This is a genomic window from Burkholderia anthina (assembly GCF_001547525.1).
In the GTDB taxonomy this organism is placed as follows: Bacteria; Pseudomonadota; Gammaproteobacteria; order Burkholderiales; family Burkholderiaceae; genus Burkholderia; species Burkholderia semiarida.
Map to the genome: position 1 here is coordinate 1,653,430 of NZ_LNJP01000003.1, position 230,686 is coordinate 1,884,115.

Genomic DNA, 230,686 nt, shown 5'->3' on the forward strand with positions numbered 1-230,686 from the left:
CGTACACGCTGCAGCGCTTCGGCGACATGCGTGTGCGTGCGATCGCCGCGGCGGCGCTGGCCGATCGCGCGGCCGTCGCGTTGCAGCACGCATGGGCGCGGCAGGCTGCGCTGACAACCGACGAACGCGCCGAAGTCGCGCTCGCGGTATCCGAAGCGAAGATCGTCGCGCAGCGCGCGGCGCTCGACAACGGCGAGGCGCTGTTCGACGCATGCGGCGCGCGCGCGACGGCCGCGTCGCTGGGCCTCGACCGCTTCTGGCGGAACGCGCGCACACATACGCTGCACGATCCGCTCGACTACCGGCTGCGCGATGTGGGCCGGTTCGCGCTGACCGCGGAATTGCCGCAGGCGTCGCTCTATACGTGAAGGCGGCCCGCCCTCTGCGCCGTGGCGCCGATGGCGGGCCGTCCGGCGTCAGGGGCAGCGCCCTGACGCGTCGTTGTCGCAAGCCGATTACCAGCGGTAGCCGACGCCCGCCCCCGCGCCGAACGAGCCGTGCCCCGACACCGCCGTCGTGACCGAGCCCTTGACGAGCCATTTCGCCGTCGCGACCGACAAGCCGACCGCCATCGCGCTTTGACCGCCGTACGTGCCGCCGCCAAGCGCGACGACCTTCTCGCCCGGCAGCACGGCTTGCGGCAGGTTCGCCATGGCGATCGCGCTCGCCGTGCCCGCATTCGCGTCCTTGCGGTACTTCGACATTTCCTCGCGCACGGAGTCGATCGCACCGTTCAACTGGCGCACGTTCACGCCGTCCGTCGGTGCGGTGCCGTCCGCCACGTTGGTCAACTGGCGCTCGGCTCCGGGCGAGCCGATCGACACCGTGTTGTCTCGATCGGCAACCGAATTCGCGCCCAGCGCCACGGCGTTGTTCGCGGTGGCCCGGCTGTTCGTGCCGATCGCGGTCGAATCCGTGCCGGACACGTTCGAGCCCGTGCCGATCGCCGTTCCGTTCGCCGCCGTGACTTTCGAATTCGTGCCAATGGCCGTTCCGTTCGTTGCGGTGACCGTGGCGTTGACGCCGACAGCCGTACCGTTGTCGCCCGAGACGTTCGAGCCGTTGCCGACCGCGGTGCCGTTCGTCGCGGTGACCGACGTATTCGTGCCGATCGCGGTGTCGGTCGGGTTCGTCACCGTGCCGCCCGGGACGCTCGACGAGATCTTGCCGACGGTCGTCGTGAGATTGGCCAGGTCCGCCGTCAGCGTCGACACCTGATTGGCGATCGAGAAGAGCTGCGAGCCGTTCACCGCATCGGTGCTGGTCGCGCTGATGGCGCCAGCCGCGACGTTGACGATCTGACGCTCGGCACCCGCGCTGCCGACGCTGACCACACCGACCGGCGTGCCCGCGAAGCCGCTGTAGGTCACGCCGTTGAGCGCCACGCTGTTGACGGTCGTATAGGCGCGCGTGGTCGCGTTCGCGCCCAGCGCGACGGCGTTCGCGTCGGCGGCGTTCGCCCCTTCGCCGATGGCGACCGCGTTCACGGCGGAGGCCGTCGCACGGGCAATGGCGACGCTGCCGGTCGCGGATGCCGAGCTGTCGACACCGAGCGCGACCGCATCGGCCGCGCCGGCATTGGCCTGGAAGCCGAGAGCCGTACCGCCTGCGGCAATGCTGCCCTTGCCCACGGCGGTCGAGAACGTCGCGGTGGCGCTCGCGTCTTGCCCGACGGCTATCGACTGATCGACTGCGAATGCGCCCTGGCCGAAGGCGGATGCCGTGCCGCCGGTCGCGATCGCGCCGTTACCGACCGCCGTTGCCTGGCCGCCAACTGCGCTCGAAGCCGTTCCGATCGCCGTCGCCTGATCGCCGGTCGCCACGGCGTTTCCGCCGACGGCCGTCGCGAACGTACCGGTCGCGGCCGCCATGCGGCCGATCGCGACGGTCTCGCTATAGGCGCCGGTCGACGAGCCCGAATTCGCGACGGCCGCCGTGCCGATCGCGATGTTGTCGCAGCCGGTTGCCGCGGCCGGATACGTGCTGCTGCCCGAAATGGCGATGTTGCCGACGCAGCCCGCGGACGTTTCGGTCGACGTGCCGTTCTGCACATAGTCGGCCCGCGCGGGCGCGGAAGCGGCGAATGCTGCCACGGCTGCGCTGACCGTGACGGCAAGCGCGACCTTCGATGTGCGCGGTGCGCGTTGTACGGAATCTCCCAACCCTTGATGATGCGTGTTCATTCGTGTTCCTGAGCTCGATGTAAAAATCGTGTTGTGGCTTGCATGGCCCCGCTCGCCATCCCGGTTGCATCGATTCGTTCGTGTCTCTTTCGTGACGGATATCGGTTTTTCGATCTGTAAAAATGAAAGGTCTACTAACGAAATTTAACCTTCGTTGGTCTCGACGCGACGGGAGCCGGGCGCGGATTACGGCGACTTGCTTGTTTCCGTCACGGCTGTGTCAAAACTTCGCGAATCCGAAGTCCGGATCGCGACGACGCATTTTGATGGATTCGAGTCGTGCGCAGGTTTGCCGCGGCGGCTGAACGCTATGCTTCGACAGACATTCGTCGAGTGGGGGCGTGATGAGGCAGTGAGCGATCACCGGCGCCGGGCAGCCGGGTTGCCGACGATCACGCGCTCGCTGGCGAGGAAGAGGAGGCGGCGACGCTGCCTGATGCATGTGCTCGCGCCGGCGGCGGCACCGGCCTGCGCTTGCCGGTCGTCCACATGAAGACGGGGTCCGCGCGACGCGCTGCGTTGTCGGCGCGTCACTGCGCCGGCAACGCGTCCGCCAGCGCCCGCATCGCGTCCACCGTTTCCGGGTTCGCCGGAAAGAACGCCTCGATCGCGAGTTCCGACAGCGTCACGTCGACCGGCGTGCCGAATACCGTCGTCGTGCTGAAGAAGGTCAGCTCGCCGTTCGCCGTGCGCAGCCGCAGCGGCACGGCGATATCCGCGAAATCGGTGCGTGCGTGCGAATCGTCGGGCTGGCCGGCCGGCGCCGGATACGCGGCGAGCTCGTCGCGCAGCGCATGCAGCGTGCGGTCGCCGCTTGCGTCGATCTGCCGCTGCAGCCGATGCAGGATATGCGCGCGCCATTCGTGCCAGTTGACGATGCGCGCGGCGAGACCGTCGGGATGCAGGCTCAGCCGCAACACATTCACGGGCGGCTGCAGCAGCGCCGGATCGGCCTGCGCGACCAGCGCGCCGAGCATCCGGTTCGCGGCGAGCAGCGTCCAGTGGCGATCCACCGCAAGCGCGGGGTAGGGCTCATGGCCGCGCAGCACGGCTTCGACCGCGTGGCGCGCGGCGTCGAGCTGCGGATCGGAGAACGGCCGCTCGCGAAACAGCGGTGCATAGCCGGCCGCGACGAGCAGCGCATTGCGTTCGCGCAGCGGCACGTCGAGGCGCTCCGCGAGGTGCAGCACCATCTCGCGGCTCGGCTGCGCGCGGCCCGATTCGACGAAGCTCAGGTGTCGCGCGGATACGTCCGCCTCCAGCGCGAGCGCCATCTGGCTCAAGCGCCTGCGTTGACGCCACGTGCGCAGCAGCGGGCCGATGCCGGATACGCGGCCGGCGGACGGGGGAAGCGAATGGAGGGCGGCGGTCGAGTTCATGGTGGAGATGATAGGCAATCCTGCGCGCGTCGGGCATTACCCGGCAGGTAAGCATTTCAGGCCGGCGTGCTTCGCCGCTTGAGTCGATTCCGCCGGCTGTCACCGTGGCCTCCCTCCCGCCCCGCATTTCGCTCCCTGGCGCGTCGCGCCGCTGCGTTACCATAGCCCCCGTGCCACCTGAGAGGCGGCGCCGGACCCGCGGCCACGATGCCAGGGCCGGACGCCGCGCACATCGACAACAAGGCATTCCAGGGGAATCCAACAATGAAAAAACTTGCCGTCCGGCTCGCCTGCGTGGCGACGCTCGCCCTCGCAGCGACCAGCGGCCACGCGCAGACCGAAGCCGCGCAGGTCGAAATGAGGGCCGCCGCCGCGGCCGCCAACGAAGCGGTCGTGAAGGGGCCGACCGACATTGACGTGAAACACGAAGCCGTGCTGAAGCTGAAGGCGGGCGAATCGTTCGTGCCGGCCGCCGAAGCCGGCCGCTACCTGCGCTCGATGGGCAACGCGATCGACGAATCGAAGCTGGTCGGCCTCGTGCTGCCCGACGATCCGGACGCCGACTGGATCTCGGTCGTGTCGTTCGAGCCGAGCGGCTACATCCGCGACGACGACGCGAAGGACTGGAAGCCCGACGAGCTGCTGAAAAGCCTGCAGGCCGGCACCGAGGAAAACAACCCGGCGCGCAAGGCGCGCGGCCTGCCCGAAACCGAGGTGGTCGGCTGGGCGAAGGCGCCCGCGTACGACGCGGCCACGCACCGGCTCGTGTGGTCCGCGATCATCCGCGAGAAAGGCGCGGCGCCGAATGCGGGGCCCGACGGCGTGAACTACCGGACGCTCGTGCTCGGCCGCGACGGCTACCTGTCGCTGACGATGGCGTCGACGCTCGCCGACCTGCCGAAGTACAAGGCGTCGGCCGACGCGCTGCTGTCGAACATCCGCTTCAACGACGGCAAGCGTTACGCCGACTTCAACCAGTCGACCGACCACGTCGCCGAGTACGGGCTCGCGGCGCTGATCGTCGGCGTCGGCGCGAAGAAGCTCGGGCTGCTCGCGCTGATCGGCGCGTTCGCGGTGAAGTTCTTCAAGGTCGGCGCGGTCGCGCTGCTGGCCGGCGGCGCGGCGCTCAAGCGTTTCTTCGGGCGCAAGCCGAAGGCGGCCGCGGTGCCGGCCGTCGTCGACGCGACCGACGCGGCCGCCACGGAGCGCAAGGAATGACGAAGCTGCTGCTGCTGATCTTCGGCGGCCTGAAGCTCGGCAAGGTGCTCGTATCGGCCGGCACGATGCTCGCGTCGATCGCGGTCTATGCGCTGTTCTACGGCTGGCGCTTCGCGGCCGGTTTCGTCGCGTTGCTGCTGGTGCACGAAGCCGGCCACTACGTCGCCGCGCAGCGGCGCGGGCTCGACGTCGGGCTGCCGACCTTCATCCCGTTCGTCGGTGCGTGGATCGAGTTGAAGGCGATGCCGCACGACGCGGAAACGGAAGCGTACGTCGGCCTTGCCGGGCCGTTCGTCGGCACGCTCGGCGCGCTGGCGTGCTACGCGGCCGCGCGCCACACCGACAGCAACCTGCTGCTCGCGCTGTCGTACACGGGTTTCTTCCTCAATCTGTTCAACATGATTCCGCTGTCGCCGTTCGACGGCGGGCGGATCACCGCGGTGCTGTCGCCGCGCATCTGGTTCGCGGGCGTACCGGTACTGATCGCGCTGTTCGCGTATCGGCCGAGCCCGCTGCTGATCGTGATGGCGATCCTCGCGCTGCCTCAGCTGAGGCGCGCGTGGCGCTACGATCCCGACGCGCCGGAGCACCGCGTGTACTACGCGACGTCGATCGAGACGAAGACGACCTACGCGCTCTGCTACGTCGGCCTGGTCGCGTTCCTCGCGCTGATGACGTCCGGCGTGCACGACATGCTGCGCGCCGTGCACGCGTCGACCTGACGTCGATCCGATGCAAAAGCGGCGGCCGCTGTTACGCGGCCGCTTCTTTCCCGAGGCCGAGCCTCACGCGTCGCGATGACGCAGTTCGACGCGCTTGATGTCCTTCACGATCACGAGATAGCTGAACACGGTGACGAGCGCGTTCAGCCCGACGAACACGAGCGCGCCGTTGAACGAGCCGCTCGCGCCGACGAGATAGCCGATCGCGATCGGCGCGACGATGCCCGCCGTGTTGCCGAACATGTTGAAGAGGCTGCCCGACAGGCCGATCGCTTCCTTCGGCGCGGTATCCGCGACGACGGCCCAGCCGAGCGAGCCGATCCCCTTGCCGAAGAACGACACGGCCATCAGCGTGATCACCAGCGCTTCGCTGTCGACGTAGTTGCAGCCGATGATCGCCATCGACAGCGCCATCCCGCCGACGATCGGGATCTTGCGCGCGAGCGTCAGCGAGACGCCGCGGCGGATCAGCGCATCCGACAGCATCCCGCCGAGCACGCCGCCGAGGAACCCGCAGATCGCCGGCAGCGACGTCATGAAGCCGGCCTTCAGCAGCGACATCCCGCGCGCCTGCACGAGGTAGATCGGGAACCACGTGAGGAAGAAGTACGTGAGCACGTTCACGCAGTACTGGCCGAGGTACACGCCGATCAGCATCCGGTTCGACAGCAGCTGGCGCACGTAGTACCAGCCCGCCACGCGGCTGCCTTCGGAAGCGCCGCCGCCGCCGCGCGCGCCGGCGGGCTGGCCGCTCGACCGCACGAGCCCGCCGCCCTGCTCGATATGGTCGAGTTCCGCGCGGTTCACGGCCGGATGGTCGGCCGGGTCCTTCACGACGCGCAGCCACAGGAACGCGAGCGCGATGCCGGCCACGCCGAGCCACAGGTACACCTGGTGCCAGCCGTACGCATGCGTGAGCCAAGCCATCAGCGGCGAGAACACCACGGCCGCGAAGTACTGCGCGGCGTTGAAGATCGCCGACGCGGTGCCGCGCTCGGCGGTCGGGAACCAGCTCGCGACGACCTTCGCGTTCGCCGGAAACGCGGGGGCCTCCGCGATACCGACCGCGAAGCGCATCGCGAACAGCGCGGCGACCGCGAACGCGGCGCTGCCGCCGAGGCCGATCGTGCTCTGCAGCAGCGTGAACGCCGACCACAGGAAGATGCTCGCCGCATACACGCGCCGCGCGCCGAAGCGGTCGAGCAGCCAGCCGCTCGGCAGTTGCGCGAGCACGTACGCCCAGCTGAACGCCGAAAAGATGTAGCCCATCGTCACCGGGTCGATGCCGAACGCCTTGCGGATCGGCGTGCCGGTGATCGACAGCGTCGCGCGATCCGCATAGTTGAGCGTCGTGACGACGAACAGCATCGCCAGGATCCAGTAGCGCACGGCGGTCCGGCGCGCGGTGCGCGCGAGATCGAGCGGAAGATCGCGAGGGGAGGTCTGATTGTTCACTTTAAATGTACGTCGTCGTATGACATGACCGAAAGTTTATTGACGATGGTCGAATTCAGAAACCTCGGGTTTTCCCTCTGAAGGCCTCGTCACAGTGTGGGAAAGTTGTGATTCGCTGGCCGGACAAGGCCGGCGGAGTGTATCGTCGGCGCCTTCGCAGGCGGCGCGAACGATGTCATGATGTCGGCAGACATCGTATCTGTTGCGCTACAATGCGCTATCCATTCCCGAACCACGGAGCACACCCCATGCAACTGACAGGAGAGATGCTGATCGGCGCCGAAGCGGTGGCCGGCTCGGCCGGCACCTTGCACGCGTTCGATCCGACGAAGGGCGCGCCGATCGAGGCCCCGGCGTTCGGCGTCGCGACGCAGGCCGACGTCGACCGCGCGTGCGAGCTCGCACGCGACGCGTTCGATGCGTACCGCACGCAGCCGCTCGCGGCCCGCGCGGCGTTTCTCGAAGCGATCGCCGATGAAATCGTCGCGCTCGGCGACGCGCTGATCGAGCGCGCGCACGCCGAAACGGGGCTGCCCGTCGCGCGGCTGCAGGGCGAGCGCGGCCGCACCGTCGGCCAGCTTCGGCTGTTCGCACGCGTCGTGCGTGACGGGCGCTTCCTTGCCGCGTCGATCGACCCCGCGCAGCCCGCGCGCACGCCGCTGCCGCGCTCCGACCTGCGCCTGCGGAAGGTCGCGCTGGGGCCCGTCGCCGTGTTCGGCGCGAGCAATTTCCCGCTCGCGTTCTCGGTGGCCGGCGGCGACACCGCGTCGGCGCTCGCGGCCGGCTGCCCGGTGATCGTGAAAGCCCATGAAGCGCATCTCGGCACGTCCGAGCTGGTCGGCCGCGCGATCCGCGCCGCCGTCGCGAAAACCGGCATGCCGGCCGGCGTGTTCTCGCTGCTGATCGGCCCCGGCCGCGTGACCGGCGCGGCGCTGGTCAGCCATCCGGCGATCCAGGCCGTCGGTTTCACCGGTTCGCGGCAGGGCGGGATGGCGCTCGTGCAGCTTGCGAACGCGCGTCCGCAGCCGATTCCGGTCTACGCGGAAATGAGCAGCATCAACCCCGTCGTGCTGTTCCCGGCCGCGCTGGCCGCGCGCGGCGACGCGATCGCGACGGGCTTCGTCGATTCGCTGACGCTCGGCGTCGGCCAGTTCTGCACCAATCCGGGCCTCGTGCTCGCGATCGATGGCCCCGATCTCGACCGCTTCGAGACGGCCGCCGCGCAGGCGCTCGCGAAGAAGCCGGCCGGCGTGATGCTCACGCCGGGCATCGCCGATGCGTACCGCAACGGGCGCGGCAAGCTGGCCGAACTGCCGGGCGTGCGCGAAATCGGCGCGGGCGAGGCCGCGCAGACTCACTGCCAGGCCGGCGGCGCGCTGTACGAAGTCGGCGCGCAGGCGTTCCTGGCCGAGCCGGCGTTCGGCCACGAAGTGTTCGGGCCGGCGTCGCTGATCGTGCGCTGCCGCGATCTCGACGAAGTCGCGCGCGTGCTCGACGCGCTCGAAGGCCAGTTGACGGCCACGCTGCAGATCGACGCCGACGACAAGCCGCTCGCGCGCCGGCTGCTGCCGATCCTCGAACGCAAGGCCGGGCGCCTGCTGGTCAACGGCTACCCGACCGGCGTCGAGGTGTGCGACGCGATGGTGCACGGCGGGCCGTTCCCCGCGACGTCGAACCCGGCCGTCACGTCGGTCGGCGCGACCGCGATCGAGCGCTTCCTGCGGCCCGTGTGCTATCAGGATTTCCCGGACGACCTGCTGCCCGAAGCGCTGCAGGAAGGCAATCCGCTCGCGATTCCGCGGCTGCGGGACGGCAAGGCGGAGTGACGTGGCGGCGGCCCGGCGGGAACGCCGGGCTGCTTGCCGGATGGACGAAAGCGGAGGCGGCCGGTGGCCGTCTCCGCTTTTTTTCGGGGTGGCTTTCCTGTCGCCGGCAATTCTCCTACAGTAGCGAAGCCCCGGGCCGTTCGGCCCGCGGGCGAGCCTGAGAGATCACAAGACCAACGAGGAACCATCCGATGAATATCAGCAAGCGTGGCGACCACCTGTTCGCGGCCGGGTTGTGGAAAGCGATCGGCGACGTCGCGAAATCGGTCCGTACCCAGATCGGCGAATACAGCGAAGGGCGCGTGCTGGCCGACGCGCTGTTCGCGCTGCAGCGCGAACTGGGCGGCAGCGAATTCGACGTGACGATCAACCAGGGGCGGCCCGTCGCCGGCTCCGATCCGCATTCGTTGATCTTCGGCAGGGCCGTCGAGCGTTTCAGGTACGACATGGAGGCGGTGGTGTTCGCGCTGAAGCATCGCCGCAGCATCGACGGGCCGAACGGCGCGCAGCGCGCCGACGCGCTCACGCAGGCCAACACGCATCTCGCGACCGCGAAGCAGTACGCGATGTTCACGGTCGGGCGGTTCTTCGATGCGGTCGTCGACCGCGACGTGCTGGAACAGATCGTGGGCGCCGAGTCGCCGGCGCGCGGCCGGCCGGTTGCCGCGCGCAAGGGGATCGACGAGACGCAGCGCACGCTCGCCGGCGTGCGCCAGCGGATCATCGGCGCGATCGCGCAGATGTAATGGAATGGCCGCGCCGGCTCGTCGAGCCGCGCGGCCATCGCGTGATACGGATACGGATCAGCGCGGGAGCCGGCGCGCCGTGCCGATGAAGGGCCCGCGCCGCCGGCGAACCCCGCTTACTGCGGGCCCATCTTCTTGATCAGCACGTCGAGCTCGGCCGCCTCTTCGTCGGTCAGGTCGACGAGCGGTGCGCGCACCGGGCCCGCGTCGTGGCCGACGAGCTTCGCGCCGGCCTTCACGATGCTGACCGCGTAGCCTGCGCGGCGATTGCGGATCTTCAGGTACGGCAGGAAGAACTCGTCGATCAGGCGGCCGACCGTTTCGTGGTCGTCCTTCGCGATCGCTTCGTAGAAAGCCATCGCCGTCTTCGGGATGAAGTTGAACACCGCCGACGAGTACACCGGCACGCCGAGCGCCTTGTACGCGGCCGCATAGACTTCGGCCGTCGGCAGGCCGCCGAGGTACGCGAAACGATCGCCGAGGCGACGGCGGATGGTGACCATGCTTTCGATTTCACCGACGCCGTCCTTGAAGCCGATCAGGTTCGGGCAACGGTCGGCGAGGCGCTCGAGCATGTCCGCATTCAGCTTCGAATTCGCGCGGTTGTACACCACCACGCCGATCTTCAGCGCGCGGCAGACCTGCTCGACGTGCTCGGCGATCCCTTCCTGGCTGGCTTCGGTCAGGTAGTGCGGCATCAGCAGCACGCCGCTCGCGCCGAGGCGCTCCGCTTCCTGCGCATATTCGATCGCGACGCGCGTCGCGCCGCCCGCACCGGCGAGGATCGGCACCTTGCCCTTGCAGGTTTCCGTCGCGACGCGGATCACGTCCGAGTACTCGCGCTGCGTGAGCGAGAAGAATTCGCCGGTGCCGCCGGCCGCGAACAGCGCGCTCGCGCCATACGGCGCCAGCCATTCGAGACGCTCGGCATAGGTGGACGGACGGAAGCTGCCGTCGGCGTCGAAATCCGTCAGCGGAAACGACAGCAGGCCGTGGGAGATGATCTGTTTGAGTTCTTGCGGTGAAGTCATGGTTGGGTCGTCCGTCTAGCGCGAGTGCTGGTTCGTCGGGAACGGCATACGAGCCGAAGTGGCGATGTCGTTGTATGTCATCGTACAACGCAAGAAAGCGCGGCGCAAGCGGTTTGCTGACTGGCAAAGAGTAGGGTCTTTCCGGATAAGGGTTTACGTAGCATCGTGGAATGCGGTTGAATGTCATATGATGACTAACGATATCGCAGACTGCTTCCAGGAATTCCGATGACTGCTTCCCCTCTCTACATCCGCGTGCATGCGGACGACAACGTCGCGATCGTCGTCAACGACGGCGGTTTGCCCGAAGGCGCGACGTTCGCCGACGGGCTGACGCTGCGCGAAGGCGTGCCGCAGGGGCACAAGGTCGCGCTCGTCGACCTCGCGGCCGGCGACCCGGTCATTCGCTACAACGTGGTGATCGGCTATGCGCTGACCGACCTGCGGCGCGGCAGCTGGGTCAACGAGCGCACGATGCGCATGCCCGAGCCGCCGGGGCTCGACGACCTGCCGCTCGCCACGCGCGCCGCGCCGCCGCTCGAGCCGCTCGAAGGCTATACGTTCGAGGGTTTCCGCAATGCCGACGGCTCGGTCGGCACGCGCAACATCCTCGCGATCACGACGACCGTGCAGTGCGTGTCGGGCGTCGTCGAGCACGCGGTGAAGCGGATCAAGGACGAACTGCTGCCGCGCTACCCGAACGTCGACGACGTGGTCGGGCTCGAACATACGTACGGCTGCGGCGTCGCGATCGATGCGCCCGACGCCGACATCCCGATCCGTACGCTGCGCAACATCAGCCTGAACCCGAACTTCGGCGGCGAGGTGATGACGGTGAGCCTCGGCTGCGAGAAGCTGCAGCCCGAGCGCCTGCTGCCGCCGGGCGCGATTCCGGTGGCCGCCGACGGCGCGAGCGACAACGGCGGCGTCGTCTGCCTGCAGGACGCCGCGCACGTCGGCTTCAACTCGATGATCGACTCGATCATGAAGATGGCCGAATCGCATCTCGAGCGGTTAAACCGCCGCCGCCGCGAGACCTGCCCCGCGTCGGATCTCGTCGTCGGCGTGCAGTGCGGCGGCAGCGACGCGTTCTCGGGGCTCACCGCGAACCCGGCCGTCGGCTTCGCGGCCGACCTGCTCGTGCGCGCCGGCGCGACGATCATGTTCTCCGAAGTGACCGAAGTGCGCGATGGCGTCGCGCAGCTCACGTCGCGCGCGGCGAACGAGACCGTCGCCCGCGAGATCATTCGCGAGATGGACTGGTACGATCGCTATCTGGCGCGCGGCCGTGTCGACCGCAGCGCGAACACGACGCCGGGCAACAAGAAGGGCGGCCTGTCGAACATCGTCGAGAAGGCGATGGGATCGATCGTGAAGTCGGGCAGCGCGCCGATCGCCGGCGTCGTGCGCCCTGGCGATCGTGCACGGCAGAAGGGGCTGCTGTATGCGGCGACGCCCGCGAGCGACTTCATCTGCGGCACGCTGCAGCTCGCGGCGGGGATGAACCTGCACATCTTCACGACCGGCCGCGGCACGCCGTACGGCCTCGCGCAGGTGCCGGTGATCAAGGTGGCGACGCGCAGCGATCTCGCGCGCCGCTGGCACGACCTGATGGATCTCGATGCGGGGCGGATCGCGACCGGCGCGGCGACGATCGAGGACACGGGCTGGGAACTGTTCCGGCTGATGCTCGACGTCGCGAGCGGCAAGCGCCGCACGTGGGCCGAGCAATGGAAGCTCGCGAATGCGCTGACGCTGTTCAATCCGGCGCCGGTGACCTGACGCGCGCGGCAGCGACGGTACGCGATGCGGGCGCCTTCGGGCGCCCGTTTTCTTTCGGGATGGCGCACGTGCGATCTCCTTACCTCTTGCGTAATCGACCGCCCGCGCGAGACCGGCGACGATGGCGGTACGCGGACACGAAACGTTCGCGATATCGTCCACCGACACAAGGAGCCTCGCCATGAACACCGCTCAATCCGCATCGTCCGTGCATGCCGACCTGATCGACAGCTACTTCGCCGCGTGGAACGAACCCGACGGCGCACGCCGTCGTGCGCTGATCGACGCGACGTACGCGAGCGACGCGGCCTATCGCGATCCGCTGATGGCGGGCGACGGCCACGCGGGCATCGACACGATGATCGCCGCCGTGCAACAACGCTTCCCCGCGTACCGCTTCCGCCGCACGACCGACGTCGACGCGTTCGGCCAGCACCTGCGGTTCTCGTGGGCGCTCGTGTCGCCCGACGGCGCGGCGATCGTGAAGGGTTCGGACTTCGGCACCGTCGACGCATCGGGCCGCCTCGCTTCGGTCACGGGTTTCATCGACGAAATGCCGGCCGCGGCGGCGTGACGCGAACGGCACATGCGCAGCGGCCGCCGGGATCGGGTAACGTTATGCGATTCGTTCCTGATCCCGGAGACAACCGACATGCTGAAGAATCTCGACCCGCTGCTGCACGCCGACATCCTGCACACGCTGCGCGCGATGGGCCACGGTGACGAAATCGCGATCTGCGATGCGAATTTTCCGGCGGAATCCGTCGCGGAGCACACGGTGGTCGGCCGCGCGCTGCGCATCGACGGCGCCGATTCGGCGCGCGTCGTGCGCGCCGTGCTGTCGGTGCTGCCGCTCGATACGTTCGTCGACACGCCCGCGTGGCGGATGGAAGTAGTGGGCGACGCGGCCGCGGTGCCGCCCGTGCAGCGCGAAGTGCAGGCCGAGATCGACCGCGCGGAAGGGCGCGCGGTGCCGCTTGCCGGCGTCGAACGTTTCGCGTTCTACGAGCGCGCGCAGCAGGCGTACGCAGTGATCGTCACCGGCGAAACGCGCGGCTACGGCTGCTTCATCTTCAAGAAAGGCGTGTTGTTGAGCGACGCGGGCTAAACGCGTTTTTCATCGCGCCGGGTTGCCGGTGCGGCCGCCGCGTTGTAAAGATTTGCTACAAGCTCTTGGACACCGCGAAAAGACCCTCTATGCTGGCCCATTTGCCGCGCGCCCTGCCGGGCCGCGCGGCCCCGAACCGCCCGGGCGCGCCCGGCGCGGACGCCCGAATTGCATACGAGGAGAAAGGCATGACGCGTACCGTCGATTCCGGCGTCATTTTTTTCGCGCGCCTGGCGCTGGCGGCGTTGTTCTTGTGGGGCGGCATCATGAAGCTGCTTGGCTACAGCGACTTCGTCGCGTATCTGCACGGGATGAACGTGCCTTATCAACAGGTCGTCGCGCCGATCGTCGTCGCGATCGAGGGGCTGGGCGGCCTGCTGCTGATCGTCGGCTACAAGGTACGGCCGCTCGCGTTGCTGATGGCGGTCTACACGATCGCGACCGCGATGGTCGGGCACAATTTCTGGGACGCGACGAGCGCCGCCGTCCAGCACGACATGGTGATTCACTTCTGGAAGAACGTCGCGATCGCGGGCGGTTTCCTGCTGCTGTTCGTCACCGGCGCCGGCGGCGCGAGCATCGACGCGCTGCGTCGGCCGAGTTCGTCGTACGGCGTGCTGCGTTGAATTGAGCACGCCTGCGCCGTCGCCGCTGCGCCGTCGCAAATCAAAAGGGCCGAATCCCGCACGCCGCGGGATTCGGCCCTTCGTTCATCCGGCCGGCGCGTGCGCGCCGACGTTCAGCGTGCGTCCTTCACGTCCTTCGCATCCTTCGAGAATTGCACCGCGATCGCGCCGAGCACGCAGATCGCCGCGACGTACACGACCGGTGCGAGCGGATTCGACTTCATCATCAGCGACACGATCACCGGCGTGAGGCCGCCGAAGATCGCATACGCGACGTTGTACGAGAACGAGATGCCCGAGAAGCGCACGACGGCCGGGAAGCTCTTGACCATCACGAACGGCACCGCGCCGATCGTGCCGACCATGAAGCCCGCGATCCCGTAGTAGAGCGGCAGTGTCGACGCATCGGCCGCGACCTGCGCGAACAGCAGGTAATAGCACGCGGCCAGCCCGATGCCGCCGATCGCGAGCACGCGCTTGGCGCCGATCCAGCCCGCGAGCGAGCCGGCGGTGATGCAGCCGGCCGTCAGGCACAGCGTCGCGACGCTGTTCGCGAACAGCGTCGTCGCGGGCGACAGGTGGAACTGCTTTTGCAGCAGTGCGGGCGTCATCAGGATCACGACGACGATCGCGGCCGACAGCATCCACGTGAGCAGCATCGACACGATCACCGCGCGGCCGTGGTCGCGCAGCACCGCCTTCAGCGGAATCTCGGCCGCGAGCGCCTTCTTCGCCTTCATCTCGGCGAATACCGGCGTTTCGTGCAGCCAGCGGCGCAGGTACACGGAGAACAGCCCGAACACGCCGCCGAGCAGGAACGGGATCCGCCACGCGAACGCGCCGACTTCCGCCGCGGAGTAGCGGCTGTTGATGCCGGCCGCGACGAGCGAGCCGAGCAGGATGCCGGCCGTGAGGCCCGCGGTCAGCGTGCCGCATGCATAGCCGATATGGCGCGACGGCACGTGCTCGGACACGAACACCCACGCGCCCGGCACTTCGCCGCCCACCGCCGCGCCCTGCAGCACGCGGAACAGCAGCAGCAACACCGGCGCGAGGATGCCGATCGTGTCGTAGGTCGGCAGCAGGCCCATCAGCAGCGTCGGCACCGACATCATCAGCACGCTCAGCGTAAACATGCGCTTGCGGCCGAACAGGTCGCCGAAGTGCGCCATGATCACGCCGCCGAGCGGGCGCGCGAGATAGCCGGCCGCGAAGATGCCGAACGTCTGCAACTGGCGCAGCCAGTCGGGAATGTCGTGCGGGAAGAAGAGTTGTCCTATCGCCGGCGCGAAGAACACGAAGATGATGAAGTCGTAGAACTCGAGGGCGCCGCCGAGTGCGGCAAGGCCAAGGGTCTTGTAGTCGCTGCGCGTGAGCGCGCGTTCGGCGGCGCGAGGCACGCCGCTCAATTCGGAAGCTTGCATGGTCAGGACGATCGGTTTTCGAATGTAGTTGTCGGTGCTGCGTCTCCAGGGCCCGCTTTTCGGCATGGACTGGCAAGGCGCGGCTTGCGTCGTCGAGGCGTGCCGCGTGCCGGGTGAGGCGCGAAACACGTGCCGCCGCACCAGGATGGGGCGCGGCGCGGACGAAGCGTCAAAGCGGGTGGGGGGGATTCTACAGGAGCGCGAAATGCCTGCGCGCGGGCGTGCGCCGGGAACGGCTTCGGACCATGCCGCCGAAGCGCGCGCGGCGCGGGCGGCCGGTGAGCCGCTGGCGCGCCGCGCGGGGCAAGGTCTCGCTGGTCAGTTGCCGGCGATCGTATCGACCGGCTTGAACGCGCCGCGCTCGACCTTGTAGATCGTCACCGGCGCATCCTTCAGGTCGCCCTTCGTGTCGTACGCGATGCTGGGCGCCGACACGCCCTTGATCGAGACCTTGCCGAGATACGGCGTATACACCTTCGGATCGGTCGAGTTCGCGTCCTTCATCGCGGTGAGCAGCGCGATCGTGCCGTCGTACGAGTACGGCGAGTACGTGATCACGTCTTCGTTGAACCGCGCCTTGTAGCGTGCCGCGTAGCCGGAGAAGCCCGGCATCTTTTCCTTCGGCAGCCCGCCCATGTAGACGATCGCGCCTTCGGCCGCGTCGCCGCCGACCTTCAGGAACGTCGGCGAGCGCGACATCTCGCCCGTCACGAACGCCGACTTCATCCCGAGCTGGCGCATCTTGCGGATCATCGGCGACGATTGCGCGTCGCCGCCGCCGTAGAACACCGCGTCCGGATTCACGCCCTTCAGGTTGGTCAGGATCGCCGAGAAATCGAGCGCCTTGTCGTTCGTGAAGTCGCGCTTGACGATCGTGCCGCCCGCCGCTTCCACGGCCTTCGCGAATTCGTCGGCGATGCCCTGGCCGTAGGCCGTGCGGTCGTCGATGATCGCGATGCGCTTGAAGCGCAGCGTCTTCACCGCGTACGTGCCGACGATGCGGCCGGCCTGCGCGTCGCTCGTCAGCAGCCGGTAGGTCGTCTTGTAGCCGCGCGCCGTGTATTGCGGCGACGTCGCCATCGAGATCTGCGGCAGCCCCGCGCGATCGTACAGGTCGGACGCGGGAATGCTCGTGCCGGAGTTGAAGTGGCCGATGATCCCGCGGACGTTGCCGTCGATCAGCCGCTGTGCGACGGTCGTGCCGGTGCGCGGGTCGGCCTGGTCGTCCTGCGAGTCGAGCTGGAACGTGACGGGCTTGCCGCCGATCGTCGGATGCGTCGCGTTGAAATCGGCGATCGCGAGTTGCACGCCCTTCTGCATGTCCGTGCCGTAATTCGACTGCGGGCCGGTCAGCGGCGCGGCGAAACCGATCTTGACGACGTCGGCGGCGACGGCGTGCGCGCCCGACAGTGCGCAGGCAGCGGCCAGCGCGACGTGCGATACCTTCAGCTTCACTTTCACTTCCCCTTGATGGCGTGGTTGGGCCGCCGCCGGCATGCGGGCCGGCGCCGGTAAACCGGGCGAGACGGTTCGGTCCGCAAGCCGATGCGCAGGCCATGCAGGCGTGCCGCCTGCTGCGCAGGCTGTGCCGGAATCGGCGTGCGCGACCGTGGATGCGGCGAGCGTGCATGCCGATTGCGGCAGCGGCGGGAGGTCGTCTCGCGACCGTGAAGCGAAGTCTAGGTAACGAAAATACGGGCGTCTTGCGCGTTCGATGCGTGGCCGGCGACGATATCGGCATATCGTCGATTACCCTGATATATGCCGAAATCGTCATGGCGAATGCGCAAACCCGCCAAGACGCGGGTCGCCGGCATTTTTAGGATGACGGATCCGGTGCGCGGCGCCGGCTGCGGCGAAGGCGGAACGGTCGCCGGCCCGCACGCCGGGCGCGTTGGTTGCGTGCGCAACCAGCATTGCCCCTCCGATGGAACCTGTCGGGGCGCGCGATGCCGCCGGCCACCGTCTTGCCCGCCCCGCGTTCGATGCGACGCGATCGAAGGGGCGCTCCTATAATCGACGCCATCTGCCACTCGCTTCGCGGTTGCCGGGATGACGACCTTGCCTGCCGTACCGCCCATGAGCCTGTCCGACACGTTGCGCGACCCGCCCGACAACGCCGATTTCGGCGCGATGCTCGCGCATTTCCGTCTGCTCGAACCGGTGTTCGATGCGTTGCCGGACGTCGCGTTCTTCGTGAAGGATGCGAGCGGCCGCTACGCGCTCGTCAACCGCACGCTGGCGATGCGCTGCGGCTACAAGGACAAGCGCGACCTGCTCGGCAAGACGGCCGACGAGGTGTTTCCGCGCCGCTTCGGCCGCAGCTATTTCGAACAGGACATGGCGACGATCAACGCCGGCCAGCAGTTGATGGATCAGCTCGAGCTGCACCTGTATCCGGGCCGTCAGCCGGGCTGGTGCCTGACCTGCAAGGAGCCGCTGCGCGACGCCGCGGGCCGGGTGGTCGGCCTCGCGGGCATCTCGCGCGACCTGAAGGCGCACGAGGGATCGCACCCGGCGTACAGCCGGCTCGCCGACGTGGTCCAGCACATCCAGGATCACTACGTGCAGCCGCTGAACCTGAAGCAACTCGCGCAGATGGCCGGGATGTCGGTCGCGCAGCTCGAACGCTACTTCCACAAGGTGTTCCATCTGACGCCGCGCCAGGTGCTGCTGAAGACGCGGCTCGACGCGGCCACCGCGCTGCTCGTCACGCACGACAAGGTGACCGACGTCGCCGCGCTATGCGGCTACACGGATCACAGCGCGTTCACGCGCCAGTTCAAGGCGACGGTCGGCGTGACGCCGACGGAATACCGGTTGATGCTGCAGGAGCGGGCGGGGTGACGCCACTCGCCGGCGTGGCCGGCGCGTCGCGGGGATCGGGGTAAGGCGGTAAGGCGGTAAGGCGGTAAGGCGGTAAGGCGGTAAGGCGGTAAGGCGGTAAGGCGGTAAGGCGGGAAAGGCTGAAGCCGGCGGCTCAGCGGTAGCCGAGCCCTTTCAGGACGGCCGTGCCGTCTTCGGTCAGCCGGAAGCTCGGGGCCGTATCGGGGTCGAGCTTGACCATTTCGACGAGGCCGGCTTCCTGCAGCGCGGGCAATTCGGGTTTGGCGTTCGCGCCGATCGGTGCGTGCAGCAGCACGAGCAGCGTCGCGATTTCATGATGACTGAGCAGGCGGCGCAGCATCGTCTTCTTTGCAGGGGGCGCGGCCGGGCGGCCCGCGGGTGCTTCTACGGCGCTCATCGCTTTCCTCCTTTTCGAGATAACCATCGGGTACTGGCTGCGGATGGTGCCGTCGCAGACTTAAGCGATTCTTAAAATCGGGGCGGGCAGCGCGATGCTGCACTGCGGTACGGGTTACGGGATATAACTCAGGGTCATCCTCAGAGGCCGCCTCCCGGCGTTTCCGCGCCTTGAACACCCCGCCCAAGCGACGGCCTGCCGTTATACACACAACTACACAAAAATACTTGTGCCCTCCTTGTTCGTGTGTATAATTACACACAAGCACAGCGGAGGAGCCATGAGTTCAACAGAGCTTATCCGGATGCTAGAAGAGGACGGCTGGTTTTTGGTAAGAACGAAAGGCAGCCACCACCACTTCAAACACCCCACGAAGCCGGGGCTTGCGACGGTTCCACACCCGAACAAGGACCTGCCAATGGGGACAACAAAGAGCATCCTGAAAACCGCTGGTCTGAAGTGACCGGCGGTTTTTTACCGACCCAACAGGATGCAGGGGAAGGAAGCAGTACTTTTAAAATTGATGCAACCAAGGTCGCTTCACATAAGACGAATGTCAATAAGCGGTACATAAGAGAAGCTAGTGCTACCACGGAAGCAGGACAACAAAGGAATGGCAAACATGGAATTTCCCATCGCAATCCATAAGGACGATGGGACCGTCTACGGAGTGATTGTTCCGGATATACCGGGCGTTCATTCCTGGGGCGAGACCATCGATGATGCAATCAGGAACACAAAAGAAGCAATCGTCTCTCATGTCGAGACCTTAATCGAGCTGGGCGAGGACGTCGCCTTTAATTGCTCGACCATCGAAAATTTGGCAAGCAACCCGGACTACGCAGGGGCTGTGTGGGCTTTCGTGAGCGTTGACTTATCTCAGCTTGACTCGAAGCCTGAGCGTATTAACATAAGTTTGCCAAGATTTGTACTTCATAAGATTGACGCGTATGTGGCATCCCGTCACGAAACCAGGAGTGGTTTCCTGGCGCGTGCGGCGTTGGAGGCCTTACATGAAGCGCATGCCAAACCTGCATGAAGATGCGCCGTTAATCTTACAAGCCCGCAGAGATGCGGGCTTTTTTATGAGCGTCCCCGGGCCGATCGCGGTGACCCGCGCGGGCTGATCCGCGGCTGTCTCGTTCGCCACGATGGTGCGCGCGGGACGTGCCTCCTTGCTTCAACCGCGGACCACCTCCACTGTCGATGCCCACGATACCCGATTCGCCCTATTTCCTGCGCTGCGCCTGCGCAGCGAGCCGCACGGCCGCATTCGCCGCGCCATAGCCGTCGTACCCGCCGCGCCGCTCGACGATCTCGAGCGAGAAGCGGTTGTCGACCAGTTCCGTATAGGCGTGCAGGAATTCGCCGCCGTCCTCGTCGCGGTCGTAGAGCAGGTGGTGCGCGCTCAGCGTGTCGATCAGTTCGTCCGGCAGCGCGTAACGCGCGGCGAGATCGTCGTAGTAGTTGGCCGGAATGCGCAGGAACGGAACGCCGTCGGCCGCGAACGCGGCGACCGTCTTCACGATGTCGTCGGTGCGGAACGCGACGTGGTTCAGCCCCGTGCCGTGGTAGCGGTCGAGCGATTCGGCGACGGCCGTATGACGGTCGACCGATGCGTTCAGCGCGATCCGCACCGAGCCGTCGGCGCTGCGCACCGCGCGGCTGCGCATCAGCCCGTACGGATCGGGCACGAGCCAACTGCGCTCGGCCTCGAAGCCGAACGCCGTCTTGAAGAACAGGATCCAGGTGTCGAGCGCGTCGGCCGGCAGCGCGAGGCACACGTGATCGATGCCCGTCAGCGGGCCGACTTCGGTCGGGCCGTCGATGTCGGTCAGCACGAAGTCCGATTCGTACAGCGTCGGCGCATCCGGCGCTTCGTCGACGAAATATTCGAGGCTGCCGTCCGGCGCCTTCACGCTCGGCAGCACGCGCTCGTTCGGCCCGACGCGGCCGGAGAACGGCGCATAGCCGAAGCCGGCCGCACGTTCGAACGCCACTTTCGCGTCGTCGACGCGAAACGCCGACGCGCACAGCGACAGCCCGTGCTGCTGGAAGAACGCATCGGCGAACGAGTCGCGCTCGGCATTGAGCACGATCGATGCGGCGCCGTGCTGGAACAGCGTCACGTCCTTCGAGCGATGCCTGCCGGCGAGCCGGAAGCGCATCCGGCCGAGCCATTCGCCGACGGTCGCCGCCGCCTGCGCGTCGACCGCGAATTCGATGAACTGGAACCCGACGTGCGCGGGCGGCGCGGGCGGCGCGAACAGCGGCTGGCTGGCGGCCGGCGCGCGGCCCTCCTGGGCGAGCCGCGCGCGCGTCAGGTCTTCCAGATAGAGCAGCGAGCGATGGCCGTCGGCGGCCGTGAGCGCGGTCGGCGCCGCGCGGAAGCCGTCGTTGAAGATCTCCAGCGACAGCGGCCCCGTGTAGCCCGACTCGATCACGCGCGCGGTGAAGCGCGCCAGGTCGAAGTCGCCCTGGCCCGGGAACGAGCGGTAGTGGCGGCTCCATTCGATCACGTCCATCACGAGCTTCGGCGCGTCGGCGATCTGCACGAAGGCGATCCGGTCCCCGGGGATGTCGGCGATCGCGTCCGGCGAATCGTCGAGCGACAGCGTGTGGAAGCTGTCGAGCGCGAGGCCGAGATGCGGGCTGTTCACCGCATTCACGAGCTTCCACGCGTGGCCGTACCGCTTCACGACGCGGCCCCACGCGAGTGCTTCGTACGCGGCCACCACGCCGGCCTGCCGCGCGGCTTCGGCGAGCACGCCGAGCTGGTCGACGAGCAACGCGTCGTCGGCGATCGTGTCGGCCGCCACGCTGCTGCAGACGAGGATGCGGTCGGTGCCGAGCGCATGCATCACGTCGAACTTGCGCTTGATGCGGTCGAGATTGCGCGCGAGCTGGGCCGCGCTCACGCCCTCGAAGTCGCGAAACGGCTGGAACAGCACGATGTCGAGGCCCAGATCGGCGGCCATGCGCCGGACGTCGGCCGGCGATCCGTCGAAGTAGACGAGGTCGTTTTCGAAGATTTCGACGCCGTCGAAGCCCGCGGCCTGGATGGCGGCGAGTTTCTCGGCGAGCGTGCCGGACAGGGACACGGTGGCGATCGAGCGCTGCATGGGCGATTCCTGCGGATGAGCGGGGTATGGCGCCGCTCGAACCGACCCTGAATGAACCAGTCGTTGAGTTCGGCGCGCGCGCCATATCCCGAATTTACTAGGCTAGCGATGCGTATTGTACAAACTAACTAGATGGTACAAATTAGCGAAAACCCGAAAAGACAGCCCGCTCGCCCGGGCGCACACTAGCGCCAAATTCCGATGTCTTCGGGGCGGCGCCGATCGTGGTCCGCCCCTGTTTCAGGAGCAGAAACACGATGAGCAAGCACAAGGTGCTGGTACTGAACGGCCCGAACCTGAATCTGCTGGGCACGCGCGAGCCGCATATCTACGGCGCGGAAACGCTCGCGGATCTCGAGCAGCGCTGCCGCACGGCGGCGGAAGGGCTCGGGCTCGACATCGACTTTCGCCAGTCGAATGCCGAGCACCAGCTGATCGACTGGCTGCATGCCGCGCGTCACGACACGCACGGCATCGTGATCAACCCTGCCGCCTATACGCATACGTCGGTGGCGCTGGCCGACGCGCTTTCCGCGATCGCGAAGCCGGTGATCGAAGTGCATATCTCGAACGTCCATCGCCGCGAGGCGTTCCGCCACCATTCGTACGTGTCGGCGCTCGCCGAAGCCGTGATCTGCGGCTGCGGCACCGAGGGCTACGTGTTCGCGCTGCAGCGCCTGGCGACGCTGTTCGCGAAGGAAGCCGCACGATGAGCCGCCCGTCGTTTCTGATCGGCCTGATCGGCCAGGGTATCGGCGGTTCGCTGTCGCCCGCGATGCACGAGGAAGAAGGCTTCCGCCAGGGTTTCGGCTACGTGTATCGGCGCCTCGATCTCGACGTGCTCGGCGTGAGCGTCGACGCGCTGCCGCAACTGCTCGATGCCGCGCAGCGGATGGGCTACAACGGGCTGAACATCACGCACCCGTGCAAGCAGCGCGTGATCGAGCACCTCGACGCGTTGTCGGATGACGCGCGCGCGCTCGGCGCGGTGAATACCGTGCTGTTCAAGGACGGCAAGCGGATCGGCCACAACACCGACTGGTCGGGCTTCGCGAAATCGTTCGGCCGAGGGCTGCCCGGCGCGTCGCTCGAACGCGTCGTCCAGCTCGGCGCGGGCGGCGCGGGCGCGGCCGTCGCGCACGCGGCGCTGCAGATGGGCGCAGCCGAACTCACGATCTTCGACGTCGACGGCACGCGCGCCACCGCGCTCGCGGCCGAGCTGCAGCAGCGCTTCCCCGCCGCGCAGGTCGTGTCGGGCGGCGCGCCGTCCGGCGGCGCGCTCGCGGCCGCGATGCGCGCCGCGACCGGCCTGATCCACTGCACGCCGACCGGCATGGCCAAGCATCCGGGCCTGCCGCTGCCGGCCGACTTGCTGCACGCGGGCATGTGGGTGGCCGACATCGTGTATTTCCCGCTCGAAACCGAACTGATCCACGCCGCGCGCGCGGCCGGCTGCGCGACGCTGCCGGGCGGCGGGATGGCCGTGTACCAGGCCGTCGACGCGTTCGAGCTCTTCACCGGGCGCACGCCCGACGCCGAGCGGATGTTCGATCACTTTCAGTCGCTCGTCGCGCGCTGACCCCTCACAGACACACAAAGAGACCAGGAGACGACCATGCAGCACACCACCCACACGAGCGCCGCGTCGGCGCAGGCGGCCGGCACGGTCCGGCGCACGTCGGCGCGCTACAAGATCCTCGCGCTGCTCGCGATCGGCACGATGATCAACTATCTCGACCGCACCGTGCTGGGCGTGGCTGCGCCGCAGCTCACCAAGGAGCTCGGCATCAATGCGGCCGTGATGGGCATCATGTTCTCCGCGTTTTCGTGGACGTACGTGGCGATGCAGGTGCCCGGCGGCCTGTTCCTCGACCGCTTCGGCAGCAAGATCACCTATTACTGGTCGATGACGCTGTGGTCGCTGTGCACGTTCCTGCAAGGCTTCGTGCCGGGCGTCGCGACGTTGCTCGCGTGCCGCCTCGGTCTCGGCGTGACGGAAGCGCCGTGCTTCCCGACCAACAGCCGCGTCGTCGCGACGTGGTTCCCGCAGAACGAACGCGCGATGGCGACGGGCACCTATACCGTCGGCGAATACATCGGCCTCGCGTTCTTCAGCCCGGTGCTGTTCGCGCTGATGGGCGCGTTCGGCTGGCGCTCGCTGTTCTGGGTCGTGGGCGCGGTCGGCATTGCGTTCGGCTTCGTCTGGTGGAAGTTCTACCACGAGCCGCGCAACCATCCGGGCGCGAACGCGGCGGAACTGGCCTATATCGAGGCGGGCGGCGGTCTCGTTCATGGCGCGCGCAAGAACGGCGACAAGGGCGATCAGCCGGCGCAGGCCAAGTTCAGTTGGTCGATGGTTGGCCAACTGGTGAAGAAGCGCCAGCTCGCGGGCATCTGCCTCGGCCAGTTCGCCGGCAATTCGACGCTCGTGTTCTTCCTGACCTGGTTCCCGACCTATCTGGCCACCGAGCGCCACATGGGCTGGCTGAAGATCGGCTTCTTCGCGGTGATGCCGTTCATCGCAGCGTCGGTCGGCGTGATGTTCGGCGGCATCTTCTCCGACTGGCTGCTGCGCCGCGGCAAGTCCGCGAACCTCGCGCGCAAGCTGCCGATCATCGCGGGCCTGCTGCTCGCATCGACGATCATTCTCGCGAACTACGTGCAGAGCAACGAAGCCGTGATCGCGATCATGTCGGTCGCGTTCTTCGCGCAGGGCATGGCCGCACTCGGCTGGACGCTCGTGTCGGACATCGCGCCGGACGGCCTGCTCGGCGTGACGGGCGGCATCTTCAACTTCGCGGCGAACCTCGCCGGCATCATCACGCCGCTCGTCGTCGGCTTCATCGTCGCGTCGACCGGCTCGTTCGTCGGCGCGCTCGTGTTCATCGGCGTGATCGCGCTGATCGGTGCGCTGTCGTACATCTTCGTCGTCGGCGACATCAAGCGGATCGAGCTGTAAGTACAGGCTCCCCGCACACACGGTGCGTTCGCCCGGCGGCCATTCGGCCGCCGGGCTTTTTTGTGTGCGCGCGCCGGCGCGCGGGCCGGCATGCACCCCACTTCATGCGTGCTGCATCGCGATGCCGAGCGATTCGACCGCGGCCGCGATGGCGGCGACCGCGCGCCGGATATCGTCCGCGTCGATCGCGCCGATGCAGCCCACGCGGAACGTCTCGAGCCGCGTGAGCTTGCCCGGATACAGGATGAAGCCCGCGTCGCGCACCGCGTCGTAGAAGCGGCGGAAATCGTAGGCCGGATGGTCGGGCGCGTGAAACGTGACGATTACCGGCGCCTGCACGCTCGCGTCGAGGAACGGCACGAAGCCGAGCGCGCGCATCGATTCGATCAGCGTCCGGCAGTTCGCCGCATAGCGTGCGCCGCGCGCCGGCTGGCCGCCTTCGGCGTGGTACTGGTCGAGCGCGGCACGCAGCGCGGCAATCACGTGCGTCGGCGGCGTGAAGCGCCATTGCCCCGTCTTGCGCAGATACGCGTACTGATCGTGGAGATCGAGCGCGAGCGACGGCGAGTGGCCTTCGCTCGCGTCGAGCGCGTCGCGCCGCACGATCGCGAATCCCATTCCCGGCACGCCTTCGAGGCATTTGCCGCTGGCCGAGATCAGCGCGTCGATGCCGCTGCCAGCCAGCGCGATCGGCAGCGCGCCGAACGAACTCATCGCATCGACGATCAGCCGCTTGCCGTGCCGCCGGCACGCGGCCGCGATCGCATCGAGCGGATTCAGGATCCCGGCGCTCGTCTCCAGATGCACGAGCGCGACGTGCGTGATGCGCGGCTCGCGCGCGAACGCGGCCTCGACGGCCGCCGCGTCGACGGCCGCGTCTTCGCCGAACGGCAACGCGATCGCGTCGATGCCCAGCCTGCCGAGAATCTTCAGAATGCGCGCGCAATACGCGCCGTTGTCGGGCACCAGCACGACACCGTCGTGCGGCACCAGCGTACCGAGCGCGGCTTCGACCGAGAACGTGCCGCTCCCCTGCATCGGCACGCACACGTATGCGTCGCCACCGCCGGCGATGGCGACGAGATCGGCGCAGACGCTGGCCGTCAGTTGATTGAAGGCGGCGTCCCACGACCCCCAGTCATGTTGCATTGCGTGGCGTGTTGTGGCGGACGTGGTGAGCGGGCCGGGCGTCAGCAAAATCGGGGCGGGCATGGTTTTTACCTCCAGCAAAGGGCGAAGGAAACGCCGGGCGGCGTTTCTGAATGACTTGCATGATAGTGGCAAAATGTGTCATTTTTTGGAAATTGTGGCATTCGTCACGGCTTTGTCATCTAACGCTGTGATCCTTCGGTTGCCGCGCGACACGCAGCCCGAGCGCGGTAGCGCGGCGGGCCGCGAGGCGGCCTGCCCGGAGATAACAGGAGAGCCGGATCGTGCCCCGGCCGTTTGGTGTTCCGCCTACGGAGAAGTGAGATGACACTGCAGAAACCCTCGCGCGCCGCTGCCGGCGCGTTCCGCAAGCTCGCGCTGGCCGCCTGCGCCGCCGGTCTGCTGCAAGGCGCCGCGCTGCCGGCGCATGCGGCAAGCGCGGTCGTGCTGTACACGGCGGACGGTCTCGAGAATCTCTATCGCGATGTGCTGCCGGCTTTCGAGAAGAAGGAAGGCGTGAAGGTCAACATCGTGACGGCGGGCAGCGGCGAGGTGGTGAACCGCGCGAACATCGAGAAGAGCTCCCCGAAGGCCGACGTGATCGTCACGTTGCCGCCGTTCATCCAGCAGGCCGGCCAGATGGGCCTGCTGCAGCCGTACCAGAGCGTGAACTACAAGAACGTGCCGGCCATCGCGAAGGCCGAGGACGGCACGTGGGCGACGTTCGTGAACAACTACTTCTCGTTCGCGATCAATCCGGACGTCGTGAAAAACCAGCCGAAGACGTTCGCCGACCTGCTCGCGCCGGCCTACGCCGGCAAGGTCGCGTACTCGAACCCGGCCACGGCCGGCGACGGGATGGCCGTGCTGATCCTGACGACGTCGCTGATGGGCGAGGACAAGGCATTCGACTACCTCGCGAAGCTGTCGCAGAGCGTGAAGTTCCACACGAAGGGCACCGGATACCTGAACGTGCTGCTGTCGCGTAACGAGATCAGCGTCGCGAACGGCGATCTGCAGATGGACCTCGACGACGCCGAACACGGCGCGCTGTCCGTCAAGCCGATCTTCCTGGCCGCGAAGGATGGCGACCAGCCGACCACGTTCCAGCTCCCGTACGGCATCGGCCTGATCAAGAGCGGCCCGAACCAGGATGCCGGCAGGAAGCTGATCGACTATCTGATGTCGACGGAGGTGCAGTCGAAGGTGCCGGACATGTACGGCATCCCGGGCCGCACCGACGTGCCGCTGGCCGGCAAGAACGGCGAAGCGGTCAAGAAGGCGATCGCGGGCGTGAAGCTGATTCCGGTCGACTGGAGCCAGGTGATGGCGAAGAAGCCTGAATGGATCGAGCGCTGGAAGAAGGACGTGATCGGCAGCTCGGGCAAGCCGCTCGACGTCGTCAAGCCGAAGTGAGCGGCGCACGCCGCCTGTATCAGCGAGCAAGAGGATGAACCCGGTGGACACCGCCCTGACCCATCCCGGCGCATTCGGCGCCGCCGAACCGCACGCGACGCCGCGGTCCGGCGCGCCGGGCGGCGTGCGGATCGAGCATCTGAGCGTGCGCTACGGCGCACGCACGGTGCTGGACGATCTGTCGCTGTCGATCGGCGCCGGCGAATTTCTGACCGTGCTCGGCAAGAGCGGCTGCGGCAAGACCACGCTGCTGCGCTTCATCGCCGGGTTCGTGAAGGCCGACGGCCTGACCGGCACGCTGACCGTGGCCGGACGCGACCTGACCTATGCGCCGCCGCACAAGCGCAATCTCGGTCTGCTGTTCCAGAATTACGCGCTGTTCCCGCACCTGTCGGTGTTCGAGAACGTCGCATTCGGGCTGCGCGCCCGCGGCATGGCGTCGTCGGAAGTGACGCGCCGCGTCGCCGATGCGCTGAAGCTGGTGCAGCTCGGCGATGCGGGCCACCACCTGCCCGCGCAACTGTCGGGCGGGATGCAGCAGCGCGTCGCGCTGGCGCGCGCGCTCGTGATCGAGCCCGACGTGCTGCTGCTCGACGAGCCGCTGTCGGCGCTCGACGCCAACCTGCGCGCGTCGGTGCGCAGCGAGCTGAAGGCGCTGCACGAGCGCTTGCCGAACCTGACCGTCGTGTGCGTGACGCACGACCGCGACGACGCGCTCGTGCTGTCCGACCGTGCGCTGCTGATGCGCGACGGCCGCATCGCGCAGCTCGGCACGCCGCAGCAGTTGTACGACGCACCGCGCGACGGCTACGTCGCGCGCTATCTCGGCCCGGCGAACCTGTTGCCGCCGCACGTGATCTTCCCGCTCGGCGATCCGCGCCACGAGGTGCGCGACAAGGTCGCGTGCGTGCGCCCCGAGCGCCTGACCGTGATACCGCCCGCCGCCGGTGGCCTGCATGGCACGGTGTCGTCGGTCGAATGGCAGGGCGCGGACCTGTCGATCGCGGTCGTGATCGACGCGGCGCCCGACGAGCCCGTGCGCGTGACGATGCAACGCGGCCGCGGCGCGGCCCCCGAGCGCGGTGCGCGCGTTTCCCTGCATTGCGAGGCAGACGATGTCGTCCTTATCGAGCCCTGAAGCCGGCCTGCCGCCGCACGTGCTCGCGTCGGCCGCCGCGCACGCCGCCGCCGCGCGGCGCCGCAGGCGCATCGGCGACCTGCACCTGGCTGTGCTGGCGATCGTCGTGCTGGGCCCGCTCGTCGTCTATCCGCTGGTGCGGCTCGTGCTGCTGAGCGTGTCGGCCGACCACGGGCTGAGTCTTGCCGCGTACCGTACCTTCTTCGGCAATCCCGACACGCGCAACGTGCTGCTGACGACGCTCGGCGTGCTGTTCGCGAGCGCCGGCACCGCGTCGGTGCTTGGCGTGCTGCTGGCCGCGCTGCTGTTCTTCAGGCCGTTCCCGGGCGCGTCGCTCGTCACGCGTTTCCTGGAGCTGTACGTCGCGTTTCCGTCGTTTCTCGTCGCGTTCACGCTGATCTTCCTGTACGGCTCGCAAGGCTCGATCGGCATCGCGCTGCAACATCTGTTCCATCTCGAGAATCCGCCGCTGGACTTCCTGTTCGGCATAGGCGGCGTGATCCTCGCGCAGACCGTGTTCTACACGCCGTTCGTCGTGCGGCCGACGCTCGCGTCGTTCGCGACGCTCGACCTGCGGCTGATCGAAGCCGCGCGCAGCCTCGGCGCGCCCGGCTGGATGCTCGCGCGCCGCGTCGTGCTGCCGATCGCGTGGCCGGGCATCGCCGCCGGCACCGTGCTGTGCTTCCTGCTGACGTTGAACGAGTTCGGTATCCTGCTCGTGCTCGGCAGTGCGCGGCTCGTCACGCTGCCGGTCGCGATCTACAGCAGCGCAACAGTCGATCTCGACCTGCCGACCGCGTCGGCCGGCGCGGTCGTGATGTTGTCGCTGTCGCTGGCGCTGTATGCGGTTTATCGCCGGGTGAACCGGCGTGCGACGGGAGGAAACGATGTCCGCTGAATTTCGTATCGGGCAGGCCGTGCCGCGTCACCGGATCGGCTGGACCGACGCGTTGCTCGCGCATGCGTCGCGCGCCGCGCTCGCGCTGGCCGCGTTCGCGTGCTTCTGGCTGTTCGTGCTGCCGGTGATCGTCGTCGCGCTGTCGAGCGTGTCGACGCAGTGGTCGGGCACGATCCTGCCGGCCGGCTACAGCCTGCGGTGGTTCGAGCGGCTCGGGTCGCAGGAATACGACGCGCTGCTGACGAGCCTCGAAATCGGCTTCGGCGTCTCGGCGCTCGGGACCCTCGTCGGGTTGTGGCTGGCGCTCGCGCTCGAAGGGCGCGATCGGCGCGGCCTCGGCGCGGTCGTCGACGCGCTCGTGATGGTGCCGAACGGCGTGCCGAGCGTCGTGCTCGGGCTCGCGGTGCTGATCGCGTATCACCAGAAGCCGCTCGACCTGTCGAGCTCCGCGGCGATCGTCGTGCTGGTGCAGCTCGCGCTGATTCTGCCGTTCTGCTATCGCTGCGCGGCCGCCGCGCTGCGTCCGGAGCTGACCGTGCTGCGCGAAGCCGCGGCGAGCCTCGGTGCGCCGCCCGCGATGGTGCTGCGCCGCGTGCTGCTGCCGCAACTCGTGCCGGCGCTGCGCGCGAGCCTCGCGCTTGGCTTCGCGCTGTCGCTCGGCGAGCTCGGCGCGACGCTGACGGTGTATCCGCCCGGTTTCGCGACCGTGCCGATCGTCGTGATCGGGCAGGTGGAGCGCGGCTATTACCTGCCGGCGTCCGCGCTGTCGCTGCTGATGCTCGGCGCGTCGCTCGCGGCGCTGCTGCTGATCGCCGCGCGCGTGCCGCGCGGCAAGCGGGCGGTATCGTGAACGCCGCGTTCGCATTGCGGCGCCCCGGCGAGCAACCGGCCGCCGGCAACGGGTCGGCGAATCTCGCGGGACGCTCGATCGACGTCAACGGCCGACGCTACCGGCTGCCGGTCGAGCCGACCGTCGTCGTCTGTGTCGACGGCTGCGAATACGATTACCTCGAACGCGCGGTGGCGGCTGGCGTCGCACCGTTCATCGCCCGGATGATCGCGGAAGGCACCGCGTGGCGCGGCGATTGCGTCGTGCCGACCTTCACCAACCCGAACAACCTGTCGATCGTCTGCGGCGTGCCGCCGTCGGTCCACGGCATCTGCGGCAACTATTTCTGGGATCCGGCCGCCGACGGCGGGCGCGGCGCCGAAGTCATGATGAACGACCCGGCCTACCTGCGCGCCGGCACGCTGCTCGCGGCGGCGTCCGACGCCGGCGCGCGGGTGGCCGTCGTGACCGCGAAGGACAAGCTGCTCCGGCTGCTCGGCTGGCAACTGAACGGCGTCTGCTTTTCGGCCGAGAAGGCCGCGCAGGCCAATCTCGCGGAAAACGGGATCGTCGACGTGCTCGACTGGGTCGGCCTGCCGTCGCCGGATGTATACAGCGCGGCGTTGTCCGAATTCGTGTTCGCGGCCGGCGTGCGGCTCGCGCAGACGCGCCAGGTCGACCTGATGTACCTGTCCACCACCGACTACGTGCAGCACAAATGCGAGCCGGGCAGTGCCGGCGCGAACGCGTTCTACGCGATGATGGACGGCTATCTCGCGCAGCTCGACGCGCTCGGGTGGGCGATCGGGCTCACGGCCGACCACGGGATGAACGCGAAGCACGATCCGGCGACGGGGCGCCCGAACGTGATCTATCTGCAAGACGCTTTCGACGGCTGGTACGGCACGCAGGCTGCGCGCGTGATCCTGCCGATTACCGATCCGTACGTTGTCCATCACGGCGCGCTCGGTTCGTTTGCGACGATCTACCTGGCGCCGGGCGTCGACCGGGCCGAGGCGATGTGGCGTGTCGGCGGCCTCGACGACGTCGAGCTCGTGCTCGACAACGCGGAAGCCGCGGCACGTTTCGAACTGCCGGCCGACCGGATCGGCGATCTCGTCGTGATCGGCCGTCGCGACATGACGCTCGGCACGCGCGAGCGCGAACACGATCTGTCGGGCCTCACGGTGCCATTGCGTTCGCATGGCGGCGTGTCCGAGCAGGAGGTGCCGCTGCTGTTCAATCGCCGCATCGAGCGGGACGATCCCTCACGTCGCCCGCGCAACTTCGACGTGTTCGATTTCGTGTTGAACCGGATCGCGACATGATGGCTCATCCCCGGCAAGACCACCCGGCGTTCCGCGCCGAGGCGCTGCGGTGGTGCGGCACGCGCGCGCCGCGCGCCCGTGTGTTCGACGTCACCGATCCGTACACCGGCACGCGTGTCGGTACGGCGCCGCTGGCGAGCGTCGACGACGTGCGCGCCGCGTTCGATTACGCGATGGCGTACCGGCCGGCGCTGACGCGCTACGAGCGTTCGCAGATTCTCGAACGTGCGGCCGCGCTGTTGCGCGAACGTGCCGACGAAGCGTCCGACCTGATCACGCTCGAGTCGGGGCTGTCGAAACAGGATTCCCGCTACGAGATCGGCCGTGTCGCCGACGTGCTGAAGTTCGCCGCGGTCGAGGCGTTGCGCGACGACGCGCAGAGTTTTTCGTGCGACCTGACGCCCCACGGCAAGGCGCGGCGCGTGTTCTCGCAGCGCCAGCCGCTCGACGGCGTGATCGTCGCGATCACGCCGTTCAATCATCCGATGAACCAGGTCGCGCACAAGATCGCCCCGGCGATCGCGACCAACAACCGCGTGATCGTGAAGCCGTCGGAGAAGGTGCCGCTGTCGGCGTTCTATCTGGCCGATCTGCTGTACGAAGCCGGGCTGCCGGAGCCGATGCTGCAGGTGCTGACCGGCAACCCGGCCGAAATCGCGGACGAGCTCGTCACGCATCCGCATGCGTCGCTGATCACGTTCACGGGCGGCGTCGCGATCGGCAAGGCGATTGCCGCGCGGGCCGGCTACCGGCGCATCGTGCTGGAGCTGGGCGGCAACGATCCGCTGATCGTCCTCGCCGATGCCGATCTCGACCGTGCGGCGTCGCTGGCGGTGTGCGGGTCGTATCGGAATTCGGGCCAGCGATGTACGGCCGTCAAGCGGATACTGGTGCAGCGCTCGATCGCGCCGGCGTTCACCGACTTGCTCGTCGAAAAGACACGTGCATGGAAACACGGCGATCCGTTCGATCCCGCGAACGAAATGGGCACCGTGATCGACGAAGCGGCGGCGCGGCTGTTCGAGGCGCGCGTCAACGAGGCGGTGGCGCAGGGCGCGCGCCTGCTGACGGGCAACGTGCGGCGCGGCGCGCTGTACGCGCCGACCGTGCTCGACAACGTCGATCCGTCGATGACGATCGTGCGCGAGGAGACGTTCGGGCCCGTGTCGCCCGTCATCGCGTTCGATACGATTGACGACGCGATCCGGATCAGCAACGGCACGGCGTTCGGGCTGTCGTCGGGCGTCTGTACGGACAGCACGGCGGCCGTCGTGCGCTTCGTGAACGAGCTGAAAGTCGGCACGGTGAACGTGTGGGAAGTGCCGGGATACCGGATCGAACTGTCGCCGTTCGGCGGGATCAAGGATTCGGGGCTCGGGTACAAGGAGGGCGTCCAGGAGGCGATGAAGAGCTTCACGAACCTGAAGACGTTCTCGCTGCCTTGGGAGTAAACGAATGGCACTGACGATGGACGAGATTCACGCGCTGTATCGCGAGCATGGCCATGTGGCCTATAGCGGCGAACCGGTCACGCAGCTCGAACATGCATTGCAGAGCGGATTGCTCGCGGAGGAGTCCGGGGCCGACGAAGCGCTGGTCGCGGCGGCGTTCCTGCACGATCTCGGCCATCTGCTGAATCGTCAGGGCGAGACGCCGAGCGCGCGCGGGATAGACGATCTGCACCAGTATTACGTGCTGCCGTTCCTGCGGGCGCTGTTTTCCGACGCGGTGCTGGAACCGATCCGGCTGCACGTCGACGCGAAGCGCTGCCTGTGCCGCACGGACGCCGGCTACTTCGAGAGCCTGTCGCCGGACTCGGTGCGCAGTCTTGCGTTGCAGGGCGGCATTTTCAGCGACGACGAGGCGGCGGCGTTTCTGCAGCGCCCGTACGCGGAGGACGCGCTGCGTCTGCGCCGCTGGGACGACACGGCGAAGAAGCAAGGCAAGGTGACGCCGGATCTCGATCACTATATGGAGATCGTCGCGCGCCAGATGCGCGCGGCCGTCTGACGGGGCCGGCTGCTTGCATATTTAAGGGGCCGCACGCGGCAGCGTGCGGCCCCTTAAATTTTTTGCGAAATCCCTTGCGCGAATGCCGCGAGCTGCTTAGAATCACGCCTCTTTCGCGCTAACGGAAACGCGGCGCGGGAGAAAGGGAAGCGGTGCTGTTGAGGTTCGGTGGTAACGAGCCGCGGCGGCGCAGGAAGTTGGGCCCGCAGTCGCAACGAAGTCGTTCAGAAAGTTGTTGACGAGCTGCGAAACACGGTTCATAATCTCGCTTCTCTGCTGCTGAAAACGCAGCGCTGCTGAGAAACCTCAGGGTTCTCGCAGACATGCTCTTTAAAAATTAACAGCCGATAAGTGTGGGCGCTTGATGAAAGCGAGCTGATCCTCGGATCAGATAGCGAAAGTATCAAGAGTCTCACACTAAAGTAAGTCAGGTTTATGAAGTGATTCATATTCCTGTCAGCTTTGAGTGAGCGACCGGTTCTACGGAACCGAAAACAGTAACAGGTTTGAACTGAAGAGTTTGATCCTGGCTCAGATTGAACGCTGGCGGCATGCCTTACACATGCAAGTCGAACGGCAGCACGGGTGCTTGCACCTGGTGGCGAGTGGCGAACGGGTGAGTAATACATCGGAACATGTCCTGTAGTGGGGGATAGCCCGGCGAAAGCCGGATTAATACCGCATACGATCCATGGATGAAAGCGGGGGACCTTCGGGCCTCGCGCTATAGGGTTGGCCGATGGCTGATTAGCTAGTTGGTGGGGTAAAGGCCTACCAAGGCGACGATCAGTAGCTGGTCTGAGAGGACGACCAGCCACACTGGGACTGAGACACGGCCCAGACTCCTACGGGAGGCAGCAGTGGGGAATTTTGGACAATGGGCGAAAGCCTGATCCAGCAATGCCGCGTGTGTGAAGAAGGCCTTCGGGTTGTAAAGCACTTTTGTCCGGAAAGAAATCCCTGGCTCTAATACAGTCGGGGGATGACGGTACCGGAAGAATAAGCACCGGCTAACTACGTGCCAGCAGCCGCGGTAATACGTAGGGTGCAAGCGTTAATCGGAATTACTGGGCGTAAAGCGTGCGCAGGCGGTTTGCTAAGACCGATGTGAAATCCCCGGGCTCAACCTGGGAACTGCATTGGTGACTGGCAGGCTAGAGTATGGCAGAGGGGGGTAGAATTCCACGTGTAGCAGTGAAATGCGTAGAGATGTGGAGGAATACCGATGGCGAAGGCAGCCCCCTGGGCCAATACTGACGCTCATGCACGAAAGCGTGGGGAGCAAACAGGATTAGATACCCTGGTAGTCCACGCCCTAAACGATGTCAACTAGTTGTTGGGGATTCATTTCCTTAGTAACGTAGCTAACGCGTGAAGTTGACCGCCTGGGGAGTACGGTCGCAAGATTAAAACTCAAAGGAATTGACGGGGACCCGCACAAGCGGTGGATGATGTGGATTAATTCGATGCAACGCGAAAAACCTTACCTACCCTTGACATGGTCGGAATCCTGCTGAGAGGCGGGAGTGCTCGAAAGAGAACCGGCGCACAGGTGCTGCATGGCTGTCGTCAGCTCGTGTCGTGAGATGTTGGGTTAAGTCCCGCAACGAGCGCAACCCTTGTCCTTAGTTGCTACGCAAGAGCACTCTAAGGAGACTGCCGGTGACAAACCGGAGGAAGGTGGGGATGACGTCAAGTCCTCATGGCCCTTATGGGTAGGGCTTCACACGTCATACAATGGTCGGAACAGAGGGTTGCCAACCCGCGAGGGGGAGCTAATCCCAGAAAACCGATCGTAGTCCGGATTGCACTCTGCAACTCGAGTGCATGAAGCTGGAATCGCTAGTAATCGCGGATCAGCATGCCGCGGTGAATACGTTCCCGGGTCTTGTACACACCGCCCGTCACACCATGGGAGTGGGTTTTACCAGAAGTGGCTAGTCTAACCGCAAGGAGGACGGTCACCACGGTAGGATTCATGACTGGGGTGAAGTCGTAACAAGGTAGCCGTATCGGAAGGTGCGGCTGGATCACCTCCTTTCCAGAGCTTCTCGCATAGTTGAGCGCTCACGCTTATCGGCTGTTGATTAAGACAGACTAGCTGTCTGCGGTTTAAACCGGTTATCATGCCGGCCGCTTTCAATAATCTTCAATGACAAACATTCGAATGAAGTTTGATTCGAGTTTTTCTCATTGGCGATTGAGCCAGTCAGAGCGGTACGAAGGATGTATCGGCTGTCGTTCTTTAACAATCTGGAAGAAGTAAGTAATTTGGATAGCGGAAGCGTCTTTGAGATGGACGTGGAAACTATCCGGGTTGTGATTGTATCGATGTATCTCAAGATGATTCGAACTTCATTGTTCGGCTCGATTTTGGAATACGGCACAACGCGAGAACTCAACCTGTAGCGGCTGTCGTCCCCCATGCGGGGATGGGGCCCTCGTAAGCGCTAAAGCGCTAACGATGGCCGACATGAGACAGACTCGTTATAGGGTCAAGCGAACAAGTGCATGTGGTGGATGCCTTGGCGATCACAGGCGATGAAGGACGCGGTAGCCTGCGAAAAGCTACGGGGAGCTGGCAAACGAGCTTTGATCCGTAGATGTCCGAATGGGGAAACCCACTCCTTATGGAGTATCCATGGCTGAATACATAGGCCATGTGAAGCGAACGCGGTGAACTGAAACATCTAAGTAACCGCAGGAAAAGAAATCAACCGAGATTCCCAAAGTAGTGGCGAGCGAAATGGGATGAGCCTTGCACTCTTTATTTGTATTGTTAGCCGAACGCTCTGGAAAGTGCGGCCATAGCAGGTGATAGCCCTGTAGGCGAAAACAGTATGAAAGAACTAGGTGTGCGACAAGTAGGGCGGGACACGTGAAATCCTGTCTGAAGATGGGGGGACCATCCTCCAAGGCTAAATACTCGTGATCGACCGATAGTGAACCAGTACCGTGAGGGAAAGGCGAAAAGAACCCCGGGAGGGGAGTGAAATAGATCCTGAAACCGCATGCATACAAACAGTCGGAGCCTCGCAAGGGGTGACGGCGTACCTTTTGTATAATGGGTCAGCGACTTACGTTCAGTAGCAAGCTTAACCGTATAGGGCAGGCGTAGCGAAAGCGAGTCCGAATAGGGCGTTCAGTTGCTGGGCGTAGACCCGAAACCAGGTGATCTATCCATGGCCAGGATGAAGGTGCGGTAACACGTACTGGAGGTCCGAACCCACTAACGTTGAAAAGTTAGGGGATGAGCTGTGGATAGGGGTGAAAGGCTAAACAAACCTGGAAATAGCTGGTTCTCTCCGAAAACTATTTAGGTAGTGCCTCGTGTCTCACCTTCGGGGGTAGAGCACTGTCATGGTTGGGGGGTCTATTGCAGATTACCCCGCCATAGCAAACTCCGAATACCGAAGAGTGCAATCACGGGAGACAGACATCGGGTGCTAACGTCCGGTGTCAAGAGGGAAACAACCCAGACCGCCAGCTAAGGTCCCCAAATATAGCTAAGTGGGAAACGAAGTGGGAAGGCTAAAACAGTCAGGAGGTTGGCTTAGAAGCAGCCACCCTTTAAAGAAAGCGTAATAGCTCACTGATCGAGTCGTCCTGCGCGGAAGATGTAACGGGGCTAAGCTATATACCGAAGCTGCGGATGCGAGCTTGCTCGCATGGTAGGAGAGCGTTCCGTAAGCCTGCGAAGGTGCCTTGTAAAGGGTGCTGGAGGTATCGGAAGTGCGAATGCTGACATGAGTAGCGATAAAGGGGGTGAAAGGCCCCCTCGCCGTAAGCCCAAGGTTTCCTACGCAACGTTCATCGGCGTAGGGTGAGTCGGCCCCTAAGGCGAGGCAGAAATGCGTAGCTGATGGGAAGCAGGTCAATATTCCTGCACCATTGTTAGATGCGATGGGGGGACGGATCGCGGAAGGTTGTCCGGGTGTTGGACGTCCCGGTCGCTGCATTGGAGAAGGCGCTTAGGCAAATCCGGGCGCGGGATTCAAGGGTGTGGCGCGAGCTCCTTCGGGAGCGAAGCAATTGGAAGTGGTTCCAAGAAAAGCCTCTAAGCTTCAGTCTAACGATGACCGTACCGCAAACCGACACAGGTGGGCGAGATGAGTATTCTAAGGCGCTTGAGAGAACTCGGGAGAAGGAACTCGGCAAATTGGTACCGTAACTTCGGGATAAGGTACGCCCTTGTAGCTTGACTGGCCTGCGCCAGGAGGGTGAAGGGGTTGCAATAAACTGGTGGCTGCGACTGTTTAATAAAAACACAGCACTCTGCAAACACGAAAGTGGACGTATAGGGTGTGACGCCTGCCCGGTGCCGGAAGATTAAATGATGGGGTGCAAGCTCTTGATTGAAGTCCCGGTAAACGGCGGCCGTAACTATAACGGTCCTAAGGTAGCGAAATTCCTTGTCGGGTAAGTTCCGACCTGCACGAATGGCGTAACGATGGCCACACTGTCTCCTCCCGAGACTCAGCGAAGTTGAAGTGTTTGTGATGATGCAATCTACCCGCGGCTAGACGGAAAGACCCCATGAACCTTTACTGTAGCTTTGCATTGGACTTTGAACCGATCTGTGTAGGATAGGTGGGAGGCTATGAAGCCGGAACGCTAGTTTCGGTGGAGCCGTCCTTGAAATACCACCCTGGTTTGTTTGAGGTTCTAACCTTGGCCCGTGATCCGGGTCGGGGACAGTGCATGGTAGGCAGTTTGACTGGGGCGGTCTCCTCCCAAAGCGTAACGGAGGAGTACGAAGGTACGCTAGGTACGGTCGGAAATCGTGCTGATAGTGCAATGGCATAAGCGTGCTTAACTGCGAGACCGACAAGTCGAGCAGGTGCGAAAGCAGGTCATAGTGATCCGGTGGTTCTGTATGGAAGGGCCATCGCTCAACGGATAAAAGGTACTCTGGGGATAACAGGCTGATACCGCCCAAGAGTTCATATCGACGGCGGTGTTTGGCACCTCGATGTCGGCTCATCTCATCCTGGGGCTGTAGCCGGTCCCAAGGGTATGGCTGTTCGCCATTTAAAGAGGTACGTGAGCTGGGTTTAAAACGTCGTGAGACAGTTTGGTCCCTATCTGCCGTGGGCGTTGGATATTTGAAGGGGGCTGCTCCTAGTACGAGAGGACCGGAGTGGACGAACCTCTGGTGTACCGGTTGTCACGCCAGTGGCATCGCCGGGTAGCTATGTTCGGAAGAGATAACCGCTGAAAGCATCTAAGCGGGAAACTCGCCTTAAGATGAGATATCCCTGGAGGCTTGACCTCCTTGAAGGGTCGTTCGAGACCAGGACGTTGATAGGTCGGGTGTGTAAGCGCAGTAATGCGTTCAGCTAACCGATACTAATTGCCCGTAAGGCTTGATCCTATAACAAGTCTGCCTTGTGTCGATGATCGTTAGTGCTTCAGCACTTACGAGCATCCCACGCAGAGCGTCGAGCAGCGAAGCTGATCGATGCGGCGCGCCGGTTGAAGTACCGGTGACTTGCGTGGCAAGACGAGACAAGTTGGATTCTCGTGTGTGATACACACAACTCAAAATTACTGCTTCTTCCAAGATTGGTTGCGCTGCGAAGCAACGCAACAACCCCCTTTGCCTGATGACCATAGCGAGTCGGTCCCACCCCTTCCCATCCCGAACAGGACCGTGAAACGACTCTACGCCGATGATAGTGCGGATTCCCGTGTGAAAGTAGGTAATCGTCAGGCTCCCCTAAGCCAAGAACCCCCGCCCAACAAGGCGGGGGTTTTTGCATTTCGGCATCCCAAAAGGCCGGCGGCGAAGCATTACCGAGGCTACCTACGCCGAGTCCCGCTGCGACGTAATGAATAGCAGTGCAGACCGGTCAATCCTGCGCTCCGTTGTTCTCGGGTAGCGGCCGTTGTACCGTCCTGAATCTCCCAGCACCTCCCAACTGTACCATCCGTCTTCAGGATCGATTCTGGCCAATATTGCACATTCGGCGACGATGTTGCGATGGCTGATGATGAGCGATGTTGATCGACAATGATCGATGAATACTGCCTACTGACGAAAATCCCTGCATCTGCCCGTCCTTCGAGGCGCCGTGTCATACGCACCACTCGGCGATCGCAGCACGACATCATCATAAAAATCTATGCGCATAAAGTTCATTCGCGCGACATGCCCGGCAGAGCGGGAAGCAAGCCCTTCGGGGTAATATCATCGCTCGTCCCGATTCCCCGGTGCTTGCCTGCATCCGCCGGCGGTCGGCGCTTTTTGCATTCCGTCTTCTGCATCGTTCATGACTGACAGCCCCGCTCAAAGTGGTCGGACGACCGACTTCTTGCCGTATCTCGTCGCCGCGACCTTCTTCATGGAGTACCTCGACACGACGGTGATCGCGACCGCGCTGCCGCAAATGGCCCGCTCCTTCGGCGTCGGACCGAACGCACTGAGCCTCGGGATGACGGCCTACATGCTGGCGCTGGCGGTATTCATCCCGATCAGCGGCTGGATCGCGGATCGCTATGGTTCACGCACCGTCTTTGCGAGTGCGATCGTCGTCTTTACCGGCGCGTCGGTGCTGTGCGGGCTGTCCGAAGGGGTGATGTCGTTTACGGCTGCCCGGCTGCTGCAGGGTGTCGGCGGGGCGATGATGGTGCCGGTCGGGCGGATGATCGTCGTGCGCAGTACCGAGAAGGCGAGGCTGATGCGCGCGATCGCGACGATCACGTGGCCGGGGATCGTCGCGCCGGTCGTCGGGCCGCCGATCGGCGGCTTCATCACGACCTATGCATCGTGGAGATGGATCTTCCTGTTGAATGTCCCGTTCGGCCTTGCCGCGCTCGTTTGTACCTGGCTGATCGTCCGGAATACGCGGGCCGACGAGCAACGGCCGCTCGACTGGGTCGGCTTCGTGCTGGCCGGCGGCGCATTGACCTGCCTGTTGATCGGCACCGAAGCGGCTGGCCAGCAGGATGTCGATTTCACGCGCGCGGGTGTCCTGGTGGGCGCGAGCGTGCTGTTCGGCATTGCCGCTTGGCTGCATGCGCGACGCTGCGCGCATCCGCTGCTCGATTTCACGACGCTAACGGTGCCGACGTTCTCGGTGACCGTGATCACCGGCTCGATCACGCGGATAGCGATCAACGCCGTCCCGTACCTGCTGCCACTGTTGTTCCAGATCGGCTTCGGGCTATCGCCGTTTCAGTCCGGCCTGCTGCTGCTCGCGAGCGCGCTCGGCAATCTCGGGATGAAGGCGGGCACGTCGTGGATCCTTGATCGTTACGGCTTCCGGCGCGTTGCGCTCGTCGACGTCACGATCGTCGGCATTTTCACGATCGCATGCGGCTGGCTGACCGCGTCGACGCCGCTGGCGATCACGCTGTTCGTCGTATTCGTCTACGGGCTCACGCGGTCGATGCAGTTCACGACGCTCGCGACACTGGCCTATGCGGATATCCCGCCTCAGCAGACGAGCGCGGCCAGCACGCTGTGGAGCGCCGCGCAGCAGATGACGATCGGGATGGGGATCGCGTTCGGTGCATTGTCGCTGCGGCTCGCGGCATGGGGGCGCGGCGACGCGGCCGGCATGCACTACGTGCTCGACGATTTCCGCTGGGCGTTCGTCGCAGCGGGCGTGCTCGCGCTGCTGACGTTGCCGGGCTATGCACGACTGGCCTCCGATGCCGGCGACCGGCTGCGGGCCAACATGGCGCGAGGATAGGCCGGACTGCCGATCATATCGGCGGGGGCGACAGGTGAGCGCGGATGTTCTGCAGTGCTCACCCTGAAGTGGCCGATTCGTTTCTGCGTGGATCGCTTGACGGTCAGCGCAATCGGTATTCAGTCATTGCGGGCACGCGGCCTTCTCGTCGATCGTGCATTGTCGGAACGCTTTCGGAACGATAGCGTGCGGTGCCGCGGCGACCATGAATGCGATGCGCGACAGGGCGGGACGAGACAGCAGCCGTCCGTCCCGATGCCCGATGCCCGCTATTGCGCGTCATGGAAGATGATGCCGACCGTATGGCGGTGGCCGCTTCGAATCCGGCTCACGCCGTGGCGCAGGTTGACGCGATAGACGCCGCGGGTCCCCTGCACGGGCCGGCCGTGTACCGCGAAGATCACCGCGTCGCCTTGTGTCAGCGGCACCACTTCCGCACGCGACTGCATGCGTGGCCGCTGTTCCGTCAGCACGAATTCCCCGCCACTGAAATCGCGGCCCGGCGCCGACAGCAGGATCGCGACCTGCAGCGGAAACACATGCTCGCCATACAGGTCCTGATGGAGGCAGTTGTAGTCGTCGGCACCGTATTGCAGGATCAGCGGTGTCGGTCGCGTCTGTCCCGCCGCGTGGCAGCGGTCTAGGAACGTCGCATGGTCTTCCGGATAACGGACGTCGCATCCGAGCGCCTGGTTCCAGCGATTCGCGATCGGCGCGAGATGCGGGTAGATCGTCGCGCGCAGCTCGGCGATGACCGCGGGCAGCGGGTATGCGAAATACTTGTACTCGCCGCGGCCAAAGCCGTGCCGCGCCATCACGACGCGTGAACGATAGAGCGCATCGCGCGGATAGAGCGACGCGAGTGCATCGCACTCGCGTGCCGACATCAGGCCCGGCACGCGCGCGCATCCGTAGCGATCGAGCTCGGCATCGACGCTCGGCCAGTCGAGGGTGTCGACGCGCTGCGCGATGTCCTGCGAGTCGACGGCGGGTTGCAGATCGGCAATGTTCACGGGCGTACCTCGGGGCATCGGCGGTGCGGCGTCGTACGGTCGCGCACGGTCGGATTCACGATGAAAGTTGATGAACCCAGTCTAGCTGCGTTCGTGCGCCGGCACGTTCCAGATCTTGCGCTTTAATTTGGGCCGGCAAACGGGGAAGGGGAAGCGTTGAAGGCGCGCCATCGACACACTGAAGGTGGCGACGGGTGGGAGCGGGGAGGCGGCGGAGCGGCGGACGAACTGATGGGCAGCGAAGCGACAGATCTGGTCTGCCGCGGCGGATGGCCGGCACCCGGCGCCACCCGCCGCGTCCGCGATCAGGCCAGCGACCGAAACAACCAGTAAAGCCCGGCCGCCAGCGCGATCGACGCCGGCAGCGTGAGCACCCATGCGAGGACGAGGCTGCGCACCGTGCTCCATTGCAAGCCGGAGCCGTTCGCCGCCATCGTGCCCGCGACACCCGACGACAGCACGTGAGTCGTCGACACGGGCAACCCGTACACGTCGGCGGCGCCGATCGTCAGCATCGCGACGAGTTCGGCCGATGCGCCTTGTCCATACGTCAGATGCTGCTTGCCGATTTTTTCGCCGACGGTCACGACGATGCGCTTCCAGCCGACGATCGTGCCGAGACCCAGCGCGATCGCGACGGCGACCTTCACCCACGTCGGAATGAACTTCGTCGCGTGGTCGAGCTGCGTGCGATAGTTGTCGATCGCGAGCTTGTCGTCGGCCGCGAACGCGGGCTGGCCCGACTTCTCGATCAGGCGAATGGCTTCGGAGACGAGATACATCGTGTTGCGCACGTTGTCGACGTCGCGCTGCGGCACGGCCGCCATCGAGCCCGACGCGCCGACGGCGGTCGCGAGCGACGTGGACAACTGCGCGACGGCCGGCAGTACGGCGGGCGTCAGTTCACGATGCTGCACGTAGTGTTCGACATCGGCGCGCGGGTTCGCGGACGGCGCGATGCCGTTCGTGTACTTCCCGAACGTCGCGGCCGCCTGGTTCGCGACGGCCACGAAGGTCTGCGATTCGGCGGGCGTGACGGCCTTGTTCAGCGCATACGCGGTGGGCACGGTGCCGATCAGGATCAGCATGATGAGGCCCATCCCTTTCTGCCCGTCGTTCGACCCGTGTGCGAACGACACGCCGGTGCAGGTGAGGATCAGCAGGCAGCGAATCCAGAACGGCGGCGGCTGGTCCTTCGGTGGCTCCTTGTACAGCTCGGGAATCCGCACGACGGCCTTCAGCGCGAGTAGCAGCAGCGACGCACACAGGAAACCGACGATCGGCGAGAGCAGCAGCGACTTGCCGACGCCGAGCGCCTGGCCCCAGTCGACGCCGCTCGTGCCGGACGGCCCGTGCATCAGCTGGTTCATCAGCCCGACGCCGATGATCGAGCCGATCAGCGTATGCGAGCTCGAAGACGGCAATCCGAAATACCAGGTCGCGAGGTTCCAGACGATCGCGGCGATCAGCAGCGCGAACACCATCGCGAAGCCCGCGCCGCTGCCGACCTGTAGGATCAGCTCGACCGGCAGCAACTGCAGGATGCCGAAGGCGACGGCACCGCTCGAGACCATCACACCGAGGAAGTTCCACATGCCCGACCAGATCACCGCGACGTTCGGCGTCAGCGAGTGCGTATAGATCACGGTGGCGACCGCATTCGCGGTGTCGTGGAAGCCGTTGACGAATTCGAAGCCGAGCGCGATCAGCAGCGCGGCGCCGAGCAGCAGATACGGGAACAGCGTCCCTTCGCGGACCGGCGCCAGATCGGCGAGCAAGTGCGTGGCGATATAGACGGCGCCGAGCACGAGCACCAGCAGAAATGCGGCATAACCGATCTGCCTGTTGCGTGCGACGGAGCCGGGATGGTGCGGGGAGGACGAAGCGGGTTGATTCATGACGGCATCTCGTGAGGGAACCGCGTCCGATCCTAGCTGCGGCTAGCAGTCAGTTTGATGACAGTCGGGACGACGAACGGTGCGTCTTACGGGATGTAAGGCAAGCGGCGGCATGTGACGCGTCGGGGGGCATCGTCTGCCCACATCGTGAACGAGACAGTGGCCTACGCACCCGTGTCGTGCACGTCGTCTGTCGCGGCCAACGTCCAGCCGCCGGGCGACGCGACGAACGTCGTGCACGACAGCGGCGCGACGTCGAGGCGGGCGGCCGCCTCGCGATCCATCCGCAGCACGTGCGCGATGGCCGCGCGGACGATCGGTGCATGCGTGATCGCGACGACATCGCGATCGCGCGGCAATGCGGCCAGCCATGCGCCGACCCGATGCGCGGCGGCGTCGAACGATTCGCCGCGATGCGGCGACGCGGACGGCGAGCCGATCCACGCGGCAAGTTCGTCGGGCAGGTCGCGCGCGAGATCGTGCAGCCGCTTGCCGCGCCAGTTCCCGTAGTCGACGTCGCGCAGCGCATCGTCGATATCGGCGTGCAGTCCGAGTGCGTCGGCCGTCTGCCGTGCGCAGCGTGCCGGGCTGCACAGCACGAGCGAGCCGGCAACGCCCATCCATCGGCCGCGCAACGCAGCGGCTTCGGCGAGCGCGCGCGCGTCGAGCGGATCGTCGTCGGGAAACGTGCCGGTGCGCATGGCGCGGGTCGATGCGTGCGCGATCAGGCGCAGCGAGGCAGGCAGGGTCATGTCGGTTGTCGGATGATCCGGAACGGGATGCGCTTGCCCATGTGGCATCGCTTCAATACGCGAACGTTCGCGCGTACAATTCGCCCGATACGAAGCGCGGAAGCCGGTGCAATTCCGGCGCGGTCGCGCCACTGTAACCGGAGAATCGATGATCCCGGAAGCCAGACCTGCCTTCGTACCCATCCATCATTTGTCGGGGCGCGATTCCCCTGAGGTGCATCCATGAGCGAAGCAGTGCTGAAGCCGGCGGTCGTGCCGGCGCCCATCCCCGTCCGTGAGCTGTTGCCGTGGGCCGTGTTCGTCGGCCTGATCCTGCTGCTCGCACTCTATTTCGTCGGTGCGGAACAGGGCGCGACGTCGCTCGTGCCGGGCATGGTCGTACACGAATTCGTCCACGACGGCCGCCATCTGCTCGGCTTTCCCTGCCACTGACGCGGAGTAAAAGATGGTCGGAAAGCTGCTCATGCGCGGGATGCTCGCCGGCATCGCCGCGGGCCTCCTCACGTTCGGTTTCGCGAAAATCGTCGGCGAACCGCAAGTCGATCAGGCAATCGCCTTCGAGGAAAAAACCACCGCCGCCCAAGGCGAGGCGCCGGAGCCCGAGCTGGTCAGCCGCCATACGCAGGCCGGCCTCGGGCTGCTGACGGGCGTCGTGACCTACGGCGCGGCATTCGGCGGGCTGTTCTCGCTGGTCTTCGCGTATGCGTACGGGCGCGGCAGCCGCCTGCCGGCGCGCCCGCTTGCCGCGTGGCTCGCGCTGGCGGCGTTCGTCGCGCTCGTGATCGTGCCGAACCTCAAGTACCCGGCCAATCCGCCGTCGGTCGGCGACCCCGACACGATCGGCTATCGCACGGGCCTGTTTTTCCTGATGATCGCGATCTCGGTCGCGACGATGGTGTTCTCGGTCGGCGTGCGCCGTCATTTGCTGGCGAAGCTCGGGCAGTGGAACGCGTCGATCGTCGCCGGGCTCGTGTTCGTCGCGATCATCGCGGCCGTGCAGATCGGGCTGCCGTCGGTCAGCGAGTTGCCGGCCGATTTCCCGGCGGCCTTGCTGTGGAAATTCCGCGTGGCGGCCATCGGCATGCAGGTGATCATGTGGACGACGATCGGCCTGCTGTTCGGTGCATGGGTCGAGCGCGGCGAGCGCACGGGAATGCGCGCCGCCTGACGCGCGGGGCAACCGGGCGCGCCTAGCGCAGCATGCGCGGCGCGCTCCACGTCGATTCGCGTGCCAGCGCGACGAACGCGGCCAGATAGTCGATCGATGCATCCGCTTCACGGATGCCGAGGAAGATCTGCTTCGCGATGCCCTTCTTGCCGAGCTTGACCGGCACGACCGGCATCCGGTCCGCGTACTCGTCCGCGAGCCACCGCGGCAGCGCGGCCACGCCGCGCCCGCTCGCGACCATCTGCAACATGATGTCGGTCGTCTCGATCGACTTGTGCCGCCTCGGCACGATGCCGGCCGGCGTCAGGAACTGGTTGTAGATGTCGAGCCGGTCGGTTTCGACCGGGTACGTGATCAGGATCTCGTCGGTCAGCTGCTCGGGCGTCACGTAGTCGGCATGTGCGAACCGGTGCGAATCCGCGACCACGAGCACCTGTTCGTAGTCGAACACGGGATCGAAACGCAGCCCCGGCTTGTTCAGCGGATCGGGCGTCACCAGCACGTCGATGTCGTAACCGAACAGCGCACCGATGCCGCCGAACTGGAAGCGCTGCTTCACGTCCACGTCGACGTCGGGCCAGCGCGACAGGTACGGCGACACGACCTTCAGCAGCCACTGGTAGCACGGGTGGCACTCCATCCCGATGCGTAGCGTGCCGCGCTCGCCTTTCGCGTACTGCCTCATCCGTTCCTCGGCGAGCTCGAACTGCGGCAGCAGCCGGTTCGCCAGCTTCAGCAGATACTGCCCGCCCTGCGTGAGCCGCAGGCCGCGGCCTTCCCGGTCCCAGATCGGTGTGCCGAGCTGCTGCTCGATTTTCCTGACGGTATGGCTGAGCGCCGACTGCGTGAGGTGCAATGCATTGGCCGCCGCGGTCAGCGAGCCCTGGCGCTCGACTTCACGGATGACGACGAGATGGAATCGTTCCAGCATGGATGGCGCTTATTCCACGAATACATGAAGAATGTTAATGGATGAATGAAATAATGACATTTTATTTCATGGTTTGAAATCCCTATGATGGCTGCCGGATCTTCATTTTTCTCTGGACGGCAGTTTCATGGTCACGACACACAATCTCGGTTTTCCGCGCATCGGCGCGAAGCGCGAACTCAAGTTCGGTCTCGAACGCTACTGGAAGGGCGAATCGTCGCGCGACGAACTGAAGGCGCTCGGCGCCGAGTTGCGGCGGCGCCACTGGCACGACCAGCGTGATCTCGATCTCGCGCCGATCGGCGACTTCGCGTTCTACGACCAGGTGCTCGACATGAGCTTCACGCTCGGCAACCTGCCGAAGCGCGTGCAGGATTTCCACGGCGATGCGCTCGACAACTATTTCCGCGTCGCGCGCGGCCGTTCGGCACAGTCGGCGGAAGAGCATGCGGCGTGCTGCGGCGGTGTCGCAGCCGGCGAAATGACGAAGTGGTTCGACACGAACTACCACTACATCGTGCCGGAGTTCCACGCGGATACGAATTTCTCGCTCGATCCGTCGCGTCTGCTGCAGCAACTGGCCGAAGCGAACGCGCAGGGCGTGCGCGCGAAACCGGTGATTCTCGGCCCCGTCACGTACCTGTGGCTCGGCAAGCCGAAGGACGATTCCGATCGCCTCGCGTTGCTGCCGAAGCTGCTGCCGGTGTACGGCGCGCTGCTCGACACGCTGACCGCGCAGGGCGTCGAATGGGTGCAGATCGACGAGCCGATTCTCGTGACCGAGCTCGATGCCGAATGGCGCCAGGCATTGCGCACCGCGTACGCGGCGCTGGAAACGCGCCGCATCAAGCTGCTGCTCGCCACGTACTTCGGCCAGCTTCAGGACAACCTGACGCTCGCGGCGTCGCTGCCGGTCGACGGCCTGCATATCGACGCGATCAACGCACGCGACGAAGTCGACGCGCTGGTGCGTGAACTGCCGGCCGACCGCGTGCTGTCGGTGGGCGCGATCAATGGCCGCAACATCTGGAAGACCGACCTGAACGCGACGCTCGACTGGCTCGAACCGCTCGCGAAGCAACTGGGCGACCGGCTGTGGCTCGCGCCGTCGTGCTCGCTGCTCCATGTGCCGGTCGATCTCGCGAGCGAGGAGAAGCTCGACGCGGAAATCCGCTCGTGGCTCGCGTTCGCGCTGCAGAAACTCGACGAGTTGAAGGTGCTCGCGACCGCGCTGAACGAAGGCCGCGACAAGGTGGCCGACGCGCTCGCCGCGAATGCCGCCGCGATCGATTCGCGCCGCCGCTCGCCGCGCGTGAACAACCCGGCGGTGAAGGCCGCGATCGCGCGCATCGACGCGCAGCTCGGCAACCGTGCGAGCCCCTATACGCAGCGTGCGTCGAAGCAGTCGGCGCGACTGAACCTGCCGGCGTTTCCGACGACGACGATCGGTTCGTTCCCGCAGACCGCCGAGATCCGCCAGGCGCGCAGCCGGTTCAAGGCCGGCGCGCTGGACGAAGCCGGCTATCGCACGGCGATGCAGGCCGAGATCGAACGCAGCGTGCGCGAACAGGAGTCGCTCGAACTCGACGTGCTCGTGCATGGCGAAGCCGAGCGCAACGACATGGTCGAATACTTCGGCGAGCAACTCGACGGCTACGCGTTCAGCCAGTTCGGCTGGGTGCAGTCGTACGGTTCGCGCTGCGTGAAGCCGCCGATCCTGTTCGGCGACATCAGCCGCCCGAAGGCGATGACGGTCGAGTGGATCGCCTATGCGCAGTCACTGACGGACAAGCCGATGAAGGGCATGCTGACCGGCCCGGTGACGATCCTGAACTGGTCGTTCGTGCGTGACGACCAGCCGCGCTCGGTATCGTGCTACCAGCTTGCGCTGGCGATCCGCGACGAAGTGCTCGATCTCGAGAAGGCGGGCGTGCGCGTGATCCAGATCGACGAAGCGGCGCTGCGCGAAGGTCTGCCGTTGCGCCGCGCGCAATGGAGCGAATACCTGAAGTGGGCCGTCGAGTCGTTCCGCATCGCCGCGAACGGGGTGCAGGACGATACGCAGATCCACACGCACATGTGCTATTCGGAATTCAACGACATCATCGCGTCGATCGCCGACATGGATGCCGACGTGATCACGATCGAGACGTCGCGCTCGGACATGGAGCTGCTCGACGCGTTCGACACGTTCAAGTATCCGAATGAAATCGGGCCGGGCGTGTACGACATCCATTCGCCGAACATTCCGACGCAGGATCACATCGTCGGGTTGATGAAGAAGGCGGCCGAACGGATTCCGGCGGAACGTCTGTGGGTGAACCCGGATTGCGGGCTGAAGACGCGGCAGTGGGCGGAAGTGATTCCGGCGCTGACGAACATGGTCGCCGCCGCGAAGACGCTGCGCAATCAGGTGCAGTGACGCAGCGAACGCGGTGCGGTACCGTCGCGATCTACGATCGGACGAAAAAAACGACCCGCGGCAGCGGGTCGTTTTTTGTCATGCATGCATGTGCACCACGCGTCGAGCGCTACGCGGTGCGCGTGCCGCGCGGCAGCGCGTCGTTCGTCTTGCCGGGCGCACCCGCATCGTCGATGCGGACGCGGCGCGAGATCAGCCACACGCAGAGCGACGACAGCACGGCCGCACTCGTGTACTGGAGCGCGAGCGGCCACCATTGCGGCGCGGCGTGCTGTGCGATGATGGTCGCGACCAGCGGCGTGAGGCCGCCGGCGAGCGCGCCGCACACCTGGTACGCGATCGAGATCGCCGTATAGCGGATCCGCGCGACGAAGATGCCGCTGACGAAGCCCGCGACGACCGAGTAGTAGCCCGATTCCGCGAGCGTCGCGAGTCCGACGCCGATCGTGATCGACACCGGCGTGCCCAGGTGCACGAGCGGCAGCATCACGAACGGGACGATCATCGCCCAGGCGCCGGTGATCAGCAGCACGCGCGTGGTGCCGAAGCGCTGCGCGAGGAACGCGGCCGCGAGCTGCACGACGAACTGCAGCACCGCGACGATCGTCATGCAATGCAGCACCATCGACCGGTCGAGCGACAGGAATTGCGTCGCATAGCTGATCATGAAGATGTTGCTGAAATACACGCCGGCGATCCCGTACACGTTCGCGCCGATCGCGAGCAGCAGCAGCGGCCAGACCTTGAGCGCTTCGCGCAGCGGCTTTTGCGCGATGTTGCCGCTCTTCCTGACTTCCTCGAACTCGGGCGATTCCGACACGCTCGCGCGGATCACGAAGCCGACGATCAGCAGCACGGAACTCGCGAGGAACGGCACGCGCCAGCCCCAGCTCATCATGTCGTCCTTCGACAGCGTGCTGATCGCGCCGAACGCGAGCATCGACAGGATCAGGCCGCTCGCGCTGCCCAACTGCGCGAACGACGCGAAGAACGTGCGCTTGCCCTCGGGTGCATGCTCGCCGGCGAGCAGCACCGCGCCGCCCCATTCGCCGCCGACCGCGATGCCTTGCAGCACGCGCATCAGCACGAGCAGGACCGGTGCGATCACGCCGGCTTGCGCATGGGTCGGCAGCAGGCCGATCGCGACCGTCGACACGGCCATCAGCATCAGCGTCGCGAGCAGCGAGCGCTTGCGGCCGAAGCGGTCGCCGAGATAGCCGAACATCACGCCGCCGAGCGGCCGCGCGAAGAAACCGACCGCGAACGAGCCGAACGATGCGAGCAGGCTGATGAAGCGGTTTTCGCCGGGAAAGAACAGCGGCCCGAACACGATGGCGGCGGCGGTCGCATAACTATAGAAGTCGTACCACTCGATCGTGGTGCCGACGAACGAAGCGAGCGCCGCACGCTTCGGTTGCTTGGCGGAAGTCCCCATCTTGGTGTGTGCTCCTCTGGAATCCTCTGATTTGGAATAGTGGCGGCGCCGGGATCAGTCGCGGTAGGCGACGCCCGGCAGCACGCACAGCAGCTCGTACGCGAGGTTCGCGCCGAGCAGCGCCGTGGTGCCGAACGGGTCGTACGGCGGCGCGACTTCGACGAGATCGCAGCCGACGATGTTCAGCCCCTTCGCGCCGCGGATGATCTCGAGCGCTTGCGGCACCGTGAGGCCCGCGATTTCCGGCGTGCCGGTGCCCGGTGCGTAGGCCGGGTCGATGCCGTCGATGTCGAACGTGATGTAGACGGGCGTGTCGCCGATGCGCGCGCGCACTTCTTCCATCAGCGGCGCGAGCGATTTGTTCCAGCATTCCTCGGCCTGGACGACGCGGAAGCCCTGCTCGCGGCACCAGTCGAAATCCTCGGCCGCGTAGCCGGTGCCGCGCAGGCCGATCTGCGTGACCTTGTCGCCGTGCAGCAGCCCTTCCTCGACCGCGCGGCGGAACGGCGTGCCGTGCGCGATCTTTTCGCCCATCATCGTATCGTTCACGTCGGCGTGTGCATCGACGTGGATCAATGCAACCTTGCCGTGCTTGCGGTGGATCGCGCGCAGGATCGGCAGCGCGATCGTATGATCGCCGCCGAGCGTGATCGGCTTGCAGTCGTGCTCGAGAATCGCGTCGTACGCGGCCTCGATGCGGGCGATCGAATCGTGCAGGTTGTACGGGTTGACCGCGACGTCGCCGATGTCGGCGATCTGCAGCGAATCGAAGGGCGCCGCGCGCGTGGCCATGTTGTACGGACGCAGCAGCACCGATTCGGTGCGGATCTGGCGCGGGCCGAAGCGCGCGCCGGTGCGGTTCGACGTGCCGAGATCGAACGGCACGCCGACGAAACATGCGTCGAGGCCTTCGGCGCTCGCCACGTGCGGCAGGCGCATCATCGTCGCGATGCCGCCGGAGCGCGGCATTTCATTGCCGCCGAGCGGCTGGAAATGGGTGTGGTCGTTCATGGGTTCGTCTCTTCCGGTGTGGGGTTGCCGTATCATGCGACGCGGCCTGGCGCACAGTTTTACGCGCTCCGCCGGCAAAGAAGAATGCGAAGATATCGACGTAAACATCGATCTTCATCGATGTATGGAAGGGGATGAACGTGCTGGGGAATCTGTCGACCCTCGATCTGCGGTTGATCCGCGTGTTTCTCGCGGTCACGGACGCGGGCGGCGTGTCGGCCGCGCAGGCGATACTGAACGTCGGCCAGTCGACGATCAGCGCGCAACTGTCGTCGCTCGAGACGCGGCTCGGCTACCGGCTGTGCGAGCGCGGCCGCAGTGGCTTCCGGCTCACGCCGAAGGGCGAACGGTTCCACGCGATGAGCCGCAAGCTGCTCGCGGCGCTCGACGAATTCGGGATGGCCGCGCGGCACATGGATCGCCAACTGGTCGGCACGCTGAACATTGGCCTGATCGGCCATACGCCGGTGAGCCAGAACGCGCGGATCGCCGAGGCGATCGCCGCGTTCCGCACGCGCGACGAGGCCGTGCGCTTCTCGATCTCGGTGCGCGCGCCCGGGGATCTCGAGGAAAAGCTGCTGAGCAACGAGATCCAGATCGCGGTCGGCTATTTCTGGCATCGCGTGCCGACGCTGCACTACACGCCGCTGTTCATCGAGCGGCAGGTCGCGTACTGCGGCCGCGGCCATCCGCTCTTCGACGGCGCCGGCACGCTGACGCCGGCCGACGTCGCCGGCTTCGAGTGGGCGTGGCGCTCGTATCCGCTGCCGGAAGCGCAGATGTCGACGACGCCCGATCGCGTGACCGCGACCGCCGACAACATGGAGGCCGTCGCGCTGCTGATCCTGTCAGGCCATCACCTCGGCTACCTGCCGCAGCACTTCGCGGCGCCCTATGTCGCGCAAGGCCTGCTCGCGCCGCTCAATCCGGATCGACTGCACTACGAGGTCACGTTCCACATGGTCGTGGCGCGCGACGGACGCGGCGATCCGTTGGTCGAAGCGTTTCTCGAGGATCTCGAGCGCGCGCATCAGGCGCCCGACGTGGTGTGACGCCGGCGCGGCCGACCGGGTGAACGCGCGTTGCGCCCGGGCGGCTTGTCGGACAGCCATGCATCACGGTACCGGCAACCCCGCATCGTGCTTCACCTCGCGCAGCGACAGCGCCGATTCGATCGACGTCACACCCGGCAGCATCCGCAGCGAATCGCGCAGGAACGTGCCGTAATCGTCGAGATCGCGCGCGACCACCTGCAACAGGTAGTCGGCGGTGCCCGCGACGTTGTGGCAGGCCAGGATCCGCTCGATGCCGAGCACTTCCCGTTCGAACCGGTCGGCGACCTTGCGGTCGTGCGTCGCGAACCGCACGAGCACGAACGCGACCACGCCGAAACCGAGCGCCTGGCGCGACAGTTGCGCGCGGTAGCGCTCGATGTAGCCGTCGTTTTCCAGACGTTTGAGGCGCCGCGCGCAAGGCGTCTCGGACAGGCCGACGGATTCGGCGAGCCGCGCGATCGGCAGGCGGCCGTCGCGCTGCACCGCGGCGAGGATCGCGCGGTCGGTTTTGTCGAGATCGATCATGTTGGCGGAATCCTTGTCGTGACAGCGCCATTATGGCGGATTCCGCTACGACTCGCCATTCCTGAGCCGCAAATGGCCAATAATCCCTCTGCCTTCGGCGGCAACATATCGTCATTGAAGGACGAGGGGCAGACCATGATTTCCACGCATTTGCTGTTGATTTATCTCGCCGCGCTGGCGGCCATTTACGCGGTGCCGGGGCCCGACATGGCGCTCGTGCTGCAAACCAGCATCGGCCGCGGCGTGCGGCCGGGGATGGCGGCGGCCGCCGGCCTGTCGCTCGCCCGCACCGTGCACGTGACGCTGTCGGCATGCGGCGTCGCGGCGCTGATCCGCAGCGCGCCGTGGCTGTACGAGGTGATCCGCTACGGCGGCGCGCTCTATCTCGCGTATGTCGCGATCCAGGTGTTCCGCTCGCCCGTGTTCGCGCTTGGCGACGGCGACGCGGCGGCGGGCGAACTGCGGCAGTCGTTCGTGAAGGGATTGCTCACCAATCTGCTGAACCCGAAGGCGCTGTTGTTCTGCTCGGTGCTGTTGCCGCAGTTCGTGCGGCCCGAGGTCGGGCCGGTCGTCTGGCAGATGTTCGAGCTCGGTGCGCTGCTGGTGGCGGCCGGCGTGTGCTTCGACCTCGCGTGCGTGTTCGGCGCATCGCGCATCGCGGCGTGGATGCGTGCGCATCCGCTCGCGCAGACGGTGCAGCGCTGGACCTTCTCCGCGGCGTTGATCGGTTTCGCGCTGCGTTTGTCGATGGACTGAGCGTTGCGCCGACATGGCCGCCGGCCGGGCGATCGGCCGCGCGGGCGGGCCATGCACGAATCGATTCAGGCCGCGCGCGACGCCGGCCTTCGCGCAAACGCTTGCCGTAGAAGGGCGTGCGCGCAAATCGTCTGACTGTTCTAAACTTCCTCTGACTTCGCGTGATCGCGAACGCGCCGTCGCGAATCGACTGACCGAACGGAACCGTCGTCCGCAGGCTATGTCCGATTTCCTGGCTGTTCCGTGCAACGCGGTACCAAGGAGGGTCTGAACATGGCAAGGCATCTTCAAGCCGACCGTGAACCCCGCATCGTCGCCGAGTCCAAGTGTCTCGGCCAGTGCGATCCGGCAGAACGCATCCACGTCACGATCATGTTGCGGCGGCAGGAAGAAGGGCAACTCGATGCATTGGTCCACCAGCTCGCCACCGGCGACGCCCGCGCCAAACCGGTGTCGCGCGACGCATTCGCGCAGCGTTTCTCCGCCAATCCCGACGACATCCGCAAGACCGAGGAATTCGCGCATCGTCATCAACTGACGGTCGATCGCGTCGACCCGGTCGAAAGCGTCGTCGTGGTGTCCGGCACGATCGCGCAGTTCGAAGCCGCGTTCAGCGTGAAGCTCGAGCGTTTCGAGCATCGGTCGATCGGCCAGTATCGCGGCCGCTCGGGCCCGATCGCGCTGCCCGACGAGCTCGGCGACGCGGTAACCGCCGTGCTCGGCCTCGACAGCCGCCCGCAGGCGCGGCCGCATTTTCGCTTCCGTCCGCCGTTCAAGCCTGCGCGCGGCGGAGCGGCCGTCACGTTCACGCCGATCCAGCTTGCGTCGCTGTACGACTTTCCGGCCGGCGACGGCGCCGGGCAATGCATCGCGATCATCGAACTCGGTGGCGGCTATCGCGCGGACGACATCCAGCAGTATTTCCGCGGGCTCGGGATCACGACGCCGCCGACGCTCGTCGACGTGAACGTCGGCACCGGCCGCAATGCGCCGACCGGCGAGCCGAACGGCCCGGACGGCGAAGTCGCGCTCGACATCGAAATCGCCGGCGCGATCGCACCGGCCGCGAAGATCGCGGTCTACTTCGCGCCGAACAGCGACGCGGGCTTCATCCAGGCCGTCAACGCGGCCGTCACCGACAAGACCCACCGGCCTTCCGTGATCTCGATCAGCTGGGGCGGCCCGGAAGCGATCTGGCAGGCGCAGTCGGCACACGCGTTCAACCGCGTGCTGCAGGCGGCCGCCGCGCAGGGCATCACCGTATGCGCGGCGTCGGGCGACAGCGGCTCGGGCGACGGGCTGCAGGATGGCGCCGATCACGTCGATTTCCCGGCGTCGAGCCCGTACGTGCTCGGCTGCGGCGGCACGCAGCTCGATGCGCTGCCGGGGCAGGGCATCCGCAGCGAGGTCACGTGGAACGACGAGGCGTCGGGCGGCGGCGCGGGCGGCGGCGGCGTCAGTTCGCTGTTCGACCTGCCGGCGTGGCAGCAGGGGCTGAAGGTCGCACGCGCCGACGGCACCGCCATGCCGCTCGCCAAGCGCGGTGTGCCGGACGTGGCCGGCGATGCGTCGCCGCAGACGGGCTACGAAGTGTCGGTCGCCGGCACGCCCGCGGTGATGGGCGGCACGAGCGCGGTCGCACCGCTGTGGGCCGCGCTGATCGCGCGGATCAATGCGGCGGCCGGCGCATCGGCCGGCTGGATCAATCCGGTGCTGTACAAGCATCCGGACGCGTTGCGCGACATCACGAAAGGCTCGAATGGCACCTATGCGGCCGCGGCCGGCTGGGACGCGTGCACGGGGCTCGGCAGCCCCGACGGCGCGAAACTGGCGGCGCTCCTCGCGCGCAAGCCGTCGAGCTGACGCGCCGGTATCTGCCTTTTCTTTCGACGCGGGTGATCTGCCCGCGTCTTTTTTCACCTCCAGGAGCAGCACGATGGACATCGATTCCGCATCTTCCGGCGGCGTGTATCCGCTGCATCACGGCGACCACAATTCGCACGGCGTGCCGCCGACCATCAACCCGGTCGCGCTGAGCCGCGGCCGCGACCAGCCGTTCTTCGATCCGGTCGCGTACGGCAACGGCCCCGACGACTCGGTGACCGACACGACCGAAGCGGCCGCGATCACGCACCACACGATCCTGATCGACGGCAGGCGCATCGCGTACACGGCGACGGTCGGCCACCTCGTGACCGTCGATCCCAGCAGTTCGCAGCCGGCCGCGAAAATCTTCTACGTCGCGTTCACGGCGGACGGCGCGAAGGAAGAAACGCGGCCCGTGACGTTCTTCTATAACGGCGGGCCCGGCTCGTCGTCGGTGTTCGTGCTGCTCGGCTCGTTCGCGCCGAAGCGCATCAAGACGTCGATGCCGGGGTTCACGCCGCCCGCGCCGTACCAGATCGAAGACAACCCGGACAGCATGATCGACCACAGCGACCTGGTGTTCATCAATCCGGTCGGCACCGGCTATTCGGCGGCCGTCGCGCCGAACAAGAATCGCGACTTCTGGGGCGTCGACCAGGATGCGGATTCGCTGAAGCAGTTCATCAAGCGCTACCTGACGAAGAACAACCGCTGGAATTCGCCAAAATACCTGTTCGGCGAATCGTACGGCACCGCGCGCAGCTGCGTGCTCGCGTACAAGCTGCACGAGGACGGCGTGGACCTGAACGGCGTCACGCTGCAATCGTCGATCCTCGATTACCGGCAGGCCGGCAACCCGGTCGGCACGCTGCCGACCGCCGCGGCCGACGCGTGGTATCACAAGAAGCTCGGCATCAAGCCGGCGCCGAGCGATCTCGGCGCGTTCGTCGAGGAAGTCGCGCAGTTCGCGCGCACCGACTACCTGAGCGCGCTGCGCGCGGCGCCGCATGCGGACCCGGCCACCGTGCGGAAACTGTCGGAATACTCGGGCATCGACACGGCGACGCTGCAATCGTGGGGTCTCGACATCGCGGGCTACGACGCGCGCGGCAATTCGCTGTTCCTGACGACGCTGCTGCATGCGCAGGGGCTCGCGCTCGGTTCGTACGACGGCCGCGTGACCGGGATCTCGTCGGGCATCGCCGGCAAGATCGACCCGAATTCGGGTGGCAACGACCCGACGATGACGGCCGTGACGGGCGTCTATACGGCGATGTGGAACAGCTACCTGAACGAGCAGTTGAAGTTCACGTCGAACTCGGCGTTCACGGACCTGAACGATCAGGCTTTCAAGAACTGGGATTTCAGCCACATCGACCCGACCGGCGCGCAGCAGGGCATCGATGCACAGGGCAACGTGATTCTCTACACGGCCGGCGACCTCGCCGCGGTGATGGCGCTGAACGTGGACCTGAAGGTGCTGTCGGCGAACGGATTCTACGATTTCGTCACGCCTTTCTACCAGACCGTGATCGATCTGCAGCAGATGCCGCTGGAGGACCAGAAGGTGCGGCAGAACCTGTCCGCGCGGTTCTATCCGTCGGGGCACATGGTGTACCTCGACGCCGGGTCGCGCACCGCGCTCAAGCGCGATCTCGCAACGATGTACGACGCGACGGTCAGCGATACGGGCGCGCGGATGCGCATTCGTGCGCTGCAGGCGAAGAAGACGGGCGGGCGCGCGTAGCGTGGCCCGTCGCCGGTCGGCCGCGCGCAGCCGTGACGGTGCGCGCGGCGGTATGTCGGTGGCGCGGCGGCCGGCTTATGCGGTGGCCGGCCAGTCGAACATCGTGTATGGCAGTGCGCGCTTGTGGCGCGAGCCGTCGTAGAAGCGCAGCACCGTTTCATACACGCGATCGGCAACCGGCTTGCCTTCGAGGAAATCGTCGATCTCGTCGTAGGTCACGCCATACGCGTGCTCGTCGGGCCGCAGCGGGCGCAGCTCCTCGAGGTCGGCCGTCGGCACCTTCATCACGATCAGCTCGTCGCCGCCGAGCGCGCGCGCGACCGCGCGCACGCGACGCTTGCTCAGGCCCGCGAGCGGCAGGATGTCCGCGCCGCCGTCGCCGAACTTCGTGAAGAAACCCATCAGCGATTCGGCCGCGTGATCCGTGCCGATCACGATGCCGCGCCGCGCGCCGGCTACCGCGTACTGCGCGATCATGCGCTCGCGCGCCTTGATGTTGCCGTGCACGAAATCCTGCTGCGCGGGCGTGTCGAACGCATGGCCGGATGCGACCAGCGAACGGAGCATCGCATCGGCGGCCGGCTTCACGTCGACCGTCAGCACCTCGTCCGCGCGCACGAACGCCAGCGCGCGCTGCGCATCCTCTTCGTCGTTCTGCACGCCGTTCGGCAGGCGCATCGCGATGAAGCGTGCATCGTAGCCGTCGGCGCGCAGGCGCTCGACCGCCAGTTGCGCGAGACGTCCGGCCGTCGACGAATCGACGCCGCCGCTGATGCCAAGCACGTAGGTCCGCAGGCCGGTCGAACGAAGGTACTGCGCGAGGAAATCGACGCGCCGGGCGATTTCGGCTTCGGCGTCGAAGTGCGGGGCGACGTTCAGTTCGGCAATGATCGCGCGTTGGCGGCTGGCGTAATCGGCGGAGGTCATGAGGGAAATTCCGGAACGAATTGCAAGGCGCCCATCATAAGCGCAATCGCGGCGCGCCGCCGCGCCGGGCCTGCGTTTCCGGCGGTTTCGCGTTGCTTCGGCGAGACGCGGCGCATCGCCATGGTGCGCGGTGCGCCAGGCAGGTGCGGGATGTGGCGCGAACGGCCTCCGGGCAGGGCGACGGCCGGCGTCAGCGCCGCGCGAGCACGACGCCCACCAGCGCGAGTGCGAAGCCGGCGAGCTGGATCGTCGCGAGCGTTTCGCCGAACAGCCCGTAACCCTGCAGCGCGGCCAGCGGCGGCGCGAGAAACATCAGCGACGTCGCGCGAGCGGCGTTGCCGCGCCGCAGCATCCACATCAGCATCGTGACCGCGCCGCCGGACAGGAACACGACGCCCCATACGAGCGACACCCACAGCGCCGGCGCGCCGATCCAGCGGGTTTCATGGAGCAGCACGACGAAGGCGGCCGCGACGACCGCCGCGCCGAAGTTCTGCACGGCGACGGCCGTGCGCAGGTCGCTCTGCGCGAGCTTGCCTTTCTGGTACAGCGAGCCGGCGGTGATCGCCCCGACCGAGAGAACCGACACGGTGACGACGAGCCACGCAGGCGCCGCGCCCGGCGGCGGCGCGACGCCGCCCGTGACCTTCGGCGCGAGCACGAGCGCGACGCCGGCCAGCCCGAGCGCCATCCCGAGCCAGCCGCGCGCGGGCAGGCGTTCGTTGAACAGCGGGACCGCGAGCACGGCGGTGGCGAGCGGCTGCAGCGCGCCGAGCAGCGCCATCACGCCCGCGTTCAATCCTTGCGCGACGGCCCAGTAGCTCGCGCCGAGATAGACGCCTTGCAGCAGCGCGCCGGCGATCAGGTGGCGCGGCCATTCGCGGCGGGCCGGCCACGGCGCGCGTGCGACGAGCGCCACCACGCCGAACAGCGCGGCCGTGCCCGCGAAGCGCGCCAACAGGAACAGGTTCGGATCGGCGTAGGGCTTGATCGCCCGTGCAACGATGAAGCCGGTGGACCAGAGCGCGACGAAAACGGCGGCGACGATCGAGTTGAGCATGCGTGACGGGCCGCGACGCGGCCGGACAGAACCGGAAAGTCGGCCAGTATCGGGCGAAGCCGTGCGGGTGTCTTGTCGAATCCTGCACTCACGCCGGGCGGTGCGTGACGGTGCGGGCGATCATCGCGCGCCGGGTGGGCGATGCGTACCGCCCCGTGCGGGCGGATACGACGCGGCGGCGATCAGTCGATCGAGAACGTATCGAGCGGCTGGTTGGCGCGCGCGTCGGTCGCGAAGCGCGCGGCGAGCTGTTCGTAGAGCCGGCGCGCTTCGTCGAGCGTCAGGTCGATCCAGTACGGGTCGCCCGCCGCGTCGTTGAGGCGTTCGGGCGGAAACTGGATTTCGATCACACTGCCTTTGCGATACATGGCGCGAGCCCCCTGGTTGGTCGGTCTTGGTCGGTCGTTCGGCGAAACGCCAAGTGTAGCAACCGGCGCCGCGCCGATTCGCGCGCGCCCGGCAATACTGAATTTCGCTTTCGGGCGACGCGCGCGGCCGCCGCCCGGCCGCATTCCCCGGCGCGGTCAAATGGTCGTCAAACGACCGTAATACAATGGCCGGCTTATCCATTACCAGTCGCCTCGGGCGCACACGCGATGCTGGCGGAACAACGTCATCAATACATCCTGTCGGAGCTTGGGCGCTCGGGCGCGCTGTCGGTCGCGGAACTCGTCCGTTCGCTCGACGTGTCGCGCGAAACCGTGCGGCGCGACCTGAACGCGCTGGCCGCGCGCGGCCTGCTCGTGATGACGCACGGCGGCGCGCTGGCCGCGGCTCGCCGCGAGCCGAGCCTGTCCGAGCGCGAAGCCGCGAACGCCGACGCGAAGCGCACGATCGGGCGGCGCGCGGCCGAATTCGTGCCCGACGATGCATCGGTGCTGATCGATTCGGGCAGCACGCCGCATGCGGTCGCGCTGGCGCTCGCCGATCGGCACCGGCTGTCGATCTACACGAACGACTGGCGCACCGCGTTCGTGCTCGCGCGGCGCAACGGCAACCGCGTGACGCTGCTCGGCGGCGAACTGTCCGACGACGAGGACGCCACGTTCGGGCTCGACACGATCCACCAGCTCGCGCAGTACCACGTCGATTTCGCGTTCGTCGGCGCCGGCGGCATCACGCCCGACGGCGAATGCACCGACTACTCGCGGCTCGCGGCAGAAGTGCGCAGCCGGATGATCGCGGCGGCGGGCACGGCGATCATCGTCGCCGACCATTCGAAGTTCGGCCGCGTGACGCCGGTGCGGATCAACGGCGCGTCGGCCGCCCGCTATCTCGTCACCGAACGCGCGCCGGACAAGGCGGTGCGCCGCGCGCTGACCGCCCGCGGCATCGAGCTCCTCGTTTGCGACTGACGCGCGTCCGACATACAAGGTTCATCGAACGGTCATCGTGCCGGAAGAACCGCCGTCGACACTGACCCATTCACCTCGACCGGCCGTCAGGCCAGGGAGCAACGAATGGCCGTCAGCGTGCGCAGCTATCTTTCCCCCACCCTGGTCCTGCTGGCTTTCGACTGGCCCGATGCGGCGTCGCGCGCCGATTTCCTCGGCTTCGCGATCCGGCGCACGCCGGGCTTCTGGTCGGCCGACGGCAAGACCCGTGCGTTGGACAGCTGGCTGCCCAACCGCCTGACGTTCGACGGCCCGGCCGCCGACACGCAGGGCGATGCGCCGACCGATCAGGCGCCGATCCAGAAATTCATGTGGTGGGACGCGCGCATCGATCCGCAGGACCGCGGTGCGTCGTTCCGCTACGACGTCTATCCGGTCGTCGGCACGCCGGCGAACCTGCAGGTGCTCGACGCGCAAGCCGGCGCGTGCGACGTCGTGCTGCCCGCGCACGTCGAGGATGGCATCGGCACGTGGTTCAACCGCGCGGTGGTCAGTTCGCAGGCGCTCGCGAAGCAGGTCGCGGCGCTCGGCCTCGCGCCGAACGAGGCGCCGAGCGCCGCGCAGGCGCTGAAGCTGCGCACGTGGCTCGCGAACGACATGGAGCAGGTGTTCGCTCGGATGCTCGATCCCGCGTCGCGCGCGGTGTCGGCCGTCTATCACCTGACCGACACGCTGTGGGCGCTGCCTGCGTTCGCCGCGTTCGGGCGCCGGCATGGCGAAGCGTCGCTCGCGATCGTCTATGACGCGCACACGACGGCGCGCAAGGGCAAGCCGCCGCTGCCGTCGCCGAACCAGCCGGCCGTCGATGCGCTGCAAGGCCTCGCGACGCTCGCCCCGCGCGACCGGACGCACATCATGCACGACAAGTTCATCGTGACCGATGCGCGGTCGAACCCGGCGCCCGCGCGCGTGCTGACGGGTTCCGCGAACTTCACGACCGAGGGGCTCACCGAGCAGGCCAACGTACTGCATGCGTTCGACTCGCCCGCGCTCGCCGCGCTGTACAACGAGCGCGCCCTCGCGCTGGCCGGGAATCCGTCGATTGCGGAAACCGCCCGGCTGTCGCCCGGCTGGTCGGCGCCGATGACGATCGGCAGCGCGCAGGTACGCGTCGCGTACTCGCCGGAGCCGGCGGGGCAGCGTACCGAGATCGATACGATCGTCGCCGCGATCGCGGCCGCGAAGCATTCGGTGTCGTTCTGTCTGTTCATGCCGACCGACGCGGCGCTGCGCGATGCGTGCTTCGCGGCCGGCGACCGCGGGCTGATGATGTTCGGCCTGGTGAACCGGATCAACGTTGGCGGCGCGACGAAGGCCGATGCCGCGCGGCAGGCCGGCCAGTCGCTCGATGCGGCGGCGCTCGCGAACCTCGAGCTGTACCACCGCAGCCGCGACAACCACGACGTGATCGACGCATCGTATTTCTCGCCGGCCACCGTGCCGCAGGGTTTCGAGCCGGAGTTGCGGCTCTTCCCGGGCGAGCCGGCGCCGGCGTTTCCGCCCGTCGTGATCCACCACAAGTTCATCGTGATCGATGCGGAAGGCGCGAATCCGGTCGTCTATACGGGCTCGGCGAACATGAGCCGCAATTCCGAGCAGTACAACGACGAGAACCTGCTCGAGATCCGCGACAAGCGGATCGCGGCGATCTATCTCGCGGAATTCCTGCGGCTTTACGAGCACTATCGCGCTCGCGCATTGGCGATTCGTGCGAAGCGGCGCGGCACGGGCGCGCATGCACGGCTCGCGCTCGCGCCGGATTCGAGCTGGGCGAAGAAGTATTACGTGGCGGGCAGCCCGGAAGAGAAGGCGCGGATCGCGCTCGCGTCGACCGCGCCGACGGACTGATGCGCCGACGTGCGGCGGGCGCGGCGGGCGCGCGCTCCGACGGGCTGCCGTCGCTTACGCGGCGACGTAGCGGAGCACCGCGTCGGCGATCGTGTCGCGATGCCGCGCGCGCAGGCGCGGCGCCGACGGATCGCGGCCGAATGCGGCGCCGAACGTGTAGCGGTTCGCCACGCGATGGAAGCAGAACGAGCTGATCAGCAGGTGCAGGTCGTATGCGTCGATGTCCTTGCGGAACGCGCCGCTGGCCGCGCCGCGCTCGACCAGTTCCTCGAGCGTCTTGATGATGCTGACGTTGCGGTTCTTGAACGACTTGAGCTGTTCGAGATATTTCGCGCCGTGGATGTTCTCGATCGACACGAGGCGGACGAAATCGCGATGCTTGTCGTGATAGTCGAACGTGAATTCGACGAGACGGCGCATGCCTTCGCGCGGCTCCATGTCGCCGACGTGCAGTTCCTGCTCGAATGCGCGGATGTCGCCGTACACCTTCTCCAGCACGGCCTCGTACAGGCCTTCCTTGCTTTCGAAGTAGTAGTAGAGCATCCGCTTCGTCGTGTTCGTCCGCTCGGCGATCGCGTCGACGCGCGCACCGGCGAGGCCCATCGCGGAAAATTCCTGCGTGGCGACCTCGAGGATGTTGCGCTTGGTTTGCTCGGGATCGTATTTGCGCCGCGCATCGGACGCAAGCGCGCGGGGGTCGGACGTGGCGGCCTTGCTTCCTGCTTTCATGTGACTTTGTTGTGGTTCGCGGCGGCTTGGAAAAGGCATTCTAGCATGCGGAAAATGCCCGCCCGGCCGACCTTCCGCTCTAATCGGCAAGGCCGTCGCGGGCGCTCAGCGGCGGCACGACGCGAGCGCGTCGCGGGCCTGGTACGCCGTATACGCAAGCTGCGCGGCGGCGAGGCCGGCCAGCCCGAACGTGCGCGTGAGCCCGAACGCGGCGAAGCCGTCCGGCACCGGCCGGCCTTCGGCCAGCGCGGCGGCGAGCGTCTCGCCGGCCACCGTGGTCGGCGCCATCCCGTGGCCGCCGAAAGCGATCGCGTGCCATACGCCGTCGGCGTCGCGGCCGATCTGCGGCATCTTGTGCCGCGCGTAGCTCATCAGCCCGCCCCACGCGTAGTCGACCTTCACGCCGTCCAGTTGCGGATACACGCGCAGCAGGTCGCGCCGCAGCAGGCGCGCGATTGCGTCGGGGCCGCGGTCGAGCACGGAGATCCGGCCGCCCCACAGGATCCGCGTGTCCTTCAGCGGACGGTAGTAGTCGAACGCGAAACGCGTGTCGTAGATCGCGTACGGCGCGTCGATCGCGTCGGGCAGGCGCGTGCCGAGCGGTTCGGTCGCGATCACGTAGGTCGCGATCGGCAGCACCGCGCGCTCGATGCGCGGCGACACGCCGCGCGCGTAGCCGCCGCCGGCGAACACGACGTCCTTCGCGCGCACCGCGCCCTGGGCCGTGCGCACGACGTAACCGGCGCCGTCGCGCGCGATGCCGAGCGCGGCCGAGCGCTCGAACACGCGGGCGCCGCCGCGCGACGCGGCCGCCGCGACGCCGAGCACGTACTTCAGCGGATGGAAATGGAATGCGTTCGGCTCGAACAGGCCGCCGTAATAGCGCCGCGTCTTCAGCCGCTCGCGCAGCGCGTCGGTCGGGACGGGTTCCCAGTCGACGCCTAGCTCGTCTTTCATCAGCGTGCGCACGCTGTCGAGCCGCGCCGGATCGTCGAACCAGTTCGCGAGCATCACGCCCCGGTCGACGATGTCGCAGTCGATCCCGTAGCGGGCGATGCGCGCGCGGATCAGATCGACCGCGTCGACGGTGAGCCGGTACAGCCGGCGCCCTTCGTCGCGGCCGAGCGTGCGCAGCAGGTCGGCGTTGTCGAGGCTGTAGCCGCCGAACACGAAGCCGCCGTTGCGGCCCGACGCGCCGAAGCCGACCCGCTCGCTGTCCAGCACCACGACGTCGTGCACGCCGCGTTCGACGAGGCCGAGCGCCGTGCACAGGCCGGCGAGGCCGCCGCCGACGATGCAGACCTGCGTATCGATCGTGCCGGTCAGTTGCGGGTAGGGCTGGCGGGAAACGGTGGCTTCGTAGAAGTTCTGCATGCGTGTTCGGTGACTCGTGACGGCGGAAAAACGGGCGGCGCGTCGATCTTGCCTGAACGCGCGCGCCGCGTCGAATCGGGTTTTCAGCGCAGCGGGCCGGGCGCCGCGAAGGGGTGGCCGCTGGCGCGGTACCGGGCGTCAGGCGCCCGGCGTCGGGTTGACCGGGCGGGCAACGTAGGCCGGATAACCGGCGTCGGCCTTTTCGGCTGCTTCATGCGCCGCGTTGCGTTCGATCCACGGCGCGATTTCCATGTCCTCGTAGCGCACCAGGCGGCATTTGCGCACGAGTGCGTAGCCGAGCCAGATCGCGAGGAAGAACGGCAGGCCGATGTAGGTCGCGGCGACGCCCGTCCAGTCGATCCTGTCGGCGAGGAACGCGTGGTAGTCCTGGCCGAGCGCGACGACCGCGCACAGCGCGAACGCGAACAGCGGGCCGAACGGGAACCACTTCGACCGGTACGGCAACTGGTCGAGCCGGTAGCCCTGCTTCAGGAAGCCCTTGCGGAAGCGGTAGTGGCTGACCGCGATGCCGAGCCACGTGATGAAGCCGGCCATGCCCGACGTGTTGAGCAGCCACAGGTACACGGTCTTGTCGCCATACAGCGACGTGAGGAAGCACAGCGCGCCGACGGCGGTCGTCGCATACAGCGCGTTGCGCGGCACGCCGCCCGGCGACAGCTTCGCGAAGAGTCTGGGCGCACGACCCTCGACCGCGAGGTTGTAGAGCATCCGCGTCGACGCATACATGCCCGAGTTGCCGGCCGACAGCACGGCCGTCAGGATCACCGCGTTCATCACGCCGGCCGCGAACGCGAGGCCCGCGTGGCGGAACACGAGCGTGAAGGGGCTCACGCCGATATCGGTCACGTCGCTCTTCAGCAGGCTCGGGTCGGTGTACGGAATCAGCACGCCGATCACGAAGATCGCGAACACGTAGAACAGCAGGATGCGCCAGAAGATCTGGCTCACCGCGCGCGGAATCGTCGTGCGCGGGTTTTCCGATTCGCCGGCCGCGACGCCGATCATCTCGGTGCCCTGGAACGAGAAGCCCGCGATCATCGCGACGCCGAGCATCGTCGCCCAGCCGCCGACGAACGGCGCGTCGCCGGTCGTGAAGTTACCCCAGCCGGCGCTCGGGCCGCCCTGCATGATCCCGAAGATCATCAGCAGCCCGACGCCGACGAACGCGAGCACCGTCAGCACCTTGACCAGCGCGAACCAGTATTCGGCTTCGCCGAAGCCGCGCACCGACAGCGCGTTGAGCGCGAAGATCAGCGTGAGAAACAGCGCGCTCCACCAGACGCCCGGCACGTGCGGGAACCAGTAATTCATCACGAGCTGCGCGGCGACCAGTTCCACCGCCAGCGTCACGGCCCAGCTGTACCAGTAGTTCCAGCCGAGCGCGAAGCCGAAGCCTTCGTCGACGAACTTCGCGCCGTAGGTCGCGAACGAGCCCGACACCGGCATGAACGCGGCCATCTCGCCGAGGCTCGTCATCAGGAAATAGACCATCAGGCCGATCACCATGTACGCGAGCATCGCGCCGCCCGGCCCGGCCTGCGAGATCGACGCGCCGGACGCGACGAACAGGCCCGTGCCGATCGAGCCGCCGATCGCGATCATCCGCAGATGGCGGGCCTGCAACGCACGGTGGAGGGACGGCTTCGCGGGCGGCGAGCCGGATGGACGGGACGAATCGGGGCGGGCATCTGAATGCATGGCGGGCGCTGGGCGCTGTCTCCGGGATTGTTGTTCGGTGACGAAGCGCGACGCGTGGCCGGCCGCGGGCCGGGCAGCGGTGATGCGGGGCGAAGCCGGCCCGCTGAGCCGGGCCCTGATGCGTGCGCCTTCGTCGGTCGTCCGGGCGCCGTAGTGGCGGCCGGCGGCACGCCGGGTGCGTTGCACCTCGACGTCGCACCGATTGTGGGTGCGGGGTGCACGGGCGGGCAAACGATATTTCCGAACAGGGTGATGCGGGATGATCATCAACTGCTGTCGCGGCGCGACGCGTCCGAGCACCCGTCCACGAGCTTTGGAAACGTCCGATATCGGAGCACGAACGGACGCGTCCGCCCGACTGACTTCTTGCGTTTTTGGAATGAAGTCGTGAGTTAATATCAATAGCGGCCCGACTTGTGGCCATCGACAATGTGTTTCATGGATCGTGCCTCGCGAGGCCGGGGCGCGCCGTCCGGCGGGGCCTTCGGCGGCGGCGCAGCGCGATGCGCCGGATGGCGCATCGGGCCCGCCGCGCGGCGCATCCGCTTGCACGAGGCGCTCGAACGCGCTCCAATCGAATCACGCGGGCGGCGCTGCCGCCGCACCGATCAATCTGTCCCTGAAGAGGAAGTGATGCAATTCAACGACATTCTTGCCGCGCTCGACATCGATCTCGCCCAGTGGAAAGGCAATGCGCTGACCGCGCGTTCGCCGCTCGACGGCGCGACGCTCGCGACGCTGGCCGTCGACACGCCCGCCGACGCCGAGCGCAAGATCGACGCCGCGCACGACGCGTTCCTCAAGTGGCGCACGGTGCCGGCGCCGGTGCGCGGCGAACTCGTGCGCGTGTTCGGCAACGTGCTGCGCGAGCACAAGGCCGAACTGGGCCGCCTCGTCACGCTCGAGGCCGGCAAGATCACGTCGGAAGGGCTCGGCGAAGTGCAGGAAATGATCGACATCTGCGATTTCGCGGTCGGCCTGTCGCGCCAGCTTTACGGCCTCACGATCGCATCGGAGCGCCCGGGCCACCGGATGATGGAAACGTGGCACCCGATCGGCGTGTGCGGCGTGATTTCGGCGTTCAACTTCCCGGTCGCGGTGTGGGCGTGGAATGCGGCGCTCGCGTTCGTGTGCGGCGATTCGGTCGTGTGGAAGCCGTCCGAGAAGACGCCGCTCACCGCGATCGCTTGCCACGTGCTGCTCCAGAAGGCGCTTCGCGAGTTCGAGAAGACGCATCCGGGTGTCGCGCCGGCGGAGCTGAGCCAACTGGTGCTCGGCATGCGCGATGTCGGCGAGGTGCTGGCGGCGTCGAAGAAGGTGCCGGTCGTCAGCGCGACGGGCAGCGTGCGGATGGGCCAGGAAGTCGCGAAGGTGCTGAGCCAGCGCCTGGCACGCGGCATCCTCGAACTCGGCGGCAACAACGGGATGATCGTCGCGCCGAGCGCCGACCTCGATCTCGTCGTGCGCGCCGTCACGTTCGCGGCGGTCGGCACGGCCGGCCAGCGCTGCACGACGCTGCGCCGTTTGATCGTGCATCGCAGCCTCGTCGAGCAACTGCTGCCGCGCATCGAGAAGGCCTATGCGTCGGTGAAGGTCGGCAACCCGCTCGAGGAAGGCACGCTGGTCGGCCCGCTGGTCGATCGTGCGTCGTTCGACGCGATGCAGAAGGCGCTGGCCGATGCGCGCGAGCAGGGCGGCGAAGTGAAGGGCGGCGAGCGCGTCGACGTCGGTCATGCGGATGCGTACTACGTGCGTCCGGCCATCGTGCGGATGCCGAAGCAGTCGGCGGTGGTCGAGCGCGAGACGTTCGCGCCGATTCTGTACGTGATGGTCTACGACAACTTCGACGACGCGATCGAGCTGCACAACGCGGTGCCGCAAGGCTTGTCGTCGGCGATCTTCACGAACGACATGCGCGAGGCCGAGCAGTTCATGTCGGCGGCCGGCAGCGATTGCGGGATCGTCAACGTGAACATCGGCACGAGCGGCGCGGAAATCGGCGGCGCGTTCGGCGGCGAGAAGGAAACGGGCGGTGGGCGCGAGTCGGGTTCGGATGCGTGGAAGGCGTATATGCGCCGGGCGACGAATACGATCAACTACAGCCGGCAACTGCCGCTGGCGCAGGGGGTGAAGTTTGATGTTTGATGCACCGTGTCGTGAACACGTATCGTGTGCTGACTGTACATAGCGACTGACAATACGTCGGTCTTCAGGTTTAGCGGAAAAGCCGGCCAGAGTGCCGGCTTTTTTATTTTGGCGGTATTGATTGGCTCGTGGGTCTATAGAGTAGATCGACTGGAGGTGGGTACATATAGATCAGCTAATTCAGGACCGTAAGACGTGGGTCAGACAAGTACGGAATTGTTTTCCTTGTTTCGTATGTGTATGAAAATTAGGCGTTTGCTTGTTTTCTTTCAATTCTTTCTATATCTTTTGAGAGATCGATGGAAGTTGGGCAGTGAACCGCGGAGAGTGGGCAGAGGACTAGTATGAACAGTGAGGTGGTGTGAATGGAGATCAGGTTCGTACAAAAGACATAGGGTTCCTAATTTTCGTTGGAATTGGCTCGGCGTGCGCGATTAAGCCGGCCAGTGAACTGAAAACTCGGCCGCCGCACCAGTTCTTGAGTGATGTCAAAGCTGTTGCAGATTCGGGTGATCTGTATTGCGTCATATGACTTCATTGATGTATTTGATGGGATTGGGGGCGATTGTTGATTCGAAGGCGTTGAGGTGCGCGCATGACAACCAATATGCAAAAGCGATAATTGTTTTTCTTGTTTCAGATAACGGATGTGTCTCTAGAATTGGTATTTACCAAAACCGAGAAAGTACGCAATGTGCGTGACCGATGCGGGGCGAGGAAAAAGTGCCTGCGCACATGTGTCTAGTCGATCGAAGAAGTGCTGATGGCGTAAGAAGTATCGGAAGTGCCGATATAAGCCGTCCATTCGCTTCTTGGGTCATTCCGAGAGGGGCTTTGGCCTGTTCAGCGAGAACCAGTGCTTCTCGTGCGGAGTGGTTGACTTTATTCATGAATATCATCGGCTATATCTAATTGTCGTTATCTCATTTCTGCATGCAGTCGATTTCAGCGCGATTCCTTTAGGTTGATTTGCATGGTGATTTTGGCGGATTTGGTTCATTGGTGTAGCTTTAAGGGATGTAAATTAAGGCGGATTGTAGGCTGAGCGCCTCTTTGCGAGTATAAAAATTCTGACGAAGTAATCTATGAATGAGTTGAAAGGTCTTCTGAGGTATTACCGCTACTGTCCGCGAATGTTTGCTTTGCATTTCATCTCAGCTCTGATGGCATGGTTTGCTCCCGAAGACATATTGGTGCGATACCAGGCGCTAGGGGGATTTGTGTCCTATATGGCGAATATATTTCCAGTTATAGGTGAGGCGATTGAGCGGTCGGCGTTTCCTGAGGTGACGGGGTTGTATTTTGCAATCATGTATGTATTCCTGCCGCTGAGAATCATTGATTCAACTAGGGCATTTTATGCGGATAGAGATAGGACATTTGAAATAATTAGAGGATTTTTCTGGAAAAGGGTTTTTGCTTCAATTGGAGTGATTGTTTTCTTTGGGTTCGGGGTCGTGGCGGTGTTGTTTGGCCGGCCGTACTATGAAATTAACATCATTCCTATTTCAAAGTCTAGATTTTTGCTTGGGCTTGTTGGGCCGGTATTTGCGGGCGGTGTCGACGCATTCGGTGTTGCGGTAGGTTTTGTATGGATTTTTATTTTTGTCTCATGGGTGTTGTCGAAAATGAGGGGGTAAAAATGGCATGGAATGAACTCGATAGCTGGGATGCGATTGGGGCGGCTGGTGAAGGTATCAAGACCGCACTGGAGAAAGCTGCGGAACATATGAGACAGGCAAGTGCCAATGCTACTAAGCTCGCCACTGATGCTGAAGCTCGCGCAGCCTTTTCGAAGGCAATGTGGCAAAACCTGGACGAGATTAGCTTTGCAACCAGGAACGCGCTGGCTAACATAGATCCTGGCCGGCTTGACGCGCAGACTTTGTCTCGAGTCGAGGCAATGCGTGCCGAGCTTGGGAAGATGGAGTCGTTCTCAAAGATTGCAAGTGAAACGAAATCGATAGAAAAAATACTGTCGACGATAGGGCGTCAACTTGGGCCGACAATTAACGCGGCTCAATTATTGTGGGTAATAAAAGATCCCAATGCGTCGGCATTTGAAGTGGGCAGTACGGCCATGGGTGTTTTTGGAGGGATGATAGGTAGCATGGTGGGTAGTGTAATCTCCCCATTGGTTGGCAACATAGCTGGTGGTGTTATCGGTGGTATGCTGTCGAAATATGCATGGGAGAAATATATTGCTCCAAGCGTCTTGAACTGGAGTGAATCTCATAGTCCGAATTTTCGCTATGAAATGGCCCGTGCAATTGACTGGATTGTTGGCAGCTCTGGGGCAGATATTTCAGAGGTTCGGGCTGGAACTCGTGACGTATGGACGACTGTTACATGTAACAATGGTGTGCGAATTGAATGGGCTGATTTTCTGGCTAATGATGTTGAGGCTGGAACGGTGAATGTCGGTGGTAGATGGGTTGGCTTCTCGCTGAGGATTGATTATCCTGATGGCAATGGTGGTAGTATTGTCAAATATATTGGCCAGTCGGGTATGGTAACGGAGTCAAATGGTCGTATTAAGAAATTCGAATCTAGAGGATCATTGGTTGAATATTTTGACAATATCACAACTACCAAAACAGACGCCAACTGCGACGGCGTCTTCGACAACATCAAAACAGAAACCCACCTCGGTAACGGCGCCAGCGTAATCCGCGAAGACACCAACGGCGACGGCGTTACCGACCGCAATTTCGTCGTAAACGGCGGTCAGCGCTACGACTTGTCCAACATCCGCGATGCCGCCTTTGCCGACAGCCTGCTGTCACGCTATCGCGCCACCGGCCTACTGAGCGGCACAAGTTATCTGGATCTGAGCCAGATTATTTCGCGAACCCTGACCTTTGGCGGAAAAAACGACTACGGGTTCACGATGCCCGCAGGCTGGCAAAACCCGATCGGCGCATTCTACGAAGCGAAAAGCGCCGCACTGGACGCGGCAGTATCGATTGCAAACAAGACCCCGGTACTGCTCGACGCGCAGCGGCTTGGCCTGAGCGCGGCAGCGCTTGGATCGCTTGACGCCAATCGCGACGGCAAGCTTTCAGGCGCGGAATTGAGCGGGCTGCAAGTCTGGGTCGATACCAATGAAGATGGCATCGGCGACGCGGGCGAATTTCAAACACTCCGGCAGGCAGGGATTTCCGAGATCCGCGCTATCGATTACGACATTCTGACCCGCGGCAACGCTTGGTATGCGGCAGGCTCTGCCGCCGCGCCGTGGAAGGGGAGCGACGTTGCGGGCCAGCCCGGAAGAATCTATCTGGCGCCGAGCGTACCGTTTTCGAACTATCGGTGGTTGCGCGACAACGACAATATTTACTGGGTCAACGGCGGCAGAGACTTTATCTTTTTCGGCCCGAATCAAATCAAGGTCAACAACAGCAATCGAACCTATCTCGTCGGAACCGACGGCAACGACGTATTCGATGCGAACTACTACGCCGCATATGGTCACTGGATCAACAGCGGCCTGCTCGTGAACTTCCTTGCCGGCGGCGGCGACGACATCATGGGCGGCAGCAGCCGCAACGACAATTTGTGGGGCGGCACCGGCAACGACACGCTGTTCGGCTATGACGGCGACGACAGACTGTACGGCGAGGAAGGTGACGACGAACTCAACGGCGGCGCCGGCAACGACGTCCTCGACGGCGGGATCGGCAACGACAGGCTATTTGGCCAGGCCGGCAACGACATCATGAACGGCGGCGACGGTGACGACATCATGATGGGCTTTACCGCATCGAACGAAAGCAAGCAAACGCTGGCCTGGGGCGAAACGGATGACGACGTCATGTACGGTGGCGCCGGCAACGACCGGATGTGGGGAGGCCTCGGCCACGACTACATGGACGGTGGCGACGGAGCGGACTTCGTGAGTGGCGGGGACGGAAACGATACGGTCTTCGGCGGCGCCGGGAACGACGAACTGCATGGTGACGCAGGCAACGACCAGCTACTTGGAGACGCCGGTAACGACCGCATCTTCGGCGAAGCCGGCGACGACGTACTCTGGGGCGGCGATGGCGATGACGTGCTGGTCGGCTTCACCGCCGGCAACGATGCGAAGCAAACGTTGTCGTGGGGTGAGTCCGACAACGACACGCTGTATGGCGGCAACGGCAATGATGCGCTGTACGGCGGTTTGGGCAACGATTACCTCGACGGCGGCAACGACCACGATTTCCTCGACGGCGGAGATGGCGACGACCGGCTCTTTGGTGGGGCGGGTAACGACGAGTTGAACGGCGGCAACGGCAACGACGCGCTTTCCGGTGAATCCGGCAACGACAAGATTTTTGGCGGTGCGGGCAACGACACGATCTGGGGTGGCGACGGCGACGATATTCTCGTCGGCTTTACGGCCAGCAATGACGCGAAGCAGTCGCTGGCCGCATGGGAAACCGACGACGATACGATCTACGGCGGAGCCGGAAACGATCTGATCCTCGGCGGTCTCGGCAACGATCTGCTCCACGGCGACGCAGGCAACGACGAAATTCAGGGGGGCGACGGCCACGACCGGCTTTACGGCGGCGACGGCGACGACCGACTGTTCGGCCAGGTCGGAAACGACATCCTGTACGGCGGCGCCGGCGACGATTTGCTGGTGGGTTTCACCGGCGACAACGAGGCGAAGAGGACGCTAGGCCCCGGTGAAACCGACGATGACTATCTCTACGGTGGAGAAGGCAATGACACGCTGCTCGGCGGTCTCGGCGACGACTATCTCGACGGTGGGGCCGGCGCGGATCACATGGAAGGCGGCGCGGGCAACGATACCTATATCGTGAACAGCGTCAATGACGTGATTCTCGAATACGCAAACGAGGGTTACGACACGGTTATCAGCAGCGCAAACTACATTCTCAATGCCAATATCGAAGAATTGAGACTCGTCGAAGGCTTCAACATCAACGGCACGGGCAATGCGCTCGATAACCGGATCGTCGGCAACAGCGCAGACAACATTCTCGATGGTGTCACCGGTGCCGATACGATGATCGGCGGAAAGGGCAACGATACCTACTACGTCGACAATGTCGGCGACCGTGTCGTCGAATTCGCCGGCGAGGGTATCGATACCGTGCAGAGCAAGATCAGCTATACGTTGGGCGAACACGTCGAGAACCTGAACCTGCTGGATTTCGGCAAGCCGGAAAAAGGGCTTGTCGACGGCGTGGCGGTTCACGTGTACGGGTACCCGAAGGCCAACGAGCTGGATTACATGCAAGGCGATGCGGTTCCGACGTTCCAGGGAACGTGTGCGCTGACCTCGATCGCGAATCTGTTGACGCAGACCGGGACGCCGACGACTGAGGGAGACGTTGTCCGGCGCGCAATCGACAATCAATGGGCCGTCACCAGCCCGGCGGCAACGGATTACCAGCGAGGCGGGTCGAATTACGTTCAGCAACAGGCGCTGCTCAAGAGTTACGGTATTGCAAACAATCTGCTTGCCGGCTACGACGAGCATGCGGTTGCGAATCTCGTGCGCAGTGGTCGTGGCGTGATACTCGCGCTGAACTCGGGGCGGCTCTGGGAGGACAGCGCTTATCTCGATGGCGGTGGCGTGAATCACGTCGTCACCGTCACGGGCGCGGTCTACGGAGACTCTGACGGCCAGCTCAAAGGCTTCTATATCGCCGACTCGGGCCGCCGGCGCGTCAGCGACATGACGCGCTACATCAGCCTTCAGGAGTTCCGGGCAGCCGCCAACGTACCGAATGCCTACGCGATCTACACGGCCGAAGCGCTGAAACTGTGGAACGAGGACATCGACGGCACGGGTAACGCACTCGACAACACGATCATCGGCAATCGCGGTAACAACGTGCTGGATGGTGGTGCCGGCAACGACATCCTGGTCGGCGGCTTGGGCAACGATACCTATCGATTTGGCCGCGGGTCCGGCCGCGACACGATCCGGGACGACGACGAAACGCTCGGCAACAACGATGTGATCAGCATCGGGGCTGGTGTATCCGCGGATCAATTGTGGTTCCGTCACGTCGGCGACGATCTCGAGATCAGTATCCTCGGCTCCAGCGATACGGCTACGGTTCGGGACTGGTACTCGGGATCACGCTATCAGATCGAGCAGATCCGCTTGGACGACGGCCGGACGCTCGTCAACGCCGATGTCGAGAAGCTGGTACAGGCCATGGCGGCATGGTCGCCGCCGGCTGCAGGAGCGGTAACGCTGCCCCCTGAGCATCAGGCCGCGCTTGCGCCCACGCTGGCGACAAGCTGGCGCTAATTCCCGTTCCCGAACGTCCATCCGTCCGGTTGCACATTAGTGCGACCGGACGGCCTGCTGCCGGCCGTATCGCATTTCCTTCCTCGCCACGTATTCCCTTCATGGACAGTTCCAATTTCCGGCCTCAGGCGTCGTTTCCGACGCAGGATGTCGACTCCGGTCTCGCCGTCGTTCTGACGATGGCGAGCCTGCACGGCATCGCGGCCGACGAAGCCGCGTTGCGACATGAATTTGGTTTCGATCGTTTCGATACTCAAACAATCCTGCGAGCCGCGCGTTCGCTCGGCATGACGGCCCGGGTCGTTCAACAGAACCTCGAACGACTGGATCGGGCGCCTTTGCCCGCGGTCGCACGGACGAAGGGTGAAGGCGGCTATTTCGTGGTCGCGCAGTATCAGGCCGGGGATGGAACGCGCGCGCCTCGAACGCTTGTCCAGTTTCCGGGTGAGGCGCCTACCGTGCTGACGCGCGAGCGTCTTCTGGAAATCTGGACGGGAGAGCTCATCTATTTCACGAGCAGGAGCAGCATTGCGGGCACTCTGGCGCGCTTCGATTTCAGCTGGTTCATTCCGGCAATCGTCACGTATCGGAAGCTGCTGGGCGAGGTCCTCGTGATTTCCCTGGTGTTGCAATTGATTGCGCTTGCCACGCCGCTCTTCTTCCAGGTGGTGATGGACAAGGTGCTCGTCAATCACGCGATGAAGACGTTGAACGTGATCGCCGTTGGGTTGATTTGCGCGACGCTGTTCGAGGTGGCGCTCTCGGGGATACGAACGTGGGTCTTCGCGCATACGAGCAGCAAGATCGACGTCGAACTCGGCGCGCGGCTCTTCCGCCATCTTTTGGCGTTACCGCTGGCGTGGTTTCAGGCGCGCCGTGTAGGCGATTCCGTCGCCCGTATTCGCGAGCTCGAGAACATTCGCGCGTTCCTGACCGGCAACGCCGTGACGCTGGTGATGGACCTCGCGTTTTCGTTCGTTTTTCTCGGGGTGATGCTCTGGTACAGCGCGTGGCTTACGTTGATCGTCGTTGTTTCGATTCCGCTCTACGTATTGTTGTCGATCGTGTTTACGCCGATCATTCGGCGGCGTCTGAACGAAAAATTCAATAAGGGCGCCGAGAATCAGTCATTCCTCGTTGAAACCATCAGCGGAATCGATACGGTCAAGGCGATGGCACTCGAGCCGCGCTGGACGGACCGATGGGATCGTCAACTGGCCGCTTATGTGAGTGCGGGGCTGGCGGCGACCAACGTTGCCACGATTGCAAGCGGCGGCGTGGCGTTGATCAGCAAGCTGGTGACCGCGGCGATCATGTGGCTGGGCGCCATGCTGGTGATCGACGGCAAGTTGACGGTCGGCGAGCTCGTCGCGTTCAACATGCTGGCCGGGCAGGTATCCAGTCCGATACTGCGTCTCGCGCAGTTGTGGAACGACTTTCAGCAGGTGGGGATTTCGATGGGGCGCCTCGGGGATATCCTGAACACGGCGCCCGAAACCGCAGCGAAAAAGACGCGTGTACCCCGTCTCGACGGGGCGATCGAGTTCGACCAGGTATCGTTTCGCTACCGGCCGGATGCAAGCGATGTCATCCGGCAGATCTCCGTCAGGATCGCGGCGGGGGAGGTCATTGGAATCGTCGGCCGCTCCGGGTCGGGCAAAAGCACGCTGACCAAGCTCGCGCAGCGGCTATACGTGCCGGATCGCGGGCGAGTGCTCGTCGACGGGCAGGATATCGCCGTGATCGATACGGCGAGCCTTCGCCAGCAGATTGGCGTCGTTTTGCAGGAAAACACGCTGTTCAATCGTTCGGTACGGGACAACATCGCGCTGGCTCGACCCACTGCGTCGATCGACGCGGTGATCGATGCTGCGAGGCTGGCCGGCGCACACGAGTTCGTCTGCGAACTTCCGGAGGGGTACGACACACTCGTCGGCGAGCATGGCACCGGACTCTCGGGTGGCCAGCGGCAGCGCATCGCCATTGCCCGCGCATTGATGACCGATCCACGCATCCTGATATTCGACGAGGCGACCAGCGCGCTCGACTACGAATCCGAAGCCGTCATACAGGCCAACATGCGCGACATCTGCGCGCGACGCACGGTATTGATCATTGCGCACCGGCTCTCGGCGGTGCGCGATGCCGACCGGATTCTCGTGATGGATCGCGGGCAGATCGTGGAAAGCGGTACGCACGACACACTGCTGCGCATGCGGGATGGCATCTACGCACACTTGTATTCGCTGCAACAGGGCGGCCGCGACGTAGCGGAGGCACGGACATGAGCGTGCGGCAGCAGGCAGAGGCCTGGCGTGAACTGGTGGGGCGTTACCGCGACGTCTGGCGTCACTGCTGGAAGCGACGCCATCGGATGACGCTGCCGGCATTCGACGCGAACGAGGCCGAATTTCTCCCGGCGGCGCTGTCGGTCCAGGCGGCGCCTGTCTCGCCGGCAGGCCGGTGGGTCGCGCGCATACTCATCCTGCTCGTGATGACGGCGATCGTCTGGTCGTATTTCGGGAAAATCGACATTGTCGTCGACGGCGGCGGCAAGATCATTCCATCCTCCCGGACCAAGACACTGGCGGCGGTCGAAGTGGCGAGCGTCAGAGCGCTGCACGTGCGCGACGGGCAGATCGTGAAGACGGGCGATGCGCTGATCGATCTCGACACACGCGTGATCGACGCCGAACGTCAACGGGCGGACGGCGACCGGCTGAATGCGGTACTGCAGGTCGAGCGTGCACGGGCGTTGATCGACGCGATCGACACGGGGCGACAACCTCGACTGGCGGATGTGGAGGGCGTGTCGCCCGAGCGGCGGCGCGAGGTCGAGCGACACCTGCTGGATCAATGGCGCGATTTCGTCGCGCGGCGGGACCGTCTCGACAGCGAAATACACAGGTACGGCCAGGCCGCTCCGCTTGCGGCGCGTCGTGCGGACGATTACGCCAGGTTGATGAAGACCGGTGACGTTGCGGAGCACGCGTGGATCGAGGCCGAGCAGCAGCGCATCGATATGGCGGGACAACTGGCGGATGCTCGTCACCAACGCGCGGCGCTTGTGGCAGAGACGCGAAGGAATACCCAGGATGCGCTGAACGATGCGCAGCGTATCGTGGACGCGTCATCGGGCGACATGCGGCGAGCGGAGGCACACGGGGAACTGCTGCGCCTGACCGCGCCGATCGACGGAACCGTCCAGCAGCTCGCCGTCCACACCATCGGGACAGCGGTGCCGGCCGCGCAGCCGCTGATGCAGATCGTGCCGCGAGAGGGGGCGGTAGAAATGGAAGCATTCGTCGACAACCGGGATATCGGCTTCGTCAAGGAAGGGCAGGCCGCCAGCGTGAAGATCGACGCATTCGAGTACACGAAATACGGCACGGTGTCGGCGACCGTGAGTCATGTCTCGCGCGATGCGATAGACGACGACAAGAAGGGGCTCGTCTACTCGGTCAGGATCATGCTCGATCGTTCGGCGCTGATGATCGACGGTCGCGAGATCGCACTGTCGCCGGGTATGTCGGGCAGTGCGGAAATCAGAACCGGCACGCGGCGGGTAATCGAGTATGTGCTGTCGCCGTTGCTGCAGCATGCACGGGAGAGTTTGCGTGAGCGCTAGGAGCTTGAAAGATCGCGCGCGTCCGTGGATCTTCGGCCTGATGTTGGTTTCAATTGCGTGCAATGCCGAAACACGCGGGATTCCGGATGGCCTCGCCGATCCGCTGCTGACCCGTCCGCCGGTGCTGGATGCGGGGAAGCGATTACCGGGCGATGACGCGCCAGTTGTGTGCGCTTCGTCGACCGACCCGGCGAAGCCGCTGACGATTGGTGATGCGGTCGATCTTGCGCTATGCCACAACCCCCCGTATCCGAGCGGCGTGGGCATCGATCAAGATCCAGGCCGCCGCGGTGGGTGAAGCCAGATCGGCATGGCTCCCCACTATCAACGGATCGATCAGCCAACTGACGACATATAGCCGGTATCCCGATGCACCGTCGATGAATACGCGCGGTGTCGGTCGAGCGTCGAACGCGACGTTGAACTGGCGGCTACTCGACTTTGGCGGGCGGGCTGCAAACGGCGCGGCGGCGCAACAGCTGCTGACGGCCGCGCTGGCGAGCCACGACGCAGCGATGCAAAAGGCGGTCGCGAATGTCGTCGGGAGCTATTTCGATGTTCAGAATGCTCAAGCCGCGTTTGCCGCGCGTACCGAATCCGCGACCTTGGCGGAATCGACGCTGCGTGCGTCGCGTAAGCGACTGGCCATGGGCGTTGCATCCCGAGCAGACGTATTGCAGGCGGAGACGGCGTTGGCCAAGGCATTGCTCGCTGCCCGGCGAGCGGGCGGAGAGGTCGCGCGGGCCCGCGCCGAACTGGTCTTTGCGACCGGTCTGCCCGCCGGCACGCGGGTCGAGGTCGAGGAGGCAGTCGTACCGGTTGCGCTGGACGCGGAGCGCCAGCTAAGCGACTGGCTTCGCGCGGCCGAAGGTTCTCACCCCGAGATTCGTGCAGCGCGAGCCAAATGGGAGGCTGCACAAGCGAAGGTGACGACCGCACGGTCAGAGGGTATGCCGACGCTGGATCTGAGCGGCACGTTGTCCCGGAACGGCTACCCGAATCAGGGGCTGCAGTCGGTGCGGGCGACGCAAACCAGCATCGGCCTGACTCTGACGATTCCGTTCTTTGACGGTTTTTCCCGCACGTATCGGATTCGCGGCGCGCAGGCTCAGACCGAACTGGCACAGGCACAGCTTCACGATACGCAGCAGCAGATTCTGCGTGACGTGCTGAAGGCTCACGCCGATGCGGAGACGACGGCGGATAACCTCGGAGCGTCGGCACGCTTGCTGGCTGCCGCGGAAGCGGCGCTGACATCGGCGCGCAATCGTTACGCGTTCGGCGCAGGCGATATTCTGGAACTGCTGTCGGCGCAGGCGGCGCTTGCCGATGCCCGCCAGGAACGGGTGCGAACGCTCGCCGAATGGGAGGCGGCACGGCTTCGACTGCTTGCCAGCGCCGGCATCATCGGACGATGGGCATTCCGGTAGGACTGGAGACGGCCATCGCGGTAGCTGCGGTACGCGACCGGCCGTCTTTGTTCACTTCTCTTCCGTCGGCATGTTCTGCACGACCAGCATCTGCGGGCTCGACAGCGTGATTCCCGCCGCGCGCAACTGCTTGAGGATCTCGAACAGCAGATCGCTCTTCGTCGAACTCGCGATCCGCGGGCTCGACACGTAACCCGTCACGCTCAGCGTGATCCCGTCCGGCGCGAGCTGGCTGAACGTCACCGACGGCGCCGGTTTGTCAAGAATCGCCGGGTGCGCGCGATACGCATCGAGCAGCAGGTCGCGCACCTGTTCCGGATCGGTGTTCAGCGGGAACGTCAGCACCAGCGTCGCGACACCCTGCGTGCTGTTGCCCATCGTCACGTTGCGCACGTTCTGCGAGATCAACTGCGAATTCGGCACGATCACGGTCGAGCGGTCGCTCAACTGGATCTCGGTCGCACGCACGTTGATGCGGCGGATGTCGCCTTCGACGCCCGCGATGCTGACCATGTCGCCCACCTTCACCGGGCGCTCGGTCAGCAGGATCAGCCCCGACACGAAGTTCTTCACGATTTCCTGCAGGCCGAAGCCGATACCGACCGACAACGCGCTGACGATCCACGCGAGATTGCTCCACCTGACGCCGAGCAGCCCGAGCGTCATCAGCACGAGCAGCACGTAGCCGACGTTGGTGAACAGCGTGATCAGCGACACGCGCATGCCGGTATCCATGCCGAGCGCGGGCATGAACTCGCCGTCGAGCCAGCGGCGCAGCGAGCGCAGCAGGTAGAAGCCGATCGCGAACCCGATCACGGCGTTCATGATCCGGTCGGGCATGATGTTCAGGCTCTGCAGCCGCTGGCTGCCGATCATCGCGACCGCGCTGTCGAGCAGGTCGCCGGGCGTCGTGCCGAAGCCGCCCGTCAGCAGCGCGATCGCCGCGATCAGCATCAGCAGGCTCGTGCCGAAGCCGGACAGGACCGTGCGCGCCTGATCGAGGTGACGGTCTTCGAGCGCGAACAGGTGCTTGATCTGCTGGCCCGTCGACAGGCTCGACGAGAACAGGCTCTCGCTCGCGTCGCGCGTCAACTGGATCAGGATGTAGGTCGCGCACAGCACGATCTCGAACCACACGAGCTCGTACGTGATGAAGCGCGCGACCGTGATGTAACCGATCAGGAGTGCGATCAACGATACAACGATCGCGAGCGTGACGCCGGCATGGATCAGGCCCGCGAGCGTCGAGCGTTGCTCCGGCGCCTCGCCTGCCGCCGCGAGTGCGGCACGCGCGCGGTTCGCGCGCAACAGCGACGCGCCGATCGTCAGCGCGACGACGAGCGATACGATGCCGCGGCCGAACAGCGTGACCGACAGGCTGGTGTCGACGATCCGGTTGATCGACTCGAGCGTACCGGATACCAGCAGCAGCGCGGCGAGGATGCTGGGGAACGGCTTCATCGCGAGCGCGACGGGATCGGCGAGCGCGGGCAGGCGCCACGACGGGTGCTTGGTGCAGAGCAGCGCACGGCCGAGGCCCGCGATCAGCGCGCAGGTCGCGGCGAGCTTCACGAACTGGTCCCACAGATCGATCAGCGACGGCGTGAGCTCGTAGCGGCGCGCGACGGCGAGGTAGAAGATCTGCACCGCAATCGCCGTTGCCAGGAAGGTCGACAGGGCGGTCGACAGCGCCAGTGCACTGCGCCGCAGGCGCGTGGGCGGCAGGCGGTTCAGCGCGACCCAGGCGAGCCCGCGCTCGATGAGCCGGCGGCCGCCGAGCCATGCCGCGAATGCGGCGATCAGCAGCACCGTGGTGATCGCCCGCTGCCCGGGTACCCACGACGAGCGCAGCATGTCGAACAATTCGTCGTCGAAATCCTGGAGCCGTTGGCGGTCGTCTGGCGACAGGTGGAACAGCGGCAGCCAGAACTCCGCGCTGAAGATGCTGCCCGAACGGAACGCGAGCTGGTTCTTCAGCAGGCTGCGGTGCAGCTTCGCGAACTGCTCGGTCAGATTCGCGAGGCTCGCCTTCTGGTCGGCGGCCTGCTTCAGCGCGGCGTCGATCTGCGTCTTGCGCGCGTCGAGCGTGGCCCGCTGCTTCGCGACGGCCGCCGTTTCCGGCGCGGCGCCTTCGGCCGGCGGCGGCCCGAGCACGTCGAGTTGCGCCTGGACCTGCGCGCGTTGCGGCGTGAGATCGCTCTGCAGTTTCGCGACATCCGCGCTCAGTTCCTGCGCCGAATCGTCGAGCGCGTCCAGCTCCTTGCTGTTGGACGTGGTCGAAGTCTGCTGCTTGATGCGGTCCAGCTCGGCCTGCATCTGCTTGAGCTGCGCGACCGCGTCGGGCAGCGAGATGGCCGGCTCTGTTGCGCCGACACCGCTCGCGACAGGCGCGGACGCGGCCGCCGGAAACGCCGACGCGGTCGCGATCGCCGCGAACTGCAGCAGCGCGATCAGCGCGATCCGGCGGGCGTACAGGGATAGTCGTTGTATGGACATGGAATGCTTACGATTTGCCGACAATGTCGGTTGCCGAAAGGCAGCCGGAAGCCGGGAGTTGGCCCGGTAGCATGTTACCGGGGCGCGGAACGCGTGGTTGTACCGATTGCGTCTTGCCGTTCGCCGCGATTTTGGCGGCGCGTGCCTGCGCGAAACGGCGCGGCAGGCCCGTATTGCCGGGCTTGCGCCGCCGGCGGGCGGGGGAAGGCGGCGCCGCAACGCCGAGCTGACGCGCGTTTCGTCTCTGATACACGGTTACGCAATTTACACATTATCCGGCGCGGAATCGGGCATCGAATCGGTTCGGTGCCTGTATCGCAGCCGGCTTGCCGGCTCGCACCTGCGCGAAACGGGCGTGCCGGTACAATGCAGCGATTCGCCCGGCGGCGGTTCGACGGTCCGCCGGACGACAACATACAACACGACACGATCAGGAGACGCGCCCAAGATGGCCTCAACGGACAGCCTTCCGCAGGCACAAGCCCCATCCCCCTCCATCGACCCCGGCTCCATTTCGGCCCGCCTCGACCGCCTGCCGCCGACGCGCAGCGTCTGGAAGCTCGTCGTGCTGCTGAGCCTCGGCTTCTTCTTCGAACTCTACGATCTGCTGTACAGCGGCTACGTCGCGCCGGGCCTCGTGAAAAGCGGCATCCTTTCCGCGACGACGCACGGCCTGTTCGGCACCACGGGCGTCGCGAGCTTCATCGCCGCGCTGTTCTCGGGGCTCTTCATCGGCACGATCGCGTGCGGCTTCCTCGCCGACCGGTTCGGCCGTCGGGCGATCTTCACGTGGTCGCTGCTGTGGTACACGGCCGCCAACGTCGTGATGGCGTTCCAGGACACCGCGACCGGGCTGAACTTCTGGCGCTTCGTCGTCGGTCTCGGCCTCGGCGTCGAGATGGTGACGATCGGCACGTACATCTCCGAACTCGTGCCGAAGCAGATCCGCGGTCGCGCGTTCGCGTGCGAGCAGGCGGTGGGGTTCGTCGCGGTGCCGGTGGTCGCGTTTCTCGCGTACCTGCTCGTGCCGCACGCGCCGTTCGGCCTCGACGGCTGGCGCTGGGTCGTGCTGATCGGCGCGCACGGCGCGCTGTTCGTGTGGTGGATTCGCCGCGAACTGCCGGAAAGCCCGCGCTGGCTCGCGCAGCAGGGCCGGGTCGACGAAGCCGATCGCATCATGCGCGCGCTCGAGGCGAAGGTCGAAGCCGAATACGGTCGGCCGCTGCCGCCGCCCGCGCCGGCCGAACCCGTGCCGCCGCGCGGCAGCTTCCGCGACATGTGGGTGCCGCCGTATCGCAGCCGCACGATCATGATGACGATCTTCAACGTGTTCCAGACGGTCGGCTTCTACGGCTTCGCGAACTGGGTGCCGACGCTGCTGATCAAGCAGGGCATCACGATCACGTCGAGCCTGATGTATTCGAGCGTGATCGCGCTCGCGGCGCCGATCGGCCCGCTGATCGGCCTCGTGATCGCCGACCGCTTCGAGCGCAAGTCGGTGATCGTCGCGATGGCGGCGGCGATCGTCGTGTGCGGGCTGCTGTTCAGCCAGACGACGGTGGGCGCGTTCCTGATCGTGCTCGGCATCGGCCTCACGCTCGCGAGCAACATCATGTCGTACAGCTTCCATGCATATCAGGCCGAGCTGTTCCCGACGTCGATCCGCGCGCGGGCCGTCGGTTTCGTCTATTCGTGGAGCCGCTTCTCGGCGATCTTCTCGTCGTTCGTGATCGCGGCCGTGCTGCGCGGGTTCGGCACGTTCGGCGTGTTCGCGTTCATCGCGGGCGCGATGGTGATCGTAATGGCCGCGATCGGAGGGATGGGGCCGCGCACGAAGGGTATCGCGCTCGAAACCATCTCGAAGTAGTGGGCAGGTGCGCACGCGTGTCGCGCGGTTCGCGCAGCATGCGTGCGATGTGGTCGAGGTTCTGAGTTCAGATGGACGGGGCGTCGGAATGTTTGGTTGACCGAATCGATCGGACGGCGCGAGCCTGCCATGCAACGAACGCGCAAGTGGAAACGAGTTGAAACAAAGCGTGACGAAGCGCAATTTCACGGGAAATCGCGGTTTTCGTCGCTGCCGATTCACGCACCGACGAGTAAAATGGAGGGCCTGACGACTCATTAGCCGCCATCGGAGCGCCCGCGTTGCATCAGCGAACGGCTCCGCCGCGAAGAGGCGTCGGCGCCGGGCGCGCGCGATGCGCCGGACGTGTCGATGGCTTGCGCGGAAGATGCGCCGCTCGCACCAGCAGCATGCGGCGGCCGGATCGGCCGATGGCCTCGAACGTATGATTCTTGCCTATTTGACGCGGCGCTTTGCGAAGCCGCGTTGCCTCGACCGCGCAGTCTCCGCATCCGTGTGGCTTGCTGCCGCAGTGTCGATTTCCGTGCTCGCAGAGCGGCCTGCCTTTGCCGCGTCCGACGCTGCGCCGTCTGCCGCGTCATCCTCACCCGCTGTGCCGCCTGCGTCGGCGCCCTCCCGTACGCATCCGGCTTCGTCCGCGCATGCGGCGCCGGGTGCATCATCGGCGGCAGCGCCGGCATCCGCCGCGTCACACGTGAATCACGCGGAACCCGCGGGCGCGGCATCGGGTGCGTCGGCCGCTTCCGCGGCGTCGGCCGCCGCGCCTGCATCGGGCGCCTCCGACACATCCGCCAGCGAGGCCGAGCCGCCTGCGCCCACTCCGCCGCGCCGGCATCCGCCGCTGTCGGCCGAGGAAGCCCAACGCGCGACGACGCGTGCGCTCGACATGCGCAAGCGCTTCACGCAGGAAGTCACGCGACGCCTGAACGTGCCGGCGAACGAGCAGCGCGCGTACGGCGAGCGGCTTCAGAAAGCACTCGCCGATGCGGACCTCGGCGATCTCGCGGGCGAATACGTCGTGATGGTCGATCGCGCGCCGAACGTGCAGGCGCTGTTCATCTACTTCCGCGCGACGCCGGCCAATGCGTGGCTGATGATCGGCGCATCACCGGTCGGCACCGGGTTGCCGGGCCAGTACGACCATTTCCTGACGCCGCTCGGCGTGTTCCATCACTCGCCCGATACGATGGATTTCCGCGCGGAAGGCACGACGAACGAGAACGGCATTCGCGGCTACGGCCACCGCGACATGCGCATCTACGATTTCGGCTGGGTGGACGGCGAGCGCGGCTGGGGCAAGGGCGGCGTGTCGCCGATGCGCTTCCAGATGCATGCGACCGACCCGGACCGGCTCGAAGCGCTGCTCGGCATCCGGCATTCGAAGGGCTGCGTGCGGATTCCCGCGTCGCTGAATACGTTCCTCGACCAGCACGGGCTGCTCGACGACGACTATCAGGCACGCGTCGAGGCCGGCAAGTCCCTGTGGGTGCTGCGTCGCGATCGCGACATCACGCCGATCGCGGGCCGCTATCTGGTCGTGATCGACAGCGCGCGCAAGACCCGCCCGGCCTGGTCGCCGATGCCGGGGCGCGGCGCGTGGTCGAAGCTGCCGAAGGGCGGGGACACGGCGGATTGACGGCCCGTTCGCCGAGCGCGGAAGGCGTGAAGATGAGAATAAATCCGTTTTATTGACATATAAGGAAAGCAAACTTTTATTATCCGATCCGGGTTCGTATAGTCGTGTCCAGTTTCGCGGAACCCTGCCGCGCCTGGACCCTCATCGACCACACGACCCGCATGAAAACTCTCTACAAGCTCGCTCCGCTCGCGATGCTCGGCGCCTTCGCGACCCATGCCGGTGCGCAAAGCAGCATCACGCTGTACGGTCTCATCTCGGCCGGTGTCGGGTTCGCGACGAATCAGGGCGGCAAGAACGCGTGGCAGGCGCTGTCCGGCACGAACCAGAACCCGCGCTGGGGGCTGAAGGGCAAGGAGGATCTGGGGCAGGGGCTGTCCGCGGTCTTCCAGCTCGAAAACGGCTTCAACGTGATGACGGGCACGGCCGCGCAGAATGGCCGCGAGTTCGGGCGCATGGCGTACGTCGGGCTCGCCGATCGTACCTACGGTTCGCTGACGTTCGGCCGCCAGTACGACGCGATCCACGACTACATCGGGCCCGTGATCATCGCGAGCAACGGCGTGAACATCGGCGACAACGACAATGGCTACAACGACATTCGCGTGCAGAACTCGGTGAAGTACGTGAGCCCCGTCTACTACGGGCTGAAGTTCACCGCACTGTACGGCTTCAGCAATGCCATCGGTTTCGCGAACAACAGCGCGTACAGCCTCGGGCTCGGCTATGAGCGCGGCCCGCTGCGCTGGAGCGCGGTCTATGCGCAGTACAACCATCCGTACAGCGCGACGAACCAGGACGGCGCGATCGCGAACGACTATGCGTCGCCGCTGCTGATCTTCAGCAAGAGCGCGATGTCGCCGGCCGCGTACGCAAGCCGGCAGCGGATCGCGGGCACGGGCGGCTTCTACACGATCGGCCGCGCGCAGTTCGCGGCGATGTTCACCGACGTGCGCTACGATTACCTCGACAATTCGCACCTGCACCTGCAGAACCTGGGCGTGAACGTCGTCTACACGATGACGCCGCAGCTCTTTCTCGGCGCCGCGTATGCGTTCACGAACGGCAAGTACGACGTGATCGACAAGCGTCCGAAATGGCATCAGGTGAATCTGCAGGCCGATTACTTCCTGTCGAAACGCACCGACGTCGCGCTGACGGTGATTGTGCAGCAGGCGGCCGGCGACGCGGATCATGCGCAGATCTTCGCGTATGCGCGTTCGACCGGCACGCGCCAGATGATGGCGACGCTCGGCGTCCGGCACGTGTTCTGAGCGCCCGACCATGACCCATCCGATCGCATCCCGCCGCACCTTCCTGAAACTGTCCGCCGCGCTGGCCGGCACCGCGCTGCTGCCCGAAACGGGCGCATTCGCGGCCGGCGGCGACGTCGCGCGCCGCACGGTGATCATCGATACCGATCCGGGGCAGGACGACGCCATCGCGATCCTGTTCGCGCTCGGCGCGCCGGACCGGCTCGACGTGCGCGCGCTGACGGCCGTGGCCGGCAACGTGCCGCTCGAGCTGACAGAACGCAATGCGCGGATCGTCCGCGACTGGGCCGGCCGCACGAAGACGCTGCCGGTGTACGCGGGCTGCCCGCGTCCGCTCGTGCGCGACCTCGTGACGGCCGCGAACGTGCATGGCAAGACGGGGCTCGAAGGCGTCGAACTGAACGAGCCGCGCGCGCCGCTCGCGGCCGGTCATGCAGTGTCGTACCTCGTCGATACGCTGAGCCGCGCGGCGCCGAACAGCGTGACGCTGTGCGCGCTCGGCCCGCTGACGAACATCGCGACCGCGCTGGTCGAGGCGCCGCGGATTCGCGCCGCACTGCGCGATATCGTACTGATGGGCGGCGCGTTCTTCGAGCGCGGCAACATCACGCCGGCCGCGGAGTTCAACGTCTACGTCGATCCGCAGGCCGCCGACGTCGTGTTCGGCAGCGGCGTGCCGATCGTCGTGCTGCCGCGCGACGTCGCGGTGAAGGCGCCGATCACGCCGGCGCGCGTCGCGCCGTTCCGCGCGCTCGGCAACCGCTGTGGCACGATCGTCGCGGACATCATGGAGGCCGAGCTCGCCTACAACAAGAAGCGGCGCGGCGTTGAAGACGCGCCGATGTACGACCCGACGGCCGTCGGCTATCTCGTCGATCCGACACTGTTCGGCGGACGCAAGGTGAACGTGGTGGTCGAGACGAGCGGGCAATGGACGCTCGGCGAGACGATCGTCGACTGGAACGGGCGCAGCGGCCGTGCCCCGAATGCGACGTGGATCAACGAAGTCGACGCGGACCGCTTCTACGCGACGCTCGTCGATCGAATCGCGAAGCTGCCCTGAACGTGGGTGCCCAAGCGCAGCGAACGGAATCAGATGTGCTTCTCGATCCACTCGCGGCACGCGCGTACGTGCGGTCCGCGATCGTCGGCGGCGAGCGAGATCAGCGAGATCGCACGCGTGACGCGCGGTTTGTCGACGCGCAGCGCGACGAGTTCGGGATCGTGCAGATGCATCGTGTAGAGGCTCGGCAGCACGGCGGTCGCGAGGCCGTTGCGCGCGAGCGCGTAGAGCGGCTCGGTGTATTCCATCCGGTACGTGACGTTCAGGCGCAGTTTCCTGGCGCCGCCGGTGCGATGCAGCGATTCGCTGACGCTGCCGCGCACGAATACCGCGAGTTCGCGATCGACGAGCTTCGCCCACGTGACGCTCTTCGCGCGGGCGAGCGGATCGTCGTGCCGTACGACGATCACGATCTCGTCCTCGAACAGCTGCTGGTAGCGCAGCGTGCCGTCGTCGCTATCGGGTTCGCGCACGCCGATGCCGAGATCCGCGACGCCGTCGCGCACCGCTTCGACGAGTGCGCTGTTCGGCAAATCGGTGAGCGTGAAGCGCAGCGTCGGGTGCGTGCCGCGCAGGGCGTTGAGCGCGGGCAGCAGGCGGCCCGCGACCGACGGAATGAACGCGATGCGCACGGTCTGGATGCGTTCGCCGATGAGCCGCGTCATGTCGTCGAAGGTGCCGCGCGCCTGGTTGAGCAGGCGTTCGGCGAGCGGCAGCACGGCTTCGCCCGCGGTGGTGAGCGTGAGGCGATGCGCGGTGCGTGCGAACAGGCGGCCGCCGAGCAGGAACTCGATCTGGCGGATCGACGCGGTGAGCGCCGGCTGCGTGAGCGACAGCGCCTGCGCGGCCTGCGTGAAGCTGCGTGCATGGGCGAGCACGACGAAGTGCTGGACCTGCCGCAGCGTAAGCGCGGGGAGCAGCGACGAGCGGTCGGACATCGGGCAATAACGGTCGGGATGCGGTACGCGGCAGTATAAGACCGCGCTGCACGACCCGACACAGGACAATATTCGGAATCACGGGAGAACCACCATGTCAGCGACTGACACGATGCCGGCGCATGCGCCGGCCAACTGGCTCGAGCGTCGCTTCGCGCTCGCCGCGCGGGGCACGACCGTGCGCACCGAGACGATCGCGGGCGTCACGTCGTTTCTCGCGGCCGCGTACCTGCTCGTCGTGATCCCGTCGCTGCTCGCGACGGGCGGCATGGACCGCGGCGCGGCGACGACCGCGACGATCGTCGTGTTCGTGCTGTTCACCACGCTGATGGGGCTTTACGCGAACCTGCCGTTCCTCGTCGGTCCCGGCATCGGCGGCTCGGTGATCATCGGCGTGACGCTCGCGACGACGGAGCACGTCGGCTGGCAGACGGGCCTCGGCATCGCGTGCGTGTCGGGCGTGCTGTTCTTCCTGCTGACGATCCTCGGCGCGCGCGGCGTCGTGGTGCGCCTGATTCCGGTGCAGATCAAGCTCGGGCTCGGCGCGTCGATCGGGCTGTTCGTCACGATGCTCGGGCTGCGCAATGCGGGGATGGTCGTCGCGAACGCGAAGACCAACGCGTTCGCGCTCGGCGACTTCTCGCGGCCGGGCGCGCTCGTTGCGCTGATCGGCCTCGCGGTCGCGATCGTGCTGCAGGCGCGCAAGGTGCCCGGCGCGATCCTGATCGCGATCCTCGTCGCGGCTGCAGCCGGCGTGCCGCTCGGCGTCACGCACCTGCCGGCGTCGTTCATGTCGCTGCCGCACAGCATCGCGCCGATCGCGTTCAAGCTCGATATCGGCAGCGCGTTGAGCCTGGCCGCCGCACCGTACCTGTTCGCGTTCTTCGCGGCGGAATTCTTCTCGACGCTCGGCACCGCGCTCGCGGTCGGCGCGAAGGCGAACCTGCTCGACGAACAGGGCAACCTGCCGAACATCAACCGGCCGTTCCTCGTCGATTCGCTTGCCGCGACGCTCGGCCCCGTGTTCGGCATTCCGGCGCTGACCGCGCTGATCGAATCGGCGGCGGGTGTCGAAGCCGGCGGCCGCAGCGGGCTGTCGTCGCTGGCCGCGGCCGTGCTGTTCGCCGCGATGCTGCTGTTCGTGCCGGTCGCGCTCGCGATCCCCAAGGAGGCCACCGCGCCGGCGCTGATCCTGATCGGGCTGTCGATGTTCGCGACGATCCGCCACACGCATTTCGACGACTTCACCGATGCGCTGCCCGTGATGTCGATGGTGCTGCTCACGCTGATGTCGAACAGCTTCGGCACCGGCATTGCCGGCGGGCTGCTGTGCTACGTGCTCGTCAAGCTGCTGGCCGGCCGCTGGCGCGACGTGTCGTGGGGGCTCGTCGTGCTCGCGCTGCCGCTCGGCTATTACTTCTGGACCGTCGTGAAGCCGCACTGAGAGACGGCTTCGCGACGCATCGGCACTACCAAAAAAGAGACTGACATGAAGGGAACACCAGGCAACGTCCCGGCCGCGCGCACGGGCATCGAGATTACGCCCGCCCATCGGGCCTTCTTCCGCGCGTTGCCGAAGGTCGAGCTGCATTGCCATCTGCTCGGCGCGGTGCGGCACGACACGTTCGTCGCGCTGGCCGAACGCAGCGGCGCGCCGATCGAGCGCGCGGAGATCGACGCGTTCTACGCGCGCGGCGAGAAGCCGGTGGGCGTGCTGCACGTGCTGCGCGCGCTCGACAAGTATTTGCTCACACGCCCCGACGACCTGCGGCGGATTGCCTACGAGTATCTGGAAGACGCGGCCGCGCACAACGTCAGGCATGCGGAATTCTTCTGGAATCCGACGGGAACGGTGCGCGTGTCGGGTATCGCGTATGCGGACGCGCAGGCCGCGATCGTGACGGCGATTCGCGACGCCGCGGCCGATTTCGGGATCGGCGCGCGCCTGATTCCGAGCATCGATCGCGAGCAGGACCCCGACGAAGCGGTTGCGATCGTCGAGTGGATGAAAGCGAATCGCGCGGACGAAGTCGCGGGGCTCGGTATCGACTATCGCGAGAACGACCGGCCGCCCGAGCTGTTCTGGAAGGCGTACCGAAACGCACGCACGGCGGGCTTTCGCACGACCGCGCATGCGGGCGAGTTCGGGATGCCGTGGCGCAACGTCGAGACGGCTGTCGATCTATTGCACGTCGATCGCGTCGATCACGGCTATACGATCGTCGACAACCCCGAACTGTGCGCGCGCTACGCGGAACGCGGCATCGTATTCACCGTCGTGCCGACGAATTCGTACTACCTGCGCACGCTGCCGCCGGAGCAATGGGCCGAGCTGCATCCGATGCGCAAGATGCCGGACCTCGGGTTGAAGATCCATCCGAACACCGACGATCCGACGCTGCACAAGGTGAACCCTTCGGAAGCGTGGGAGCTGATGTTCAGCCATTTCGGCTTCACCGTGGCCGAGTTGAAGCAATTCATGCTGAACGGAATCGACGGCGCGTGGGTCGATGACGCGACGAAGGCGGTGTGGCGTGCGGCATGGGCGTCTGAATACGACGCGCTGGCTGCGACGCTCGCGGCGGCCTGAGCGCGTTTTCTGACCAAGCCCGCCCGCATCACGCTCAGCGAAATAACCTCAGCCAGTCGAACAGTCCCGAATGCTGCGGCGCGCGCCGCTTCGGCGCCGGCGCGCTACGCGGCCGGAAGTCGGGCGAGAACTGCACGTGCGGATCGATGGCCCGCGCGCGCAGCGCCGCATCGTAGAACGATCCGACGATCGGCAGCGCACTGTGCGCACCCGCGCCCCAGTAGTCGCTGCGCAGCGTCACGCTGCCGTCGTCGAAGCCGACCCATGCGCCGGCCACCAGTTGCGGATGCATCAGGATGAACCAGCCGTCGGTGTTGTCCTGCGTCGTGCCGGTCTTGCCCGCGACGTCGACGCGGATGCCGTAGCGCGAGCGGATGTCGGCGCCGGTGCCGTAATCGACGACGCCGCGCATCACGTCGACCAGCGTCTGCGCCGCGGCCACCGGCAATGCGCGCTCCGGCGGCGCACTGGCGAACGTGGCGAGCACCTTGCCGTCGCGATCCTCGATGCGTGTGATCGTCTGCGGCGCGACGTACACGCCGCGGTTCGCGATCGTGCCGTACGCGGACACCATCTCCTTCAGCGTGACGGGGCTCGTGCCGAGCGCGAGCGACGGCACCGCGTCGAGCGGGCTGTCGCGCACACCCATCGCGCGGGCGAGCTGCGCGACCTTCGCCGCGCCCTCGTGCTGCATCACCTGCGCGGTGATGCGGTTGCGCGACAGCGCCAGCCCGTCGCGCAGCGTCATCGGCTCGCCGGTCGGCGGTTCCGCATCGGTCGGGCGCCACACCGTGTGCGCGTCGATCGGGATCGCGACGGGACGGTCGACGAACGTATCGCCCGGCCGCATCCCGTCAGCGAACGCGGCGCCATAGACGAACGGCTTGAACGTCGAGCCCGGCTGACGCCGCGCCTGTATCACGTGATCGAACGGCTCGCTGCCGAAATCGGGGCTGCCGACCCACGCGCGGATCGCGCCGTTGCGCGGATCGATCGCGACGAAGCCGGCCTGCACCTGCGTCTTGCGCTCGCACAGCGTGCGCATGAATGCGCGATTCGCGCCGAGCTGCTTCAGCGCCGGCACATCGGCGAGCCCCGTTTCGCGGGCCTGACGATACTCGGGCGTCTGCCGGATGAAGCCGCGAAACAGGTCGTTGCGCAGCCCGCAGCCGGACGGCCCGCGCCATGCGCTGTCGGCGATCGCCTGCAGCCGTTCGGTCTGCCGTGCGAGCGCCTGCGTGGCCATGTCCTGCAGGCGTGCATCGAGCGTCGTGCGCACGACGAGGCCGTCCGAGTAGAGATCGTAGTTGTTGCGGTCGGCCCACGCGATCAGCCACTTGCGCAGTTGCACCGCGAAATGCGGCGCGAGGCCCGGCTGCGCGGTCTGCGGTTCGAAGTCGACGCGCAGCGGCTGGCGCTGCAGTGTCGCGAGCTGTCGCGGCGCCAGCATGCCCGTCTGCGCCATCCGGCCGAGCACGACGTTGCGCCGCTGGACCGCGCGTTCCGGATTCAGCACCGGGTTGTAGTAGCTGTTGCCCTTCAGCATCCCGACGAGCGTCGCGCTCTCCGCGATGTCGAGCTGGTCGGCGGACTTGCCGAAATAGGTGCGCGCGGCCATCTCGACGCCGTACGCGTTGTAAAGGAACGGCACGGTATTCAGGTAGGTTTCGAGAATCTCGTCCTTGCTGTACACCGCTTCGATCTTGAACGCTGTGATCAGCTCCTTCACCTTGCGCGTGAGCGTCGGCGCGCGGCCGACTTCATCGGGATACAGATTGCGCGCGAGCTGCTGCGTGATCGTCGAGCCGCCTTGGCGATCACCGGAGAACGTACGCAGCCCGGCCGCGAGCGTGCGGCGCCAGTCGATGCCGTGATGCTGGTAGAAGCGACGGTCCTCGGTCGCGATCAGCGCGTCGATCATGTGCGGCGAGATCTGCCTGAGCGGCACCCATTCGCGGTTCACGGGCCGGAACTCGGCGATCAACTGGCCGTCGGCAGACAGCACGCGCGCGGGGCGGTCGATGCGCGCCTTGCGGATGTCGCCGATGCTCGGCGTGAACGGAACGAACGCAAGCAGGACCAGCAGGCCGAGCACCGGGATCGCGGCGAGCGTCAGCGCCACGCCGCGACGTGTCGGATGGCGCAGGCGATGCAGCGCGCCGGCGCACAGTGCGCGGACGCGCGTGCGGCACGCGGCGGCGAGCGGCGCGATACGGGCGCGGCAACGGAGCCACGCGTCTCGAAGAAACGGCACGAAGCGGTTCACGGCGGCAGGAGCGCGGAGGGAAGACGCGCGATCCTAGCAAACGGAACCTGTGCGCCGGCAGTCGAAACGGCCGTTTACTTGCAGGATTTACAGACGATTACGTTTGTTGCCCGCCGACAACCTTTTGCCATGCGCGAGGCCGCGATTCCACCGACGAAACCACGTCCGCGAGCCGCTGCGCGGCCGCTTCGATCTGCGCACGGCCGAACCCGCCGAAGCCGAGCACGAGCCCCGGGCGCGCCGTGCCGGGCGCGAACATCGGCGACACCGCACGCACGGCGACACCGGCCCGGGCGGCGCGCGCGACCACGTCGAGATCGTCGATGCCTTGCGCGAGCCACAGCACGACGTGCATCCCCTGGTCGCCCGGTTGCACCCATGCGCGTTCGCGCGGCAGCCGCGCGCCGAGCGTGTCGATCAGCAGCGCGCGCTGTTCCGCATAGACGCCGCGCACGCGGCGGATGTGGCGGTCGAGATGGCCTTCGGCGATGAACGCGGCGAGCACGTGCTGATCGGCGGTCGGCGCATGACGATCCATCAGCACGCGCGCGCCGCAGAACGCGGGCACGAGAGCGTCGGGCGCGATCACGTAGCCGAGCCGCAGCGACGGAAACAGGATCTTGCTGAAGGTGCCGAGATAGATCACGCGATCGGGCGCGAGGCCCTGCAGCGACGGGAACGGATAGCCTTCGTAGCGCAACTCGCTGTCGTAGTCGTCCTCGACGACCCATGCGCCGTGCGTGCGGGCCCACGCGAGCAGCGCATTGCGGCGCGCCATGCTCAGCGGCATGCCGAGCGGGTACTGGTGCGACGGCGTGACGAACGCGGCGCGCGCATCGGCCGCGAGACGAACGCCGGCGTCGACGTCGAGGCCGTCGGCGTCGACCGGCACGCGCACCATCGCATCGCGCCGCCCGGTGCTTTCGAGCAGCGCGGTGATGCCGCGGTAGGCCGGATTCTCGATCCACGCGCGGTCGTGTTCGCCGAGCAGCACCTGGCTCGCGAGATGCAGCCCCTGCTGCGTGCCGCTCGTGATCACGACCTGGCCGGCGTCGCAGCGCACCGAGCGCGAGCGGCGCACGTAATCGGCGATCGCCTCGCGTAGCGGCAGCGCGCCTTGCGGATCGGCATAGCCGGACGGCGCGCCGGCGCCGCGGGCGCGCAGGCGATTGCCGAGCCGGCGCCAGATGTCGTCGGGCGCGGTGAGGCCGACGGGCACCGAGATCGCGAACGGCATCGCGGGCAACGGGCTGAATTCGCGGGCGAGCCGCGCGAAGGTGGCGGCCGGTTCGGGCAGGCCGTCGCGCATCGGGTCCGGGCCTGGCGCCGGCGATTCCGGGCCGTTGCCGGGCGGCGGTTCCGCGAGCGCGTGCGCGACCCGCGTGCCCGCTCCGCCGCGCGATTCGAGAAAGCCTTCGGCGATGAGCTGGGCGTAGGCGTCGACGACGGTGCCACGCGCCACCTGCAGCGACGCCGCCAGCAGCCGCGTGGAGGGCAGCGTGTCGCCGGGCCGGACGTCGCCGCGGCGCACCGCGTCGCGCAGCGCCTGCGCGAGCTGACGGCTCAGGTCGCCGGCCGCGCGGTCGAGCGCGCCGAGCGACGGGATTTCGACGATCCGGGCCGTTCTTGCCATGATTCTGGTCTGCTGAAATTGTTTCAAACCGGCTCTACAGCATAAACCAGTTTGGGGCCACAATCGGCGCATGGCGGGCCTGCGCCCGCGCCATTTCCCCACCCCGCACGACCGTGGAGCCGACATGTACGTCCCCGCCGATTTCAACGAACCCAACCCCGACGCGCTGCGCGAGCTGATCGCGCAGCATCCGTTCGGCAGCCTGATCACGCACGGCGAGCGCGGGCTCGACGCGAACCACATTCCGTTCGAGCTGATGCCCGGCGACGGCGGGCTCGGCGAACTGCACGCGCACGTCGCGCGCGCGAATCCGGTCTGGCAGGACGTCGCGAACGGCGACGAGGTGCTCGTGATCTTCCGCGCCGGCGACGCGTACATCTCGCCGAACTGGTATCCGAGCAAGCACGTCGCCCACCGGCAGGTGCCGACGTGGAACTACCGGGTCGTGCATGCGCACGGCCGCATCACGGTGTGCGACGACGAGCAATTCGTGCGCGGCGTGGTGGCGCGGCTGACGCGCACGCACGAGGCGTCGCAACCCGTGCCGTGGAAGATGGGCGATGCGCCGAAGGACTATATCGATACGATGCTGCGATCGATCGTCGGGCTGCGGATCGAGATCACGCGGCTCGTCGGCAAGCGCAAGCTCGGGCAGAACAAGGCCGAAGCCGATATCCGCGGCGCCGGCGAAGCGCTGGTTGCGGACGGCCATCTCGCGATCGGGGAGGCGATGCTGGCGGAGGCCGACGCGAAGCGCGAATGAGCGCACGAGGACCGCGGCGCGCGGGCGAGCCGCGGGCCCGCGCCGCGCTGATCACTGCATGCGCGTCGAATCCTTCGTCCCTGCCTTTGCCTGGGCGAGCGCTTCCCGAATCGCGGCCTCCGTCTTGTCGTACCCGCCTTCGCCATAACGCGTATAGACGATCTTGCCGTTCGCATCGATCAGGTACAGCGCGGGCCAGTACTGGTTGCCGTACGCGCGCCACGTGTCGTAGCGGTTGTCCTGCGCGACCGGATACCGGATGTCGAAGCGCCTGATCGCATCGGCGACGTTCTTCGCGTCGCGCTCGAACGGATATTCCGGCGTATGCACGCCGACCACCACGAGCCCCTGGTCGCGATACTTCCGATACCAGTCGTTCACGTACGGGATCGTATGAATGCAGTTGATGCACGAGTACGTCCAGAAATCGACGAGCACGACCTTGCCGCGCAACTGCTCGAGCGTCAGCGGCGCGCTGTTGTGCCAGCGCTCGATGCCGGTGAAACCGGGCGCCGCCATGCCCGCCAGCGACGTCTGCATGCCCGCGTCGTCCCGGGTGCCGGCGAACGCGGCGAGCCCGGCCGTGGCGGCGAGGGCGATGACGAGGGCGGCGGTCTTGAGTCGGGGCAGCATGGCGTTCTCCTGAACTTTGGGGGCCGCGGCGCGATGTCGGCGTCCGGGCGGGTTTCGACAGGCCCCATTAGGCGGCGCCGACGTATCTGCGATGTGTCCGGCCGGCCGCGCGTGTGCAATGTTGTGTGTCGTCGCGGCGGCGCGATACATTGCGATACAAACGCGTGCCCGCCGTGCGGTATAAAAGCGGACATCGCCCGCCCGAACCCCGATACCGACACCGACTCATGGACAAGATCGACCACGTGCTGATCGTCGACGACGATCGCGCGATCCGCGAACTGATCGCGGACTACCTGGAGAAGAACGGCATGCGCGTGTCGCTGGCCGCGAACGGCCGCGAGATGCGCCACGTGCTCGACGACGGCGCGCCCGACCTGATCGTGCTCGACCTGATGCTGCCCGGCGAGGACGGCCTGACGCTGTGCCGCGACCTGCGCGCGGGCAAGTTCCGCACGGTGCCGGTGCTGATGCTGACCGCGCGCGGCGAGGAAACCGACCGCATCATCGGCCTCGAGATGGGCGCCGACGACTACCTGGCCAAGCCGTTCGCGGTGCGCGAGCTGCTCGCGCGGATCCGTTCGGTGCTGCGCCGCGCGCGCATGCTGCCGCCCGGCATGCAGGTGACGGAAACGGCCGCGATACTCGCGTTCGGCGAATGGCAGCTCGACACGACCGGGCGCCACCTGCTCGACGCCGAAGGCACGCTGGTCGCGCTGAGCGGCGCCGAATACCGGCTGCTGCGCGTGTTCCTCGACAACCCGCAGCGCGTGCTGACGCGCGATCAGTTGCTCAACCTGACGCAAGGGCGGCAGTCCGACCCGTTCGACCGTTCGATCGACCTGCTCGTGAGCCGGCTGCGCCAGCGCCTGCGCGACGGCGCGCGCGAACCGCGCTACATCAAGACACTGCGCAACGAGGGCTATGTGTTCTCGTCGGCCGTGACCGCCATCGACGGTACGCCATGAGCGCGCGCACGCCGTGGCACTGGCCGCGTTCGCTGTTCGCGCGGCTCGCGCTGATCCTGTTCGTGGGGCTCGCGCTCGCGCAGACGCTGTCGTTCTGGCTCACCATGACCGAGCGCGACCAGGCGACCACGAACCTGATGATGGGCTACATCGAGCGCGAGGTCGCGAGCTCGGTCGCGCTGCTCGACCATCTGCCGCCGGCCGAGCGGGCCGCGTGGCTGCCGCGTCTCGCGCGGCGCAGCTATGCGTTCATCCTCGGGCCCGGCCAAACCGGCACGCCGCCGGAAGCGCGGCTGTCGGCGCGCGTCGAGCGCTCGATCTCGGACGGCATCGGCGGCGACTACCCGTTGACCGCGAACTCGATTCCCGGCGACCGCGAGCATCTGCAGGTGCATCTGCGGCTGACCGACGGGTCGCCGCTGACGATCGACATTCATCCGATGTCGACGGTGCCGCTGTCGGGGTGGCTGCCGGCCGTGCTCGTGGTGCAGCTCGCGGTGCTGGCCGCGTGCTGCTGGCTCGCGGTGCGGCTCGCGACGCGGCCGCTCAAGCAGCTCGCGCAGGCCGCCGACGCGCTCGGCCCCGACCTGAAGGGCGAGCGGCTGAACGAAGACGGGCCGTCTGAAGTCGCGCGCGCCGCGCGGGCCTTCAACGCGATGCAGGACCGCATCGCGCAGTACATGGCCGAGCGCATGCAGATCCTCGCGTCGATCTCGCACGATCTGCAGACGCCGATCACGCGAATGCGGCTGCGCGTCGACGTGATGGACGACGACACGCAGGGCGCGAAGCTGCGCCAGGACCTGCTCGAAATGGAGCATCTGGTGAAGGAGGGCGTCGCGTACGCGCGGACGCTGCACGGCACCGAGGAGGCCGCGCGCCGCATCGATCTCGATGCGCTGCTCGACAGCATCGTGTACGACTACACGGATGCGGGGCAGGACGTCGCGCTGCACAGCCATGCGCCGCTCGCGCTCGTCACGCGGCCGAAGGCGCTGCGCCGCATCGTCGGCAACCTCGTGGACAACGCGCTGAAGTTCGCGGGCGCGGCCGAGATCGACGTGCAGGCGGCGCATGACGGCGGCGCGGTGATCGCGGTGCTCGACCGCGGCCCCGGCATTCCGGACGATCAGCTCGACGCGGTGTTCGAGCCGTTCCGGCGCGTGGAGACGTCGCGCAATCGCGATACGGGCGGCACGGGGCTCGGCCTCGCGATCGCGCGGCAACTGGCGCTTGCGATGGGCGGCACGCTCACGCTGAACAACCGGCCCGACGGCGGCGGCCTCGAAGCGAGGCTGACGCTGAGGAACGCGGGGTGAAGCGACGCGGCGCGCGAGCGTCGCGGTGTCGGGCGTGTGCCGACGCGTGCGATGCGTGCGATGCGTGCGACGTCACACGCGTCTCGGCTGCGCGTCGACGAGCGGCGCGAGTGCGTCAGCAGCGGCCGGTGCGCAGCGCGATGCTCCAGTCGTCGCGCCCGCGCGAGGCCGCGATGGCCGCGGCCGTGTGCCAGTCGTATTCGACCGCATGGAATTCGACGTTCCAGCCGGCGGCCGTGCGCGACACCATCGCGTAGCGCGCATGCGGCGAGCCCGTCTCGATCCGGTGCGGATGCGGCAGGTCGTCCGTATACGCCTGCAGCCCGACGCTGCCGGGATTGACGATCAGCCGGCCGTCGTCGAGCTTCGCGGTGCGCGGCACGTGCGTGTGGCCGCACAGGATCAGCGAGGCCGTTTCGTTGCCCGCACGCTGCGCGACCTCGTCGGGCGTGGCCGCGCGGCAGCCGTCGGGCGTGACCGTTTCGAGGAAATAGACGAGGTCGCTGGCCGGCGCGCCGTGCACCATCAGCACGTCGCCGTCGAGCATCAGGCGTTCGGGCAGCGCGGCGATCCACGTGCGGTGGTCGGCGCGCAGCGTGTCGTGCGCCCAGCGATCCGACAGCCGCATCGCGTCGCGATCCTCGGTGAGCAACTGCCGTTCGTGATTGCCCTTGACGGTCGGCAGGTCGAGCGCGATCAGGCGGTCGGCCGTTTCGGCCGGATGCAGCGCGCCCGACACGATGTCGCCGAGATTGACGATCACGTCGGCGCCGCGGCGCCGGACGTCGTCGAGCACCGCGTCGAGCGCGGCGAGGTTGCCGTGGATATCGGACAGCGCGGCGATTTTCATGGCGGAGCGTCGATGAGGGGAACGGCGATTGTCGCCAATTCGGCGCGGGCCGTCCAATCGCGTCACGGCGTCGGCACGCGATGCCGCGGGCGGCGCGTCAGTCGGTCGCGAGCCGTGCGTACATCGCGAAATCGCCGGGCGTGCCGCGCACCATCTTGTATGCGCGCAGCAGCCCTTCGTAGCGGTAGCCGCACTTCTGCAGCACGCGCGCGGAGCCCGCGTTGCCAGTCAGCACGACGGCTTGCATGCGGATGAAGCCCCCTTCGGCGAACGCCCACGCGGTGACGGCTTCGCACACCGCGCTCGCGATGCCGCGCCCCCAGTGCGACGGCGCGAGGTCGTACGCGATCTCCGCCGAGCGGTTCGCGGTGGACACCGTATGCAGCCCGATCGTCCCGGTGAGCGCGCCGGATTCGGTATCGACGATCGCGAGACGCCGGATCGAATCCGGATCGGCCGATTCGATGCTGTCGAACAGCGGCAGCAGATCGTCGGGCGAGCGCAGGTTCCAGCTCGTGTGGCGGAAAACGGCCGGGTTCGACAGGTACGCGTACCACGCGTCGAGGTCCGCGCGTTCGAGTTGCCTGAGCGACAGGCCGGGAAATCCGGAGCAGGGCGGCGCGGCGATTTTCATCGAACCCGGCGCCTACGCGCCGTGGCGCCGGTACAGCGCCAGCGAACCGGCGAGCGCGAGCAGCATCGCGCCGCACGTGCGCTCGAGCCACAGCGCGCCCGAGCATTTCAGCAGCCGCACCGCACGGGCGCCGAGCAGCGCGTAGCCGAACATCACCGCGCCGTCGACCAGCGCGAACGTGACCGCGAGCGCGACGTACTGCGGCGCGAGCGGCGCGGCCGGATCGAGGAACTGCGGCAGGAACGCGGAGAAGAACAGATAGCCCTTCGGGTTCGTCACCGCGGTCAGGAAGCTTTTCGCGAAGATCGGCGCGTTGCGTCCGGTGCGTCCGGATGCCGTGTCGCCTTGCGCGGCCGCGACGTCGAGCGATCCCGTCGACATCAGCAACCGGATGCCGACATAAGCGAGGTAGGCGGCGCCGAGCCACTTGACGACCGAGAACCAGAACGCCGACGCCATCAGCAGCGCGCCGAGGCCGAGCGCGACCGCGACGATCAGCACGAAGTCGGACAGCATCGCGCCCGCGAAACCGTAGGCCGCGCGGCGCACACCGTAGCGCGAGCCGTTGGTCAGCGCGAGCAGCACGGTCGGGCCGGGCGTCGCGATGCCGACGAACGCGACGGCGGAGAAGACCAGCAGGGTCGTTTCATGCATGAAGAAGCTCCCGGTGGAAGGCGCGCAGCCGATTATCGTCCGCGCCGCCCCGCGCTGTACAGGCGCCGCCGCCTCGGCGCCGTCTCCGACTATCGCGATTTTGACAAGAAACTGTTGTCATTATTCCGCTTTGGAACGGAACCGGTTCCAACTACCATACCGGCCGCAGCGGGCACGCCCGCCGCATCGTCGCGCGCGGACGTCGCCGGCCTTGCACCGCCGGCGGATGTCGGCGCCCGCGCGCTACTCGCAAACAGCCAGAACAACGGGTTCACCGCCCGGAGACACGAAACCATGAACAAGCAACTGATCGCAGCCCCGCTGCTGCTCTCGCTCGCGGGTATCGCCGCCGCGCAAAGCTCCGTCACGCTGTACGGCATCGTCGATGCGGGCGTGACCTATCGCAGCAACGAACGGGCCGGCTCGGCGGGCGCGTACACCGGGCATTCGAACGTCGGGCTCACGACCGGCAACCTGTCCGGCAGCCGCTGGGGCATCAAGGGCTCCGAGGATCTCGGCGCCGGGATGCGCGCGCTGTTCGTCCTCGAGAACGGCTTCGACATCACGAACGGCACGTCGGGCCAGGGCGGCCGCCAGTTCGGCCGGCAGGCGTTCGTCGGCGTCGGCAGCGACCGCTACGGCACGATCACGCTCGGCCGCCAGTACACGTCGCTCGACGATTTCGTGAGCCCGGTCGGCCCGTCGTCGTTCATCGGCGGCTTCGGCGCGCACCCGGGCGACATCGACGATCTCGACCAGACCGCGCGCGTCGACAGTGCGATCAAGTACACGAGCGCGAACTACTCGGGCTTCACGTTCGGTGCGCTGTACGGCTTCGGCGGCCAGCCGGGGAGCATGAAGCAGCGCAACACGTGGAGCGTCGGCGCCGCGTACGCGGCCGGCCCGCTGCGCGTGGGCGTCGGCTACGAGCGTTCGGACAACAGCAAGACGGGCGCGACCGACCCGACGGCAGGCAAGTGGCGGAGCACCGACGACGGCCTGTTCAATTCGTCGATCAACGAAGGCTATGCGAGCGCGCAGTCGCAGCAGGTGATCGCGACGGGCGCGACGTACAACTTCGGGCCAGCCGTCGTCGGCGTGAACTACAGCAACGTGCAGTATCGCGGCGGCGCGCAGTCGCTGTTCAGCGGCCATGCGACGTTCAACGTCGCGGGCGTGTTCACGCGCTGGAACGTGCAGCCGCAGACGCAGCTGTTCGCGGGCTACAGCTACACGCGTGGCAGTGACGTCGACGGCATCGACAACCGCGCGCAGTATCACAACGTCACGCTCGGCGCGGTCTACGACCTGTCGAAGCGCACCAGCGTGTACCTGCTCGGCGCGTACCAGCATGCGTCCGGCACGACGCTCGACGCGCTCGGCCGGCCGGTGGCCGCGACCGCGTCGGTGTCGGACAAGGCGAACGGCCATTCGTCCGATTCGCGGTCGCAGGCGATCGTGAGCCTCGGGCTGCGCCAGAAGTTCTGACGCGGCGGCCGTTGCGCGTGCAACGGGGCTCGCGGACGATGCGGGCCTCGTGGCGCGCATGCTCCTGTACCGCCGCTACACTTTTCAAGGCGACGGCATGACGCGAACGCTGTCCGCACTGCCGGTGCGGCGCGGCGACCGTCGCGCCGCACGGCGAGATCGTGTTCGGAACGAATCGGCTCGGCGTGCGCGTCGTGCCGAACAGGCTGCGTGCGCGTGCCTACGGCGGACGATTGCCTGGCGACCTGCAGCCGAGCCGGTACGGCCGGCGCGCGGCTTTCCCCTCCGCATTCCTGCTTTTCCTCCCGCTTTCCCGTCCGTTGCAGGATCACGCATTTCCGATCGCACCGAATAATTTTTTTCTTTCATTTCGATTTCGATTTGTAATAATAGAAACGATTTCCGGGGAATGAAAAAGCAATGCGGTCGTGGCAGAAAAAATGACGTATTTGCATTGCGTGATCCGGAAGAAAATGCCGGGAAATGCGCCGGAGCTGCACGCTGGAAGGCTGTATGGGCGCAGGTTCGGCGATTTTGCGATCGTTGACGAAAAAGCCCCGGACGGAAAAAGGCGCGGAGTGAATAATTCCGGGGAACGGCGAATGCGAATTTTCCGGAATCATCAATATTTCATGCGCCGCGATTTACAGTGTCGACGATGGTTCGTCTGGGAGCATTATTCATGTCAATGAAACAAATCCGCGCGGCGTTGCTCGGAATGTGCATCGCGATGCTGGCGCCGGCGAGCCACGCGCAGGCGCAATACTCGACCGACTGGCTCGCGAACACGTACGGCACGCTGGCCTCGCACGTCGGCAACGGCGCGCGCTCGATGTGGGTCGCGCCCGAAGGCGTGATCTACACGGCGTCGCGCTGGGACGAGAACGCGGGCGGCGTCGCGATCTACCAGAACGGCCAGCCGCTCGGCACGATCGGCATTCACGACGAATTCCACGGCGGCGCGATCACCGGCAATTCGACGTCGCTGTTCGTCGCGCTCGGCTACAACCGCACGTTCGGCAGCGGCTCGGTGGGCCGCTACAACCGAAGCACGAACCAGCGCGACCTGCGCATTCCGGTCAGCACGTGGACGGGCATCCAGTATGCGGACGTGATCACGGGCCTCGCGACGGCCGGCAACCTGCTGTACGTGAGCGACTTCTACGGCAACCGCGTGCGCGTCTACACGACCGACGGCGTATGGCAGCGCGACATCGGCGTCACGGGCCCCGGCGCGCTGGCGCTCGATGCGGCCGGCAACCTGTGGGTCGCGCGCAAGAGCGCGGGTGTCGTCGCGCAGTTCAGCCCGACCGGTGCGGCGATGAACACGCTCCAGATGGCGGCCGGCGCGCGGCCGGCGTCGCTGTACTTCGATGCGCCAATGGGCCGGTTGATGGTGGGCGACGAAGGGCCCGACATGAACATCAAGGTGTACGGCGGGCTGCCCGGGTTGCCGGTGCAGGTCGGCACGTTCGGCGTGCAGGGCGGCTATCTCGACACGACGACGGGCATCAAGGGGCAGGTCGGCGACAAGCGCTTCACGCGCGTCGCGGCGCTCGGCAAGGATGCGGCCGGCAACCTGTACGTGCTGAACAACGCTTGGGGCGGCGGCTGGGATCTCGGCCGCAACGGCAGCACCGATCTGCATTCGTACAGCCCGGTCGGCACGCTGCAATGGAAGCTGCAGGCGCTGAACTTCGAGGGCGTCGCCGCGCCCGACCCCGCGACCGACGGCGCGTTGTTCTTCAGCGGCAACAACGTGTACACGGGCACCGCGGGCGGCACGTTCGTCGCGAACACGATCGACCCGTTCACCTATCCGAAAGATCCGCGTCTCGACATGAACGACTATCAGCGCGGCCAGCACTTCGGCCAGCTCGTGACGGTCGGCGGCAACCGGATTCTCGTCGCGTCGGGCCAGAACCCGGGCAACTTCAACTTCTATTACTTCAACACCGCGAGCGGCTATATCGCGATTCCGGCCGGCTCGCTGCCCGGCAAGCCGTTCAACACGACGCTGCAGGTGACGGCCGGTTTCGACATCGACGGCAACGGCGACGTGTGGGCCGGGCTGAACGGCTCCAACGTGATCACGCGCTATCCGATGACGGGCTTCGACGCGACCGGCAAGCCGTCATGGGGCAAGCCGGTGACGACGCCCGTGCCGAGCAGCGTGGCGCCCGTCACGCGCATCATCTACCAGGCCGACAGCGACACGATGATCCTCGCGCAGGGCCTCGCGGGCAACTGGGACTGGACGGCGATGAACGGGCACATCGAGGTCTATCGCGGCTGGAAGAACGGCAACACGAGCGCGCCGAACCCGGTGATCAACCTGACGAGCGCGAACCCGAAATCGATCGCGGCGGCCGGGCACTATCTGTTCGTCGGCTATGTGCACACGGTGCCGAACATCGACGTATTCGACCTGAACACGGGTGCGCTCGTCACGACGCTGACGAACTCGAATCCGTCGGCGATGGACGTCGGCAACGACGTCGACTCGATGTACGGCGTGCGCGCGTACCTGCGCTCGAACGGCGAGTACGTGATCACGAAGGACAACTACAACGGGTCGAGCATCGTCGTGTATCGCTGGCGTCCGTGATCGCGCGGGCCCGTCAGAACGATACCGTCGTCGTCAGCGTGACGAGCCGCGGCTCGCCGACCGCGACGATCAGGTTGCTGTTGCTCGACGGATAGTAGGTCTTGTCGAGCAGGTTCTTCACGTTGAGCTGGAAGCGGGTCGGAAACTTGCCGATCGTCGTTTCGTAGGCCGCGAATGCGTCGACGGTCACGTAGCCGGGCAGCGTGAAGCTGTTCGCGGTGTCGCCGGAGCGGGCGCCGACGAGACGTGCGCCGCCGCCGAAGCGCCAGCGCCCGGGCAAGTTCGCGATGGCCGTGTCGTATACCGCGAACAGGCTGGCGGTGTGGCGCGCGACGTTGACGAGCGGCGTGTTGCTGTCGCGATCGTTCGCGTTCGTGTACGCGTAGCTGCCGATCACGCTCAGGTGGCGCGTAATCTGCCCCGCGACGTCGAGCTCGATCCCGCGCGAGCGCGCGGTGCCGATCGTCGACGTGATGTCGCCGACCGTGACCGCCACGTTGCGCTTGTCGATCTGATACACGGCGAGCGTGCCCGTGATCGCGGGCTTCAGGCTGAACTTCAGCCCGGCCTCGAGCACGCGCCCGTATTCCGGCGCGAGCGGCGCGGCAACGTTCGACGCGACGTTCGGCTTGAACGAGCGGCTCACGTTCGCGTAGGCGGTGAGCGCCGGCGTCAATGCATACGCGAGCCCGAACTGCGGCAGCCAGACGCTGCCGCGCGAGCGGTCGGCGAACACGAACGGCCGGCCCATCCCCGACTCCTGCTGCCAGTTTTCCCATCGCAGGCCGCCGACCGCGGTGAGGCGTTCGGTGATCTTCACCGAGTCCTGCACGATCGTCGAATACGCATGCACGACCGAGCGCGAATCGCTCTGCTTCGCGTTGGGTATGCCGCCCGGCGCGAGCAGGCCGTACACGGGATCGTAAAGATCGAAGCCCGTCGTCGCCTTGCCGCGGATCGTGTCGCCGCGGAAGCTGCGCTGCCGCTCGTATTCGCCGCCGACGTAGATCGCGTGTTGCATGCCCGCGAGCGTCACGTTGCCAAGCAGGCCGAGCGTCGCGATCTGGTCGGAGTCGTTGCGCCCGAGGTTCGCATCGGACGAGCGCGTCAGCGCGCCGGTCCTGCTGTTGAACGCGGTGGCGCGGGTAAGGTATTGATCGTAGCGATCGCGGCCCCAGCCGTAAGTCGCACGCACGCGCCATGCATCGGAGAAGCGGTGCTCGATACGCGTACGCAGCGTTTCCTGGATGCCGCTGCTTTGCGACCACGCTTCCTCGTAGCGGCGATAGCGCAGCGCATCGTCGAGCTGGCCGTTCACGAGCACGGTGCCGCGGTCGAACGGCATCGTGTAATCGACGTACTGGTAGCTGACGTCGATCGACGTGTTCGCGTCGTGCCACGACAGCGCGGGCGCGATCAATGCGTTGCGCTCGCGGCCGAAGCTGCGCCAGTAGCGGCTCGTGTCGTATTCGCCGGTCAGCCGGAATGCGAGCGTGCCGCCCGCGATCTGGCCAGGCTTGCCGAGCGGGCCCGTGAGATCGAACTGTGCGCTGCTGCCGCCGTGGTTCGTGCGCGACGCGGAGATCGAGCCGCCGAACGTGTCTTCCGGCTTGCGCGTGACGAGGTTGATCACGCCGCCCGGGTCCTGCATCCCGTACAGCAGCGAAGCGGGGCCCTTCAGCACTTCGACGCGATCGATCGTCGCGAGATAGCTGTGCAGCACCGGCGTGCGCACGCCGTCGACCAGCACCGAGCCATCATTGTTCGACCCGAAGCCGCGCTTGATGAACGCGTCGCGCGTACCGCCGAGCGTGTTGGTCTGCGTGACGCCGCTGATGTTGCCGAGCACGTCGTCGAGCGAGCGCGCCTGCTGGTCCTGCATCACGCTGCTGCTGACCACCGCGACCGATTGCGGAATCTCCTTCAGCGCCCGGTCGTCGCCGCCCGCGATGCTCGTCGTGCGCGGCTGATAGCCGATCGTCGGGTCGACGGCGGCCGATGCATTGACGCTGATCGCCGGGAGTTCGTGTTCGGCGGCGGTCGCAGGTGCGGGTGCAACGGGTTCGGTGCGGGCCGCATGCGCGCCGCTCGCGACGCACAGGGTGAGCAGGGCAGGCAGGCGCGTGCGCCACGGACGCGCGGCCCGGGCGCGGCAGGACATTCGACGGGATGGCATGAATCGATGCGGGAAGAGGAATGCTAAGAATCGCGGCGCGGGCCGCGACATTGCGTTGCGTACAGGACGCGCATGATATATGTAATGAGAACCATTTGCAATTGTAATGGGGCGGCAGGACGATGCTCGGCCCTCGGTTGCCGGCCTGTCGGCCGTCTGCTACCGTAGCGGCCAAAATCAGACGCAGTGAAATTCAACGAGAGAGAACCGGGGGCCGCACCATGTCATCTTCCTGCCACGTCGCATTCAGCGCGACGCCATGCGCCGCGCGCGACCACGCGGGCGGATGAAGTGATCGCAGCCGCGTACCGCCATTCGAACGATTAAATCAACGGAAGCGAATTCAACCGGCATCGCGCCGGGTTCGATCATTTCAACCACCACGCTGGACGGGAGAGACCACCCATGAAGAAGATTTCCGCACCATTCGCGGCGGCAGCGCTTGCTGCCTGCACACTGCTGGCGGGCGTTCACCAGGCGGCCGGTGCGGCGTCGAACGCCGAACCCGCGATCGACGCGCATTACGGCGCCGTGATCGAGGCCTATACGCGGGACATGGCCGCCGCGAAGACGAAGTACGACGGCAAGCGCCTCACGTTCGTCGGCGCCGTGATCCGGATGGGCAGCGACCCGGGCGGCACGTACTTCGGCGCGCTGACGGCCGACGGCGAGCAGTTCGACACGCATTTCGACGTGGCCGACCAGGGCGCGCTGAAGCCGAAATTCCCCGGCGGCGAGATCAAGCCGTTCGTCACGTCCGCGGCTTTCCGGTTCAGTTGCGTGAACGAAGGCTATATCGACGCGCCGGTGCTGCCGGGGTTGAAGCTGACGCATTGCCGGCTCGCCGATTGAGCCGAGCGATGGGCGGCGCCGGCGTGCGAGGGTCACGCGGATTCGAGCTGCAGCACCATCGATCGGTCGGGAATTCAGGTGTATTGACCGACGGCGGCAGGATTCGCCATTGATCGTTTCCGTTATCGTGGTCGGCCGCCGCGCGTCTGGCAGCCCGTCTGCCGATCTACAGATCGAGTACCAGCAGGTCGGTACGCGACCGCGAGCAGCAGGGCATGAACTGGTCGCCGGCCGCCTTTTCGTCATCGGTCAGATATGAATCGCGATGATCGGGCTCGCCTTCGAGCACGCGGGTCAGGCAGGTGCCGCACACGCCTTGCTCGCACGACGTCAGCACGTCGACGCCGTGCGCCGCCAGCGCCGCGATGACCGTGCATTCGGCCGGCACGTCGATCGTCTGGCCGCTGCTCGCGATCCGGATCTGGAATGCGCGATCGGCGCCGGATCGCGTGACCGCGCCGCCGAAGAACTCGTAGTGCAGCCGCGCTTCGTCCCAGTGGCGCTCGCGCGCAGCGTTCAGCACCGCCTCCATGAAGCCGCGCGGGCCGCATACGTACAGATGTGTGCCTTCAGGCGCGGTCGCGAGCACGGCGGCCAGGTCGAAACGTTGCGCCGGGTCGCCGTCGTCGACGTGGAAGCGGGTGCGATCACGGAAACCGGCTGCGTTGATCCGCTCGACGAAGGCCATGCGATCGGCCGAACGCGCGCAGTAGTGCATGTCGAACGGCGTGCCGGTCGAGAACAGCCGTTCCGCCATGCTCAGAATCGGCGTGACACCGATCCCGCCGGCGAGCAGCAGATGGTGCGGTGCGTCGGAGGCGAGCGGGAATTGGTTGCGCGGCATGCCGATCCGCACGGTATCGCCTTGCCCGACTTCGTCGTGAATCGCGCGCGAGCCGCCGCGGCCTTCGGCCTCGCGCAGCACCGCGATCTGATAGCGATCGCGTTGCCCGGGGTGATTGCACAGCGAGTACTGGCGGACGAGTCCGCCCGGCAGATGCACGTCGATATGGGCGCCGGCGTCGAAGCGCGGCAAGGGCGAGCCGTCGCCGCTGACGAATTCGAAGCCGCAGATGTCGCGCGCTTCCCGCCACTTGCGGGCCACCCGGACCTTCAACGTCGCGTCGCTCATGACGCCTCCTTGACGTGCGCGACCGGAATCGCGGGCCGCGGCGGGCTCGCCGCGTTTTCGGCGGCGAGCAGCCGGTCGATCACCTTGCGCGACAGCACGCCGCCGGCGTCGATGTTGAGCTTGAGGAGCGTGCGCTCGGGCCACTGCTCGAGATTGCGCTGCTGGCGCTCGAGCATCTCCAGATCCTCCGCGAAGATCTTGCCCTGGCCTTCGCGGATCTCGGCGGTCAGCGCGTCGTCGTCCGGCCGGAAATTGCGCGCCATCCCCCAGAAATACCAGATCGACGTGTCGGTTTCGGGCGTGATGAAGTCGACCACGATCGACGACGCCTTCTTGTCCGCCGGCGCGTCGTAGCCGCCGTGGCCCGCATGCGCGACGCCCACTTCGATCATCACGTGGCTCGGGGGCGTGAAGCGGCAGATCTGCCAGCGGTCGACCGGCACGTCGTCGGCGAGCCCGTTGCCGCGCAGCGCCATCCGCCAGAACGGCGGCGGCATCACGTTCTCCATGAAGCGGCTCGTGACCACTTCGTCGCCGTGGCTGGTCGTCTTCGGCGGCGCTTCGTCGATTTCCTTCTGGCCGATGCTCGTCGCATGCACATACGTCTCGTGCGTGAGGTCCATCAGGTTGTCGATCATCAGCCGGTAGTCGCAGCGGATGTGATACAGGCCGCCGCCGTGCGCCCAGGCCGGATCCTCGGCCCATGCCAGCGCGGGCAGCTTGGCGGGATCGGCCTCCGACGCGTCGCCCGGCCACACCCACACGAAGCCGTACCGCTCGACCGCCGGAAAGCTGCGAATCGACGGAAAACCGCCGACGCGCTGGCCCGGCATGCCGGCCGTCTTGCCGTTGCAGCCCATTTGGAGCCCGTGATAGCCGCACACGAGCACGCCGTCGCGCACGAACCCCAGCGACAGCGGCGCGCCGCGGTGCGGGCAGAAATCCTCGAGCGCGGCGATCTGGCCGTCCGCCGCGCGGTAGAGCACCATCGATTCGTTGCAGATCTTGCGGCCCAGCGGCTTGCCGTCGATCTCGTCGGGCGTGCACGCCACGTACCAGGCATTCTTGAGAAACATGTCCTTGTCTCCTTCGGGGCGGTGCCGCCGGGGAAGCGGCCCGATCTTCATTCCGTGTACTGAATGAGATTCAGTGTACTCACTGATAGGGGGCGGGACAAGGCGAGCGGTATACTGGTTTTCCCGGGAAATGGCGCGAGACAGCGCCATGCCGACGGCGCGCGCAACCGGTGCGCGCCGCCTATGTCATCGACTCATCCATGGAAAAAACGAATCCCGCCGACCTGCCGGCTTTCCCGATCGACCTGTACGACGAACCCGGGCACCTGATCCGGCGCGCGCACCAGATCGCGGTCGCGATGTTCTACGAGAAGCTCGGCCGGGACGTGACGCCCGTGCAGTACGCGGTGCTGCGGATGCTGTACGAGAATCCGGGGCTCGATCAGGTGACGCTCGCGCAGCGGGTCGCGCTCGACACGTCGACGACGGCCGATCTCGCGGTCCGGCTCGAGGCGAAAGGATTGATCGTCCGCGAAGTGCTGCCGCGGCGTCAGAGGCGGCTGCTGTTGACGCCGGCGGGCGTCGAGTTGCTCACGCAGCTGATTCCGTCGGTTAAGGAACTGCGCGCGGGCCTGTTCGACGGGATGGGTGAGGACGATGCGGAGGAACTGATGCGCCTGCTGCGCAAGTTCGTCCATTTGAACAACGAGCAGAGCCGCGCGCCGCTGCGGGTGAGCGAGGATTCGTAGCGGCGCCGGGCGACGGCGCGGAACGGCGGCGCGCGCTGCGCCGGCCGTCACCCGCGTGACGCTTGCTCTTCCAGCCGCCGCACGGCTTCGGCCACTTCGTTTCTGAAGCGCACGAGCGCCGCCTGTTCCGGCGCCGGCGGCTGCACGGCCGCCCACAGCATGTCGATCAACTGCGTGGCCGTCGTTTCCGTATCGAGCTTGCGGTGCCCGAGGATCGCATCCCACAGCACGTGCTCCATCGGCCCGAACACCATCGAGCGCAGCAGGCTCAGCGGCAGATCCGCGCGAACCTGCCCGGCCGCCTGGCCGCGCGCGAGCACGTCCATCAACGGCGCCGTGTAGCGGCGCTGCAGCGCGGTGAGCTCGTCGCTCAGCGCATGCTGCTTCGCGCGGCCTTCCGACAGCACCAGCGCGCACAGCCCCGTGCCGTTCACGAGCATCAAGCGCAGATGGGTGCGCACGATGAACGCGAACTGCTGCTGCACCGACGCGTCCCGCGGCATCCCGTGTTCGAACGCGGCGATGATTTCGTCGTACCAGTCGGCGATCACACGCGCGCACAGCTCGCGCTTGCCGCGGAAATAGCTGAACACCGTCGCCTCCGACACGCCCACGCGCTGCGCGATTTCGGCGGCCGTCGCATGCTCGTAACCTTTTTCGGCGAACACGTCACGGCCGGCGCGCAGGATGTCCTGCACGCGCTGCTGGGATTTGCGCCCGGCGGGGGCGCGCGACGCGTCGGCGCGATCGGCTTTGGCGGTGGCGGTCATGGTGTCGGCGGGAGCGGCTGTCATCTTCGCATCATATCTGAGTATCACTCAAAAAACTATTGACGGCGAACCGGGCGCGGCGCGAAACTGTGCAAAATTTCCGCTGTATTGGTCAATGAATCGGCGTATTCATTCGATCTGAGCAAAACTCAGAAATCGGTGAGTGCGACACACTTTCTGGAGACGGAGGAGACATGATCAACCTGCCCGGCGTGCAATTCATGCTCGGTGAAGACATCGAGATGCTGCGCGACGCCGTCGCGACGTTCGCGGCGAAGGAAATCACGCCGCGCGCGGCGGAGGTCGACCGCACCGACCAGTTTCCGATGGATCTGTGGAAGAAATTCGGCGATCTCGGCGTGCTCGGCATGACCGTCTCCGAGGAATACGGCGGTGCGAACCTGGGCTACACCGCGCACATGGTCGCGATGGAGGAGATCTCGCGCGCGTCGGCGTCGATCGGCCTGTCGTACGGCGCGCACTCGAACCTGTGCGTGAACCAGATCCACCGCAACGGCACCGACGCGCAAAAGCGGAAGTACCTGCCGAAGCTCGTGTCGGGCGAACACATCGGCGCGCTCGCGATGAGCGAGCCCAACGCCGGCTCCGACGTCGTCAGCATGAAGCTGCGCGCGGACAAGCGCGGCGACCGCTACGTGCTGAACGGCACGAAGATGTGGATCACCAACGGCCCCGATTGCGACACGCTGGTCGTGTACGCGAAGACGGACATCGAAGCCGGCCCGCGCGGCATCACCGCGTTCATCGTCGAAAAGGGGATGAAGGGCTTCTCCGTCGCGCAGAAGCTCGACAAGCTCGGCATGCGCGGGTCGCACACGGGCGAGCTCGTGTTCCAGGACGTCGAGGTGCCGGAAGAGAACATCCTCGGCCAGTTGAACGGCGGCGTGAAGGTGCTGATGAGCGGCCTCGACTACGAACGCGCGGTGCTGTCGGGCGGCCCGACGGGCATCATGGCCGCGTGCCTCGACGCCGTGGTGCCGTACATCCACGACCGCAAGCAGTTCGGCCAGGCGATCGGCGAATTCCAGCTGATCCAGGGCAAGGTCGCCGACATGTACACCACGTTCCAGGCGTGTCGCGCGTATCTGTACGCGGTCGGCCGCCATCTCGACTCGGCGGGCAGCGACCACATTCGCCAGGTGCGCAAGGACTGTGCGGGCGTGATTCTCTACACGGCCGAGAAGGCGACGTGGATGGCCGGCGAGGCGATCCAGATTCTCGGCGGCAACGGCTACATCAACGAATACCCGGTGGGCCGCCTGTGGCGCGATGCGAAGCTGTACGAGATCGGCGCCGGCACGAGCGAAATCCGCCGGATGCTGATCGGCCGCGAGCTGTTCGCGGAAACGATGTAACGCCCCACGTCACGCGAACGGAGCCCCGTCGATGCCGATCATCGAATCGAAACTGAACCCGCGTTCGGAAGACTTCCGCGCGAATGCCGCGGCGCTCGAGGCGCTCGTCGCCGACCTGCGCGCGAAGATCGAACGGCTCGCGCAGGGCGGCGGCCAGGCCGCGCGCGACAAGCACCTGTCGCGCGGCAAGCTGCTGCCGCGCGATCGCATCGCGCAACTGCTCGATCCGGGCGCGCCGTTCCTCGAGTTCTCGCAGCTCGCGGCGAACGGCATGTACAACGACGACGCGCCGGGCGCGGGCGTCATCACCGGGATTGGCCGCATCGCCGGCCGCGAATGCGTGATCGTGTGCAACGACGCGACGGTCAAGGGCGGCACCTACTATCCGATCACCGTGAAGAAGCACGTGCGCGCGCAGGAGATCGCCGCGGAAAACCGGCTGCCGTGCGTGTACCTCGTCGATTCGGGCGGCGCGAACCTGCCGAACCAGGACGACGTGTTTCCCGATCGCGACCACTTCGGCCGCATCTTCTACAACCAGGCGACGATGTCGGCGGCGGGGATCGCGCAGATCGCCGTCGTGATGGGCTCGTGCACGGCCGGCGGCGCCTACGTGCCGGCGATGAGCGACGAGTCGATCATCGTGAAGGACCAGGGCACGATCTTTCTCGGCGGGCCGCCGCTCGTGAAAGCCGCGACCGGCGAGGAAGTGAGCGCCGAGGATCTCGGCGGCGGCGACGTGCATACGCGCCTGTCGGGCGTGGCCGACCATCTCGCGCAGAACGACGCGCATGCGCTGTCGATCGCACGCACCATCGTCGGTCACCTCGCGCCGAAGATCGCGTCGCCGGTTCAGCTTCGCGAGCCGAAGCCGCCGCGCTACGACGCGAAGAGCCTGTACGGCGTGATCCCGGCCGATACGCGCAAGCCGTTCGACGTGCGCGAGGTGATCGCGCGCATCGTCGACGATTCGGAGTTCGACGAATTCAAGGCGCGCTACGGCACGACGCTCGTCACCGGCTTCGCGCACATCTGGGGCCATCCGGTCGGAATCGTCGCGAACAACGGCATCCTGTTTTCCGAATCGGCCGTGAAGGGCGCGCATTTCATCGAGCTGTGCTGCCAGCGCAAGATCCCGCTCGTGTTCCTGCAGAACATCACGGGCTTCATGGTCGGGCGCAAGTACGAGAACGAAGGCATCGCGCGGCATGGCGCGAAGATGGTGACGGCCGTGTCGAACGCGAAGGTGCCGAAATTCACGGTGATCATCGGCGGCTCGTTCGGCGCCGGCAACTACGGGATGTGCGGCCGCGCGTTCGGCCCGCGTTTCCTGTGGATGTGGCCGAACGCGCGCATCTCGGTGATGGGCGGCGAACAGGCGGCGTCGGTGCTCGCGACCGTGCGCCGCGACGGCATCGAGGCGAAGGGCGGCGCATGGTCGCCGGAAGAAGAGGAAGCATTCAAGCAGCCGATCCGCGACCAGTACGAGCGCCAGGGGCATCCGTACTACGCGAGCGCACGGCTGTGGGACGACGGCGTGATCGATCCCGCGCAGACGCGCGACGTGCTCGGGCTCGGCCTCGCCGCGTCGATGAACGCGCCGATCGACGACACGCGCTTCGGCGTGTTCCGCATGTAACGCCCGGGAGGCAGACCGATGCGATACGAAACGATCAAGGTAAGCGAGGCCGGCCGCGTGGCGACCGTCACGCTCGCGCGTCCCGACGTGCGCAACGCGTTCAACGAGACGACGATCGCCGAGCTGACCACCGCGTTCGAATGGCTCGATGCGCACGAAGGCGTGCGCGCGATCGTGCTCGCCGCGGAAGGCGCCGCATTCTGCGCGGGCGCGGACCTGAACTGGATGAAGAAGATGGCCGGTTACTCGGACGACGAGAACCGTGCCGATGCGCGCAAGCTCGCGCGGATGCTCGAAGCGATTTACCGCTGCGGCAAGCCGGTGATCGCGCGCGTGCACGGCGACGCGTATGCGGGCGGCGTGGGCCTCGTCGCCGCGGCCGACATCGCGATCGCCGCCGACGGCGTGAAGTTCTGCCTGTCGGAAGCGCGGCTCGGGCTGATTCCGGCGACGATCGCGCCGTACGTCGTGCGTGCGATGGGCGAGCGCGCGGCGCGCCGCTACTTCACGACGGCCGAAGTGTTCGACAGCGCGCGCGCGGCGTCGCTCGGCTTCATTCACGACGCGGTGCCGGTCGACGCGCTCGACGAAACGGTCGCGAAGCTGGCCGCGACGCTCGTCGCGAACGGCCCCGACGCGGTGAAGGCGTGCAAGCGGCTCGTCGCCGACGTGGCCGGCCGGCCGCTCGACGCGACGCTGATCGAGCAGACCGCGGACTGGATCGCGAAGACCCGCGCCGGCGCGGAAGCGCGCGAAGGGATCGCGTCCTTCCTCGACAAGCGTGCGCCGTCGTGGCGTGAATGATCGCGTGACCCCAACCTTCCGGACGACATCGAAGCCATGTTCGACAAGATTCTGATCGCCAACCGCGGCGAAATCGCGTGCCGCGTCGCCGCGACGTGCAAACGTCTCGGGATCGCGAGCGTCGCCGTCTATTCCGACGCGGATGCGAACGCGAAACACGTGGCCGCGTGCGACGAGGCCGTGCATATCGGCGGCTCGGCCGCGGGAGACAGCTACCTGCGCGTCGAGCGCATCATCGAAGCCGCGCGCGCGACCGGCGCGCAGGCGATTCACCCCGGCTACGGCTTTCTGTCGGAGAACGAAGATTTCGCGCACGCATGCGAAGCGGCCGGCATCGTGTTCATCGGGCCGCCGGTCGACGCGATCGCGGCGATGGGGTCGAAGGCCGCCGCGAAGGCACTGATGCACGCGGCGGCCGTGCCGCTCGTGCCCGGCTATCACGGCGACGATCAGGACGCGGCCAGCCTGCATCGCGAAGCCGACGCGATCGGCTATCCGGTGCTGCTGAAGGCGAGCGCGGGCGGCGGCGGCAAGGGGATGCGCGTGGTCGAGCGCTCCGACGATTTCCCGGCGGCGCTCGCGTCGTGCCAGCGCGAGGCCGCGAGCAGCTTCGGCAACGACCGCGTGCTGATCGAGAAATACCTGACGCGCCCGCGCCACGTCGAGGTGCAGGTGTTCGGCGACACGCTCGGCAATACCGTGTACCTGTTCGACCGCGATTGCTCGGTGCAGCGCCGCCACCAGAAGGTGCTCGAGGAGGCGCCGGCGCCGGGCCTGCATCCGGACGTGCGCCAGGCGATGGGCGAAGCGGCCGTCGCGGCCGCGCGCGCGGTCGGCTATGTCGGCGCCGGTACCGTCGAATTCATCATGACGGGCGAATCGTTCTACTTCATGGAAATGAATACGCGCCTGCAGGTCGAGCATCCGGTGACCGAGATGGTCACGGGGCTCGACCTCGTCGAATGGCAATTGCGCGTCGCGGCGGGCGAGCCGCTGCCGCTGAAGCAGGAAGAACTGCGCGTGAACGGCCATGCACTCGAGGCGCGCCTGTACGCGGAGAATCCCGCGCGCGGCTTCCTGCCGTCGACGGGCACGCTGAAGCATCTGCGGTTGCCGGCCGGCGTCGAGTTCGCCATCGGCGCTGCGGTGCGCGTCGACAGTGGTGTGCGCGAAGGCGATGCGATCACGCCGTTCTACGATCCGATGATCGCGAAGCTGATCGTGCACGGCGCGGACCGCACGGAAGCGCTGGGCCTGATGCTGCGTGCGCTGCGTGCGTGCGAAGTGGTCGGCCTGCATACGAACGCCGCGTTCCTGCAGCGGATCGTCGCGTGCGCGCCGTTCGCGACAGCCGATCTCGATACGGGCCTGATCGAGCGCAACCACGATGTGCTGTTCGCACCGCAACAACCGCCGCGTGCGGCGCTCGCGCTGGCTTGCGCGGCGTTGCTCGCGCGCGAACGCGATGCGGCCGCGCAAGAGGGTGTGTCGCCATGGCGCGCGCTGTCGAACTGGCGGCTGAACGGCGGCTATCGCCGCACGCTCGAATGGCATGCGACCGATCGCGAAGCGGACGTGACGGTGACCTGCGAGGACGACGGCGCCGGCACGCGCATCGCGATCGGCGACGCGGCCGCGCAACCGTTCGCGTGGACGCGCGGCGCCACGCCGCTCGATTTCGACGTGACGCTCGGCGGCGTGCGCAGCAGCGGCCGCGTGTACGCGGACGGCGACACGTTCCACGTGTTCACGCAGGGCGCGGCCGAGACGTTCGAATGGCGCAACCTGCTCGCGCATGCGGGCGACGCGGAGCACGGCGGCGGCCGCCTGACCGCGCCGATGCCAGGCAAGGTGATCGCGGTGCTGGTCGAGCCGGGCCAGAAGGTCGAAGCCGGCACGCCGCTGATCGTGATGGAAGCGATGAAGATGGAACACACGATCGGCGCGCCCAGCGCAGGCGTCGTCGCGGAAGTGCTGTACGGCGTCGGCGATCAGGTCGCCGACGGCGCGCAGTTGCTGACGATGACGGAAGGCTGAACCGGCCTTGCTCTTGTGCGCGGGCCGGTTGCCGTCGCGGCCGGCCCGCAAAAAATGCGTTGCGGTTCGCCGTACGCCCGTCGTCTGGACTGCGCGGCTTCGATAGCGCCGACACATGAAGCAGGACGCGTGATTCGCGCCAGTCTTTCGAACGCCTTGCGACCTTCGCTGCTCCTCCCACACCATCGGGTGCCGTCCGCTGCGCACACCTCGATCTTCCCTCCACTCGACACCATCGTGTAACAAGTCGAACATAGCATCTCGGCGTCGATATGACCGGCGCGGGTTCGCGCCGCGTCACGTCATCATCCCCACGGAGAACCGTTATGCGAACGTCGGCCCTACGGCCTTTCGCGGCCGTCGGTCTGGTCGCGCTGACCGCCGCCCTCGGCGCCTGCAACGACGACCTGACCGCACCCGCCGCGCCCGCCGCGCAGCAGAAGGCCGCGTGCGGCGGCGCCGTGGTCGCCACCGCGCAGATGCGGTGCCCGCCGGGTTTCACCGCGCCTGCTTCGTCGCCTGCTTCCTGATACCGGCCGTTTCCACCAGAAATCCCATCAAGAGCAATCAGCATGGCCACTCATTCACGACGCGACTTTCTGAAGTTCTCGGCCGGCCTCGCCGGCGCGACCGCCGCCACCGCACTGCTGCCGGAATCGATCCGCAAGGCGCTGGCGATCGAGCCGAACACCGTGACGGGCACGATCCAGGATGTGCAGCACATCGTCGTGTTCATGCAGGAGAACCGCTCGTTCGACCACTACCTCGGTCACCTGAGCGGCGTGCGCGGCTACAACGACCGCTTCCCGGTCACGCTGCCGAACGGCAAGCCGGTGTGGTTCCAGCCGCGTCAGGAAGACAAGTCGAGCGTGATCGCGCCGTTTCGCTACGACACGACCAACCCGGGCGTCAACGCGCAATGTATCGGCGGCCTCCCGCACACGTGGGCGACGACGCACGGTGCGATCGACAACGGCCGCGCGGACCAGTGGGCCGTGCAGAAGTCGAACATGACGATGGGCTATCACGTTCGCGACGACATCCCGTTCCATTACGCGCTCGCGGATGCGTTCACGGTGTGCGACAACTACTTCTGCTCGATTCCCGGCAACACGCACCCGAACCGCATGTACCTGATGACGGGCATGGTCGATCCGCTCGGCACGGGCGGCGGCCCGCTGCTCGACAACACCGACTACATCGACAACCCGTTCGACAAGGTTCAGCTGCCGCCCTTCAACTGGACGACCTACCCGGAACGGCTCGAAAAAGCCGGTATCTCGTGGCAGATCTACCAGCAGGGCACCGGGTTCGACAACTTCACCGGCAACTACGGCACGAACATGCTCGCGTGCTTCAGCAACTTCGTGAACGCGCCGGCCGGTTCGTCGCTGCAGACGCGCGGGATGAGCACGCGTCCGATCACGCAACTGAAGGCCGACGTGCAGGCGAATGCGCTGCCGCAGGTGTCGTGGCTGCTGCCGCCCGCCGCGTATTCCGAGCATCCGAAGTTCACGCCGCTGTACGGCGCGTACTATCTGTCGACGATCCTCGATGCGCTGACGTCCAACCCGGACGTGTGGAGCAAGACGGTCCTGCTCGTCATGTACGACGAGAACGACGGCTTCTTCGATCATGTCGTGCCGCCGTCTGCTCCGACGCTGCCGGGCTCGGGCATGAGCACGGTGGACGTGTCGCTCGAGCGGCACGACGTCGTGACCGCCACGCAAGCCGGCACCTATACGGCCGACAACCTGCCGTACGGCCTCGGCCCGCGCGTGCCGATGTTCGTCGTGTCGCCGTGGTCGAAGGGCGGCTTCGTCTGCTCGCAGGTGTTCGATCACACGTCGGTGCTGCAATTCATCGAGAAGCGCTTCGGCGTGATGGAAACGAACATCTCGCCGTGGCGCCGCGCGATCTGCGGCGACCTGACGTCGGCGCTCGACTTCTCGAAATCGGATGCGACGGTGCCGACCCTGCCGAACACGCAGGCGTATGTCGCGCAGGCGGATCTGCAATGCTCGCGCGCGTCGTCGCAGACCGCGCCGGCCAGCACCGCGCAGCAGGTCGTGACCGCGCAGGAACCGGGCACGCGGCCGGCGCGCGCGCTGCCGTACGAATTGCATGTCACCGGCCAGTTGCAGCCGCAAGGGTACGCGCTGACGTTCGCGAATACCGGCACGCAGGGCGCGCACTTCTGGGTCTACACGGGCGACCTGTCCGCGATGCCGCGCCGCTATACGGTCGAAGCGGGCAAGCAGCTGACCGATACGTGGGCGCTCGATGCGAACGGCAACTACCTGGTGAGCGTGTGGGGGCCGAACGGCTATTTCCGGCGCTTCGCGGGTTCGGCTGCCGCGGATGCCGCTGCCAAGCCTGAAATCACGCCTTGCTATGACACCGCGAACGGCGACCTTTACGTGACGATCGCCAATGCGGGCGCCAGCCCGCTCACGGTCACGGCGACCGATGTCGCGTACGGCGGCGCGGCGCGCACGCTGACGGTTCCGGCCGGGCAGCGCGTCGAAGCGCACTGGGACTTGTCGTGCAGCAGCCACTGGTACGACCTGCAGTTCGCGGTGGCGGGCAATGCCGGCTGGGTGCGCCGCATCGCGGGGCACGTCGAGACCGGTAAGCCGAGCATCACCGACCCGGCCGCCGTGGCGCCGACGATTGCGGCGATCTGACGGTAACCGACGCGCGCCGGCTGGTTGAATCCACCCGGCGCGGGAGTTTGCGGTTCCGATTCCGAAGCGGCGGCTTCGGTGCGGCGGTTCGCCGTCGTGCGCCATCGTCCGCGCGCGTGGCGGGCCACATCCGTTGGTCATGCTCGATGTAGCGGTCCGCACGGCGAAACAGCCTGGGCGTGTCGACGCTGACGAGATCGGGCACGCCTTCGCCGTGCAACCGCCCGTCGCGCTCCATCGCGCGCATGAATGCAGCGGGTTGCCATCGCTGGCATAGACGCTCGACGTGTCCTGCCGTGCGGCGATCGTGGTCATCATGTCGCGCGGCATCGCATCGTTACGTTCGGTGCGCCGGAACGCGATCACGCCCGAGCTGAACGCCCGCCGGCCGATATCTTGCGCGAGCAGCCAGTCAGATCCTTCGAGCAGCCGCTCGACGACATACCGGCAGAGCGATTAGGGGTGACGGATTGTACGAACCGGTGCTGCGTGATGTTGGACGTGTTGCTTTGCAGCAGGTACCAGCCCGAACTTTCGGTGCTCGTTAATTTTCCAGTAATTCCATTGAAATAAAAATCATCGCATGGATTTCTCTCTGAAGATTCCGATATTGCATTATTGAGCTGAAAATTGCGAGATTTTAACGATTCGCAAACCTAATTTTATTGCCGTTGATTTGATTTTCAAATTTCGTATTTGTCTCATGGATTTCATTATGAAAATTTGCTTAACTCGGGAAAATTCGACGGCATCGTATCCCTGAGTTTGTAGCGAATGGGGCGTGCCGATGTATGTAACCCGTCATGCAACGGTGGCCATGCGAACCATTCAGGACGTGCTCCAACACCCGAGCGCGATCGTTACCCAGTCTCTTCATCTCGAGATCGCGACGCTTGCTTCCGCGCTCTCCGTGTTCGAATTCACGCTCACTGAGGCGATGAACACGCCGTTTCTGGCCGACATCACGGTCACGTCTCCAGACAAGCATATCGACGGCGCGGCCACCGTCGGGCGGCCGGCGATCTTCACGATCGACGAGCATGCATCGGTGCCGTCCCTGCCGGGATTGATCGACCCCGTGCGTCACACCGCTCGCACGGTGCACGGCGTCGTCACGCAGTGGACGCGAATCAAGACCACGCGTGACGAGGCAACCTATCAGCTTCATTTGAAGCCGCGGTTCGCGCTGCTCGAATCGGTGCACGACTCGGCCGTGTTTCTCGACCGATCCTTGCGCGAGTTGCTCACCGACGTGATCGTCGATCGCAGTCTGTTCCAGTCCTTCGACGTCGAGTTCGAGCTGGAAGGGCTTGACGGGAAGTTCGAACAAACCGTGATGTACGAAGAGACGGTTGCGAACTTTATCGACCGGCATTGCCGCCGCGCGGGCGTCTACTACTACTTCAAACAGGCGAAGAAAGAGGACGGCCCCCAACGCGACACGTTGGTGTTCGGCAATACGGCGCGAGGCTATGTGCGGGCGCTCGAAGTGCCGTTGCTGCCGCACTCCGGCCTGACGGGTTGGCACGAGGCGATTCTGACGTTGGAAGCCACGCGCGCGCTGGTGCCGCAGACGGTACGCGAATGGGACCACAACTATCGCATCCCCGACGATCCGCTGCAGGTCGAATCGGTCGTGGCCGACGACGATCGCTCGGTCTATGGGAGCGTGAACCGCGGCATCGAGCATTTCCATTCGATCGAAGAGGGGCAGGCGCTGGCCGATGCGCGGCGTGACGAACTGCGCACGCGGCAGATGCGGCTCGCGGGCACGAGTAACGTGATCGGCATGGCGCCTGGCATGGTGGTGCGGATCACCAATGACGTAGTGCCCGAGGCGCCGCACGGGATCGTGATCACGAAGCTCGTTACGACCGGTAGCCGCAGCCAGTCGGCGATCAATACCTTCGAGGCAATCCCGGCGCATCAGACCTATCGGCCCGAATACGTTCCTGAAAGGCATTGGCGATGGATCACCGGAATGCTGATCGGTGTGGTCGAGTCCGGCGATGACGAACCGTACGCATGGATGGACGAATATGGTCGCTATCGCGTCAGGCTCCTGTTCACCCGGCACAGCGGCAAGCGCGGCACGAACAGCATGCCGTTGCGCCTGCTGCGCGCGTCCGCGTCGTATCAGGGTGGCTTGCACATCCCCTTATTGCCAAGAACGGAGGTGCGCATTGTCCCGACGCAAGGCAATTGCGATCGGTTGCTGATTGCCGGGGCGGTTCATGACTACGCCCGGCGGGATCTGGTGCATGGCAAGGAGGGCTGGTATAGCCGTGCGGTGTTCCGTTCACCGTTGCTTGGCAACAAGCTGCGCTTCGAAGACCTGAAAAATCACGAGGGCATTCGGTTGGCGACGGTGTTCGGGAAGTCGTCGCTCAACATGGGCTATCTGGTCGACACGGAGAAGCACAAGCGCGGCGAGGGCTTCGAACTGACCACGCAGCACTGGGGCGCGGTGCGCGCGCCGAAGGGATTGTTTTTGTCGGCGGACGCGGCAGCCGGCTCCGAGACGCCGCATCTCGATATGCCTGCCGCGATTGCGCAGCTCAAGGCAGCATTGCAGCGCGTAACGGACCTTGCGGCAGCGACGACGCAGGCCAAGGCCGACCCTGCTGACCGTGCGGCGCAGGCGGCGCTGCTCGACGGCCTGAATCAGCTTCGCGACGCGGGGCTGCTTGCGAGTGCACCTGGCGGCATGGCGTTCGTGACAGCGAAATCGACGCAGCACTCCGCGGGCGAGAACGTGATCGTCACCGCAGGCCGGGATATGGACGTGAGCATCGTCAGGCGGCTGCGCATGGTGGCGGGGGACCTGATTTCGCTGTGCGCGCACAAGCTTGGACTGAATTTTGTCGCGGCGAAGGGCAAGGTCATGATGGCGGCGCTTACGGACGGGATGGATTTGTTCGCGAAACAGCAGATGCGCGTCGCGAGCCAAAGTGCGGACGTCCAGGTGTCGGCCAAGTCGAAGATCACGCTCAACAGCGGTGGTGCTTCGCTCGTAATCGAAAATGGCAACATGACATTTCACTGTCCCGGCGCCTTCACGATAAAGGCGGCGTCATTTTCGTTTCAGGGGCCGGACAACGTCACAACACCATTGCCGTCGCTACCGCAGACGAGCCTGAAGATTTCTGACCGGTACTCGTCGTCCCACTGAAGCCATGATCATCAGCCCTCCCTTCCTGCCCATATCGGGCACGACGTCTAGTGATGCGTCGAAGACGGACCCTATGATGGATGTCGTCGATCAGTTCGAGATTGGTCATCATGGAGTCTATCCCGTTGCTTTCGACCGGCGCTTTCACTGCGGCATTCATCTGGATCCGGGCGAGCAGCACGAACCGGTGCGCGCAATTGCCGATGGCGATGTGGTCGCGTATCGCGTTTGCAAAAGCGCTTTGTCTGATGGCGCGAAAGATCCGACTGGACAACCGTTGCTGAACTCGAATGCTGGATTTGTCTTGCTCAGACATAAGACCGATACAGGACATGGGCGAGCGATTACATTTTACTCACTATATATGCATTTGCTGGACATGACGGAACAGGAGCGGCTTGCTCCTCAGCCGATCAATCCGCCAGCGGAGGGATCGATGAATGCCCTGCCTGAATGGTTGCTCGATACGGCGGGCGGCAAAGACGGGATCGTTCAGTTGGGCGGCACAAAGAAGGTGTACCGCAAGGACATGCTCGGTTATGTCGGTCAGCACCAGGGAGTGCGGCATCTGCATTTTGAAGTTTTCATGTCGGACACCGACTTTACAGCCTGGTTTGATCAGGACGGCCACAAGGTTCAACTGGGTGAGAGGAATCCTGTTCAGCCTGCGTCGAGTGACTACTGGGGGCATTCCTACTTCGTCATTAAGGGGCCGCATGATTTTATCGCGCAGCCCGCGGGTATGGCGGACGACTGGTTTCCGCGTCTGCCAGGCGGTTCAATTGGTGAACAAGACATCCTTTATGTGGAAGCATGGTTCAACAAGGGGCGGCGCTACACATGCGCGTGGATCGACCGTGGTAGCAGCGGCAACGTTATCCTGCTTACAAAGGTGCCGGTTGCTGACCCGTACGACGGAGAAACAGGACAATATGAGTACGACCTGTATGATCGAGCGGTATCACTCTATTCAGAGTGTCCGAGCGATGGCTATGAAATGCTGCGCTTTGGGCGAATTCTTTCACGTACGGTGGTGACGGGGGAGGCCCCTGCTACTTGGGTGGCGGTGCCAATCGACGAGAACGGGACGCAGGGATATGTCAACATCGCTGCCGACAAGATCATCAAATTGTCGGATGCCGACTTTCCGTTCTTCAAGGGCTGGCAAAAAGTTGACGAAAGCAATACGCCGTTTAATCCGGATGGGTTATGCGGATACGATGAGCTTTGTCGTCTGATCGGCGTTACTGATCCACAGGCAACGTTCGGAATGATCCAGCCGCTCGAATACGACGGTAACAACGACGATAGTGCCAATCAGCTGCTCGCTGGCTATGTGCGGAATGCAGAGGGCGTGCGCACAAAGCTCAGGGGGCTGGTGTTCAACGCGCGCAGCGAGTGGGATCCGTCGGGCAACGACGATCGCTATCGAGGTCTGAATGAACCAGATGGATTCTTTGGCAAGCAGAAAGATACCAACCCGGATGGCTATGCCTTGTTTATTGAATTTCTCGGAAAATTCCAGTTTCTTGACAGGTTGCCATCCGAGGCATCGCTAGCAAAAAAGAAGCTCTGGTATTTTCATCCGCTCGAATTTATTCGTCATTTCAGGAAATGTGGATGGCTTGGTAAGAGGGAGATGCTCCAGCTTATACCGGATCATGTTATTAGAAAGCCGGGCTCACATAACTCCCCCTCTCAAGGAGTATGGGAGTCACCAAATCCAGATCATGCTTCGTCTTTGCTTGATAGGTTTGGGTTGGATTTGAACAGGTCGATGAGGAAGTTCAAGCTCGACACCCCTATTCGACAGGCGTGTTTTATAGCAAATGCCACACAAGAAACAGGGTGGTTCCGCTATCTTGCGGAAGGGAATCGCAATGATGGTGCAACAGACCTGCACAACGGTTGGTTTGGTCGGGGTTTTTTGTAGTTGACCAATCCTAACGGAAATATGGGCGGCGGAAATAATAACTACTATAAATATTTTAAATTTATTGGTCGACACCCGATTCTGCCGCCGGGGGCGCAGGAGTTGCAGTGGCGAAATGAGGTTGCAAGAGATGCTTATCATGCGAGTCATAGTGCAGGTGCTTATTGGGTTTGGTCCGGGAAATCGATGCCTACGGTGAACAATCCGTCTCGACCGCGGGTGGATAGTGCAAATAAATATGCAGATGAGATGGGTGTGAACGAAAGAAGGGTAATTCGAACAAACGCCGGAATTAAGGTGTGGTATTACAACCAATCCTTTGCGAATTGTGCTGCAGCAGTGAACTATCCGGGGGCTACAGGCAAAAACCCACCAAACATGAATGGTCTGGTAGATCGATCGACGTCGCTGACTAATGCGCTAATGGTTTTGACCGATATTGCGATTTTCAAGGGTCCAAATCAGGAAGATCTAACCTGGCCGGAAAACTTCACAAGACGGAAGTTGCCATGAGAAATATTTTTTGGATGTTGTTGGCTTTTTTGGGGCTCGGTGGGGCCGCGAGTGGTGAGCCGGTTTCTACTGGTCATGTCAATTATCGGGATAATGTATCTCTGTTGAAAAATCGGTGCGGATATGTTCTCGGCGAGAGTATATCGTCAAAGACAGTCGATTCTTCGGTGGGCGTAAATAATGGAATCATATCATTTGATTTTTATCTTGTGATGGCGCTCGATAAGAGGGCTATACGCGGGAAGTTGTCGTTTAGTTGTTTTATGGCTGAATCGAGTGTGTCGGGTTCAAGTGTTATGAATAACACCGTCGCGGCCGACGAAATTGCTTTGGAAGATTCTGGGGGGCGATATGTGCGTAATATCGTGTGGCAAAGGAAATATGAAGGAAAGGGGTGGGATGGAACCATTGCCTATGTTGATTCGATATATGGCGATCGAGAGAAGTTGACTGTTCCTGATTATTTCTTAATATGCCCTGACGCAATACATTACCCATGTTTCTCGTTTGAAATTGTGGGGCAGAGGCTTGACAAGAAGGAAATCGATCGAATTCCGGTGGCGCTTGGCGGAATTGGAGTTATTGCATTGCGATCTACGGCTCCTGAAAGAGACGACGGGGATCGATAGATTGTCATCCGCGATTAATTTGTCCCTGAGCTTCGGCACGCGGGGTGCTGGAAATTCCAAAAATCCCTATTCAACTAGATAGCCAGTATATGCAATCTCCTATTCGCAAAGGTGACAAGCTCGAACATGGCGGTGAAGTTACCAGCGGCTCGCCGTGGACGACGTTCATGGACAGGCCGCTTGCACGTAAAGGCGACGATGCGACCTGCGACCTGCATGGTCCGACCGTCATCGACGAGGGCGCGGACAAGTATCCCGATCGCGATGAGAAGTTGTTCGCGCTGGACGGCCATCGCTGCACGTGCGGTTGTCGATTGATTTCGTCGCTACCGAACGTCCACTTCGAGTAATGCCGGTCGATCTCTCTCCCGCCGGACGCCCCAGCGGGTATCCGGCCAGGATGCGTTTCTGGCCGTGGGCATTAACTTGGTTCGTCTGTAATGTGTTCGGCCCGGTGGTCGTTTTGCTGGCGTGGCCGAAAAGCGAGCCTGCGAGCGGCCTTAGGTTTTGGGGCTTGATTAGTGGGGTACCGAACGGACTGTTTCTGGTCTTGCTCGGCTTTGGCCGCGCAGGCTACGAGGGGCTATGGTATCGCGCATACTGGCGCAACCATCATCGTGACCGCTGGCTTGCGAAAAAGATCGGGTTTGCGCAGCGACCGCTTTATGTACTCGACGCAGGCTATTGCCTGCCTCTTGGTGGGACATCTCTGTCCGATGTTCTGATAGGGAAACGCTCCATCATGAAGGTGCAAGCCCCGCGGCACGGTTCAGGAAAGGTTTTGTGCAATCGCTTTGAGGACAACGATCCGCTACTGGACGCCCCGTCCAATGATCCGCCGCTGGACGCTTCCTCCATGGTGGATGAAGAGGAAAGTCCAACTGCTGCCGTACCGAAGAAGGCCGATCCGGTTGTGCAGATGATCCGCGTTGCGCTTGAGCCTCTCGCTGAAAGCATTCAGGCACTGACTCGATACGAAAGGGCATATTGGCCTCAAGTGCGCGTATTGGCCGAGTCGGACATCGCGGACGTGCGTTTGACCCAGGTTCGTGCCGCGATGCATCTGGTGGCGTTTCCGCCCTTGGAAGTCCAGGCCGTTCCGGCTGCCGACGCGTTGCTTGTGGCCGATGTATGGCTCGACGCGCATGAATCCCGTCCGCTCCTCGTCATCGCTACGACGTGGTACGACGATGACATCGACGAGAGCCTTGCCGAGGGATGTGTGGCCGCGTTGCTTGATGCCGGCTATTTCGGGCTTCCGCAGGAGGTCCGTAGAAAGGCTGCGCTACATAGGCCCGTTGCGGGTGATTCCGCCGAGCCGGAATATGGTTTCGCGAATTCCGCGATCTGGGGCAAAGCCGACGCCGCCTCGGTGACGCGTGCGTGGATAACGCGGCCGGTTGAAAACTGTGACCGCGCGTTGAACGCCGCCGGGTTTGTGGTTGCAGCAAAAGACGCTGCGCAGAGTCGGTTGGATCGTATTGTTGGCGACATGCGGGCAGCGAACGGTTTGCTGGCGATCGCCGCGGCGATCGAGTCCGGTGTCAGTGACGGACCGCAACTCGTCGTCGATGGCTCGCAGTCGGCCATCCTCTATGTTTTACCTCGAGATCAAACGGCTTCTCCGCATGTCGATATCCAAAAATAATCTACAAAACACGCAGCCTCGAGCGGCGTTAACCGACGACGCTCAGAGCCGGGTCGCAGTCTGGGGGCTGCCTCTTGCCGTCTTGGTTATTGCCGTTTCAGCGCTCGTGCTGGTTTGGTTCCATGGCGAGCGCCTCGGCGTCCCCGATGGCACGCCTCGTACACTGGCATTGATCGGTATTCCGGTATTGCTGGTTGTCATCGTGATCATTCATCTGATGGCGATATCGACTTGCGCATATGCGGGCGCAGCCAAACTGTTTCGTCTGCAAACCGGTGAGAAGGAAACTGCTTCAACGACGGAACGGCAGTTCAAACGCGATGCGCGTCTGCAACGTCTGGTCGAGGAACTACGGGTATCGCAGGGCCGGCGCTGGCGATACCGATCACCGTGGCTGATGGTGAGCGGCGCGGACACGCTGGTCGATCAGGTCGCGCCGGGCCTGAAGTGCGCGGGTGCGATGCCCGTCGGCGACGTGATCCTCGTGCACGCGGCGCCGGACGGCATCGACGCGGGCGTGTGGCGTCGGCAGATCCGTAAGCTGCGGAGCAGACGGCCTGTCGACGGCGTCGTGCAGGTCACGCATGCGGACGAGCCCGTTAGCGAACTGCCGCGCGCACTCGCCACGCTTGCCGCGGACATCGGCTGGGCCGCGCCTGTCACGTTCCTGCATCCAGTGCCCGCGGCGAACGGCCGCCTGGAAGCATTCGATGCGATCGGCGCATTTCCGGAGCCGGTGGTCGGTGATAGTCGGCTTCTCGTCTTACGCGATCAACTCGCTGCGATCGGGCGTAGTGCGGCGGACACGGGCGTTCGGCTTTGTGCGGCATCGACACGCATCACATATTTAGCCGAAATCTCGCAATACATCGAAAAGCAGCACGAGCAAATCGTCGCCGGCTGGCAGGCGCTCGTTGATTCGCACTGGACGCGCGCGCCGCTGACGGGCGTCATGTTCGCTCCCGTATTCGCGACGACAGCCACCATGCCGACGCCGGTGCCACTTGCTGCGGGCGCGAGCGCAACGGCGCCGACCATCCCGACCGATTTCCCGCCGCAACCGGCCGCGCTGCTACCCGCGTGGCGCGCAATCGCCAGTCGGCGACGCATTGGCCAGCGGGTGGGCTTCTACGGGCCGGATGCGCTGGCGATAGGCGTGACAGTTGCGGCGATAGCGTGGTGCGCATGGATGACCATATCGTTCGTCGGCAACCGGCAACTCATGCGCGAAGCGGAAGCGGCGGCTCGCGCAGCGGTCGATGCACGGCCGCAAACCGCTGTCGCCTTGCGCGCGCAGCTTGCGCTGCAACAGTTGATCGAAAAGCTCGAATACCGGCAACGGCATGGCGCACCGTGGTATCTGCGAGCGGCTCTGTCGCACAATGACGATGTTCTCGGCAGTCTGTGGCAACCGTACCGAATCGCCGCGACTCGCAACTTGCAGGCGCCTGTTGTGAAAACGATCGGCGAGCTGTTGGTGGCAGCCGATCGGATGCGCGCCGACAGCCTTCAATCACAGGACGCACGCAGCAGTACCTACAATGCGCTCAAGGCTTATCTGATGCTCGGTGATCCATCTCGCGCCGAATCCGCATTTCTGAAGCATCAACTCACCGCTCTGTGGAGGAGGCCGCCGGAAATGCCTTCGGGCGAGCGTGACGATATCGGCCGACGGCTCGCAGCGTTTTACGCCGATCATCTGAAAGCGCATCCGGAATGGCGAATTGCGACGGACGATCGCGTCGTGACAGCGACTCGCAACATGCTGGTGACGCAGATGGGACTCGCGTCAGCCGACGACACGGTGTACCGGCGCATTATCGACGACGTCGAGAACAAGTACGCCGATGCGTCGCTCGAGACGCTGCTGAATGGCGCCGATGCACGTGGGATGTTCACCGCGTCGCAGACGGTGCCGGGGATTTATACGCGCGCAGCGTGGGACGGCATGATCGCTGCGGCGATCGACAAGGCCGCCGGCGAGTACCAAAGCAGCGGCGACTGGGTGTTGGCGAGCACGCAGCCGTCTCGGACGGCGGGGCACACGCGCGCGGCCGACATGATCCGGTCTAAAGCGCCCGCCGATGATCTGAAGCAGCGATTGACGGCGCGTTATTTTGGCGAGTACACGGCTGCGTGGCAGCGCATGCTCAACAGCATGAAATGGCAGCCGGCATCCAATCTCGGCGGTGCGGTGGCACAGCTTTCGCGGCTCGCGGATGCACAGACCTCGCCGTTGATCGCGCTGATGAAATCCGTGCAGTATCAGGCCCAGGCGGGCCGCCCGTCGCAGGCGCTGGTTGACACGCTGGTGCGCAAGGCGCAAGACCTGATCGGCACGGACGAGCAGGCAGGGGCGGCCGTCGTCAGCCCGCTCGACAAGCCGTTTGGTCCGCTGCTTGTGCTGATGGGCGACGCGGGCGCGTCGCCGGCCGCTGCAAACGCGAAGCGCGCTGTGCCGGCCGGTATCGCGCTGACCGGTGTGAGCCTGTCGCGCTACCTGACGGCAGTCACGACGATGCGGCTGAAGTTGCAGCAGATTTCCGGCAGTCCGGATGCGCAGGCGATGGCGCGTTCGCTCGCGCAGGCGGTGTTCCAGGGGAAGTTGTCGGAGCTGTCCCAAGCACGCGATGACGCGGCGCTGACGGCCGCAAGTCTGGGCGCGGCATGGGCGGGTTTTGGCGATGCGGTGTTTGCGCAGCCGCTCGAGGCCGCATGGCAGACGATCCTGCAACCGGCCGCGGCGAGCCTGAACGACGCATGGCGAGCCAGCGTTGCCGCGCCCTTCAACGCGGCGATGAGCGGCCGCTATCCGTTCTTCGATACGCAGGCCGATGCATCCTTCGCTGAGCTTGGCCGCTATGTGCGGCCCGACACCGGATTGATTTCGCGTTTCGTCACTACACAACTGGCCGGCGTGATGAAGCTGGAGGGCGATCACTGGGTGCCGAACGAGTTTGCGCCGCAGGCGCTGCAGTTCGATCCGAAATTCCTGAGCGCCGTCCGGCAGCTGTCGACGGTGGGCGCACAGCTCTACTTGCAGGGCGACGCGGGACAGAAATTCGAAATGATGGCCCTGCCGACGCCAGAGGTAACACGCTCGGAACTGTCGATCGACGGCAAGCAGATCGTCTATTTCAATCAGCAGGAACGCTGGACGCCGCTGGCGTGGCCAGGCAATGGCCTGAACGGACACGCGGGGCTCACGTGGCAGACGCTCGACGCGGGCCTGCGGCAGGCGTTTGATTCGACCGGCGATTGGGCGTTCCTGCGTCTGCTGAGCAAGGCGGACGTCAAGCAGCTTGATAGCACGCGCTATCGGCTCACGTGGGACACCGGGAGCGGCGAGCCGCTTTCGTATGTGCTGCGCACACAGGTCGGCGCCGGGCCGATTGGCCTGCTGAAACTGCGCGGATTCCGAATGCCCGATCGCATTTTCGTCGTCGGCAACGCCGGTGTCGTGTCTACCATGCCGCTCCTGCCGCCGCTGCCACAGGATCTCCAGCCATGAGTGAAGGCAAAAACAAACCGGTGATGCCCGAAGGCGTCGGCTTCGGCGCGGAGGACGATCCGTATCTGCGCTACTTCGATGCCGAGATGCGCTACTTGCGCGAAGCGGCGCGGGAATTTGCGAAGGAACAGCCGCAAGGTGCCCGCCGTGTGGGAATGACGATGATGCCCGGCGCACTCCACGACAGTGTCGAGCAGACTTACGAGGGCTTCGCTTTCCTCACGAGCCGGCTGCGCATGAAGCTCGACGACGTCTATTCGGAAATCACCGATCCGCTGATCGACCACCTTTGGCCGCATGCGGGTCGCACGATTCCGTCGCTGGCGATCCTTGCGTGCATGCCCCGCACCGGCGAGGCGCGGATTCTCGATACGTTGCCGCCGGGGCTACAGGTTCATTCGACACCGGTCGGCCAGGACGGGACGATATGCGTTTATCGGACCACTCAGGCGGTAACCCTGTTGCCGCTCGGCGTGCGCGAGGCGGGTGCGCGTATGCGCGAGGACGGTCGAACGGTGATTCGGCTCGCGTTCGACCTGCTGCACCGCGAGCAGCGGTTGCTGGATGACCTGTCGCGTATCCGGCTTTACCTGCATGGCGACCGGCCGACCGCATCCGCGCTGTACGCAGTGTTCACGCGCCAGGTCGAGTCGATCGGCGTGCGCATGCCGCGCCTGCTCGACGGCCAGCTACAGCCGCGTCCGGCGATGCGGTTCGAGGCGGCTGGCTTTGGCGCACAGGAGCGACTGTGGCCCGTCGATCACGACGCACGCGACGCCGCTCTCGATCGCGAGCAGACGATGCTCGAATATTTCGCGTTCCCCGAGAAGTTCCACTTCGTCGACTTGTGCGGTTTCGACGCGGCGAGTGTGCCACCGGGCGAAACGCGTCTTGAATTCGAAATCGCGATCCGGGATCGGATACCCGGTGACGCCACGTTCGGCGCGGACAATATCCGGTTGTTCTGCACGCCGGTGATCAATCTGTTCGAACTGGACGCGCAGGCAATCCGGCCCAACGGACACGATCGCGACTATCCGGTGCTCCCTCCCAGGTCGGCGGGCGAGCACGTCGAGCCCTACGATGCGCTGTCGGTCGTGGCGACCGATCCGCGCACCGCCAATCAATACGCGTATCGGTCGATCAAGGAATTCCGTCACCGCGGCGGGATGATGCGGCACGAATCGCCGGATCGCTACTACCACGCGTCGATTCGGCAAGGCGTGACCGGCCAGCGCGAGATGGTCGTGACGTTGGGCGGGCATCCATGGGATGAGCCGGGCAGCTTGCCGGACGCGCACGTGACGGTCCGGGTATTGGCAAACAATGGCCGATTGCCGCGCATGGCCCTGCGTGAATCGACGATTGCCACGCCTGCTTCGACCTTTAACGGTGTCGAGCGCGTATGCAACCTGACGGCCCCGACGATGCCGCTGTATCCGCCGCGCGGGCGCGACTATGACTGGCGGGTGATTTCTCACTTCAACGCGGCAGGCACAACCGAGCTGAACATGATGGACGCGAACGTGCTGCGCGGCGCGCTGTCGTTGTACGACTGGACGCGACAGGACGATAACCGGCGACGTATCGAGGCGATCCATTACGTGTGGCTCGACGAGGAAACGGAACGGGTGGGTATGCGCGTCGATCGCATCGTGAATGTGAACGTAGGTATCGAGCCGTCGGGTTTCGCCGGGCCGGGCGATGTCGCGCTGTTCGGCGACGTACTCAGCCGTTTCGTAGGCCGCTACGCGTGTTGCCACTTTGCAGTGCGACTCGTTCTGTACGAAGGCGTCGGGGGGCCGATCCGGCGCTATCCGTGCGTGAGCAAGACGGGAGACTGGTTGTGATACCGAGAACACATCTGAGGATGCGAAGCATTCGACTGGTAGCGGTCGGTGCGCTGACGGTCGCGGCGATGTCCGGCTGCGGCATGTGGCAGTCGGTGATGGATACGGCGGTCGATACGACGCGCGCGGTGTTCGTCGCGAGGGTCAAGCAGATGAATCTGGTGATCGAAAGTCGTTCCGCGCTCAACGAAAATGAGCAAGGTCAATCATTGCCGGTCGTGGTGCGCGTTTACCAGCTGAAAGACGCGAAGGTCTTCGAAAAAGCGGGTTACGCCCAGCTGCTCGATGACGATAGAGCGTTACTGAGGGCCGATCTGCTCGGCAGTATGGAAACCACGCTCGGGCCTGGCGCCACGGTGAAGCTGTCTGCGCCCATGGCAGATGATGCGCAAGTTGTCGGTGTCGCGGGATTCTTTCGTAACCAAGCCGGTGCCGAATGGCAACTGGTGATCCCGAAATCGCAATGGAAGAAATCCGATCCCGTCAAGCTGGTCGTGACGGGCAATCGGATGGAGCTGGTTCCATGAACGAGGTGCGGTTTCGGGAGCTTGATCGTCGGCGACGGAATTCCTGATGATGAGAGTCGACTCGGCCAGGTCTGGCGCACAACGGGCTCTTCTTCCATTGGAAAGCGCTCCGGACCGGCCGCTGACCATCCCTGACAGTGTGCGGCCGGCGCTCCGCTAGAATGCCGGATTGCCGCCGCTTGACGCAGCCGGCGCTTCGCGCGCTACACTGCGCCATGCCATCCCCGTTCAACTTTCCATCCTGCCGACGATGACGTCTCCTGTCCTGACCGGCCTGCGCATCGGCATCACGATCGGATTGCGTGCCCCCGACGAAAGCCTGTGGATCAACGGCATCAAGCAGAACGCGCTGTTCCTCGCGAAGCTGCTGATGGCGTCGCCGCACGGTTACCGCGTGACGCTGGTGAACACGACCGACGTGCCGCTCACCGACGCGCTGCCGTGGGATCGCGGCGTGTACGACACGCGCCAGTTCGCCGACATGAAGGACGCGCTCGACGTGGTGATCGAGCTTGGCGGGCAAATCGACGGCGAGCAGACGGCCTACCTGAAAGCGCGCGGCGTGAAGCTCGTCAGCTATTGCTGCGGCGTCGAGTACATCAACGCGATGGAGTCGATGCTGTTCGGCCGCCGGCTGTGGGATTCGCTGTTCATCAACCGCGGCTACGACGAGGTGTGGGCGATTCCGCAGATCGCGCCGTCGTCGCTGCCGTTCCTGCAGTCGCTGCGCCGCTGTCCGGGGCGCGTCGTGCCGTTCGTGTGGGATCCGATGTTCCTGACCGAACGCGCGCGGCCGCTGCCCGGGCACGGCGAATACCGGCCGCGCAGCGAGCCCGGCAAGCGGCTCACGGTGATGGAGCCGAACCACAACGTCGTGAAGTTCTGCGTGTATCCGATGCTGATCATCGACGAAGCGTATCGCCGCGACCCGGACGCGATCTGCTTCACGCACGTGACGAACGCCGATCGCCTCGCGCACGACAGCCCGGAGTTCGTGATGCTGATGAACTACCTGGACATCGTGCGCGCGGGCAAGGCGAGCTTCGTCGGGCGTTTCGATACGCCGCTGTTCCTGGCCGACCTGACCGATATCGTCGTGTCGCACCAGTGGTCGAACCCGCTCAACTATTTCTATTTCGACGTGTGCTGGCAGGGCTATCCGCTGGTGCACAACGCGAGCCTCGCGCCCGATCTCGGTTACTACTATCCGGACAACGACGTGCAGCAAGGCGCCGATGCGCTGCTCCGCGCGCTGCATACGCACGACGACGACTGGCAGGCGTACACGCGGCGCCAGCGCGAGATCCTCGGCCGTTACACGTCGTCGAATCCGGCGCTCGTCGCCGAGTATGACGCGCTGCTCGCGAACCTGATCGGCGCGACGGCCGCCTGAGGCCGATTTTCCGCGGTACCGGTTCGTTGCGGCCCGCGCGCCGTCCGCCGCCGCCGGGTTTGTCCCGCCCTCATGTCTGACGAAATCATGCCGTTAAAAAAGAAACCGTCGAACCCGATCGGTTCGACGGTTTTCGAAGGCACGAAATTGACGGCTCCGAGGGAAGTCCGTCACAAACAAGTTTATAGGTTAACAAGTTGGAAAGATCGTTAAACATGTTTCAATTCATAATCTTCATATAATTGAAGTTGGTATTATTGATTAAAGGAAGATTGATTCCGATCGGAATTTTAATAATATCGTTTGAAACGTGAAAATTGAATGCCGCGATGATCGAATGGCGTGCGGAAACGGGTTTCTCGCGGGGCGGCTCGTGTATGGAGAACGGTGTTTCACCGCGGCCTGTCGCGCGCGATCGGTACTTCACGGCACGGTATTGGTCCGATCAATTGACGGTGCCCTGATTCTCGAGACAGGGAATTCGAGAAGAGACGATTCAGATAAAACTGTTTCGACGAGAAAGGTAAACGACTCAAGCTTCGGGTTCCTTGTAATTCGGGTTGTGTAACCTGTCGCACTGTCGGCATCGCGCGCGCGTGATGTATTTCAGGTAACCGAATATCGTAAAAATATCGAATTTGACGGCGCCGCAGCGAACAGTCCGCTCCCCGGAAAAATCGACATGACAGGATGGGCCGGGTAGGGCGGCGGAGCGCGTCGAGGTCGGCTCGTTCCGCTGATGTGTTGAGGTCGAGCCGTGATCGGCGGCTCGCCATTTGCCGGAGCGCCGGATGAATGCGGTCGAAGCTCGCCAGGAGGCGAATCGGAAAGCGAATCGCGACGAAATCGACCGCGTGTTCGGCGCGCGCGACGATCATCCCGACCTCGCGTCGGTACGCAGTTTCGTCGAAAGCCGGCTCGGGTTCGCGCGCGAGCCCGTGTGCCGCGCCGACCTGTCGGGCGGCGTGCTGTACCAGGAATGCCTGGCGCGGCTGCGATGGGGCGAGCGCGACGCGCTGCCGCCCATCGCCTTTCTGCCGCGTCTCGAAGCGCTCGGGCTGATGCGCTGGTTCGACCGGCTGGTGGTCGGCCGGATGATCGACGCGCTGCGCGCCGATCCTGGTGCCGTGTACGGGTGCAACATCGCGGCGGCCAGTGCGGTCGTGGATGACGCGTGGCTCGCGACCTTCAGGCGGCTCGAGTGCGAGCCGTCGGTGGCGGCGCGGCTGGTGGTCGAAATCACGGAGACGGGGCCGCTGAACCCTGTCGCGGGCCGGTCGTTCGTGGACCGCCTCCGGCGCGCCGGGTGCCGGATCGCGATCGACGATTTCGGTGTCGGTTTCAGTGCATTGAACAATCTGGTGGTCGGCAATCCCGACATCGTGAAGCTCGACCGCTCGATTCTGTCGATGATCAAACGCAACGCGATCGGGCGTTACCGGTTTCGCCGGTTGATCGCGTTTGCGCATGAAGGTGCGCGGCACGTCGTCGTCGAGGGTGTGGAAAGCGAGATGGACCGGCAGATCATCGTGGATGCCGGCGTCGCGTGGGCGCAGGGTATCCGCTTTTCGTGGCGGTCGCCGGCCGCCGCGTGATCGCGGGAACGGGCAGGGCGGCGCGTGGGATGAGCGTCAGGGGCGGGACGAATCGCAAAAAGGGGCGTGGAGATGGCGGAGACGAAAGCCGGAGGCGGAACGGGCACGCAGGCAACCGATGTGCGCGGCCTGATCGCCCTCGCCGAACTGGCCGACATGCTGGGGCAACTGGGCGCCGAGTCGCCCGATGCCCCGATCGATGTCGCGCCCTATCTCGACGGCCTGACGACCGTCGCGCGCCGCATTCAGCGGATGAACCCGCTCGACGCGGGCGGCCGCGAGCTGGCGGCGCGGCACTATTACGCGGGCGTCATTGCCGGCGCGTGCGGTGACGAGTCGGCGATCGCGCGCGGCGTATGCGACAGCCTCGTCAGGCAATCGGGCCGCGCGGGCCGGTCGGCAGCCCGTTGTTTCGCGGTGCTCGCGCGCATCGGGCGGCGGCACGGCCGCGCGTTCGCCGCGCAAAGCGGCGATCGGGTACGCGTGTGACGCGACGGGCGCGTGCGATCGCAATCAGCCGAGCGGGCGATCGGCGAACAGGTGTTGGATCCGCGTGGAATAGGCGCGCACGTTGTGCTCGGCGAGCGCGTCGACCTGGTGCAGGCAGCGTCGGGCGGCGGCCGCGTAGTCGATGAGCCGTGCGTCGTGCGTCTGCGCGGCGGTCGCGATCGCGCGCGCCGCATCGAAGATCTCGAAGTCCGGATAGTAGTAGCCGACGTCGCGCAGGAACGGCGAGTTGTGCACGAGCGGGTAGTTGCCGTACAGCGCGTCGTACAGCAGGTAGTTCAGGCCGTTTTCCCAGTGGTGCGACACGACGATGTCGGTGTGATGCGCGGCCCACGCGACGAACGGCGCGCGCACGTCGGCGGTGGCCTTGCCGTCGCGCACCATCTCGAGCCCGAGCGCGAGATGCTTGAAGGCGACGTTCTCCTTCTTGTCGAACGTGTTGGTCATGTACACGTGCTCGACGAGCTCCGGATGGTCGACGTAGCACGCGTTCGCGGCGAGCATCGGCACGATCGCGCTCTTCACGACGTTCAGGTTGGGCTCGAAGAACGCGATGCGCTTGGCCCGGCCGTGGTTGCGATAGCCGAAGCGCGCCTTCAGCTCGGGATCGGCGTCGAGGCTGCGTTCGATGAAATACGGCGACCAGATATGCGGCAGCTCGATCACCGGCGCGCGGTACACGGCCTGGAAATACGCGGCGCACGTATGCATGTGCTGCGGATTGGTCCAGATCTCGTCGAACTGCACGCGGTGCGGGTTCGGTCGCCAGTCGTTCTTCTCGAAGTTGATCGTCTCGACCGCGATCACGTAGTCGTTGCCGAAGCGGTACGACACGCACTTGCCGCCGCGCCGGCGCACGACGTCCGTGTGCGACGGGTCGACGAACGCGTTCATCTCGATCAGCAGGTCGGTCTCGTGAACGACGGCCGACAGCGGCCGCAGCGCGTCGCCGAACGCGTCCATCATCAGCGCCTGCGGATACTCGGCGATGCCGTCGTCGTGCGCGAGCCAGACCTCGCCGATCAGCGGCGACTGCTTCAGCAGCATGTACAGGTACACGCAGTGCTGGTTCGCGCCGTTGTACCAGATCGACTGCGTCGCGTCGCGCTGCACGTTCATCGTTATCGCGACATTGAGTTTCATCGGATCGGCTCCGTGGGGCGGGGACGGGTCACGCGTCGCGATAGAGCGTGGCGATCGCGTCCGTATAGGCCGCGACGTTCTCGGGGTTGTAGATGCTGACCGAGTCGAGCACGTGCCTCGACTGCTCGCGGTACGCGTCGAGATTCGCGTCGTGCTCGGCGAACGCCTGCAGCAGCGCGCGGCCGCCCGCCTGGCAGTCGAAGTCCGGATAGAAATACCCGGCCTTGCCGAGGAACGGCGAGTTGTGGATCAGCGGATAGTCGCCGTACAGCAGCTCGTAATACAGGTAGTTCTGCGCGTTCTCCCATGTGTGCGACACCACCGCATCGCCGTATGCGGCCATGAATTCGTACACCGCGTAGCGGCTTTCGAACGTCGTGATCCCGTGGTTCACGATGTCGAGACTTTTCGCGAAGTGCACGAACGTCGGATGTTCCTTCAGGTGCAGCGTGTTGCATACGCGCACGAATTCGAGGAACGCCGGCTTCGCGCGATACGCTTCCTCGGTCACGAGCATCGGGATGATGCTGGTCTTCACCATGCAGATGTTCGGCTCGAACATCGTCACGCGCCACCGGGGCTTGCCGGGCTGATAGCCGAACGACAAACCGGCGCCGAGCGTCGCGCGCGCCTTGTCGAACAGCATCGGATGCCAGATGTGCGGGACGATCGTGACCGGTGCGCGCAAGCCCGTCTGGTAATAGTGCAGACACGAGCGCTCGAATTCGGGAATCGTCCACACCGCGTCGTACGGCGCGCCCGAGAACAGGAAGCCCGACGGCTTGTCGAACATCGCGCGTTCGATGTCGATCACGTAGTCGTTGCCGACCCGCATCGTGACGACCTTGCCGCCGCGCTCGCGGAACGCGCGCAGGTAGTCCGCGCCGAATTGCGCGCTCATCTCGATCAGCACGTCGCAGCGCTCGAGCGCTTCGTCCATCGACAGCAGCGGCACGTTCCACTCGCCGAGCATCATCTGCGGATCGGCGACCTGTTCGCCGCCGTTGACCATCACGGCATCCGCGACGAGCGGCGACTGGCGCAGCAGCAGGATCAGCAGCAGGCAGTTCTGGAAAATGCCGTTTTCCCATAGCGACTGGCCGGCGCCGCGCACGAACAGCGACACGCCGACGACGAGGCGCTTGCCCTCGCCGGGCGCTTGACGGGCATTGGAGTCCGACATGCGTATGCTCCGGTTCAGGCGACCAGACGCGAGACGAACGCGTCGAGGTTCGCGGGGTTGTCGATCGAGACCGACTGCAGCAGCCGGCCGGCCTTCGCGCGGTAGTCATCGAGGCGTTCGTCGTGATGCAGCCACGCTTCGAGCAGCGCGCGGCCGCCGGCGGCTGAATCGAAGTCCGGGTAGTAATAGCCGGCGTCGCCGATCAGCGTCGAGTTGTGGATCAGCGGATAGCCGCCGTACAGCACGTCGTAATACAGATAGTTCTGTCCGTTTTCCCAATGGTGCGACACGACCGCATCCGCGTGGCGCGCCATGAAGCCCGGCAGGTCGAGCCGCGGTTCGAACGTCGCCTTGTGCTGGCGCACGAGATCGAGGCTGTTCGCGAAGTGCAGGAAGGTCGGATGTTCCTTCATGTGCATCGAGTTGACGACGAACATGTGTTGCACCGCATCAGGCCGCGCGCGGTAGAAAGCGTCGCACGCGAGCATCGGGTAGTGACAGGACTTCGCGACCGAGATGTTCGGCTCGAGCGTCGCGAGCCTCCACGGCCGCTGGCCGGGCCGATAGCCGAACGTCGCGCCTTCGTCGGCGAGCGTGGCCACGCGGCGCTCGAGGAAGTACGGCGACCAGATGTGCGGCATCAGGTGAACAGGTGCGCGCAGGATCGTTCGCAGCATCGGCGCGGCGGTCTTGTCGTATTGCGGCAGCAGCCATACTTCGTCGAACGGGGCGCCGTTGAACACGTGCCCCGACGGTTTCCCGAAGATCGGCGTCTCGCACAGGCCCGCATACACGTGCCCGCAGAAGAACGCGGCGATCTTCTTGCCGAGCGCCTTCATGTGCCGCAGCCATTCGACCGGCAACTGCGCGCCCATTTCGATCACGACGTCGAGTTCGTGCGTGACGTCGGCGGGTTTCACGAGCGGGATGTCGAGGCCGTCGAGTTCGAGCCCGGCCGGCAGGGCAGTGGCGTCGCCGCCGTTCAGAAAATAGACGGGGCCGACGCGATCCGAGCGCTTGAGCATCATCGCGAGGAACGCGATGTTCTGGTGGATGCCGTTTTCCCAGATCGCCTGGCCGTCGCGCGCAAACAGCGAGATGCCGACCGCCGGCCGTTGGTTGCGGGTGCCGCCCGCGGCGGCTTCATTGATGTCCGTCACCGGTTGGTTTCCTCTGCGGCGTCGTGCGTCCGGGCATCGCGTCGAGCGTCTGGCCGGCAGCGGCGCGCCGTGGATCGTCATGATTCGATTTGCGCCGGTGGCGCCGCGGTGCGCGAATCGCGCGACGGGATTCGCATGGGCGGCAGCCGGATGCCGGCGCGTCGCCGCGCACGCCTGGCACGGCGCGCGACGGGCAGGCTGCCCCCGGCGACTGTCTGCGGCGATTGTGGCATGGAAACCGCCGGTTTTGGCAGGACGTAACGAACTTTGACATAGCCGCCGGCCGATGGGAGCGGGCGCCGGCGAAGCGGCGCCCGGTGGTCCGGCGGAATTCCGGCGCGGCGGGTGCGGCCCGCCGGATAGCGCGGCCGCATGGGCGGCCGCAGGCGGCTCAGTGCTGCAGCCGGATTTCGACGCGGCGGTTGCTGGCGCGGCCTTCCGGCGTCGCGTTGGACGCGACCGGATCGGCCTTGCCGCGGCCCGACACCGTCATCGAATCGGTCTTCAGCCCGTGCGTCTTCAGATAGGCGGCGACCGATTCGGCGCGGCGCTTCGACAGCGCGAGGTTGTAGTCGTCGCTGCCCACCGAATCGGTGAAGCCGGTGACCGTCACTTGGGAGTACGTGCGGTCGGCGCGCTCGCTCAGCAGCCGGTCGAGCGATTCGCGCGCGGTCGGTGCGAGCGTCGCGTGGTCGGTCGCGAACAGCGCGTCGCCCGACAGGTTCACGCGTTCCACCGCGGCTGCGGCGGGTGCGGGTGTGGCGGCGGGGGCCGCTTCGGCCGGTGCGGCGCCGCACTGGAAGACCAGCGTGGCCGGATCGGATTTGTCGCGCAGCGCGCGGGCCGAATCGACGGCGCGCACGGGCTCGTCGCCGCAGATTCTGCGGGCGGCCTTCATGCAGGTCTGCGGGCCCGACAGCAGGCCGTGGCAGTCCACCTGGAAGGTACGCATGCCGTCGCGCGGCTGCAGTTCGGAGGCGCTGAAGGTCGGGCCGGATGCGGTCGAGCACGCGGCGAGGGCCGTTGCGGAAAGCGCGAGCGCAAGAGCGAGTTTGTTCACGGTGACGTCCTTAAAGCTTGGGTTGACCGAAGCCCGCCACGGGTTGCGCGGCGGGCTCGTCTGGCCGTCGGGGCCGCCGCGGGCCGCACGGCTGGCGAGCTGGGCGGCCTGGCGGCGCGACGCGTTACTTCCACTGGTACAGCACGCCGGCGCCGATCACCTTCTGACCGCCGCTGAAACCGCCGTTGATCGACGCCTTCAGGTTCTCCGTGATGCGCGCCTGCATGTTGACCGCCATCGCCTTCTGGCCGAGGAAGGTCGACGTGCCCACACCCATCCCGAAGTTGGCGTCGCGATCGAGCTGCGGGATCGAGGCCATCGCGCCGACGGCCGCGATACCCTGCTTCGCCATCTGGTCGGTCTGCTGCAGTTGCGAACCCAGCGAGTTGATCTGCGCCTGCTGGCCCGACAGCGCCGTCGACAGCGTCGTCTGCACCTGCGTCAGCTGGTTCACGTTCACCGCGTCGGTGCCTTGCGTACCCGGCGCGACGTTCGTGATCTGGCGCTGCTGCTGGTCGCTGCCGACCGACACCACGTTCGAGCGGCCGCCGTCGTTGGAGCCCGCGCCGATCGCCACCGAGTTCGAACCCGCGGTGACGACCGGAAGGTCGTTGCCCTTGCCGTTCAGGTCGGCGGCGACGCCGTTGTTGTTCACCGCACGCGTCGTGTTGTTGTTGAGCGTCGTCGACAACTGGTTCAACTGGTTGTTGATGTTCGTCACGCCGGTTGACAGCGACGCCACGTTGCTATTCGTCGTGCTCAGGCCGGTCGACAGCGAACCGATGCCGGTCGACGTCGACGTCGACAGCGAGTTGACGGTGCTGTTCGTCGTGCTCAGGCCCGTCGACAGCGAGCTGATCGCGGTCGAGGTCGACGTGGACAGCGAGGCCACGTTGCTGTTGGTCGTGCTCAGCCCGGTGGACAGCGAGTTGATGCCGGTGGACAGCGACGCGACGTTCGACGCGGTGGACGTCGACAGCGTGTTGAGCGCCGTGTTCGTCGCGTTGAGCTGGCTGCCGTTGATCGCGTCCGTGCTCGTGGCCGAGATGCGGCCCGCGGCGACGTTCGTGATCTGGCGTTCCTGGCCCGGTGCGCCGACGCTCACCACGCCGACCGGCGCGCTGCCCGCGAACGGGTACGTGACGCCGCCAATCGTGGCGCTCGACGTGCCGACGGCTGCCGCCGTGATCGAGTTCGCGCCGAGTGCGATCGAGTTCGCGACGTTCGCTTGTGCGTTCGTGCCGAAGGCGAGCGCGTCGGCGGCCGTGGCCTTGGCGGCCGAGCCGTAGGCCTGGGCGCCGGTGGCGCTGGCCGTGGCCTGGTTGCCCAGCGCGATCGTGTTGTCCGCGGTGGCCTGGTTCGCGCTGCCGAGGGCGAGCGCGCTGGCGCCGGTTGCCGTGTTCTGGTTGCCGAGCGACACCGCGCCGTCGCCGGTCGCCGTGTTGTTCGCGCCCATCGCCACTGCGCCGGTACCCGTGGCCACGTTCGGATCGCCGATCGCGACCGCGCCATCGCCGGACGCGGTGTTGCCGGAGCCGATCGACACGGCCTTGCCGCCCGTTGCCGAGGCGTTCTGGCCGATCGCGACCGCACCTGCCGTCTGCGCGTTCGAGCCGTCGCCGACTGCCACGCTGCTGGCGCCCGCCGCGCTGGCGTTCACGCCGGCGGCGAGGGCGTTGGTGCCCGTGGCGCCGTCGTTCGCGTAGTTGGCTTGCTGCACGCCGTTGTCGTTGACGCTGTAGTAGTGCGTCTTCGCGGCGTTGATCGCGGTCGAAGTGGAGGTCGACAGCGACGATACCGCGCTGTTGGTGCTGCTCAGGCCGGTGGACAGCGAGCCGATGCCGGTCGACGTCGAGGTCGACAGCGACGTGATCGTGCTGTCCGTGCTGCTCAGGCCGGTGGACAACGAGCTGATGCCGGTCGAAGTCGAGGTCGACAGGGACGTAATGGAGCTGGTGGCCGACGAGAGGCCCGTCGAGGTCGAGGTCGACAGTGACGTCACCGAACTGTTGGTCGAGCTCAGGCCGGTGGACAGCGAGTTGATACCGGTCGAGGTCGAAGTCGACAGCGACGTGATCGAACTGTTTGCGGAGGACAGGCCGGTCGAGGTCGAAGTCGAGAGCGACGTGATCGAGCTATTGGCGGACGACAGGCCGGTCGAAGTCGAGGTCGACAGCGAGGTGATGGAGCTGTTTGCCGACGAGAGGCCAGTCGACGTCGAGGTCGAGAGGGACGTGATCGAGCTGTTTGCCGACGACAGGCCGGTCGACGTGGAGGTCGACAGGGACGTGATCGAGCTGTTGGCGGACGACAGGCCGGTCGACGTGGAGGTCGAGAGGGACGTGATCGAGCTGTTCGCGGACGACAGGCCGGTCGACGTGGAGGTCGAGAGGGACGTGATCGAGCTGTTCGCGGACGACAAGCCGGTCGACGTGGAGGTCGACAGCGACGACACCGAGCTATCGGTCGAGCTCAGGCCGGTGGACAGCGAGCTGATGCCGGTCGAGGTCGATGTGGACAGCGATGTGATCGAGCTGGTGGCCGACGAGAGGCCAGTGGACGTGGAAGTCGACAGCGACGTCACCGAGCTATTGGTCGAGCTGAGACCCGTTGACAACGAGTTGATGCCGGTCGAGGTCGAGGTCGACAGGGACGTGATCGAGCTGTTTGCCGACGAGAGGCCCGTCGAGGTCGAAGTCGAGAGCGACGTGATCGAGCTGTTCGCGGACGACAAGCCAGTCGACGTGGAGGTCGACAGCGACGACACCGAGCTGTCGGTCGAGCTCAGGCCGGTGGACAGCGAGCTGATGCCGGTCGAGGTCGATGTGGACAGCGATGTGATCGAGCTGTTGGCGGACGACAGGCCGGTCGAAGTCGAAGTCGACAGCGAGGTGATGGAGCTGTTGGCCGACGAGAGGCCCGTCGAGGTCGAGGTCGAGAGCGACGTGATCGAGCTGTTCGCGGACGACAAGCCGGTCGACGTGGAGGTCGACAGCGACGACACCGAGCTGTCGGTCGAGCTCAGGCCGGTGGACAGCGAGCTGATGCCGGTCGAAGTCGACGTCGACAGGGACGTGATCGAGCTGTTGGCCGACGACAGGCCGGTGGACGTTGAGGTCGACAACGACGTCACTGAGCTGTTCGTGCTGCTCAGGCCGGTGGACAGCGAACCGATGCCGGTTGACGTCGACGTGGACAACGAACTGATCGAGCTGTTGGTCGACGAGAGGCCAGTCGAAGTCGATGTGGAGAGCGACGTGATGGCGCTGTTTGCCGACGACAAGCCGGTCGAGGTCGAAGTCGAGAGCGACGTAATCGCGCTATTGGCCGACGAGAGGCCAGTCGACGTGGAAGTCGACAGCGACGTCACCGAGCTATTGGTCGAGCTGAGACCCGTCGACAGCGAATTGATACCCGTCGAGGTCGACGTGGACAGCGACGAGATCGAGCTGTTAGTCGAGGAGAGGCCGGTGGATGTGGACGTCGACAGCGACGAAATGGCGCTGGTCGCGCTACCGACTTGCTGGGCGACGGAATAAAGCTGGCTACCGTTGATCGCGTCGGTACTGGTCGCGCTCACCTGGCCTGCAGCGACGTTGGTGATCTGCCGTTCTTTATTGACGTCGCCGACGCTGACGGTGCCGACCGGCGTGGCGCCAGCGAATCCGCCGAACGTTACGCCGTTGACGGTCGCGCTGCTCGTGGGAGTGGCCGCGGCGGTCGTCGAATTCGCGCCGAGCGCGACGGAGTTGTTCGTGCCGGCGACAGCGCCGGTGCCGATGGCGACGGCGTCGGTGCCCGTCGCGGTGCTGTCGGGGCCCGTCGAGTTCGCGTGGAAATACTTGATGCCCTGGCTATTGATGCTGTCGATCGCCGAGCCCACGCTGTTGGCCGTCGATGTCGAGCCGTTCGCGTTGTACGTGGTGTACGCCGGGGCCGAGACCTTGCCCGTCGTCGGGTCGTACGTCGACCCGCCGCCAAGTGCCGACGCGGTGCTGCTGCCGAGGTTGTCTGTCTTCGTCGAGACCGAGCTGAGCCCAGTAGACAGCGAGTTGATGCCCGTCGAGGTCGAAGTCGACAGCGAGGTGATCGAGCTGTTGGCCGACGAGAGGCCCGTCGACGTGGACGACGAAAGCGACGTAACCGAGCTGTTTGCCGAGCTGAGGCCAGTAGACAGCGAATTGATGCCGGTCGAAGTCGAGGTCGACAGCGAGGTGATCGAGCTATTCGCAGACGAGAGACCCGTCGACGTGGACGACGAAAGCGACGTGACCGAGCTGTTTGCCGAGCTGAGGCCAGTGGACAGCGAATTGATGCCGGTCGAAGTCGAGGTCGACAGCGAAGTGATCGAGCTGTTGGCCGACGAGAGGCCGGTCGACGTGGACGACGAAAGCGACGTGACCGAGCTGTTAGCCGAGCTGAGGCCGGTGGACAGCGAATTGATGCCGGTCGAAGTCGAGGTCGACAGCGAGGTGATCGAGCTGTTTGCCGACGAGAGGCCGGTCGACGTGGACGACGAAAGCGACGTAACAGAGCTGTTAGCTGAACTAAGGCCGGTGGACAGCGAGTTGATGCCGGTCGAAGTCGAGGTCGACAGCGAGGTGATCGAGCTGTTGGCCGACGAGAGACCCGTCGACGTGGACGACGAAAGCGACGTCACAGAGCTGTTAGCTGTACTAAGGCCAGTGGACAGCGAGTTGATGCCGGTCGAAGTCGAGGTCGACAGCGAAGTGATCGAGCTGTTGGCCGACGAGAGACCAGTCGACGTGGACGACGAAAGCGACGTGACCGAGCTGTTAGCCGAGCTAAGGCCGGTAGACAACGAGTTGATGCCCGTCGAAGTCGAGGTCGACAGCGACGAGATCGAGCTATTGGCCGACGAGAGGCCCGTCGACGTGGAGGTCGACAAGCTGACGATGCTCGACGTCGTGGTGCTGGCCACCGCGTAAAGCTGGCTACCGTTGATCGCGTCCGTGCTGCTTGCACCGATCAAGCCGGCCGCCACATTCTGGATGCGGCGCTCGGCACCGGCGGCGCCCACACTTACAACACCAGCGGCCGAACTCGCGCCGGCATAGGTACCGAATGTCTGACTTCCGATCGTCGTGCTGCTGACCGCACCGGTGCCGCCCGTCGCTGTACTGGCGGCAGCGGTCGTGGTCGCACCTGAGCCGAGCGCAACCGAGCCCGCCACGTTCGCGTTGGCGCCGGCCCCGAATGCCAGTGCATTCGTCGCGCCGGATACCGCGGTATCGCCGATCGCGATGCCGCCAGCCGCCGTGGTCGTATTGCTATTGCCGAGTGCAACCGAGCCCTGGCCGATCGCACTGTTGCTGTTGCCGATTGCCACGGCACCGTTCGCGGCTGTCGTTCCCGCCGCATTGCCTGCGGCGATGTTATTTGCCCCCATCGTCACGGCGCCCGTGCCGTTCGCAATGTTCGGATCGCCGATCGCCACCGCGCCGTTACCGCTCGCCGTCTGTTGACTGCCGATCGCAACGGCGCCGACGCCGGACTTGACGGTTGAACGGTAGCCAATTGCCGTTGAACCCAAGCCGGCCGTTGACGAAACGCTCGAGGTATCGCCGATCGCAACCGACGAATTCGCCCCCGCGGTCGAAGTACTTCCCAGCGCCACAGCGGCGGAGCCCGCGGCGGTCGACTGATTGCCGGCAGCCAGCGTAGCGAAATTCGACGCGACCGTTCCGATACCCAGTGCCGTTGCGTTCGTGCCGCTTGCATTGGCGCCGAGGCCAAACGCCGATGCTTGGCCGGCCGACGCGCTAGCTGACGCGCCAACGGCGGTCGCATTGCCGGCCGTTGCGGCTGCCCTGTTGCCGAGCGCGACCCCGTTCCCGCCCGACGCAACGGCCGTCACACCGATGGCGGTATCCTGGGCCCCACTGGCAGTGGCCTGATTGCCAATAGCCGTTGCATCGGTGTTCGACGCAACCGCGCCGAAGCCGCCCGCGTAACTGGTGGCTCCGGTGGCGCTTGCGTTGAAGCCGGTTGCCATGCTGTTGGCCCCGGATGCCTTGGCGCTACCGCCCAGTGCAATTGCATTGGCGCCTGTCGAAGATGCTGCAGCCCCGACTGCGACGTTATTCGTTATCGAGGTATTCCCGGCGACACCCGCAACCGCGCCGTCGCCCTGCGCGATGCCGTATGCACCGTTGACGGTCGCACCGCGGCCGAGTGCGATGCCCGACGTGGCGGTCGATGCGACGGACGACTGCCCGCCGATCGCGATGCCGTCCGACGCAGCGGACTGCGCGCCCTTCGTTGCGTTGCTGCCGATGGCAACTGCGCCCGCGCCCGATGCGAGCGTCGAGTTTGCCTGCGACAGCGGCGTCGTTCCGTTGCCGCCTGCGCCGCCGATCGCGACGGAGTTCAGCGCGCTCGCCGTCGAGCCGAAGCCGAGTGCGGTTGCACCGGCACCGCTGGCGGTGGTTTCGAGGCCGGCCGCGACACCCCAGAGGCCGGCCGATGATTGCATGCCGGTGGCGACGGCGCCATTGCCGGTTGCCTGCGCGAACGAGCCGTAAACCGTGACACCGGTCCAGCCGTTGCCGTTGGAGTTACACCCGGCGACGACCGAATACGTTCCGGAGCCGTCGCCGGCCTGGTTTTGCGTACCGCCCGGATTGACGCGGCCGACCGCGCTGTTGCTTCCCGTGAAGCAGGTTTGCTGGGTGTTGAGCGTATTGGCTTCGGCCAGTCCGGGCAGGCTGATCGCCAGCGCCGCGACGGCCACCACCACGACAGCCGACTTGTTCGGCTTACCCCGTGCCGAATCGATTTCCGATGCTGCGACCCACGCGCCGAGCGCTTCGTTCCAGATCGAGCGGTATGTGCGGTTCATATCCTGCTACCTCCAAATGTGCACGCCACACAGCGGTCTCTTTTGTTAGAGGATTACTCCGTGCGCTCGCGTGAATCTCAAAATTGATGGGCGGAGTTTATTGGAGGCGGATTTTATAGATTGACAAACAGTGATAAATGAAGCGTTTTAAAAGTTAAAGAATGGTTAATGCAGCGGGTTTTTGCGCAAGAGAGCCGAATGAATTTGAAAGATGCAAGAATGCTTCGAGTATGGTTTGAATTCTGCGGCCGAGATTCTGGTTTTCCTATAAAAATCAATATGTTGATGCGGTTTTGTGCGGTGGATGACACACTCGGTCTAGTCAAAAGTAAGACAAATGAAATAGCAAACGTTTGCGCGTCGCCTGATTCTTTCATGTTTATAATGTTGTCTGGGTTGCGATGAGATAATGCGCTAGCCGAATTATTAACTTGTTAATATTTTGGCTTTTATTGAATTTTTGTTTTAGTGTGAAGATTATCAAGCAGTCAAATTAATCTGATTCGAGGTGCATTTGATTGTGCTGATGTGCGCATTCCGTCCGGCGCCGGGGCCCGTATGACGGGCGTTCCGGGCCGTCCGGCCGTCGAAGTTGTAAAAAATTGCTACGGAACGCCCAAATGAAACAATCTGCGCCGATTTATCGGATTTGTCCTATTGACGATCGCGTTGACATCGGCGTTATCGCGGAATCGGCGCGTATGCCAGAGGTTGAGCGGGCGCACTCATGAGGGGTGTTTCGCGGGGTGTCGACGGGGCGGCACAGACCGTGGGTCTGCGTCCAGTCGGAGGGGGCCGAAATGTCAGATTCGGATGCGGCAATTTGTCCGCCACGCCGCCGCGGGCCCGGCGCGGCAAAATGAAAAAAGGGAGGGATCGAATGTATCGGGCGCGCCACATTCGGCCCACGAGCGTGGGCCGAATGGGCCAGCCTGCCGCATGACCCGCGGCAAGCTTCCGGCTTTACTTCTTCAGAAACCGCAGCGCGAACCGCGCCATCCGCGGCACGAACATCGGGCGCAGCAGGCGCTTGTCGTAACCGGCCATGCGCCGGTCGTTTTCCACGAGACACAGCTCGATCAGCTCGCGCGGGTTCAGCGCATCGCCGATGTCGGCGGTGCCCGTCGCCGGAAAGTTCGCGTCACGCGCGGCGCCGTCGGCATCGATGCCGCGCGCGATGCTCATGCGATCGCGGATCAGCTGCACCCACACGGCCGCCACGCGTGCGAAGAACCACGGCCGGCGCCACCACGGCATCGTGCGCCAGTACCATGCGTACCAGTTCACGAAGAACAGGATGTGGCGGCCTTCTTCCTGGATCACGGGCTCGAAGGTCTCGACCAGTTCGGGCGGGAAATAGCCGGAGCGCTGCGCGGAGCGGAACAGGCCGAACGCGAAAAAGCTGTCGATGCACTCGCTGAAGCCCGTCATCATCCACGACCATTCGGGATCTTTCGGCGCGGGGTAGGCCGGCTCGGGCGCGAGGCGGATGCCGTACGCCTCGACGAGCTTCGACAGCACGACCTTGTGGCGGGCTTCCTCGCCGCCGTCCATCTCGAGCGCGCGGCGCAGCAGCGGATCGTCGACCGTCGCGGCGTAGGTCGCCACGCGGATCGACGCGCGGCCTTCGGTTTGCACCGCGATGTCCCAGATCGGCAGCGACGTGAGCCGCCTGAGCTCGGCCGGCTGGAGCGCCGGCCAGTCGATCACGGCCGGCTTGTACGGGTTGTGTGTGTCGAGCAGCATCCGACAGAACATCTGCTTGTGCGCATCGGAACCGATCCGGACCGGGCCTTGGGCCTCGAAGGTCCAGTTGCGCATTGCGTGATCTGCGGCTGCATGCTCTTCCTGCAGCGTGTCGGTCATGGCTATTGTTATGCGATTACGGATCGAAAGATTCTTGCACAGCTTCCGTCATCGCGTATTTTCGAGCGGCCATGTGCACGCCGGCCCCGCGCATGTCACGCGTTCGTGTCGACCCAGAGGCGGCCCCAGCGCGATGCGTACGCGAGGGCGTGCTCTTCCTCGAAGAAGAAATCGATTGCGTCGAACGACACGGAGCGCGGCGACGGGCCGCCGCTCGCGCGTTCGATCGTCAGGTTGGCGGCGAACAGCCCGTTCGGCAACCGGGCGGCAGCGGGAGCGACTTCATAGCCCTTGTAGCGGATCGTACGGTTCATGGCATGCGCGGAAAAAGTTCGGACTTTCAGCGTACGCAAACCCGCCGGTCGGGTGAACCAATCTTTCGGCCAATGCAAATGACGCGGCGGGCTGAATCGTTATCGGGGCGGGACGCGGAACGGTGTTGTCGGGAGCCGGGACGACGCGCCCGCATGTCGGCACGCGTCGGAAGACGCGCCGCGCGCCCTCGTCGAATCCTGTCGAGCGAGGGCGCGCGGCGGAATGCGGGGATTACTGGTTGGCGACCTTCAGCACGGGGGCGAGCGCATCGACCGACGCCGCGTGCGAGGCCGCCCGATGCGACGCGAACGCGAGCGCGAATTCGGCCGCTTGCGCGCCGACCGTCTCGAGTTGCGCGACGACCTTCGGATCCGAGCAGCTGTCGGCGCTGTCGAAGCGCGTTTCCAGCGTGTTGACGGTCGCGCCGAACGGCGTCGGCCAGCCGCGCAGCGCATGGACGATCGAGCGCAGCGACGTCAGCACGGTGCCGGCCGCCTGCCAGCCGTAGGCGGTGACGATCAGGCCGACCGCGCGGCCGTCGAGATACGGGCGTTCGTCCGCGCGCAGCTCCTCGAGCGTGTCGAGTGCGTTCTTCACGAGGCCGGACACGCCGCCGTGATAGCCGGGCGTCGCGATGATGATCGCGTCGGCCTGGCGCACGGCGTCGATCAGCTCGCGCTGCGCGTCGGTCAGCGTTTTGTGTTCGGGGGCGTAGTGCGGCAGCGTGTGCAGAAACGGGCCGTCGAACAGGCGCGTGCGCGCGCCGGCGGCCTGCGCGCCGCGCAGGGCGAACGACAGTGCGCGTTCGGTGGACGACGCGGCCCGGGTGGTACCGCCGATGCCGACGACGAACGGGCGGCGGTGTTGATCGAATGCAGTCAAGGGGCGCTCCTGGGAGTGGCTTGCCCGGCTAAGCACAGGCTTAAAACCAGATGGTAACGACCGCGTCGCCACTCTGAAAACGACTTTTCGTTCTATCGATATGCCGCGTGGCGGGGCAATCGTGTGCGCGGCCGCGCAGATCGATAGCAGAAATGCTTGGTTGGGACGGTGCACCACGGTCGATAAGATGGGTGCGTCTCCTCCATGATGTCTCTACTGACATGGGTTGGCCCCGCCACGCGGATGCGGCGGGGCTTTTTTTCGTCCTCGGCCGGAAAACGGGGCCCGATGCGTGCCGCGGCGTGGCCCGTTACGCGAACACTGGCCGGAAGAAGCTGCGCTCGTAGCTGACGATGCAACGCGTGTCCTCCGCGTAGCGGAACGCGGCCTGGCAGGCCGGATCGTCCTTCGAGCGTTCGCGGTAGCGCTCGTAGTCGGCGAGGCTCGGGAACGAGAACATCGCCAGCGCGATGTTGCTCGCGCCTTCGGATGGCAGGAAATAGCCGTGATGCGTGCCGCCGAACCGTTCGACGAGCGGAATCCACATCTTGCCGTAGGTCTCGAATTCGACGAGTTTGTACGGGTCGACGACGTAGCGAAGGAAGCAGGTGATCATGGGCGCTCGCGATGCAGTGGCGGAGCCGCGAGTCTGGAGCGCGGGGCGGCACGTGTCAACGGCGTGCACGCCGGCGTCGGTTTCATTGCTTGATGCGTTGCTTGCGCGAGCAACGATCGGCACTTCGATGTGTTCGCCATGACGTGCGCATGGCCTCGAAATACACCGTACTCGCCACCTCCGCCAGCCGCGCTACCCGTGGATTTTTACGACATTTTTTCTTGCGACGGCGACCGGCGCGCTCCTAGACTTCGGGCATCTTCACCACGGAGCATGGCCATGTCGATACCCTGGAACGCGATCGCCGAACCCGCCCCTGCCGCGCCGCTTTCCGTGGGCGCCGATCGGGTGATCGTCCGGCGCTTCGATCCGGCAATCGACAGCTACGCACAACTCACGCCGATGCTGCACCGTGCGTTCGCGCGCCTCGGTGCGATGGGGCTCAACTGCACGTGCGTCGATCAGGACGAAGACGTCACGCGCCGCCGCGCGGAAGCGGGCGAGTGCTACGTCGCCGTGCGCGGCGGGCGCGTCGTCGGCACGGCCACGCTGTATGCGACCGATCCGTCGTCGGCCTGTTCGCTATACCGCCGTGAAGGCGTCGCGAGCGTGCGCCAGGTGGCGGTGGACCCGGCTTGCCAGAGCCGCGGGATCGGCGCGTTGCTGCTGTCGTTCGCCGAGCAGTGGGCCGCGTCGCGCGGCTATGCGCTGCTCGCGCTGGATACGCCGCATCCCGCCGCGCACCTGTTGGCGTTCTACGGCGCGCAGGGTTTCGAGGTGGTCGACGTGATGCGCTTCGCCGGCAAGCGCTACGACAGCGCGATCCTGTGCAAGCGGCCCGTTGCACGCCCCGTGCGCCGCGTGTCGTCGGCGTCGCGGCTGGCTGCGCGCGTGGCGGCCGTGCGGCGTGTCCTGCATGCGTGGGCGCCGCGCATTGTCGTGTTGGCCCGGCGCGAGGCGGGTTTGCGTCGCGCCGGACGTTTCGCGGCGCGCCGCGCGGCCGGTGCGGCCAGTTGCCGGTCGTCGCCGTGGCGGCCGCGTCAGCACGGCCGCTTCGTGGCCCGATAGCGGCGGGCGGATTCCGGTTCGTGCCGTTCGCCCGTCACGTGGGCTTCACGCGAGGACGGGACGCGGGACGCTCGACCAATCGGCGCAATCACCCGTTCCGATGGCCAGGAGAACGAACCGGCTCGATGAACGGCGCGCCGGGCGGCACGCAACTGCTTGCGTATGTCACTCGTCGCTGCCGCGGGCGTCGCCGCCGCCTTTCGCAAGGCGCCACGCGATCGTGCCGAGCATGCCGACCGCCACCACCAGCGCGCCCCACAGCACGTAGCGGCGCGCGGCGTCCGTGCCGTCGTCGGCCACCGGCGCGACCGCCGACGCCGGCAGCGCCGCGCCGACGCGCGCGGGCCGTACTTCGGGCGCCATGCCGACCAGCAGTGCGTCGCGGCTCACGGCCGACGACCCGAGCGACGCGTCGCCGACGCCGAGCGTAAACGGCGGCGCGCCGCGCGCGACGAAGGTCAGCGCGGCCGGATGCCAGCCGATCGCGACGGCCGGCTGCCCGCCGCCGAGCCCGCCGTTGCGCATGTCGACGACGATTCGCCATGTGCGGTCCGTATTCGCGACGAACTCGAGCGGCGGATTGCGCTGCTCGCCGCCCTTGCCCTGCAGCCGGAACAGCACGGCGCCCGCGACGTCGCGCCACGGCGCCGGTGCATCGGCACGGCTTTGCAGCGTCGCGCGTGCGACGGTGTTCGGTTGCGGCAGGCCGATGCGCACGCGGTCGACCGGATACGCGCCATCGGTGTCGAACAGATACTCGCCCGGCGCACGGCCGGCGCGTACCCGCACGGCGTCGCGCCACTGACGCGGCGCGGATGCCGTATCGGCGCCGCGAGCGTCGCGCGGATGCGTCTCGACGTCGATCGACGCGATCGCAGGCGCGTCGTCGAGCCAGTCCAGCCGCAGGTAGCGCGGCGCGGCGCCGTCGAGCGCGATGCGCTCCTGCACCAGCATGTCGCTGCCGCGGCCTACCTTCAGCAACTGCGTGCTGCCGAGCGGCCGCCAACTGCGCAGGTCGTCGCTGGCTTCGACGGACACACGCCCCTGGTAGCTGTCGTCGCTCACGTGCACGAGCAGCGCATCGATGCTGCCGTCGGTATGCGACAGGTCGACGAGGTCCGCGCCGTGCGTGGTGCGCGAAGGCGTCGCGACGGCCGCGCGCAGCGCGCCGTCCGGGCCGACCGTCACGCCGAGCGGCGCGTTGGCGTTCCCCGCGCGGGCGGGCGGCAGCGGAAACCAGTGCACCGGCGTGCGGGACGGCGGCACGGCAGGCGCGGCGGCGGGCGCGTCGAGCGAGTACGGCACCGGTTCGCCCGCGCCGTTGAAGATGCGCACGTCGCCGAGATCGTCGCGCCGGCTCGCCGCATACACGGGTTGCGGCACGGTGAGCTGGTAGTACGCGGCGCTGCCGTCGAGGTCGAGCGCGAAGCGCTGCGCGACGCGGGCTGCGTTCGGTGCATCGCCGGCCGCCGCGAACGACGCGAACAGGCTCAGCCCGAGCAGGGCGGCGAGTCGTTTCATGGTTGGCCGTCCTGTTGCGCGGCTGCCTTCGGCGGCAGCGGCGAGAAATAGCCGATCAACAGCAGCAGCACGCCGATGCCGATGAACGACACGATGCGCTCGATGCCGGTGACATGCGACAGGTCGAACAGGAACAGCTTGACGACCGTGAGCGCGAGCAGCGCGGCGCCGACGAACCACAGCGGCCGCAACCCGCGGCGCGTGGCCCAGATCGCGATCGCGAGCGCGCAGACCGTCCAGTACACGGATACCGACGCCTGCACGAGCGTCGATTCGGCCATCGCGCGGAATTCATACGGCACGCCGGCCCAGTGATGCAGCGTGCGCAGCAGGATCGCGTTCAGCCACAGGAAGCCGGTCGCGCCGGCCGCACCCAGCAGCTCGACGCGGTACTTGCCGAACGACCAGCCGAGCTTGCGCGCGCGCACGAACCACGACGCGGCGAGCGCGTAGACGACCGCGAGCACGAGATCGAGCGGATTGAACAGCGGCACGCGCGCCCAGCTTCCGCCGTCGTGCGTGAAGTTCGCGTAGAACGTCCACGCCCACATCACGACGATCAGCGGCAGCGACGCGAACGCGCAGAGACGGGCGATGCCGTCGCGGCGCGTGAGCCACATCCCGGCGAACGCGAACAGGCTCCAGCCGACCATGAACACCTGCTGGACGCCGATCGACGAGACCACGGTGTCGACGTCGTAGCCCAGGTGGAAGCGGTGATGCAGCGTGCGCAGCATCAGCGCGTTGAACCACAGGAACACGGTCGCGATCGCCGCATAGTCGACGACGCGCGGATGCCACGCGATGCCGAGCGTTTTCAGGCGGCGCAGCCACGCGGCGAAGGCGACGAACACGAGACCCTGCGCGACGTCGAGCGGATTGAGTAGCGGCAGCCAGAAGAGCGGCGCTGCGTCGCCGTCGCTGACCGTGCTGGCGAGGCTCCACAGCCACAGCAGCGCGGCGAGCGGCGCGGCACCCCACACCTGGTACGCGCGCGGGAACGCCGCGACGGGCCAGCGCAGGCGCGAGCCGGGGCCCGACACGAGCAGGAGCAGCGCGCCGAAGCCGTATGCCCATGCGCTCCAGCTCCACGCGCCTTCGGGGACGAACGCGTGCAGGCGCCAGAAGCCTTCGAGCGAGAGCAGCCCGCACAGGGTCCAGAACGTCAGCGTATGCAGCGGCGCGAGGATGCCTGCTGCAACGGCCGGCGCCGCGTCGTTCGCGGCAGCGGCGCGGCCCGTGTCGCGCGACTGGCGCCACAGCAGCGCGAGCCCCGCACCGGCGGCCACCGGCCACGCGAACGCACCCATGCCCGACAGCGGCGCTTCGTGCGCATCGAACGCGCGCAGCGCGAGCAGCGCCAGCACCGGCGTGAGCGCGAGCGCGGGCCATTCGGCGAGCGGCCATGCGAGCCGGCGGCGTGCGACGTGCGCGAGCCACGCGGTACCGGCCGCGAACAGTGCGGTCGTATCGACGACGAAGCGATCGGCATGCAGGTCGACGTGGCGGCTTGCGTGGACCAGGATCTCGTGCAGCCCGCCGCTGACCCACCACAGCAGCCCCCACGCGGCGGCCGCGACACCGATCTCGGGCATCCATGCGTGCCATGCGCGTGCTTCGCCGCGCCCGTGCAGCCACCAGCCGGTGAACAGGCCGGCGAGCGCGATCAGCAGCATCGCGATGGTCGGGCCGTTGAGCACGGGCAGCGCGGTCGCGTCGGCCGGCGCGAGCAGGCTCGTGAAGAACGCGCCTGCCGCGGCGAGCTGCATCAGCAGCCCGAAGCCGAATGCGAGCAGGCGTTTCTGGCGCACGCCGAGCCACACGACGGCCGCGCCTTCGATGGCCCACGCGGCGCTGGTCGTCGGCCCCGAGAACGCGAGCGGCACCGCGAGCGTCGCGAAGATGACCGCGAGCGCGAGCATCGATTCGAACAGCAGCCCGAGGCGGTCGCGGCGCCGCGCGAGCCATGCGGCGACCGCGACGTAGAACGCCGACAGCGCGACCGCGCTCCACGCGAGCGCGAACGGCATGCCTTTCACGAGCGACGCCTGCAGCGCGGTCGCGACGATCGGCGTGCCGAACACGAGCGTGCCGTCCACGTAGTGCCGCAGCGCGAGTTCGCGTTTCACCGCATACAGCAGCGCGATACCGACATACATCAGGAAGAACAGGACGAGGAACGGCTCGGTGCTCGCGAACAGCGCGGTGCGATAGGCCGTCACGCCCCACGCGGAGCCGATCGTGAACGTGAACACGAAGCCGAGCAGGTTCAGCGGGCGCCAGGCCTTGAACCACGCGATCGCGAAAATGCCCGCGTTCAGCAGTGCGTAGTAGCTGAACAGCGCGACATGGTTGCCCTGGCCGGTCGACAGCAGGATCGGTGCGAGGAAGCCGCCCGCGCTGCCCATGAACGCGAGCGGCAGCGCGTTCTGCCGCACCGCGAGGAACGCGCTCAGCGCGCAGATCGCGACCATCAGCGGGAACGCGGCGCCGACGGGCAGCAGCGCATAAAGCTTGGTCGCGGCGAAGATCGTCAGGTACAGGATGCCGACGCCGCCGCCTTGCAGCACGAGACCGTATGCGGCGCGGCGCGCTCGCACGCGCCAGCCGATCGCGAGCAGCGTGGCCGCGGCGAGCGCTGTGCCCGCGAGGCGGAATTCGATCGGCAGCATGTCGTTGTCGGCCGCGTACTTGAGCAGGAACGCGACGCCGAAGAACAGCACGATGATCCCGACACGCACGACCGTGTTGCCGCCGAGCAGCCAGTCGCGCGCGGCGCCGAACGCGCGTTCGGCGATGCCGGGTTCGCGCGGCGCAGGCGGTTCGGGTCGGGCAGGGCGGCTCGCGGTGGCGGGCGCGCTGGCGGTGGTGTGGGCGTGAGCGGATGCAGTGGCGGTGCGTGCCGTGGTTGCCGCTGCGGGTGCCGGCGTCGAAGCCGATGCCGGTGTGTCGACCCGTGCGGTGGCAGATCGTTGGGCGGGAGTGGCCGGAACGTGGGCGGGTAGCGGCGTGGAGGCACCGGCCGACGCCGTTTGCGCGAGGCCGCCGGAGGTCGCCGCGCCGACCTTCGCGCCCGCCAGTTGCGCGCGCAGCGAATCGAGTTCGCGCGTGAGCGTGTCGACGGTGGCTTCGAGGCGCGCGACGCGATCGGCGAGCGGTAACGGGGTGGGAGGCGGCGCCGCGGAGATCGCGAATGAATCGGGCGCGGCGGGCGCGTGACGGAGCTTGCTTTGCCGCAGCGCATGCCCGACGCAGAACCCGACGGCGGCCCCGAGCAGCGAGCCGCTTCCGGCCGAGAAATCCCCGATCAAGGCGGCGATGCCGCCCACGATGAAGCCGATTACGGCGAATGCCCAGTTCAACGCCTTGCTCCCTCTCACTATCGTTATCGTCCTTCGATCGCGGATCGCACCGGATCGAGGCGGTTTCAGCACGGCCGGCAGGCGAACCGGCATGCGCGAGTCGTACGGCCGGGCCCTCGTGCGAAAGGCCCGCGACGGCGTCGCGATTGGCGTGTTTGCGGGCAATGTATCACAGCGCGCATGCTGCGATTTGCGGGGTTGGCGTGGTATCGCGGCGTGCGCCGTACGGTGTCGCCATCCGGCTTTCTGCACGGTCATGCTTTTTACTGACGAATGCAGTGCGCGTTTTCGTCTGAGCGAATCGACGCCGGAACGGACGTGAACTTGTCGCAAAACGACGCGTGCCCGATGCGCGCTGGCGCAAAACCTCATGTGATGCGCGCCGCGTTGCTGCGCACAAGTCCGGCGCGGAATGCCCGCCGTTGCGGGCCGTGCGCGTATTGCGCCGCCGCAATCGGCTGCGCGGCCCGCCGGGCGGGGCTGCGGGCCGTGTCGTATTTGCGCAAGCGTTTGTCGTAATTCGTCGGCAGGTCGGGGTTTTTTCTGGCAACTATGTAGGCACGCTATGACAAGCGCGAGTCCCCGCTACACGAGGAGAAGGTTTCGATGGATGCCCCCAAGGTTGTGGTCGAAGGTCTGTGCAAGGTGTTTGGAAGCAATCCCCAGCAGGCGCTCGACATGCTCGCCGCCGGCGCGACGAAGGACGATGTGCTCAAGCGCACCGGTCAGGTCGTCGGCGTGCACAACGTCTCCTTCGATGTGCAGGAAGGCGAAATTTTCGTGCTGATGGGCCTGTCCGGCTCCGGCAAGTCCACGCTGATCCGCCTCGTGAACCGGCTGGTCGATCCGAGCGCCGGCAAGGTGCTGATCGACGGGCTCGACGTCGCGTCGGCGCGCCGCTCGGCGCTGACCGCGCTGCGCCGCAAGGACATGAGCATGGTGTTCCAGTCGTTCGCGCTGATGCCGCATCGCACCGTCGTGTCGAATGCCGCGTTCGGCCTCGAAGTCGCGGGCATGGGCAAGAAGGAGCGCGAGCGCCGTGCGATGGAAGTGCTCGAGCAGGTCGGCCTCGCACCGTTCTCGCACAAACTGCCGTCCGAGCTGTCGGGCGGCATGCAGCAGCGCGTCGGCCTCGCCCGCGCGCTCGCCGTGAACCCGTCGCTGATGATCATGGACGAGGCGTTCTCCGCACTCGATCCGCTCAAGCGCCGCGAAATGCAGGACGTGCTGCTGCAACTGCAGAAGGAGCAGCGCCGCACGATCATGTTCGTGTCGCACGATCTGGAGGAAGCGCTGCGCATCGGCAACCGCATCGCGATCATGGAAGGCGGCCGCCTCGTGCAGGTCGGCACGCCGCAGGACATCATCGCGAATCCGGCGGACGACTACGTGCGCGCGTTCTTCGACGGCATCGACACGAGCCGCTACCTCACCGCCGGCGACCTGATGCAGACGGGCGCCGTGCCGCTCGTGTCGAAGTGCGATGCCGCGAACGTCGCGGCGTCGCTGAACGGCAGCGCCGAATACGCGTTCGTGCTCGATGCCGCACGCAAGATTCGCGGCTTCGTCACGCGCGAGGCGCTCGGTCAGGACACGCCGTCGGTGCGGCCGATCGAAAGCATCCGGCGCGATGCGTCGCTCGAACATGTCGTCGCGCGCGTCGTCGCGAGCCCGAATGCATTGCCCGTCGTCGACGACGACGGCTGCTACTGCGGCTCGGTCGATCGTGCGCTCATCCTGAAGGCCATCACGCGTTCGCGAGGCTCCCATGTCTGAAATGATTCCGCTCGGTACCTGGGTCGACCAGTCCGTTCACTACCTGCTCGACCACGACGCGAAGACGTTCGACGCGATCGGTCAAGCGATCGAAGGGCTCGCCGCATTCGTCGAGCATGGCCTGCAGGCGATCCCGATGTGGCTGATGATGGCGATCTTCATCGGCGTCGGGCTGTGGCGGGTGGGCTGGCGCTTCGCGCTGTTCACGACCGCGTCGCTGCTGCTGATCTTCGCGACGGGCTTCTGGGACCAGACGGTCATCACGCTCGGCCTCACGCTGTCGTCGACGATCATCAGCCTCGTGCTCGGCATCCCGCTCGGGATCTGGGCCGCGAAGAGCAAGTGGGTGGCCGCGATCGTGCGTCCGATCCTCGACCTGATGCAGACGATGCCGGCCTTCGTCTACCTGATTCCGGCCGCGATGCTGTTCGGTCTCGGCCGCGTGCCGGGGATCCTGTCGACGGTGATCTTCGCGATGCCGCCGGCCGTGCGCCTCACGAGCCTCGGCATCCGCCACGTGAACCGCGAGATCGTCGAAGCCGGCCAGGCATTCGGCTGCACGCCGTGGCAACTGCTGTACAAGGTGCAGTTCCCGAACGCGCTGCCGTCGATCATGCAGGGTGTGAACCAGACGATCATGATGGCGCTGTCGATGGTGATCATCGCGTCGATGGTCGGCGCGGGCGGCCTCGGCAACGACGTGCTCGCGAGTATCCAGCGCCTCGACATCGGTCTCGGCTTCGAAAGCGGTCTGTCGGTCGTGCTGCTCGCGATCATTCTCGACCGCATCACCGAGAGCTTCGGCCGCGCGCCGGGCAACGCGAAGGCGCCGCTGTTCTCTGGCCTCAAGCAGCTCTTTCGCGTGAAGGCTTCGCCCGCGCAGGCCTGATCTCCGGCGGCCGGCAACGCGCCGGCCGCTCACCCTGAATGGATAACGGCTCCCGCGGCGCAAGCCGCGGGGCTGACCTTCTGCAACCTCCTCGCCAGGAGACCGATGTGACGTCCGCCGTCGCTGTCGCGCCCGCTGCCTGCGTTTCACCGGTTTCGTCCCTCGCCCATTTCGGCTTTCTGACGCTGCCGAACTTCTCGATGATCGCGTTCTCGAGCGCGGTCGAAGTGCTTCGGATGGCGAACTACGTCGGGCGGGCGGATCACTACAAATGGTCGATCTACTCGCTCGACGGCGCACCCGTGCATGCCAGCAACGGCATCGCGGTGCGGCCCACGCAGGCGCTCGACTACGACAACCTGCCCGACGTGATGATCGTGTGCGGCGGCATCCGCATCCGCGACGTGGTCGACGACGGCGCGCGCGATACGCTCACGGCGCTCGCCGAGCGCGGGCTGCCGCTCGGCGGCATCTGCACGGGCGCGTACGCGCTGATGTCGAGCGGGCTGCTCGACGGCTATCGCTGCACCGTGCACTGGGAGAACCTGTCCGCGCTGCATTCCGAATTTCCGCAGGTGGGTTTCGCCGACGAGTTGTTCGTCGTCGATCGCGACCGGCTGACCTGCACCGGCGGTACCGCGCCGCTCGACCTGATGCTGAACCTCGTCGGCATGCGGTTCGGCCAGCAACTGGCCGCGCAGGTCTCCGAACAGTTCATCCTCGAGCGCATCCGCAGCTCGACCGATACGCAGCCGATTCCCGTCGATGCGCGGGTCGGCTTCTCGCGCGCGGAGCTGATCGAGGTCGTGCGGCTGATGGAGGCGAACATCGAGGAGCCGCTGTCGCTGGAGGAACTCGCGCGGCTCGTGCGGTTGTCGCAGCGGCACCTGCAGCGCATGTTCAAGGTGTACCTGAACGTGTCGCCGACCCACTATTACCTGACGCTGCGCCTGAAGCGCGCACGCGACCTGCTGCGCACGACCGATGCGTCGATCGCGCGCGTGACGGCGGTCTGCGGCTTTCATTCGCCGTGTCATTTCAGCAAGGCATACCGCGCGCAGTTCGGCCATGCGCCGAGCTACGAGCGCCGGCTGCCGGGGCGCTGAGCCGGGGCAATCGGACGGTCCGCGACGTCGCCGGGATCGCGGCGCGCGGCTTCAACAAACGATCCCGCATTCAAGCAAACGACATCACTTTGAGGAGAAGTAAGATGAAGCGCCTATTGATCGCAGCGGTGTGCGGGATCGGGATGACCGCGCCGATGTCGGCCGTTTATGCGGCCGATCCGCCCGTGTGCAAGAACGTGCGCTTCGCCGATGTCGGCTGGTCCGACATCGCGGCGACCACGGGCCTCGCGTCGACGATGCTGCAGGGGCTCGGCTACAACCCGACGAAGACGATCGCGTCGGTGCCGATCACGTTCGCGGGGATCAAGAGCAAGCAGATCGACGTGTTCCTCGGCTACTGGTCGCCGACGATGGACCCGATCATCCAGCCGTTCACGAAGGCCGGCACGATCAAGGTGCTCGCGACGCCGAACCTCACCGGCGCGAAATACACGCTCGCGGTGCCCGACTACGTGTACCAGGGCGGCCTGAAGTCGTTCGCGGACATCCAGAAGTACGCGGACAAGCTCAACGGCAAGATCTACGGGATCGAACCGGGCAACGACGGCAATGCGCTGATCAAGAAGATGATCGACGGCAACCAGTTCGGCCTCGGCAAGTTCAAGCTGGTCGAGTCGAGCGAGGCCGGGATGCTGGTCGAGGTGAATCGCGCGATCCGCGACAAGCAGTGGATCGTGTTCCTCGGCTGGGAACCGCATCCGATGAACGTGCAGATGAAGATCGACTACCTGACCGGCGGCGACGACGTGTTCGGCCCGAACTACGGCGAAGCGAAAGTGCTGACGGCGACGCCGCCCGACTACGCGCAGCGCTGCCCGAACGTCGCGAAGTTCGTGTCGAACCTGCAGTTCACGACGGCGATCGAGAACCATGTGATGGTGCCGATCATGAACAAGCAGGACCCGAACAAGGCCGCCGCCGCGTGGCTGAAGGCGAACCCGGACGCGCTCGACAAGTGGCTGGCCGGCGTGACGACGATCGACGGCAAGCCGGGCCTGCCGGCGGTGAAGGCGTATCTCGGCGCGCATTGACGGTGACGTGTCGGGTTGGGCGGCCGCGGCGCGAAGCCTGACCTGAATGTTGAGCCGGCGCAAGCGGGGTGACCTGCTTGCGCCGGCTTTTTGCTGCCCGCTTCACGCTCGCGTCGATGGCCAGCGCAAGCCCGTTATTAGCGTGAACAGGCCCTATACTGCTCGATCCCCGATCGAGGAGACGGCAATGACCCGCAACCCGCTTGATGCATCCGGACGGCAACACGCGGCCGGCACGCGGCTGAATGGCGCGACCGCTTCGGCCGACGCAGGCTGTCACCGCGCGCTGCCGTACCGCGGCCAAACCTTCGCATGAAGCGCATCGAGCAAGTCGTGCTCGCGGCCGATCTCGCGGGCACGGCGGTGTTCGCGATCGAGGGCGCCAATGCGGCGATCGGCGCCGGACTCGACCTGTTCGGGGTGATGGTGCTGTCGCTCGTCGTCGCGCTCGGCGGCGGCGTGATTCGCGACCTGCTGATCGGCGCCCGCCCGCCGAGCGCCGTGAGCGACTGGCGTTATCCGGCGCTCGCGTTCGCGGCCGGGCTGTTCGCATTCGTGTTCCATGCGCGGGTCGCGTCGTTTTCGCCGTCGCTGCTGACGATGCTCGATGCGGCCGGCCTCGCGCTGTTCGCGGTCGCGGGGGCGGTGAAGGCGCTCGAATTCCGCGTGCCCCCGTTCATTGCCACGCTGATGGGCGCGGTGACCGGCTGCGGGGGCGGCGTCGTGCGCGATCTGCTGCTCGCGCGGATACCCGTCGTGCTGGTCACCGACATCTACGCGAGCGCGGCGCTGCTCGGCGCGGTCGTCGTCGTGCTGTGCCGGCGGCTCGGTTGCCCGCCCGTCGTCGCGGCCTTGCTGGGCGGGCTAGCGTGCTTCGCGCTGCGGATGGCGGCGGTGCGTTTCGGCTGGCAGTTGCCGAAAATCGCCGCGGGGGCGTAGGCCCCGGCTTACGACTCCTTCGTCGCCGCCGGCACGTCGAATACCCGATCGAACGCCCACTGGAACACGAACGCGTAGCAGAAGAAGAACGCGAACAGCCCGATATCGACGACGAACGCGTCGAACCACGAGATGTCGAGCCACCACGACACGACGGGCACGAGGATGAAGATCAGCCCGCCCTCGAATCCGGTCGCGTGCAGGATCCGCCGTCCGAGCGTGCGCGCCGGCTGCCGGCGCGACGCTTCCCAGCGCTCGAACAGCGCGTTGAAGATCATGTTCCACAGCATCGCGATCGCCGACATCGTCGCCGACAGCGCGCCGGAATAGACGAGGTCCTGCTTGAAGATCGCCGCGATCGCGGGCGAGATGCAGGAAATGGCGATCGCTTCGTAGAGCACCGCCTGCGTGATCCTGCGCGGTAGGCCTTGCACGGGTTCCTCCGGTTCGAGGTCGACCGTCGCGGCACCATGCCGCGACGCCCCGCAAGGCTAGTCGCGTTGCGCACCCGCTTCAATTCACCTAATCTCACCCCGATTGAATCGAATTCAACCCGGCCGCATCCGGCCCGCGAGGCCCCGTGTTCTCGAAAATTCCCCTGACCGCATTGCGTGTATTCGAATCGTCGGCGCGGCTCGGCACGTTCAAGGCCGCCGCAGACGAGCTGTCCGTGACGCCGGCTGCCGTGTCGCACCAGATCAAGTCGCTCGAGAGCCGCGTCGGCGTGCTGCTGTTCGAGCGCGGCGCAGGCGGCGTGCGGCTGACGGAAGAAGGCGAGCGGCTGTTTCGCGCGAGTCACGATGCGTTGCTGGCATTGAGCCGCGGGCTCGATGCGGTGCGTCCCGATGCGGCCGACGAGCGCCCGCTCGTGCTGACCACCACGCCGGCGTTTGCGGCGATGTGGCTGATTCCGCGTCTCGGCGCGTTTCGACCCGTCGATCCGCACCTGCACATCAAGGTCGAAACGGGGAATGCGCTCGTCGATCTCGAACGCGATGCACGCGTCGATCTCGCGATTCGCGCGACGTCGCGGCAGTTTCCCGCGTTGCACGAGATTGCGCTGATCGACGAATATTTCGGCGCGTATGCGGCCGTCGGGTTCGACGCGCATCGCGCGGACGGGACGCTCGACCTGATCGAAACGGTGTGGGATACGCCGTTGCCCGTGTCGGTCGACTGGGCGTCGTGGTGCCGTGCGGCGGGCCGGGAGGCGTGGCTCGAACGTGCGGTCTTCCGTCATTACGACGACGAGCATTACGCGTTGCAGGCCGTGCTGCACGGGCAGGGGATCGCGCTGCTCAGCTCGGTGCTGGCCGCCGAGCACGTCGAGCGCGGCGCGTTGATGCCGATCGAGCCCGCGGTGCGGCTCGACGGTGCGCGCTTCGTCGCGCTGTGCCGGCCGGGGCGCGAGCGCGAGCCGCAGGTCAGGCGGTTTCTCGACTGGCTCGAAGCGGAAGTCGCACGAACGCGCGACGCGGTGGCGCGGATGGCGCCGGACGAGCACCGCGCCGCTACCCGAACCTGACGCAATACGCCGGCGGCAAATGCGCCGATACCTGTTGCCAGCGCTCGCCGCCATCGGCGGACGTCCATAACCCGCCGGTCGTCGACGCCATCGCGAGGCGCGTGCCGGAATCGTCCACCGCGAGCCCGTGCCGGTACACAAGGTCGTACGCGGGCGCGGCCGGCAACCCGTTCGACAGGCTCTCGAAAGTGCGGCCGCCGTCGCGCGTGCGCGTGACGACGAACCGGCCGTTTACCGGGATCCGGCACGCATCCTTCACGGCCGGTACGAACCACGCGGTATCCGGTTCGTGCGGATGCACGGCCACCGCGAAACCGAAGCTCGACGGTTGCGCCTCGATTCGCCGCCAGTGTTCGCCGCCGTCGGTCGAGCGGAAGATCGCGCAGTGATGCTGCGTCCACAGCACGTCCGGATTGGCCGCGCACTGCACGACGCGGTGCGGGTCCTGCATGTTCGGCTCGCCGCGTCGCTCGGGCGGCATGTAGTCGGCTTCCATGCCTTCCGCGGTCACGCGCCACGTCGCGCCGCCGTCCGCGGTCTGCCAGACGCCGCCGCACGAGATGCCGACGGTGACGTGCCGGCTGTCGCGCGGATCGACCATCACCGAATGGATGCCCGGCGCGTCGTACCCGCCGCCGCCCCATTCGGCGCGTTCGGGGCGATCCCACAGCGGGCGGTTGAGTGCCCACGAATCGCCGTGATCGTCGGAACGGAACAGGCCGCCGGGAATCGTGCCGGCCCACAGCACGCCGGGTTCGTCCGTGCCGCCGGTTTCGAGCGACCAGATTTGCTGAAGCGTCCACGGCGGTTGCGGCTGTGGCGGCCCGGGCGGCTCGTCGTCCATGGCGCCGTTGCCGGCATGCGCATCGGCGCGGGGAGGTGACGCGTCGGCGTGCTGCGGCGGATAAACCGGGACCGCGCATTCCTCCCATTCGGTGGCGCCGGCGCGCAGCCGATGCAACTTCACGCCGAAATGCCCCAGATTGAGCGCCGCATACAGCGTACCGTCGCGCGGGTCGGCGAGCGCCATGCTGACGGGCTCGCCGATGAAATGGGGTTCGCCGAGCGTCCAGCCGCCGTTGCCGTCGGGTTGCAGGACGAACAGGCCCTTGCGGGTGGCGACGAGTAGTCGATCGTTCATGTGCGGTGTCTCCGGATGGTCCGCCTTGGCGCGACGGCGTCTGGTATCAGGGGAGTGCGCCCGTGCATCGCTCCCTTTATCCGCCGGTCAGCGCCTGCACGACATACACGCGGCTGGCGTCGCCGAGCGCATCGGACAGATGCTGCCGGTCGCGGATCGGCTGGCCGTCGATGAACACCGACAGGTGCTTTCGCAGCGCGCCCTGGTCGTCGACGATGTAGCCGCGCAGCCTGGGCTGCTCGCTGAAAACGGTGTCGAATGCTTCGCCGACCGTGCGCGCGTCGATATCGCGCTCGGGCGTTTCGACATGCCGCTGGATCGACGCGGCGAAAAAGAGGTGCGCCATGGCGGTAGCTGGCAGGAGCCGCACGAAGGGACGGCTTGTAGTGTAGGCGATCCGGCGGGCGCCGAAAGGTGGAACGGAGCCGCCGTGCGCGGCGCGCGCGGGGTGGCGGCGGCTAAACCGGAATCGACCGCCCCCTGATCCGGATCCCGAGCCGCACGACGCCGATCACCGCATTCGACAGCCACGTGAGCCAGCGCGGCATCCCGCGTCGGCGGATGTCGAGCAGCAGCACGATCCGCACGGCGTCGCCGTCGTTCCACACCTCGTGCGTGAACGTGTCGTCCCATAGCAGGAAGCGGCCTTCGTCGAGCCGGTATTCGTGCCCGTCGACCTTCAGCACGGCGGCCGGCGTGCCGTCCGCGCGCCGCGGCATCGACAGCACGAGATAACCGCGCAGGATGCCGCGAAACGGCCCGCGATGCGGCGGGATGTGCTTGCCGGGCGCGAGGAACGACAGCGACGCGGACAGTACGTCCGGCGACGCCGCGACGAGCGACGCGACGGTCGGGCAGCGCGACAGGTTGCGCGCAAACGGCTGGCCGTACGCCTGCATGATGAACATCCGCCAGTCGCGCGCATCGTTGGCCGAGATGTCGTACTGCTCGCGCATGATTTCGTGAAAGCGCGGGATGCGCGGCATGTCGCGTGCGACGTCGAGCGCCTCCGCGCGGATCGCGGGCCATGCGCGCACGAAACGCTCGGCATCCGGGAATGCGGCCGCGTCGAGCACCGCGCCGCTGTCGATATGGCGGTCGTACAGCGTGCGCAGCAGGGCGGCTGCATGGTCGTAGGCGGCGGACATGGTCGATCGACGGGTGGCCCGGATGAAGGGGTGATCAGTCTGCCCGAAGCACGGCGGGCATTGCGTTACGTCAGGTTACGCCGGCTGACGAATGAATGACAGTTCGACGAATGTCCGGCAGGCGCGAATGAACAGGCCGGGAATAAACCGCGTTCCTCCGTCGTCATACGCGTGTAGCACGTCGTCTCATTGACTGATGAAGGAGTGGAACATGAACACGCACTGGCTGGTGGCCGCCACGGTGGCGGCGATTTCTCTCGCAGGTGTCGCGACGCAAGCGTCGGCACAGGCGCTCACGCGCGAGCAGGTCCGGCAGGAACTGATCGATGCCGAAAACAACGGGCTGCGCTTCGTGACCGATACGTCGTATCCGGACGTGAGCCCGCTGTTCCGGAATCAGGCCGAGCGGATGCCGCAGCGGCAGGCCAGCACGGCGGTCGGCAGCGATCCTGCCATGTCGTCCGAAGCGGGCAAGCCGGCGGCGACGTCGCCGCGTCGAGGCGCCGCCGCATGCGTCGGCCCCGCGAGCTTCTGCACGATCTATTTCGGAAGTTGATCCGCCCGCCTGCATTCGCAGGCCGCGTCTGTCCCGTGGTTGAGCGCTACGTCATATTGAAGGAGTTAATGATGAAAAACTATATCGCAGTACTGATGATGGTCGGTACGATCGCCGGTCAGTCGGCATTCGCGCAAGCGGCCGCGCCGCTGACGCGTGCGCAGGTTCGGGACGAACTGATGCGTGTCGAAGCGGCCGGGTACGACCCGGCGAAGGGTGACGACGGCGCGTATCCGGCCGATATCCAGGCCGCTCAAGCGAAGCTCGCCGAGCAGGACCGGGCGCGGATGGCGGCGTCCGCCGCACCGGAGGCCGGACCCGGCATGCCGGCGCAGGTCGCCAACTAGGTGCCGACATGTACCCGTATTGCGCGAGGCCGTCGGCATTGCGACAGAGCGAGGCACGCGCGCAGCGTGTCGCGCGGAGACGAATCGTGGGGAGCGGTGGTGCGGCGTCGTCGCGGCGCCGATGCGCGCTTCATGCAGGCGGGCGGGGGGCGACGCGCGTCGTCGCGCGTCGAAAAAACGCCCGGGCCGAGTCGATGGGGCCCGGCGCGCCGCAAATCAGCGCCGTTCGTCCGCGATATGGCTGCGGATCACGTCCGCGAACGACGTGTCGCCCTTCAGCCCGAGCGCTTCCGCGCGCGACGTATCCCAGCGGCCCGGCCAACTGCCGACGATCTTCTCGACGCGTTCGTCGGGCACGTGGCGGATCAGCTTCACGACCTCGTCGCCCGCGACTTCGCGCAGCGCCGCGATCATCTCGTCGACCGATACCGACAGCCCCGGCAGGTTGATCACGCGCTTGCTGCCGAGTTGCGCGCCGTCGATTTCGCATCCGGCGACGAGCGCGTCGATCGCGCCGCGCGGCGACAGCAGCCACAGCCGCGTCGAGCCCGGCACCGGGCACACGCTTTCCTCGCCGTTCAGCGGCTCGCGGATGATGCCGCTCGCGAACGACGACGCGGCCGCGTTCGGGCGGCCGGGCCGTACGCTGATCGTCGGCAGCCGCAGCACGCGGCCGTCGACGAAGCCGCGCCGCGCGTAGTCGCACAGCAGCAGTTCGGCGATCGCCTTCTCGGCGCCGTACGACGATTGCGGATTCAGCGCGGTGTCGTCCTGCACGACGTCGGGTAGCGCGCCGCCGTATACCGCGACGGAGCTCGTGAACACGACGCGCGGCCGGTGGCCGCGTGCGCGGCACACTTCGAGCAGCGTGCGCGACGCGTCGAGATTGATCCGCATGCCGAGATCGAAGTCGGCTTCGGCCTGCCCGCTGACGATCGCCGCGAGGTGGAAGATCGCGCCCGTCTGCGTGTCGATCGCGCTGTCGAGCACCGCGCGATCGGCGATGTCGCCGACGATCGACGTCACGCGCGCGTCGCCGAAATCGCTGCCCTTGACGACGTCGAGCAGCACCAGTTCGTCGATCTTCTCGATACGGCCGTCGGGGCCCGTGAGTTCGCCGCGCTCGAGCAGCTTGCGCGCGAGACGCTGGCCGAGAAAGCCGGCGCCGCCGGTGATCAGTACTTTCATGTTCGTTGCCCTATGTGGAATACGGGAATCACAGGTACGGCTTGATCCAGCCGAGACCTTCGGACGTGCCGGCCTTCGGCCGATACTCGCAGCCGATCCAGCCGTCGTAGCCGAGCGCGTCGATCAGCGCGAACAGATACGGGTAGTTGAGTTCGCCGACATCCGGCTCGTGGCGTTCCGGCACGCCCGCGATCTGGATATGGCCGATGCCCGCGAAATCGCGCTTGAGCTTCATCGCGAGATCGCCTTCGACGATCTGGCAGTGGTAGCAGTCGAACTGCACCTTCAGGTTCGGCGCGCCGACTTCCGCGCGGATCGCCTGCGCGTCGTCCTGGCGGCTCAGGAAATAGCCCGGCATGTCGCGCTGGTTGATCGGCTCGATCAGGATCGTGATGCCGTGGGCGGCCGCGGCCTGCGCCGCATGGCGCAGGTTCGCCAGATAGGTGTCGCGATGGCGCGCGCGGTCGGCGCCCTGCGGCACCATGCCGGCCATCACGTGCAGCTTCTTGTTGCCGATCACGCGCGCATAGTCGAGCGCCCGGTCGATGCCGCGACGGAATTCGTCCTCGCGGCCCGGCAGCGAAGCAATGCCGCGTTCGCCCGCGGCCCAGTCGCCCGGCGGCGCGTTGAACAGCGCCTGTTCGAGGCCGTGCGCGTCGAGGCGCGCGCGGATGTCGTCGGCCGCGAAGTCGTACGGAAACAGATACTCGACGGCCTTGAAGCCGTCGTGGGCGGCAGCGGCGAAGCGTTCGAGGAACGCATGCTCGGTGTACATCATCGAGAGGTTGGCGGCGAAGCGTGGCATGGCAGCGAGTCCTGTGTATGAATGGGGCGGGGCGCCGCGCGCCCCGCGTCGAATGATGAATCGGCCAGCGGCGGATCAGCGGTTCACGAGCTTGGGCGGCGTGAGCCACACGGCGATCGCGCCGATCACGAGCATCGCCGCGAGCACGTACATGCCGGACGCGGTGCTGTGCGTGACGTCCTTCAGGTAGCCGATCACGTACGGGCTCGCGAACCCGGCGAGGTTGCCGACCGAGTTGATGATCGCGATCCCGGCCGCGGCCGCGGAGCCCGCGAGGAATGCGGTCGGCAGCGACCAGAACAGCGGCGCGCAGGTCAGCACGCCGCCCGCCGCGAGCGACAGGAACACGATCGACACCGCCGTATTGTGCGAGTACGACGCGGCGACCGCAAACCCGATCGCGCCCATCAGCGCCGGCACGATCAGGTGCCAGCGGCGTTCGCGGCGCTTGTCCGCGCTGTGGCCGAAGACGTTCATCACGACGATCGCGACGACGAACGGAATCGCCGACAGCAGGCCGATCTGCAGCGTGTCGGTGATGCCGGTCGATTTCACGAGCGTCGGCATCCAGAACGTGAGCCCGTACTGGCCGGTGACGAACGCGAAGTAGATCAGCGACATCCACCACATGCGCGGGTCCGAGAACACGGCCTTCAGCGAATGGCCGTGCTGCTGCTGTTCCTGCGGCTGCGCGGCGATTTCGTCTTCGAGCAATTGCTTCTCGCGCTCGTCGAGCCACTTCGCGCCGCGGATGCTGTTGTCGAGATACAGGATCGTCGCGATGCCGACGAGCACGGCCGGCACGGCTTCGATCATGAACATCCATTGCCAGCCGTGGAAGCCCGAGCCGCCGTGGAAGCGCTCCATGATCCAGCCCGACAGCGGGTTGCCGAAGATGCCCGACACCGGAATCGCGGACATGAACACCGCGATGATCTTCGCGCGGCGATGCGACGGGAACCAGTAGGTGAGGTACAGGATCACGCCCGGATAGAAGCCGGCTTCCGCGAGGCCGAGCAGGAAGCGCAGCACGTAGAACTGCGTCGGCGTCTTCACGAACGCGAACAGCGCGGACAGCAGGCCCCACGTGATCATGATCCGCGCGATCCAGATGCGCGCGCCAATGCGGTGCATCAGCAGGTTGCTTGGCAGTTCGAATAGAAAGTAGCCAAGAAAGAAAATCCCCGCGCCGAGCCCGAACACGGTTTCGCTGAACGCGAGATCCTGCGACATCTGCAGCTTGGCGAAGCCGACGTTCACGCGGTCGAGATACGCGACCACGTAGCAGAGCATCAGGAACGGCACGATGCGCCAGAACACTTTCTTGTAGGTGCGGTCGAGTTCGCCCGATTGGGCGGCCGCGGCGGGCGAGCGGCTTGCGGCCGCGTCGAGAGCAGTCATCGTCGTCTCCTGGACTATTGTGTGCCGGCGGCGCGTACGCCGCCGGATCGTGTGTGTGCTGACGGAAGGGCCCGCGCACACGGCGGGCATGGGAAGCAGTGCGTGATCCGTGCGGCGGCGCGTTACCAGCGCGCGCCGAAGGTCTCGCGCAGTTCGTCGAGCGCGGCGTCGGACAGCGGCTCGGGTTTCGGTTGCGTCATCAGCCACAGCCGCGCCGTTTCCTCCAGCTCCTCGAGCGCATACGACGCGTGCGACACCGACGGCCCCCACATCACCGGGCCGAGACGGTCGAGCAGCACGCCGCGCACCCGGTCGGCCAGCGCCGCGACTTCGGCCGCGACGGCCGGATCGCCGGGGCGGCGGTAACGGATCAGCGGAATGTGGCCGACCTTCATCACGTAGTACGGCGTGATCGGCGGCAGCACGTCGGTGTCGCGCCACACGCCCGCGAGCGTCAACGCGACGAGATGCGTCGAATGCGTGTGGACGACGCCATGCGCCTCCGCGTTGCGCGCATAGATGCCGCGATGCAGCGCGAGCGTCTTCGACGGCTTGCCGCCCGATACGGGCTGACCGTCGGTGCCTACCTTCGCGATGTCGTTCGGGTCGAGCCGCCCGAGGCACGCGTCGGTCGGCGTGATCAGCCAGCCGTCATCCAGACGCGCGCTGATGTTGCCGGCGCTGCCGACCGCATGGCCGCGCGCATACAGGCTCGCGCCGATCACGCAGATATCTTCGCGCAGTTTTGCTTCGTCGCTCATCATGCGGCTCCGTCGAGCGCGCGCAGCGCCTTGTCGAAAAAGTCCGTGGTGCCGAAATTGCCGGATTTCAGCGCGAGGCCGAGCCGCGGCGCATCGATGGTGGCGGTGGCCGGCACGCCCGGATCGATCTGCGCGCCGATCTGCAGCGACTTCACGTCGAGCGCCTGCACGACCGCGCCGGACGTCTCGCCGCCGGCGACGACGAACTTGCGCACGCCGAGTTCGCGCAGCCCGCGCGCGATCGCCGCGAGCGTGCTTTCGACGAGATGGCCGGCAGCTTCGACGCCGAGCGTTTGCTGCACGGCCTTCACTTCGTCGGGCGTCGCGGTCGCGTAGATCAGCACGGGCCGCGGCAGGTGCGAGCGTGCAAAGGCGAGCGCCTGGTCGACGACGGGTTCGCCGCGCGATGCCTCGAGCGGATCGATGCGGAAGCTCGGCCGCGTCGCGTGCCATGCGGCGACCTGCGCGTTGGTGGCTTTCGATGCGCTGCCGGCGAGTACGGCCGACGGGCCTTCGATGCGCGGCAGCGACGCCGCGTTGTCGCGCTCGGGCAATTGCTCCGCGCGGCGGAAATTCGCGGGCAGGCCGAGCGCGATGCCCGAGCCGCCGGTGACGAGCGGCAGGCCCGCGCACGCTTCGCCGAGCACGTAGAGATCGCGGTCCGACAGCGCGTCGGCGATCGCGAAACGCGCGCCTTCCGCGCGCAACTGGTCGATCCGCGCGCGCACGGCGGCCGCGCCGAGCGCGATCGTGTCGTAGCGGATCAGGCCGACCGCGGACTGCGTCTGCCGTTGCAGCACGCGCACGAGGTTCGCGTCCGTCATCGGCGTGAGCGGATGATTTTCCATCCCCGATTCGTTCAGCAGCACGTCGCCGACGAACAGGTGGCCGCGATAGATCGTGCGGCCGTTCTCCGGGAACGCCGGGCACGCGATCGTGAAGTCGCCGTCGGCCGCATCGAGCAGCGCGTCGGCCACCGGCCCGATGTTGCCCGCGTCGGTCGAATCGAACGTCGAGCAGTACTTGAAGAAGAACTGGCGGCACCCTTGCGCGCGCAACCATTCGTACGCGGCGAGCGATTGCGCGACGGCGTCGGCGGCGGGGATCGTGCGCGACTTCAGCGCGACGACGATCGCGTCGGCGTCGACGATCGTGTCGGCGGCGGCGCCGTCAGCGGGCACGCCGATCGTCTGCACGGTGCGCATGCCGCTCTTGACGAGCATGTTCGCGAGATCGGTCGCGCCGGTGAAATCGTCGGCGATGCAGCCGAGCAGGGGACGGGAAGCGGAAGCGGTCATGGCAGGCACGTCGTTCGAATCAGCGGGCGGGCGGCAGCGTGATGCCGGGGAAAGTCTTGATCACGGCGGAATCGTCCTCGCCGCCGTGGCCGGCGCTCGATGCGCTCATGAACATCTGGTGCGCGGTGGCCGACAGCGGCAGCGGGAATTTGCTGCGGCGCGCGGTGTCGAGCACGAGGCCGAGATCCTTCACGAAGATGTCGACGGCCGACAGCGGCGTGTAGTCGCCGTTCAGGATGTGCGGCACCCGGTTCTCGAACATCCACGAATTGCCGGCGCTGTGCGTGATCACGTCGTACAGCGCGTCGGCATCGACGCCTTCGCGCAGGCCCAGCGCCATCGCCTCGGCGGCGGCCGCGATATGCACGCCGGCCAGCAACTGGTTGATGATCTTCACTTTCGAGCCGATGCCGTGCGCATCGCCGAGGCGGTACACCTTGCCGGCGATCGCGGCGAGCACGTCCTCGCAGCCCGCATACGCGGCGGCCGGGCCCGACGTCATCATCGTCATTTCGCCGGAGGCCGCGCGCGCGGCGCCGCCGGACACCGGCGCGTCGAGCATCTGCAGGCCGGCGGCCTCGATGCGTGCGCCGAGCGCGACCGCGAATTCGGGCGCGACGGTCGCGCTCGCGATCACGACGCCGCCCGGCTTCATCGCCGCGACCGCGCCGTGTTCGCCGAACAGCACCGTTTCCGTTTGCGCGGCATTGACGACGAGCGTGACGACGACGTCGCACCGCGCACCCAGTTCGGCCGGCGTCGCGCACGCGATGCCGCCTTCGGCGGCGAACGCCTGCAGCACGGTGTCGCGCACGTCGCATGCGTGCACGCGCAGGCCGGCGCGCAACAGCGAGCGGGCGACGCCGAGGCCCATCGCGCCGAGGCCGATGACTCCAACATTTCGTGACATGGTCAACCTTGATCGATTCGGGAGAGGTTCATGACGGCGGCGCCGCCCGGAAAGGCCGCGGCCGCCGGCTTCAGCAGATGCCGGCTTCCGCGAGACGGCGAGCCGCGTTGTACATGTGCGTGCGCGCCGCGTTGCGGGCGGCCATCGGGTCGCGCGCGCGGATCGCGTCGGCGATCGCCGCGTGTTCGTCGCGCACCTGGCGCGAGAAGTCCTCGCGCGTCGCTTCGTTGCTGCGCGTGACCTTCACGCCGGCTTCGAGATACTGGTTCAGGAACTGCAGCGTCTTCAGGAAATACGGATTGCCGGTGACGGCCGCGATCGTGCGGTGGAACGCGACGTCTTCCGCGACGCCGTCGCGCCCTTCGGCCACCGCTTCGTCGATCTTGCGCAGCGCGTCGTCGATGTCGGCCATGTCGTCGTCGGTGTGGTGCAGCGCGGCTTCGGCGGCGACTTCGGCCTCGATCGCGCGGCGCACCGCGAGCAGGTGCGGCAGCGAGCTTGCCTCGACGGCTTCCGCGTAGTCGATCCGCAGCGGCCGGATCGCGCCGTGCTGGTTCACGAACACGCCGCTGCCCTGGCGCGGCTCGACCACGCCTTCGTTCTTCAGCCGCGAGATCGCCTCGCGGATCACGGTGCGGCTCACGCCGAATTCCTGTGCGAGCACGGCCTCGGTCGGCAGCTTGCCGGTGGCCGAGAAGCTGCCCACTTCGATCTGCTTGAGCAGTTGCTGCGCGACATGGTCGCTCATCGCGCGGGCCGGAATTTTCTCGAACATGATGCTCTGGTTTGTAAGGTGATGTGGTCATCATACAAATTTGAGCGAACATCAGCATCCGGGATAACCCGCGCTTTGCAGCGAGTAACGTCGCCTAAATTGATTGGAACCGGTTCCAAATCGCGCCTAAACCGATGCGAACGTGCGAGGTTCCGCAATCGGTCAGGAAAGGGCGCGCACCCTTGGAGCGGTCAGTCGGCGATGTCCTCGACCGGGTCGGCCGACGCATCGGGCATCGCGGCCACTTCGGCCACGTCGCCGCCGCGCTCGCGATAGGTCGCCGGCGGCACGCCGAACTGCTTGCGGAATTCGCGCCCGAGGTGCGACGCATCGGCGAATCCGCAGCTCGATGCGATATCGGCGACGGTGCGGTCCGAGCTCGTCAGCAGCCACGCGGCCGTGCGCAGCCGTACCTGCTTCGCGAAGGCCTGCGGGCTCTTGCCGGTCTCGGCCTTGAACAGCCGCTCGAGCTGCCGCGTCGACAGGTCGAGCTTGCACGCGAGTTCCTCGAGCGGCAGCGCGCGCCCGACGTGCTGTTCCATCAGAAGAATCGCGCGCTTGACCTTCGGGTGTGTCGCCGGCTCGAGGCCCGGCGGATGCGGTTGCGGCGCATTGCCTTTCTGCATCTCGCCCACGAGCAGGATGCGCAGCGCCTTCTGCACGGTCGCGTGATCGAAATGGCGCAGCAGGATCGCGGCGGCGACGTCGATCGACGCGCGGCCGCCCGAGCACGTGATCCGGCGCCGGTCGATCACGAACAGGCGGTCGGCGATCAGCAGGTCGGGATCGGCGGACGGGAAGCGTTCGATGAAATCCCAGTAATGGAACCAGCTCACGCAGGTGCGGTAGCCGTCGAGCACGCCGGCGCGCATCAGCGCGAACACGCCCGTGCAGATGCCGACGACCGTCGCGCCGCCCGTCGCCGCGCGGCGGATGAAGTCGAGCGTTTCAGGGCCGGCCTGCGGCCCCGAATGCAGCAAGCCGCCGACCACCACTACGTAGTCGAACGGCTCGGCCGCGTCGAACGTCTCCCACGGCGTGATCTGGATCCCGCAGCTCGCGCGCACCGGCGCGAGCGTCTCGCCGATCACGCTCCATGCGCAGCGCACGGGCTTGCTGTAGTCGCCGTCGTCGGCCGACAGCCGCAGCATGTCGACGAAGCCGGAGAAGGCCGTCAGCGTGAAGTTCGGCAGCAGCACGATGCCGAAGCGGATGCGCCGCGGCGCGGGTTCTGCGAGGGGGGAAGCGGGTACGTCGGGGGTCATCGCGGCCAATCTCGTCACGCCGGGCAGGCGGTCTCACTCGTTTCAGTCTGTTTGCGGGTTGCGGCTGCCGGAGGCGGCGCGGATGCAGCCAGCGTCGCCGATCGGCCGCGGCCGGACTTGTGGTTTTCCGTCGCGAACCATCGCCAAAACGCACTTTCCGGGCGGCCGGCGCGCCGCTTGGCGGCGCCATCCCACGCCGATGCCGTTTTTGTTCTATCGGCCGATTTTACGCTTTGATGTACTGGGGCCCAACGACATTTCACGCATGCAACCCAAAGGAAGCCAGATGAACGTCAGCGCGTTCGACTTGTTCAAGATCGGCATCGGCCCGTCCAGTTCGCATACGGTCGGCCCGATGATCGCCGCGTGCCGCTTCGCGTCGCACGTCGAGGACGCGAACCTGCTCGGCTTCGTGCGCCGCGTGCGGGTCGAGCTGTACGGCTCGCTCGGCGCGACGGGCAAGGGCCACGGCACCGACAAGGCCGTGCTGCTCGGCCTCGAGGGCCACCTGCCCGACACGATCGATCCGGACCTGATCGAGCCGCGGCTCGCCGCGATCCGCGCGGAGAAGTCGCTGTCGCTGCTCGGCAAGCAGACGGTGCGCTTCGACGAGAAGGAACACATCGGCTTCTATCGCAAGCTGATGAGCGGCACGACCATCGTGCATCCGAACGGGATGCGCTTCCAGGCATTCGACGAGCACGGCCAGCTGCTCGTCGAGAAGGAGTATTACTCGGTCGGCGGCGGCTTCGTCGTGAACCGCGACGGCGACCGCGTGAACGGCGTGCGCGCGGCCGTCGAAGTGCCGTATCCGTTCCGCACCGGCGACGACCTGATGCGCCAGTGCCGCGAACACGGGCTGTCGATCGCCGAGCTGATGCTGCGCAACGAATGCGCGCTGCGCCCTGCCGACGAAGTGCGCGCCGGGCTGCTCGCGATCTGGCGCACGATGGCTGCTTGCGTCGAACGCGGCTGCAAGGTCGAGGGCGACCTGCCGGGCCCGATGCGCGTGAAGCGCCGCGCGGCCGAACTGTACGGCCGCCTGCGCGCGCGTTCGGAAGAGTCGCTGCGCGACCCGCTGTCGATGCTCGACTGGGTCAACCTGTATGCGATGGCCGTCAACGAAGAGAACGCGGCCGGCGGCCGGGTCGTCACCGCGCCGACCAACGGCGCGGCCGGCGTGATCCCCGCGGTGCTGCACTACTACGTGAAGTTCGTGCCAGGCTCGAACGAAGCCGGCATCGTCGAATTCCTGCTGACGGCCGCGGCGATCGGCATCATCTACAAGGAAACCGCGTCGATCTCCGGCGCGGAAGTCGGCTGCCAGGGCGAAGTGGGCGTCGCGTGCTCGATGGCCGCGGCCGCGCTCGCCGCCGTGATGGGCGGCACGCCGGACCAGGTCGAGAACGCGGCCGAGATCGGCATGGAGCACAACCTCGGGATGACCTGCGACCCCGTGGGCGGGCTCGTGCAGATCCCGTGCATCGAGCGCAACGCGATGGGCGCGATCAAGGCGCTGAACGCGTCGCGCATGGCGCTCAAGGGTAACGGCCAGCACTACGTGTCGCTCGATTCGGTCATCAAGACGATGCGCGAGACGGGTGCCGACATGAAGACGAAATACAAGGAAACGTCGCGCGGCGGTCTTGCCGTGAACGTCATCGAATGCTAACGAAGGATCACTAACATGAGCCGCTACTCGATATTCAGCCTGTTCCGCAACGGCCTCTCGTATCACGAGAACTGGGAAAAGCAGTGGAAGAGCCCGGAGCCGAAGAAGGAATACGACGTCGTGATCGTCGGCGGCGGCGGCCACGGCCTCGCGACCGCCTACTACCTCGCGAAGGAGCACGGCATCACCAACGTCGCGATCCTCGAGAAGGGCTGGATCGGCGGCGGCAACACCGCGCGCAACACGACGATCGTGCGCTCGAACTATCTGTGGGACGAGTCGGCCGCGCTGTACGAAAAGGCGATGAAGCTGTGGGAAGGGCTGTCGCAGGATCTGAACTACAACGTGATGTTCAGCCAGCGCGGCGTGATGAACCTGGCCCACACGCTGCAGGACGTGCGCGACACCGAGCGCCGCGTGAACGCGAACCGGCTGAACGGCGTCGACGCCGAATTCCTGACGCCCGCGCAAATCAAGGAAATCGAGCCGACGATCAACCTGAACAGCCGCTACCCGGTGCTCGGCGCATCGATCCAGCGCCGTGCGGGCGTCGCACGCCACGACGCGGTGGCCTGGGGCTTCGCGCGCGGCGCGGACCGCGCGGGCGTCGACATCATCCAGAACTGCCAGGTGACGGGCATTCGCCGCGAAGGCGGCGCGGTGGTCGGCGTCGATACGGTGAAGGGTTTCATCAAGGCGAAGAAGGTCGCGGTGGTCGCGGCCGGCAACACGACGACGCTCGCCGACATGGCCGGCATCCGCCTGCCGATCGAAAGCCACCCGCTGCAGGCGCTCGTGTCCGAGCCGATCAAGCCGGTGGTCAACTCGGTGATCATGTCGAACGCGGTGCACGCATACATCAGCCAGTCCGACAAGGGCGACCTCGTGATCGGCGCGGGTATCGACCAGTACACGGGCTTCGGCCAGCGCGGCAGCTTCCACATCATCGAAAGCACGCTGCAGGCGATCATCGAGATGTTCCCGGTGTTCTCGCGCGTGCGGATGAACCGCCAGTGGGGCGGCATCGTCGACGTGTCGCCGGACGCGTGCCCGATCATCACCAAGACCGACGTGAAGGGCCTCTATTTCAACTGCGGCTGGGGCACCGGCGGTTTCAAGGCGACGCCGGGCTCGGGCTGGGTGTTCGCGCACACGATCGCCCGCGACGAACCGCATCCGCTGAACGCGCCGTTCGCGCTCGACCGCTTCTATACGGGCCACCTGATCGACGAGCACGGCGCAGCCGCCGTCGCGCACTAACCACCGCACTGAAGGAGAAGGAAACATGTTGCTGATCGAATGTCCGTGGTGCGGGCCGCGCGCCGAATCCGAGTTCACGTGCGGCGGTGAAGCCGACATCGTGCGCCCGGTGGCGAACGAGACCATGACCGACCGCGAATGGGGCGAATACGTGTTCATGCGCGAGAACAAGCGCGGGCTGCACAAGGAGCAATGGCTGCACACGCAGGGCTGCCGCCGCTGGTTCAAGGTCACGCGCGACACGGTCACCTACGATATCAAGGGCTACGAAAAGTTCGGCGGAGCATCTGCCGGCAACGCACACGAAGAGGGCACGAGCAAATGAGCCAGAAAGACCGCCTCGGCACCGGTGGCCGCATCAATCGCGCGATTCCGTTGACGTTCACGTTCAACGGCCGCACGTACCAGGGCTTCCAGGGCGACACGCTCGCGTCCGCGCTGCTCGCGAACGGCGTGCACTTCGTCGCGCGCAGCTTCAAGTACCACCGTCCGCGCGGGATCGTGACGGCCGACGTCGCGGAACCGAATGCCGTCGTGCAGCTCGAAACCGGCCCGTACACGGTGCCGAACGCGCGTGCGACAGAAATCGAGCTGTACCAGGGCCTCGTCGCGACGAGCGTGAACGCGGAGCCGTCGCTTGAGAACGACAAGTACGCGATCAACCAGAAGCTGTCGCGTTTCATGCCGGCCGGATTCTACTACAAGACGTTCATGTGGCCGCGCAACATGTGGCCGAAGTACGAAGAGAAGATCCGCGAAGCGGCCGGCCTCGGCAAGGCGCCCGAGGTGCTCGACGCCGATCGCTACGACAAGTGCTACGCGCACTGCGACGTGCTCGTGGTCGGCGGTGGCCCGTCGGGCCTCGCCGCCGCGCATGCGGCCGCCACGGCCGGCGCGCGCGTGATCCTCGTCGACGACCAGCGCGAACTCGGCGGCAGCCTGCTGTCGTGCCGCGCGGAGATCGACGCGAAGCCCGCGATGCAATGGGTCGAGAAGATCGAAGCCGAGCTGCGCAAGCTGCCCGACGTGACGATCCTGTCGCGCAGCACCGCGTTCGGTTACCAGGACCACAACCTCGTGACGGTCACGCAGCGCCTGACCGATCACCTGCCGGTATCGATGCGCAAGGGCACGCGCGAGCTGCTGTGGAAGGTCCGCGCGAAGCGCGTGATCCTCGCGACCGGCGCGCACGAGCGGCCGATCGTGTTCGGCAACAACGACCTGCCGGGCGTGATGCTCGCGGGTGCGGTCTCCACCTACGTGCACCGCTTCGGCGTGCTGCCGGGCCGCAACGTGGTGGTGTTCACGAACAACGACCGTGCCTACCAGACCGCGCTCGACCTGAAGGCGTGCGGCGCGAAGGTGACGGTCGTCGATTCGCGCGCGTCGTCGAACGGCGCGCTGCCGGCCGCCGCGAAGCGGCAGGGCGTGACGGTGATGAGCGGCGCGGTCGTCACGGCCGCATCGGGCAAGTGGCGCGTATCGTCGGTCGACGTCGCGTCCTACTCGAACGGCCAGACGGGCGGCAAGATGCAGACGCTGCCGTGCGACCTCGTCGCGATGTCGGGCGGCTTCAGCCCGGTGCTGCACCTGTTCGCGCAATCGGGCGGCAAGGCGTGCTGGAACGACGAGAAGGCGTGTTTCCTGCCGGGCAAGCCGGTGCAGGCGGAAACCAGCATCGGCGCGGCGGCCGGCGAATTCGGGCTCGCCCGTGCGCTGCGGCTCGCGGTCGATGCGGGCGTGGAAGCGGCGAAGGCCGCGGGCTTCGCGGCCGCGCAGCGTCCGGCCGCACCGCAGGTCGCCGAAACCGTCGAAGGCGCACTGCAGCCGCTGTGGCTCGTCGGCAGCCGCGAGGCGGCCGCGCGTGGGCCGAAGCAGTTCGTCGATTTCCAGAACGACGTCGCGGCGGCCGACATCCTGCTCGCCGCGCGCGAAGGCTTCGAGTCGGTCGAGCATGTGAAGCGCTACACGGCGATGGGTTTCGGCACCGACCAGGGCAAGCTCGGCAACATCAACGGGATGGCGATCCTTGCGGGCGCGCTCGGCAAGACGATTCCGGAAACGGGCACGACGACGTTCCGCCCGAACTACACGCCCGTGTCGTTCGGCACGTTCGCGGGCCGCGAGACGGGCGATTTCCTCGACCCAATCCGCAAGACGGCCGTGCATGAATGGCACGTCGAGCACGGCGCGATGTTCGAGGACGTCGGCAACTGGAAGCGGCCGTGGTATTTCCCGAAGAACGGCGAGGATCTCCATGCGGCCGTGAAGCGCGAATGCCTCGCGGTGCGCAACGGCGTCGGCATTCTCGATGCGTCGACGCTCGGCAAGATCGACATCCAGGGCCCGGACGCGGTGAAGCTGCTGAACTGGATGTACACGAACCCGTGGAACAAGCTCGAGATCGGCAAGTGCCGCTACGGGCTGATGCTCGACGAAAACGGGATGGTGTTCGACGACGGCGTGACCGTGCGCCTCGCCGACCAGCATTTCATGATGACGACCACCACCGGCGGCGCCGCGCGCGTGCTGACGTGGCTCGAGCGCTGGCTGCAGACCGAATGGCCCGACATGAAGGTGCGGCTCGCGTCCGTCACCGATCACTGGGCGACGTTCGCGGTGGTCGGCCCGAAGAGCCGCAAGGTCGTGCAGAAGGTGTGCCAGGACATCGACTTCGGCAATGAAGCGTTCCCGTTCATGAGCTACCGCAACGGCACGGTTGCCGGCGCGAAGGCGCGCGTGATGCGGATCAGCTTCTCGGGCGAGCTGGCCTACGAAGTGAACGTGCCGGCGAATGCGGGCCGCGCGGTGTGGGAAGCGCTGATGGCGGCCGGTGCCGAGTTCGACATCACGCCGTACGGCACCGAGACGATGCACGTGCTGCGCGCCGAGAAGGGTTACATCATCGTCGGGCAGGACACCGACGGCTCGATCACGCCGTACGACCTCGGGATGGGCGGGCTCGTCGCGAAGTCGAAGGACTTCCTCGGCAAGCGCTCGCTGACGCGCTCGGATACCGCGAAGGAAGGCCGCAAGCAGTTCGTCGGCCTGCTGACCGAAGACGAACAGTTCGTGCTGCCGGAAGGCGCGCAGATCATCGCGAAGGACACGCAGGTGTCGGCAACCGATCCGACGCCGATGATCGGTCACGTGACGTCGAGCTACTACAGCCCGATCCTGAAGCGCTCGATCGCGCTCGCGGTGGTGAAGGGCGGCCTGAACAAGATGGGCGAGAGCGTCGTGATCCCGCTGGCCAACGGCCGCCGCGTCACCGCGAAGATCTCGAGCCCGGTTTTCTACGATACCGAAGGGGTGCGTCAGCATGTGGAATGAAACGAGAAACCAGGCGCCGGTGGCGGGCGCGGCCGGCGTGACGCTTGAATCGCCGTTCGTCGGCGCGGCCGACGTGCTGAAGGCGCACCAGGCGCGCGCATCGAAGAAGTTCACGCTGCGCGAGCGGCCGTTCCTCGATCTCGTCAACGTGCGCGGCGAGTTGAGCGATCCGGCATTCGTCGCCGCGTTCGAGCGCGTGGTCGGCTGCCGGCCGCCCGCGACGCCGAACACGGTCGCGCGCGGCGCCGAGTACGACGTGCTGTGGCTCGGGCCCGACGAATGGCTCGTGCGGTCGAACGGGCCGGTTCAGGCCGGCGTGCTCGAGGCCACGCTGGCGGAAGCCGTGCAGGGCTTGTACGCGGCGGCCGTCGACGTCGGCAGCGGCTACACGGTGGTCGAGATCAGCGGCGAACGCGTGCGCGACGTGATCGCGCGCGGCTGCCCGCTCGACGTGCATCCGCGCGTGTTCAAGCCGGGCCAGTGCGCGCAGTCGCACTACTTCAAGTCGCCGATCACGCTGATCCCGACCGGCGACGACTCGTTCGAGATCGTCCTGCGTCGCAGCTTCGCCGACTATTTCGTGCGCATCATGCTCGACGCCGCGGCGCCGCTCGCATCATGAAGCCGTTCGACGAACCGTTCGTGGCGATCGACGCGCCGCGCCTGCGCGGGCGCGGCTGGAGCGTGTTCGTCGACGAACTGAAGGTGCCCGCGCGGATCGGCATCCATGCGCACGAGCACGAGGCGCCGCAGCCGATCGTGATCGATGCGCGGCTCGGGTATCGCTGCGAGCCGAGCGAGCAGGGCGAGTGGATCGACTACGACGGCTATTGCGCGCGCGTCGCGTCGTTCCTGTCGCACAAGCCGCATACGCGGCTGCTGGAGACGCTCGTTGCGGATATCGCGGTGCTGTCGTTTCGCGAATGGCCGGCGCTGGAATCGCTGACGCTGTCGGTGTACAAGCCGAAGATCCGGCCGGGGACGAAACGCGTCGGCGTGTCGCTGGACTGGACGCGCGGCGATTACCTGCGGTGGACGGGAGCGGCGGGGCAGCTTTGATCGAAGGGGGCTGGATCAAGGCACGAGGGAGGTGATCCGGTGACTCCATGGGGCGGCGGCGCGAATGCGCCGCCGCACTCGTTTGTCTCGGCTCGAGAACGGCCGTGCCGTGGGGCTCGACAAACTGTTCAAGATACTGGACGGCCTCGGTCTCAATCTGCTCGTCGTACCCAAACGCGAAGTACCGGTCGCGCGCAGCGCATTGCGCGATCACGCGACGGCGCGCGTCACCGTCCCCGAGCCGAACGAGGGCAACAGTTACGCCCGAGATCAACGTTGAACTTTGCCGGCATCAGCCTGCATGCACTTACTTCGCGTTGCGGTTCACGGCGGGCGCAGGGCCGGACGGATCGCTGACCGGCACCATGTGCGCCTTCCCGTCGTTCACCGTATTCGGGCTTTTCGCGTCATCATCGGGTTCGAGCACGAACCGGAACGAATCGACCCGCTGCATGACCTTCGCCGCATATGCACTGGATCCGCCGCTGTAGCTCTTCAGCCCGGCCAGCACGTTGCCGCCGGCCGCTTTCACGTAGCCCGACAGGATCCGCGAGCCGACTTCGACGTTCGCATTCGGCTCGGTGAGATCCTTCACGTCGCGCAGCATGCCACGGTGCGCGGACGGCACGACCTGCATCAATCCGGTCGCGCCATGCTGGCCGCGCGCTTTTTCCTGGAAGCGCGATTCGATCGAAATAATCGCGTAAACGAGTGCCGGCGGCAGCGAATATTTCGTCGCGGTCACGCTCACGATATCCGCGAGCTTCGCGGCCTTTTCTCTTGCGACGCCGAATTTCTTCGTCAGGTAGGTGGTGATGCGGCGGTTTGCTTCGTTAGGCTGATCGTTGGCGTTCGCGAGCGGCGCGGAGGCGACGGTCGGCGCCGATGCCAGCGCGTCGGGCGCGGACGCAGGCACTGCGGGCGCCTGCTGCGCCGCGGCCTGTTGCGCAATGCCGAGCGAGAGCACGATCAGCCAGAAAAACCGTCGTCGCATGGTGGAGTGCGGGGAAATGGGAGGCGCATAGTATATCGGCCAATTGCCCCCGATGTTCGAGCGCCGGTTCGAATGAAAGCACGCTGTAGGCTTGTGTCGATTCGGGCGGGCCGGCAAGCCGATCGTTGCGCGGACACGCATCGCAGTCCGCACGAACGCTAGTTGATGATCTCGCCCATGCCGGTTTCGATGCGGCTTCTGAGCTGCTGGATGAACTCCGGATCGTAGGGTTCCCAGCTATCGAGTTCGCCAACGATCTTCAGCGGCGATGTGCTTCGATACGATCGCGTCGGATTGCCGGGGAATTTCTTGTCCGTGACGTTCGGGTCGTTTTCGAATTCGCCGGTAGGCTCGACGATGTAGACCCGCGGCCGGCCTTCGCCTTTGGCCATTTCCGCCGCCAGGCCGGCGCCTTTGGGCAGCGCCGTGAAATAAACGTGATTCATCACGACGTCATCGCGATAATTCGATCTGAAGCCTGCCGTCAGCAAGTCGCCGATCCGCAAATCCGCCTTCGTGCCATGAAAAAACGGGCCGGTGTCCAATGCAGTCATGGCTTCTCCTTCGAAACATTCCGCAACGGTTTCTAGGCGCGCCGCGCGCTCGCCATCCGCGCAATCGCGCCGATCGCATCGCTGACGAGCACCGCGAGCAAGCCGACGATCACGCCGCCTTGCAGCACGAACGCGGTGTTCGACGTCTGCAGGCCCGCGATGATCACGTCGCCGAGCCCGCGCGCGGCGACCGTCGAGCCGATCGTCGCGGTGCCGAGATTGATCACGACGGCGAGCCGGATGCCGTTGACGATCACCGGGAACGCGAGCGGCAGCTCGACGGACACCAGTTGCTGCCACCCGCTCATCCCCATTCCGCGCGCGGCGTCGACGACGTCGCGCGGCACGTCCTCGAGCCCCGCGATCATGCTTTCGAAAACCGGCAGGAGCCCGTACAGCACGAGCGCGATCAGCACGGGTTTCAAGCCGAAGCCGACGGCCGGCACGGCCAGCGCGAGCACGGCGACCGGCGGGAAGGTCTGGCCGATATCGACGACGCTGCGCGCGACCGGCAGGAAATCCGCGCCGAACGGCCGCGTGACCGCGATGCCGGCCGTGACCGCGACGATCGTGCCGATCAGGCTCGACAGTGCGACCGTGCCGAGATGCGCGAGCGTGAGATCGAGCAGGCTCGCGCGATCGTAGATCACCGGCGCGCCGTTGTCCGCGAACGGCGCGAACAGACCTTGCAGCCACCCGGGGCGCAACAGCAGCACGAGCAGCAGCGCGAGCGCGGCCGCGCGGGCGACGTACGCGGGAAGCGAAGGCTGCCTGGGGTGCATGCTGCTGCCGGGCGCCGTCATGCGGGCTTCCTCGCGTGCGAGCGGATCGCGTCGAGCGTGATGCGGCGAGGGCCGTGTGCGTGACGGTTGCCGTCGGCCGTATCGTCGACGGGCAGCGCATCGACACCGCGCCACAACAATTCGGACACCGCATCGCGCAGCGTGCGCGTCGCGGCGATCGGTTCGCCGTCGGCATGACCGGCTTCGGCAACGGCGTCGATCGGCGTCAGCGCGAGCAGGCGCAGCGGCCGATCGACGCCCGCGACGAGCTGTTCGACGACACCGGCCGCCGGCTTGCCGAGAATCTCGGCCGGCGTCGCGACCTGCAGCAGCCGGCCGCCGTCCATCACCGCGATCGTGTCGCCGAGCTTCAGCGCTTCCTCGATATCGTGCGTGACGATCACGACCGTGATGCCGAGGCGGCGCTGCAGCGCGAACAGGTCGTCCTGCGCCTTGTTGCGGATGATCGGATCGAGCGCGCCGAACGGTTCGTCCATCAGCAGCATCGCGGGCTCGGCGGCGAGTGCGCGCGCCACGCCGACGCGTTGCTGCTGGCCGCCCGACAGTTCGTGCGGCAGCTTGCCTGCGAACTCGGCCGGCGCGAGATGGAACAGATCGAGCAGTTCGTTCACGCGCGCGTCGATGCGCTCGGCCGGCCAGCCGAGCAGGCGCGGCACGGTCGCGATGTTGCGCGCGACGCTCCAGTGCGGAAACAGCCCGTGCCCCTGGATCGCGTAGCCGATGCCGCGCCGCAACTGTTCGGGCGCGACGCTTGCCGTATCGACGCCGTCGATGCGGATCGTGCCGCTGGTCGGCGCGATCAGCCGGTTGATCATGCGCAGGAGCGTCGACTTGCCGCTGCCCGATGCGCCGACGAGCGCGGTGATCGTGCCGCGCTGCACCGTCAGCGATACGTCGTCGACGGCGACCACTTCGCCGAAGCGTTTGCCGACCCGTTCCATCTCGATCATTCTGCACGTCCCTTCGCGAGCGACGTCGCGGCTTCGAACACGACGGCGGCCGCCAGTGCGAGCGCGATCGTCGGGATCGCGCCGAGCAACACGAGATCGGCGGCCGATTGCCCGATCCCCTGGAAGATGAAGGTGCCGAATCCGCCGCCGCCGATCAGCGCGGCCACCGCGGTCAGGCCGATGTTCTGCACGAGCACGATGCGCACGCCGCTCAGGATCACCGGCAGCGCGAGCACGAGATCGACGCGCAGCAGCCGCTGCATACGTGTCATGCCCATCGCGCGTGCCGCTTCGGTCACGTGCGGCGGCACCTGTTCGAGCCCGACCACGACGCTCGATGCGATCGGCAGCAGCGAGTAGAGGAACAGCGCGAGCACGGCCGGCGCGACGCCGATGCCGCGGATGCCGAGCGCGGCCGCGAGCGGCACGTGCGCGGCGAGCAGGCCGAGCGGCGCCATCATCAGCCCGTACATCGCGATGCTGGGGATCGTCTGCACGACATTGAGCACGGGCATCGCGATCGTGCGCACCGTCGCGATGCGCGTGCAGGCGATGCCGAGCGGCACGCCCGCGACGAGCGCGGCGGCGACCGAGCCGCCGGCGAGCGACACGTGACGGATCGCTTCGCGCCAGAAATCGTCGCTGCGCACCGCGTATTCGCGCATCACCGAGAGGCCGTCCCACCAGCCGCTCGCGAGCGGCATCGAAACCGCCGCGATCGCGACGGCGAGCGCGGCGAGCCGCCGCCACGGGCCGAACGCGAGGCGCGCGAGCGCATCGGCGATGAGCACCGCCCACGCGAACAGCAGCAGCCAGACGCCGGCGTCGGGCGACACGCGGGCCAGCATGTCGTCGGGCGCGACGACGTGCGCCGCGGCCGCGCCGATCGCGTACGCGAGCGTCGCGAGCCCCGCGCAGCCGGCCGCGAGCCGCCACGCGGGACGGCTCGCCGTCATCACCCACAGCGCGCCGACGGTCCACAGCGCGGCGAGCGCGGCGCCCTGCATGGCGGGCAGCGCGGCGAACACCGACAGCCCGGTGCCGGCCGCGATCCGGTTCGGTCGCAGCACCGCGAACGACAGGCCGAACACCGCGACGAGCGTCAGTACACCGATCAGGACACCGACCTTGTCGAGCGTGATGCGCCGCGCGGACGCCGCCGCGCGGCCCGTCATTTCACGAAACCCTTCGCTTTCAGATAGCTTTTCGCGACGCCGGCGGCCGGCTCGCCGTTGAGCTGGATGCGGGCGTTCAGCGATTGCAGCGTCTTCAGGTCGAGGCTCGCGAACACGGGCTTCAGCAAGTCGGCGATCTGCGGATGCGCTTTCAGCGCGGCTTCTCGGATCACCGGCGCCGGCGCGTAGACGGGCTGCACGTGCTTGTCGTCGTCGAGCACCGCGAGGCCGCTCGATGCGATGCCGCCGTCGGTGCCGTAGACCATCGCGGCGTTCACGCCGTCGGTCTGGTTCGCGGCGGCCTTGATCGTCGCGGCCGTGTCGCCGCCGGACAGCACGACGAGCTGCTCGGGCTTCAGCTTGAAGCCGTACGCCTTCTCGAACGACGGCAGCGCCGACGCGCTGTTCACGAACTCGGCCGAGGCCGCGAGCTTCACCTTGCCGCCGCCGGTCACCCACTTGCCGAAATCGGAGAAGGTCTTCAGGTGCTGCGACTGCGCGACGGGCGCGAGCAGCGCGACGCCCCACGTGTTGTTCGCGGGCGCCGGTGCGAGCCACACGAGATGGTTCGCCGCGTAGTCGAGCTTCCTGGCGGTGTCGTAGCCTTGGCTCGCGTTCTTCCATACCCGGTCGTCGGCCTTGTTGAAGAAGAACGCGGCGTTGCCCGTGTATTCGGGGTAGATGTCGATCTCGCCGCTCGTGAGCGCCTTGCGCACGATCGGCGTCGTGCCGAGCGCGATCTTTTCGGTGACGGGAATGCCGTGGGCCTTCAGCACCTGTGAAATGAGGTTGCCGAGCAGGTTGCCTTCGGTGTCGATCTTCGACGACACCACGACGGGCGTGTCGGCATGCGCGCCGGACGCGACGATCGCGGCGGCGAACGCGAGGCCCAGGATCCGGGCGGGCAGGGCGAGCTTCATCGGGGCCAATCTCCAGGACGGGGGCGTACGCCGAAAGTTACTTGACTGAGCCGGCTTTGGCAAACCGCGTGCGGCCGCGTGTCCACAGAAGGTGTGGGGATAACCCGCATCCATTGTGCGGGCTTGTTACACTGAAATTCACTCCCGCCTGCGGACATTTGCTGACATGAAGCCCGAGCTGCTGGTCCTCATCGCGCTGCGCGGCGACGCGCATCGCGAGATCGCCGCGTCGTTCGACGTGCGTTACGCGCCGACTCCCGATGCGCGCGAACGCGCGATCGCCGAGCACGGCAGCACGATCCGCGCGGTGCTGACCAACGGCAGCACGGGGTTGAGCGCCGCGGAGATCGACCGGCTGCCGCGCGTGACGTTCGTCAGCGCGCTCGGCGCGGGCTACGAGCACATCGACGTCGTGCATGCGAAGGCGCGCGGCATCACGGTGGTGACGGGCGCCGGCACCAACGACGATTGCGTCGCCGATCACGCGTTCGCGCTGCTGCTGGCGGCGGTGCGCAACGTCGTGCAGCTCGATGCGAAAACCCGCGCGGGCGTGTGGCGCGACGGGCTGTCGATGCCGCCGAACGTGTCGGGCAAGAAGCTCGGCATCGTCGGGCTAGGCAAGATCGGCGAGAAGTGCGCGCGTCGCGCGGCCGGCTTCGACATCGAGATCGGTTATCACAACCGCTCGGAGAAACCGGTGCCGTACCGCTATTTCGACCGGGTCGACGCACTCGCGCAGTGGGCCGATTTCCTGATCGTCGCGACGCCGGGCGGTGCAGGCACGCGGCATCTGATCGATCGCGCGGTGCTCGACGCGCTCGGCCCGGGCGGTTTCCTCGTGAACGTGTCGCGCGGCAGCGTTGTCGATACCGCTGCTTTGGCGGACGCGCTGCGCGAACGGCGCATCGCGGGCGCGGGGCTCGACGTGTACGAAGGCGAACCGGCGCCGCCGCGTGCGCTGACCGATCTCGACAGCGTCGTGCTCACGCCGCACATGGGCGGCTGGTCGCCCGAGGCGCTCGATCGTTCGGTGCGGCAGTTTCTCGACAACGCGGCGCGGCATTTCGCAGGGCAGCCGGTATTGACGCCGGTGTAGGCGGCGATCGGTGTTGCCGGTGCGAAACGCGGTCGCGCCGGTCGCGAGACGGCGTGGTTCGGACCGCTTGCACGCCTTGCAGGCCCTCGTGAACCGAACCCGGCTCCGTCATCGATCGAATCAGCTTGCGGGGCGGCCGCCCGCCAGATCCGCGGCCGCCACTTCATCGGTGGACGGTAGCGGCCCAATGGTCACCTCGCCCGAAATGAACCGTTTTCCTTTGAAATCCCTGCCGTGGTAACGCGTGCTGATCGCGTGAAATTCGGCATTGCCGGACGCCAGATGCTCGAGTTCGGTCACGTAGGCGCGCACATCCGCGTCGTCTCCGAGCGGGCCGGCGAGGACGCGGTCGCGCGCGGCGATCAGGTTGCGTTCGTTCTCGGCAACCAGCGTGGCCAGCTTGTTCAGCGCGTCCTGGAGCGTCAGGCCGTCGCGGTACATCAGCAGCCAGACGGAATTGACCGAATCGGCGATATGAATCTCTTTCCGGAATGAATACGGGTCGTTGACCAGCGTGATCGAATCGATGGCGGCCGTTCTCATTTCCGCCAGCGACCGGTCGGCGGCCAGGTGGTCGGTCATGTCCACGTCGATCGCGTATTCCGTCATGATGGCTGCCCATTCCCCGTAATTGTCGATGCGCCGCATCTCCAGATAGGCGTCGAACGTGAGCTCGTCCATCTTCAAGGCCAACGGATCCGTCTGCCTGACGATCAAGGTACGCAGCGATTCCTCCAGCCGTTGCCAGACGCGGGGCTTCGACGCCAACTGTGCCTTGACGGGCAGCAGCCCCTCGTACAGCAACTGCGCGATCGGGGCGCTGTCCGGCGGGCGCACGCCGGCGATCGCGTCGAAGTAATGCTGCCGCAACGTCGCGCGCCTGTGCGCCTGGTCCAGCATGTCGGGGTTGGTGATGGTGTCGTCGATCAGCGTGGTGATGCTCATCATCCGTTCCAGATCGTAGATCCGGTCGTCTCGCGTGTGCGGGTAGCACAGGCCGCCGAATGACGGCATGCTTTGCGCCAGATAATGTTCGACCGCCTTCTGGCTGCCGTAGTACGCGAGGATGTACGGGCTGTCGGTGAGCGCGATTCGGCGTTCCGCCTCGTCGTGGCGCGGATGCCACATGGGCTTCAATTGCAGATGGAAGTCCGGGTGGAAGATTTTTTCCCCCGGCTTCGGCAGGCCAGGGAGATCGCGAACGAAGTTGGGAATCTCTTTCATGGCGGATTCTCGGGCTCAAGGTCGGGGGCCGGAAAGCGCGGCCTTCAGCGATCGCGCCTGAGCACGAAGCTGTAGATGGAAACCTGGCGCTTCACGATGGCGACGGCCAGGCTCTCGCACATCACGCGGAGTTCTTCCAGCGCGCCGACCGCACCGCGCGGAAAATGACGCTCGATGTTCTCCTGCACGCTCAGCAGCCAGCGCGTCGCGTCCATCCGGTCCGGCAGGATTCTCATGTCGTGGACGACAAAGCCGCTCTGCTCGAACACCTGGCGCAGGTACGCGGGCGTCTTGCGATACTTGCATGCCAGCCTGTCGACCAGATCGGGCGTATCGGACCGGTATTCCTGCAGGTCGACGTTATACAGGTTGTCCGAAACGATGACCGTTCCGTTCGCGGACAGCCGTTGCCGCAATTTGGCCATCACGATTTCGAAAAGGTCGTAGGGGAAGTGGGAAATCACCCCGCGCATGATCGCAAGGTCGTAGGGCTGGCCGAAATCCGGCAGCAAATCGATATCGAGCGCATTGCACCGGAACAGGTTGATGCGGTCCGACAAGGCTCGCGCGGCATTGACTTCGGCGCAGTATTCGAGCTGGCGTTCGCTGATGTTGATGCCGTCCAGGCGATGACAGTCGGGAAACCGCTCGGACAGATCCCGCAGCACCGTTCCCCAGCCGCACCCGATATCGAGTATCCGGTCGACGGGCTGGCGGCCGGGCCTGTCCAGGCCGGCGAGCTCGAGTTGCCGCTCGAAATACCGGAGGCCGGATTCGTCGAGGCCGATCGGCTCCGGCGATCGGGCCGGGTCATAGATACCGAACTGGAACCAGAGGCGATCGCCGATCACGCTGCTCCAGCTTTCCGGGTCGTCCTGGTAAGCCAGTGCGACCCGCGACTCGTAATCGTTTCGTTCCCGGCCCCGTATCGAAGCGAACGGCTTGACGGTCCGGCCATTCAATGGCGATCCCGATCCGACGGCGGTGTCCGTGCCGATATTGCTCATAGCCATTCTCCGAGGTGGGGGTACGACGTCATGCACGGGATAGCCGGACTTCCGTGTCCGGCGAGCGCGGTTGCTACTGAATTACGGTTGCATGATCGAAGCGGACGACATTCCCTTTCCTCGACCAGGACACAAAATCAGCGGCACCCGATTCAAAAAAGACGAGCGATTACCGTGGGCCGCGACTCGGCGGCCGCCGGTCGGGCTGGAAACGGCATACAGGCAAAGGGAATCCCCGAGGGCAACCGGTTACGAATTTCCGGATTATTGAATTCCCAATCTAGTCGATCGGGTTTCGATGTCAAGCGACAGAATGCTGTTTCATTTTCCGATTTAAAGAATCGCTTGATTCACGAAATGCGGAATGATCATTCCGACGGGGCGGCCTTTTTAAAGAAACAGAAAATCGAGCCGGACGATGGGAAACGATCCGGGATGCGGAGGTACCGGCATCCCGGATCGTGTCGAAGGGGTACCGCGTGCTGCCGCGGCTCAGGAAGCCGCGAGCGGCACCGTCACCGACGTGCCGGCCGGATCGAGCGTCAGCCCCGTGCCCGGCGTCGGCCGAAGCGTCGCCTCATAGTCGCTGGAGAGGACCACGAGCCCCAGCCGGTGGCCGGCTTCCAGCTTGTAGTCGCGCGGCATGAACGTCAGCTTCAGGTCGTACGGCATGCCGGGCAGCACGGGCTGCGACACCCACTCGGACAGCCGGTTGCGCGGGTCGGTCCATGCGCGCGTGACGATCGTCGCCGTGCCGTCCGGCGCGCGGTCGACCAGCAGCGCCGTCACGTTCGCCACGCCCGTGAAGGTCAGCCTGACGCGCGCGGTCGCCGTGCCGGACAGGCGTGCCGCGGCCGTCAGCGGGGCCGTCTCGAAGCGGCTGCGGTTTTCGCCGGTCGCCGTGTTCGCCAGCGTCAGCGCGGGAATGCGCGCATCGTCGGTGAAGCGCGCGAGCGGGCCGCCGGTCGGCTGCCGCAGCAGCGTGCCGGTGGTCGCGCCGTCGCCGCCGGCGAAGTACGTGACCGGCGTGGCGCGACGCGCGGCCCAGTCGGCCTCCTTCAGCAGCGAGCCGTCGGCCTGAGCGATCACCGCGCGCGGATCCTGCTCGACGCCGTTGTCGTAGCCGATCAGGTAGCGCGTGAACCAGCGGTTCACCTCGGCGGTCCACGCATCGGCCATCCCCGGCACGCGGGTCGGATCGGTGTGCTTCAGTCGATGCAGCCACAGCTGGGTCGGCACGCTCTGGCGCCGCATCGCCAGATACCACGACGTCGACTGGTCGACGCGCACGTTGTCGTCGGTCAGCCCCTGCGCGACGAGCGCCGGCGCGACCGCGAACGCGGTCGGAATGTCGCGCGCGGCCCAGAACGGCGAATAGTCGCCGGTCTTGCGGTCTTCCTGCTGCAGCGCTTCGTCGATCAGGTGCGTGCAGCGCTCCGGATGCGCGTTCGTCAGCAGCGCCTTGATGTACACGTCGACATCCTCGCCCTGATAGCCTTCCGGCGCGCGCACGAGGCCGCCCGAGCGGTAGTAGCCGTACATGTTCGACAGTCCGGCGACCGGCACGATCGCGTCGAGCCCGCGCGTGCGCAGGCTCGCGACCATCTTCGGCAGCGTGCCGTCGTACGACACGCCGTACATGCCGACGTGGCCGGTCGACCAGTTCGCGACGACCGTCTTGCCGTTCGCGTCCTTCGCGGTCGCGTCGCGGCCGAGCCAGCGGATCACCGACGCCATCGCGACCGATTCGTCGCGCGTGAGGATCGTCGGGCAGCCGTCCGAGCCGGCGGTGCCGAGCGAATCCGCATAGACGATCGTGAAGCCGCGCGGCACGAAGTAGCTCTCGATCCACGAGCGGCCGGCGGCCGCCGCCTCGACTTGCTGCAGCATCCGGGTTTGCGGTGCGGCGGCCAGGATGCGCGTGGACGCCGATGCCGCGGCGCCGGCGGTCGCGGCCGGATGCGGCGTGCCGTCGAGTTCGACGTCGACGTCGTGGTTGGGGCTGTCGGCGAGCCCCGCGTAATACGGGCTTGCGAGCACGATGACCGGCGTGCGCGCGCCGTTCGCGGTCTCGGCCGGCCGCACGATCCGCACGTGGATGCGGTCGCGCGTGCCGTCGCCGTCGGAATCGACCGGCGTGTCGACCCACGCGTTCTCTTCGATCGTGCCGCCGGACAGCGACGGCTGCACCTGGCCGTTGCTGATCACCGGCTTGTAGCGTCCGCCGCTCGCCGGATTCGCGTACGGCACGCCGGACGGCGAAAAGCGCGACGCGAGCGATTGCGTATTGGACTGATCGGCCGCGGCGGCGGCCCCCTCCTGTTGGCCCTGTGCGAGCGCTGACACGCCCGCCACGCTGCCGCCGTCGTCGCCGCCGCACGCGGCGAGCGTCGCGGCCGCCACGAGCGCGGGCAGCCATGCGCGCCGTACTTCGGTTCGATGAATGTTCATTGCAGCGACCTCGTCTCTTGTGATTGTGTGGAACCGGTCGGCTCGCGATATGCCCCCTGCGGCCTGGCCGGGTACTGCATCGGATGAAGCGGAACTGCACCATCAAAAACGGCGGGCGAGACGGAAGGGGATCTCGCCCGATGCCGGCGTGCGTCAGGCGGCGCGCATCCGGCTGGCGTCGAGGCGAGCGCATCGCCCCGAGCGGAATGCGTCAGTGCGGCGGTTCGATGCGAAAGCAGGAGTGCGAATCAAACAGGGGCATGCCCGAGCTCCCTTCAGGTTTCGGATGAAACGGAACGGCACGATGCGAAGAGGCGGAAATGTTGCGAACGGCGGTGCTGCAACGGCAGGAAAGCGCGACGCGAGCCGGCACGCTGTTGGCCGGGATTGCTTTCCGGAAGCTTGCGCAAAAGTTATCTCAGTGAAATGCGCGTGTCAAACTTTTTTAGCTTAAGTCAAACAAAGTTTCGGTATGCGTGCGGCCGGCGACCTCAACTTCCATGGAATCCGTCCGTAAACAGCAAAAAACAGGCTGAAAACGAGAGAGAGGGCAATGACGATTCCAGTCACGGCGGCGGGCGACCTGTCGCTCGCGCAAATGGCGCAGGCGGTGCTCGACGGGCGCCAGACATCGGACACGACCGCGTCCGGCGCGTCGCCAGACGAGCCGATCGACGTTCGGGCAGTCGATCCGCAGGCGATGCAGGCGGCGCTGGCGAAACAGTTGTCGATGGTGAGCGACCTGACGATGAAGCTGCGCGGCGTCACCGACGCGCTCGCGACGAGCCTGCAGGACATCGTCGCGAAGCGCCCCGATCTGGCCGACGCGCCATTCGACTTCGTGACCGACGACGGCCGGATCAAGATCGTATCGAAGACGCTGACCGACGGCGATCGCGCGTGGGTCGAATCGACGCTGAACGCGAACGCCGGCCTCGTGCTCGCGACCCGCGATTTTCACGAGCAGGCGGTCGATATCGCCGCGCAACGCGCGGCCGTGCGCGGCGACACGTTCGCGGACAGCGAGCGCGCGGTGGCCAGTCAGGGCGCCGATGCGCGCTTTCATTTCATGAGCCTGCTCAACCGGTCGGTCGCGGACAATCCGCCGCCCGTGCCGCCGGGCGGACACTTCACCACGCAGGACGGCACGACGCTGCAGATCGAGCCGTCGGCCGGCACCGCGCGCGGCACGCTCGCGCTGCTGAATACCGCGCGCCAGTTGTCGTCGGGCGCGGCGATCTTCGTCGACTCATCCGGCAAGAAGTCCTACGGGATGCGCGCGGAACTCGTCAACGTCGGCTTCGACGTGCTCGCCGCCTACGCGCCGGGCGGAGGCAACAGCGTCGGTTTCCACGAGATCGCGTAACGCCGCGCCAATCGAGCCGCTCGCGGCTACTCGTCGCGCAGCGCGTCGGCCCGCCCGCGCCGGTTCAGACGCTGTAGCCGATCCGCAGGACGCCCCATGGCCGTCCGCCGACGACGATCGGCGCGGACACGTCCTTCATCAGCGCGAACTGGCCGTTGCCCATGTCGCGCCGATAGGTCTGCAACAGGAACGGCTTGTCGTGCGACACGGACATGCGCGCCGTCCGGTCCGTGTAGATCCGGCGATTCCGTGAGTTCGCCGCGTTCCAGGCGGCGTCCGCGCGCTGCGGCAGCGAGAACTTCCGGTTGTGGGTCGGCAGGTAGCACTGCCGGTCGAAACTCGCGCAGTAGACGATCCGTTCGTCGAGATCGAGCACCGGTTCCTGGATGGCCGGCAGCACGCGATCGGTGAACGCCGTGAAGCGCGTCATGAACTGCTGCGGGTCGGTACCCGGAATCGGTTCGTAGTGCGTGTCGAAGAGCGCGTCGAGCGCGATATCGCCGCGGCCGACCGCGTCCTCGAAGAGCTTGCTGATCGCGGCGGCCGTGCTCCGCGCGGTGTCGATCAGGCGCGTGTCGGGCGATTCGATGCCGGTCGCGGCCGTGAGCTCGATCAGCGTTTCGGAAACGGAGAGCAGGTTGCCGAGCCGGTCCTTGGCCTGCGAGAAATTGTCGGCCGAGTTCTCGACGCCGGACGCCATCTCGCCCACCTGCTCGTCGAGACGGTGGCACTGCGCCTCGATCTCGTCCGTCAGCGATGCGATCTGTTCGGCCTCGCCCGCGAGCTCGGTGATCGCGTGCCCGGTTGCGTGCACGACCTCGCCGATCGTGCGGGTGCCCTCGCGCACGCGGTGCGCGCGGGCGGCGTTGTCGGTGCCTTCCGCGAGCAGGTGCTCGGTCTGCTCGGCGAGCCGCGCGAGCGTCGTCTCGATCTGGGCCGTGGCCTGCCCGGTCTTCGCGGACAGGTTCTTGACCTCGGCCGCGACGACCGCGAAGCTGCGGCCGGATTCGCCGGCGCGCGCGGCCTCGATCGCGGCGTTCAGCGCGAGCAGGTGAGTCTGTCGGGCGATCACCGAGATCTCCTCGGAGACGGCCCGCACGTGATCGAGCGCGTCGCGCAGCGCGCCCATCTGGTCGCTGATCGTGGTGACGCCCTCGACGAGGCCGTGAATGTCGGCGAGCGACGCCTCGATCGTCTGCTGCGACTGTCGGACCGCGTTCGATGCGTTGGCGCTGACGTCGCGCACCTGCTGCGCGGCCTCGGCGATCCGGTGGTTGCCGCGCAGCGTGAGGGCGGCCGATTCGCGCAGCGTGTGGCAGACCTCCGCCTGCCGCGCGACGCGGGCCGCGACTTCCTCGACGTGGCCCGATACGTCGCAGATCTCGATGCCGAGCCGGCCTGCCTGCTCGGCGATGTCGCCGACGAGCGCGCGCGACGAACGGCGGCCGCGGCCGATTCCGAAGAAGTTCACGTTGGTGGGTCTCCTTGAGGCATGCGCGCCGGGCTCCCGGCGGATTTGGGCGTGCGTTCCTGACTTGACGGCAGCACGGCCGCGGACTTGAGGCCGGGTAAACATCGAGATCGGCATGCGGGACGGCCGGGCCGGCGCCGCCCAGCACGCGTTTGCGCCGCGTTGCCGTCGCGGCCGCGCCGAGATCCGGCGCCGAACGGGCGGCGCGCGGCGGCCGCCCGTGTACACGCGTTGCGTCAGAACACGTGGTGGATGCCGGCGTTGACGCCGACCGTCGTGCCGGGCAACCCATACAACGCGCCGCCCGTGATGCCGAGGCCCGTGTTCATCGCGCCGTGGTTGTTGACGACGCCGACCTGCGCATACAGGCCCGTGCGCTTCGACAGGCTGTAGTCGGCGCCGATCGCGGCAAGCAGCGAATGATTGTGCGAATCGTTGCGGTCGGTCGTGTACCACGCGCCGGTGTTCAGGTCGAGCGCCGGCGTGACGCGATAGTCGAGGCCGGCGCTGTATACGTTGTTGCTGAACGAGCCCGCGACCTTGTAGCTCGTAAACGACGCCTTGCCGGTCACCGGCCCGAACGTGTAGGCGGCGCCGATCGTGCGGCCGACGAACGCGACCGTGCTCGGCACCGGCGTCGGGGACGTGCCGCCGTTGCCGTCGTAGAGCGCCGCGTTGAGCATGAAGCCGCCGTTCGTATAGGTAAGGCTGCCGGAATACTGGCGTCCCGCCTGGAAGTCGCCGGCCTTGCCGCCGAAGCCGAACATCGCGCTGGCCGTCAGCCCGGCGATCGTCGGGCTCGTGTACGAAATCGCGTTCGGGTTGAAGAGGCCCGTGACGAGTACGTTGTCGACGTACGGCACCAGCGCGGCGCCGAAGTGCGAGACGTTGCGCGGATCCGATCCGAGTATCGCGAGCACGAATGGCGAGAACTGCAGGCCGACCTTCGTTTCGCCGAAGCCGCCGTCGAGCCCGACCCACGCCTGGCGGCCGAAGAAGTTGCCGTTCGAATGGCCGAACGCGCCGTCCGTGATGTTGAAGCCGCTCTCCAGCTTGAATTTCGCGTGCAGCCCGCCGCCGAGATCCTCGGTACCCGTGATGCCGAAGTTGGTCGGGGTCATGCCCGTGTCGGTCAGCGCGAATTGACGTCCGGCGTTGCCGCCGGTTGCCGAATCGAGCGATCGACTCGTATAGAGCAACGCGGCGTCGAGGTCGCCGTACAGCGTGACGCTGCTCTGCGCGAAACTGCTCGTGCTGGCGGCCGCGCCGAAAAGCGCCGCGCAAATCATCCATGTCCTGCTTCTCATCGTATGTCTCCGTTTTGTGAGTGTTGTAATACGTACGACTAATTGAAAAGGCGGCGAAAGCGATGCGAGCCGCCTGCATGCCGTGCCGTCGGGGAACGCACGGCGATGCCTGTCGCCGGCGCGAAGGCGGCCGCGAGCCCGGCGTGGGAAACGGGATCGCGGCCGTGCCGCGGCGCCGCGTTGAAGCGATACGCCCGCCGTGGCGGGCGATGTCACATCGAGCGGTTCAACTGCTCGAGGATGGCCGGATTCTCGAGCGTGGACGTATCCTGCGTGATCGCCTCGCCCTTCGCGAGCGAGCGCAAGAGGCGCCGCATGATCTTGCCCGAGCGCGTCTTCGGCAGGTTGTCGCCGAAGCGGATGTCCTTCGGCTTCGCGATCGGCCCGATCTGCTTGCCGACCCAGTCGCGCAGCGCCTTCGCGAGCGCCGCCGCTTCGTCGCCTTCCGGGCGCGAACGCTTCAGCACCACGAACGCCACGACCGCCTCGCCCGTCGTGTCGTCCGGGCGGCCGACCACCGCCGCCTCCGCCACGAGTTCGTGCGACACCAGCGCCGATTCGATCTCCATCGTGCCGAGCCGGTGGCCCGACACGTTCAGCACGTCGTCGATCCGGCCCATGATCGTGAAGTAGCCGGTCTCCTTGTCGCGCACGGTGCCGTCGCCAGCCAGATAGAGCGTGCCGCCGAGTTCTTCCGGGTAATAACTCTTCTTGAAGCGCTCCGGGTCGCCCCAGATCGTGCGGATCATCGCGGGCCACGGGCGCTTGACGACCAGAATCCCGCCTTGCCCGTTCGGCACGTCCTGGCCCGTCTCGTCGACCACCGCGGCCATGATGCCCGGCAACGGCAGCGTGCACGAACCCGGTACGGTCGGCGTCGCACCCGGCAGCGGCGTGATCATGTGGCCGCCGGTTTCGGTCTGCCACCACGTATCGACGATCGGGCAGCGCTCGTGGCCGACGTGCTTGTGGTACCACATCCACGCTTCCGGATTGATCGGCTCGCCGACCGTGCCGATGATGCGCAGGCTCGACAGGTCATAGCTCTTCGGATGAACCTTGTCGTCGGCTTCGGCCGCCTTGATCAGCGAACGGATCGCGGTCGGCGCGGTGTAGAACACGGTCACCTTGTGGTCGCCGATCATCTTCCAGAAGCGCCCGGCGTCCGGATACGTCGGCACGCCCTCGAACACGACCTGCGTGCCGCCGCACGCGAGCGGCCCGTACGTGATGTACGTGTGGCCGGTGACCCAGCCGATGTCGGCCGTGCACCAGAACACGTCGTCGGGTTTCCAGTCGAAGGTCCACTTCATCGTCTGCGCGGCCCACAGCAGGTAGCCGCCCGTGCTGTGCTGCACGCCCTTCGGCTTGCCGGTCGAGCCCGACGTATACAGGATGAACAGCGGATGCTCGGCGCCGACCCAGGTCGGCTCGCAGCGGTCGGATTCGCCGTCGGTCAGCTCGTGCATCCACAGGTCGCGGCCCGCGTGCCAGTCGATCTTGCCGCCGGTGCGGCGATAGACGATCACGCTCTTGACGGCTTCGCAGCCGCCCAGCGCGATCGCCTCGTCGGCGATGCTCTTGAGCGGCAGCGTCTTGCCGCCGCGCGCCTGTTCGTCGGCGGTGATGAGTGCCACGGCGCCGACGTCGACGAGCCGCTCGTTGAGCGATTTCGCGGAGAAGCCGCCGAACACGACCGAGTGCGTCGCGCCGATGCGCGCGCAGGCCTGCATCGCGACGATGCCTTCGATCGACATCGGGATATAGATGACGACGCGATCGCCCTTGCCGATCCCGCGTTTCTTCAGCGCATTGGCGAAGCGCGACACGCGTGCGAGGAGATCGGCATAGGTGACGCGGGTGACGGTGCCGTCGTCGGCCTCGAAGATCACCGCGACGCGCTCGCCGTGGCCGGCTTCGACGTGACGGTCGAGGCAGTTGTACGACGCGTTGAGCTCGCCGTCGTCGAACCATGTGTAGAACGGCGCGTTACGCTCGTCGAGCACCTTGGTGAACGGCTTGTGCCACGTGAGGCCTTCGCGCGCCAGACGCGCCCAGAAGCCTTCGTAATCCTGCTCGGCCTCGGCGACGAGCGCGCGATAGGCCGGCATGCCGGAAATGGTCGCCGTCTTCTCGAGCGCCGCGGGCGGCGCGAACTGACGGGTTTCGTGAAGAACCGATTCGATCTTGGACAAGCGTGTCTCCATGCGTTCGTGTGATTCCTGCTGCGCTCGGGAAAACGCAACATGCATGCCAGTTGCGCGACCGGGGCGCGACTGCGGCGAAAACCGCAGCAGTCGGGCGGGTGGCGCCCGATCCGACCGGCCCTGCGGTGTTGCGAATGACGGCGCGAGGCGGCGCGGCGTTCAGAAATGCAGCAGGTCGTGTTGCAGTCCTGAGCAGTGGATGGGCGAGCCGGCAGGCGGTCGCCCCGGCATGGCTGTGTCAGGCGAGCAGTGAACGCAGCGCCGGCGCGTGCCGGAATTGCCGGATGCGTTCGAGCGCCGCTACCTCGAGCTGGCGGACGCGCTCGGCCGACAGGTTCAGTTGCCGGCCGATCTCGCGCAGCGAATACTCGTTGTCGACATCGATCCCGTACCTCAGCCGGAGAATCCACGCTTCGCGTGCGGGGAGGCGGTCGATCAGCTCGGCGACCGCCGTGCGCAACTGACCGGCGCTCGCCGCTTCTTCGGGCGTCGGCGCGTCGGGGTCGATCGTGACGTCGCACAGCGTCAGATCGTGATCGGGCGAAACCGGCAAATCGGCGGAGATCGGCTCGCGCACGATGCTCATCAGCTCGCGCACCTTGTCGACCGGCAGCCGCATCTGCGTGGAGAGCACCCGCGCGTCGGCGACGTCACCAGTCCGTTGCCGGTGGATTCGCGCGAGCCGCGACAGCTTGTTGAGCGTATCGACCGTATGCGCGGGTACGCGTATCGTGCGCCCCAGATCGGCGAGCGCATGCGTGATCGCCTGCCGGATCCACCATGTCGCATACGTCGAGAATTTGAAGCCGCGCCGGTGGTCGTAGCGATCGACGGCCTTCATCAGGCCGATATTGCCTTCCTGGATCAGATCGGGGAACGGCAGGCCGCGATCGGCATAGCGCTTGGCGACCGACACGACGAGCCGTAGATTGCTCTGGAACAGCTTCGTTCTCGCGGGTTGCATCGCACGCTCGATACGCGAGAGCCGCGCATCGAGCGCAATCGCGATGTCGAGCGGCAGCGGAGACTCGGCGGCCAGGCGAGCGAGCGCGGTGCGCGCGTCGATCAACGCCGGCGCGTGGCGGGCGAGGGCGGTCGCGCAATCGGGGTGCGCGGCGCTGTATGCGTGTAGCCAAGCGCGTACGTCGTCGCACCGCGTGAATAGATCGTGGCGCGTGGATTCGACGCGTATGCCCGCGGCGGCCAGCGTGTCGACGAGCCGTTTTTCGAACGTGCGCGCTCGCGTCGCGCGCTCGCGGTTCGCCTGTCCGATGCGTTCGATCGCGCGCGAGGTGAAGCGGGTGCTGCCGGTCAACGCGGCAGCGTCGCGCAGCAGCGCGCGGTAAGTCGTCGACTCGAAACCGTCCGCTTGCAATGCGTGCTGCATCGCCGATGCCAACGCACCGGCACGCTCGAGCGCCCCGACGACCGTATCGCGCCACGCCGGGCTGTCGAGGGAAAGACCGGCGTCGTCGTCGGGCGCGGGCGGCGCCATGACCGGCTCGTCGGACGACGTCGTCGCCGCATTCGCGGGCGGCTCGGCTTCACCGGCGAACCCCGTCACGTAAGCCGACGCCGCTACCTTGCCGGCGCGGACGTCGTCCGCGATCGCCGCGACGACGGCGAGTGCCGCCGGATCGCGGCTCAATGCGTCGACGCATGCGGCGCGGCCGCTTTCCAGACGAAGCGCGAGCGCGATTTCCTCGTCGCGTTCGAGCAACGGCGTCGCGCTCATTTCCCGCAGATAGAGCCGGACCGGGTCGTTGGTCCGGCCCGCGAGCAGGTCGTCGGCCGCGAGCGGCGTCGACGCGTCGGCCAGCGTCGACGCGACTTCCGTCACCTGCGCAAAATGGCCGTCGAGCGTCCACGCGGTGCGCGCGCCGGCATGCTCGCGTACGTCGATGCCGAACTCGCGCAGCATCGACGCCGCCGCGTCGAAATCCGCGCCGTCGGCCGCATCGTCGGGCAGCGCGTCGGCGATTTCACCGTGCGTCACGTAGCCGCGATCGATGCCCAGCGCGATCAGCGCATGCAGATGCGCGGCGCGATCGGCCGCGCCGCGACGCGACGCGCCGTCGCGCTCGCGAGCGGGCCCGGCGTCAGGCGAGCTTTGCATAGACGTTGCACCAGCCTTCGGCGGCAACCGTCTTGCCCGCGAACATCGGGCACGTACCGAAGGATTCGCCCGCGGCAGCCTTGTAGAAGCGGCAGTTCGAACACGTCTGGCCAGCCTGATACTTCGGGAACTTGCCTGCGTCGACGGCGGCCGCCTTGGCGCGGTAGCCGAGCGTCTTCGCCGTCGCATCGTTTTCGTCGACGGGCGGGGCCGCCGCGAATGCACGGGGGCCGGCCGCGAGCGCGGCGCACAGGCCGGCGGCCTGAACGAAGAAGGTTCTGCGGTGACGGGAGATCATGATGGGGTCCTGAATGAAATGAAAAGAAAAAGTCCGGTTCGCGCGCCGGGCAAACTGCCCGGCGCGGCGGTCGATCGAAACGAAGGTGGGCGGGCGGATTACTTGCGCGGTCCGGCGATGAGCGGCGCCTTCGATGCGTTGGCGATCTCGGCGGTCAGCTTGCTCTTCGACGCGTCGTAGCCGTTCGAGTAAAGCAGGAACGCCATCAGATCCTCGTACTCCTGTGCGGTCATCTTGCCGGGGCGATCGGCGGGCATGTTGCTCGACATGTACAGGAAGATGCCGCCGACCGTGATATGCGACTTGCCCTCGGGCGCGAACGATTCTCCGCTCAGCGCGGGCGCGGTATTGCCCTCGAGCTGATCGCCGTGGCATTTCGCGCACGCGTCGCCGTAGAGCTTCTTGCCGTGCTGCACCTGCGCCTGATCGAACGACGGGACGCCGCCGCCTTCGCTCGTCGACACCTTGATGAAGCCGCTCCTTGCCGGCCGCTGTGCGGACGCGAGCGCGCCGTCGAGAAACCGGCCGGGCACGCGTGTGGCGGCTTGCGCGATGTCGTCGGGCAGCGTCCAGCCGCGCGTGAGCGACGCGAGACGACCGTTGCCGCTCATCTGCGACAGCGTGGCGTCGATGCGCTTTTGCAGCGCGTCCTTGCCCGGCCCGAACGCGAACGACAGTTGCCAGTCGGAGTACGGCGACGACGTCGCCGCGACCTGGAACCGTTGTTTCGGATGGGCTCGCTCGTACGCGACGACGCTCGGATACCAGACGATCGCGCGCTGCGCACGGCCCGCGGCGAGCGCGCCGATCGTTTTCTCGCTCGTGTTCTCGAGGTCGAAGCGGGCGTTCGTCTGCTGCGCGGCGATCAGTTGCGACGGGCTGCCGTACGTGGCCGCGATCGTTTCCTTGGCGCCGGTCGGTGCTGGCGCGTCGCGCAGCGACACGCTGACGTAGCCGGAGCGCAGATAGCCCTGCGAGAACGTCATCCTGGATCCCGACGCATCGGCGATCGCCGAACGCGGGAAGCCGGCGATCACGTCGCAGTCGCGTTCGAGCGATTTCGTCAGCTCGCTGGCGGAGATGCCGTCGTCGTCGCCGTTGTCGTCCACGCCGTGTTTGTTGAAGGTCGCGGCGATGCCCGCGGCGCGGAACACTTCGCGCGCAACGGAGCGGTCGAGCGCGGTGGTCGGGCTGCCGGGCAGCGTGCAGACGCGCACGCCGGCCGACGCGGCTGCCGGTGTCAGCGCCACGCCCACGGCGAGCAGACTGGCGACGGTAACGGAAGTGAGGCGAGTATTCATGATCGTATGTCCGGTTGAAGCAGGTGGGACGTCGCGCCCGCATCGGGCGCATGCGGGCGCGACTCGGGCGTGGCGCGTGTTCAGTTCAGCGCGAACACGTACAGCGTGCCGCCGCGCGGAACGTCCTTCGCGATGTCGGCCATCGGGCCGCCCCAGATCGGGTTCGCGCCGCCATAGCCGGCGAGCACGGCGACATATTCCTTGCCGTCGACTTCATACACCGACGGTTGGGAAATGATGCCGCTCGCCAGTTGCGGGCTTTCCCACAGCACCTTGCCGGTCGCCGTGTCGAACGCGTACAGGTGGCCGTCGAGCGAGCCGCTGAACGCGAGGCCGCTCGCCGTGGTCGCGACGCCGCCGTTCCACGGCTTCTTCGACCAGTGGCTCCACAGCTTCTTGCCGGTGTTCACGTCGATGGCCGTCAGTTCGCCGTAGCCTTCGCTGCCCGGTTCGGGCTTGATCTCGAAGCCTTCGCCGAGATACGGCAGGCCTTCCATGTAGCTGACCGACTTGCCGGTCAGGCTCATGCACGCATGCAGCGCGGGCACGACCGCGATGTTGCGTTCCTGGTCGTACGAGATCGACCACCAGTTCTTGCCGCCGAGGAAGCTCGGGCACGTCTCGATCGTCGTGCCGGCCTTCGGGAACTTCGATGCGTCCTGGATCGGCTTGCCGTCGGCCGTGTAGCCGGTGACCGACAGCGCCTTCACGAACGGCGTCGCATAGATCAGCTTGCCGGTTGTGCGGTCGATCGCATGGAAGAAGCCGTTGCGGTCCGCGTGGATGATCGCGTCGTAGTCCTTGCCCTTGTACTTGATGTCCGCGAGGACGGCCGCGTTCACGCCGTCGTAGTCCCACGTGTCGTTGTTCGTGTACTGGTAGTGCCACTTCAGATTGCCGCTCTTCGCATCGAGCGCGAGCAGCGAGTCGGAATACAGGTTGTCGCCGGGGCGCAGCGCGGCGAGCCACGGGCCGGGGTTGCCGACGCCCCAGTACAGCGTGCGGGACGCGGCGTCGTACGTGCCGGTGAGCCACGCGGCGCCGCCGCCGTGGCTTTGCATGCCGTCGGGCCAGGTTTCCGCGCCCTTTTCGCCGGCGGCGGGGATCGTGTAGCGTTTCCAGACCTGTGAGCCGTCCTCCGGATTCAGCGCGGCGATGTAGCCGCGAATGCCGTATTCGCCGCCGGACGTGCCGACGACGATCGCGCCGTCGATCGCGAGCGGCGCGAGCGAGAACGCGTAGCCGAGGCCCGGCTCGAACATCTGCTTCTTCCACACGAGATTGCCGGTCTGCGCGTCGAGCGCCGCGACTTCGCCGTTCAGCATCGCGATATAGACGTTCTTGCCGTACAGCGCGACGCCGCGGTTCACTACGTCGCAGCACGCGGTCTTGAACGAGGCCGCGCCGAGCTTCGGCTCGTATTTCCACAGCTGCTTGCCGGTCTTCGCATCGAACGCGTAGACGTTGTCCTTCGGCGTCGTCACGAACAAATAGTTGCCGTTGACGATCGGCGTGGCCTCGAAGCCCTGCTTCAGGTCGGCGGGGAACTTGTACGCCCACACCTGCTTGAGATCCTTCGCGTTCGACGTGTCGATCTGCTTGAGCGGCGAGTGCGAGCGGCCGTCGTAGGTGCGGTAGTAGGTCAGCCAGCCCGGATCGCCGTGCGCATCGGTCAGGCGCTGGTAGGTCACGGCCGGGTAGTCCGCGGCCGCTTCGACGAGGCCGGGGTTCAGCGCGACGGCCGCCGCCGCCGCGATGCCGATCGTCGCCAGCCGGCTCGCTGAAGCCGAGAGTTTCTTCATGGTTGTCTCCTGAGTCATTGTGGTCGCACCGCCGCGAACGATTCGTCGCGCCGGCACGGTTGGGGTTTCCGGGCCGAGTGCACTGTCCGTTACGCAAGTCGCATGCCATCGGTGTCGCATGCCGGTATGACGCGGCATACCGGCGTATCGCAGGGGAAGCACGCACGGGCGGTTCGCGCCATCGCGTCGACGCAGGTGTTGCATTCAGGTACACCGTCGCGCGCGAAGTGTTGCCAAACATGACAGGTGGCGCAGCCCGCGCAACAGCGGCGAGTCGGTCGCCCACATCGGGTACCGACGCGATGTGCGGCGCAGCGCGCGCCACGCGTGCTCGCGGCGCTGGCACGGTTCTCGCACGCCGGCTTCGCGACAACCCGTCGCCGCGCGATGCATCGCACGCGCCGGCGGAACATGAATGCGGAGACAACGTAGATGATCAGGAGACCAAAGGCCGCCGCGCGCGACGCCGCGATGCGGCGCGGCCGGCGTGCGCGATGCGTCGGCACGGCCCTCGGCGCGCTCGCGCTGGTCGGCTTGCCGGCCGGCAGCGTGTGCGCGCAGCCGCAGGCGGACGGGGCCGCGGTCGAGCCGGACGTCGTGCTGCCCGCGGTGGTCGTCGTCGGCACCACGCCGCTGCTCGGGATCGGCACGCCGCTGTCGAAGGTGCCGGCGAACGTGCAGACGGTGCGTGCGGCGGAACTCGACGCGCAGCATCGTGCGACGCTCGCCGATTTCTTCGCGGCGAACCTGCCGAGCGTGACGATCTCGGATGCGCAGGGCAACCCGTATCAGACGGACGTCAACTATCGTGGCTTCACCGCGTCGCCATTGCTCGGCACGCCGCAGGGGTTGTCGGTGTTCATCGACGGCGTGCGCGTAAACGAGCCGTTCGGCGACGTCGTGAACTGGGACATCCTGCCCATGCAGGCGATCGACCGCGTGCAATTGATTCCGGGCTCCAACCCGGTGTACGGGCTCAACACGCTCGGCGGTGCGCTCGCGATCACGACGAAGGACGGCAGGTCGAACCCGGGCGGCGAAGCGGAGGTGTCGGGCGGTGCGTGGGGCCGCAAGAGCGCCAGCGTCGAGCAGGGCGGCACGATCGGCCCGAACCTCGACTACTACGCGACCGCGAACGTCGCGAACGACGGCGGCTGGACCGACCATAACGCGAGCCGCGTACGGCAGGCGTTCGGCAAGCTGCGCTACACCGACGCGGACACGACGCTGTCGATCGCGGCGGGCGGCGCGGACAACACGCTGTCCGGCTCCCAGACGATCCCGCGCTCGTTCCTCGACAACCGCAAGCAGGCGTATACGTATCCGGACCGGAACCGCAACAGCGCCGGCTACCTGACGCTGTCGGGCGACCGCTTCTTCGGCGAAAACGCCGAATTGAGCGGCAACGCGTACTACCGGCACCTGCGCAACACGAACACGAGCAGCAACAACAATACGGATTACGGATCGGTGGACGAGGACGGCACGGTCGACACGGTGCAGGGCAGCAACGCGCAATCGACGATCGTCACCGACAGCTACGGCGGCAGCGTGCAGTTCACGCTGCTCGGCAAGCTCGGCGGGATGGCGAACCGGCTCGTCGCGGGCGTCTCGGCCGATATCGCGAACTCGAGCTACGTCGCGTCGTCGCAGGACGCGGCTTTCACCGATGCGCGCGCAGCGCTCGGCATCGGCGATTTCGTGCAGCAGACCCGCGCCAAGACGCGCAACACGAATTTCGGCGTGTACCTGAGCGACGCGCTGTCGCTGACGCCGCACTGGACGCTTACGCTGTCGGGCCGTTACGACTGGTCGAAAGCGCAGATCGGCGACGAGAGCGGCGTGCAGCCGCTGCTCGACGGCAACCACGTGTTCTCGCGCTTCAACCCGGCGGTCGGACTCAACTGGAACCCGGTTCCGGGTTTTACCGCGTATGCGACGTACAACGAAGGCATGCGTTCGCCGACCGCGATCGAACTCGCGTGCGCGGACCCGGCGGCGCCGTGTTCGCTGCCGAACGACTTCATCGCCGACCCGGCGCTCAAACCCGTGATCTCGAGGACGTTCGAGGCCGGCGTGCGCGGCCGCATCGGCGCCGCGACGACCTGGAGCGCCGCGGCCTATCGCACGACATTGACCGATGACATCCAGTTCATCAGCAGCCCGGCCAGCGCGCAGGGCTATTTCCGCAACGTCGGCGATACGCGGCGGCAGGGTATCGAGCTCGCCGGCCGCACGCGGCTCGGCCCGCTCGGTGTCGGGCTGTCGTACAGCCATGTCGATGCGACCTACCGTTCGTCGTGGACGGAACACAGCCCGGCGAATTCGGCGGCCGACGCGAACGGCAACGTGACGGTCAAGCCGGGCGACCGCATCCCCGGCATTCCCGCGCATACGGTGAAGCTGCGGCTGGACTACGCGGCAACGCCTGCATGGGACATCGGCACGAACGTCACGTGGCGCAGCGGCGTGTACGCGCGCGGCGACGAGAACAACGGCGACGTGAACGGCAGGATCGCGGGCTACGTGCTCGTCGATCTCGACATGCGTTACCGGGTCACGAAGCGGTTCGAGGTGTTCGCGAGCGTGACGAACCTGCTCGACAAGCGCTACGCGAGCTTCGGCGTACTCGGCCAGAATTTCTTCAACGGACCGAACCACACGTTTGACGGCGCCAACCCGGTGAACGAACCGTTCGTCGGGCCGGGCGCACCGCGCGGCGCGTGGGTCGGCGCGCGTTATGCGTGGGATTGAGCGTGTCGCCGCGTCATGGCACCAACGCGCGCGGGCCGTCACGTGAACGGCGTTGTCGCGAACATTGCGTTCACCGCGCGTGCGATGCTGCGCGCCAGCGCCGGGTCGCTTGTCAGATGCCCGGCCTTCACGCATTCGATTCGCGCTTCGGGCACGGCTCGCGCGAGGCGCTCGACGTTGCCGACCGGGCAAACGGGATCGTGTATCCCGTGCGCGGCGAACAGCGGCACGTGGGCCCATGCGGCCCGTCGCGCGAGCGCGAGCACGCGGCGCTCGCCGAGCCAGCAATCGTGTTGCAGGTAGTGCGCCTGGATCCGGTATTTGTCAATCAGCCGGCGGACGGTCTCGTTCGAACGGATCGCGCGCATGGGCGAGCGGCGCGTGCGTGCCGATGCGAGGATCGCGCTTTCGTATGCGTGCCACGCGAGCGCCACCGCGCGCTGCCGGGCCGCGCTCGCGCCGTGGCGCAATCGCTGCGCGCAGCGCGACAGCAGGCGATCCGGCCGGCCACCCCCGGCCGCTGCATTGAGGCGCCGCCATTCGCGCGGGGCACGCGTGCGGGACGTCATGAAGAGCCCGCGGACTTCGCGTCGCGACGTCAGGAACAGGCCGCGCAGCACGACGCCCGTCACCCGTTCCGGATGCGTGCCCGCATACGCGAGTGCGAGCGCGGCGCCCCACGATCCGCCGACGACGCCCCAGCGTGTCACGCCGAGCTGTTCGCGCACCGCCTCGAGATCCGCGATCAGCCGCGCGGTGTCGTTGTGACGCGTGCCGCCGCGCGGTGTCGACGCGCCCGCGCCGCGCTGGTCGACGAGCACGACGCGCACGCGGGTGAGGTCGAACAGCCGCAGGATGCCGGCCTGGCTGCCGCTGCCGGGGCCGCCGTGCAGCACGACGACCGGATGGCCGCGCGCGGCGCCGGCCACGGTGAAGGCGATCGATTGCGCATCGCGGCGCAGGCGCCAGCGAACGGGCGTGGGCGGCGACGCTGGCGTGTCGGGCAAGACCCGCATGGCGAGCGGCGGCGTGGATCGAATCGGGCGACGCGTCATGTCGATAGGGTTCGGGCGGAATCGGGAGGCGTAATCGTCGACGGCCGGATGGTCGCCCGGCCCGCCCTGCGACAAAGCGAGAAGCGCGCCAGCCGCGAGGATCCGGATTCGCACGGGTAGTCACGCGCCGGGAAATCGCGGTATCACGCAGACAGGCCGTCGCGCGACGCGACACGCGCCGCCGCGCCCGGGCGATTCATTACATCCTCCTTTCGATCTGGTTGCGCGGCGCCAGCGTGGCCCGATGCTTGCTTGCAATGACGGCAAAGAGTCCGGCAGTTGACCGGAAGGATCCCCCGGAGGAGACAATGCGCGATGACGTAGAGCAGGCGGCCGGGACACGGGCCGCGCATCCCGCTGGCTGGCCCGCACCGTCGATCCAGAAGGCCCACGAGCGCTCGGAGACGTTCGGCCTGCAGGTATCGGCACGCCCCGATTACGACGTGCTGTCGAACGCGGCGCTGGTGCTCAAGCGCGAGCAGAGCCGGGTGCTGTGCGTGCACGCGATGCCGGTGATGGAAACGCTGCACGAGCAGATCGTCAACACGCAGAGCATGATCGTGCTGACCGACGCGGAAGGGCTGATCCTGCATTCGATCGGCGACGACGATTTCCTGCGCCGCGCGGAGAAGGTCGCGCTGCGCCCGGGCGCGAACTGGGCGGAGAACCGGCAGGGCACCAACGCGATCGGCACGGCGCTGGCCGAGCTGTGCCCGATGGTCGTCCACGGCGACCAGCACTTCCTGGCCGCGAACCGCTTCCTGACCTGTTCGAGCGTGCCGATCCTCGATCCGTACGGCGACGCGATCGGCGTGCTCGACGTGACGGGCGACCACCGCAGCTATCACCAGCACACGATGGCGCTCGCGAAGATGTCGGTGCAGATGATCGAGAATCACCTGTTTACGACGACCTTTCAGGAAACGCTGCAGGTGTCGTTCCATGGCCGCCCCGAATTTCTCGGCACGCTGATGGAGGGGATCGTCGCGTTCACCGCCGACGGCCGCTTCCTGTCGGCCAATCGCAGCGCGCAGTTCCAGCTCGGCATGCCGCTCGCCGCGCTGCGCGCGCACACGCTGTCGTCGCTGTTCGACATCACCAGTGCGCAACTGATCGACCGCATGCGCGCGAGCACCGACCGGCACCTGATGCTCAATCTCGGCAACGGCGCGGTGGTGTGCGCGCGCGTGCACTTTCGCCGCGCGACGCTCGCCGAAGGCAGCCGGCCGACGGACGTCCACGATGCGGGGGCGCCGGCCGCGCGCGCGAACGCGGCGCCCGCGCCGGCGGCGGGCACGTCGGCCGGCCTGTCGCGGCTCAACTATCTCGACACCGGCGACGCGCAGGTCGCCAGCGTGATCGCGAAGGTGCGCAAGGTGATCGGCAAGGACATCCCGATCCTGATCACCGGCGAGACCGGCACCGGCAAGGAACTGCTCGCGCAGGCGATCCACAACGACTCGCCGCGCCGCGACGCGCCGTTCGTCGCGGTCAACTGCGCGTCGATTCCGGAGACGCTGATCGAGTCCGAACTGTTCGGCTACGAGGAGGGCGCGTTTACCGGCGCGCGCCGCAAGGGGGCGATCGGCAAGCTGCTGCAGGCGAACGGCGGCACGCTGTTCCTCGACGAGATCGGCGACATGCCGTATCCGCTGCAGGTGCGGCTGCTGCGCGTGCTGCAGGAGCGTCTCGTCAACCCGCTCGGCTCGACGAAGACGATCCCCGTGGACATCGCGATCATCTGCGCGACGCACCGCGATTTGCGCGACATGATCGCGCAGAACCGTTTCCGCGAGGATCTCTACTACCGGCTGAACGGCCTCGTGGTGCGCCTGCCGCCGCTGCGCGACCGCACGGATCTCGCGGTCGTCGTGCAGAAGATGCTGCAGCGCGAAGCGTTCGCGGGGCCGGGGCGGCCGCCGCTGTCGGTCGCGCCGGACGTGATGGAGCTGTTCGTGCGCTGCACGTGGCCGGGCAACTTCCGCCAGCTCGGCAACCTGCTGCGCACGGCGGCCGCGATGGTCGACGACGACGGCGAAATCCGGCGCGAGCACCTGCCGGACGACTTCTTCGACGACCTGCGGCGCGGCGATGCGCAGGTTGTGCAGGCCGTCTCCGAGGCGTGCGCGTCGCCCGCCGCGCCCGCCCGGCCTGCCGCGGCGGGCGCCGGACCCTGCGGCGTGGACGCCTTCCCGCCCGCCGACACGCGTCTGCAGGATGTCGCGGCATCCGCGATCGCGGCCGCGCTGGCCCGTCACGGCGGCAATGTGTCCGCCGCCGCGCGCGCGCTCGGCGTGTCGCGCAACACGATCTACCGGAAGATGCCCGCGGCCGACGCGGCGCGCCACCCGTCTGAAGAAAGCTGATACGCGAGCCACGGCGCACCGGCCGGTGCGCCGGGTGCGCAACGTGTCACAGCCGGTGTGTCAAGTTGCAACACCGGTGTTCAACGATTCAACACCTGTCACCGCCCGGGTGCCTCGCGCCGTCCGGCCGGCCGGGCGCATTCGCGCGAATCGTGTCGGCCATTCGTAAGGATTGCGTCCCGATGCCCGGATGACGGCCGTATGCCGCTGCGTGGCGGTGAAGGCAACGCATCGGCACGCTCCTTGCTGAAGAGGAAGCGACCGCTCGATCACCGCGGTTGTTCGACTCACGCAACAACACATCGACTCATCGATTCATCAACTCAACAGGAGACACACCATGCAGTGGACGACACCGTCATACACCGACCTGCGCTTCGGCTTCGAAATCACGATGTACATCGCCAACCGCTGATCGTCGCGCGTGCCGCCCGTTTCGCCGTGGTCGGCGCGGGCGGCCTCGGGAGCTGACGCCCATGAAGATCAAGATACTCGGCTCGGGAGCCGGCGGCGGGCTGCCGCAATGGAACTGCAATTGCGCGAACTGCCGCCGTGCGCGCAGCGGAAGCGGCCATGTGGTGCCGCGCACGCAATCGTCGATCGCGGTCAGCGAAGACGGCATCGACTGGGTTCTCGTCAATGCGTCGCCCGACATTCTTTCGCAGTTGCGCGCGGATCCGGACCTGCAACCGGCGCGCGCGATCCGCGACAGCGGCATCGCCGCGGTCGTGCTGTGCGACGCGCAGATCGATCACGTGACGGGCCTGCTGATGCTGCGCGAGCGCTCGACGCCGCTGCCGCTGTACGCGAGCGCGCCGGTGCTCGACGACCTGTCGACCGGCTTGCCGCTCGTGCCGCTGCTCGGCCATTACTGCGGCGTCGCCGCGCACACGATCGTGCCCGGCGAGCCATTCGAAGTGCCCGCGGCGCGCGGGATCCGTTTCACCGCGATCGCCGTCGACAGCAAGGCGCCGCCTTATTCGCCGCGGCGTGCGTCGGCCGCGCCCGGCGACAACATCGCGCTGTCGATCGAGGACGTCGCGAGCGGGCGGCGCGCGTTCTATGCGCCGGGGCTCGCGTCGGTCACCGACGACGTGCGCGCGGCCATGGACGGCGCCGATCTCGTGCTGGTGGACGGCACGTTCTGGACCGGGACCGAGATGATCGATCTCGGCCTGTCGGGCAAGCACGCGGCCGACATGGGGCATCTCGCGCAGTGCGCGGAACACGGGCGGCCCGGCATGATCGACTGGCTCGACCGGCTGCCCGCGCGCACGCGCAAGGTGCTCACGCACATCAACAACACGAACCCGATTCTCGATCCGCATTCCGTCGAGCATGCGCACCTGCGCGCGCACGGCATCGACGTCGCGCACGACGGCATGCAATTCCAGGTCTGACGATGAACGCACCGATCCCCGCTACGGCGTTGCACGCGACGCCCTGGACCGCGACCGAATTCGAGGCGCGCCTGCGTGCGCTCGAATCGCGCTATCACATCCATCACCCGTTCAACCGGCGGCTCAACAGCGGCGCCTGTTCGCCCACGCAGATCCGCGGCTGGGTCGCGAACCGCTTCTATTACCAGATCTGCATTCCGCTCAAGGATGCGGCGATCCTGTCGAACTGTCCCGACCGCGAGACGCGGCGCCGCTGGATCCAGCGGCTGATCGACCACGACGGGCAGGGCGACAACGAAGGCGGCATCGAGGCGTGGGTGCGGCTCGGCGAGGCATGCGGTCTGACGCGCGACGAGCTATGGTCGCTCGAACACGTGCTGCCCGGCGTGCGTTTCGCGGTGGATGCGTACGTGAACTTCGCGCGGCGCGCGCCGTGGCAGGAAGCCGTGTGCTCGTCGCTGACCGAGATGTTCGCGCCGCAGATCCATCTCGACCGGCTCGCGGGCTGGCCGTCGCATTACCCGTGGATCGAGGCGGCCGGGCTGCATTATTTCCGCAGCCGTGTGCCGCTCGCGCAGCGCGACGTCGAGCACGGGCTCGCGGTCACGTTGGAGCATTTCACGACACCGGACGCGCAGCAGCGCGCGCTCGGCATCCTGCAATTCAAGCTCGACATCCTGTGGTCGATGCTCGACGCCGTCGAAAAGGCCTATCCGCTATGAACGCGATCGAAGCCGCCAGCGGCGTGCCGCTGCGCCCCTGCCTCAGGGGCATGTACCGCCTCCAATGGGAGGCGGCCCAGGATGCGTACGTGCTCCTCTATCCGGAGGGCATGGTCAAGCTCAATCCGAGCGCGGGGGAGATACTCGCGCGCTGCGACGGCACGCGCGAACTGGACGACATCATCGGCGAGCTCGAGCGCCTGTTCATGCAATCCGATCTCGCGACCGACGTCTACCGCTTCCTCGATCATGCGCGACTGCGCGGCTGGCTCGACTGACATGGCGCCCGACACTTCCCGTCCGTCCGCGCCGCTGTGGCTGCTCGCGGAACTCACGTACCGCTGCCCGCTGCATTGCGCGTTCTGCTACAACCCGGTCGATTTCGCGACGCACGGCGCGGAACTGGACACCGACGCGTGGCGCACGGTCATCAGCGACGCGCGCGCGCTCGGCGCCGCGCAAATCGGCTTCTCGGGCGGCGAGCCGCTGCAGCGCGGCGACCTCGAGACGCTCGTCGCGCATGCGCGCGGGCTCGGCTTCTATACGAACCTGATCACGTCGGGCATCGGGCTGAACGTCGCGCGCATCGAGCGGCTCAAGGCCGCCGGGCTCGATCATATTCAGTTGTCGCTGCAGGATTCGACGCGCGAGCTGAACGATTTCCTGACCAGCACGCGTACGTTCGAACTGAAACGCGACGTGGCGCGGCTGATCAAGGCGCACGGCTACCCGATGGTGCTCAACTGCGTGCTGCATCGCTACAACCTGCCGCACGTGGGGCAGATCATCGAGATGGCGCTCGATCTCGGCGCCGATTACCTGGAGCTCGCGAACACGCAGTATTACGGCTGGGCGATGCTCAATCGCGATCAACTGATGCCGACCGTCGAGCAGGTGCGCGAGGCCGAGGACACGGTCAACCGCTATCGCAAGCTGATCGGCGAGCGCTGCAAGATCCTGTTCGTCGTGCCCGACTATTTCGAGCGCCGCCCGAAAGCGTGCATGAACGGCTGGGGCTCGGTGTTTCTCGGTGTCGCACCGGACGGCACCGCGCTGCCGTGCCATGCCGCGCGGTCGCTGCCGGGGCTCGCGTTGCCGAACGTGCGCGACCGGTCGCTGCGGGAAATCTGGTACGACAGCGATGCGTTCAACGCGTTTCGCGGCGACGACTGGATGCGCGAGCCGTGCCGCACGTGCGACGAGCGGCATACGGATCACGGCGGCTGCCGGTGTCAGGCCTACCTGCTGGCCGGCGACCCGAAGGAGGCCGACCCGGTGTGCGCGAAGTCCGCCCATCACGGCCAGGTCGAACAGGCCGTGCAGTTCGCGCGACGTCGCGCGCCGCTCGCCGAACAGCCGTTGGTGTTTCGCAGCAAGGAGAATTCGCTCGCGCAATGCGACGCGGCGTGCGAGCGCTGAGGCGCGCGGTCAGGACGAAGGCAGCCGCGCGCGACGCGGTGCTTGCGCGCCGCCGCGCCGCGCGGGGAGAAAACGGCGCGCCGCCGCCGATGCGGGCGCGCTTACCCACCGCATTCAATCTCGATGAATGACCGCGCACGCGCGCGCCATCACCCGTCATCCGCCTTCGCCTGCAAATCCTTCAGCCCCTGAATCACGACCAGCAGCGCGCGCCCGTGCTCGTCCGACCCGTCCCACGCGTCGACGATCGCGTCGCGCAGCAGGTCGTTGTACCGACGGCGCGACGGCTCCGTATCGACACCATAGAAACTGCATAGCTTATTGAATGGCGCGCTGCGGCGCAGCCGGCGCCCGTTCGACAACCGAAGGCGCGACACGGTAGGCTGGCTGACCCCGGAAAGCCGCGCGATTTCGCTGGACGAGCGTGTATCCGCCATCAGGCGGCGCAACAGGTCTTGAACGGGAAAATCTTGGTCCGGGGCTTCCATGCGATGCATTATACCTATACAGTTACGGCTGTTGAATGGGCTTGCTGTCAGCAGCGAGGCTGTATCCCGAGAAAGTTGATGACACTGAAACACCTCCCTCCCACGTTCTGCTGGACCAAGATCGGCACCGAGTCCGGCGAGGAGCTGCCGACCGTCGTACTCCGCAAGGAATGGGAGCGCCGGCTCGGAGGCGGGCGTTTTCTGTGGGGCATCAACCAGCCGCTCGGCAACAGCGCGCAAGTCGCCGCGCATCGCACCGGTTCGCTGCTCGCGCTGTTCTCGCCGGTCGCGTCGCGTCCGCGCGCGGGCGAGCGCAAGGACGCATTGCTGTGGAATGCGTGGGTCGACGCAGGCGGGCAGGTGCGGCCGTTGCCGCCGCATACGTTCATCGCCAGCCGCTCGACGCTGCCGTCGGGCCGGCGTCGCGAGCAGCACTACGCGCTCGTGTGCGCGTCGTCCACCGCGCTGACGGTCGGCACGCAGTTGCGCGTGTTTCCCGATCACCTGCGCAGCGTGAGCACCGGCAAGCCGCTGGGCGCCGCACAGGGGGCGGCCGTGGTCGACTGCGTCGGGCGTGCGAAGGAACAGACGGGCAAGAGCTATCCGCTCGCGCTGTCGGTCGAGCTCGAAGCGCCGTATTTCGTGCGGCTGGCGCAGCCGTGCGTGCTGAAGGCGCGCGATCTCGCGGAAGTGAACAAGGCCACGCGCGCGGGCGATTTCGATCGCTTCGTCGAACTGGTCGCGCGCTTGCGCGGCCGTTCGCCGACGGACGCCGTGCGCGGCGTCACGCGCGATCTGTTCGACGTGCCGCCGCTCGAAACGGCGGCCGCGTATGTGGCGCCCACGCATGTCGCGCGCATGCGCCACCGGCCGGCGGTCGAGCATCCGCGCGATCTCACCGGCGATCTGTTCGACCTGTCGCCGGGCGAGGCGGCCGCGTTCGCGGGGCTGGCGCATCCGCGCATCGGGCGCGCGTGACGACCCACGCGAAGCCGTTCGCGCAAGAATTTGTTGCAATCTCGCCGTAGCGGATCGGCGAGCGCGGCGCGACAATCGGCACGAAGCGCGCGGCGCGGCGGCGGATGCGTCGATATGCGACGGGTCGTGGTTCACGCCGCCGACATGCGTACCACGCACACTGGGCGTCGGCGTGCTTCACACTGCAATCCTGAGGGAGGAGTGTCGATGTCGACCCATATCCGTTCGCGGGAAGCGCGGGCCGCGCAACGCTTCGTCGAAGCGACGCGCAACGTCGATCAGGCGTTTCGCGCCGTGCGCGGCGAAAGCGACGACGACGGCTCGTCGGCCCACTACGCACGCGCGATGTCGCGTCTCGATCGCGCGCTCGACGAGCTGGCGCGTGCACAGGAATTCTTCGATCGCGTCGTCGGCGCGGATACCGCGCACGGCAACTGACGGCTTCGTCGTTTCTCTTTTTCGTGCGTCGTGCGACGCGCGTTCATCTTCCTGCCGGGCGCGTTGCGCGGCATGCCGGTTCGTCACCCCGTTTCGATTCTCGACGTCAGGCCTTGCGGCCTTCGGCCGGATAGCCGCCTTGAGCGGTTGCCGTGCGTCGGCCCGCGCGGGCCATGTCCGGCGCGGACGGTACGGATGGCGCGGCGCGAGACGCGTAGCCGCGATGCTGGAACGAGGTCGCGAAGAACCGCATCTGGTAGCGGATCGCATTCGCCCAGTAATCCCACGTATGGCCGCCCGGGCGCTCCGCATAGTCGTGCGGCACGCCGAGCGCGACGAGCCGTTCGTGCAGCGTGCGGTTCGAGTCGACGAAGGCATCGTCGCGGCCGCAATCGATCGTCAGGTCGAGATGCGCGCGCACGAACGCCCGCGCGTTTTCGACGATCACGTTGCGGTTCCAGAACGACGGATGGCGGCCGGGATCGCCGAACACGTGGTCGATGCCCGGCTCGTTCGCGCAGCAGCGCGGGTCGACCGCGCCGCTGATGCTGCCGACCGCGCCGAACGTGTCGGGCCGGTCGAGCGCGATGCGCAGCGCGCCGAAGCCGCCCATGCTGAGCCCGGTGATCGCGCGTGCGTGCTGGGCCGCGATCGTGCGGAAATGCAGGTCGACATAGGACACGACTTCGTCGCCGACGAAGGTTTCGTAGCGGCTGCCCGAATCGAACGGGCTGTCGATGTACCAGCTTTCGTGTCCGCCGTCGGGCATCACGAGGATCACGCGGTAGCGGTCGGCGAGCGCGGCGATGTGCGTGTTCGACGTCCAGTCGGTATGGTCGCCGCCCGAGCCGTGCAGCAGATAGACGACGGGATAGCGTTCGCCGTGGTGGTCGCGCGCGTAACCGTCGGGCAGCACGATGGTGGCCTTCAGCGTTTCGCTCATCGCGGCGCTCGGAATCGCGACGACCCGCGCATGAAATGCGAAGGCAGGGCTCGTGACGGCGAGCAGCAGGAGCAGCCAGAAGGTACGTGCCAGGTTCATCGATCCTCGCATGTGTCGATCCAGTCCGGCCGGATGCCGGGAAAACCCTGTTCCGGCGACTCTAGCAACCGTGCCTTTCAACCATATTTCGGCGAATCCTACGGGTTGTCAGGCGGGCGGCTCGCATACGATGCGTGCGATGGCGGCGCGAAACGCGTCGGGCCGCTCGGCCGCGATCAGGTGCCCGCAGCCGGCGATCGTGTCGAAGCCGGCGCAGCGGGCGAGCGCGTGGGCGGGCACGTGCCAGCCCGCGCGCGAGCGTTCGCCGGCGATCAGCCAGACGGGATGACGCTCGAACACCTGCGCGAGCGCCGGCAGGTAGCCCGCCGCGCCCGTCGTCTCGACCACCGATCGGCCCATCGCGCGCAGCGTCGATGCCGGCTGATGCGCAAGCCAGCGGCGTGCGTCGGCGAGCTGGCCCGGCGACGGGTCGTCGATCGCGCCGCGCAGCCAGTCGAGCGGGGCCGCGCGCAGGCCGTCGAGCATCGCATCGGCTTCGTCGGGCGTCATGCGGCCGACCGAGGCCGACCAGAACGCGTCGTCCAGCGTGAAATTGCCTTCGATGTTGACGATGCGCCGCACGCGTTCGGGGTGCGCGTGCGCGAACAGCATGGCGATCGCGCCGCCGACCGAATGGCCGACGACGTCGACCGGCTCCATGCCGAAGTGCGTATCGACGGTGTGCCGCACGTGCTCGACCTGCGCGGCAAGCGAGATCGCGTCGGGCGGCGTGGTGCGATGCGCGCCGTAGCCGAGCAGGTCGGGGCAGAGGTGCGGGCCGCTCCAGCCGCGCACGTCGAACGTGCCGATGAAGCCGTGAATGAAGACGACGGGCGTGGGCGTGATCATGCGCCGTGTGCTGAAGGCAGGGGCGGCAATTCGAGCTCGGCGAGCAGTTCGTCGAGTTCGAGCATGTGTGTGCGGTCGTGGTCGAGCAACTCGCGCACGAGTTCGTCGAGCGACATGCGGCGGATGCCGTCGCGCAGCCCGCAGCGCGCGAGTTGCGACGGTTCCAGCGCGGCCGCGGCGGCGCACAGCGCGGCACGGCCGCTGCGAAACGCCGCGACGGCGAGATCGAGCGGCTGCGCGAGATAGTCGCGTTGCGCGGCCAGCGCGGTGCCGTCGACGGATTCGATCACGGGAAGCTCGGCCGTGCGCACGGCCTCGATACGCGCGGCGAACACCGCATCGAGATCGCGCAGGTGGCACGCATGTTCGACGAGCGAGAAGCCGGTGCCGGCCGGGCGGCGGGTGGCCAGCGCCGCCGGCACATGCGCCGCGCAGGCGGCGAGTCGGGCCGGCATGCGGGCCAGCGCGGCGACGACGTCGGCGAACGGTAGCCGTTGCGGGTGCGCGCTGAACACCGCGCCATAGCTGAACAGCGCACCGCCGAGCCGCCCGCGCGCCTGCACGACCTCATGGCCGCGGCGACGCATGACGTCGGCGACCATCGCGCCGCAGAACTGGCGGGCCGTCGTGTCGGCTTCGACTTCGGGGAATTTGCGCGCGATCTCGTCCTGGATCGCGCCGATCGCGGCGACGCCGACGCGCGACAGCGCCGCGAACTCGAGATAGCGTTCGGGCTGCTCGATCAGCGCTTCGAGCTGCGCGCCGAGTGCGGTCAAGCGGAAACGGTCGAAACGGGAATGCATGTCGGAAGCCCGTCTAGTAACGTAACAAAACGATACGTTACTAGACGGGCTTCCGTCAACCGGCTCATTTGGGCGCATGCGGGCGGCGCCCGCACCGCCCGTATGCCCGGTTCAGGGCTTCTGCCGCGTCGATTTCCGCGACGATGGCCGCTTACGGCTTCTGCAGCCCGGGAGTGAATGCGGGGCTGAAATCCTCGGCCTCGAACAGCGGGCGGATCTCGATGTCGGAGTCGCCGGGCATCGGGTTCGGGCAGCGCTTCACCCACTCGACGGCCTCTTCCATCGATTTCACGCGCCAGAGCCAGTAGCCGGCGACGAGCTCCTTCGTTTCGGCGAACGGGCCGTCGATGACCGTGCGGTTCTTGCCGGAAAAGTGCACGCGCTTGCCGTGGCTGCTCGGGCGCAACCCGTCGGCGGCGAGCAGGATGCCGGCTTTTACCAGTTCCTCGTTGAACTGGCCCATCGCGGCCAGCATGTCGGTATCGGGCATTTGGCCGGATTCGGAATCGGCGGTGGCTTTGACGATGACCATGACGCGCATTGTCTTATCTCCTTGAAAGGGAACGAGGGTGTCTGCCGGCCGGAGGCGGCAAACGCAGGGTTACGACAACACGACGCGCGGCGACGACGCGAATCGACATCGCGGGAAAAAGTTTTCATCAGCGATGGAAGCGGCGATGCCGGCCGCCGCTCTTGCCGCGGGCGGCACGCGCACCAGGCACGCTGTGGATCCGATCGGCAAGCGCGCTGCGCGCCCTCACGTTTACAACAGCACTGATGCGGGATGCTTGATGTCTGATGCGTCTGCCATATAATAGTGATGCTTGATGTTTGATGCCTATCAGGAGAGAGACATGCGCACCACTCTGGACATCGATGACGACGTCCTCGCCTTCGCACGGGAGCGCGCGAAGCCGGGCGTGAGTATCGGCAAGGTTATTTCCGATCTCGCCCGCGCGGCACTGCAGCGGACGACGACGAATCAGTCGAGCCGCAACGGCTTGCCGTTGATGCCGGTCTCCGGGACGGCACGTCCCGTCACGCCCGACATCGTTAATCAACTTCGCGACGATTCACTTTGATGACCTACCTGCTCGACATCAACGTCCTCATCGCCTTGCTGGATCCTGCGCATGTTCAGCACGAGCCTGCACATGCATGGTTTGGAAGGGTAGGTCATTCGGCATGGTCTACCTGCCCGCTCACCGAGAACGGCGTGCTTCGGATCATCGGCAATCCGAAATACCCGAATACGATGGGCTCGCCGGTGTCCGTTGCTCCGCTCGTCGCGCAACTGCGGTCGCATGCCGGCCACACTTTCTGGCCGGACGACGTGAGCTTGCTGGACGAACAGCACGTCGACGCCACCCGTTTGCTGTCGCCCGCGCAATTGACCGATACGTACCTGCTGGCGCTGGCTCGCGCGCACAAAGGCAAACTGGCGACTTTTGATCGGCGTCTGGTCGTCGACGCCGTGCCGAATGGCGCCAAGCACCTTGAACTGATTGCTTGACGCTCGATCGGAAAGGGCGCCGTGGCAGCGACGCTTGAACGGGTTGCTTTCGGTTTCTCGCGGTGCCTTCCAGCGGGACAGTCTTGTCCTCGGCGTCCGGAACAGCGCGCCTTTCGCCCGTGCCCTTGTTTGGAAAGTTCGATAGTGAGGCCGGTGCAGGCCCGTTGCGAGCATGCACGGGCGCGAGAGCGCGCGGCGGCGCATACCACTGTCACGGAGCGCCTCGGCAAAGCTGGTATGCTGGTCCGCACCACGTGCATGCGGAGGGCGCCATGGCTGTCAAGGAAGTTTCGAAGAAGAAGTACCTGAAAATCCTGAACAAACGCCTGCGCGCGGAGCCGGCGGCCCCGGCCGGCGCATCGTTCGTGTTTTTCCCGCTCGGTGCGAAGGCGAAGCATGCGACGGGCGTCGTGTCCGGCGACGCACGCAGCAAGCGCGAGCTGGCCGTGATGGCCGCGGTCCAGCGCAAGGCGGCCGAAGAGTTCGTCGTCTCGGGCGCCTGACCGGCCCGGCCGGGCACGGCGCCGAACACCCGCCCGGCCCGAAACGGGCCGAGAGCCCGCGCGACGATCAGGACGCCTTGTCCGCCGCCGCCGCCGGATACCGGCTGCCGCCGGCTTCGTCGCCTGCCGCCAGTTGTTCCAATGCGAGGCCCTTCGTCTCGATCCCGAGCGTCCACACGGCGATTGCCGCCGCGACGAACGACAGCGCGCCGAGCGTGAACACGCCGCCCTGGCCGAACACCGGCAGCACGACACCGACCACGTAAGGTCCGATCAGCGAGCCGATGCGGCCGATCGCCGACGCGAAGCCCGACCCCGTCGCGCGTGCGCCGGTGCCGTACAGCTCGGGCGTGTACGTGTACAGCGCCGCCCACATCCCGAACAGGAAGAACTGCATCGCGAGGCCCGTGCCGATCAGCAGCGTCGTGCTGCCGCCATACAGCGCGCTCTGGCCGTACGCATACGCCATCGCGCCGCCGCCGATCAACGACGCGATGCAGGTCGGCTTGCGTCCCCAGCGTTCGACGAGCCACGCGGCGCACAGGAAGCCCGGCACGCCGCCGAGCGAGATCAGCACCGTGTAGAACACCGATTTCGTGACTTCGAAGCCGGCCTGCTGCAGCAGCGCGCCGAGCCATGACGTGAGGCCGTAGAAGCCGAGCAGCGCGAAGAACCACAGCAGCCACACCATCACCGTGCGGCGACGGTACACGCCGCTCCAGATCTCGCGCAGCGCGCCGCGCCCGCGTGCGGCGGCGGGCTCGGCGAGCCGCGACGGCGGCGGCAGCGTCGTGACGCCGGCCGAGCGCATCACCTTCGCCTCGATCGCATGCATCACCGCGTCGGCTTCGGCGTGCCGGCCCGCATGCTCGAGCCAGCGCGGCGATTCGGGCACGATGCGGCGCACGACCAGCACGAATACGGCCGGAATCGCGAGCAGCGCGAACACGGTGCGCCAGCCGAACTGCGGCAGCACGAAATACGCGACGATGCCGGCCGTGATGAAGCCGAGCGGCCAGAAGCCGTCCATCAGCGCGATCAGGCGGCCGCGCTTCTCGGTCGGCACGAATTCGGACAGCAGCGTCTGCGCGACCGGAAACTCCATTCCCATCCCGATGCCGAGCAGCACGCGATAGACGATCAGCGCGTCGACGCTCTGCGCGGTCGAGCACAGGTACGACGCGGCGCCCCACAGCACCATGCTCCACTGGAACACGGGCCGGCGGCCGAACCGGTCGGCGAGCAGGCCGGCCACGGCCGCGCCGAGCACCATCCCGAAGAAGCTCGCGCTCGCGACGAGGCCGGCGGCGGCCGTCGACAGCCCGAACTCCTTGCGGATCGAGCCGAGCACGAACGTCATCGTGCCGAGGTCGACCGAGTCGAAGAAGAACGCGATCGCGATGATGAAGAAGATGCGCTTGTGATAGCCGGAGAACGGCAGGCGTTCGAGCCGGGCGGCGGCGGAGGCGGGAGCGGTGGCGGCGGGCATGGCGTCCTCTGAAATGAAAAAGGGGCCGCGCAGCGCATGCTCGAGGGCCCCGATGCTTCACGTTCAGTAGACGCGACCACAAACTGCCGCATCAGAGGAAAAGCGCCGCCCGCTTGCCGAAATGCGTCATCGGCGGGCGGCGCGCGCGACGCCCGCGTGCGTCAGTTCTTCAGCTTGTACCCGGTGCGGAACATCCACGCGACGACCGCGAGGAGGACCACGAGGAACAGCGCGGTCGCGGCGAGGCTGATCCACACGTGCACGTCGGCGATCCCGTAGAACGACCAGCGGAAACCGCTGATCAGGTAGACGATCGGGTTGAACAGCGTGACGACGCGCCACGCGGGCGGCAGCATGTCGACCGAGTAGAAGCTGCCGCCGAGGAACGTGAGCGGCGTGATGATCAGGAGCGGCACGAGCTGCAGCTTCTCGAAGCTGTCGGCCCAGATGCCGATCACGAAGCCGAACAGGCTGAAGGTGACGGCCGTCAGCACGAGGAACAGCACCATCCAGACCGGATGCAGGATGTGCAGCGGCACGAACAGGCCGGCCGTGGCGAGGATGATCACGCCGAGCAGGATCGACTTCGACGCGGCCGCGCCGACGTACGCGATCACGATCTCCCAGTACGACACGGGCGCGGACAGGATCTCGTAGATCGTGCCGGTGAAGCGCGGGAAGTAGATGCCGAACGACGCGTTCGAGATGCTCTGCGACAGCAGCGACAGCATCACGAGGCCCGGCACGATGAACGACCCGTAGCCGATGCCGTTCACGTCGCTGATGCGCGAGCCGATCGCGGAGCCGAACACGACGAAATACAGCGACGTCGAGATCACCGGCGCGATGATGCTCTGCATCAGCGTGCGGCGCGTGCGGGCCATTTCTGCGCGGTAGATCGCGCGGATTCCATGCCAGTTCATGCGTCAGGCTCCTTGCACGCCGTTGCGGCGGTTGTCGATCAGGCTGACAAAAATGTCCTCGAGCGAGCTCTGCGTCGTATGCAGGTCACGAAAGCCGATGCCGGCCGAGCCGAGCGCGTTGATGAGCTTCGCGATGCTCGCGTCGTCACGCTGCGAATCGTACGTATAGACGAGCGCGGCGCCGTCTTCCGCGCGCTCGAGCCCGAACGGCGCGAGCGCCGGCGGCACTTCCGCGAGCGGGTGCTCGAGTTGCACGGTGAGCTGCTTCTTGCCGAGCTTGCGCATCAGCTCGCGCTTTTCCTCGACGAGCACGAGCTCGCCGCCGAGGATGATGCCGATCCGGTCGGCCATCTCCTCGGCTTCCTCGATGTAGTGCGTGGTCAGCAGGATCGTCACGCCGCTTTCGCGCAGCGAATCGACGAGCTTCCACATGTCGCGGCGCAGCTCGACGTCGACGCCGGCCGTCGGCTCGTCGAGGAACAGGATGCGCGGCTCGTGCGACAGCGCCTTCGCGATCATCACGCGGCGCTTCATGCCGCCCGACAGCGTCATCAGCTTGTTGTCGCGCTTGTCCCACAGCGACAGCGCCTTCAGCGTCTTCTCGATGTACGCGGGATCGGGCGCCTTGCCGAACAGGCCGCGGCTGAACGACACGGTGGCCCAGACGCTTTCGAACGCGTCGGTGGTCAGCTCCTGCGGCACGAGGCCGATCATTTCGCGGGCCGCGCGGTATTGATCGCGGATGTCGTGGCCGCCGACCGTCACGCGGCCTTCGGTCGGCGTGACGATGCCGCAGATCGAGCCGATCAGCGTCGTCTTGCCGGCGCCGTTCGGCCCGAGCAGCGCGAAGATCTCGCCGGGGCGGATGTCGAGGGTCACGTGCTTCAGCGCCTGGAAGCCGGACGCGTAAGTCTTGGAGAGGTCGGAGACGGAAAGGATCGGTTGCATGCTCACGGATGGCACGGCCGCCCGGTGCGACGGCGGGCGCCGCGCGTGCCCGGCGCCGCCGCCGCTGCGCAGCGGCCGGGACCGGGAACGGCATGGCGAACGGGCGTCATGTCGAACGGCAGGGTGGTGCGGGATCGCGGGACCGCCATATTAGCAATCGGCACATCGAAATGCATTCTGATGGAAAAGTCGGGCAGCGTCGGTGCCGGATTTGCGTGGATTACGTGCGGATTTCCCAATGATTCGATGTTTTAGTTGAAAGATGCGAACAATCGGGGTTCTTTTCCGTGTATCGGGCCGCGCCCGGCGTGGCTGCCCGACATGCCGACCGACTGTGCTGCCTGCCGGCCCTCGCGCCGTACCGGGACGGCACATGCGGCGCTCGCGATAATGCGTTCCTTTCATCGTGATAGGGAGCGGCGCGCATGTCCTTGGTCGATTTCAAATCCGTGGCGGACGCACAGGCCGCCGCATGGAAATCCACGATCGTCGGCGAAGTGGGGCCGGCCCGGATCAAGGTATTGCGCATGGATGCGCAGCCTTACCAAGCGGAAGTGCACGACTACAACGAGGGGCTGCTGGTGCTCGACGGCACGCTGATGCTCGAGGTCGACGGAGAAACGGTCGTGGTCGGGGCCGGACAGATGTACCTCGTGCACGCCGGCACGCGCCACGCGGTGCTGCCCGGCAGCCACGGCACGCTCGCGATCATCGACGTGTGAGGTTGCGCCGCAGCATGCGTGCGTGCCGCCCAGGGCCGGCCGGCTTGGCTCGGCGAGGATTGGCGGCTGCCATTCAAACGCGCGTTCCACGGGCCGGGTATTTGTCTGAGCAAATAAAATGAAGGCCGTTTGAAAATCTGTTAAATACCGTACAAACGCTAGGATTGCGCGGGTTCATTCGTTTGGAACTCTGCATCCATTTACTTGTGGGAATGGTCCGATCATAGTCTCGACGAACGACGCATCACGATAACGAATCAAGCGTACGTATGGAGACCACATCATGAGACGCCTATCCGCCGGGCCAGCCGGACTGCCGTTTCCCGATTTTTCGCCGAATGCAGGCGCGCCGCGGATCGCGTGCCTGCATCGTCGCCTCGCCGTGTAGCGGCAAGCCACTTTCCGTTTCGATCGTTCCGACGGCGCCGTGCCGCATGACGGCGCCGCGGGAGCGCGCTTGGCCGCCGCCGCGGCGTGTGCCGCATGTGCGTGAACGGCATCGCGGCGGTGATGCGCGCACCATCATGCGCCGCGCGTCCGTGCGGCGGCGCGATACCAACCGGCGGGCCATGCAGCCCGGCCGGACGAGACTTGTCGTACCTGAAAAGGAGGGGTTGATGATTTGCATTCCTGAATGGCGGAAGGCGATCCTGTCGTGTGCGGTGCTGGCGCTGCCGTTCGTCGCCGGTTGCGGCGGCGGCGACGATCCGGGGCCGATCACCGTGCCGCAGTGCTCGGGCAGCGCATGCGGGCCGAGCGGCGCCGACACGACGCCGCCCGTCGTGACGAAGCTGTGTCCGGACGCGCTCGACTACACGACGACGTACACGGGCGGCGCCGGCAGCGGCGAGTACGTGAAGGTGAAGTTCGACACGACGAAGCTCACCTATCAGATGCAGTTCATCGAATCGTCGGTGCCGACCTCGGCAGGGCAAGTCAACGACACGCGCGCGGGCCTGACGATCAGCGGCGCGTTCCATCATCCGACCAATCTTCCGACGGCCGAGCAGAACCGCTGCGCGTTCGTGCTCGACAGCGGCGCGACGAGCGACGGCGCGTATGCGGTGACGATCAACCGTGCGGATCCGCCGATGCTGTTCGTGGGCAACGGCGTGGTGGGCGGCGGGATTCCGGGGGCGACGATCGCGTTCCCGGGCATCGAGATCGTACCGGGCCTGTTCCTCGGCACCGTGCCGTCGCGCACGTTCGACTTCTATCCGTTCATCGGTTTCGTCGAAACGGAAACCGACTTCTCGAAGGTCGCGGGGAACTACAACGAGGTCGGCATTCATCTGTCGCCGCTCGGCGGCAATGGCCAGAGCTCGAGCGGGCCGGTCGGCTGGGAGCCGGACGTCGTCAACTGGAACCAGACGCTCAATGCGGACGGCT

General features: G+C 66.3%; 185 protein-coding genes, 3 rRNA genes, 2 pseudogenes and 1 riboswitch (2 of these 191 running past the window's edge). Of the genes and pseudogenes, 107 read left to right on the forward strand and 83 right to left on the reverse strand.

Going from position 1 to position 230,686, the window contains the following annotated elements; genetic code table 11:
* Positions 1-368, forward strand: partial view of an acyl-CoA dehydrogenase family protein gene (locus WS64_RS27435; RefSeq protein ID WP_060968300.1) — the 3' end only. The gene continues 844 nt to the left of window position 1, outside the view; only the last 368 of its 1,212 coding nucleotides appear in the window; the start codon falls outside the window, past its left edge; the stop codon is at positions 366-368.
* 87 nt (positions 369-455) lie between these two features.
* Here WS64_RS27435 and WS64_RS27440 read toward each other — a convergent pair whose 3' ends face one another.
* Both WS64_RS27440 and WS64_RS27445 read right to left on the reverse strand, forming a co-directional pair.
* A complete protein-coding gene (locus tag WS64_RS27440; protein WP_060968301.1) occupies positions 456-2,183 on the reverse strand; it encodes a YadA family autotransporter adhesin in 1,728 nt (575 codons plus the stop codon).
* Positions 2,184-2,713: 530 nt separating this feature from the next.
* Complete coding sequence (locus tag WS64_RS27445; protein WP_060968302.1) at positions 2,714-3,562, reverse strand: helix-turn-helix domain-containing protein; 849 nt, start codon at positions 3,560-3,562, stop codon at positions 2,714-2,716.
* A gap of 264 nt (positions 3,563-3,826) precedes the next feature.
* On the opposite strand from WS64_RS27445, the gene WS64_RS27450 reads away from it, so the two are divergent.
* Both WS64_RS27450 and WS64_RS27455 read left to right on the forward strand, forming a co-directional pair.
* A complete protein-coding gene (locus tag WS64_RS27450; RefSeq protein WP_060968303.1) occupies positions 3,827-4,780 on the forward strand; it encodes a DUF2167 domain-containing protein in 954 nt (317 codons plus the stop codon).
* On the forward strand, positions 4,777-5,502 hold the full coding sequence (locus WS64_RS27455; RefSeq protein WP_060968304.1) for a site-2 protease family protein: 726 nt from the start codon (positions 4,777-4,779) through the stop codon (positions 5,500-5,502). The genes WS64_RS27450 and WS64_RS27455 overlap by 4 nt, the downstream gene beginning before the upstream one ends.
* Positions 5,503-5,565: 63 nt before the next feature.
* Here WS64_RS27455 and WS64_RS27460 read toward each other — a convergent pair whose 3' ends face one another.
* Complete coding sequence (locus tag WS64_RS27460; protein ID WP_059582106.1) at positions 5,566-6,957, reverse strand: MFS transporter; 1,392 nt, start codon at positions 6,955-6,957, stop codon at positions 5,566-5,568.
* 248 nt (positions 6,958-7,205) lie between these two features.
* Here WS64_RS27460 and WS64_RS27465 point away from each other — a divergent pair, with 248 nt between their 5' ends.
* Together WS64_RS27465 and WS64_RS27470 are read left to right on the forward strand one after the other, a co-directional pair.
* Positions 7,206-8,783: an aldehyde dehydrogenase (NADP(+)) gene (locus WS64_RS27465; RefSeq protein ID WP_060968305.1), complete on the forward strand. Its 1,578-nt coding sequence runs from the start codon at positions 7,206-7,208 to the stop codon at positions 8,781-8,783.
* A gap of 191 nt (positions 8,784-8,974) precedes the next feature.
* Positions 8,975-9,529 carry a hypothetical protein gene (locus WS64_RS27470; protein WP_059582110.1) on the forward strand — a complete coding sequence of 185 codons (555 nt, stop codon included), beginning with the start codon at positions 8,975-8,977 and terminating at the stop codon, positions 9,527-9,529.
* A gap of 116 nt (positions 9,530-9,645) precedes the next feature.
* Here the strand turns inward: WS64_RS27470 and kdgD are convergent, their stop codons facing one another.
* Positions 9,646-10,560, reverse strand: a complete 915-nt coding sequence (gene kdgD / locus WS64_RS27475) for a 5-dehydro-4-deoxyglucarate dehydratase (protein WP_059582111.1) — start codon at positions 10,558-10,560, stop codon at positions 9,646-9,648.
* A gap of 228 nt (positions 10,561-10,788) precedes the next feature.
* Between kdgD and garD the strand changes: the two genes are divergently transcribed.
* The 4 genes from garD to WS64_RS27495 all read left to right on the forward strand — a co-directional run bounded on the left by garD (position 10,789) and on the right by WS64_RS27495 (position 14,076).
* A complete protein-coding gene (garD, locus tag WS64_RS27480; RefSeq protein ID WP_059641640.1) occupies positions 10,789-12,342 on the forward strand; it encodes a galactarate dehydratase in 1,554 nt (517 codons plus the stop codon).
* Positions 12,343-12,523: 181 nt separating this feature from the next.
* On the forward strand, positions 12,524-12,916 hold the full coding sequence (locus tag WS64_RS27485; RefSeq protein ID WP_060968306.1) for a nuclear transport factor 2 family protein: 393 nt from the start codon (positions 12,524-12,526) through the stop codon (positions 12,914-12,916).
* A 78-nt stretch (positions 12,917-12,994) separates the two neighbouring features.
* Positions 12,995-13,450 (forward strand): RbsD/FucU family protein, encoded by a 456-nt coding sequence (locus WS64_RS27490; RefSeq protein ID WP_059582119.1) that lies wholly within the window; start codon positions 12,995-12,997, stop codon positions 13,448-13,450.
* A 188-nt stretch (positions 13,451-13,638) separates the two neighbouring features.
* Positions 13,639-14,076, forward strand: coding sequence for a DoxX family protein (locus WS64_RS27495; RefSeq protein WP_059582218.1), 438 nt, complete (start codon positions 13,639-13,641; stop codon positions 14,074-14,076).
* Between the two features lie 113 nt (positions 14,077-14,189).
* On the opposite strand, the gene WS64_RS27500 is transcribed toward WS64_RS27495, so the two are convergent.
* Both WS64_RS27500 and WS64_RS27505 read right to left on the reverse strand, forming a co-directional pair.
* Positions 14,190-15,500 (reverse strand): MFS transporter, encoded by a 1,311-nt coding sequence (locus WS64_RS27500; RefSeq protein WP_059582122.1) that lies wholly within the window; start codon positions 15,498-15,500, stop codon positions 14,190-14,192.
* 318 nt (positions 15,501-15,818) lie between these two features.
* The gene (locus tag WS64_RS27505; RefSeq protein WP_060968307.1) at positions 15,819-16,997 is read right to left on the reverse strand and encodes a branched-chain amino acid ABC transporter substrate-binding protein; all 1,179 of its coding nucleotides are present in this window, start codon (positions 16,995-16,997) and stop codon (positions 15,819-15,821) included.
* A 555-nt stretch (positions 16,998-17,552) separates the two neighbouring features.
* On the opposite strand from WS64_RS27505, the gene WS64_RS27510 reads away from it, so the two are divergent.
* A complete protein-coding gene (locus WS64_RS27510) occupies positions 17,553-18,347 on the forward strand; it encodes an AraC family transcriptional regulator (protein WP_059582127.1) in 795 nt (264 codons plus the stop codon).
* Between the two features lie 133 nt (positions 18,348-18,480).
* Here WS64_RS27510 and WS64_RS27515 read toward each other — a convergent pair whose 3' ends face one another.
* Positions 18,481-18,744: a hypothetical protein gene (locus WS64_RS27515; RefSeq protein ID WP_006489463.1), complete on the reverse strand. Its 264-nt coding sequence runs from the start codon at positions 18,742-18,744 to the stop codon at positions 18,481-18,483.
* Positions 18,745-19,024: 280 nt separating this feature from the next.
* Between WS64_RS27515 and WS64_RS33745 the strand changes: the two genes are divergently transcribed.
* On the forward strand, positions 19,025-19,207 hold the full coding sequence (locus tag WS64_RS33745) for a type II toxin-antitoxin system HicA family toxin (RefSeq protein WP_081059224.1): 183 nt from the start codon (positions 19,025-19,027) through the stop codon (positions 19,205-19,207).
* A 159-nt stretch (positions 19,208-19,366) separates the two neighbouring features.
* Positions 19,367-19,783: a type II toxin-antitoxin system HicB family antitoxin gene (locus WS64_RS33750; protein ID WP_081103970.1), complete on the forward strand. Its 417-nt coding sequence runs from the start codon at positions 19,367-19,369 to the stop codon at positions 19,781-19,783.
* 190 nt (positions 19,784-19,973) lie between these two features.
* Here WS64_RS33750 and WS64_RS27520 read toward each other — a convergent pair whose 3' ends face one another.
* Complete coding sequence (locus WS64_RS27520; RefSeq protein WP_059582128.1) at positions 19,974-21,866, reverse strand: bifunctional sugar phosphate isomerase/epimerase/4-hydroxyphenylpyruvate dioxygenase family protein; 1,893 nt, start codon at positions 21,864-21,866, stop codon at positions 19,974-19,976.
* A gap of 257 nt (positions 21,867-22,123) precedes the next feature.
* On the opposite strand from WS64_RS27520, the gene aroQ reads away from it, so the two are divergent.
* Genes aroQ through WS64_RS27535 form a run of 3 tightly spaced genes read left to right on the forward strand, consistent with a single transcriptional unit; the run spans position 22,124 to position 24,825 of the window.
* On the forward strand, positions 22,124-22,579 hold the full coding sequence (gene aroQ / locus WS64_RS27525) for a type II 3-dehydroquinate dehydratase (RefSeq protein ID WP_059641647.1): 456 nt from the start codon (positions 22,124-22,126) through the stop codon (positions 22,577-22,579).
* On the forward strand, positions 22,576-23,445 hold the full coding sequence (locus WS64_RS27530) for a shikimate dehydrogenase (RefSeq protein WP_060968308.1): 870 nt from the start codon (positions 22,576-22,578) through the stop codon (positions 23,443-23,445). The genes aroQ and WS64_RS27530 overlap by 4 nt, the downstream gene beginning before the upstream one ends.
* A 36-nt stretch (positions 23,446-23,481) precedes the next feature.
* Positions 23,482-24,825 (forward strand): MFS transporter, encoded by a 1,344-nt coding sequence (locus WS64_RS27535; RefSeq protein ID WP_060968309.1) that lies wholly within the window; start codon positions 23,482-23,484, stop codon positions 24,823-24,825.
* Positions 24,826-24,927: 102 nt separating this feature from the next.
* On the opposite strand, the gene WS64_RS27540 is transcribed toward WS64_RS27535, so the two are convergent.
* Positions 24,928-26,037, reverse strand: a complete 1,110-nt coding sequence (locus WS64_RS27540) for a 2-aminoethylphosphonate--pyruvate transaminase (protein WP_060968310.1) — start codon at positions 26,035-26,037, stop codon at positions 24,928-24,930.
* 261 nt (positions 26,038-26,298) lie between these two features.
* Between WS64_RS27540 and phnS the strand changes: the two genes are divergently transcribed.
* The 11 genes from phnS to WS64_RS27600 all read left to right on the forward strand — a co-directional run bounded on the left by phnS (position 26,299) and on the right by WS64_RS27600 (position 41,290).
* On the forward strand, positions 26,299-27,390 hold the full coding sequence (gene phnS, locus WS64_RS27545) for a 2-aminoethylphosphonate ABC transporter substrate-binding protein (protein ID WP_060968311.1): 1,092 nt from the start codon (positions 26,299-26,301) through the stop codon (positions 27,388-27,390).
* 34 nt (positions 27,391-27,424) lie between these two features.
* Positions 27,425-28,528, forward strand: coding sequence for a 2-aminoethylphosphonate ABC transport system ATP-binding subunit PhnT (gene phnT, locus WS64_RS27550; protein WP_060968312.1), 1,104 nt, complete (start codon positions 27,425-27,427; stop codon positions 28,526-28,528).
* Complete coding sequence (phnU, locus tag WS64_RS27555; protein WP_060968313.1) at positions 28,506-29,426, forward strand: 2-aminoethylphosphonate ABC transporter permease subunit; 921 nt, start codon at positions 28,506-28,508, stop codon at positions 29,424-29,426. Before phnT ends, phnU begins: the two co-directional genes overlap by 23 nt.
* Complete coding sequence (phnV, locus tag WS64_RS27560) at positions 29,416-30,276, forward strand: 2-aminoethylphosphonate ABC transport system, membrane component PhnV (RefSeq protein ID WP_060968314.1); 861 nt, start codon at positions 29,416-29,418, stop codon at positions 30,274-30,276. The genes phnU and phnV overlap by 11 nt, the downstream gene beginning before the upstream one ends.
* Positions 30,273-31,583, forward strand: coding sequence for a phosphonoacetate hydrolase (gene phnA, locus WS64_RS27565; protein ID WP_060968315.1), 1,311 nt, complete (start codon positions 30,273-30,275; stop codon positions 31,581-31,583). Before phnV ends, phnA begins: the two co-directional genes overlap by 4 nt.
* The gene (gene phnY, locus WS64_RS27570; RefSeq protein ID WP_060968316.1) at positions 31,580-33,034 is read left to right on the forward strand and encodes a phosphonoacetaldehyde dehydrogenase; all 1,455 of its coding nucleotides are present in this window, start codon (positions 31,580-31,582) and stop codon (positions 33,032-33,034) included. Before phnA ends, phnY begins: the two co-directional genes overlap by 4 nt.
* A 4-nt stretch (positions 33,035-33,038) precedes the next feature.
* On the forward strand, positions 33,039-33,593 hold the full coding sequence (locus WS64_RS27575) for a phosphonate degradation HD-domain oxygenase (protein ID WP_060968317.1): 555 nt from the start codon (positions 33,039-33,041) through the stop codon (positions 33,591-33,593).
* Between the two features lie 508 nt (positions 33,594-34,101).
* A 16S ribosomal RNA gene (locus WS64_RS27580) occupies positions 34,102-35,634 on the forward strand.
* 452 nt (positions 35,635-36,086) lie between these two features.
* Positions 36,087-38,967, forward strand: a 23S ribosomal RNA gene (locus WS64_RS27590).
* 228 nt (positions 38,968-39,195) lie between these two features.
* Positions 39,196-39,308: ribosomal RNA gene (rrf, locus tag WS64_RS27595) — 5S ribosomal RNA — on the forward strand.
* Together the 16S, 23S and 5S rRNA genes form the textbook arrangement of a ribosomal RNA operon.
* A 557-nt stretch (positions 39,309-39,865) precedes the next feature.
* Entirely contained in the window at positions 39,866-41,290 is a 1,425-nt protein-coding gene (locus WS64_RS27600; RefSeq protein ID WP_060968319.1) for an MFS transporter, read from the forward strand.
* 269 nt (positions 41,291-41,559) lie between these two features.
* On the opposite strand, the gene WS64_RS27605 is transcribed toward WS64_RS27600, so the two are convergent.
* From WS64_RS27605 to WS64_RS27615, 3 genes are all read right to left on the reverse strand, one after another.
* A complete protein-coding gene (locus WS64_RS27605) occupies positions 41,560-42,321 on the reverse strand; it encodes a 2OG-Fe(II) oxygenase (protein WP_081103940.1) in 762 nt (253 codons plus the stop codon).
* 287 nt (positions 42,322-42,608) lie between these two features.
* Positions 42,609-44,201 carry an inorganic phosphate transporter gene (locus WS64_RS27610; RefSeq protein ID WP_060968321.1) on the reverse strand — a complete coding sequence of 531 codons (1,593 nt, stop codon included), beginning with the start codon at positions 44,199-44,201 and terminating at the stop codon, positions 42,609-42,611.
* Positions 44,202-44,365: 164 nt separating this feature from the next.
* Entirely contained in the window at positions 44,366-44,953 is a 588-nt protein-coding gene (locus WS64_RS27615) for a histidine phosphatase family protein (RefSeq protein ID WP_060968322.1), read from the reverse strand.
* Between the two features lie 50 nt (positions 44,954-45,003).
* Positions 45,004-45,142: riboswitch (cobalamin riboswitch) on the forward strand.
* A gap of 33 nt (positions 45,143-45,175) precedes the next feature.
* Here WS64_RS27615 and WS64_RS27620 point away from each other — a divergent pair.
* Entirely contained in the window at positions 45,176-45,385 is a 210-nt protein-coding gene (locus WS64_RS27620; protein ID WP_034175140.1) for a CbtB domain-containing protein, read from the forward strand.
* Positions 45,386-45,398: 13 nt separating this feature from the next.
* Positions 45,399-46,121 (forward strand): CbtA family protein, encoded by a 723-nt coding sequence (locus WS64_RS27625; protein ID WP_060968323.1) that lies wholly within the window; start codon positions 45,399-45,401, stop codon positions 46,119-46,121.
* Between the two features lie 22 nt (positions 46,122-46,143).
* On the opposite strand, the gene WS64_RS27630 is transcribed toward WS64_RS27625, so the two are convergent.
* Positions 46,144-47,052, reverse strand: coding sequence for a LysR family transcriptional regulator (locus WS64_RS27630; RefSeq protein ID WP_059643514.1), 909 nt, complete (start codon positions 47,050-47,052; stop codon positions 46,144-46,146).
* Between the two features lie 127 nt (positions 47,053-47,179).
* On the opposite strand from WS64_RS27630, the gene metE reads away from it, so the two are divergent.
* Positions 47,180-49,474, forward strand: a complete 2,295-nt coding sequence (gene metE, locus WS64_RS27635) for a 5-methyltetrahydropteroyltriglutamate--homocysteine S-methyltransferase (protein ID WP_060968324.1) — start codon at positions 47,180-47,182, stop codon at positions 49,472-49,474.
* Between the two features lie 109 nt (positions 49,475-49,583).
* Here the strand turns inward: metE and WS64_RS27640 are convergent, their stop codons facing one another.
* Positions 49,584-50,909 (reverse strand): MFS transporter, encoded by a 1,326-nt coding sequence (locus tag WS64_RS27640; RefSeq protein ID WP_060968325.1) that lies wholly within the window; start codon positions 50,907-50,909, stop codon positions 49,584-49,586.
* 54 nt (positions 50,910-50,963) lie between these two features.
* Complete coding sequence (gene speB, locus WS64_RS27645) at positions 50,964-51,920, reverse strand: agmatinase (protein ID WP_059643522.1); 957 nt, start codon at positions 51,918-51,920, stop codon at positions 50,964-50,966.
* A 134-nt stretch (positions 51,921-52,054) separates the two neighbouring features.
* On the opposite strand from speB, the gene WS64_RS27650 reads away from it, so the two are divergent.
* Entirely contained in the window at positions 52,055-52,972 is a 918-nt protein-coding gene (locus WS64_RS27650) for a LysR family transcriptional regulator (RefSeq protein ID WP_196755110.1), read from the forward strand.
* A gap of 63 nt (positions 52,973-53,035) precedes the next feature.
* Here the strand turns inward: WS64_RS27650 and WS64_RS27655 are convergent, their stop codons facing one another.
* Positions 53,036-53,500, reverse strand: coding sequence for an Lrp/AsnC family transcriptional regulator (locus WS64_RS27655; protein ID WP_006488501.1), 465 nt, complete (start codon positions 53,498-53,500; stop codon positions 53,036-53,038).
* A 135-nt stretch (positions 53,501-53,635) separates the two neighbouring features.
* Here WS64_RS27655 and WS64_RS27660 point away from each other — a divergent pair, with 135 nt between their 5' ends.
* From WS64_RS27660 to WS64_RS27670, 3 genes are all read left to right on the forward strand, one after another.
* Entirely contained in the window at positions 53,636-54,256 is a 621-nt protein-coding gene (locus tag WS64_RS27660; protein WP_060968326.1) for a LysE family translocator, read from the forward strand.
* A 273-nt stretch (positions 54,257-54,529) separates the two neighbouring features.
* On the forward strand, positions 54,530-56,119 hold the full coding sequence (locus tag WS64_RS27665) for a S53 family peptidase (protein WP_060968327.1): 1,590 nt from the start codon (positions 54,530-54,532) through the stop codon (positions 56,117-56,119).
* Positions 56,120-56,192: 73 nt separating this feature from the next.
* Positions 56,193-57,869 (forward strand): S10 family peptidase, encoded by a 1,677-nt coding sequence (locus WS64_RS27670; RefSeq protein ID WP_060968328.1) that lies wholly within the window; start codon positions 56,193-56,195, stop codon positions 57,867-57,869.
* A gap of 75 nt (positions 57,870-57,944) precedes the next feature.
* Here the strand turns inward: WS64_RS27670 and nadE are convergent, their stop codons facing one another.
* The 3 genes from nadE to WS64_RS27685 form a co-directional block, all read right to left on the reverse strand.
* The gene (gene nadE, locus WS64_RS27675; protein ID WP_059575561.1) at positions 57,945-58,796 is read right to left on the reverse strand and encodes an ammonia-dependent NAD(+) synthetase; all 852 of its coding nucleotides are present in this window, start codon (positions 58,794-58,796) and stop codon (positions 57,945-57,947) included.
* Between the two features lie 190 nt (positions 58,797-58,986).
* Positions 58,987-59,856, reverse strand: a complete 870-nt coding sequence (locus tag WS64_RS27680) for a DMT family transporter (RefSeq protein WP_060968329.1) — start codon at positions 59,854-59,856, stop codon at positions 58,987-58,989.
* 182 nt (positions 59,857-60,038) lie between these two features.
* Entirely contained in the window at positions 60,039-60,224 is a 186-nt protein-coding gene (locus WS64_RS27685; protein WP_006480515.1) for a hypothetical protein, read from the reverse strand.
* A 228-nt stretch (positions 60,225-60,452) separates the two neighbouring features.
* Between WS64_RS27685 and WS64_RS27690 the strand changes: the two genes are divergently transcribed.
* Together WS64_RS27690 and WS64_RS27695 are read left to right on the forward strand one after the other, a co-directional pair.
* A complete protein-coding gene (locus tag WS64_RS27690; RefSeq protein WP_059575557.1) occupies positions 60,453-61,211 on the forward strand; it encodes a DeoR/GlpR family DNA-binding transcription regulator in 759 nt (252 codons plus the stop codon).
* 105 nt (positions 61,212-61,316) lie between these two features.
* Positions 61,317-63,098 carry a phospholipase D-like domain-containing protein gene (locus tag WS64_RS27695; RefSeq protein ID WP_060968330.1) on the forward strand — a complete coding sequence of 594 codons (1,782 nt, stop codon included), beginning with the start codon at positions 61,317-61,319 and terminating at the stop codon, positions 63,096-63,098.
* 54 nt (positions 63,099-63,152) lie between these two features.
* Here WS64_RS27695 and WS64_RS27700 read toward each other — a convergent pair whose 3' ends face one another.
* From WS64_RS27700 to WS64_RS27710, 3 genes are all read right to left on the reverse strand, one after another.
* The gene (locus tag WS64_RS27700; RefSeq protein WP_059575553.1) at positions 63,153-63,827 is read right to left on the reverse strand and encodes a TetR/AcrR family transcriptional regulator; all 675 of its coding nucleotides are present in this window, start codon (positions 63,825-63,827) and stop codon (positions 63,153-63,155) included.
* A gap of 105 nt (positions 63,828-63,932) precedes the next feature.
* Complete coding sequence (locus WS64_RS27705; protein ID WP_060968331.1) at positions 63,933-65,201, reverse strand: NAD(P)/FAD-dependent oxidoreductase; 1,269 nt, start codon at positions 65,199-65,201, stop codon at positions 63,933-63,935.
* A gap of 138 nt (positions 65,202-65,339) precedes the next feature.
* On the reverse strand, positions 65,340-66,920 hold the full coding sequence (locus WS64_RS27710; RefSeq protein WP_060968332.1) for an amino acid permease: 1,581 nt from the start codon (positions 66,918-66,920) through the stop codon (positions 65,340-65,342).
* Between the two features lie 633 nt (positions 66,921-67,553).
* On the opposite strand from WS64_RS27710, the gene amaB reads away from it, so the two are divergent.
* From amaB to WS64_RS27735, 7 genes are all read left to right on the forward strand, one after another.
* On the forward strand, positions 67,554-69,065 hold the full coding sequence (amaB, locus tag WS64_RS27715) for an L-piperidine-6-carboxylate dehydrogenase (RefSeq protein WP_059643553.1): 1,512 nt from the start codon (positions 67,554-67,556) through the stop codon (positions 69,063-69,065).
* A gap of 1,085 nt (positions 69,066-70,150) precedes the next feature.
* Positions 70,151-70,705, forward strand: coding sequence for a hypothetical protein (locus tag WS64_RS34640; protein WP_155720486.1), 555 nt, complete (start codon positions 70,151-70,153; stop codon positions 70,703-70,705).
* Positions 70,678-75,345: a calcium-binding protein gene (locus WS64_RS27720; protein WP_244166661.1), complete on the forward strand. Its 4,668-nt coding sequence runs from the start codon at positions 70,678-70,680 to the stop codon at positions 75,343-75,345. Before WS64_RS34640 ends, WS64_RS27720 begins: the two co-directional genes overlap by 28 nt.
* A gap of 101 nt (positions 75,346-75,446) precedes the next feature.
* Positions 75,447-77,633: a type I secretion system permease/ATPase gene (locus WS64_RS27725; RefSeq protein ID WP_060968334.1), complete on the forward strand. Its 2,187-nt coding sequence runs from the start codon at positions 75,447-75,449 to the stop codon at positions 77,631-77,633.
* Positions 77,630-78,973, forward strand: coding sequence for an HlyD family type I secretion periplasmic adaptor subunit (locus WS64_RS27730; protein WP_060968335.1), 1,344 nt, complete (start codon positions 77,630-77,632; stop codon positions 78,971-78,973). The genes WS64_RS27725 and WS64_RS27730 overlap by 4 nt, the downstream gene beginning before the upstream one ends.
* Positions 78,974-78,977: 4 nt before the next feature.
* Positions 78,978-79,271: a hypothetical protein gene (locus tag WS64_RS35615; RefSeq protein WP_347876641.1), complete on the forward strand. Its 294-nt coding sequence runs from the start codon at positions 78,978-78,980 to the stop codon at positions 79,269-79,271.
* Positions 79,186-80,403 (forward strand): TolC family protein, encoded by a 1,218-nt coding sequence (locus WS64_RS27735; RefSeq protein WP_347876642.1) that lies wholly within the window; start codon positions 79,186-79,188, stop codon positions 80,401-80,403. Before WS64_RS35615 ends, WS64_RS27735 begins: the two co-directional genes overlap by 86 nt.
* Before the next feature lie 51 nt (positions 80,404-80,454).
* Here the strand turns inward: WS64_RS27735 and WS64_RS27740 are convergent, their stop codons facing one another.
* Positions 80,455-82,899: a DUF3772 domain-containing protein gene (locus tag WS64_RS27740; protein WP_060968336.1), complete on the reverse strand. Its 2,445-nt coding sequence runs from the start codon at positions 82,897-82,899 to the stop codon at positions 80,455-80,457.
* A 448-nt stretch (positions 82,900-83,347) separates the two neighbouring features.
* Here WS64_RS27740 and WS64_RS27745 point away from each other — a divergent pair, with 448 nt between their 5' ends.
* The 4 genes from WS64_RS27745 to WS64_RS27760 all read left to right on the forward strand — a co-directional run bounded on the left by WS64_RS27745 (position 83,348) and on the right by WS64_RS27760 (position 88,739).
* Positions 83,348-84,766, forward strand: a complete 1,419-nt coding sequence (locus WS64_RS27745) for an MFS transporter (protein ID WP_060968337.1) — start codon at positions 83,348-83,350, stop codon at positions 84,764-84,766.
* 334 nt (positions 84,767-85,100) lie between these two features.
* Positions 85,101-86,402 carry a L,D-transpeptidase gene (locus WS64_RS27750; protein ID WP_081103941.1) on the forward strand — a complete coding sequence of 434 codons (1,302 nt, stop codon included), beginning with the start codon at positions 85,101-85,103 and terminating at the stop codon, positions 86,400-86,402.
* 161 nt (positions 86,403-86,563) lie between these two features.
* Entirely contained in the window at positions 86,564-87,676 is a 1,113-nt protein-coding gene (locus WS64_RS27755; RefSeq protein ID WP_060968339.1) for a porin, read from the forward strand.
* 10 nt (positions 87,677-87,686) lie between these two features.
* Entirely contained in the window at positions 87,687-88,739 is a 1,053-nt protein-coding gene (locus tag WS64_RS27760) for a nucleoside hydrolase (protein ID WP_060968340.1), read from the forward strand.
* 29 nt (positions 88,740-88,768) lie between these two features.
* Here WS64_RS27760 and WS64_RS27765 read toward each other — a convergent pair whose 3' ends face one another.
* A complete protein-coding gene (locus WS64_RS27765; RefSeq protein WP_060968341.1) occupies positions 88,769-89,677 on the reverse strand; it encodes a LysR family transcriptional regulator in 909 nt (302 codons plus the stop codon).
* A 94-nt stretch (positions 89,678-89,771) separates the two neighbouring features.
* Between WS64_RS27765 and WS64_RS27770 the strand changes: the two genes are divergently transcribed.
* Together WS64_RS27770 and add are read left to right on the forward strand one after the other, a co-directional pair.
* Positions 89,772-91,121, forward strand: a complete 1,350-nt coding sequence (locus WS64_RS27770) for an NCS2 family permease (RefSeq protein ID WP_060968342.1) — start codon at positions 89,772-89,774, stop codon at positions 91,119-91,121.
* A gap of 45 nt (positions 91,122-91,166) precedes the next feature.
* A complete protein-coding gene (gene add, locus WS64_RS27775) occupies positions 91,167-92,267 on the forward strand; it encodes an adenosine deaminase (protein WP_060968343.1) in 1,101 nt (366 codons plus the stop codon).
* A gap of 34 nt (positions 92,268-92,301) precedes the next feature.
* On the opposite strand, the gene WS64_RS27780 is transcribed toward add, so the two are convergent.
* Positions 92,302-94,533: a penicillin-binding protein 1A gene (locus tag WS64_RS27780; RefSeq protein ID WP_060968344.1), complete on the reverse strand. Its 2,232-nt coding sequence runs from the start codon at positions 94,531-94,533 to the stop codon at positions 92,302-92,304.
* A 97-nt stretch (positions 94,534-94,630) separates the two neighbouring features.
* Positions 94,631-96,166, reverse strand: a complete 1,536-nt coding sequence (locus WS64_RS27785) for a MocR-like pyridoxine biosynthesis transcription factor PdxR (RefSeq protein ID WP_060968345.1) — start codon at positions 96,164-96,166, stop codon at positions 94,631-94,633.
* A 124-nt stretch (positions 96,167-96,290) separates the two neighbouring features.
* On the opposite strand from WS64_RS27785, the gene WS64_RS27790 reads away from it, so the two are divergent.
* Complete coding sequence (locus WS64_RS27790) at positions 96,291-96,929, forward strand: FMN-binding negative transcriptional regulator (protein WP_059643592.1); 639 nt, start codon at positions 96,291-96,293, stop codon at positions 96,927-96,929.
* A 51-nt stretch (positions 96,930-96,980) separates the two neighbouring features.
* On the opposite strand, the gene WS64_RS27795 is transcribed toward WS64_RS27790, so the two are convergent.
* Complete coding sequence (locus WS64_RS27795) at positions 96,981-97,562, reverse strand: thioredoxin family protein (protein WP_060968346.1); 582 nt, start codon at positions 97,560-97,562, stop codon at positions 96,981-96,983.
* A 227-nt stretch (positions 97,563-97,789) separates the two neighbouring features.
* Here WS64_RS27795 and WS64_RS27800 point away from each other — a divergent pair, with 227 nt between their 5' ends.
* On the forward strand, positions 97,790-98,530 hold the full coding sequence (locus WS64_RS27800) for a response regulator (protein WP_059575507.1): 741 nt from the start codon (positions 97,790-97,792) through the stop codon (positions 98,528-98,530).
* A complete protein-coding gene (locus WS64_RS27805) occupies positions 98,527-99,849 on the forward strand; it encodes an ATP-binding protein (protein ID WP_060968347.1) in 1,323 nt (440 codons plus the stop codon). The genes WS64_RS27800 and WS64_RS27805 overlap by 4 nt, the downstream gene beginning before the upstream one ends.
* Before the next feature lie 115 nt (positions 99,850-99,964).
* Here WS64_RS27805 and WS64_RS27810 read toward each other — a convergent pair whose 3' ends face one another.
* The 3 genes from WS64_RS27810 to WS64_RS27820 form a co-directional block, all read right to left on the reverse strand.
* Positions 99,965-100,699: a metallophosphoesterase family protein gene (locus tag WS64_RS27810; protein WP_060968348.1), complete on the reverse strand. Its 735-nt coding sequence runs from the start codon at positions 100,697-100,699 to the stop codon at positions 99,965-99,967.
* 97 nt (positions 100,700-100,796) lie between these two features.
* Positions 100,797-101,333: a GNAT family N-acetyltransferase gene (locus WS64_RS27815; protein ID WP_060968349.1), complete on the reverse strand. Its 537-nt coding sequence runs from the start codon at positions 101,331-101,333 to the stop codon at positions 100,797-100,799.
* Positions 101,334-101,345: 12 nt separating this feature from the next.
* A complete protein-coding gene (locus WS64_RS27820) occupies positions 101,346-101,987 on the reverse strand; it encodes a LysE family translocator (protein ID WP_060968350.1) in 642 nt (213 codons plus the stop codon).
* Between the two features lie 294 nt (positions 101,988-102,281).
* Between WS64_RS27820 and WS64_RS27825 the strand changes: the two genes are divergently transcribed.
* The gene (locus WS64_RS27825; RefSeq protein ID WP_060968351.1) at positions 102,282-103,475 is read left to right on the forward strand and encodes a porin; all 1,194 of its coding nucleotides are present in this window, start codon (positions 102,282-102,284) and stop codon (positions 103,473-103,475) included.
* Positions 103,476-103,627: 152 nt separating this feature from the next.
* Positions 103,628-103,738: pseudogene (locus WS64_RS35415) on the forward strand (GFA family protein); the annotation flags it as partial.
* 102 nt (positions 103,739-103,840) lie between these two features.
* Here WS64_RS35415 and WS64_RS34645 read toward each other — a convergent pair.
* The gene (locus tag WS64_RS34645) at positions 103,841-104,098 is read right to left on the reverse strand and encodes a hypothetical protein (RefSeq protein ID WP_155720487.1); all 258 of its coding nucleotides are present in this window, start codon (positions 104,096-104,098) and stop codon (positions 103,841-103,843) included.
* A 59-nt stretch (positions 104,099-104,157) separates the two neighbouring features.
* Between WS64_RS34645 and WS64_RS27830 the strand changes: the two genes are divergently transcribed.
* The gene (locus WS64_RS27830) at positions 104,158-106,083 is read left to right on the forward strand and encodes an NHL repeat-containing protein (RefSeq protein ID WP_060968352.1); all 1,926 of its coding nucleotides are present in this window, start codon (positions 104,158-104,160) and stop codon (positions 106,081-106,083) included.
* Positions 106,084-106,096: 13 nt separating this feature from the next.
* Here the strand turns inward: WS64_RS27830 and WS64_RS27835 are convergent, their stop codons facing one another.
* Positions 106,097-108,259 (reverse strand): TonB-dependent siderophore receptor, encoded by a 2,163-nt coding sequence (locus WS64_RS27835; RefSeq protein ID WP_060968353.1) that lies wholly within the window; start codon positions 108,257-108,259, stop codon positions 106,097-106,099.
* A gap of 405 nt (positions 108,260-108,664) precedes the next feature.
* Here WS64_RS27835 and WS64_RS27840 point away from each other — a divergent pair, with 405 nt between their 5' ends.
* Positions 108,665-109,111 (forward strand): hypothetical protein, encoded by a 447-nt coding sequence (locus WS64_RS27840; protein ID WP_059575492.1) that lies wholly within the window; start codon positions 108,665-108,667, stop codon positions 109,109-109,111.
* 166 nt (positions 109,112-109,277) lie between these two features.
* Here the strand turns inward: WS64_RS27840 and WS64_RS27845 are convergent, their stop codons facing one another.
* Positions 109,278-110,243 (reverse strand): PDR/VanB family oxidoreductase, encoded by a 966-nt coding sequence (locus WS64_RS27845; protein WP_060968354.1) that lies wholly within the window; start codon positions 110,241-110,243, stop codon positions 109,278-109,280.
* A complete protein-coding gene (locus WS64_RS27850) occupies positions 110,240-111,319 on the reverse strand; it encodes an aromatic ring-hydroxylating dioxygenase subunit alpha (RefSeq protein ID WP_060968355.1) in 1,080 nt (359 codons plus the stop codon). Before WS64_RS27850 ends, WS64_RS27845 begins: the two co-directional genes overlap by 4 nt.
* A gap of 200 nt (positions 111,320-111,519) precedes the next feature.
* Here WS64_RS27850 and WS64_RS27855 point away from each other — a divergent pair, with 200 nt between their 5' ends.
* Positions 111,520-112,008, forward strand: coding sequence for a MarR family winged helix-turn-helix transcriptional regulator (locus tag WS64_RS27855; RefSeq protein WP_059575487.1), 489 nt, complete (start codon positions 111,520-111,522; stop codon positions 112,006-112,008).
* 47 nt (positions 112,009-112,055) lie between these two features.
* Here WS64_RS27855 and WS64_RS27860 read toward each other — a convergent pair whose 3' ends face one another.
* A complete protein-coding gene (locus WS64_RS27860; protein ID WP_060968356.1) occupies positions 112,056-112,802 on the reverse strand; it encodes a TetR/AcrR family transcriptional regulator in 747 nt (248 codons plus the stop codon).
* A 170-nt stretch (positions 112,803-112,972) separates the two neighbouring features.
* Between WS64_RS27860 and WS64_RS27865 the strand changes: the two genes are divergently transcribed.
* The 18 genes from WS64_RS27865 (at position 112,973) to WS64_RS27945 (ending at position 138,581) form a co-directional block, all read left to right on the forward strand.
* Positions 112,973-114,154 carry an isovaleryl-CoA dehydrogenase gene (locus WS64_RS27865; protein ID WP_059575483.1) on the forward strand — a complete coding sequence of 394 codons (1,182 nt, stop codon included), beginning with the start codon at positions 112,973-112,975 and terminating at the stop codon, positions 114,152-114,154.
* 31 nt (positions 114,155-114,185) lie between these two features.
* Positions 114,186-115,793, forward strand: a complete 1,608-nt coding sequence (locus WS64_RS27870; protein WP_060968357.1) for a carboxyl transferase domain-containing protein — start codon at positions 114,186-114,188, stop codon at positions 115,791-115,793.
* A gap of 18 nt (positions 115,794-115,811) precedes the next feature.
* Positions 115,812-116,597, forward strand: a complete 786-nt coding sequence (locus WS64_RS27875) for an enoyl-CoA hydratase/isomerase family protein (RefSeq protein ID WP_060968358.1) — start codon at positions 115,812-115,814, stop codon at positions 116,595-116,597.
* Positions 116,598-116,633: 36 nt separating this feature from the next.
* On the forward strand, positions 116,634-118,634 hold the full coding sequence (locus WS64_RS27880; protein WP_060968359.1) for an acetyl/propionyl/methylcrotonyl-CoA carboxylase subunit alpha: 2,001 nt from the start codon (positions 116,634-116,636) through the stop codon (positions 118,632-118,634).
* Positions 118,635-118,960: 326 nt separating this feature from the next.
* Positions 118,961-119,164 (forward strand): hypothetical protein, encoded by a 204-nt coding sequence (locus tag WS64_RS27885; protein WP_060968360.1) that lies wholly within the window; start codon positions 118,961-118,963, stop codon positions 119,162-119,164.
* A 42-nt stretch (positions 119,165-119,206) separates the two neighbouring features.
* Complete coding sequence (locus WS64_RS27890) at positions 119,207-121,321, forward strand: phosphocholine-specific phospholipase C (protein ID WP_060968361.1); 2,115 nt, start codon at positions 119,207-119,209, stop codon at positions 121,319-121,321.
* An 817-nt stretch (positions 121,322-122,138) separates the two neighbouring features.
* The gene (locus WS64_RS27895; RefSeq protein ID WP_060968362.1) at positions 122,139-124,493 is read left to right on the forward strand and encodes a type VI secretion system Vgr family protein; all 2,355 of its coding nucleotides are present in this window, start codon (positions 122,139-122,141) and stop codon (positions 124,491-124,493) included.
* 76 nt (positions 124,494-124,569) lie between these two features.
* A complete protein-coding gene (locus WS64_RS33780) occupies positions 124,570-126,426 on the forward strand; it encodes a hypothetical protein (RefSeq protein ID WP_244166662.1) in 1,857 nt (618 codons plus the stop codon).
* A complete protein-coding gene (locus WS64_RS35420; protein WP_244166663.1) occupies positions 126,427-126,939 on the forward strand; it encodes a hypothetical protein in 513 nt (170 codons plus the stop codon).
* Entirely contained in the window at positions 126,936-127,568 is a 633-nt protein-coding gene (locus tag WS64_RS34650) for a hypothetical protein (RefSeq protein WP_155720488.1), read from the forward strand. Before WS64_RS35420 ends, WS64_RS34650 begins: the two co-directional genes overlap by 4 nt.
* 89 nt (positions 127,569-127,657) lie before the next feature.
* Entirely contained in the window at positions 127,658-127,918 is a 261-nt protein-coding gene (locus WS64_RS33785) for a PAAR domain-containing protein (protein WP_081059280.1), read from the forward strand.
* Positions 127,918-129,216, forward strand: coding sequence for a hypothetical protein (locus WS64_RS27915; RefSeq protein ID WP_059643641.1), 1,299 nt, complete (start codon positions 127,918-127,920; stop codon positions 129,214-129,216). Before WS64_RS33785 ends, WS64_RS27915 begins: the two co-directional genes overlap by 1 nt.
* On the forward strand, positions 129,164-132,727 hold the full coding sequence (locus WS64_RS27920) for an ImcF-related family protein (RefSeq protein WP_244166664.1): 3,564 nt from the start codon (positions 129,164-129,166) through the stop codon (positions 132,725-132,727). The genes WS64_RS27915 and WS64_RS27920 overlap by 53 nt, the downstream gene beginning before the upstream one ends.
* Positions 132,724-134,577 carry a type VI secretion system baseplate subunit TssF gene (gene tssF / locus WS64_RS27925; protein WP_081103942.1) on the forward strand — a complete coding sequence of 618 codons (1,854 nt, stop codon included), beginning with the start codon at positions 132,724-132,726 and terminating at the stop codon, positions 134,575-134,577. The genes WS64_RS27920 and tssF overlap by 4 nt, the downstream gene beginning before the upstream one ends.
* 20 nt (positions 134,578-134,597) lie before the next feature.
* On the forward strand, positions 134,598-135,104 hold the full coding sequence (gene tssJ, locus WS64_RS27930) for a type VI secretion system lipoprotein TssJ (RefSeq protein ID WP_060968365.1): 507 nt from the start codon (positions 134,598-134,600) through the stop codon (positions 135,102-135,104).
* A gap of 250 nt (positions 135,105-135,354) precedes the next feature.
* A complete protein-coding gene (locus tag WS64_RS27935) occupies positions 135,355-136,497 on the forward strand; it encodes a DUF2827 domain-containing protein (RefSeq protein ID WP_060968366.1) in 1,143 nt (380 codons plus the stop codon).
* Between the two features lie 791 nt (positions 136,498-137,288).
* A complete protein-coding gene (locus WS64_RS27940) occupies positions 137,289-138,092 on the forward strand; it encodes an EAL domain-containing protein (protein WP_059643653.1) in 804 nt (267 codons plus the stop codon).
* Positions 138,093-138,164: 72 nt separating this feature from the next.
* On the forward strand, positions 138,165-138,581 hold the full coding sequence (locus WS64_RS27945; protein ID WP_059575451.1) for a hypothetical protein: 417 nt from the start codon (positions 138,165-138,167) through the stop codon (positions 138,579-138,581).
* A gap of 24 nt (positions 138,582-138,605) precedes the next feature.
* On the opposite strand, the gene WS64_RS27950 is transcribed toward WS64_RS27945, so the two are convergent.
* The 9 genes from WS64_RS27950 to WS64_RS28010 all read right to left on the reverse strand — a co-directional run bounded on the left by WS64_RS27950 (position 138,606) and on the right by WS64_RS28010 (position 153,686).
* The gene (locus WS64_RS27950) at positions 138,606-139,742 is read right to left on the reverse strand and encodes a DUF2827 family protein (RefSeq protein ID WP_060968367.1); all 1,137 of its coding nucleotides are present in this window, start codon (positions 139,740-139,742) and stop codon (positions 138,606-138,608) included.
* Positions 139,743-139,770: 28 nt separating this feature from the next.
* Positions 139,771-140,925 carry a DUF2827 domain-containing protein gene (locus WS64_RS27955; RefSeq protein WP_060968368.1) on the reverse strand — a complete coding sequence of 385 codons (1,155 nt, stop codon included), beginning with the start codon at positions 140,923-140,925 and terminating at the stop codon, positions 139,771-139,773.
* A gap of 14 nt (positions 140,926-140,939) precedes the next feature.
* Positions 140,940-142,085: a DUF2827 domain-containing protein gene (locus WS64_RS27960; RefSeq protein ID WP_060968369.1), complete on the reverse strand. Its 1,146-nt coding sequence runs from the start codon at positions 142,083-142,085 to the stop codon at positions 140,940-140,942.
* Positions 142,086-142,476: 391 nt separating this feature from the next.
* A complete protein-coding gene (locus WS64_RS27965) occupies positions 142,477-143,145 on the reverse strand; it encodes an OmpA family protein (protein ID WP_059643745.1) in 669 nt (222 codons plus the stop codon).
* Between the two features lie 124 nt (positions 143,146-143,269).
* Positions 143,270-150,007: an ESPR-type extended signal peptide-containing protein gene (locus tag WS64_RS34655; protein ID WP_155720489.1), complete on the reverse strand. Its 6,738-nt coding sequence runs from the start codon at positions 150,005-150,007 to the stop codon at positions 143,270-143,272.
* 963 nt (positions 150,008-150,970) lie between these two features.
* The gene (locus WS64_RS27995; RefSeq protein ID WP_059575437.1) at positions 150,971-151,873 is read right to left on the reverse strand and encodes a hypothetical protein; all 903 of its coding nucleotides are present in this window, start codon (positions 151,871-151,873) and stop codon (positions 150,971-150,973) included.
* 95 nt (positions 151,874-151,968) lie between these two features.
* Positions 151,969-152,187, reverse strand: coding sequence for a hypothetical protein (locus WS64_RS28000; protein ID WP_006480563.1), 219 nt, complete (start codon positions 152,185-152,187; stop codon positions 151,969-151,971).
* A 232-nt stretch (positions 152,188-152,419) separates the two neighbouring features.
* Complete coding sequence (locus WS64_RS28005) at positions 152,420-153,070, reverse strand: NADPH-dependent FMN reductase (RefSeq protein ID WP_060968372.1); 651 nt, start codon at positions 153,068-153,070, stop codon at positions 152,420-152,422.
* Positions 153,071-153,380: 310 nt separating this feature from the next.
* Positions 153,381-153,686 carry an NIPSNAP family protein gene (locus tag WS64_RS28010; protein ID WP_059575435.1) on the reverse strand — a complete coding sequence of 102 codons (306 nt, stop codon included), beginning with the start codon at positions 153,684-153,686 and terminating at the stop codon, positions 153,381-153,383.
* A gap of 279 nt (positions 153,687-153,965) precedes the next feature.
* Here WS64_RS28010 and WS64_RS28015 point away from each other — a divergent pair, with 279 nt between their 5' ends.
* Positions 153,966-154,754 carry a GNAT family N-acetyltransferase gene (locus WS64_RS28015; RefSeq protein ID WP_060968373.1) on the forward strand — a complete coding sequence of 263 codons (789 nt, stop codon included), beginning with the start codon at positions 153,966-153,968 and terminating at the stop codon, positions 154,752-154,754.
* A 165-nt stretch (positions 154,755-154,919) separates the two neighbouring features.
* On the opposite strand, the gene WS64_RS28020 is transcribed toward WS64_RS28015, so the two are convergent.
* Both WS64_RS28020 and WS64_RS28025 read right to left on the reverse strand, forming a co-directional pair.
* Positions 154,920-156,275: a DUF3999 domain-containing protein gene (locus tag WS64_RS28020; protein WP_060968374.1), complete on the reverse strand. Its 1,356-nt coding sequence runs from the start codon at positions 156,273-156,275 to the stop codon at positions 154,920-154,922.
* Positions 156,272-159,637, reverse strand: coding sequence for a DUF2339 domain-containing protein (locus tag WS64_RS28025; RefSeq protein WP_060968375.1), 3,366 nt, complete (start codon positions 159,635-159,637; stop codon positions 156,272-156,274). Before WS64_RS28025 ends, WS64_RS28020 begins: the two co-directional genes overlap by 4 nt.
* A gap of 329 nt (positions 159,638-159,966) precedes the next feature.
* Between WS64_RS28025 and WS64_RS28030 the strand changes: the two are divergent.
* The 6 genes and pseudogenes from WS64_RS28030 to WS64_RS28050 all read left to right on the forward strand — a co-directional run.
* Positions 159,967-161,413, forward strand: a pseudogene (locus WS64_RS28030) (quaternary amine ABC transporter ATP-binding protein); the annotation flags it as partial.
* Positions 161,406-162,302 (forward strand): choline ABC transporter permease subunit, encoded by an 897-nt coding sequence (gene choW, locus WS64_RS28035; protein ID WP_060968376.1) that lies wholly within the window; start codon positions 161,406-161,408, stop codon positions 162,300-162,302. The pseudogene WS64_RS28030 and the gene choW, both read left to right, overlap by 8 nt.
* 107 nt (positions 162,303-162,409) lie before the next feature.
* Entirely contained in the window at positions 162,410-163,408 is a 999-nt protein-coding gene (locus tag WS64_RS28040) for a GlxA family transcriptional regulator (RefSeq protein ID WP_059643769.1), read from the forward strand.
* Positions 163,409-163,512: 104 nt separating this feature from the next.
* The gene (locus WS64_RS28045; protein ID WP_050012220.1) at positions 163,513-164,460 is read left to right on the forward strand and encodes a choline ABC transporter substrate-binding protein; all 948 of its coding nucleotides are present in this window, start codon (positions 163,513-163,515) and stop codon (positions 164,458-164,460) included.
* 187 nt (positions 164,461-164,647) lie between these two features.
* Positions 164,648-164,776 (forward strand): hypothetical protein, encoded by a 129-nt coding sequence (locus WS64_RS35550; protein WP_264168444.1) that lies wholly within the window; start codon positions 164,648-164,650, stop codon positions 164,774-164,776.
* Positions 164,773-165,399: a trimeric intracellular cation channel family protein gene (locus WS64_RS28050; RefSeq protein ID WP_059575420.1), complete on the forward strand. Its 627-nt coding sequence runs from the start codon at positions 164,773-164,775 to the stop codon at positions 165,397-165,399. Before WS64_RS35550 ends, WS64_RS28050 begins: the two co-directional genes overlap by 4 nt.
* An 8-nt stretch (positions 165,400-165,407) precedes the next feature.
* Here the strand turns inward: WS64_RS28050 and WS64_RS28055 are convergent, their stop codons facing one another.
* On the reverse strand, positions 165,408-165,833 hold the full coding sequence (locus tag WS64_RS28055; RefSeq protein WP_059575418.1) for a PACE efflux transporter: 426 nt from the start codon (positions 165,831-165,833) through the stop codon (positions 165,408-165,410).
* 146 nt (positions 165,834-165,979) lie between these two features.
* Here WS64_RS28055 and WS64_RS28060 point away from each other — a divergent pair, with 146 nt between their 5' ends.
* Positions 165,980-166,924 carry a LysR substrate-binding domain-containing protein gene (locus WS64_RS28060; RefSeq protein WP_060968377.1) on the forward strand — a complete coding sequence of 315 codons (945 nt, stop codon included), beginning with the start codon at positions 165,980-165,982 and terminating at the stop codon, positions 166,922-166,924.
* Here WS64_RS28060 and WS64_RS28065 read toward each other — a convergent pair.
* The 3 genes from WS64_RS28065 to WS64_RS28075 form a co-directional block, all read right to left on the reverse strand.
* Positions 166,911-168,065 carry a WD40/YVTN/BNR-like repeat-containing protein gene (locus WS64_RS28065; protein ID WP_060968378.1) on the reverse strand — a complete coding sequence of 385 codons (1,155 nt, stop codon included), beginning with the start codon at positions 168,063-168,065 and terminating at the stop codon, positions 166,911-166,913. The genes WS64_RS28060 and WS64_RS28065 overlap by 14 nt on opposite strands.
* Before the next feature lie 76 nt (positions 168,066-168,141).
* A complete protein-coding gene (locus tag WS64_RS28070; RefSeq protein ID WP_059643782.1) occupies positions 168,142-168,411 on the reverse strand; it encodes a MoaD/ThiS family protein in 270 nt (89 codons plus the stop codon).
* A gap of 112 nt (positions 168,412-168,523) precedes the next feature.
* Positions 168,524-169,213, reverse strand: a complete 690-nt coding sequence (locus WS64_RS28075) for an aspartyl/asparaginyl beta-hydroxylase domain-containing protein (protein ID WP_060968379.1) — start codon at positions 169,211-169,213, stop codon at positions 168,524-168,526.
* Positions 169,214-169,424: 211 nt separating this feature from the next.
* Here WS64_RS28075 and WS64_RS28080 point away from each other — a divergent pair, with 211 nt between their 5' ends.
* Together WS64_RS28080 and WS64_RS28085 are read left to right on the forward strand one after the other, a co-directional pair.
* The gene (locus WS64_RS28080; protein WP_060968614.1) at positions 169,425-169,769 is read left to right on the forward strand and encodes a DUF4148 domain-containing protein; all 345 of its coding nucleotides are present in this window, start codon (positions 169,425-169,427) and stop codon (positions 169,767-169,769) included.
* A 71-nt stretch (positions 169,770-169,840) separates the two neighbouring features.
* Positions 169,841-170,116, forward strand: coding sequence for a DUF4148 domain-containing protein (locus WS64_RS28085; protein ID WP_060968615.1), 276 nt, complete (start codon positions 169,841-169,843; stop codon positions 170,114-170,116).
* A gap of 216 nt (positions 170,117-170,332) precedes the next feature.
* Here WS64_RS28085 and denD read toward each other — a convergent pair whose 3' ends face one another.
* From denD to WS64_RS28125, 8 genes are all read right to left on the reverse strand, one after another.
* Positions 170,333-171,304, reverse strand: a complete 972-nt coding sequence (denD, locus tag WS64_RS28090; protein WP_060968380.1) for a D-erythronate dehydrogenase — start codon at positions 171,302-171,304, stop codon at positions 170,333-170,335.
* A gap of 28 nt (positions 171,305-171,332) precedes the next feature.
* Entirely contained in the window at positions 171,333-172,109 is a 777-nt protein-coding gene (gene otnI / locus WS64_RS28095; RefSeq protein WP_060968381.1) for a 2-oxo-tetronate isomerase, read from the reverse strand.
* A gap of 75 nt (positions 172,110-172,184) precedes the next feature.
* Positions 172,185-173,510 carry an MFS transporter gene (locus tag WS64_RS28100; RefSeq protein WP_059643794.1) on the reverse strand — a complete coding sequence of 442 codons (1,326 nt, stop codon included), beginning with the start codon at positions 173,508-173,510 and terminating at the stop codon, positions 172,185-172,187.
* Positions 173,511-173,632: 122 nt separating this feature from the next.
* Complete coding sequence (locus tag WS64_RS28105) at positions 173,633-174,274, reverse strand: 3-oxo-tetronate 4-phosphate decarboxylase (RefSeq protein ID WP_060968382.1); 642 nt, start codon at positions 174,272-174,274, stop codon at positions 173,633-173,635.
* Complete coding sequence (gene otnK / locus WS64_RS28110; RefSeq protein ID WP_060968383.1) at positions 174,271-175,569, reverse strand: 3-oxo-tetronate kinase; 1,299 nt, start codon at positions 175,567-175,569, stop codon at positions 174,271-174,273. The genes WS64_RS28105 and otnK overlap by 4 nt, the downstream gene beginning before the upstream one ends.
* 19 nt (positions 175,570-175,588) lie before the next feature.
* A complete protein-coding gene (gene ltnD / locus WS64_RS28115; protein WP_059575397.1) occupies positions 175,589-176,479 on the reverse strand; it encodes an L-threonate dehydrogenase in 891 nt (296 codons plus the stop codon).
* A 70-nt stretch (positions 176,480-176,549) separates the two neighbouring features.
* Positions 176,550-177,254 carry a FadR/GntR family transcriptional regulator gene (locus WS64_RS28120; RefSeq protein ID WP_059575396.1) on the reverse strand — a complete coding sequence of 235 codons (705 nt, stop codon included), beginning with the start codon at positions 177,252-177,254 and terminating at the stop codon, positions 176,550-176,552.
* A gap of 191 nt (positions 177,255-177,445) precedes the next feature.
* Positions 177,446-178,519 (reverse strand): GlxA family transcriptional regulator, encoded by a 1,074-nt coding sequence (locus WS64_RS28125; protein ID WP_059643859.1) that lies wholly within the window; start codon positions 178,517-178,519, stop codon positions 177,446-177,448.
* Between the two features lie 286 nt (positions 178,520-178,805).
* Between WS64_RS28125 and WS64_RS28130 the strand changes: the two genes are divergently transcribed.
* The 7 genes from WS64_RS28130 (at position 178,806) to WS64_RS28160 (ending at position 186,123) form a co-directional block, all read left to right on the forward strand.
* On the forward strand, positions 178,806-180,191 hold the full coding sequence (locus tag WS64_RS28130; protein WP_059643805.1) for an L-serine ammonia-lyase: 1,386 nt from the start codon (positions 178,806-178,808) through the stop codon (positions 180,189-180,191).
* Positions 180,192-180,206: 15 nt separating this feature from the next.
* The gene (locus tag WS64_RS28135) at positions 180,207-181,451 is read left to right on the forward strand and encodes a sarcosine oxidase subunit beta family protein (RefSeq protein WP_034204196.1); all 1,245 of its coding nucleotides are present in this window, start codon (positions 180,207-180,209) and stop codon (positions 181,449-181,451) included.
* 25 nt (positions 181,452-181,476) lie between these two features.
* The gene (locus tag WS64_RS28140) at positions 181,477-181,776 is read left to right on the forward strand and encodes a sarcosine oxidase subunit delta (protein ID WP_011547035.1); all 300 of its coding nucleotides are present in this window, start codon (positions 181,477-181,479) and stop codon (positions 181,774-181,776) included.
* Positions 181,773-184,784: a sarcosine oxidase subunit alpha family protein gene (locus WS64_RS28145; protein ID WP_059575391.1), complete on the forward strand. Its 3,012-nt coding sequence runs from the start codon at positions 181,773-181,775 to the stop codon at positions 184,782-184,784. The genes WS64_RS28140 and WS64_RS28145 overlap by 4 nt, the downstream gene beginning before the upstream one ends.
* Positions 184,774-185,406, forward strand: a complete 633-nt coding sequence (locus tag WS64_RS28150; RefSeq protein WP_060314087.1) for a sarcosine oxidase subunit gamma — start codon at positions 184,774-184,776, stop codon at positions 185,404-185,406. Before WS64_RS28145 ends, WS64_RS28150 begins: the two co-directional genes overlap by 11 nt.
* Positions 185,403-185,843, forward strand: a complete 441-nt coding sequence (locus tag WS64_RS28155) for a dihydroneopterin aldolase (protein ID WP_034186032.1) — start codon at positions 185,403-185,405, stop codon at positions 185,841-185,843. Before WS64_RS28150 ends, WS64_RS28155 begins: the two co-directional genes overlap by 4 nt.
* 64 nt (positions 185,844-185,907) lie before the next feature.
* Positions 185,908-186,123: a hypothetical protein gene (locus tag WS64_RS28160; protein WP_226234294.1), complete on the forward strand. Its 216-nt coding sequence runs from the start codon at positions 185,908-185,910 to the stop codon at positions 186,121-186,123.
* Positions 186,124-186,150: 27 nt separating this feature from the next.
* Here WS64_RS28160 and WS64_RS28165 read toward each other — a convergent pair whose 3' ends face one another.
* The 6 genes from WS64_RS28165 to osmF all read right to left on the reverse strand — a co-directional run bounded on the left by WS64_RS28165 (position 186,151) and on the right by osmF (position 191,239).
* Positions 186,151-186,837 (reverse strand): lytic transglycosylase domain-containing protein, encoded by a 687-nt coding sequence (locus WS64_RS28165; RefSeq protein ID WP_060968384.1) that lies wholly within the window; start codon positions 186,835-186,837, stop codon positions 186,151-186,153.
* Positions 186,838-186,995: 158 nt separating this feature from the next.
* Positions 186,996-187,391 (reverse strand): NAD(+)--rifampin ADP-ribosyltransferase, encoded by a 396-nt coding sequence (arr, locus tag WS64_RS28170; protein ID WP_060968385.1) that lies wholly within the window; start codon positions 187,389-187,391, stop codon positions 186,996-186,998.
* Between the two features lie 32 nt (positions 187,392-187,423).
* Positions 187,424-188,194 (reverse strand): ABC transporter permease, encoded by a 771-nt coding sequence (locus tag WS64_RS28175; protein ID WP_060968386.1) that lies wholly within the window; start codon positions 188,192-188,194, stop codon positions 187,424-187,426.
* Positions 188,191-189,144: an ABC transporter ATP-binding protein gene (locus WS64_RS28180; RefSeq protein ID WP_060968387.1), complete on the reverse strand. Its 954-nt coding sequence runs from the start codon at positions 189,142-189,144 to the stop codon at positions 188,191-188,193. The genes WS64_RS28175 and WS64_RS28180 overlap by 4 nt, the downstream gene beginning before the upstream one ends.
* Positions 189,141-190,319, reverse strand: a complete 1,179-nt coding sequence (locus WS64_RS28185) for an ABC transporter permease (protein ID WP_060968388.1) — start codon at positions 190,317-190,319, stop codon at positions 189,141-189,143. The genes WS64_RS28180 and WS64_RS28185 overlap by 4 nt, the downstream gene beginning before the upstream one ends.
* The gene (osmF, locus tag WS64_RS28190; RefSeq protein ID WP_060968389.1) at positions 190,316-191,239 is read right to left on the reverse strand and encodes a glycine betaine ABC transporter substrate-binding protein OsmF; all 924 of its coding nucleotides are present in this window, start codon (positions 191,237-191,239) and stop codon (positions 190,316-190,318) included. The genes WS64_RS28185 and osmF overlap by 4 nt, the downstream gene beginning before the upstream one ends.
* Before the next feature lie 166 nt (positions 191,240-191,405).
* Between osmF and WS64_RS28195 the strand changes: the two genes are divergently transcribed.
* Positions 191,406-192,335 carry a 2-hydroxyacid dehydrogenase gene (locus WS64_RS28195; RefSeq protein ID WP_059643829.1) on the forward strand — a complete coding sequence of 310 codons (930 nt, stop codon included), beginning with the start codon at positions 191,406-191,408 and terminating at the stop codon, positions 192,333-192,335.
* A gap of 120 nt (positions 192,336-192,455) precedes the next feature.
* Here the strand turns inward: WS64_RS28195 and WS64_RS28200 are convergent, their stop codons facing one another.
* The 3 genes from WS64_RS28200 to WS64_RS28210 all read right to left on the reverse strand — a co-directional run bounded on the left by WS64_RS28200 (position 192,456) and on the right by WS64_RS28210 (position 197,017).
* Positions 192,456-193,559 carry a terpene synthase family protein gene (locus tag WS64_RS28200; protein WP_155720491.1) on the reverse strand — a complete coding sequence of 368 codons (1,104 nt, stop codon included), beginning with the start codon at positions 193,557-193,559 and terminating at the stop codon, positions 192,456-192,458.
* A 44-nt stretch (positions 193,560-193,603) separates the two neighbouring features.
* A complete protein-coding gene (locus WS64_RS28205) occupies positions 193,604-194,566 on the reverse strand; it encodes an SAM-dependent methyltransferase (protein ID WP_060968391.1) in 963 nt (320 codons plus the stop codon).
* 492 nt (positions 194,567-195,058) lie between these two features.
* The gene (locus WS64_RS28210; RefSeq protein ID WP_060968392.1) at positions 195,059-197,017 is read right to left on the reverse strand and encodes a Xaa-Pro dipeptidyl-peptidase; all 1,959 of its coding nucleotides are present in this window, start codon (positions 197,015-197,017) and stop codon (positions 195,059-195,061) included.
* A gap of 553 nt (positions 197,018-197,570) precedes the next feature.
* Here WS64_RS28210 and WS64_RS28215 point away from each other — a divergent pair.
* A complete protein-coding gene (locus tag WS64_RS28215) occupies positions 197,571-198,383 on the forward strand; it encodes a hypothetical protein (protein WP_060968393.1) in 813 nt (270 codons plus the stop codon).
* Between the two features lie 64 nt (positions 198,384-198,447).
* Here the strand turns inward: WS64_RS28215 and WS64_RS28220 are convergent, their stop codons facing one another.
* From WS64_RS28220 to WS64_RS28250, 7 genes are all read right to left on the reverse strand, one after another.
* Positions 198,448-199,854, reverse strand: coding sequence for a methyl-accepting chemotaxis protein (locus WS64_RS28220; RefSeq protein ID WP_059575353.1), 1,407 nt, complete (start codon positions 199,852-199,854; stop codon positions 198,448-198,450).
* 236 nt (positions 199,855-200,090) lie between these two features.
* On the reverse strand, positions 200,091-201,161 hold the full coding sequence (locus tag WS64_RS28225; protein ID WP_060968394.1) for a porin: 1,071 nt from the start codon (positions 201,159-201,161) through the stop codon (positions 200,091-200,093).
* Between the two features lie 212 nt (positions 201,162-201,373).
* The gene (gene acs, locus WS64_RS28230; RefSeq protein ID WP_060968616.1) at positions 201,374-203,356 is read right to left on the reverse strand and encodes an acetate--CoA ligase; all 1,983 of its coding nucleotides are present in this window, start codon (positions 203,354-203,356) and stop codon (positions 201,374-201,376) included.
* Between the two features lie 250 nt (positions 203,357-203,606).
* Positions 203,607-205,484 carry a sigma-70 family RNA polymerase sigma factor gene (locus tag WS64_RS28235; RefSeq protein WP_060968395.1) on the reverse strand — a complete coding sequence of 626 codons (1,878 nt, stop codon included), beginning with the start codon at positions 205,482-205,484 and terminating at the stop codon, positions 203,607-203,609.
* A complete protein-coding gene (locus WS64_RS28240; protein ID WP_059583268.1) occupies positions 205,468-205,782 on the reverse strand; it encodes a high-potential iron-sulfur protein in 315 nt (104 codons plus the stop codon). The genes WS64_RS28235 and WS64_RS28240 overlap by 17 nt, the downstream gene beginning before the upstream one ends.
* A gap of 98 nt (positions 205,783-205,880) precedes the next feature.
* The gene (locus tag WS64_RS28245; protein WP_060968396.1) at positions 205,881-207,083 is read right to left on the reverse strand and encodes a c-type cytochrome; all 1,203 of its coding nucleotides are present in this window, start codon (positions 207,081-207,083) and stop codon (positions 205,881-205,883) included.
* Between the two features lie 80 nt (positions 207,084-207,163).
* Positions 207,164-208,885, reverse strand: coding sequence for a methanol/ethanol family PQQ-dependent dehydrogenase (locus tag WS64_RS28250; protein ID WP_059583265.1), 1,722 nt, complete (start codon positions 208,883-208,885; stop codon positions 207,164-207,166).
* A gap of 432 nt (positions 208,886-209,317) precedes the next feature.
* On the opposite strand from WS64_RS28250, the gene WS64_RS28255 reads away from it, so the two are divergent.
* A complete protein-coding gene (locus WS64_RS28255) occupies positions 209,318-211,639 on the forward strand; it encodes a TonB-dependent receptor (RefSeq protein WP_060968397.1) in 2,322 nt (773 codons plus the stop codon).
* Between the two features lie 38 nt (positions 211,640-211,677).
* Here the strand turns inward: WS64_RS28255 and WS64_RS28260 are convergent, their stop codons facing one another.
* Positions 211,678-212,694 carry an alpha/beta fold hydrolase gene (locus WS64_RS28260; protein ID WP_060968398.1) on the reverse strand — a complete coding sequence of 339 codons (1,017 nt, stop codon included), beginning with the start codon at positions 212,692-212,694 and terminating at the stop codon, positions 211,678-211,680.
* Positions 212,695-213,002: 308 nt separating this feature from the next.
* Here WS64_RS28260 and WS64_RS28265 point away from each other — a divergent pair, with 308 nt between their 5' ends.
* From WS64_RS28265 to pqqE, 6 genes are all read left to right on the forward strand, one after another.
* On the forward strand, positions 213,003-215,060 hold the full coding sequence (locus WS64_RS28265; protein WP_060968399.1) for a sigma-54-dependent Fis family transcriptional regulator: 2,058 nt from the start codon (positions 213,003-213,005) through the stop codon (positions 215,058-215,060).
* A 340-nt stretch (positions 215,061-215,400) separates the two neighbouring features.
* On the forward strand, positions 215,401-215,475 hold the full coding sequence (gene pqqA / locus WS64_RS33840) for a pyrroloquinoline quinone precursor peptide PqqA (RefSeq protein WP_006485436.1): 75 nt from the start codon (positions 215,401-215,403) through the stop codon (positions 215,473-215,475).
* A gap of 61 nt (positions 215,476-215,536) precedes the next feature.
* Entirely contained in the window at positions 215,537-216,460 is a 924-nt protein-coding gene (pqqB, locus tag WS64_RS28270) for a pyrroloquinoline quinone biosynthesis protein PqqB (RefSeq protein ID WP_059642320.1), read from the forward strand.
* A 2-nt stretch (positions 216,461-216,462) separates the two neighbouring features.
* Complete coding sequence (gene pqqC, locus WS64_RS28275; protein WP_060968400.1) at positions 216,463-217,182, forward strand: pyrroloquinoline-quinone synthase PqqC; 720 nt, start codon at positions 216,463-216,465, stop codon at positions 217,180-217,182.
* Positions 217,179-217,460: a pyrroloquinoline quinone biosynthesis peptide chaperone PqqD gene (gene pqqD / locus WS64_RS28280; protein WP_006480620.1), complete on the forward strand. Its 282-nt coding sequence runs from the start codon at positions 217,179-217,181 to the stop codon at positions 217,458-217,460. The genes pqqC and pqqD overlap by 4 nt, the downstream gene beginning before the upstream one ends.
* A 1-nt stretch (position 217,461) precedes the next feature.
* On the forward strand, positions 217,462-218,601 hold the full coding sequence (gene pqqE / locus WS64_RS28285) for a pyrroloquinoline quinone biosynthesis protein PqqE (protein WP_059583255.1): 1,140 nt from the start codon (positions 217,462-217,464) through the stop codon (positions 218,599-218,601).
* A 149-nt stretch (positions 218,602-218,750) separates the two neighbouring features.
* On the opposite strand, the gene WS64_RS28290 is transcribed toward pqqE, so the two are convergent.
* Positions 218,751-219,089 (reverse strand): helix-turn-helix domain-containing protein, encoded by a 339-nt coding sequence (locus WS64_RS28290; RefSeq protein ID WP_012339501.1) that lies wholly within the window; start codon positions 219,087-219,089, stop codon positions 218,751-218,753.
* 78 nt (positions 219,090-219,167) lie between these two features.
* Here WS64_RS28290 and WS64_RS28295 point away from each other — a divergent pair, with 78 nt between their 5' ends.
* Together WS64_RS28295 and WS64_RS28300 are read left to right on the forward strand one after the other, a co-directional pair.
* Entirely contained in the window at positions 219,168-220,067 is a 900-nt protein-coding gene (locus WS64_RS28295) for a hypothetical protein (RefSeq protein ID WP_060011993.1), read from the forward strand.
* 207 nt (positions 220,068-220,274) lie between these two features.
* A complete protein-coding gene (locus tag WS64_RS28300) occupies positions 220,275-220,505 on the forward strand; it encodes a hypothetical protein (RefSeq protein ID WP_059583251.1) in 231 nt (76 codons plus the stop codon).
* A 106-nt stretch (positions 220,506-220,611) separates the two neighbouring features.
* On the opposite strand, the gene WS64_RS28305 is transcribed toward WS64_RS28300, so the two are convergent.
* The 4 genes from WS64_RS28305 to WS64_RS28320 all read right to left on the reverse strand — a co-directional run bounded on the left by WS64_RS28305 (position 220,612) and on the right by WS64_RS28320 (position 223,740).
* Entirely contained in the window at positions 220,612-221,547 is a 936-nt protein-coding gene (locus WS64_RS28305) for an alpha/beta hydrolase (RefSeq protein ID WP_244166666.1), read from the reverse strand.
* Positions 221,548-221,655: 108 nt separating this feature from the next.
* On the reverse strand, positions 221,656-222,396 hold the full coding sequence (locus WS64_RS28310) for an alpha/beta fold hydrolase (RefSeq protein ID WP_060968402.1): 741 nt from the start codon (positions 222,394-222,396) through the stop codon (positions 221,656-221,658).
* Positions 222,393-223,199: a DinB family protein gene (locus WS64_RS28315; RefSeq protein WP_060968403.1), complete on the reverse strand. Its 807-nt coding sequence runs from the start codon at positions 223,197-223,199 to the stop codon at positions 222,393-222,395. The genes WS64_RS28310 and WS64_RS28315 overlap by 4 nt, the downstream gene beginning before the upstream one ends.
* Before the next feature lie 151 nt (positions 223,200-223,350).
* On the reverse strand, positions 223,351-223,740 hold the full coding sequence (locus tag WS64_RS28320) for a YciI family protein (RefSeq protein WP_060968404.1): 390 nt from the start codon (positions 223,738-223,740) through the stop codon (positions 223,351-223,353).
* Between the two features lie 313 nt (positions 223,741-224,053).
* Here WS64_RS28320 and WS64_RS28325 point away from each other — a divergent pair, with 313 nt between their 5' ends.
* The 3 genes from WS64_RS28325 to WS64_RS28335 all read left to right on the forward strand — a co-directional run bounded on the left by WS64_RS28325 (position 224,054) and on the right by WS64_RS28335 (position 225,215).
* Positions 224,054-224,281: a hypothetical protein gene (locus tag WS64_RS28325; RefSeq protein ID WP_060968405.1), complete on the forward strand. Its 228-nt coding sequence runs from the start codon at positions 224,054-224,056 to the stop codon at positions 224,279-224,281.
* Complete coding sequence (locus WS64_RS28330) at positions 224,281-224,712, forward strand: TA system VapC family ribonuclease toxin (protein ID WP_060968406.1); 432 nt, start codon at positions 224,281-224,283, stop codon at positions 224,710-224,712. The genes WS64_RS28325 and WS64_RS28330 overlap by 1 nt, the downstream gene beginning before the upstream one ends.
* Before the next feature lie 272 nt (positions 224,713-224,984).
* Positions 224,985-225,215, forward strand: a complete 231-nt coding sequence (locus WS64_RS28335; RefSeq protein WP_059583243.1) for a hypothetical protein — start codon at positions 224,985-224,987, stop codon at positions 225,213-225,215.
* A 67-nt stretch (positions 225,216-225,282) separates the two neighbouring features.
* Here the strand turns inward: WS64_RS28335 and WS64_RS28340 are convergent, their stop codons facing one another.
* From WS64_RS28340 to WS64_RS28350, 3 genes are all read right to left on the reverse strand, one after another.
* Positions 225,283-226,704, reverse strand: coding sequence for an MFS transporter (locus WS64_RS28340; RefSeq protein ID WP_060968407.1), 1,422 nt, complete (start codon positions 226,702-226,704; stop codon positions 225,283-225,285).
* A 161-nt stretch (positions 226,705-226,865) separates the two neighbouring features.
* Positions 226,866-227,627 (reverse strand): ABC transporter permease, encoded by a 762-nt coding sequence (locus WS64_RS28345; RefSeq protein ID WP_060968408.1) that lies wholly within the window; start codon positions 227,625-227,627, stop codon positions 226,866-226,868.
* A 3-nt stretch (positions 227,628-227,630) separates the two neighbouring features.
* A complete protein-coding gene (locus WS64_RS28350) occupies positions 227,631-228,575 on the reverse strand; it encodes an ABC transporter ATP-binding protein (RefSeq protein WP_059583239.1) in 945 nt (314 codons plus the stop codon).
* A gap of 425 nt (positions 228,576-229,000) precedes the next feature.
* On the opposite strand from WS64_RS28350, the gene WS64_RS28355 reads away from it, so the two are divergent.
* Positions 229,001-229,297: a cupin domain-containing protein gene (locus tag WS64_RS28355; protein ID WP_060968409.1), complete on the forward strand. Its 297-nt coding sequence runs from the start codon at positions 229,001-229,003 to the stop codon at positions 229,295-229,297.
* 617 nt (positions 229,298-229,914) lie between these two features.
* Positions 229,915-230,686: the beginning of a DUF2957 domain-containing protein gene (locus WS64_RS28360; RefSeq protein ID WP_060968410.1), read on the forward strand. 839 nt of this gene lie beyond the right edge of the window; only the first 772 of its 1,611 coding nucleotides appear in the window; the start codon lies at positions 229,915-229,917; the stop codon falls past the right edge of the window.

Excerpts from the sequence above, each read along its gene's own strand:
- WS64_RS27440 (WP_060968301.1), bottom strand. The coding sequence starts at position 2,183 with ATGAACACGCATCATCAAGGGTTGGGAGATTCCGTACAACGCGCACCG.
- WS64_RS27445 (WP_060968302.1), bottom strand. The coding sequence starts at position 3,562 with ATGAACTCGACCGCCGCCCTCCATTCGCTTCCCCCGTCCGCCGGCCGC.
- WS64_RS27450 (WP_060968303.1), top strand. The coding sequence starts at position 3,827 with ATGAAAAAACTTGCCGTCCGGCTCGCCTGCGTGGCGACGCTCGCCCTC.
- WS64_RS27455 (WP_060968304.1), top strand. The coding sequence starts at position 4,777 with ATGACGAAGCTGCTGCTGCTGATCTTCGGCGGCCTGAAGCTCGGCAAG.
- WS64_RS27465 (WP_060968305.1), top strand. The coding sequence starts at position 7,206 with ATGCAACTGACAGGAGAGATGCTGATCGGCGCCGAAGCGGTGGCCGGC.
- WS64_RS27470 (WP_059582110.1), top strand. The coding sequence starts at position 8,975 with ATGAATATCAGCAAGCGTGGCGACCACCTGTTCGCGGCCGGGTTGTGG.
- kdgD (WP_059582111.1), bottom strand. The coding sequence starts at position 10,560 with ATGACTTCACCGCAAGAACTCAAACAGATCATCTCCCACGGCCTGCTG.
- garD (WP_059641640.1), top strand. The coding sequence starts at position 10,789 with ATGACTGCTTCCCCTCTCTACATCCGCGTGCATGCGGACGACAACGTC.
- WS64_RS27485 (WP_060968306.1), top strand. The coding sequence starts at position 12,524 with ATGAACACCGCTCAATCCGCATCGTCCGTGCATGCCGACCTGATCGAC.
- WS64_RS27490 (WP_059582119.1), top strand. The coding sequence starts at position 12,995 with ATGCTGAAGAATCTCGACCCGCTGCTGCACGCCGACATCCTGCACACG.
- WS64_RS27495 (WP_059582218.1), top strand. The coding sequence starts at position 13,639 with ATGACGCGTACCGTCGATTCCGGCGTCATTTTTTTCGCGCGCCTGGCG.
- WS64_RS27500 (WP_059582122.1), bottom strand. The coding sequence starts at position 15,500 with ATGCAAGCTTCCGAATTGAGCGGCGTGCCTCGCGCCGCCGAACGCGCG.
- WS64_RS27505 (WP_060968307.1), bottom strand. The coding sequence starts at position 16,997 with ATGCCGGCGGCGGCCCAACCACGCCATCAAGGGGAAGTGAAAGTGAAG.
- WS64_RS27510 (WP_059582127.1), top strand. The coding sequence starts at position 17,553 with ATGACGACCTTGCCTGCCGTACCGCCCATGAGCCTGTCCGACACGTTG.
- WS64_RS27515 (WP_006489463.1), bottom strand. The coding sequence starts at position 18,744 with ATGAGCGCCGTAGAAGCACCCGCGGGCCGCCCGGCCGCGCCCCCTGCA.
- WS64_RS33745 (WP_081059224.1), top strand. The coding sequence starts at position 19,025 with ATGAGTTCAACAGAGCTTATCCGGATGCTAGAAGAGGACGGCTGGTTT.
- WS64_RS33750 (WP_081103970.1), top strand. The coding sequence starts at position 19,367 with ATGGAATTTCCCATCGCAATCCATAAGGACGATGGGACCGTCTACGGA.
- WS64_RS27520 (WP_059582128.1), bottom strand. The coding sequence starts at position 21,866 with ATGCAGCGCTCGATCGCCACCGTGTCCCTGTCCGGCACGCTCGCCGAG.
- aroQ (WP_059641647.1), top strand. The coding sequence starts at position 22,124 with ATGAGCAAGCACAAGGTGCTGGTACTGAACGGCCCGAACCTGAATCTG.
- WS64_RS27530 (WP_060968308.1), top strand. The coding sequence starts at position 22,576 with ATGAGCCGCCCGTCGTTTCTGATCGGCCTGATCGGCCAGGGTATCGGC.
- WS64_RS27535 (WP_060968309.1), top strand. The coding sequence starts at position 23,482 with ATGCAGCACACCACCCACACGAGCGCCGCGTCGGCGCAGGCGGCCGGC.
- WS64_RS27540 (WP_060968310.1), bottom strand. The coding sequence starts at position 26,037 with ATGCCCGCCCCGATTTTGCTGACGCCCGGCCCGCTCACCACGTCCGCC.
- phnS (WP_060968311.1), top strand. The coding sequence starts at position 26,299 with ATGACACTGCAGAAACCCTCGCGCGCCGCTGCCGGCGCGTTCCGCAAG.
- phnT (WP_060968312.1), top strand. The coding sequence starts at position 27,425 with ATGAACCCGGTGGACACCGCCCTGACCCATCCCGGCGCATTCGGCGCC.
- phnU (WP_060968313.1), top strand. The coding sequence starts at position 28,506 with ATGTCGTCCTTATCGAGCCCTGAAGCCGGCCTGCCGCCGCACGTGCTC.
- phnV (WP_060968314.1), top strand. The coding sequence starts at position 29,416 with ATGTCCGCTGAATTTCGTATCGGGCAGGCCGTGCCGCGTCACCGGATC.
- phnY (WP_060968316.1), top strand. The coding sequence starts at position 31,580 with ATGATGGCTCATCCCCGGCAAGACCACCCGGCGTTCCGCGCCGAGGCG.
- WS64_RS27575 (WP_060968317.1), top strand. The coding sequence starts at position 33,039 with ATGGCACTGACGATGGACGAGATTCACGCGCTGTATCGCGAGCATGGC.
- WS64_RS27600 (WP_060968319.1), top strand. The coding sequence starts at position 39,866 with ATGACTGACAGCCCCGCTCAAAGTGGTCGGACGACCGACTTCTTGCCG.
- WS64_RS27605 (WP_081103940.1), bottom strand. The coding sequence starts at position 42,321 with ATGCCCCGAGGTACGCCCGTGAACATTGCCGATCTGCAACCCGCCGTC.
- WS64_RS27610 (WP_060968321.1), bottom strand. The coding sequence starts at position 44,201 with ATGAATCAACCCGCTTCGTCCTCCCCGCACCATCCCGGCTCCGTCGCA.
- WS64_RS27615 (WP_060968322.1), bottom strand. The coding sequence starts at position 44,953 with ATGACCCTGCCTGCCTCGCTGCGCCTGATCGCGCACGCATCGACCCGC.
- WS64_RS27620 (WP_034175140.1), top strand. The coding sequence starts at position 45,176 with ATGAGCGAAGCAGTGCTGAAGCCGGCGGTCGTGCCGGCGCCCATCCCC.
- WS64_RS27625 (WP_060968323.1), top strand. The coding sequence starts at position 45,399 with ATGGTCGGAAAGCTGCTCATGCGCGGGATGCTCGCCGGCATCGCCGCG.
- WS64_RS27630 (WP_059643514.1), bottom strand. The coding sequence starts at position 47,052 with ATGCTGGAACGATTCCATCTCGTCGTCATCCGTGAAGTCGAGCGCCAG.
- metE (WP_060968324.1), top strand. The coding sequence starts at position 47,180 with ATGGTCACGACACACAATCTCGGTTTTCCGCGCATCGGCGCGAAGCGC.
- WS64_RS27640 (WP_060968325.1), bottom strand. The coding sequence starts at position 50,909 with ATGGGGACTTCCGCCAAGCAACCGAAGCGTGCGGCGCTCGCTTCGTTC.
- speB (WP_059643522.1), bottom strand. The coding sequence starts at position 51,920 with ATGAACGACCACACCCATTTCCAGCCGCTCGGCGGCAATGAAATGCCG.
- WS64_RS27650 (WP_196755110.1), top strand. The coding sequence starts at position 52,055 with ATGAACGTGCTGGGGAATCTGTCGACCCTCGATCTGCGGTTGATCCGC.
- WS64_RS27655 (WP_006488501.1), bottom strand. The coding sequence starts at position 53,500 with ATGATCGATCTCGACAAAACCGACCGCGCGATCCTCGCCGCGGTGCAG.
- WS64_RS27660 (WP_060968326.1), top strand. The coding sequence starts at position 53,636 with ATGATTTCCACGCATTTGCTGTTGATTTATCTCGCCGCGCTGGCGGCC.
- WS64_RS27665 (WP_060968327.1), top strand. The coding sequence starts at position 54,530 with ATGGCAAGGCATCTTCAAGCCGACCGTGAACCCCGCATCGTCGCCGAG.
- WS64_RS27670 (WP_060968328.1), top strand. The coding sequence starts at position 56,193 with ATGGACATCGATTCCGCATCTTCCGGCGGCGTGTATCCGCTGCATCAC.
- nadE (WP_059575561.1), bottom strand. The coding sequence starts at position 58,796 with ATGACCTCCGCCGATTACGCCAGCCGCCAACGCGCGATCATTGCCGAA.
- WS64_RS27680 (WP_060968329.1), bottom strand. The coding sequence starts at position 59,856 with ATGCTCAACTCGATCGTCGCCGCCGTTTTCGTCGCGCTCTGGTCCACC.
- WS64_RS27685 (WP_006480515.1), bottom strand. The coding sequence starts at position 60,224 with ATGTATCGCAAAGGCAGTGTGATCGAAATCCAGTTTCCGCCCGAACGC.
- WS64_RS27690 (WP_059575557.1), top strand. The coding sequence starts at position 60,453 with ATGCTGGCGGAACAACGTCATCAATACATCCTGTCGGAGCTTGGGCGC.
- WS64_RS27695 (WP_060968330.1), top strand. The coding sequence starts at position 61,317 with ATGGCCGTCAGCGTGCGCAGCTATCTTTCCCCCACCCTGGTCCTGCTG.
- WS64_RS27700 (WP_059575553.1), bottom strand. The coding sequence starts at position 63,827 with ATGAAAGCAGGAAGCAAGGCCGCCACGTCCGACCCCCGCGCGCTTGCG.
- WS64_RS27705 (WP_060968331.1), bottom strand. The coding sequence starts at position 65,201 with ATGCAGAACTTCTACGAAGCCACCGTTTCCCGCCAGCCCTACCCGCAA.
- WS64_RS27710 (WP_060968332.1), bottom strand. The coding sequence starts at position 66,920 with ATGCATTCAGATGCCCGCCCCGATTCGTCCCGTCCATCCGGCTCGCCG.
- amaB (WP_059643553.1), top strand. The coding sequence starts at position 67,554 with ATGCAATTCAACGACATTCTTGCCGCGCTCGACATCGATCTCGCCCAG.
- WS64_RS34640 (WP_155720486.1), top strand. The coding sequence starts at position 70,151 with ATGAATGAGTTGAAAGGTCTTCTGAGGTATTACCGCTACTGTCCGCGA.
- WS64_RS27720 (WP_244166661.1), top strand. The coding sequence starts at position 70,678 with ATGGGTGTTGTCGAAAATGAGGGGGTAAAAATGGCATGGAATGAACTC.
- WS64_RS27725 (WP_060968334.1), top strand. The coding sequence starts at position 75,447 with ATGGACAGTTCCAATTTCCGGCCTCAGGCGTCGTTTCCGACGCAGGAT.
- WS64_RS27730 (WP_060968335.1), top strand. The coding sequence starts at position 77,630 with ATGAGCGTGCGGCAGCAGGCAGAGGCCTGGCGTGAACTGGTGGGGCGT.
- WS64_RS27735 (WP_347876642.1), top strand. The coding sequence starts at position 79,186 with ATGCGGTCGATCTTGCGCTATGCCACAACCCCCCGTATCCGAGCGGCG.
- WS64_RS27740 (WP_060968336.1), bottom strand. The coding sequence starts at position 82,899 with ATGTCCATACAACGACTATCCCTGTACGCCCGCCGGATCGCGCTGATC.
- WS64_RS27745 (WP_060968337.1), top strand. The coding sequence starts at position 83,348 with ATGGCCTCAACGGACAGCCTTCCGCAGGCACAAGCCCCATCCCCCTCC.
- WS64_RS27750 (WP_081103941.1), top strand. The coding sequence starts at position 85,101 with ATGCGCCGGACGTGTCGATGGCTTGCGCGGAAGATGCGCCGCTCGCAC.
- WS64_RS27755 (WP_060968339.1), top strand. The coding sequence starts at position 86,564 with ATGAAAACTCTCTACAAGCTCGCTCCGCTCGCGATGCTCGGCGCCTTC.
- WS64_RS27760 (WP_060968340.1), top strand. The coding sequence starts at position 87,687 with ATGACCCATCCGATCGCATCCCGCCGCACCTTCCTGAAACTGTCCGCC.
- WS64_RS27765 (WP_060968341.1), bottom strand. The coding sequence starts at position 89,677 with ATGTCCGACCGCTCGTCGCTGCTCCCCGCGCTTACGCTGCGGCAGGTC.
- WS64_RS27770 (WP_060968342.1), top strand. The coding sequence starts at position 89,772 with ATGTCAGCGACTGACACGATGCCGGCGCATGCGCCGGCCAACTGGCTC.
- add (WP_060968343.1), top strand. The coding sequence starts at position 91,167 with ATGAAGGGAACACCAGGCAACGTCCCGGCCGCGCGCACGGGCATCGAG.
- WS64_RS27785 (WP_060968345.1), bottom strand. The coding sequence starts at position 96,166 with ATGGCAAGAACGGCCCGGATCGTCGAAATCCCGTCGCTCGGCGCGCTC.
- WS64_RS27790 (WP_059643592.1), top strand. The coding sequence starts at position 96,291 with ATGTACGTCCCCGCCGATTTCAACGAACCCAACCCCGACGCGCTGCGC.
- WS64_RS27795 (WP_060968346.1), bottom strand. The coding sequence starts at position 97,562 with ATGCTGCCCCGACTCAAGACCGCCGCCCTCGTCATCGCCCTCGCCGCC.
- WS64_RS27800 (WP_059575507.1), top strand. The coding sequence starts at position 97,790 with ATGGACAAGATCGACCACGTGCTGATCGTCGACGACGATCGCGCGATC.
- WS64_RS27805 (WP_060968347.1), top strand. The coding sequence starts at position 98,527 with ATGAGCGCGCGCACGCCGTGGCACTGGCCGCGTTCGCTGTTCGCGCGG.
- WS64_RS27810 (WP_060968348.1), bottom strand. The coding sequence starts at position 100,699 with ATGAAAATCGCCGCGCTGTCCGATATCCACGGCAACCTCGCCGCGCTC.
- WS64_RS27815 (WP_060968349.1), bottom strand. The coding sequence starts at position 101,333 with ATGAAAATCGCCGCGCCGCCCTGCTCCGGATTTCCCGGCCTGTCGCTC.
- WS64_RS27820 (WP_060968350.1), bottom strand. The coding sequence starts at position 101,987 with ATGCATGAAACGACCCTGCTGGTCTTCTCCGCCGTCGCGTTCGTCGGC.
- WS64_RS27825 (WP_060968351.1), top strand. The coding sequence starts at position 102,282 with ATGAACAAGCAACTGATCGCAGCCCCGCTGCTGCTCTCGCTCGCGGGT.
- WS64_RS34645 (WP_155720487.1), bottom strand. The coding sequence starts at position 104,098 with ATGATTCCGGAAAATTCGCATTCGCCGTTCCCCGGAATTATTCACTCC.
- WS64_RS27830 (WP_060968352.1), top strand. The coding sequence starts at position 104,158 with ATGTCAATGAAACAAATCCGCGCGGCGTTGCTCGGAATGTGCATCGCG.
- WS64_RS27835 (WP_060968353.1), bottom strand. The coding sequence starts at position 108,259 with ATGCCATCCCGTCGAATGTCCTGCCGCGCCCGGGCCGCGCGTCCGTGG.
- WS64_RS27840 (WP_059575492.1), top strand. The coding sequence starts at position 108,665 with ATGAAGAAGATTTCCGCACCATTCGCGGCGGCAGCGCTTGCTGCCTGC.
- WS64_RS27845 (WP_060968354.1), bottom strand. The coding sequence starts at position 110,243 with ATGAGCGACGCGACGTTGAAGGTCCGGGTGGCCCGCAAGTGGCGGGAA.
- WS64_RS27850 (WP_060968355.1), bottom strand. The coding sequence starts at position 111,319 with ATGTTTCTCAAGAATGCCTGGTACGTGGCGTGCACGCCCGACGAGATC.
- WS64_RS27855 (WP_059575487.1), top strand. The coding sequence starts at position 111,520 with ATGGAAAAAACGAATCCCGCCGACCTGCCGGCTTTCCCGATCGACCTG.
- WS64_RS27860 (WP_060968356.1), bottom strand. The coding sequence starts at position 112,802 with ATGACAGCCGCTCCCGCCGACACCATGACCGCCACCGCCAAAGCCGAT.
- WS64_RS27865 (WP_059575483.1), top strand. The coding sequence starts at position 112,973 with ATGATCAACCTGCCCGGCGTGCAATTCATGCTCGGTGAAGACATCGAG.
- WS64_RS27870 (WP_060968357.1), top strand. The coding sequence starts at position 114,186 with ATGCCGATCATCGAATCGAAACTGAACCCGCGTTCGGAAGACTTCCGC.
- WS64_RS27875 (WP_060968358.1), top strand. The coding sequence starts at position 115,812 with ATGCGATACGAAACGATCAAGGTAAGCGAGGCCGGCCGCGTGGCGACC.
- WS64_RS27880 (WP_060968359.1), top strand. The coding sequence starts at position 116,634 with ATGTTCGACAAGATTCTGATCGCCAACCGCGGCGAAATCGCGTGCCGC.
- WS64_RS27885 (WP_060968360.1), top strand. The coding sequence starts at position 118,961 with ATGCGAACGTCGGCCCTACGGCCTTTCGCGGCCGTCGGTCTGGTCGCG.
- WS64_RS27890 (WP_060968361.1), top strand. The coding sequence starts at position 119,207 with ATGGCCACTCATTCACGACGCGACTTTCTGAAGTTCTCGGCCGGCCTC.
- WS64_RS27895 (WP_060968362.1), top strand. The coding sequence starts at position 122,139 with ATGCGAACCATTCAGGACGTGCTCCAACACCCGAGCGCGATCGTTACC.
- WS64_RS33780 (WP_244166662.1), top strand. The coding sequence starts at position 124,570 with ATGGATGTCGTCGATCAGTTCGAGATTGGTCATCATGGAGTCTATCCC.
- WS64_RS34650 (WP_155720488.1), top strand. The coding sequence starts at position 126,936 with ATGAGAAATATTTTTTGGATGTTGTTGGCTTTTTTGGGGCTCGGTGGG.
- WS64_RS33785 (WP_081059280.1), top strand. The coding sequence starts at position 127,658 with ATGCAATCTCCTATTCGCAAAGGTGACAAGCTCGAACATGGCGGTGAA.
- WS64_RS27915 (WP_059643641.1), top strand. The coding sequence starts at position 127,918 with ATGCCGGTCGATCTCTCTCCCGCCGGACGCCCCAGCGGGTATCCGGCC.
- WS64_RS27920 (WP_244166664.1), top strand. The coding sequence starts at position 129,164 with ATGTTTTACCTCGAGATCAAACGGCTTCTCCGCATGTCGATATCCAAA.
- tssF (WP_081103942.1), top strand. The coding sequence starts at position 132,724 with ATGAGTGAAGGCAAAAACAAACCGGTGATGCCCGAAGGCGTCGGCTTC.
- tssJ (WP_060968365.1), top strand. The coding sequence starts at position 134,598 with ATGCGAAGCATTCGACTGGTAGCGGTCGGTGCGCTGACGGTCGCGGCG.
- WS64_RS27935 (WP_060968366.1), top strand. The coding sequence starts at position 135,355 with ATGACGTCTCCTGTCCTGACCGGCCTGCGCATCGGCATCACGATCGGA.
- WS64_RS27940 (WP_059643653.1), top strand. The coding sequence starts at position 137,289 with ATGAATGCGGTCGAAGCTCGCCAGGAGGCGAATCGGAAAGCGAATCGC.
- WS64_RS27945 (WP_059575451.1), top strand. The coding sequence starts at position 138,165 with ATGGCGGAGACGAAAGCCGGAGGCGGAACGGGCACGCAGGCAACCGAT.
- WS64_RS27950 (WP_060968367.1), bottom strand. The coding sequence starts at position 139,742 with ATGAAACTCAATGTCGCGATAACGATGAACGTGCAGCGCGACGCGACG.
- WS64_RS27955 (WP_060968368.1), bottom strand. The coding sequence starts at position 140,925 with ATGTCGGACTCCAATGCCCGTCAAGCGCCCGGCGAGGGCAAGCGCCTC.
- WS64_RS34655 (WP_155720489.1), bottom strand. The coding sequence starts at position 150,007 with ATGAACCGCACATACCGCTCGATCTGGAACGAAGCGCTCGGCGCGTGG.
- WS64_RS27995 (WP_059575437.1), bottom strand. The coding sequence starts at position 151,873 with ATGACCGACACGCTGCAGGAAGAGCATGCAGCCGCAGATCACGCAATG.
- WS64_RS28000 (WP_006480563.1), bottom strand. The coding sequence starts at position 152,187 with ATGAACCGTACGATCCGCTACAAGGGCTATGAAGTCGCTCCCGCTGCC.
- WS64_RS28010 (WP_059575435.1), bottom strand. The coding sequence starts at position 153,686 with ATGATCACCTGCTTCCTTCGCTACGTCGTCGACCCGTACAAACTCGTC.
- WS64_RS28015 (WP_060968373.1), top strand. The coding sequence starts at position 153,966 with ATGTCGATACCCTGGAACGCGATCGCCGAACCCGCCCCTGCCGCGCCG.
- WS64_RS28020 (WP_060968374.1), bottom strand. The coding sequence starts at position 156,275 with ATGAAACGACTCGCCGCCCTGCTCGGGCTGAGCCTGTTCGCGTCGTTC.
- choW (WP_060968376.1), top strand. The coding sequence starts at position 161,406 with ATGTCTGAAATGATTCCGCTCGGTACCTGGGTCGACCAGTCCGTTCAC.
- WS64_RS28045 (WP_050012220.1), top strand. The coding sequence starts at position 163,513 with ATGAAGCGCCTATTGATCGCAGCGGTGTGCGGGATCGGGATGACCGCG.
- WS64_RS35550 (WP_264168444.1), top strand. The coding sequence starts at position 164,648 with ATGACCCGCAACCCGCTTGATGCATCCGGACGGCAACACGCGGCCGGC.
- WS64_RS28050 (WP_059575420.1), top strand. The coding sequence starts at position 164,773 with ATGAAGCGCATCGAGCAAGTCGTGCTCGCGGCCGATCTCGCGGGCACG.
- WS64_RS28065 (WP_060968378.1), bottom strand. The coding sequence starts at position 168,065 with ATGAACGATCGACTACTCGTCGCCACCCGCAAGGGCCTGTTCGTCCTG.
- WS64_RS28070 (WP_059643782.1), bottom strand. The coding sequence starts at position 168,411 with ATGGCGCACCTCTTTTTCGCCGCGTCGATCCAGCGGCATGTCGAAACG.
- WS64_RS28075 (WP_060968379.1), bottom strand. The coding sequence starts at position 169,213 with ATGTCCGCCGCCTACGACCATGCAGCCGCCCTGCTGCGCACGCTGTAC.
- WS64_RS28080 (WP_060968614.1), top strand. The coding sequence starts at position 169,425 with ATGAACACGCACTGGCTGGTGGCCGCCACGGTGGCGGCGATTTCTCTC.
- WS64_RS28085 (WP_060968615.1), top strand. The coding sequence starts at position 169,841 with ATGAAAAACTATATCGCAGTACTGATGATGGTCGGTACGATCGCCGGT.
- denD (WP_060968380.1), bottom strand. The coding sequence starts at position 171,304 with ATGAAAGTACTGATCACCGGCGGCGCCGGCTTTCTCGGCCAGCGTCTC.
- otnI (WP_060968381.1), bottom strand. The coding sequence starts at position 172,109 with ATGCCACGCTTCGCCGCCAACCTCTCGATGATGTACACCGAGCATGCG.
- WS64_RS28100 (WP_059643794.1), bottom strand. The coding sequence starts at position 173,510 with ATGACTGCTCTCGACGCGGCCGCAAGCCGCTCGCCCGCCGCGGCCGCC.
- WS64_RS28105 (WP_060968382.1), bottom strand. The coding sequence starts at position 174,274 with ATGATGAGCGACGAAGCAAAACTGCGCGAAGATATCTGCGTGATCGGC.
- otnK (WP_060968383.1), bottom strand. The coding sequence starts at position 175,569 with ATGACCGCTTCCGCTTCCCGTCCCCTGCTCGGCTGCATCGCCGACGAT.
- ltnD (WP_059575397.1), bottom strand. The coding sequence starts at position 176,479 with ATGTCACGAAATGTTGGAGTCATCGGCCTCGGCGCGATGGGCCTCGGC.
- WS64_RS28120 (WP_059575396.1), bottom strand. The coding sequence starts at position 177,254 with ATGTTCGAGAAAATTCCGGCCCGCGCGATGAGCGACCATGTCGCGCAG.
- WS64_RS28125 (WP_059643859.1), bottom strand. The coding sequence starts at position 178,519 with ATGACCCCCGACGTACCCGCTTCCCCCCTCGCAGAACCCGCGCCGCGG.
- WS64_RS28130 (WP_059643805.1), top strand. The coding sequence starts at position 178,806 with ATGAACGTCAGCGCGTTCGACTTGTTCAAGATCGGCATCGGCCCGTCC.
- WS64_RS28135 (WP_034204196.1), top strand. The coding sequence starts at position 180,207 with ATGAGCCGCTACTCGATATTCAGCCTGTTCCGCAACGGCCTCTCGTAT.
- WS64_RS28140 (WP_011547035.1), top strand. The coding sequence starts at position 181,477 with ATGTTGCTGATCGAATGTCCGTGGTGCGGGCCGCGCGCCGAATCCGAG.
- WS64_RS28145 (WP_059575391.1), top strand. The coding sequence starts at position 181,773 with ATGAGCCAGAAAGACCGCCTCGGCACCGGTGGCCGCATCAATCGCGCG.
- WS64_RS28150 (WP_060314087.1), top strand. The coding sequence starts at position 184,774 with ATGTGGAATGAAACGAGAAACCAGGCGCCGGTGGCGGGCGCGGCCGGC.
- WS64_RS28155 (WP_034186032.1), top strand. The coding sequence starts at position 185,403 with ATGAAGCCGTTCGACGAACCGTTCGTGGCGATCGACGCGCCGCGCCTG.
- WS64_RS28160 (WP_226234294.1), top strand. The coding sequence starts at position 185,908 with ATGCGCCGCCGCACTCGTTTGTCTCGGCTCGAGAACGGCCGTGCCGTG.
- WS64_RS28165 (WP_060968384.1), bottom strand. The coding sequence starts at position 186,837 with ATGCGACGACGGTTTTTCTGGCTGATCGTGCTCTCGCTCGGCATTGCG.
- arr (WP_060968385.1), bottom strand. The coding sequence starts at position 187,391 with ATGACTGCATTGGACACCGGCCCGTTTTTTCATGGCACGAAGGCGGAT.
- WS64_RS28175 (WP_060968386.1), bottom strand. The coding sequence starts at position 188,194 with ATGACGGCGCCCGGCAGCAGCATGCACCCCAGGCAGCCTTCGCTTCCC.
- WS64_RS28180 (WP_060968387.1), bottom strand. The coding sequence starts at position 189,144 with ATGATCGAGATGGAACGGGTCGGCAAACGCTTCGGCGAAGTGGTCGCC.
- WS64_RS28185 (WP_060968388.1), bottom strand. The coding sequence starts at position 190,319 with ATGACGGGCCGCGCGGCGGCGTCCGCGCGGCGCATCACGCTCGACAAG.
- osmF (WP_060968389.1), bottom strand. The coding sequence starts at position 191,239 with ATGAAGCTCGCCCTGCCCGCCCGGATCCTGGGCCTCGCGTTCGCCGCC.
- WS64_RS28195 (WP_059643829.1), top strand. The coding sequence starts at position 191,406 with ATGAAGCCCGAGCTGCTGGTCCTCATCGCGCTGCGCGGCGACGCGCAT.
- WS64_RS28200 (WP_155720491.1), bottom strand. The coding sequence starts at position 193,559 with ATGAAAGAGATTCCCAACTTCGTTCGCGATCTCCCTGGCCTGCCGAAG.
- WS64_RS28205 (WP_060968391.1), bottom strand. The coding sequence starts at position 194,566 with ATGAGCAATATCGGCACGGACACCGCCGTCGGATCGGGATCGCCATTG.
- WS64_RS28210 (WP_060968392.1), bottom strand. The coding sequence starts at position 197,017 with ATGAACATTCATCGAACCGAAGTACGGCGCGCATGGCTGCCCGCGCTC.
- WS64_RS28215 (WP_060968393.1), top strand. The coding sequence starts at position 197,571 with ATGACGATTCCAGTCACGGCGGCGGGCGACCTGTCGCTCGCGCAAATG.
- WS64_RS28225 (WP_060968394.1), bottom strand. The coding sequence starts at position 201,161 with ATGAGAAGCAGGACATGGATGATTTGCGCGGCGCTTTTCGGCGCGGCC.
- WS64_RS28235 (WP_060968395.1), bottom strand. The coding sequence starts at position 205,484 with ATGCAAAGCTCGCCTGACGCCGGGCCCGCTCGCGAGCGCGACGGCGCG.
- WS64_RS28240 (WP_059583268.1), bottom strand. The coding sequence starts at position 205,782 with ATGATCTCCCGTCACCGCAGAACCTTCTTCGTTCAGGCCGCCGGCCTG.
- WS64_RS28245 (WP_060968396.1), bottom strand. The coding sequence starts at position 207,083 with ATGAATACTCGCCTCACTTCCGTTACCGTCGCCAGTCTGCTCGCCGTG.
- WS64_RS28250 (WP_059583265.1), bottom strand. The coding sequence starts at position 208,885 with ATGAAGAAACTCTCGGCTTCAGCGAGCCGGCTGGCGACGATCGGCATC.
- WS64_RS28255 (WP_060968397.1), top strand. The coding sequence starts at position 209,318 with ATGATCAGGAGACCAAAGGCCGCCGCGCGCGACGCCGCGATGCGGCGC.
- WS64_RS28260 (WP_060968398.1), bottom strand. The coding sequence starts at position 212,694 with ATGACGCGTCGCCCGATTCGATCCACGCCGCCGCTCGCCATGCGGGTC.
- WS64_RS28265 (WP_060968399.1), top strand. The coding sequence starts at position 213,003 with ATGCGCGATGACGTAGAGCAGGCGGCCGGGACACGGGCCGCGCATCCC.
- pqqB (WP_059642320.1), top strand. The coding sequence starts at position 215,537 with ATGAAGATCAAGATACTCGGCTCGGGAGCCGGCGGCGGGCTGCCGCAA.
- pqqC (WP_060968400.1), top strand. The coding sequence starts at position 216,463 with ATGAACGCACCGATCCCCGCTACGGCGTTGCACGCGACGCCCTGGACC.
- pqqD (WP_006480620.1), top strand. The coding sequence starts at position 217,179 with ATGAACGCGATCGAAGCCGCCAGCGGCGTGCCGCTGCGCCCCTGCCTC.
- pqqE (WP_059583255.1), top strand. The coding sequence starts at position 217,462 with ATGGCGCCCGACACTTCCCGTCCGTCCGCGCCGCTGTGGCTGCTCGCG.
- WS64_RS28290 (WP_012339501.1), bottom strand. The coding sequence starts at position 219,089 with ATGGAAGCCCCGGACCAAGATTTTCCCGTTCAAGACCTGTTGCGCCGC.
- WS64_RS28295 (WP_060011993.1), top strand. The coding sequence starts at position 219,168 with ATGACACTGAAACACCTCCCTCCCACGTTCTGCTGGACCAAGATCGGC.
- WS64_RS28300 (WP_059583251.1), top strand. The coding sequence starts at position 220,275 with ATGTCGACCCATATCCGTTCGCGGGAAGCGCGGGCCGCGCAACGCTTC.
- WS64_RS28305 (WP_244166666.1), bottom strand. The coding sequence starts at position 221,547 with ATGAACCTGGCACGTACCTTCTGGCTGCTCCTGCTGCTCGCCGTCACG.
- WS64_RS28310 (WP_060968402.1), bottom strand. The coding sequence starts at position 222,396 with ATGATCACGCCCACGCCCGTCGTCTTCATTCACGGCTTCATCGGCACG.
- WS64_RS28315 (WP_060968403.1), bottom strand. The coding sequence starts at position 223,199 with ATGCATTCCCGTTTCGACCGTTTCCGCTTGACCGCACTCGGCGCGCAG.
- WS64_RS28320 (WP_060968404.1), bottom strand. The coding sequence starts at position 223,740 with ATGCGCGTCATGGTCATCGTCAAAGCCACCGCCGATTCCGAATCCGGC.
- WS64_RS28325 (WP_060968405.1), top strand. The coding sequence starts at position 224,054 with ATGCGCACCACTCTGGACATCGATGACGACGTCCTCGCCTTCGCACGG.
- WS64_RS28330 (WP_060968406.1), top strand. The coding sequence starts at position 224,281 with ATGACCTACCTGCTCGACATCAACGTCCTCATCGCCTTGCTGGATCCT.
- WS64_RS28335 (WP_059583243.1), top strand. The coding sequence starts at position 224,985 with ATGGCTGTCAAGGAAGTTTCGAAGAAGAAGTACCTGAAAATCCTGAAC.
- WS64_RS28340 (WP_060968407.1), bottom strand. The coding sequence starts at position 226,704 with ATGCCCGCCGCCACCGCTCCCGCCTCCGCCGCCGCCCGGCTCGAACGC.
- WS64_RS28345 (WP_060968408.1), bottom strand. The coding sequence starts at position 227,627 with ATGAACTGGCATGGAATCCGCGCGATCTACCGCGCAGAAATGGCCCGC.
- WS64_RS28350 (WP_059583239.1), bottom strand. The coding sequence starts at position 228,575 with ATGCAACCGATCCTTTCCGTCTCCGACCTCTCCAAGACTTACGCGTCC.
- WS64_RS28355 (WP_060968409.1), top strand. The coding sequence starts at position 229,001 with ATGTCCTTGGTCGATTTCAAATCCGTGGCGGACGCACAGGCCGCCGCA.